Here is a 227,922-nt window from a genome sequence, read left to right on the forward strand (position 1 = left end):
TCCCGAGGTGGCGGTGGTGCTGATCACCGGCGCCGGGCGGGCGTTCAGCGCCGGGACGGACCTTGCCGAGATGCAGGCGATGGTCACCGATCCGGACTTCGTGCCGGGCAAGCACGGTTTCCGCGGTCTCATCGCGGCGCTGGGACGGTTCCCCAAGCCGCTGATCTGTGCGGTGAACGGCCTCGGCCTGGGCATCGGAGCCACCGTCTTGGGCTATGCGGACCTGGCGTTCATGTCCTCGACAGCGCGACTGAAGTGCCCGTTCACCAGTCTGGGCGTGGCCCCCGAGGCCGGCTCGTCGTATCTGCTCCCGCAGCTGATCGGCAGGCAGAACGCGGCCTGGCTGTTGATGTCCTCGGAGTGGATCAGCGCCGACGAGGCGCGGCGGATGGGCTTGGTCTTTGCCGTGTGCGAACCGGACGACCTTCTGGACGAGGCCCGCAGGCACGCCGAAGTGCTTTCGTCCCGGCCTATTTCAAGTCTGATGGCGGTCAAGGCGGCGATGGTCGAGCCGACCCGGGCCGCAACGCTGGAGGCTGTCGAACGCGAGAACGGGTTCTTCGCCGAACTGCTGGGCGGCCAGGCCAACGCCGACGCGCTGGCCGAATTCAGCGGCCGGCGGGGCGGCGGCTCAGCGTGATCCCACGGGGCTGATGTCCAGCGCGAGGCCGCGCAACGCGTCCTCGTCGGTAGCGGCCAGGGCCGCTTGGATGATGCCGCGAACGGTGCAGCGGCACCGGCCGCAGTCGGCTCCCGCGCCGCACATCGCGGCTACCTCTTTCGACGTCGACGCCCCGGCGGCGACGGCGTCCGACACCATCTGATTGGTGGCTCCGACACACAGGCATACGTACATGCGCGGGCCCTACCGACCCTCGCCGGCCGGCGCCGGCAGATCGATTGCGGTCTTGTCCGGGTGGCCGAGTCGTTGCTGTGCACGCGCTGCACCCTCGAATTCCAGCAGCGTCATCACCTCATGTCCATCGTCGACTTCTTGCGCGATTGTCGGGCGGAGCGCGCCCGATGTTAGTAGAGTCTAACCTAAGTAAAGCGCACCTTGCATGAGTCCGGTCAACCGGCGATGACCAAGAGTTCGCCCGACGACTTCCGGGTGGTGCGGCGATGAGACGCGCCGAGACGCGGGTAAACATGCCCCTGCGGCGCACCGTCTGCACTAGATTGGATGTGCGCGTTGCGGCGATGACGCAAGCCCCCTCCGTCGCGGCCGGCCGGCGAGGTTCTTCATGGCAGAGGAGAGATCATGCAAGGCGACCCCGAAGTTCTCAAACTGCTCAATGAGCAGCTGACCAGCGAACTCACCGCGATCAACCAGTACTTCCTGCACGCCAAGATGCAGGACAATTGGGGTTTCACCGAGTTGGCCGGCCACACCCGCGAAGAGTCCATGGAGGAGATGCGCCACGCCGAGTCGGTCACCGACCGGATTCTGGTGCTCGGCGGCCTGCCGAACTATCAGCGCATCGGGTCGCTGCGAATCGGCCAGACGCTGCGCGAGCAGTTCGAGAGCGACCTGGCGCTGGAGATCGACGTGCTCAACCGGCTGCGGCCGGGCATCGTCATGTGCCGGGAGAAGCAGGACAGCACCACCGCCCAGATTCTGGAGACCATCCTCGCCGACGAGGAGTCCCACATCGATTATCTGGAAACCCAGCTGGAGCTGATGGACAAGCTCGGCGAGGCGCTGTACTCCGCGCAGTGTGTCGCCCGCCCGCCCTCATGAGGTCCTGGGGGACAGGATGTTTTAGCGGCCTTGGCGAACCGGCGACCCGCTAGTATCCCAAGGTATGAGCCGAATCGGGGATTTCGCCCCAGACGACGTAATGGGCTGGATGGTCAAGTCGCCCGAACTGGCCGCTGGAATCGGCGGTTTCAGCACGGCGGTCTACTCCCGCGGCCGGCTGCCGCTGCGCACCCGGGAGTTGGCCCGGATGGTGATCGCCTTGGACAACGAGTGCACGGTCTGCGCCAACACCCGTGACGCCGACGGCCCGGCAGCCGGGGTCAGCGAAGATCTCTACGAGCATGCGGCCCAGTGGCGCACCTGGGAGGGGTTCAGCCCCCAGGAGCGGATCGCCGCCGAGTTCGCCCACCGGTTCGCCACAGACCACACCGGCCTGGGCGACGACGAAGATTTCTGGTCGCGGTGCGCCGAGCACCTGAGCGACGAGCTGCTCGCCGACCTTGCGCTGTCGTGTGCGTTGTGGCTGGGCATGGGCCGGCTGCTGCGCACCCTCGATATCGGGCAGGCGTGCACGTTGACGCTGCCGAGCCGGGCTTGAGGCGCCCGGGACGGTCACGCCAGGCAGGATTGGCGTTGGCCGCTGTCGCCGCGGTCGGGGCCGCGGGAATCGCGGCGCGCCGGGCCGCTGCGCCCAGGACCCGTAAGTACAGCTCCTCGCCGTTGAGTCCGGAGTGGACTCCGCGTCCCGCCGAATATGGCGTCGGAGTGCGGCGCAACGTGGCCGTGCAGATGAGCGATGGCGTGGTGCTACGGGCTGACGTGCATTACCCCACCGTGCCGGAGACCGGACAGCCCGCCCCCGGGCCGTTTCCGGTGCTGCTGTCGCTGACCCCGTACGGCAAGCTGGCCCCGCCACCGGCGGCCCAGATCGGTGGGGGGCCGACCCCGCGCCTGATCCGGCGGGGCTATATCGAGGCGATGGTCGACGTCCGCGGCACCGGGGCATCCGGCGGGTCGTTCGAGATGTTCGGTCCCGACCAGGCCCGAGACGGGGCCGAGCTGGTCGCCTGGGCGGCGAAGCTGCCGAACTCCAACGGCCGGGTCGGCATGTTCGGTATTTCCTACCTGGCGATCAACCAGCTGTTCACCGCGGCCTCCGTGGGCCCGGACTCGCCGCTCAAGGCGATCTTCCCGGTGATGGCCGCCAACGACTTCTACCGGGACGTTGCGACGATGGGTGGCGCGACCCACATGCCGGCGGTGCGCGGCTACGGCGCGGTGTACTCGATGCTCAACGTCATCAATCCGACACTGGAATTCCTCGCACGGGGTGGGCACGAGCGGCCCCGAGCCGGCGGGCTCGCCGCTGTGCGGCAGCGTGGCAAGGACCAGCGAAATTACTTCTGGCCGTTGATCGCCGACGTGAGTGCCGGCGGCGAGGCCGCCTACGACGGACCGGTGTGGGACCGGATGCGGTCTGATCCGCTACTGCCCGCGATCGCCGCCAACAACGTCGCGGTCTTTCTGGTGGGCGGCTGGCACGATGCCTTCCAGCGGGGTGCGCCGCTGAATTACGCCGCGCTGCAGAACTCCAGCGTCGGTCGCCCCGCGAGCGCTCCGATGGAGCCCGGCCAGCCGACCGTCGACCGAATCCGGCTGCTGATGGGGCCGTGGTATCACGTGTCGGATTTCGATGGTCTCCAGATGCAGGATCTGCAGCTGCGCTGGTTCGACTACTGGCTGAAAGACGATGAGACGGCGGCGATCTCGGGCTCGCCGTTCACCTTCCAGGCGATCGGCGACCGGCGGTGGTATCACACCGGCCAATACCCGATCCCCGAAGCGGAACCGACCCGGCTCTACCTGGCCCATGACGGCCGGCTGGCCGACGACGCCCCGGCCGAGCAAACCGTGGCCAAGCTGACCTACCGTTCGCGCGGCCCGGTGTCGGGACGCAGCCTCGAACAGTGGTCGCTGGGACTCAACAGCTACGTCACCGCATCGGCGGGCGGTCGCACCCGCTACGACCAGGACAACAGCCGGTTGCACCGGGGAGCGTTGACCTACACGACGGAGCCGTTCGGCTCGCCGACCCTGCTGGCCGGACCGATCACACTCAGTGTGCAGGCGACGGCTGACACCACCGAGACGCTGTGGGTCGCCCACCTCGACGACGTAGCGCCGGAGGGCGCATCCCGGCCGCTGACCATGGGAGCGCTGCTGGGCTCGCACCGGAAATTGGACCCCGCCCGCACCTGGTATCTGCCGGACGGCACGGTGCTGCGCCCGCATCACATCAGCACCCGGGACGCGGTGCAGCCGGTGGAGCCGGGACAGTTGACCCGCTACGACATCGAGATCTTCCCGACCGCGGCCCTGATCACACCGGGGCACCGGCTGCGGCTGACATTGACCACCTACGACTTTCCGCACCTGGTCCCCAACGTGCCCACCCGGCGCGCACTGGCCGGTGGTCTCTACCAGGTGCACCAGGGCGGGCCCACGCCGTCGTTTCTGGTGTTGCCGCTGGCCGACCCGGACAGTCTGGGCTGAGGCCGTTAGGGCTGTTCGGCAACGTCGCGGATGCGTTCCAGCGTGCGCCGCATGTCGCGAATGTTGTTGCGCTGCCTGAGGAAACCGCCGAACAGCCAGTAGTAGACCGTGGTGAGCAAGGAATCGGCCAGCCGGAATGACTCGGTGACGTCGGTGCCGTCGGCGGTGGGGGTGAGCTCGTAGCGCCAGCGGTTCACCGCACGGTCACCGGCGAGCACCGCGAACCCGAACACCCGGTTGGGCTCGCATTCGGTGACCCGGCAGGTCGTCCAGTACACCGGACCTATGCCGTTGCGCCGGACGTGGCCGCGAAATCGTGCGCCCACCGCGGGGCCGTCCGCGCCGTCGAGCCATTCGGCCTCGAAGGTCTCCGGAGAGAACTTGCCGATGTTGCGGACGTCGGCCACCAGCTCCCAGATCCGTTCAGCCGGGGCAGCCATATGAACTGTCGCAGAACCCTGCATGCGCCCCATCCAATCACGTCCGGCGGGCTGGGGTAACCCCTGTGGGAAAAGCACTGGGTCCCATCCGAAATCGGATGGGACCCAGTGGTAAGACCGCCGCGATGGACAGCGCTAGCTGCCGCCGCTTGCGCCCAGGTGGCTCTGCAGGTCGGGCTTCATGGCCTGCAGCTGCTGGCCCCAGTACTCCCAGCTGTGGGTGCCATAGTCCGGGAAGTTGAAGATCGCGTTGTTGCCGCCGGCCGCGGTGTAGAGCTCCTGGAACTTCTTGTTCTGCCCGATCATGAAGTTGCCCTCCAGGAACGTGGCGGGCAGGTTGTCGCCGCCCAACTCGTTCGGGCGGCCGTTTCCGCAGTAGACCCACAGGCGGGTGTTGTTGGCCACCAGCCTGCCGACGTTGACCGTCGGGTCGTTGCGCAGCCATGCCGGGTCGTCGTCGGGGCCCCACATGTCTTCCTTCTTGAAGCCGCCCGCGTCACCCATGGCCAGGCCGATCCAGCTCTTGCCATCGGACGGGTTGATGTAACCCGACAGGGAACCGGCGTAGACGAACTGGTTGGGGTGGTAGATCGCCAGGGTCATCGCGGACGCACCGGCCATCGACAGACCGACCGCGGCGTTACGGCTCTGGCTCACGCCGTACTCCGAGGCCAGGTAGGCCGGCAGCTCACTGGTCAGGAAGGTCTCCCACTTGTAGGTGGAGCAGCCCGCCTTGCCGCACGCCGGGCGGTACCAGTCGCTGTAGAAGCTGGACTGACCGCCGACCGGCATGATCACCGAGATGCCCGACTGGTAGTACCACTCGAAGGCCGGGGTGTTGATGTCCCAGCCGTTGTAATCGTCTTGGGCCCGCATCCCGTCGAGCAGGTACAGACCCGGTGAGCCCGAACCGCCCGGCTGGAACTGCACCTTGATGTCACGGCCCATACCGGCCGAAGGCACCTGCAGGTACTCGACCGGCAGACCCGGCCTCGAGAACGCCGATGCGGTTGCCTCGCCACCGGTCAGGCCGATCAGGCCCGGCAACGCTGCGGCAGCTACCGCGCCGACTAAAAGTCGGCGTGCCCAGCGCAATCCCTTGGTCACGTCTGTCATTCCTGCCCCTTGTCGTCTCACTGTGGAACGGTCACTCTCACGATCGCGACGCTGTGCGCCACCACTTCGGATCGGTCCTTCACATGCAGCAACGGCCGCATTTCGCAACTCAAGCGGCCGTTCCCGGGATCGACTCGCTCCATAGCATACCCGATTTCCGGCCGGTACCCGGCTAGAACATGCAGCACGACACGCGTAGGCTGCCCACCGATAAGCCGAGAAAAACACTGCACTGAGCAGTCGCTTGTCCGCTGTGGCTGCCGAGCCGATCCCGCCCGTGGGCGCGGCAAGGGGCTCCGGCAGCGGCCGTGACAGCGCAGGTCGGGACCGATTGGGGCGCGCGATTTTGGACACCGTACTGGGGCTGGCGGTCACCCCGTCGACAATCGGCTGGGTCACCGCGGGCTCGCACAGCCCGGGGATGGGTGAAGAGGTATGGGTCGACGGCGGCGATGCCGGTCCGGACGCGGTCGACCTTGCCGCACAGGCGGAGGCGGTGGCCGCCCGGGCGGGGACCATGCTGGCCGCCCGCGGCGATCGCCTGCGCGGGGTGGCGGTCACCTGGAGTGACGATGCGGCCGTCGCCGCGGCGCTACTGCTGGAGTCGCTCGCCGACGCCGGCTTCGACCACGTGGTGCCGGTGCGCTACGGCCTGGCGGCTGCCTCGCTGGCCGGCGGCCTTCAGGCCGCTGCGGTCTGCGTCGTCGAACCCGGGTTGGCCACCTTGGTCCTGCCCGCGTGCCCGGGAGCCCCGGACCCGGTGGTCGACTCCCATGCGGTCACCGACTTCGACCAGGTCGCCGGCTGGCTGGGGGAGAGGCTGGTCGCAGGCGGTCAGCGGCCGGAGACGCTGACGGTCGCCGGATCGGTGCGAGGTATGGACCGGCTCGGGCGGCGCTTGGAGTCCCACCTTGGGATGCCGGTTTTCGTTCAGGGCGGCGCGATTCAGGCGCTGGCGGGTGGCGCGGCGCAGGCCTTGGCCCCGCACGCCGAATTGACCTCGACGCCGCTGGGCGCTCCGGCCGCCGGATTGGCGGTCGAATCCCTGCGCCGGCATCGGCCCCGCCCGCTGTCCTACGCCGCAGCCCTGCTGATGCTGGCGGTGGGAACGGTGACTCTGGTGGCATCGCTGGCGGCCGCGCTGAGCATGCAACTGGGCCCCGACAGGTCAGCGCCGGAATTGCCGGCACCCCAGCGTGCGACGGTGGCCCGCGTCATGGTGCCCGCCCCGGCGCCGGCGGCGATCCCGGCGCTCCCACCGGCCGCACCGGCCGCACCGGTCGAGACCGCGGACGCGCCGGCGGAGTTCGGTTCGCTGTGGGACGCCTCGGAGATCGGTTCGGACCTGTCGGAGCCCGGTGGCGTCCCGCCCCTGCTGGAGCGCGTTCGGGAGCACGTATTCGGCCCGTCGGGGCGCTGAGTCACCCGCGGTGCGGCGGGTCGGCACCGATGCTCGCCGACAGCGACAGCGACAGCGACACCGTCACCTCGTCGGCGACCTGCATGGCACCCATCAACATCGAATAGCGCCGCACCCCGAAGTCGCTGTGGCGCACCGTGGTGTCACCGCTGACCCGCCAGGAACCGTCCTCATGGGCCACCCGGACGGTGATGACGTGCGGCTTGCGCCGCCCGTTGATCTCCAGCGTTCCGGACAGCTGGTAGCCGTCGCCGGCCGGTTCGACGTCATCGCAGACGAATCGGATCAGCCGATGTTTGTCGGCGGCCAGGCACTTGAGCGCATTACTGCGGATCAGCGTCTTCTCCGGCGGGGTCAGCGGTGTCACGCCGCCTTCGCCCTGCAGCACCCGCAGCGAATCCACTTCGACAACCAGGTCCACGCCGCTGGGCGACTCGCCGGACCACGACACGCGCGCCTGCCAGCGCTCCATGGCGATGGTGAGCCGGTGTCCCATCTTGGATGCCCGGCCCGCAACGTCGGTGTGGACCAGCAGTTGGCCGTCCGATGCGTCGAGCTGCCACTGTGTTGCGGTCATCCGCGGCACTTTAGCGCCCGGGCCTGAGGGCTTCCGGACGGATTCCTGATGGCGTGCGACGCGCACCCGTTAGGCTCTCACGCGAGGAACACCGGCCTGGATCGACGGACTGAGGCGAAGAATGATTCGTGAACTAGCTGCAGCTGCTCTCCTGGCGGGAGCCGCGGGTGTGGTCGCCCTCGGCGCCGCACCGGACGCGGTGGCTTACCCCGGCGACGTACCGGGCATGGCCGAGGGGCAGCGGCAGGGTGACGCGTGCTTCAGCTGGGAGCGCTTCATCTACGGGCATGGCCCCAACGGTCAAGCCTTGGCATGCCACTTCATCGCCAACCAGTGGCCGCCCAAGGACACCGGCTTCTGGCAGATCTCCTACCCGCTCTACGGGGTGCAGGAGATCGGTTCGCCCTGCCCGAACCCGCAGTCGGCGGCGCAGTCGCCCGATGGGCTGCCGTTGCTGTGCCTGGGCGCACGCGGCTGGCAGCCCGGGATCTACACCGGCGGCGTCGGCCCCTACTTCCCGCCGGGAATCGCCCCGGTCGGCTGACCGAACCCGGCGCATCCGCCGATCAGCTTCCGCCCAGACTGGGGGGCTAGCTTCGAGGGGATGACAGCCGGTAGGCACCAGCGCACCATGCGGCTGGGGATGATCGGCCTGGGCCGGATGGGCGCCAACCTGGTCCGGCGAATGGTCGCCGGCGGCCACCAATGCGTCGTCTACGACCACAACCCGGACGCGGTCCGCGCCTTGGCCGACGAACCCAACACCGCCGGGGTGCACTCGCTGGCCGAACTCGCCGCACAGTTGCCGGCCCCGCGGGTGGTGTGGGTGATGGTGCCCGCCGGTGCGATCACCACGGGTGTCATCGACGAGCTGACCGGCCTGCTGACGGACGGCGACGTCGTGATCGACGGCGGGAACACCTATTACCGCGACGATATAGCGCACGCAAAGACTTTGGCCGCCAAGGGGATCCGCCTGCTGGACTGCGGTACCAGCGGCGGCGTGTGGGGCCGCGAGCGTGGCTACTGTCTGATGGTCGGTGGAGATCGAACGGCGTTCGACCACGCCGAGCCGATCTTCGCCACGGTGGCACCGGGAGTGGACTGCGCCCCGCGCACACCGGGGCGCAACGGGCCGATCACGCAGGCGGAGAACGGCTACCTGTACTGCGGCCCGACGGGGGCGGGGCACTTTGTGAAGATGGTGCACAACGGCATCGAGTACGGGATGATGGCCTCGATCGCCGAGGGACTGAACATCTTGCACCACGCCAACATCGGCGCGCAGACCCAACCCGGCGACGCCGAGACCGCACCGCTGGCCAATCCGGAGTTCTACCGCTACGACATCGACATCGAGCAGGTCAGCGAAGTATGGCGCCGGGGCAGCGTGATCGGTTCGTGGCTGCTGGACCTGACTGCCGATGCGTTGCACACATCGCCGGATCTGGCGGAGTTCGCCGGCCGGGTATCGGATTCGGGCGAGGGCCGCTGGACCGTCATCGCCGCAATCGACGAGGGAGTGCCCGCGCCGGTGCTGACCACCGCGCTCTACGCGCGATTCTCCTCGCGCCACCTGTTCGAGTTCGGCGCCAAGGTGCTCTCGGCGATGCGTAAGCAGTTCGGCGGTCACGACGAGGAGTCCTCCTAGCGCTGCGCAGCGGCGCGCAGTCGCCGGCCGCCGGTTGCGGTCCTCTGCGGCGTCCTGGCCGCGGCCTGCCCGGGCGTGCCAGTATGGGGAATGCCGCGGCAACGGCGGGCGACCCAGGTGACTGGTGTTGCCGCAAGGGCCGACAGGACGACCGTGCGGGTGATCGCCCTGACTGTGTTGCTGCTCGCCGCGGGGGCGACCACCCGTGGCTACCTGCCGGGCGCCCAGCGCGGGCCGCGGCGGGCCGAGTCCGGGGGCGCGGTAGAGGCAATCATCCTGGCCGGCCTGCTGGCGGTATCCGGCGCCGTCGTGGTGCTCGCCATCGTGCACCGGACGCGGCATCGGCGCTCTCAGCCCGGCGGCGCCGGGCCGGTACCGCTGGCCTTCCTCGGGGGTCGGGTCCCGGTCCGGCGGGCGGTGCTGCTGGTCGTGGCGGCGCTGGCGTTGTGGCTGCTGACGCTGGTGGTCCTGGCAAAATTCGGAGCGGGGCACCACCTCGGGATTCCGGTGGAGGTCGCCGGGGCGGGCGACGCCGCATCGAGCTCACCGAGCGATCCGCCACCGGCGCCCCGGCCGGCATCCGGCGGACCGCCGGGCGGTAGAAGCGCCTATCTGCTGGCCCTGCTGACCCTGGTGCCGGCCCTGGTCGCCGCCGCGGTGGTCGCCACACGCAACCGCCCCCCTGCGCCACCGCCGAGCACGGTGCTCGCGGCGGTGGGGGGCAATGCGAGCACCGGCGAAACACTGGTGCGGGCAGCCGAACTCGGCCTGGCCCGCATCATCGACCCCAGCCGGGAGCCGCGGGCGGCGATCATCGCCTGCTACACGGAGATGGAACGCCACCTCGGTGCCGATCCCGATATCGCCCCCCGCGCGTTCGACACACCCACCGAAGTGCTCGCTCGCGCCGTCGACCACCATGCCTTGGCGCCGGACAACGCCGCCCGGCTGGTGGGGTTGTTCGCCGAGGCGCGTTTCAGTGCGCACCAGATGACCGAGCAACACCGCGCCGACGCCGTCGACGCGCTGCGGATGGTTCTCGAAGAACTGCGGAGGCCGAGATGAAAACGCTCTTTCTGCAAGGATTCCCGCTGATCGCCGGCGCTGAGGTGGTGGCGTTGATGACCCATCAGCGTCAGTTTGTGCTGTGGGCGGCGGCCCTGGCGGCAGCACTGCTGATGGGCGGGGCCCGGCGTCTGTTGATCGAGGGCGGCTCGGCCGTGGCGGCGCCGCCGACGGCCATCGACGAGCCTGGCGAGGCACTGCGCCGGTGGCGCTCGGGTACCGAGGCCAGACTCCGCTGGGCGGAATCGACGCGGGCCGACTGGGACCGGCGCTGGCGACCGATCCTGGCCCGGCGCTTCGAGATCTCCAGTGGGCAGGGCAGACTCAAAGATCCCGTGGCGTTCGAGGCCACCGGGGCGCTGCTGTTCGGCGCACAGTTGTGGACCTGGGTCGATCCCAGCAACGTCGCCCCGAGGGCAGACGCGGGCCCCGGCCCGGGCCGTGTCGTGCTGGAGCAGATCCTGTGCCGGCTGGAGCAGGCGTGAGCACCGGGCTGTCCGGCGCCGCGGCCACCACGGGGCAGCGCTGCACCGCGGTACTCGATGAGATCGAACGCGTGGTGGTGGGCAAGCGCTCGGCGCTGTCGCTCATCCTGACCACGGTGCTGGCCGGTGGTCACGTGCTCATCGAGGACTTGCCGGGGTTGGGCAAGACGCTGATCGCCCGGTCATTCGCGGCCGCACTCGGGCTGGACTTCATTCGGGTGCAGTTCACCCCTGACCTGTTGCCCGCCGACCTGCTCGGCACCACCGTCTACGAGATGTCCACGGGCCGTTTCGAATTCCGGCGCGGACCCATCTTCACCAACCTGGTGCTGGCCGACGAGATCAACCGCACGCCACCCAAGACCCAGGCGGCCCTGCTGGAGGCCATGGCCGAAGGCCAGGTCAGCATCGACGGCACCACGCACCGGTTGCCGACGCCCTTCATCGTGTTGGCCACCGACAACCCGATCGAGTACGAGGGCACCTACCCGTTGCCGGAGGCGCAGCTGGACCGGTTCGCGATCAGACTGCACTTGGGCTACCTGTCCGAGCAGGGGGAGGCGGCCATGCTGCGCCGGCGCCTGGACCGCGGAGCCGCCCTGCCGACGGTGCGCAAGGTCGTCGACGCCGACGAGCTGGTGGCGATGCGCGAATCGGTGGAACAGGTCAGTGTGCACGACGACGTGCTGCGCTACGTGGTTGCACTGGCCACCGGTACCCGGCGTCATCCGCAGGTGGCGGTGGGCGCCAGCCCGCGATCGGAGCTCGATCTGGTTCAGCTGGCCCGGGCACGTGCCCTGCTGCTCGGCCGCGATTACGTGATACCCGAAGACGTCAAGGCGTTGGCCACCTCGGCTATCGCACACCGGATCACGCTGCGGCCGGAGATGTGGGTGCGCCGCGTCCAGGGCACCGACGTGGTGGAGGACCTGCTGCGGCGTCTGCCGGTGCCACGGACCCCGGAGGCGGCGCCGTCGTGACGAACGATCCCGACGTGCGTGTGGTGGACGCCGTGTTGCGCTGGCGGGCATCGCCTTTCGCCACGGCGCTGGCGACCGCTGCCGCGGTGGCCCTGGTGGCGGCGGTGGGTGCGGCACGCTGGCAGTTGATCGCCTTCGCCGCGCCGTTGCTGGCGATGTTGTGCTCGCTGGACGCACAGCCGCCCCATCCGGTCGTGCGCATCCATGCGACGCCCCCGGCGCGCCGCTGCTTCGAGAACGAGACGGTCGAACTGACCCTCGGCGCCACTGCGTCCGACGCCGAGGCGACCCGGATTCGCGTGGAGGTCTCGGCGCATCCGGTGATCGCCCTGGTGAGCACGGTGTCCACGACGGGGTCCGGGTGCCGGATATCGGTGCTGGCCACGGCGGCACGCTGGGGCCGCTATCCGATTCGCGCCACGGTGTCGACGGTGAGCCGGGGCGGACTGCTGGCCGGCACCGCGACCGTCGACGTCGCCGAGGTCACCGTGTTCCCACCGGCGCCGCCGCAGCCCACACCGGTTCCGCACAGCGATCTGCTCGATCGGGTGGGGACCCACCTGACCCGGCACCCGGGCCGCGGCGTCGAATACGCCGATATCCGCGCCTACGTTCCCGGCGACCCGCTGCGCTCGGTGAACTGGCCGGTCAGCGCACGTCGGGGCAGCCTGCATGTGACGCAGCGACTGACCGATCGCGGCGCGGACGTGGTGGTGCTGATCGACTCCTACCCCCAGCCCGCCGGGCCGGCGACCGAGGCGACCGAACGATCGGTGCTGGGCGCAGCGCAGGTGGTCCAGACCGCACTGCGCAGCGGCGATCGTGCCGGGGTCGTCATCCTCGGCGGCCGGCACCCCCGCTGGACCGGGGCGGAGATCGGCCAGCGCCAGTTCTATCGCATCGTCGACGCGGTCCTGGGCGCCGGCGACGGCGTGGAGTCGACCACCGGAACGCTGGCACCCCGGGCGGCGGTGCCGGCGGGTGCTTTGATCATCGCGTTCTCCACGCTGCTCGACACCGAATTCGCCCTGGCGCTGACCGATCTGCGCAAACGCGGTCACGTCGTCCTTGCGGTCGACGTGCTGCCCGGCTCGCCCTTCGAGGACGAACTGGATCCCCTGGTGGACCGGATCTGGGCGTTGCAGCGCACCACCATGTACCGGGACATGGCCATCATCGGCGTCGATGTCGCCCCCTGGCCGCGGCACGAGCCACTGGAGCAGGCCATGCGGGTCGCAACGCCGCACCGCCGGTCGGGGGCGGTGCGGTGATGACGCCCATCGGCGCGGCCGGCGGCCCGGCGCCGCCGGTGCTGGCCTGCCTGTGCGGGCTGGCGATGGCCGCCCTCGGCGGGTTGAGCGCGTCGGGCATCGCGGCGGCCACGGTGTTGCCGGTGGCCGGCGCCGTGGTGTTGGGCCTGCGGTGGCGCGCGGCGGCGACAGGTGCCGTGCTGCTCGCCGTCGCCGCGATCGCGATCACCGATGCGCCCAGCGTGTGGGCGGCGGCCACCGGTCTGAGCGCGGTCGGCTACCTGATGTTGCGCCACCGCGCCCCGCTGACCCCGGCCACGGTGACGTTCGCCCTCGGGTTCACCGTCGCGGGATTGGTCGCGACGGTGTTCCCGTGGCGGCTGCCGTGGCTACCGCTGCTGGCGCCGTTCGTGCTTTTCGGTCTTTACGCCCTTGCGGCGCAACCGTTTCTGCTCGCCGGGCCGAACCCGGTCAGGAGCCCGAAGCCTCGTTGAGGGCTTCGAGAGTGCTGGTCGCCTCGAGGTACTCCTGGACCCACCGCTCGATGACGGTCGCGGTCTTCTCCACCTTGGTGAACTGACCGACAACCTGGCCGACCGGGTTGAACGCGACGTCGACGCTCTCGTTGGGGTACTTGTTCGTGGCGCGCACGGCCATCCCGGAGACCATGTACTGCAACGGCATGCCCAGCGGCTTGGGGTTCTCGGGAGCCTCCCACGCCTCGGTCCAGGAGTTGCGCAGCATCCGGGCCGGCTTGCCGGTGAAGGACCGGCTGCGGACGGTGTCGCGGCTGCCCGCCTTGATGTAGGCCGCGTGCTGGGCTTCGGTGTTCGAGGATTCCTCGACCATCAGCCACTGCGAGCCGGTCCACGCGCCCTGCGCTCCCAGCGCGAGGGCCGCAGCGATCTGCTGACCGCTGCCGATGCCGCCCGCCGCGAGCACGGGCAGCGGCGCGACCGCCTTGACGACCTCGGGCCACAGCACGATCGAGCCCACGTCGCCGCAGTGGCCGCCGGCCTCGCCGCCCTGGGCGATGATGATGTCCACACCGGCCGCGGCGTGCTTCTTGGCCTGCGACGCCGAACCGCACAACGCGGCAACCTTGCGGCCCGACTCGTGGATGTGCTTGATCATGTCCGCCGGGGGAGTGCCCAGCGCGTTGGCGATCATCGTCACCTTGGGGTGCTGCAGCGCGACCTCGACCTGGGGCGTGGCGGTGGCCTCGGTCCAGCCCAGCAGCTGCAGGCTGTCTTCGTCGGCGTTCTCGACGGGCACGCCGTGGTCGGCGAGAAGCTTCTTGCCGAAGTCGAGGTGCTGCTGGGGCACCAGCTGGCGCAGCGTTTCGGCCAGGTCGTCGGCCGACTGGCCGGAGTCCATGCCCTCGTACTTGTTCGGGATGACGATGTCGACGCCGTACGGGTGGTCGCCGATGTTCTCATCGATCCAGTTCAGCTCGATCTCGAGCTGCTCCGGCGTGAAGCCCACCGCGCCCAGCACCCCGAAACCGCCGGCCTTGCTCACGGCGACGACAACGTCGCGACAGTGCGTGAAAGCGAAGATCGGGAACTCGATGCCGAGTTCGTCGCAGAGGGGAGTGTGCATTACCTACTCCTTCGGGGGCGGGATCGAAGTGAAACGTGTTCTAATTAACTACCAGATTCAGGCATCGCGGGGCCAGTCGGGCCTAGCTGCGCTGGGGAAACCTCAGACTACCGGCAGTCGTGTCACGGGTCATCGGTGCTCAGCGCGAGGAGAGTGCGCGCAGGACCGCGACCCCGAAGCCGGCGGCGCGCAGCACAGAGCGCCCGCCGGGGCGGCTCGGGCCGGGGATGCGCAGCACCGGCCAGCCGTGTTCGGTGGCCAGCGTGGCGAGCCGGGGACGGGGATTGACCGGCCGCGGGCGGCCCACCAGCGACATCAGTGCCGCGTCCTCGTCGCCGTCGGCGTAGAAGAAGCTCTGGCCCAGGTCGATCCCCGTGTCCGCGCAGAACGACTGCACCGTGGCCGCCTTCTGGGGGCCCCAGACCACGGGTTGGACGATGTCCCCGGTGAGCAGGCCCCGGTCGTCGAGCTCGAACCGGTTGCACAGCACGTGGGCGATCTCCAGGAACCGTGCCACCGGTTCGGCGTGGATGGTCAGGGCCGAGGAACTCAGCACGACGGTGTGGCCGCGGCGCTGATGCGCCCGCACGACCTCCTGCATGTGCGGGTAGATGCGGCTGGTGATGTGGTCGGCGAAGAGCCGGGCGCCGACATCGTTGAGTTCGTCGATGGACTCGCCGCGCAGATAACCCGCGGCCCGTACCAGCAGGCGTTCGAACTGCATGCGGCCCAGGCGGTAGCGCAGCGCCGCCTCGACGACGCCGAGCACCTCGCCGGCGCGGGCCTGGCGCCGGCGGATCCGGTCGCCGGCATGGGCGGTGGCGGTGAATCCGGACACCAACGTGCCGTCCAAGTCGAAGAACGCCCCGATGCGGGCGCCCGGCTCGGCCCGGGCGACGTCGGCGACCAGATCGCTCGCTGCTGCGGTCATCGCCGTCGATGTTACGTTCTGCCCCCGGCCCGCCGGCAGGTCTGGCGCCGCGGGAAAACGATGGTGAGCCGGTCAGCTGATAGCGTGGAGGGCCTATGCGAAAAGAGAGTCGGCTCCATGACCAGTGAGACCATCGCGACCGACGCGCGGGAAGCCCTGTCGGAGACGGCAGCACAGCAAGGCTGGCGGCGTACCCGGCGCGAGCGGGTCGATATCTATAACCGCGGCATCTACCACGTCCATGCCATCTGGCGCGACGACAAGATCCTCAACGGTGGGTCCCACTATGAGGACACCGTGCTGCTCGTTCACACCACCGACCTGGCGAAGGTCCGGAGCTGGTTGGGACGCTGATGCGGGCCGGGTAACCGCCGCGACTCCGGTTCGCATCGGTTGCATAAACGCCCCTCGTGTCACACGAGCAACAGTTTTCACACGGCTAACTTTGGTCTCGACCTTGTAATCGGGATTGGGGAGAAGCCATGTCACGTGTCCGTAAGTACCTGACCGTCGCCGCCGGCGCCGCAGCGGGACTGTTCCTGGGGGCGCTGGCGTCCAGCGCCACCGCCACCGCCGACGCCGTGCCGATCAACCCGGGGCTGGCCGGGGTGGTCGAGCAGATGGTCGCGACTTCGACCAGCCTCCCGCAGCAATTGCTGCAGACCACCACATCGGCGCTCGCCGGCACCACGCTCGCGCCGCCCACAGCACCGGGTCAGGCGCCCCTGGCGACCGCGACCCTCAACGTGCCGCCGACATCGACCGCGTCGACCGCGGCCAGCCAGGCGACCTCCGCCGCCGGGCTGCCCGGAATCTCGAACCTTCCGGCGAGCCTGAGTTCGGTTCTGCCCTTCCCGCTGCCCAACTTCGGCCCGGCTCCGGTCGCGGCGGCACCGACGGCATTCGCGCCCAGCGGGTACCTGCCGACGGCTCCGGTCGCACCGGCGACGCCGATGGAGCTCGTCCTGATTCCGGGTCTGCCCTGAGGCACTGCGTAATCTCGGACCGGTGAGCGCACGCGCAGGAATCGTTGTCACCGGTACCGAGGTACTGACCGGACGGGTGGCCGACCGTAACGGACCGTGGCTGGCCGACCGGCTCCTGGAATTGGGAGTCGAGTTGGCGCACATCACGATCTGCGGCGACCGGCCCACCGACATCGAGAGCCAGCTGCGGTTCCTGGCCGCCGAGGGTGTTGACCTGATCATCACCAGCGGCGGCCTGGGGCCGACGGCCGACGACCTGACGGTCGAGACGGTGGCCAGGTTCTGCGGCCGCGACATTGTGCTCGACGAGGTTCTGGAAGCCCGGATCGCCGAGATCATCAAGCCCATGATGGCGCGATACAGCGGTCCGGGTGCCCCCGATTTCGCGACGGTCCGGGCAGCCAATCGAAAGCAGGCGATGGTCCCGGCGGGGGCGACGATCCTGGACCCGGTGGGCACCGCGCCCGGCGTGGTGGTGCCCGGCACACCGACGGTGATGGTGCTGCCGGGGCCGCCGCGCGAGCTACAACCCATGTGGCACAAGGCGGTAGCGACCCCGGCAGTCCAACAGGCGATCGCCGGACGCACGCATTACGCGCAGCAGATGATCCGGATGTTCGGCTTGCCGGAGTCCGGCCTGGCCGACACCCTGCGGCACGCCCAGGAGACCATCCCCGGCTTCCACCGGTTGGAGATCACCACCTGCCTGCGTCGCGGCGAACTGGAGATCGTCACCCGCTACGAGCCGGACGCGGCCGAGGCCTACCGGCAGCTGCTCGAACTCCTGCGCGAGCGCCATGCCGGGGCGATCTTTTCCGAGGACGGATCGCAGATCGACGATCTGGTGGCCTCAGCACTGGCCGGTAGACAGATCGCGACCGCCGAGTCCTGCACCGCCGGCCTGCTGGCGGGGCGCCTGGCCGACCCGCCCGGCGCCTCGGGCTATCTGGCGGGTGGAGTCGTCTCCTATTCCAACGAGGCGAAGGTCGAACTGCTCGGGGTCGATGCGGCATTGATCGCCGAACACGGCGCGGTGTCCGAGCCGGTCGCCGAGGCCATGGCCGCCGGCGCACTGCGCCGCTTCGGCGCCGACACCGCGGTGGCGATCACCGGGATCGCCGGACCCGGCGGCGGGACGCCGGACAAACCGGTGGGCACCGTGTGCTTCTGCATCGCGCTTGGCGACGGCCGCAAGATCACGCGGACGACCCGGCTGCCGGGGGAGCGGGCCGACGTGCGGGAACGCTCGACGACGGTGGCCATGCATCTGCTCTACCGCGCACTGTCAAACGGCTGACTCCTGCCGCCTCCGGTGGTATGAACATCACACCGAGGAGTTGCAGGTGTGAACACGTGGCTGAACGGTTCGGGGTATTGGCTGGGCCGCATGGTGCTCGAACGCGGCATCGCGGCCATCTACGTCATCGCCTTTGTTGCCGCCGCCCGCCAGTTTCGCGCCCTGATCGGGGAACACGGCATGCTGCCGGTCCCGCGGTACCTGCGCCGACGCTCATTCCGGCAGGCCCCCAGCCTCTTTCATCTGCACTACTCTGATCGCTTCTTCGCCGGCCTGTGCTGGCTCGGTGCCGGCGTGGCCGCAGCTTTGGCGCTCGGCGCCGGGGAGCGGGTCCCGCTGTGGGCGGTGATGGTGATCTGGCTGGCGCTGTGGGCGCTGTACCTGTCGATCGTGAACGTCGGGCAGACCTGGTACGCGTTCGGCTGGGAGTCGATTCTGCTGGAATGCGGGCTTTTGGCCGTGTTCTTGGGCAACGACCGGCTTGCACCACCGGTGCTGGTCATGTGGCTGGCGCGGTGGCTGCTGTTTCGGATCGAGTTCGGTGCGGGGCTGATCAAGTTGCGCGGCGACTCCTGCTGGCGCAACCTGACCTGCCTGTACTACCACCACGAAACCCAGCCCATGCCCGGGCCGTTGAGCTGGTTCTTCCACCACCTGCCCAAACCGCTGCACCGCATCGAGGCAGCGGGAAACCATGTCGCTCAACTCGTGGTCCCGTTCGGGCTGTTCGCCCCCCAGCCCGTCGCCGGAGTCGCCGCCGGGATCATCATCGTCACCCAGTTGTGGCTGGTGGCCTCGGGAAACTTCGCCTGGCTGAACTGGATCACGATCGTCCTTGCCGCCGGCGCCCTCGACCAGGCGTGGTTCACCGAACGGATTGCGGGTCTGCAGCCGGCGCCGCTGCCGCAGGCCCCGCTGTGGTTCGCCGGCCTGGTCATGGTCTACGCCGCGACCACGCTGATACTGAGTTACTGGCCGGTGCGCAACATGGCCTCGCGGAGTCAGCGGATGAATGCCAGTTTCAATCCGTTGCATCTGGTCAACACCTACGGTGCGTTCGGCACGGTGGGGCGTTTTCGCAGAGAACTGGTGATCGAGGGGACCACCGACGCCGCACTCACCGAGCGGACCTCATGGCGGGAATACCAGTTCAAAGGAAAACCCGGTGCGGTGCGGCGATGCCCACGCCAGTGGGCGCCCTACCACCTGCGGCTGGACTGGCTGATGTGGTTCGCCGCGCTCTCGCCCCGATACGGGCAACCGTGGTGCGAGGCGTTACTGCAACGCCTGCTGCGCAATGACCGGGACACGCTGCGCCTGTTGGGACGCAACCCGTTTCCCGACGCCCCGCCGCGCTTCGTGCGGATCTTGCTCTACGACTATCGCTTCACCACCTGGGCCGAGCGGCGACGCGACGGGGCATGGTGGCATCGCAGCCTGGTGGGCGTCTACCGGCCGCCGGTATCGGCAACCGGGGCGTCGGCGCCGCCTGAACGCCGCTAGTCATCGCGCCAGGTCCCAATCGTCGGGCGGGACGCCCGGCGGGGCAGGCCGAAGGTGGTGGCGGTCGATGAAGGCCTTGATGAAGTGATACGGGTTGACTCGGGGTTGACCGCGCTCGAGTGCCGGCGGGGATCCATTCGACGCGTCCGGTGTTACCGAGTGCGGTGCGCGGAAACCGGGGGCCGGGCTACCGGGTGTCGACCCACAGGGTGAGGGCCACCACCACCAGCGTGAACACGGCCAGCAGTGCCGTATCGAGGGCGCCCAGCCGTGGCGCCGAGGCGCCCTCGGCGGCCAGCCGTCGTTCGCGGGCGATCAGAAACAACGGGAACGTGAAGCTGATCGCCGTGACGAATCCGCCGAAGATGTAGGCCCACACGAACCGCACGTTGTGCTTGCGGGCTTCGGTGACCATCAAGACCGTCGCCGACAGGCCCAGCAGCAGGATGTCGGCGGTGATCGAGCGCGAGGCGGGCGTCACCGCGGTGTCCGGCAGGAACCGGGAGAATGACAAGTCGGTTCCGTTGTAGGCCAGGTTCTGGCTCCAGGTGGCGATCAACGCGGCGACGGCAATCGCGGCGTAGACACCGCACCGGACCTTGGCGGCTGTGGTCATCGGGACACGGTAACGCCTGGCGCCGCACTGCAATGCGTTTTTTGCATCACAGTTCGAGCAGGACCGTCACCGGACCGTCGTTGACCGACTCCACCTGCATATGCGCTCCGAACTGCCCGGTCGCCACCTGCGCGCCCAAACGTTGCAGCGCCGCGGCGAATTCGGCGACCAGCGGTTGGGCGACCGGTCCCGGCGCGGCCGCATTCCACGACGGCCGCCGGCCCTTGGCGGTGTCGGCGTACAGCGTGAACTGACTGACCACCAGAATCGGTGCGCCGACATCGGCTGCCGACTTCTGATCGTCGAGAATGCGTAACTGCCAGAGCTTTTCGGCCAGACGCTGCGCTTTGGCAGCGTCGTCGGTGTGGGTCACGCCGACCAGGGCGAGCAGGCCCTGGCCCTGCGGATCAATCTTCCCGACCGTGCGACCGTCGACGCTGACGCGGGCCGACAGGACCCGCTGAACCAGAACTCGCACGGCCTCGATGCTAGGTAGGCTCGCTGTAACGGGGGCAAGGAGGGGTGATCGCGGTGTCGGTGCTCGTGGCGTTCTCGGTGACGCCGCTGGGAGTGGGCGAGGGAGTCGGCGAGATCGTCGCCGAAGCGGTCCGGGTCGTTCGGGAGTCCGGGTTGCCCAACCACACCGATGCGATGTTCACCGTGATCGAAAGCGACAGTTGGGCCGAGGCGATGGCGGTGGTGCAGCGGGCCGTGGAAGCCGTGGCGGCACGCTCACCTCGGGTGAGCACCGTCATCAAAGCCGACTGGCGCGACGGCGCGGTGGACGCGATGACCGCCAAGGTCGAATCGGTGGAGCGCCACCTGGCGACACCGTCGGAACCTAATTGACCGCCACGTCGAGGATGGGGCGACCCACCTGGGCGCCGGGTCCGTTGAAGTGCCACCATTCGCCGGCGTAGTAGTCCAGGCCACCGGCGCGCATCGCATCCCGCAGCAGGGCACGCTCGGCGGCGGCATGCGCGCTGATGCCCTCGGCGAAAGCCGCGGAGTTCGGGGAGAAGTCGTCGAACCCGGTGCCCATGTCCGACAGCCGCCGGTGGGCGTCGGCGGTCGTCACGTCGACCGATCGGCCGGTCTCATGGCTGCGAGCCAAGGTGCCGGGCCGGGCGACCCAGTTCGGGTTCGGCACCACCTCGAACATCCGCACCTGCACCTGGTGCGGCCGGTAACAGTCCCAGAACACCAGGGTCCGGCCCCGGGCGCGCAGCGCGGCGGCCGCCGTCGCCAGTCCCGGGGCCAGTGATTCGTGCACCAGACACCGGGCGTTGGCCGGGTAGAGGCGTTCGCCGACGAAGTTGTTCGCGGTGGCGTAACGCAGATCGATGATCGCGTCGGGCACCGCGCTGCGCACGTCGACGAATCCGGCCGCGCGGGCCGCCGGCGACACCTCGTTCCCGGGATCGGCGGCCGCGGTACCCGAGGCACCGGTCAGCAGTATCGCCATGACGATCACCATCCGCAGACTGCGCATGCGCCCATTGTCGCGCCTCACGCCGGCACCACGATCGTCAACCGCCGATCTTCGCGTTCCACCCGCATCCCGGCCCGGCGTGCCACCGTCGCGACCGCCGCGGCGTCCTGCGGTTCTGTCCTGGTGGCGGCCAGGGCCCGCGCCAGCCGGCCTTTATGGGCCTTGTTGAAGTGGCTCACCGAGACCCGCCGGCCGTCGGGGTGTTCGGCGATCACATCGACACGAACGGCTCCGGGGATGGCGGCCAGCGCCGCATAGGACCCGGACCGCAGGTCGACCACCAGTTGGGCCTCGGCGATCTCGGCCAGCACCGGCTCCAGCACCGGGCGCCACAGTTTGGTCAACCCCGGCCGTCCGGGAAGCTTCGACGTCGCCGACAGCCGGTAGGCGGGCACCGGGTCCGTGGCGCGCAGCAGTCCGAACAGGGCGGAGCCGACCGCCAGCCGCGCGGCGGCCCGGGCGGCCGCCGCACCGCGTAGCGAGTCGACGTCGAGCGCTTCGTAGAGCACGCCGGTGTATCGGTTGATCGCCGGCGCGGTGGGAGCGTGCCGGAGCGCGGCGTTGCGCTCGATCTCGGCGTCCTGCGACGCCGACAACCCCAAGGCGCCGCGGCTGGCGTCCCGGTCGGCGGCCAGGCCGACCAACACCTCGAGAAGTTCGGCTCTCGTGTCGTTCAGTTGCGGAGCAGCCAGGGTCTCGAGGCGCAACGGTGGGCCGTCACCCCCGGCACGTTTGGTCTCCGATGGGGGCAGCAGCACGATCACAGGCAGACGTTAACCGAGCCGTTGCGCCGACCAGCGCGGTGGCGAGCATCGCCGCCCCCACTGTGTCGGTGAAGAAGTGGTAACCGCAGGCCACCAGCCCCAGCATGCCCAGCAGGCTCACCGCGGCGGCGGTCAGCAGCGCCCACTGCCGGGCGGCTGCCACCACGACCATCATGCCCAGCACCGACACCAACAGCGCGGTATGGCCGCTGGGGTATTCGAGGTAGGGCCCGTTGCGCCGGTCGAAGACGTGTTTGAGCGCGGCAGTCACGGCGGTCGCGGCCAGCGGGCAGGCCAGCACCGCCGCCGCCAGCACCCAATGCCTGCGATACAGGGCCACCGCGACGCTGGCCACCGACACCGCCAGGAGCAGCCATCCGCTGGTGAAGACCAACATCCACCGGGGCTGTGCGCCGAGCAGTGCGCCGGTGGCCCGGCTGAACCAACTGTCGAAGGGCGTCGACCCGCGGCCCACCGCCGCGCCCAGGGCCAGTGTCGCCAGCACGCCGGCCAACGGCCACCAGCGCAGCGCGGTGGCGAGACGACGATCTATCTCCGGGGACCTATCTCTGCAGACCAATCTCTGGGAGCTGTGGGGACCTGGCTCGGGCGGGTCGGATCAGGCCGACTTCTCGAACAGGGGCAGCAGCGCCTGACGGCGCTGGTCGTTGCCGTCGGCAAGAGCGTGCAGCGCCTGGTCCACCAAGGGCGATGTCGGGAACATGGCGTCCTCGTCGAAGTCGCCGAGCAGGTCGTGCACCGAAGCGCTCTCGATCAGAGTCCACTCCACGCCGGCGGCGCGGCAGTCGCCGTCGAGCACGCACAGCAGCCAGATGCCGGCGGCGGCGAACGAGGTGACGCCGCTCAGATCCAGCACCAGCGCTTCGCTGGCAAGGACAAATCGCCGGGCGTGTTCGCTGAGTTGGTCCACGTTGGTGGCGTCGATCCCGCCCCGGACCGTGATCACCGTCGCGAGGTGACGGTAGTGCGCTCGAATCTGTGCTCCGCCGCACTCGACGACAGGGTTGATCCGCGCCGCTCCCCGTGTGGTGATGTCGATTGCCATACCAGCCCCCACCTTCCTGTGGATCGCTGCCGACGGGTGCGCCGACCTCGATGTTTCCGACGGTATGCGGCGAAGTTAAGGCGTCTTGGGCGACCGGTTAACGCTTTGGTGAGATATCGAACGGGTCGGTGACTCCGGTGAACGCGGTGATCTGCCCGTCGGCGTCCCGCGCGTCGCCGTCGTAGCGCAGGCGGTATCGCCCGCCGTCGACATCGTCGGGGAGTGTCCAGGTCACCGTGATGGTCGACCCGCGCCGTCCGGTGCGGCGCCAGCGGAAGGTCGTCGACCAGTCGCTGTCGTCGGCCACCGTGTCCCAGCCTTCGGGAGTCTGACGCTCCACCCGCACGTAGGTGCCGCCGCGATGCAGGTCGTTGTTCGGGTAGGCGCCGGTGAACACCGCCGACACGGTGGCGCCGGGCAGGTATTGGCGTTCCGGGGCCGCCACGACGTCGCCGAACCGCTGGCCGGCGGCCGGCGCATCGGGCTTCGGCCGGCGCCGTGAGCGCCGGCGGCGGGACGGCTCGGCGGGCCGCTTGCCGTCGGGGGCGGGCCGCTGGTCGCGCATCGCGGTGGCCAGTTCCGCTACCACCTGCTGCAGGGCCGGCAGCTCCCAGCGGCCGAACAGGGTGCTGCCGCCTTCGTAACGTTGCTCGTCGTACTCCTCCGGCGTCGTGACGTAATGCAGGTAGCCGTTGCTGTAGCCGGCCACCAGCACGTCGCGCAGCTCGGCGCCCACGATCTCGGCCACGGTGCGGCGCAGCCGCAGGCCCGCCACGATGGTGACTTCGGCGGGAATGCCGATCAGGTACAGCTGACCGATGCGCAGCAGCTGCACCGGGCCGCCCTCGGGCATCAGCAGCGACAACGCCTTGTTCAGCCGGATCCCCGGACCCACCGCGCCCTTGGGGGCGTGCGCGTCGCGCAGTCGCGGAGAGAGGCGGAAAACCGTATTGGCCACCAGCCCGTCGAAAAACCGGTTGCGGCCCTGTTTCAACAGCGGATACAGCGGTCCGGCGCCTTCGTCGGTGCCGGCCAGACAGGACGTCCCGGCCATCGCGGGACCGGTACGGTGGGCCCGGCCGTCGCCGGTGAATTCCGGCCGCACCTCGAAGTCGGTCAGGTCCACGTAGGTGGCGCGGGCGTCAATCCCTCCGGTGACCTCGGTGCCGTGCCCCCGGGTCAGTTCGGTGGCCGCGGTCGCCTGGCGGCCCCCGATGATCCGGGTGTTCTCGAATTCGTCGTCGGTGGGTCCGCTGCCGGGCCGCCGGCCGATATTGGGCGACATGTCCCCGGAGTTGGTCTGGGCGAAGGCCGCGATGAAATCCGGTGGGGCCGGCGACAGGTAGTCGACGCCGTGGTCCAGGCGCTCGCACTGGTAGGCCGCGTACCCCTTGTTGTCCCCGCTGATCAAGGTGTTGCGGTTGGTCATGGACGTGCCGTGGGTGGCGAACCAGTTCACCGCCCCGACCAGTCGGCCATCGCGTTCGATGCGCAGCAAGGTGGTCTGGGGGTCGATCTTGTCGGGGAAGTGGGCGCGATCGGCCTCGGGGTTGCGGGCGAACGCCGACGGCGACCGATTGCTGCTGGCGTCATGCAACCGGCCCACGGCAAGGCTCAGGCTGGCCGGCGCCAGGTCGGCATGGGCCCTGTCCACTGCTTCACAGATTCCGTCGACGATCGCGTCGAACGTCTGCTGCCGGAACCCGTGGGTGTTGGAGTTGTACAGGCGGTGATCCGAGTAGCCCCCGGGACCGCAATGGGTGTGCGTCGCGGTCAGCATCACGTTGTCAAAGGTGTAGAGCTGACCGTAGGTGTCGGCCAGGCGACCCAACACCGCGTGGTGAATGCTTTCGACCAGCAGTGGAATTTCGCAGACCACCAGCAGCAGCCGGTTGCCGGCGGCGGCGTCGGCAATGACGAAGGCGCGGGCGCGCAGCCGATTGTGTATCCCGTCGGTCTGCTGGGAGGCCACTCCGTAGCCGAGCATTCCGCATTCGGCCGGTTCGCCGGTGATGTCGGCGATTCCGCGTCCAACCTGGTAGTCGTCTGGCATCGCTACAGTATTCATAACGCCGTGCTGCACATCGTCGCCGACGCACCGGCCGACAACTTCTCCCGCGTCAATCTGCGCTGCTAGTCTGCGAGGGCTGCCGGCTACCGGGTTGTGGCTGCTGATCGTCGAGGCATCTCGACGGGCCCGCACCGAGGCAGTCTGGACAAGCGGAGCCCACCGGCGAAAGAGTGTTGTGCGCACCGGAGAGATCAAGGCCCTGACCGGGCTTCGCATCGTCGCCGCGGTATGGGTGGTGCTGTTTCATTTCCGCCCGCTGCTGCAGCTGGCGTCCCCGGCGTTCAGCGACGCGCTCGCCCCGGTGCTCGACCGGGGCGCCCAGGGCGTCGACCTGTTCTTCATCCTCAGTGGCTTCGTTCTGACCTGGAACTACCTGGAACGGATGGGCGAGACCTTCTCGGTACGTGCCACGCTGCACTTCCTATGGCTGCGGCTGGCCCGGGTCTGGCCGATCTACCTGGTCACCTTGCACCTGGCGCTGCTGTGGGTGATCTTCACCCTGCACGTCGGGCATGTTCCCACCGAGGACCTCAGCCGGATCACCGCGGTCAGCTACGTGCGTCAGGTTCTGCTGGTGCAGCTGTGGTTCGAGCCCTTCTTCGACGGGTCGAGCTGGGACGGTCCGGCCTGGTCCATCAGCGCGGAATGGCTGGCCTACCTGTTGTTCGCCGGACTGGTACTGCTGGTCTTGCGGGCGATGCGGGTGACCTCGGCGCGCGGCCTGGCGGCGCTGGCGATCATCGCCTCGCTTCCGCCGCTGCTGCTGTTGCTTGCCACCGGCCAGTTCTACAGCCCGTGGAGTTGGTTGCCGCGCATCGTCATGCAGTTCACCGCGGGCGCCCTGGCCTGCGCGGCGGTGCGCAAGCTCGAGCCGCAGGGGCTGAGCGACTCGGCTCGGCGAGCCGCCGGCGTCGGCTCGGCACTGCTGGTGGCCGCGATGGTCGGCGTTCTGTACTACTTCGACAGCCATCCGATCTCCGGGCTCTATGACAGCGGAGGCCTGGTCGACGTCTTGTTCGTGCCGTTGGTGATGTGCCTGGCCATCGGCATCGGCAGCCTGCCCGCGCTGCTGTCCACACGGGTGCTGGTCTACGGCGGGCAGATCTCGTTCTGCCTGTACATGGTTCACGAGCTGGTGCACACGTCCTGGAACTGGGCCGTCCTGCAGTTCGAGATCGTGCTCGGCGAAGGGACGTCCGCAGCCAAATGGGCGGTGGCAGCGGTGCTGGCGGCGGCGACGCTGCTGTCGGTGCTGCTGTTCCACGGAGTGGAGGAACCGGGCCGGCACTGGATGCGCAAGATGATCGGCGCGCGCCCGGAGCCCGCACCGGCGGCCCCGGCAGAAGACCCCCTGGCGGTCGAGCCGAACGATTCGCCGGACAGTTGTCCCGGCCCGGAGGACGGTGTACTCGGGGAAGTCCCGCTCGAGGTCCCGGCTACTCTGCGCTGAGGACAGGGGAGGTGGCAGTGAGCCGGGTGTGGACGTTCGCCGTGGTGATGGTGACCGGCGTCGTTTCGGTCGTCGCGGCTACCGGCTACGTGTCGCGCGGCCAGACCCCGACGCGTCACCTGGCCACGGTCCCGCTGAGCGCCACGCCGAATCGGATCGCGGTGATCGGCGACTCCTACACCTCCGGGTATCAGGACACCGGGCGCGGCGCGGCGAACTGGACCGAGCGGACCTGGCAGAACCTGGCCGGCCGCGGTGTCTTCGTCAGCGCCGACGTAGCGGCGGAAGGCGGTGCGGGTTACGGCGTGCGCGGTAACCGGGGCGGACTGTTCGAGGACCTGACCTCCCGTGCGGTGCGACCCGAGGACGCCCTGGTGGTGTTCTTCGGCTCGCGCAACGATCAGGATGTCGAGCCGGGCCAGCTGAGCCGCATGATCGCCGACGCGTTGGGGTTGGCTCGCCGGACGGCGCCGGGTGCGCGGATGCTCGTGATCGGACCGCCGTGGCCCACCACCGATGTGCCGGGCAATATCTGGCGAATCCGCGACATCCTCAGCACCGAGGCCCGCGTCGTGGGTGCGGTGTTCATCGACCCGCTCGCCGAGCGGTGGTTCGTCGGCCTGCCCGACCTGATCGGCCCGGACGGGGTGCATCCCACCGACGCCGGCCACGCCTACATGGCCGAAAAGATCGCCCCGCTGATCGCCGACCAGTTGCCCAAACGGGTCTGATCCACCGGGGCGGGTGCGCGAAGATCGGGCAGAAGGGGGAGCGCGATGCGAGTGTTGATCACCGGCGGAACCGGATTCGTGGGCGGCTGGACCGCCAAGGCGATCGCCGACGCGGGACACCGGGTGCGATTCCTGGTCCGCAATCCGGCGGGCCTGCACAGCAGTGTGGCGCGGTTGGGGGTCGACGTCTCGGACCATGTCGTCGGCGACATCACCGACGCGACCTCGGTGCACCAGGCCCTGCGGGGCTGCGACGCGGTGGTACACGCCGCGGCTGTGGTCGCCACCGATCCCCGCCAGACGGCGCAGATGCTGACCACCAACTCGGCGGGAGCACACCACGTGCTCGGGGGAGCGGTCGAGCTGGGGCTGGATCCGATCATTCATGTCTCCAGCTTCACCGCGCTGTTCCACCCGGGACTGAAGACGCTGCGGGCCGACCTGCCGGTGGCCGGCGGCGCCGACGGCTACGGCCGGTCGAAAGCACGCGAAGATCTCTATGCGCGGGGGCTGCAGGACGCCGGCGCCCCGGTCACCATCACCTATCCGGGCATGGTGCTCGGACCGCCGGTCGGAGATCGGCTCGGCGAGGCCGGAGAAGGGGTACGGACGGCGCTGGAGATGCACGTCATTCCCGGTCGCGGCGCGGCGTGGCTGGTGATCGATGTGCGTGACCTGGCGGCCATGCACGTGGCGCTGCTGGAACCCGGACGTGGCCCGCGGCGCTATATGGCAGGTGGCCGGCGGGTGCCGCCGGGACAACTGGCGAGGCTGCTCGCCGACGTGTCCGGATCACCGATGGTGGCGGTGCCGGTACCGGATGTCGCCTTGCGCTGGGCGGGCCGGATCCTCGACCAGGTGCAGCAGACGCTGCCCATCTCGACCCCGTTCACCGAGGCCGGTATGCAGTACTACACCCAGATGCCCGACTCCGACGACTCGCCGGCCGAGCGCGAGCTCGGCATCGTGTTCCGGGATCCCCGCGAAACTCTGGCGGACACGGTGGCCGGGATCCGCGGCTAGCCTCGCGACGGCGCAGCACCTGCGGCTCCTACTCCGGCCAGGAGTTGCCCCGGATGAGCTCGACGAAATCAGCCGGAACGAACCCGGGGTCGAAGTGCGCCAGGACATCGGCGTTCATGGTGCCGAAGGTGGTCTCCGGGCGGTGTTTCATACCGTCGTTGAAGGCGGCAAGAATCTGCTTCTTGAAGTTCGGGCGCGGATGAGCCGCCGTGACAGCGGTGATGTCCTCGGGAGACAGGTCGTCTCGTCCGATGCCGATCACGTCGGTTTCGACTCCGGCGGTGACCAATGCGATCTCCGGATCGAGGAACTCGGGCACCCCCGGGGTGGTGTGCAAGGCGATGGCCAGCCAGACCTTGGCGGCGTCGGCGGGATCGACGCCGCGTTCGAGCAGAAAGTCTCGCGCTGCGTTGGCGCCGTCCACCTCGAAACGCACCGTCGAGGTGCGATAGCGTTCGGTCAGACCCAGGTCGTGGAACATGGCGCCGGCGTAGAGCAGTTCCAGATCCGGCTGCAGCCCCCGGCGTCTGCCCTGCAGCGCGCCGAACAGGAAGACCCGGCGCGAATGGTGGAAGAGCAGGTCGTCTTCGGTGTCGCGGATGAACTCGGTGATCTCGCGCGTCAGCGCGGTGCCGGGGATGCTGATGTCGGCGATGGTCTCGATCGACTGGGTGGCCATGGGCGCTTCTCCTCGGTTGCGGCTAGGGCCAGTGTGCGCGGCATCTGGGATTCCCGCCGCGGCCGTTCGGGCCTCCTTTCCCACAGATCGCGCCACCGGACCGGGCCGAGATCGGCGTACGCAGGTTTGCCGGCGGACATAATGGCCAGGTGGCGCAAGCCGGTGCCGTCCCGCGGGTGGTGGTGATCGTCGTCTACGACGACGTGACGATGCTCGATGTCGCCGGGGCCGCCGAAGTCTTCGTGGAGGCCAACCGATTCGGTGCGGACTACCGGGTGCGGTATGCGTCGGTCGACGGTCGAGACGTGACCACGTCGATCGGGGCCCGGCTGGGAGTCACCGACAGCATCGCCGACATCGCTGCGGCCGACACCGTGATGGTTGCCGGCAGCGACCTGCTGCCGCGGCGCGCGATCGATCCCCAGCTCGTGGCGGCCGTGCGAGCGGTGGCCGGCCGCACCCGGCGGCTGGCATCGATCTGCACGGGTTCGTTCGTGCTGGCCCAGGCCGGCATGCTCGACGGGCGCCGCGCCACCACGCACTGGCATGAAGCCCGGTTGCTGGCGCGCGCGTTCCCGGACGTCACTGTGGAGCCGGACGCGATCTTCATCCGCGACGGCGATGTTTTCACCTCGGCCGGGGTTTCGGCGGGCATCGATCTGGCGCTGGCCCTGGTCGAAATGGATCACGGCACCGAGCTGGTGCGTGAAGTGGCCCGATGGCTGGTGGTCTATCTCAAGCGGGCGGGCGGCCAATCGCAGTTCTCGGCGTTGGTCGAGTCCGGCCCAGGCCCGCAGTCCGCGCTGCGCGCGGTGACCGATGCGATCGCCGCGGACCCGGCCGCCGACCACAGCGTGAACGCGCTTGCCCGGCGGGCCGCGTTGAGCAGACGGCACTTGACGCGACTGTTTCAGTCCGAACTCGGCACCACACCGGCCCGCTACGTCGAAAAGGTCCGCATCGATGCGGCCCGCGCGGCGCTGGACGCCGGGCACTCCGTCGCCGCGTCCGCCGGCCGGGCGGGGTTCGGCAGCGTCGAGACCCTGCGAAGGGTGTTCCTTGACCATCTCGGTGTGTCGCCGAAGGCCTACCGGGACAGGTTCCGTACCGCCACGGGCGGCTGAGACGAGGGGTCTCAGTCCGCTTTGCTGATCAGCTTGCCCAGCGCCACCCGGTCGCCGGCCAGCAGTTCTTCGATGCGCGCGTGGTTGACGTCGGCGACGATGATCTCGCCGACCTCCTGGTTGACGCTGCTGAAGATGCCATGCTCCTTCATCTTCTCGGTCTGGTACAGGTTGTCCTGGGTGGGGGTGACGTAGTGCACCGCCGCCGCCTTGAACCGGTGGATCAGCCAGAGGTGTGCCAGATCCATCAGCCGCTTCTGGCGCAGCTTCTCGGCGAAGGTGTTCTGGTCGCGCACCGTCAGGATGCTGCGGCCGTGCCGGTCCTTGATCGGGTCGACGATGACGTTGGCGAGCTTCTCGTCGTCGTCGCCGTAGATCCCCAGTTCCAGCACATCGGAGCCGGGACGCGTCGGCCGCAGCTGCACCCGCAGCTTCTCACCGAGCTGGTAATGCTGCGCCCACAACGCCAGCCAATCCTCGAGCAGCTTCTTGGGCACCTCGGTCTGCACCAGGTGCTGGTGCTGGGTGGAGCCGGCGCCCATCGCCTTGGTGGTGGCGGTGCGGCCCGACGACGCGGCCAGCGCGGCGTCGCTGCGGGGCCCGCCGACCAGCGTCTGCGGTGTGCGGTAGGGCGACTCCACCAGGCGCATCTTGCGCTGCAGGCGCGCCAGTGCCAGCATGCCGTCCTGCAGCAGGGTGGCCGCGAACTCCTCGGAGGCCACACCGTCGACCTGGTGACCGCCGTAGGTGATGAAGTTGAAGACGAAGCCCATCTTGCCGAGCTCGGCGGGGAAGGCCCGCATCTCGTCGTCGGTCATCCCCGTGGTGTCCCAGTTGAACGAGGGGGACAGGTTGTAGGCCAGCATCTGGTCGGGGAACTGCGCGTGGATCGCCTCGGCGAACTCGCGGGCCTCGGCCAGGTCCGCGGTCTTGGTCTCCATCCACAGCAGGTCGGCGAACGGCGCCGCGGCCAGGGACTTCGCGATCGCATAGGGAATGCCGCCGCGCACCTGAAAGTAGCCCTCGGGGGTCTTGGCCCGTTCGCAGTCCCATCCGGGATCGGCGTTGAGTTCGGCGGCCTTGGCCCGCGCGGTGTAAAGCGGTGCGCGGGCGGCGAATTCCCTCCACTGATCCGCGGTCATGTCTTTAGCTTCGCCTTCGCGTTCGGCGAATTCGAGCATCTCGGCGACGGCGTCCGCGAACGTCATCAGCCCGGCGTCGTTCTGCCAGGCCTCGACGAACTTCGACTCGATCTGGTCGAAGATGCCATCGACGGATCTGCTCCCGTCGCTGCTCCAGCCCCGGGCAGCCTCGGTGATCAAGGCGGTGATCCCGGCGCGTTCCAGCCAGGCGTCGGCGGCGGCGTACTCGCCCTCGGGCAGGGCATAGAGCAGGTGACCGTTGATCTCGGTGATTCCGGAGTTGTGGAGCTGGCGCGTCATCGCCAGGAAACAGGCCTTGTAGGACGGGATCCTCAAATTGGTGGTGCCCAGGATGAACGGCTGGTCGCGCTCGTCGCCGCGGCTCTCCACCAGGTTGGCCGCCTCGGCGTCGGTGCGCGCGACGATGATGCCGGGCACGCCCATCAGGTCCAGCTGGAAGCGGGCGGTGTTGAGCCGCTTGATCTGCTCGTCGGAGGGCACCAGCACCTTGCCGCCCTGGTGTCCGCATTTCTTGGTGCCGGGACGCTGATCCTCGATGTGGTAGCCGGGAACGCCTGCTTCGACGAAGCGGCGGATCAGGTTGCGCACGTGCGGATCGCCGCCGTGGCCGGTGTCGGCGTCGGCGATGATGAATGGCCGGTAGTCCACCGCGGGCGTGGCGGCGCGCTGCTCCGGCGTCATCTGCAGGCGCAGATACTGCTGGTTGCGGTCTGCGGTCAGCAGGGCACGCACCAGACCTGCTGCCTCGTCCGGCACCTGGCTGAGCGGGTAGCTGGCCAGGTCGGGCCCCGGGTCCTCGGTGATGGACCCCTTCGCCGAGGTCGCCCAGCCGCCCAGGTAGATGCCCTCGATGCCGACTCGCTTCATCACGACGGCCTGGCCGGGCGAGTACGGCCCGAAGGTGGTGATGCTCTTCTTCGCGGCGAACAGCTCGCGCAGCCGTGCGTAGAACGCGGCAGCCGCTTCCCGCGCGACGGTGTAGTCGGCGGGAATGGTGCCGCGCTGTTCGACGACTTGACGGGCGCTGTAGAGGCGGGTGATGCCCTCGAATCGGGGACTGTCGAAGTACTGCTGCATCGCTGCGATGTCGGCGTCGATGCCGCGGTCGACCGGTGTGCTCGTCGTCGGGTTCTTCTGGATCGTGGTCATGGAATTTCGCTCCCTTGCACCCATGCTTCCTCCCCGTATTCTGCCGCCGCACGCTGAGCGGTAGCTCGGTTTTGCCCTACATCTTCGGTACCCGCAGTCAATGCCGCGGAACCCCGCCGAAGCCCTCGGATTCGTGAACCGAGGTGGCTAAGCTCAAGCGCTATGACGTCCCCGTCGGATCGGTGGGCACAGCAGTGGCAACCGCCGTCGCGGCCAGGCACGACCGGCCGCTGGGCGGCGCGACGGATGAGTCGGCGGTTCGCCGCGGTGGGGGTCCGGATTCCGCCCGCTCGGCTGCGGGAGATGGCGGTCGGCGCACCGCTGGCGTCGAGGGAGTCGGTCGACGTCGCGTTCGCGCTCGCGGCCACCGAACTCCGGCATGAGCAGCGGCTGGCCAGGGCACGGCGTAACCGGCGACGCGTGATGAACGCACTCATCATGGCCGGCCTGATGATCGCCGCGCTCAATCTGTTGATCTGTGTGGGCTACGTGTTCATCAGCCTGGCGCTGCGCGAACCGTCCCCCTGACCGGCTGCGGTGAACGCGGTTGTGTGGGGCCGCCTTTGGACTCGTGACTGACGACGCGCAACCTAGACTGCGGGCATGGTGCAGTCGCAGCGTTGCGCGCCCCGAAACGGACTGGTGCAGATCGAGGAGTGTCTGGACGCCGACGGCGGGATCGTCCTGCCGCCGGGCGACACGCTGATCTCGCTGATCGACCGCAATATCGCCACCGTGGGCGGGGCGGTGGCCTTCCGCTACCTCGACTATGCCGGTCCGGAAGAGGGCGGCAGGGCAGTGGAGCTGACCTGGACGCAACTCGGTCAGCGCCTGCGTGCCATCGGCGCCCGCCTGCAGGAGCTGACCGTTGCCGGTGACCGGGTGGCGATTCTCGCGCCGCAGGGCCTGGATTACATCACCGGGTTCTACGCCGCGATCAAGTGCGGCACCGTCGCGGTGCCGCTGTTCGCTCCGGAGCTGCCGGGGCACGCCGAACGGCTCGAGACCGCGCTGGCCGACTGCACCCCCACGGTGGCGCTGACCACGTCTGCGGCGCGTGGGGCCGTCGAGGCGTTTCTGGCCGGGCTGCCGCAGCCGTTGCGGCCCCGGGTGGTGGTGCTGGACGAGATCCCGGACTCGGCCGGGCAGGCATTCGTGCCCGTGCCCATCGACGTCGACGGGGTGTCGCACCTGCAGTACACCTCAGGTACCACCCGGCCGCCGATCGGTGTGCAGGTCACCCATCGATCGGTGGGCACCAACCTGCTGCAGATGATCCTGTCGATCGACATGCTGGACCGCAACACCCATGGGCTGAGCTGGCTACCGCTCTATCACGACATGGGCTTGTCGATGATCGGCTTCCCGGCGGTCTACGGCGGCCACTCCACCCTGATCTCGCCGACGGCGTTCATCCGCCGCCCGCAGCGCTGGATTGCCGCCCTCTCGGACGCCTCCCGCCGGGGCCGGGTCGTGACCGCGGCGCCGAATTTCGCCTATGAGCTGACCGCGGCGCGCGGCCTGCCCGCACCGGGCGCCGACATCGACCTGTCGCGGGTGGTGCTGATCATCGGGTCGGAGCCGGTGAGCATGGCAGCGATCACCGCCTTCAGCGAGGCGTTCGCGCCCTACGGTCTGCCGTCCACCGCCATCAAGCCGTCCTACGGCATCGCCGAGGCCACGCTGTTCGTGGCCACCATCGCCCCCGAGGCCGAGCCGAGCGTGCTGTACCTGGACCGGGAGCAACTCGGTGCCGGACGTGCCGTGCCGGTCGGCGCCGAGGACCCGGGTGCGCTGGCTCAGGTCTCCTGCGGGCAGGTCGCCCGCAGCCTGGCCGCGGTCATCGTCGACGCCGGCGTGGAACTGCCCGACGGCAGCGTCGGCGAGATCTGGCTGCACGGCGCCAACGTCACCGCCGGCTACTGGGGTCGGCCGCAGGAGACCCGGCAGGCGTTCGGCGCCCGGCTGCGCTCCCGGCTCGAGCGCGGCAGCCATGCCGGGACCACCCCGGCCGACGCTGATTGGCTGCGCACCGGCGACCTGGGCTTCTACCTCGACGGCGAGCTCTACGTCACCGGACGGACGGTAGACCTGATCACCCTCGGCGGACTCCGGCACTACCCGCAAGACATCGAGAACACGGTGGCGCACGCCTCGCCGATGGTGCGCAGCGGCTACGTCGTCGCGTTCGCCGTGCCCACCGATCGCCTGGTGATCGTCGCCGAACGGGCGACCGGCACCGGCCGCAAAGATCCGGCGCCGGCGATTGCGGCCATCCGGGCGCAGGTCCGCCGGGTGCACGCCGTGGACGCCGCCGACGTGCGGTTCGTCCCCGCCGGGGCGATCCCGCGCACCACCAGCGGAAAGCTCGGCCGCACCGCGTGCCGCCGCCAGTATCTGGCGGGCACCCTCGGCGTGCGTTGATGCCGCGGGACCCTACGGGCGTTGCGCGGACGCCAGCGGCCGGGCCGGGACTTTCTGGGGCCACCAGAACCACGGGCCGAGCAGTGCGGCGACCGACGGCGTCAAGAACGACCGCACGATCAGGGTGTCGAACAGCAGTCCGAGTCCGATGGTGCTGCCTGCCTGGCCGATCGAATACAGGTCGCTGGCCGCCATCGACATCATGGTGAAGGCGAACACCAGACCCGCCGCGGTCACCACGGACCCGGTACCGCCGATCGAGCGGATGATGCCGGTCTTGATGCCGGCGCCGATCTCCTCGGAGAATCGGGAGACCAGCAGCAGGTTGTAGTCCGAGCCCACCGCCAGCAGGATGATGACGCCGAAGACCGGCGCGATCCAGTTCAGCGGCAGCCCGAAGATGTGTTGCCACACCAGCACCGTCAGACCGAAGGCCGCGCTCAACGACAGCAGGACGGTCCCGACGATCACCGCGGAGGCGACCAGCGCCCGGGTGATCAACACCATCACGATGAAAATCAGGGTCACCGCCGCCACCCCGACGATCAGGATGTCGTATGCAGACCCGGCCTGGATGTCCTTGTACACCGCGGCGGTTCCGGTCAGGTAGAACTTCGCGTCGGTCAGCGGCGTTCCCTTGACGGCGTCGTGGGCCGCGGCGAGCATCGGCTCCACGAACGAAATGCCTTTGGGGGTGGCCGGGTCGGCGTCGTAGGTGACGATGAAGCGGGCAGCGGATCCATCGGGTGAGATGAACAGCTGCAAGCCCTTCTGGAAGTCCGGGTTGTCGAAGGCCTCCGGCGGCAGATAGAAGTAGTCGTCGGACTTGGAGGCGTCGAACGCCCGGCCCATCTCGCTGGCCGTGTCGGTCATCCGCGACATCTGGTTCACCAGCCCGGCGAAGCTCGAGTGCATGCTCCGCAGGCTGGCCCGCATGGACTCGGCAACCGCGATCATCGGGGCGAACTGCTCGACGATCTGCGGCATCACCGCCTGGATGTCGTCGATGTCGCTGAGCAGCGGCCGCATCTTCTCGCTGAACTGGTCCATGCCGTCATAGGCATCGAACACCGAGCGCACAGCCTGGCACACCGGGATGTTGAAGCAGTGCTGCTCCCAATAGAAATAGTTGCGGACCGGGCGGGCCACATCGTCGAAATCGGCGATGTGGTCGCGGATTTCGTCGACCGTGGCGGTGATATCGGCCATGTCGGCCGACATCCGGCCGATGGTCCCGCTCATCCGGGTGACCAGCTCGCGCAAGCGGGTCATCGAGGCGATGGTGGCGCTGAGGTCGTCGCTCATGGTGAGCATGTCCGCGAGCCGATCGTTCATGAACTGCAGGTTCTCCTGGATCGGGACGGCCTGCATACTGATCTGAAACGGAATCGAGGTGTGGTCGATCGGGCTGCCCAGGGGCCGCGTGATGCTCTGCACCCGCTCCACCCCGCGGGTGCGGAACATGTTCTTGGCGATCCGGTCCAAAATGATCATGTCGGCGGGGTTGCGCAGGTCGTGGTCGCTTTCGACCATCAGGACATCCGGATTCATCCGGGCGGCGCTGAAGTGGCGTTCGGCGGCGTCGTAGCCGACGTTCGCCGGCAGGTCGGCCGGAATGTAGTAGCGGTCGTTGTAGCTGATCTTCATCCCCGGAACAGCGAGCATGCCGGCGAGCGTGACCAGCAGGGCGGCCACGAACACCGCGCCCGGCCAGCGGACGTTGGCGGTGCCGATGCGCCGCCAGGCGCGCCCCTCGACCCGCTTGGGGTCCAGCAGGGGGGCGGCGACCGCGACGACGGCCGGGGCGACCGTCAGCGCACCGGCGATCACCACCAGCAGACCCAGCGCCGACGGGATGCCGAGCGCTTTGAAGTAGGACAGCCGGGCGAAATGCAGACACAGCGACGCGCCGGCGATGGTCAGTCCCGAGCCCAAGATGACATGCCAGGTGCCCCGGAACATCGAATACCACGCGGTTTCGCGGTCCTCGCCGGCGTTGCGCGCCTCGTGGTAGCGACCGATCAGAAATATCGCGTAGTCGGTGCCGGCAGCGATCGCCAGCGACGACAGCATCGCCACCACGAAGGTGGAAAACCCCAGCAGGCCAAGGTTTCCCAGCAGGGCAACCAGGCCGCGCGCGGTGCCCATCTCGAACCCGACCATCACCAGGGCCAGGGCGACGGTGGCCGCCGAACGGTAGACGATGGCCAGCATGATGATGATGACCACACCGGTGACGGCCATCATCTTGAGCATCGATTTGTCGGCGGCCTCGGTCATGTCGGTGGTCAGGGCCGCCTGCCCGGTGACGTAGGCCCGGACCCCTTCCGGCGCCGGCACCGAGGCGACGATCTTGCGCACCGCATCGACCGATTCGTTGCCCCGGGTGCTGCCCTGGTCGCCGGCGGTGTTGATCTGGGCGTAGGCGGCTTTGCCGTCGGCGCTTTGCACCCCGGCGGCGGTGATCGGATCGCCCCACAGGTCAGCGACGTGCTGAATGTGTTCGTGGTCGGCGGACAGCTTCTCGATCAACGTGTCGTAGTAACGGTGGGCGTCGGGCCCGAGTTTGTTCTCGCCCTCGATCACCAGCATGACCATCGAATCGGAGTCGAATTCCTCGAACGTCGCGCCGATGTGTTTTGCGGCCATCAACGAGGGCGCGTCCTGGGGCGACATCGTGACCGCGTGCTCCCGCGCGACCGATTCGATCGGTGGCACCAGCACGTTGAGCCCGAGGGTGAGCAGGAACCAGAAGACGATCAGCGGCCACGCCAGCAGGCGAACCAGGCGCATGTATGCGGGGCGGGGATTGGCTTGCTCGTTCATGCGGCTTTGACCAGACAGAAGACCTGGGCGTGGTGCCCGGTGGCCAGGTGCTCGTCTTTGATCGCGCCGTTGACGGTGATGCGGCAGCCGATGGCCTCGCCGTCGCCCTGGGCGACCACGTTGCCGATCACGGCCGGACTCGTGGTGGTGATCGTGTACGTCCAGGGCAGTTGGGTGAACCGCGCCTCGACGGGCTGGGTCTGCTCGTTGAGGTAGCTGACCCCGCCGGTGCTGCCGTCGGGGCCGAAGATCTCGTAGACGATCCGCTTCTCGTTGATCGATGCGATCGGCCGGGAGCCGCTGCCGTCCCAGCGGAATATCTCGTCGGAGCCGAACGCACCGCGCAGGTTGACCACCGCAACGGTCCCGGCGAGCGCGGCCAGGGTGACGACCACCGGCACCCAGGCCCGCTTGGCGATTGTGAGCATGGTGGCGACCTCCGAATTCACTCTGATCCGCATCGACGTTCAATACGATACCCCGTAGGGTATATAACGAGGCGGGAAAATGCCCACGGGGGTATGTTAAGTGGGTTACGGAGCGGGTCGGCCGCGTTGGGCGGCGACGGCGTCGCCGAGCCACCGGCGCAGGAAGCGGCGCAGCTCCTCGGGGGAGCGATCGGGGTCATTGGGCGCCACGATGAACGAGAGCATGATCCGCAGGGTGAACTCGACGAGTTCGCGCAGGGCGGCCTCGTCGTAGCCGTGCTCCGCCCAGTCGACGTCGAACCTCTCGATCATCCGCATGCCGAACGCGCGGGCCTCGGCCGACGCCATCTCCCGGTTGTGCGCTGACGACGACGACAACATGGCGCCCAGGTGGGGGGAGCGGGAAACCGCGTCCAGGGTGTAGACCGCGCCTTCGGTGAGCGCGTCGGCCGGATCGCCGATGCCGTGCACGTGGGCGGTGAGCCGGTCGAGGAAGTCATCGACCGAGGCGATGGCCACCGCCCGCATCAGCGCGTCGGCGGTGGGGAAGTAGCGGTACACCGTCTGCCGGATCACCCCGAGCGATCCGGCCACCTCGGCCAGCGACACCGCCGACCCCGTCTCGGCGACCAGTTCGACGGCGGCGGCGATGATTCGCCTGCCGGCCTCCTCATCGGTGTGCGGCGGGTTTCCGCCCCAACCGCGCCGCCGGGCCATCAGCGACCTGCTTGACAACCGCAATGCACCGAACAATCATACGCGCAAGCGTCCCGTTGTATGTTTAGAGCTGAGGTAGCGATGACCGACCTGATCGTGCGTAAGTTGCGGTTCGCTTTCGCCGAGCACCCGGTGCCGTTCCTGTGGAACGAGGCCAATCCGGCGTTCTCATCGATGGCCAACGCGGTCTCGCTGTTGGCGATCGGCTTCGAGAAGATGATCGGCGGCATGATCGCCGAAGCGATGCCACGCATCACCGACCCCGCCGTGGCCGAAGAGGCCGATGCCTTCGTGCGGCAGGAGGGGCAACACTCCATGGCCCATCGCGGTCATGCCAAAGCACTGGTGAAGGCCTACCCGGGGCTCAAAGAGACCGTCGATGCCTGCAACGCCATGTTCGACAAGATGTCGGCCGAAAAATCCCTGGACTATCGGCTGGCCTACACCGCCGACCTCGAGGCCACCTTCACCCCGGTCTTCAAGCTGATGCTCGACCACGACGACACCCTGTTCGCGCCGGGCGACGACCGGGTGGCCTCGTTGTTTTTGTGGCACTTCGTCGAAGAAGTGGAGCACCGCAGCTCGGCGCTGATCATCTACGACCACGTCATCAACGACCCGTGGTACCGCATGCGGATGGCGCCGTCGATCTTCAAGCACGTGATGAGCGTGATCAAGGTGGCGTGCGAGGGCTTCAACCGGCATGTTCCGGTGGAGGACCGCCAGGTCGACGCGCTGTCACTGTTCAGCACCTACCGCGCCAAGCAGGCCTGGCGGCGACGGGTGCCGTTCGGCTGGCCGGCAGATCAGGGCCCCATCGCCGATGCCTTCAAGCATCTGCCGAAACGTGAAATGGCTACCGCGGTAACCGGTATCGTCCGCAGCCAGTTGCCCAACCACAAGCCGGCTCACGAGAAGATCCCGGCGCTGGCCAACGAGTGGTTCGCCCGCTACGACGACGGCTACGACGTGACCAAGTGGTACACCGCGGAAGAGAAGAGCGCCTGATGCCCGACCTGTGTACCCCGACGTTCGAGCGCCTTGCCGAGTCGCTGGGCTTCTCGTGCGGCCAGGCCGGCGGCCTGCTGGAATTCCGCAACCCGCTGCAGCTGGAGAACTGGACGCTGCCGGTCCTGGAGATCACCGTGATCGCCGGAGCGGTGCTGGCCCTGGTCTACGCGATCGCGCGGTACCGCCGCGGCGACGCCACCAACCTGGCGCTGTGGTTCGGGGCGATCGCCTACCTGCTGATCATCGAACCGCCGCTGTACTTCCCCGGGGCGTTCGGGATCGCCGACCATGTCGACACCATGTTCGCGCACAACCTTTTCAGCGTCGAGTTCCTCTGGGGCCGGCTGCCGCTCTACATCGTCGCGATCTACCCCATGATGGCCACGGTCTCCTTCGAGATCGTCCGGACCCTGGGGGTGTTCCGACGCTACGGGGCCGTCGTCGGGGCCATCTGCGTGGGCTTCGTGCACCACGCCTTCTACGAGATCTTCGACCACCTGGGCCCGCAGCTGCGCTGGTGGGAATGGTCGGTGGACAACCCACTCAACCAGCCCCTGTTCACCTCGGTGCCGATGGGCAGCGTGGTGGTGTTCGCCGCGCTGTGGCCGGCCTCGTTGGCGTTGTGCGTGCAGCTGTTCGTCGGGCGTCAGGTCGACCAGGGCAAGACAGTGCGCGGACCGCAGCTCGTGGGACGGACGGTGGCCATCGGGGTCCTGGCCTCGCTGGGTACCGGAATCCTGCCTCTGCCGGCAACCCTGCTGGGCGCCGCGACGAACGGTCGCCTGATCGGGATCGCCTACGCGGCAGAACTTTTGGTCATTGTCGTGGTGGCCGTTCCGATTATGGCCCGCCAGTGGCGGCAGCAGCGGCTGAATCCGGCCGCCGAGGGCCGCTACCGCAATCCGCTGATGGTCCGCTACGCCGCGGTGTATCTGGCCGTCATGGGGGTGCTGTGGCTGAGCGCCCTGCCGGCCTACTTCGGTGCGGTGGGCGGGCAGACCGCCGACGGCGACCCGATCGGCTCGCTGTGGTACGCCGCGCTGTGCTTCGCCGTCGCCGGCCTGAGCGTGGCGGCCGCGGCAACCGTCCCGCCGATCCGCAAGCCGGAAGCCGAGCCCGAGCCGGTGGCCGCCGGGCACTGAGCCCGACTGCGGCCCGCCGTGGACGCCGGGTGCGGCGCTTGGCAGACTGTTGGCATGGCGCAGATCACGTTACGTGGAAACCAGATCAACACCGTCGGCGAGTTGCCGGCCGTCGGCTCGGCAGCACCGGCGTTCACCTTGGCCGGAACCGACCTGAGTCCGGTGGACAGTGGGCAGTTCGCCGGTAAGCCGGTCCTGCTGAACATCTTCCCGTCGGTCGACACCCCGGTCTGTGCGACCAGCGTGCGGACCTTCAATGAGCGGGCCGCCGCGGGCGGGGCCGTGCTGTGCGTCTCCAACGACCTGCCGTTCGCGCTGAAGCGGTTCTGCGGTGCCGAGGGCATCGAGAACGTCACCAGCGCCTCGGGGTTCCGGGACAGCTTTGGCGACGACTACGGCATCACCATGACCGATGGTCCGCTGGCCGGACTGCTGGGCCGCGCCATCGTGGTGATCGGCGCGGACGGCAACGTCGCCTACACCGAGCTGGTGCCGGAGATCGGCCAGGAGCCGAACTACGACGCGGCTTTGGCGGCGCTGACCGCCGCATGAACGCCGGCGGTTCAGCGCCCCCGCCACCGCGGCGGGCGCTGATCCCGCCACGCCTGTAGGCCCTCGGCGACGTCCTCGGTGGCCGCGGCCACCTTGCGCATGGTCTCGCCGAAACGCACGGCGTCGATCCAGCTCATGTCGGGGCTGCGCCACGCCACCTCCTTGGTGGCCCGCTGGGCCAGGGGAGCGGCCTTGGTGAGGGTGCGTGCCCAGGTCAGGGCGGTGTCCTGAAGGTCCTGCGGCTCGACCAGTTTCCACACCAGGCCGACCTCGTGGGCCCGCTGAGCGCTCATCGGCTCGGCGGTCAGCAGCAGTTCCATGGCGTTGGCCCAGCCCACCCGCTGGGGCAGCCGGATGGCCCCGACGATGGTGGGCACCCCGATACCGACCTCCGGGTAGCGGAACACCGCATCGGTGCTGGCGATGACGAAGTCGCAGAACAACACGCCGGTCAGTCCGTAGCCGATGCAGGGGCCGTGCACCGCGGCGATGGTCGGCTTGAACAGTTCCATGCCGGACTCGAACGAGTTGATGGTGGGCTTTTCCCAGAAGGTGCCGGGAAAGGTGCCGACCGCGCCCGCCGAGTCCTTGAGATCCGCCCCGGCGCAGAACACGTCGCCGGCGGCGGTGAGTATCCCGACCCAGGCGTCCTCGTCGGCGCGGAAGCGGTCCCAGGCGGCATTGAGGTCGGTGCGCATCGCCCCGTTGATGGCGTTGCGGGCCTCCGGCCGGTTCAAGGTGATGGTCGCGACATGGTCGTGGCATTCATAGGTGACTAGGTTCATCGGCGCGACTCCTCCTCATCGCTTCGGGTGTCGCCGCGGCGTAGCGCGGTGCATTGGCTGCACCGTACCGTCGCAATGATGCGGTGGATCGTCGATGCGATGAACGTCATCGGTGTGCGACCGGACGGCTGGTGGAAAGACCGCCACGGCGCGATGGTCCGCCTGACCCGCCAGCTGGAACGCTGGGCGGCTGCGCAAGGTGGACAGGTCACCGTGGTCTTCGAAAAGCCGCCTGTCCCGCCGATAGCATCGGACGTCATCACCATCGCGGCGGCTCCGCGCTCCGGCGCCAACTCCGCCGATGACGAGATCGTGCGGCTGGTCCGCTCTGACGACCGGCCGCAGGACATCACCGTGGTGACCTCCGACAGTGCCCTGGTGCAGCGCGTCACCACCGCGGGTGCGGCGACCGTTCCGGCGGCACGTTTCCGCAGGCTCATCGAGGAGGCCCCCGGGCGATGACCACACCGGGCGGCGACGCCGTGCGTCCACGAATGTCTGGTGCCCGGCCATAACGTCGGAGTAAGTTGCAGACACGGTAGCTGTATCGCCTGCGTAGCGCTCAGCGTCAGGGGTGGGGACATGGCAGTCTGCGGCTCGTCACGGATGAACCGTCAGGGTGACGCCGCGCGGCGCGGATTCGGCCAAGCCGACAGCGGCGCAGACGTCGCCCCACCGTGGACCCGGCCATGACCGACCATCCGGAATTCAGCGAAGTGGAGCCGCCGCCGCCCGAAATCTCCTGGGCGGCAAGGGTGATGTGCGCAGTGCGCGAGTTGGAGGACGCGGCAAAGTTCCCCGCCACGGTGACGCGGGTCAAGGAGGCGGTGGGCGCCAAATTCGCTGCAGCATTCCTGCCCGCGGACCGGCTCTATGACGGCGACCGGCCGTCGTGGGAGCGGCGGGTCGATGAGGCCGTCACAGCGCTGACAAAGCAGAAATACCTGCGCCGACTCAAGGGCGCGCTACGCACCACCACTGCCGGTCGTCAGCACTACGACACCGCGTGCCGGCTCGGTGCGCTGGTAGCCGCGGCGCCCGCACCGACTGTCGAAAAGGCGCCTGCGCCACCCGACCTGTTGCAGCCCGGGGTGGTGACCGCGCCACTGCGCCCAAAGCTTCGGCCGCCAGTGGGACATGATGAGAACCTCGACCGCTACCCGGCCACCTCCTCATTCACGTCATCGGTGCCAGGATTCGTCGACGAGGAGCAGCCTGCGGACGAAGCCGAACCGGTCATGATCGAGCTGAATCTGCGCTACGGGATCGGTGCAAAACCACCCGTCCCCGGCGGTTTGGGCGCGGCGATCGCCCGGGTCGAGTACCTGTGGACATTAGTTGGTGCGCAAGGCAAACCGAGCGTGATAGCCGATCAATACCTGTCCGGCGAGCTGACGCCGGCGCAGATGCAGAACATCGCGACCGCAGACTCCGCTGCCGGCGACTGGCCCTACCGGGCCATCTATCGCATCTGGCCCGACTTCGAGGTGCACCGCCAGATCGATGTCTCCACCACGACGGTCAAGGCGGTACCCGCGCAGCGTTCGTTCGCCGCCTTCGGCGACGGCATCGTCTGGGCGGTGATCGACTCCGGGATCGCCGGCAAGCACCCGCACTTCCAGGGTGACCACACGCTCGATGATCCGTCGGTGGCAGACCTGCATCATGACTTCGTCTCCGGCAGCATAGATCCCGCCGCCGCTCTCATCGATGAGGACGGACACGGAACGCACGTGGCCGGCATCATCGCCGGCGGCCTGACCCGGTGGAAGCCCGACCGCGGAGAACCCCACGCGATCGCCGTAGAGAGGCGGCGCAACAACGGGGCCGTGGCCGGCGCCGACCCGATCCTGTCGCCGCGGCCGGTGGAGCTCGAAGCGCTCAACGGCGTTGCGCCGCGCGCGAAATTGGTCAGCCTGAAGGTACTCGGCGGCCTGGGCGACCTCACGACCCGGACTGCCCGGGTTATCGAGGCGCTGGCCCACATCCGCGAGACGAACGGCGACACCGGCAAGCTGAGCAGAATCCACGGCGCCAATCTCAGCCTGGGCTACGACTTCCTGGCGGAGTGGTTCGCCTGCGGACAGAGCCCGCTGTGCCTGGAGGTGAACCGGTTGGTCCGCACCGGCGTCGTCGTGGTGGTCGCGGCCGGAAACTCCGGTTACGTCAAACTCAATGTCCAGAAGTCCGACGTCAACCAGTTCAGCGCCGCCGTCACGATCAACGATCCGGGTAACGCCGACTTGGCCATCACGGTTGGTTCGACGCACCGGGATGCGCCCCACACCAACGGGATTTCCTACTTCTCCTCGCGCGGGCCGACCGGGGACGGCCGGCCCAAACCCGACCTGGTGGCACCGGGCGAGCTGATCACCTCGGCTGCTGCCGGCGAGAACCTCGGCAGAATCCAGCGAGCCAACTTCGAGGGGCTCGACGGCGCAGCGGTGTACATCCAGGACAGCGGCACCAGCATGGCCGCCCCGCACGTGTCCGGTGCCATCGCGGCGTTTCTTTCCGTACAGCGGGAATTCGTGGGGAGGCCCGACGAGGTCAAGCGAATCTTCACCTCGTCCGCGACGTCGCTCAATCGTGATCCGAGCTTTCAAGGCGCCGGCCTGGTCGACCTCATGCGCGCGCTGCAAACACGGTGACATCGGGGAAGGGGAACCGCAATGACCATCACCGCCACCGCCCCCTGGGCGTTGTCATTCGATGCCCGCGGAGATGTCGACCAGGATGGTGAGCGGCAATTCCTGGCGCAACTCGAGGCCGCCGACGTCGCCGATCTGGTGATTTTCAGCCACGGCTGGAACAACGACGAGGCGACAGCCGCCTCGCTCTACCAGCGATGGTCCGACCTGCTCGACGAGCAACTCGGTGCTGGCCGCACCATCGGCTTCCTGGGCATCCGCTGGCCTTCGGCAATGTGGCGCGACGAACCCATTCCGGACTTCGACCCCACGCCCGGTGGCGCGGCGGCCGGGGGCGCTGGATTGCACGACACCGCCACGACGTTCGACGCCGACCCGACTCTGAGCCCACAACAGGTGGCCGACCTCGTCGCCCTGTTCCCTTCGGGGGCCGCCGAGCTCAACGAACTGACCGCACTGCTGGCGACGGAGCCCAACCAGGACCAACGCGACGAGATGTTCGCGGCCATGCGCAAATTCAGCGACAAGGTGCGGGCCGGGTTCGACGACGGCGAGGCCGAGACCGCCGACCCCACCCGGCCGCGCATGTTGGCCGACGACAAGCGCGCCGACGACGTCTTCGAGAGCTTCGCCGACGCCCTCACCGAAGCGGGCATCGACGTCAGCGATGGGGGCGGGGGTGGTGGCGCCGGTCTCGGCGACAACATCAGGAAGCTGTGGCTGGGCGCCAAGCAGGCGCTGCGTCAGCTGACCTACTGGCAGATGAAGAACCGTGCCGGGGTTATCGGAGAACGTGGCCTGGGCCCCCTGCTGGGACGCATCGCCGCCCGATTTCCCCACCTGCGAATCCATTTGGTGGGCCATAGTTTCGGTGCCCGGGTGGTGTCCTTTGCGTTGGCCGGCGGACCAACCACCACGCCGTCGCCGGTCAAGTCGGTCACGCTGCTTGAGGGCGCCTTCTCCCGCTTCGCGTTCCTCGATCGGCTCCCGTTCTCGTCCCCGCACCCCGGTGGCGCACTGGCCGGCCGACTGTCCCGCGTCGACGGACCGGTGACGGTCTGTCATTCCAGCCACGACATGGCCCTGGGCGTGATGTACCCCTTGGCCTCGGCCGCCGCCGGCGATGACAGTGCCGGCATCGACGATGATCCGCTGGGCCGGTGGCGCGCCATCGGTTCGCTGGGCGCCTATCAGGCACCGACCGAGCCGATCGGCGCAGTCCGGACCCCGTATTCCTTCGCCACGGGCGCCATCCTCAATGTGGATGCCTCGTCGAAAGTGATCAAGGGTGGTCCGCCGGCCGGCGCACACAGCGACATCTTCTATCCAGAGCTGGCCTGGATTGTGGCTTCAGCGGCTGGGCTTACCTCCTAGCGGGATTGCGCAGCCGCGCTGGCACCGGCCCGCCGGCCGGCGAACACGCAGTCGGCGATCGACAGTCCACTGACATAGGAGTTCGAGGCGACGCCGATGGCCGTGCGCCCGGCGCTGTAGAGCCCGGGAATCGGAGCGCCGTCGGCATCCACGACGGCGCCGGTGTCCTCGGCGACCCGGACACCGCCCAGGGTGAGCATCGGGGTGGGCCGCAGCACGTTGGGCCGCACGGAGATGTCCATCAGCGTGAACGGTGCCTGGTCGATACGGCGACAGAAATCCGCGGGTTTGCCGACCGGATCTTCGGTGCCGGAGTCGATCGCCTGGTTGTGTGCGGCGACGGTGGCGGCCAAGCCCTCCGGGTCGATACCGGCGGCCCGAGCCACCTCGGCCAGCGTCGCACCGCGCACCGCGCCGCCGAAGATCAGCGAGGCGCCCTGAGCGCGCTGGAACCACAGCGTCTGCGTGAGGAGCTGGCGCCGCGCCTCCGACATCAGCCCGGCGTCGGCCAGAATCCAGCCCTGGCTGCCGTGGTTCTTCACCATGGCCTGCCCGACCGCGGCGCCGTAACGCGACTCGTCGATCACCCGCCGGCCGTCGGCGTCGACGATGATCGCCGAGATGAACGCACTCGGGGGTGTGATGAACTTCCACACCGAGACGTTGTCCATGCGGTCGGTCACCGCGCCGACACTCTGTGCCAGCGCGATACCGCTGCCGTCGTCGCCGCTGGTTCCCAGCGGCAGGCCGCCGTCGAACTCCGGGGCATAGCGCCTGCGCCACTCGGTGTTGGCGATGAAGCCCCCGGCGCAGATGATCACCCCGCGCCGCGCGGTGATCTCGATGGTCTGGCCGTAGCGTTTCTGCAGCTTCTCCAGCCGGCGGTCCATGGCGGCACGCAGGGGCGGGAAGTAGACGCCGGGTTTCGACGACAGTGCAGCCAACCGGGCATACCGGCGCTGGATGCGGCGCGGCGCCTGCCCCATGGTGGTGGCCCGCACCCCGGTCACCCGGCCGGACGGGTCCGCCAGCAGGTCGGTGACGGTGGTCTGCGGGCGGAAGTCCACGCCGAGCCGGCGGGCCGATTCGGCCAGGGGCGCGTAGATCTGCTTGCCGGACGTGCCTTTGCCGTAGGCGCGGTGACCGCGCTGCACCGGCGGGGTCTGAGAGCGGAACGCACCGGCGTTCTCACTTCCCGAGTGGTACAGGTAGTAGCGGTTGTTGGGAAAAGACGTCTTGTAGGGGCACAGTCCGGGGTTGAACGGCACCCCGTGCGCCTGCAGCCAGTCGATCATCTCCGGGCTGCCGTCGACGAAGCGCTGCAACGTCTCGGGTTGCACCGCGTCGCCGACCTCCAGGCGCAGGTAGTCCAGCATCTGCTCGGCGGTGTCGTGGACCCCGGCGGCGCGCTGGACCGACGTCCCGCCACCGGCATAGATGATGCCGCCGGAGATCGCGGTGGCGCCGCCACCGTTGGCGCGGTCCACCGCGATGACGTCGGCGCCCAGTTCGCGGGCGGTGATGGCGGCCGTGGTGCCGGCCGCCCCGTACCCGACGATGACGACGTCGGTCGTCACGCTGGTGGTCATATGCGTCCTCTTCCTCGACGGGGTGCGCTGAACGGACCTCAATGTAACAGTCACTAGTTCGGCCCTCACGGGAAGTGACCAGCGCCGATGACGCGGTTTGGGTGAAAAGGGGAACAGGTTCTAAACCGGCGCGGCCGCTCCGCGCGGCCGCCCTGCGCGCTTCCCGGCGGTGCAGGGGCGAAGATGAACGGCATGATGGATCGGTTGTGGCGCGTGGTGGTGTTGCTGGTGGTGGCCCTGGCAGCTGCGGTGACGGCGGCGCTGCCCGCCGGCGCCGCACCGGGCCCGGATCCGGTCGCGGTGGTCGCCGACCTGGTGGCCGCGGACCAGGCGTTGCGCAATCCGTCCTCGCCGGAGCAGGTGCTGGCCGCCGCGGCCCGGCGCCAGCAGGTCGCCTACCGCACCCTGGGCGCACACCCCGAGTGGGACGCGATCGCCCGCCCCCGGGTCCCGGCGGCGCTGCTCGCGGTCTACGACCGCAACATCGATGCTCGCCGGCACCTGATGGCGTTGACCGATCCGAAGACCACCATGCCGGCGTGGCGGGTGGTTCCGCCGGTGCCGGCCAACGAGCTGGTGGCGAGCTACCGGGCGGCCGAGGCGGCGTCCGGGGTGCCGTGGAACTACCTGGCGGCGATCAATTTCGTGGAGACCGGCTTCGGCCGCATCAACGGGGTCAGCGATGACGCCGCCCAGGGCCCGATGCAGTTCCTGCCGTCGACGTTTGCGGCCTACGGCAACGGCGGAGACATCCACTCGCCCCGGGACAGCATCATGGCGGCGGGCCGGCTGTTGGCGGCCAACGGATTTGCCACCAACAGGGACCGGGCGATCTGGAATTACAACCACTCCGACCACTACGTGCAGGCGGTCAACGACTACGCCGCGGTCATCGGGGGCGATCCGGCCGGGTTCGCCGGCTACTACCGCTGGGACACCTATTACCGCACCACTGCCGGCGATCTGCTGCTGCCGATCGGCTATGCGTCCTCGACGCGGATTCCCGTCGAGCAGTATCTGGCCGCACACCCGCAGTAACGCCTCAGCGTTGCTGGGCGCGCCACTTGTCCAGCACCCGGCGATCGCGTTTGGTCGGGCGTCCGGCGCCGCGCTCGCGTGCGGCCACCGGAGTCACCGAGGCCGGTGGGGGCGTGCGATCGAGATAGCAGGTCAGCGCGTCCGGCGCACCCACCCGTTTCTGAATCACCCGCAGCACCTCGACGGTCCGGGTGCGATCGCCGATCTGCGCTCGCACCACGTCACCGGGGCAGACCGTCGTCGCCGGTTTGGCCGGGCGGTCGTTGACGCGCACATGCCCGCCGCGGCACGCCGCGGCCGCATCCGGTCGGGTCTTGGTCAGTCGCACCGCCCACAGCCACCGATCCACCCGGGTCGAGTCCATGTGGGCTCAGCGTGAGGCGTTGAGGATCTTGATCGCGAAGACGAGCGTGTCGCCCGGCAGGATGCCGGCGCTGGGCTGGCCCTGCGGATAGCCGTCCGCGGGGACCATGGCGACCGCCACCGTGGACCCGACTTTCTGCCCGGCGATGGCCTTCTGGAATCCCGGGACCACGCGGTCGAGTCCGAAGTCGACCGGCTTGCCGCGTTCGTAGCTGCTGTCGAACACCGACCCGTCGCGGCCATTGACACCCATGTAGCAGACCGAGACCGTGGCATGGTCCCCGACGACCCGGCCCTGGCCGGCGTGCAGGGTGTGCACTTCGGTGCGGGTCACCGTGAACGGTCCCGTCACCGCCACCCGCGGCGCGGCGGAGTCGGTGGAGCCGGTCACCGCGACGCTGCCGGTGGCGCCTGTGAGCGTCCACTCCGGTGCCACATCCTCGGCCGGCGGGGTGGCGGGGCAGGCGGTCACCGTGTCGCCGCCCGGGGGCATGAACAGGTCGGTGACCGACGAGGTCTTCGACGACGAAGTCGTGCTGTCGGAACCCCCGCAGGCGGCCAGCGTCACGGCCAGCGCGGCGACACCCGCGAGTGCGAAGCAGCGAGATATACGCGAATTCATCTGGGTCAGGCTACAGCCCGGCCGGCCGCGGCGAGACCGTCGGTTATCCGGAAGTCTTGACCACCAGCTTGCCGACGTTCTTGCCGTCGAAGAGCATGTTGATCGCGGTCGGCAGCTGGTCGAAGCCCTCGACCACGGTCTCAAGCGGGGTGAGTTTTCCGGCGGTGATCAACTCGGCGATCTCGCCGGCGGCCTCGCGTGCGCGGCCGAAGTGATCGAGCACGATAAAGCCCTGCACAGTCGCCCGCTGGATCAACAGGTTGCCGAACGCGCGCGGCCCGGGCGGCGGGTCGGTCTCGTTGTAACCCGAGATCAGCCCACACAGCGCGACCCGCGCGCCGACGTTGAGCCGCGCAAACACCGCATCCATGATGTCGCCGCCGACGTTCTCGAAGTCGACGTCGATACCGTCGGGGGTCGCGGCGGCAAGCTGGCCGGCCCAGTCGTCGGCGCGGTAGTCCACCGCCGCGTCGAAACCCAGCTGATCGGTCAGCAGCGCGCATTTCTCCGGTCCGCCGGCGATCCCGACGACGCGTGCCCCGCCGGCCTTGGCGAGCTGACCGGCGACGGAACCGACCGCGCCCGCGGCGGCGGAGACGACGACGGTCTCGCCCGCGCGCGGCTTGCCGATGTCGCGGATCCCTACCCACGCGGTCAGACCCGTCATGCCGAGCGCGCCCAGGTAGGTGCTGGGCGAGACGCCTTCGGCGATCTTGACCGGGGCCAGCGGCATCGTGTCGGAGACGACGACGTACTCCTGCCAGCCGGTCAGCCCCTGCACGGTCTGGCCGACCGGATATCTCGCGTTGTTCGACGCGACCACCACACCCAGACCGCCGGCACGCATGACTTCTCCGATGCCGACCGGCGGCAGGTAGGACGGCGTGGCGTTGATCCACATCCGGTTGGTCGGGTCCAGTGAGATCCAGTCGACCCGCACCAGCGCCTCACCGTCGCCGATCTGCGGCACCGGTTGCTCGCTGAGTTCGAACGTGCCCGGGCCGATGCGGCCGGCGGGCCGCTCACGCAGGAGGAAACGGCGATTTCGATCGGTCATGAGCGCACGCTACCGGATCACAACGGTCCCTGGCAATGACACTGAATTCAATTGGCAGACAATGTAATACAGGGTCCATGCGGGTCGGCCGGCGCGCTGTGCGCGGGCCGGCCCGGCGCGGCGCGGCCGATCAGCCGGTTACGCCCAAGATCTTGATGGCGAACACCAGGGTGTCGCCCGGCCGGATTCCGGCGCGGGGCTGGCCCTCGGGGTAACCGTCGGCGGAGGTCATCGCCACGGCCACCGTGGATCCGACGGTTTGGCCGGCGATGGCCTTCTGGAACCCCGGTACCACCCCGGTGAGCGGGAAGTCGGCCGGGACGCCCCGCGCATAGCTGCTGTCGAACACCGACCCGTCGCGCCCGTTGACGCCCAGATAGCAGACCGACACCGTGGCGGTGTTCGCCACCACCGGACCGTTGCCGGCCCGCAGCGTGTGCACCTGGGTCGAGGTCACGCTGAACGGCGTGGTCACGTCTATCCGGGGTGCGCTGGTGTCGGTGGAGCCGGTGACGGCGACGCTGCCGGTGGTGCCGGCATGCGTCCACTCCGCGGTACCGCCGCTCGCCGGCGCCGCACTGGGGCAGGTGTCGGCCGCCGCGGCCGTGCCCGCCGGACCGAAGGGCAGCGTCAGCGCGGCGACAGTGGCAGACAGGGCGAGCAACCAAGACATCCGAGGCGATTTCACCTCCGCCACGTTACAGGCCGGCGACGGCGTCATCGGCAGTCCGCCGCGAGCCGAAACCAGCCCCGTCGAACCGGACCCGCCACTAGTCTCTGCTGATGCACATCGACGTCATGGCCCTGCCGCAGCCGTTGGGAAGCGCCGCCGAACTGGCCCGCAACACCCAGGCGGCCGGCTTCTCGGGTCTGTTGTTCACCGAGGCCGGGCGCACCGCCTACCTCACCGCCGCGGTCGCTTCGCAGGCCGCGCCCGGTCTCGAGCTGTCGACCGGAGTGGCGGTCGCTTTTCCGCGCAGCCCGTTCGTCACCGCGCAGTCGGCGTGGGAACTGCAGGAGGCCACCGGCGGCAGGTTCCGGCTCGGTCTGGGCACCCAGGTGCGCACGCATGTGGTGCGGCGTTACGGGGCGACGTTCGATCACCCCGGTCCCCGGCTGCGCGACTACGTTCTTGCGGTCAAGGCCTGCTTTGGCGCCTTCCGAACCGGCAAGCTGGATCACCATGGGCAGTTCTACGACCTCGATTTCATTACGCCGCAGTGGAGTCCCGGCCCCATCGAGGTAGCCGATCCCTGTGTAGACATCGCGGCGGTGGGCCCGTGGATGTTGCGGATGGCCGGCGAAGTGGCCGACGGCGTGCACGTCCATCCGCTGGGGGAGCCCGGCTACCTCGCGCGTCACGTGGTGCCGAAGGTGGCCGAAGGAGCCGAGAAGGCCGGGCGTCGCCCCTCGGACATCGCTCTCATCGTGCCGGCGATGACCATCGTCGGTGACACCGATGAAGAGAGGAACAAGGAACGCGAGCTGGTGCGGGCCAGTTTGAGCTTTTACGGAAGCACTCCGAACTATGCCTTCATCTGGGATGAGGCCGGATTCGAGGGCACCACGGCGCGCATTCGCGAAAAGCAGAAGGCCGGCGACTTCGCGGGTATGGCAGCGCAGATCACCGACGAGCACCTTGCCCGCTTTGCGACCGAATCGACCTGGGATGGTTTGGCGGACAAGCTACTCGACAAGTACCGAGGAACGGCGACCCGCCTGGTTTTGTACAACGCCCTCGGCGATCCCGAGCGCCTCGAGCGTTACGGCGAGGTCGCCCAGCGGATTCGAGCGGACAGCTGACAGCTAGGGCTTTGTCTTCCAGGGCTGTTCGTTGCGCCGCTGCCGTTCTCGTTCGTGGGCATGGTCTTTGACCCAGAACTCCTCGAAGCTCTCACCGCGACGCACGTTCGGGACCCGGTTCATGAGGTTGCTGAACCATTGCGGTGGCTCCGCCGGATCCCACTGGGGAACAACGGTGCTCAGTGCGGCCAGGGTCTTGAGAACGACGAAGATCGTGAACAGCGCCCGCGGAGCATCGGTGGCGGCGATGGCGAACAGTCCGAACAGCAACGTCATATGCACGACCATGACGCGCCCCAGCCCGACGTTGGCGGCCATCTCGACATCGCGGAAGGACCAGCGGCGCAGGTTGGGCAGATCGAGCAGAAAATCCGCGGTCAGGAAGAGAAACACCGACAGGCATCCCCACCCGACACTGCGCCAGTTCAGGTCGATCAACGCAAGCTGCGGCGCACGGTTGTAGGTGAGCAACGCCAGAATGACGGCAAGGAAGAACCCGTGGGCGGCGCAGAAGGCCAGGCTGATCAGCGCGAAACCGGACAGGAACGTCGAATTGGGCCCGCCGCCGGCCTGCTGCGGCCGGTAGCGGAAGTGCCCGTATCGGGGGTTGACGCGCTGGTGCACCGCGATGCGGCCGATCACGAACAGGCACATCGCCACGTTCTCGAACCAGTACACCACCACAGTCGTCGCACCGGACCAGTGCTGCCCGAACCAGCCGAATGCCGGGACGGTGACCACGCCCAGCACGGTGAACACGTGAAAGGGCGAGAACGCGGGGCTGCGCCGCGACTCGGGTTCCGAATCGGGCTGCGCGGGCGGAAGGCTCATCCTGCGGTCCTCCGGTGATGCATTGCATGATCATGGGCTGCCGGAGCTCACCGGCGGGTCGGGTTCACCAACTTCACACCCGTGACCGGGCCGCGGTGAGGACGGCGTCGATGTCGCCCCACGTTCGGCGAATGATCTCGGCGACCGGCGGCAGGTCCACAATCCGGCAGGACACCTGGCCGGTATTGGCGACGCTGGCCTCCATATCGCCGCCGAAGTAGAGCTCGGTGATCTTGCCCAGCAGTTGCGAATCGGATTCGTGTGCGGCGATCCGGGTGGCCAGTCCCGTGCGCAGCACGCGCATGGTCGGGTTGCCGGGTACGTCGAGCAGCACGGTGCCGGCGTCGTTGGCGGCGACGATGGCGTCCTTGAAGTTGGTGTGTACCGCCGACTCCTGGCTGGCGAGCATCCGGGTGCCCATCTGCACCCCCTCGGCGCCCAGCACCACGGACGCGGCGGCCGACCGCGCGTCGCAGATGCCCCCGGCTGCGATGATCGGGAGGTCGACGTTCTCGGCCACCAGAGGCAGTAGCACCATGGTCGAGGCGCCGAGCAGGGACTTGAAGCCGCCGCCCTCCACGCCCTCGACCACCAGGGCGTCGACACCGGCGTCGGCGGCCTTGCGTGCGCCTTTGAGCGAGCCGACGACGTGGACCACCGTCATGCCGGCGTCCTGCAGCGGCTTGGTGAACAGCGCCGGGTCACCGGCGGAGGTGAAGACGTGGCATACCCCGGCCTCGGCGAGCGCGTCGACGATCGAGGGATCCTTCTTCCAGCCCTGGATCATCAGGTTCGCCGCCACCGGTTTGTCGGTGAGCTCGCGGACGCGCCGAAGATCAGCACGCCCTTCCGGTGTCAGGGTCTCGATGACGCCCAGCCCGCCGGCCTGCGACACCGCGGCAGCGAGTTCGGCGCGTGCGATGTAGGTCATCGGGGCCTGGACGACGGGGTATTGGATCCCGAGCAGAGCCTGGATGCGGTTGGTCACGGCCCATTCAAACACCTGCGATGTCACCCGAAGGGGGCTTGGGAGGCAGGGCCGCCACCGTGTCAGGACGCGTCGGCCTGGGCGCTGGGCGCGCTGCCGTCGAGCAGGACCCGCGCCACCTGCTGGGGGTCGTCGGCCATCGGCACGTGGCCGCATCCGGTCAGCCGGATATGGCGGGCCTGAGGGAGCCGTTGGGCGGCGATGCGGGCTTGGTAGGGCAACAGGATCCGGTCACGTGCCGCCCAGGCCACCGTTACGGGAATGTCTGCGCTGATCTGGCGGTCGAATACCTTCGCGGCGGGAAAGATCTGCTTCATCGCCGGAATGGCACGCCGCATGCCGTTGAGGTCTCCGACGAACTCCTCGGCCGGAATCCGTTCGGGGTGGGCTGAGACCACCGCCCCCATCAGTCGTCGCGCCCGGGGGGAGCGGGCGAGCCTGGGAGCGGCGGGCGCCAGCAGCCGGGCGCCGGTGGTCAGGAACCAGAAGACCAGGCGAACATAGGCGAAGTCGAGGGCGTTGTGCCAGTACGCCGCGGGAGACAGCACGGTAGCGCTGGAGACCAGGTCGTCGGCGGCGGCCTCCAGCGCGATCCGGCCACCCAATGAGTATCCGGCGACGTGGGGGCGCTCGAGTCCCAGCTGCTCCAGAAGCCCGACGAGTTCCGTGCGCAGGGTTGCCTGCACATCACCGTCTTGCACCACCAAATCGTGGGACTCACCATGCCCGGGCAGGTCGAACAACACCACGGTGCGGTGGTCGGTCAGGTGCTCGAGAACGGGGTACCAGGCCTGCCTGCGGTGGGTGATCCCATGGATCAGGACCAGCGGATCACCAGTTCCGTGAACCTCGTATTTCAGCATGTCGATGCCCCCTCGTCGCGGCCGGCGATGGCGTCGGTGAACAACCGTCCCCCGGAAAACCGCCTGTCAACAACCGTAGCGGTACCGGTGCTCGCGTGGGGGCCGGCGGCGCTGAGGTCGGGGTCACTTCCGTGACGACGCGGTTCTGGGCGCCGCCGGAATCGCAGCGCACATTTCATCACGGTTGCAGTTGGGCAAAGGTACAGAAAGCTACCCGCGGAGTCAGGGCAGCTGACACCGGTTCGGTTCTACCGTGGGCCGCTATGGCACTACTTCGCAGATTCGTGAAACGCGGGCGCGCGGTGCTTCACATCGTTGCCTGTGCCGCGATGGTGGCCGTGCTCGGATTCGCCACCACCGCCGTAGCCCATGCGGCCGCGGCTACGGCGACGCTGGCGGTGACCTCGACGTGGCAGACCGGCTTCATCGCCCGCTTCACCATCACGAACTGGAGCACGGTGCCGATGACTGATTGGCGGCTCGAATTCGACCTACCGGCCAATGAATCGATCCAGCACGCGTGGAACAGCAGCGTCGGCCGATCCGGCACGCACTATGTTCTGGGGCCGGCGAACTGGAATCGGATCATCGAGCCAGGAGGCTCCGCCACGGGTGGCTTCCGGGGAGTGGTGTCCGGGACATACGCACCACCGGTGAACTGCGTGCTGAATCGGCAGGTTCGCTGTTCCTAGAGGCGCGAACAGCGCTCTGCCGCAGTCGATCTAGTTATTGGTGGGCGGAGCTTGCGGTTGGAACGGCTCGTACCACCACCACTGGGCGCGTTCCCCGGTCGGTCCGAAACAGGGCGCGACGGCGGGCGGTTCGCCGGTGGGTGGGCGTGCCAGCGATCCCGGGCGCAATCGCCTGCCGTCACTGTCGGTCACGGTGAGCCGGTTCGCCGGTCCGGTGATGGTGATGACGCCGCGATGATGAAGGCGATGATGATAGGGGCAGATCAGAACCAGGTTTTCCAGGTCGGTGGCGCCGCCGTCTTCCCAGTGCCGGATGTGGTGGGCGTGCAGACCGTGGGTGGCCGCACAGCCCGGGACGGCGCACGTCCGGTGCCGGTGTTCGAGTGCGCGGCGCAGCCGGCGGCTGACCGTGCGAGTCGACCGACCGGAGCCGATCACCTCGCCGTCGCGTTCGAACCACACTTCGCACGTGGCGTCACACGACAGGCGCTGCCGCTCGGATTCCGGCAGGGCCGGGCCCAGGTGCAGGGCGCCGATCTGCCTTTCGACATCCACGTGCAGAACCACCGTCGTGCGTTGCCCGTGGGGCCGACGTTGCACCTCGACGTCCCATCCGGATTCGACCAGCCGCATGAACGCATCAATGTTCGTCGGCAGCGGCGGATGCTGCTCGACCTTGGTGCTGCTGTTCTCGCGGTCGCGGCTCCACTCGGCGATCAGAGCGTCGCGATGCGACTGCAGTGCGGCATCGAACGTCGCTGATTCGGTGTGCGGCAGAGCGATACGCCAGATGTCGAGCTCGGCGTTGGACGTCTTGGTGATCGCGGGCCGCGGGTCGGGCCGGGGCTCGGGTTCGGGTCGCGGCTCCAGTTTGACCGCGGTGCGCAGTTGGTTGACGGTGGCACACGCCGCCAGTTGCGCGTAGTGCTCATCAGAGCCGTCGGCGGCCCGCTCGGCGATCACCCCGACCTGATCCAGGGATAGGCGGCCTTCCCGCATGCCTTCGGCGCAGCGGGGGAACTGCGCGAGCCGGTGTGCCACCGTGCTGATCGTGTGGGCGTTTGCCGATGACACCCCGGTCTTCCAGGCCACCAACGCCGCGATCGATGGTGCCCCGGTAGAACCCCACAGCTGGTCGCGTTCGATCTCCGCGGCGATCTCGACGATGCGCCCATCGATTGCGTTGCGCTGACCGGTCAACTCCGCCAACTCCTCGAACAGCACCTCAATGCGGGCGTCACCACGCGCTGCGACGCTGGTTACCGGTGCGATCGAGGTCATAACCACAGCATGGCAGGAGGGTCCGACAAGTCATCCGGTGCAAACTGCACCGGTGGTCGGGGAAGCTCGGTCAGGAGGCGACGCTGCTCGAGGAATCACGGGAGCGCAGGGGCGCCAGCCCGAGATGATCGCGCAGTGTGGTGCCCGCGTAGTCGCTGCGGAACACGCCCCGCTCCTGCAGCAGGGGCACGACCTTGTCGACGAAGGGGCCGAGGCCGTCTGGAGTGATGTGCGGCACCAGGATGAACCCGTCGCTGGCGTCGGCCTGGACCAATTCATTGATCCTGGCCGCGACGGTCGCGGGGGAGCCGATGAAGTTCTGCCTGCCGGTGACCTCGATGATCAGCTCACGGGTCGTCAGGTTTTCCGCCTGCGCCTTGGCACGCCACTCGTTCGCGGTCGCGACCGGATCGCGATACATCCGGACGCTGGCCCGGCCGCGGGAGACGACGTTTTCGCCCACCACCGGATCGACGCTGGGCAGCGGCCCGTCCGGGTCGTGATCGGACAGGTCCCGGTTCCACAGCTGCTCAAGGAACTTGATGGCCGTCTGCGGCGAGACCTGAGCCAACCGCACCTCGTGGGCGAGATCCGCCGCCTCGGCGTCGGTGTCGCCGAGGATAAAGGTGGCTGCGGGCAGGATGAGCAACTCGTCATGGCGGCGGCCGTATTTGGTCAGCCGCCCCTTGACGTCGGAATAGAACGCCCGGCCCGCTTCCAGCGTGCTGTGGCGGGAGAAGATCGCGTCGGCATCGGCAGCTGCGAATTCGCGGCCCTCGTCGGAGTCACCCGCCTGGAAGATCACCGGCCTGCCCTGCGGGCTGCGTGGCACATTGAACTGCCCGGCAATATCGAAAAATGCGTCGCGGTGTACGAACTCACCAGGTGCGGGGTTGGCCAGGAACACACCGGAGTCCTTGTCGGTCAGGATCTCGTCGCCGTGCCAGGAGTCGAAGAGCTTCTGCGCGGTGCGCAGAAAGCTGCGGGCCCGGTCGTAGCGCTGGTGTTCGGGAAGATATCCGCCACGGCGGAAGTTCTTCCCGGTGAACGCATCCCAGGAGGTGACCACGTTCCACGCGGCCCGCCCGCCGGACAGGTGGTCCAGGCTGGCGAACTGTCGTGCGACTTCGTAGGGTTCGTTGAAGGTCGAATTGATGGTGCCCGCCAGTCCGAGACTGTCGGTGACCGCGGCCAGTGCTGCCAGCACTGTGAAGGTGTCGGGCCTGCCCACCACATCGAGGTCGTAGATCTGGTCGTTCTGCTCGCGCAGTCTTAGCCCCTCGGCGAGGAACAGGAAGTCGAATTTGCCGCGTTCGGCCGTCTGGGCGAACCTCACGAACGAGTCGAACTCGATGTGGCTGCCGGCTGCCGGGTCGCTCCACACTGTGGTGTTGTTGACGCCGGGGAAGTGCGCAGCGAGGTGAATCGACTTGATGGGCTTGGTCATATCGGTTCCTACGTCAGGGCTTTCGCGTAGCGGTTTGCGGGACGTTCCAGGCCGAGAGACGCGCGCAAGGTGCTCTTTGCGTACTCGGTCCTGAACAGGCCGCGTCGCTGAAGTTCGGGCACCACAGCGTCGGTGATCTGGGTCAGATCGTGCGGCAGGGCCGCCGGACGTAGCCGGAATCCTGCCAGGCCTGCGGCGTGCCATTGCTGCAGCAGATCGACCAATTCCGAAGGCGTGCCGGTGAAACGCCTGGCATCGCTGGTCCATTCGGCACCCGCCAGTTCGGCGAGGCGTCGTTGGCGCGCCTGCGCCCCACTCGTCGTATGGTCAAGTAAGATCGCGATGTCGCCGAAGAGCAGTACATCCTCGGTGCGCTGCACGGCTTGCTGCGCCGCGGCCACCTGCTGCGCGATCGCGGCGACATCCGTGACCGCGTGTGGGGTCACGAATCCGACATCGGCGGTGCGGGCGATCAGCCGGTAGTCGTCGGCGCCGTGGTCGAGTGCGGCGACGATCGGTTGGCCCTGCGGCGGCCGGGGAGTGATCGAGGGTCCCTTGACCGAGAACCATCGCCCTTCGAAATCGATGTAGTGCAGCTTGTTCCGGTCGATGAATCGTCCGGTGGCGACGTCACGGATCTCAGCGTCGTCCTCCCAGGAGTCCCATAAACGGCGCAATACTTCGACGTAGTCCGCCGTCTCATCGAAGTGCGCGCGTATCTCTGACCGCAATCGCTGGTCCCGCAGCGATCCGGGTACCGACGAGGTGATTTCGCGCCGGCCGAAGTGCGCGGCCGCATCTGCTCGGCCCGCGATCTGCACCCGCACCCCGGCGCGACCGCCACTGACGTAGTCGAGGGTGGCGATCGCCTTGGAGAGGTGAAACGGCTCGCTGTGGGTGGTCGTGATCGTCGGCATCAGACCCAACCCGGCCGTCCGCGGGGCGACCCTGGCGGCGATGAGCACCGCGTCAAGACGGCCGCGTACCCGGTCGACTCGTCGATCGGGAGCGAATCTGTCATCGGACTGCAGAGTGAAACCGTCTTCGATGGTGACGAAGTCCAGCAGACCGCGCTGGGCTTCGGCGACAAGGTCGGCCCAGTAGCCGGCTGTGAAGAGGTCCGCGGGCCTGGTGTCAGGATCTCGCCACGCACCGGGATGCCAACCGGCGCCGTCGAGTGCGACGGCCAGGTGAATCAATGCGGAATGTGCGGACATGAAGTCAGGCTTTCGTCGGTCGGCGGGGGAGAAGGCGGCCGAAGCGGCGACGTTGCCCTTGCGGTTAAGACCGTCGCCGCCCACGACAACAACACGACGCGATGCGGTCAGCTGCGGAACGCACAATCAGGTCCTCACGGTTCAGTCACTGGCGACTGTCCAACCAATGCCCACTGTAACCGATTTGCGGCAACCAACATTCCCGCAAGAGGGGCTCCTCGGGTCAACTGCGCCGCCGTTCGGCCCCCGCCGCGTTTCACTCATCCTGATCCGAAATAGGTTGTGCTGTATAGGCCCTCCCCGGACAGCCGGCGGGCGGGGAGAACCGCTGATTGGCATCGGAGCCGACGTGCGTCGCCCGTTATCGTGAATTATGACGCCGCTGACAGCGCTCGATCTGGTCCCGATCTCCTCGGGCTCCAGCGCGGCGCAAGCGGTCCGCAACAGCATCGATTTGGCCCGCAACGCCGAACGCCTCGGCTACGCACGCTATTGGCTCGCTGAGCACCATCTCAATCCGGGAGTGGCGGGCACGTCACCGGCGGTGATGCTTGCCGCGATAGCCGCGCGGACCTCGACGATTCGGTTGGGATCAGGTGCTCTGCAGATGGGGCACCGGACAGCGTTGTCGGCGGTCGAAGAGTTCGGTCTGCTCGATGCGCTTCACCCCGGCCGCTTCGACCTCGGCCTCGGACGCTCCGGTGGCCGCCCAACGCCCGCGATCGGCGGATCAGATTCCGCAGTTGCGGGCTATGCGCTCAACGGTTTGCTCATACCGGCTCGGTTCGACTATTCGGCGTTGCTGAAATCGCCGCGGATCGCCCTGCAGACCGAACTGCTCACCTTGCCTGACGCGCGACCACAGAACTACACCGAACAGGTCGGCGATGTACTCGCCCTGATCGCGGACACCTACCGCAGTGCCAACGGGGAAAGCGCCCATGTGGTGCCGGGTGCCGGTGCTGACCTACAAGTGTGGATTCTCGGCAGCAGCGGCGGCGAGAGCGCACTGGTAGCAGGGAAGAACGGCCTGCGCTTCGCCGCCAACTACCACGTGGCACCCGCCGGCGTGCTCGAGGCCGCCGAGGGGTACCGCGCCGCGTTCGCACCGTCAGCCGAGTTGGACAAGCCGTATCTGAGCGTCTCAGCCGATGTCGTCGTCGCCGACGACGAGTCGACCGCCCGCGACCTGGCCACCGGCTACGGGCTATGGGTGCGCAGCATCCGCACCGCAGAGGGCGCGATACCTTTTCCGGCTCCCGACGAAGCACGCCGGCACGTCTGGACCGATGCCGACCGTGCACTGGTGGCCGACCGGCTCGAAACACAGTTCGTAGGTACCGCGGCCCAGGTCGCCGATCAGCTTGAACAGCTGCAGGACGCGACCGGCGCCGACGAGTTGATCATCACGACCATCACGCACGATCACCGCGACCGAGTGCGGTCCTATCAGCTGCTTGCCGAAGAATGGGCTCAGCGATAGCTGTGGCCCAGTGGCGTCGGCTGTCCGTTCAGTCGTGCTTCGCCTCGTAGCGCAGCAGGACCGTTCCGCAGGGGAACGTGCGGTTCTCCAACAGTCGCAGCGAGATCCATGACGGCAGGTTCGGGAAGAACGGGGTTCCGCCGCCCACGACGACGGGGGCGACCACGATCCGGTACTCGTCGACAAGTCCGGCCTGCACGATCGGTGCGGCCAGCGTTGCCCCGGCCACCTCCAGGTTGCCGTCGGTTTCGGCTTTCAACGTCGTCACCACCTCGACGGGATCACCGCGTTCCAGCCGGGAGTTCCAGCCGACCGATTCCAGGGTGTGGGAGAAGACGACCTTGGGCATGGCGCGCCAAATGTGGGCGAAATCGACGATCAGCGGGGGCGCGTCCGGGTCCTCGTCGGCCGTTGGCCAGTACGCGGCCATCAGTTCGTAGAGTCGCCGCCCGTAAAATGACAGGGCGGTCTGACGTTCGAAGTCGTTCCAGTACTGGTGCAGTTCGTCGCTCGGTTCGCTCCAGTCGATGCTGTCTTGCGCGTCGGCGATGTAGCCGTCCACCGATACGTTGAAGCCGTAGATGAGTCTGCCCATGCGGATCAGTCTGCCCTCGGTGGCGACCTCTGTGCCGGCATTTCCGCTGTGCCTAGAGATGCGCGGCGGGAACTGCGGTGGCGCCGAGAGCAACGTCGAAGTCTCCAACCCCATATCGGGCGATACCCATGAGGACCAAGGCTGTTCCCTCCAACCAGTGCGCCATCTTCAAGCCGCCGACGTCCAGCGGGCGCAGCCCGAGGCTCTTGATGAACGTCGAGACGAGGTCCTTGGTCCGCGCGTCGTCGCCGGCGATGAACACATCCGGCGTCCCGCCCTTCTCCAGAACATGGCCGAAGACGGTGTTGAATGCTTTCACCACGCTGGCGCCGGCCGGTGCCGTCTTGGCGACTTCTTGTGCGATCGAGGTGTGATCGGGGATTGCGAGTCCGTCGGCTGCAGCATTGAAGGGGTTACTGATGTCGACGATGACTTTGTCGCTCAATGCGTTTCCGTACTGGCTGACGACCGGAACGACGTCGGCGAATCCCAGCGCCGCGATCACGATCTCTCCAGTCGGCACCGCGCCGAATTCGCCGGTCGTGGCACTGCTTCCGAGAGCCGTGGCGAGATCGGCTGCCTTGGTCTGATCGCGACCGATGACCTCGACGGTATTGCCGCCCTTCACCGCCAGGGTTCCGATCACTCGGGCCATGTTGCCGCTGCCGATGATGCTGATACTGGTCATGTGCTGCTCTTTTCTGGGTAGTGGACTGTGCGGGTTAGGTAGGTCGTCCCGGCGCTGGTGAGCCGGCTTCGCGTCACTGGGTCTCGGTGAGGAGGTTCCAGAGCGGCATGCCCAGCAGATGAGCAATCTGGCTTTGCATCCGGACGCCGGATGGCAGCGGGCGCCACCAAATGGTCACCTCGGCGATCCTGCCGTCGGCGTCGAGCAGGATGTAGTCCATCCCGTCGACCACGGTGTCGTCGATTTGCAGTCGGAAGTGCACCGCGTGGTGGGTCTCGCCACTGAGGATTTCGGCGTAGGTGAGGTCAGTCGCCGCGGTGCCGACTGTCCGTATGGCTGCTAAGGCTGCCTCGCGGCCAGTGATCGGCCCATCACTGAGCGGGCTGTACATCACTACGTCGTGCGCGAGGAGTCCGGAAAGTTCGTCTTCGTCTGCGTCGCCGTGCATGGAGTCGACGAAGGCCTGCACGGTGTCGCGGTGCGGGGCAATGGCGGTCATGGTGCTCCTGGTGTCGGTTGGTGCGGTAGGGAGGGGTTCAGATCACCGTGGTGCCACCGTCGATGACCAGCTCCATGCCGTTGACATAGCTCGAGTCGTCGGAGGCGAGGAACAATGCGGCCGATGCGATCTCTTCGACGCGGCCCATTTCCCGTCGCGGGATGAGGGATTCGAACTGCGCCTTCGTCGCCTCGTCCATGACCTGCGCCAATATCGGCGTGGCGACCTGTCCCGGCGTCAGGACGTTCACCCGGATCCTGCGGTCCCGCAACTCTGACACCCACACCCGTGCGTAGGCGGGCAGCACTGCCTTGCTGCCTGCGTACACACTCCAATCGGGGTAGCCCCGCAGCGAAGCGGTCGATCCTGTCATGAAGATCGAGCCGCCGTCGTTGAACAGGGGCAGCGCTTTCTGGACCGTGAACAGCGTGCCCCGCGCGTTCAGCCAGAAGGCGTCGTGGAAGTCCTGCTCGGTGATCTCACCGAGCCTGCTCTGCTTGCCCATACCAGCACTTGCCCACAGCACGTCGATGGTGCCCTTGTCCCGCTTGACCGTGTCGAACAGACGGTCCAGGTCGTCGAGGTCGGCCGAGTCGCCCTGCACACCGGTCACATTCCTGCCGATGTGTTCGACGGCTTGGTCCAGCGCGTCCTTTCGCCGGCCCGAGATGAAGACATGCGCTCCTTCGTCGACGAATAACTTGGCACCGGCCAGTGCCATCCCACTTGTCGCGCCGGTGATCACCGCGACCTTGCCGTCAAGCTTTCCCACGATGGCTCCATTCATTTTGAGAACGCCGATGTTATGTACACCGATCGGTATACGTAACAGTAGGGGCGACTCGGGGTAATGGCAAGCTCTATGTACACCGACTCGTACCAAACGGGGCTAGACTGGTTGCTGTGACGGAAGTGGAGAAGGGTCCGCGGGGCCTGCGCCGCGGGCGGGGCGCACGGGAGCGCATACTCAGCGCGTCCCGACAACTGTTTCGCGAGCAGGGCATCAACAGCACCGGCCTGGATCAGCTCTGCGCGGTGGCGGAGGTGTCGAAGCGGACGTTCTACCAGCACTTCAACGGCAAGGATGCGTTGATTGCGGAGCATCTGCACGCATTCGATCCCGACCTGTTGCCGGAGGTGTTCGACCGCGACGACCTCACGCCCCGGGAACGGCTTCTCGCCGTCTTCGACATCCGCGCGCCGCTGTGTCCCTTCATCGCGGCGGCAGTCGAAATCGGCGACGCGAGCCACCCGGCACGCATACGTGCCCGCGCCTACAAGACGGCGTTCGCTGCGCGGCTCATCGAAGCCGCGCGGGAGGCCGGCGCCGCGGATCCCGAACAGCTCGGCGAGCAACTGGCGTTGCTGTTGGACGGGGCTTCGGCACGCAATCGAGTCCTCGACAACGACTCCTTCGCCACCGCGGCCGCCATTGCCGCCGTTCTCATCGAGAACGCGATCCCCGCCGAGAGCCACGCGCCGCGAGCCTGACTCATCGGCATGGCACCGCCTCGACGGTCGGGAATGCTGCGCCGCACAGATCGCCCTCGTCGGTGGTCCAGCTCAGGGTGCCGACCAGTAGTCGAGGAGAACTTAGGCCCGCGCACCGTGGTCCCGACCCCTGCCGCGACCCAGGTGGGCAGGTTGTCGTCGAAGAGCCACTGTGTCACCTGTCCAGCACGGGGGCGCCGCTGGCCGGTTCCGACAGCAACGCCACGGCGGTGTACCAAACCGGCCCGACGTTGAGCCGGTGCGGGTACAACGCGACCATCTGATCGAAATAGGCTCGTGGGGTCGGACTTTCGTCGATAAGGCGGCGGGAGGACAGTAGGTAATCGCGGGTCTGTTCGAGGATGGCGGGATCGTCGGGCAGCTCCTTGTTCTTATGACCGGCCACCACGGCCCGGGGAGCGAGCGCCGCGACCTTGTCGAGCGCGGCCAGCCACGACTCGAGTCCGCCGCCACCGCATTCGAGCAGGTATTGATGTACACCGTTGTAGGCGACGTCACCGGCGACGACCAAGCCGATGGACGGGACGTGCAGCACGGTGGTGTCGTCGGTGTCGGTATGGCCGACCTCCACGGCGAGCAGTCGGTGGCCCTCCAGATCGATTCCAGCGTTGGGAATCGGTTGATACACCACCGGGCTGGGCGGGATGAGGCCGGGAAAGTCGACATCCCACAGCTGGGCACGGCCGACGGTGCCCTGCTGGTGCATCATCGCGATGGTGCCATCTGTGGCATAAGCTGGTGCATCCGGGAACCGTTGCAGCAGAAGGTCGGTGCCGAACCAGTGGTCACCGTGGCCGTGCGTCGAGTAGGCGGCCGTCAGATGTTTGCCGGAGCGTTCGATCCAGTCGCCGACGCGGTCCACCTGCTCGTAGGTGAACGGTGGGTCCACCAAGACCGCGTTGCGCTCGCCGTAGATCAGCGTGGAGGCGACCGGCGAGGAGATGATGGGGCTGCCGTCGGGCAGCGTCTGCGCACGGTGGCGTCGCACGCCGTCGTTGACCAGTACCTCATAATGCAGCTCAGACATGTTGTCTTCCTTTCGGGATTCAGGGGTTTAGGGGGCCTGCAGTTCCGCGACCTCGCCGTCCCAGCTCGAGTTGTCGGCCCATGCCCTTGGCGCCAGCACGACGGTCGGCCTGCCACCGTCTGGCGATGCTTCGAAGGCATCGAGGCCGTCGCCGGCCGGCTTTTACGTTTTCACACGAGCGACGATTCCGGACCCGTGGTAACCCCGGGTTTGATGCCGCCGCTGTTGTAGCTGAGAGCTGGTCGAGGGGGTGCCGCGCTGCGCCTGTGGCAGCACCCTGATCGTTCCGGCGGCTGCTGCATAGGGATGGCGCACCGCTCGCCAGCCACCGGTACGCACCGGTAGCTGCTCGGACCGACACGGCGGCGAGAGACGGCGCCGTTTTGCCGTACCGGCGCCCTCAATCTCGGTTTGCCTGTTACATGGCTACTTAGCAAGTCTCTGATTGAGCAGGAGCTGAAAAGTTGCTGCTGTTGAGTACAGGGGTATCAGGCATGACCAAGCCCGGCGACCGTCACGACCGGCCGGTGAATCCCAACACGGGAAGTCTCGACAGCCGGCGCGAACACGACCTCCACGTGCGCATGCACGTTCACCCTCCCGCCGCCCTCGTCGGCAGGCGAGGGGAACAACGGGTGGTGGCCGAGCTGCTGGCCGGGATGCGACAGGGTCGCAGCGGAACCCTGGTCATCCGGGGCGAGCCCGGCATCGGTAAGACCGCGTTGTTGGCCGACATGCTCAAGCTCGAATCCGACGCCCGCGTTATCACTCTCAGCGGCGCCGAATCAGAGATGGAGCTGGCCTATGCGGGCGTGCAGCAAATCTGCGCACCGTTCGTGGATCGCCTCGACACATTGCCCGACCTCCAGAACTACGCGCTGCAAGCAGCGTTGGGGTTGCGCAGAGCAGCTGTCGAAGACACGCCGGACCCGCTGTTGGTGGGGTTGGCGTTACTCACGTTACTCGGCGAGGCAGCGTCCGATCGTCCGATCGTGTGCGTCATCGATGACGCACAATGGGTCGACACTGAGTCACTCGATGCGCTGGGATTCGTTGCACGAAGGCTCCTCGCGGACTGCATCGCCATGTTCTTCGCTGTGCGGCATTCAGGGGCCGAACGTCAGCTCGGCGGACTACCCGAGCTGGAATTGGACGGTCTTGACGACGCTGATGCCCGGACTTTGCTCGATGCGATGGTTCCGGGTCGATGGGACGAGCGTGTGCGCGAGAATCTGCTCGCCGAAGCGGGCGGAAATCCGCTGGCACTGATGGAACTGCACCGGGCTTTGGACCCAGCGGAACTTGCCGGCGGGTACGGTTTGGCCAGCGCGACATCGCGGACGCTTCGTATTTCGTCGAGCTTCGAAAGACGTATTCGCGAATTGCCTGCTGACACTGTGTTATTGATGCTGATCGCCGCCACGGAGTCCGGGGGGAGGCCGGATTGGCTGTGGGCGGCGGCCGAGAGTCTGGGCCTGGATGCGTCGGTCGCAGGGCCCGCCGAAGAGGCGGGTCTGGTCACAGTGTTCAACGGAATCCGCTTTGGTCATCCGCTCATCCGTTCGGCCGTCTACCGCATCGCGCCGATCTCTGCACGGCGGCGGGTGCACGCCGCATTGGCGCGGGTCATCACTGGTTCAGCTGCCGAGGATCATCGTGCGTGGCATAGTGCCCAGGCCGCGGGGCAGCCTGACGAGCAGATCGCCGTCACGTTGCTGGCAGCTTCTGAACGGGCGCGGGTGCGCGGTGGTGTCGCCGCCGCTGCTGCGTTTCTCGCCCTCGCGGCCGATCTGACGCCCGACTCAGATCTTCGGGTGCACAGGCGTCTGGATGCCGCCAAGGCGAAGCTGGATGCGGGCGCGCCGGCGGCGGCCTCGGAGTTGATGGTGTCTGCTTCTGCGGAGAACGACACCGAGAGCGTCGCTGCGCGGATAGCGCTGTTGCGTGCGAAGCTGGCGTTTGTCATTGACCGGGGCCGTGACGCCCCGCCGCTGTTGCAGGCAGCAGCCGAACGACTCGCGCAGGTGGACCCGCCACTGGCCCGAGAGACTCATCTTGAGGCGCTGGTAGCCGCGTTGAGCGTGGGAGGACTGTCCACGACCGATCGCGCAATGACGCGATCGGTGGCCGAGGCGGCGCGTTCTGCCCCGGCGGCCCCAGAGCCGCCCCGGGCTGTCGACTTGCTTCTCGATGGCCTGGCCGTCCGATTGACTGACGGTTACGTTGCTGCAGCACCCCTGTTGGGAAGGGCACTGCAGGAATACCTGCGCGAGGATGAGGCAGGCCTGGCAGACCCGCGCTGGCATTACCTGACCCACCGCGTCTGTCTGGATCTGTTCGATCGCGTGGCGGGCAAGGTGCTGGCTGAGCGACAGATCCAAGCACTGCGTGCGGCAGGCGAATTGAACGTGTTGCCCGCGGCTCTGTATCAGTATGCCGGGTTGTGCATCACCGACGGACTCTTCAGCCAGGCCACGGGTTTGGTCGTGGAAGCCGAAGCGATCATGGCCGCAACGGGTGCGACACCGCTGGCATCCATCCGGCCCTACCTCGCTGCCTACCGCGGGCAGGAAGCGCTCTGTCGGACGCTGGTTCAGTCAGCGATTGACGAGGCCACCGTTCGTGGCCAGGGCGGCGAGGTGACGGTGGCTCTCGTTGCGAAGGCGATCCTGCACAACAGCCTTGGACAGTACGGGGAGGCGCTGCAGGCATGCACGGCCGCAGCGCAGTTCGACGATACCGGGTACTACGGCTACCTGCTGGTGGAGATGATCGAAGCGGCGACGCGTTGCGGGGAAGGCCAGGTCGCAGCCGATGCGTTGGCGCGTCTCACCGAACGCGTAGAGGCCAGCCGCACTGATACCGCCCGGGGGCTCGCCGCTCGCTCAGCCGCACTGGTCGCCGGTGACGATCCCGCTGCGGAAGCAGACTATCAACGGGCAATCGGTTTGCTGGAGCAGGGTTACGCGCTTTACGCGGTGCGCACACGACTTGTGTACGGGGAGTGGCTGCGCCGGGTTCGGCGACGCCGTGACGCCAGAGTTGAATTGCGGATAGCTTACAAATCCTTTGCTGCGATGGGGGTCGAGGGTTTCGCGGACCGGGCTCGCCGCGAGCTGACGGTCGCCGGTGAGACGGTTAACACCGGTCCCGCCGGGCGAGTGGTGAAGCTGACAGCCCAGGAAAGTCACATCGCCCAACTCGCCCGCAGCGGCCACACTACGTCTGAGATTGCCGGGCAGCTCTTTTTGAGCCCCCGCACCGTGGAATGGCACCTGAGCAGAATTTTCGCCAAGCTCGGGATCGCCTCGCGCCGAGACCTTCGCAACGTGGAATTCGACAGCGCACTCTAGCCTCGCGCGGATGCGCAGCAGCCGTTGAACCCGCAATATCCGCGTCGCGCTAACCCGTAGTTAGTACGGGCATTGCTCGACAGCTCTAGCCATGGCGGCCGGGCACGGCATATACCTAGTGCAGAAATGCCCTTTTAGAGGACGCACACATGCCAGAGACGCACGCCCCACTCCCGCCGTTCACCTACGCAACGGCCACCATCAAAGTCCAAGCCGCCGAGGACGCCTGGAACTCTCGTGACGCCCACCGGGTGAGCCTCGCCTACACCGAGGACAGCCAATGGCGAGACCGCGACAACTTCATCACCGGCCGCGACGCGATCATCGACTTCCTCAACGAGAAATGGAAGCGCGAACACGAGTATGCATTGCGCAAGAGCCTCTGGTCCTTCACTGACGACCACATCGCGGTCCGGTTTCAATACGAATGGCACGCTACATCCGGCCAGTGGTACCGCAGCTACGGAAACGAGCTGTGGGAATTCAGCGACTCCGGCCTGATGCGGCGACGTGAGGCCAGCATCAACGACATCGAGATCGACGAAACCGATCGACGCTACTTCGGCCCACGAGACCCCCATACGCATCTCGAGTTCGCGCTGCGTTAACTGCGGGAGCCCGGGTTCCAGCCCAACGGCAATGGCGACTTTCAGAAGGGGACCGGACCGCCAGCGCCCTCCCATTTCACTGATTCTGATGACCACCAACCGAATTGACATGACACCTCATCGAGGCAAGAGTCACCGATGGGAAGAAGAGAGCCCGGCATGACCGACACTGATATCAACACCCACAATGCAGTACCCACCATGAACGGCGACCAAGGCGCGACCGTTCTGGGCCCAGACAACGTGGCCATCGGCGTACAGAACCCCGGCGCCCCAGGAACCGACTCCGGCAGCCTGCCAAACCTCAAGTGGTCGTTCGCCGCCTCGCACAACCGGCTCCTCAACGGAGGCTGGGCACGTGAGACGACAGTCCGCGAATTGCCGGTGGCCACCACCCTGGCAGGGGTCAACATGCGCCTCACAGCCGGCGCATATCGGGAACTTCACTGGCACCGGGAAGCAGAGTGGGCGTTCATGTTGGCCGGCAGCGCGCGCATCGCCGCCATCGACCCAGACGGCCGAAACTTCATCGACGACGTTGGCCGCGGCGACCTGTGGAACTTCCGCGCAGGCTTCCCGCACTCGATCCAGGCACTGGAGGATTGCGAGTTCCTGCTCGTCTTCGACGACGGGAACTTCTCAGAGAACGAAACCTTCCTGGTCACCGACTGGTTCGCGCATACCCCCAAACACATCCTGGCCAAGAACTTCGCCGTGCCCGAGTCGTCGTTCGCCTACATTCCCACCGCCGGCGAGATCGAACACAGCCGCTACATCTTCCCCGGCGAGGTGCCGGGCGCGCTGGTCGATGACATCGCCGCGGTACAGTCCCCGGTCGGCACGGCCGAACGGATGAGCCACCGCATGCTCGCCCAGGACCCGATCGAAGTCCCCGGGGGCAGCGTGCGCATCACCGACTCGCGCAACTTTCCGTCCGCATCGACGATCGCCGCTGCCTACGTCGAATTGGCACCCGGTGCGGTTCGCGAAATGCACTGGCATCCCGACCATGACGAGTGGCAGTACTGGATCTCCGGGCACGCCCGTATGGGTGTCTTCGGATCCAGCGGCAAGGCGAGAACCTTCGATTACTACCCCGGTGACGTCGGCTACGTCCCCAGTGCGATGGGCCACTACTTCGAGAACGTCGGCGACGACCCCGTGGTGATGCTCGAACTGTTCCGCAGCGACCGCTTCATCGACGTGTCGGCCAACCAGTGGCTGGGGCTGACTCCGCAGGAGGTTGTCGCCGCCACGCTGAATCTGGATCGCAAGACCATCAATGCCTTCCGCACCGATAAGCCACTCATCATGCCGAGCGAGAAGTAGGGGAGTCCATGAGGATTGAAGGTTCAGTGGCATTGGTGACCGGGGCTAACCGCGGGCTGGGCCGTCACTTCGTCGAGCAATTGCTCTCTCGGGGCGCGGCGAAGGTCTACGCCGCGGCGCGCCACCCCCATGGGATCACCCTCGACGGCATCATTCGGCTGCGTATCGACCTCACCGACCAGGCGAGTATCGATGCCGCCGGCGAAGCAGCCAGCGATATCACGTTGCTCGTCAACAACGCCGGGGTCGCCACACCCGGCGGGGTCTTGTCGGCACCGATGGCCGACATCCGCGCGGAAATGGACACGAACTACTACGGAACCCTGGCGGTAACCCGTGCCTTCGCGCCGCACCTGATCGCCAACGCACCCGCAGCCATCCTGAACGTACTGTCGGTGTTGGCCTGGTTGCACCCCAAGGGCTTCGGTGCATACGCGGCGGCCAAGGCTGCCGCCTGGGCCCAAACCGACGTCGTACGAGAGGAACTGGCAAGCCACGGTGTCGACGTCACGGCACTGCATGTTGGATTCATGGACACCGACATGACGGCCAACATCGAGGCACCCAAGGAGGATCCGGGACTCGTCGCTGCCCTGGCCCTCGACGGTGTCGAACACCGTCTCATCGAGGTGCTCGCCGATGAGCGCTCCCGAGACGTCAAGTCTCAACTGTCCGTGGACCGCGGAGCTGTCACCTCGGCAGCGCCGGCGCCCTGACCCGTACGAAAGCCCGGGCGAACAGCAATCGACCACGACCGCATACCCAAGAAAGGTTGCCAGACATGGCCATCGACAGCTATACGACCACACCGACTCGATTCACCGAAGTCGAGGGCTTGCGGTACGCCTACCGCGAGGTTGGCGACGCGGGACTACCTCCATTGGTTGCACTCAACCACTTCCGGGGGACCCTCGACACCTGGGATCCGACATTGATCGACGGGTTGGCCAAAATCCGCCGCGTCATCGCCATCGACAACACCGGCGTATCCCGGTCCGAGGGCACCACACCCAACAACGTTGCCGACATGGCCCGCGACGCCGCTGCCGTCATCAGGACGCTCGGACTCGAAAGGATCGATCTCCTCGGCTTCTCCCTGGGCGGTTTCGTCGCACAGCAACTGGTGCTCGACGACCCAGAATTGGTTCGTTACCTGATTCTGGCAGGGACTGGCCCCGAGGGCGGCTACGACTTCGCACGGTTTACTCCGGGGGTGCAGGCAGTCAGCATGCGCCCACATCCCGTGCCCGAAGACCTGGTGTATCTCTTCTTCGCCCACACCGATCACAGCCGAAACTTGGGCAAGGCCTACCTCGAACGACTGGCCCGCCGCACCACCGACAACGAGCCGGAGGTCAGCGCACACACCACCAATGCCCAGCTGGAGGCTATCGGCGCGTGGGGGACTCCACCCGATGAAGCTCAAGACCGATACGCAAAGCTAGCCGGGATACGTCAGCCGACCCTCGTGGTGAACGGAATCGAAGATCGGCTAGTACCCACCATCAACTCCTATACGTTGGCCCGGCACATCCCGAATGCACAACTGATCCTCTACCCCGATGCCGGGCACGGCTCACAGTTCCAATACCCCGAACGCTTCGTGGCCGATGTGAACACGTTCTTCAACGGGGTAGCACTGACCTAGGAACGCCACACGCCCCGCACGCGCGCCGAGGCGGTGCGGACCGGGATGTTGATGCCTCGTACCTGGTTACGGTGCTGTGGGGTCTGCTGCACGATCAGGTGACAGTTTGACCGGAAAAGCCGGGGGGATTCATATCGCCTCATGCCGCCCGGGCGGGGGGAGAATGGCTGCATGTCGACTGCGCTCTGGATCATCGTTGCCGTGCTTGCTGTCGGGACGATCGCCGGCGGGCTGATGCGGATGCAGGCGTGGTTGCGCCGGCCGGTACCGCCGGAAGTGATCGAGGCCGCGCACCGCGACGACGCCGAGGACGATTAACCGTTGCTCAGGCGGGACCGGCGGGGCCGAGCGCGCCGCCGAGTTCACGGGTGGTGTCATTGACGGCCGAGGCGACGCCTTGTTTGTTCACCGGCACCGAGCCGGTGATCGCGGCGGTCGCCGGTGCATTCCACAGGCACCGGCCGGCAGTGCTGCTGTTGACCAAGCGTCAGCCGCGCCGCCTCCCGAAGACCCCGCTGCAAGCCGGCTCATTCCAGGATTGCGCGTGCGGCGCGCTCTGCGATCAGCATGACGGGAGCGTTGGTGTTTCCCGACGTGATGGTGGGCATCGCCGATGCGTCGACCACCCGAAGTCCGGCCACGCCATGTACGCGGCAGTCGGTGTCGAGCACCGTGGTGGCTGACTTGGGGCGGCCGCGCCCGTCAAAGGCGCCCATCGCGCAGGTGCCCACCGGGTGAAAGATGGTGGTCCCCAGTTCGCGGGCTGCCGTCTGTAGGTCTTCGTCGCTCACCAGGTGCGAGCCGGGCAGCACCTCTTGCGGCCGGTAGCGGGCCAGGGCCGGTGCTGCCATGATCTGCCGGGTCATCCGCAGGCCGCGCACGGCAATGTCGCGATCGGCCTGGGTGGACAGGTAATTGGCAAAGATCTTCGGGCTGCTCAGCGGATCCGCATCGGCCAATCGTACCTGGCCGCGCGAGGTGGGTCGCAGATTGCAGACCGAGGGGGTGATGGCTGCGTAGCGGTGCAGCGGGTCGCCGAACTTCGGCAGAGACAAGGGCTGTACATGCCATTCCAGATCAGGGCTGGCCAGCGCGGGATCGCTTTTGGCGAACGCCCCCAGCGTGGACGGCGGCATCGTCAGGGGTCCTGACCGCAGAAGCAGGTACTGCATTGCCATGCCCGCGCGGGTGATCGGATTTCGGTACAGCGTGTTGACCGTTCGCGCACCCCGGATGCGGAAAATCGTTCGAAGCTGCAGATGGTCCTGGAGGTTCTCACCCACCCCGGGCAGGTCGACGACCACGGGCACGTGATGTTGGGCGAGCAGCCCGGCCGGGCCCAGACCCGAGAGCTGCATCAGATGCGGCGAGCCGATGGCTCCGGCGCTCAGGATCACCTCTTTGCGGGCTCGAACGTCGACGGCCTGCCCGTCTTTGAGCAGCCGCAAGCCGGTGACCCGGTGACGCGCTGTGGTCCAGGCGCCGTGACGCTGCGCCTGGAGAACCTGATCGTCGGTCAGCAGCCGCAAGGCCTGGGTGTGCGTATAGACAGTGAGATTGGGGCGGTGGGCGACAGGGTGCAGGAAGGCGTCGGCCATCGACCACCGCCGGCCCCGCCGTTGATTGACATGAAAATACGCACTGCCGGAGTTGTCGCCCCGATTGAACTCGTCGATCGGCGCGATGCCCAACTGGGCGGCGGCGGCCTGCCAGGCGTCCAGGATCTGCCAGCGCACCCGCGGCCGCTCGACCCGGATCTCACCATCGGCGCCGTGCCAGTCGTCGGCGCCGCCGAAGTAGTTCTCCAACTCCTTGAAGATCTCCAGGGTCTGGCCCGGACGGTCAGAACCACCCCAAAGCCAGCGCTGGTCACCGGTAGCCTGCGCCCACAGTTCGTAATCGCTTGCCTGCCCGCGCATGTGGATCATGGCGTTGATCGACGAGCAGCCGCCGATCACGCGGCCCCGCGCGTAGAGGATGCTGCGCCCGGCCAGGCCGGGATCGGCCTCCGTCGCAAAGCACCAGTCGGTTCGGGGGTTGGCAATGGTGTACAGATAACCCACCGGCACCTTGATCCAGAACCAGTCGTCCTTGCCGCCGGCCTCGATCACGAGGACGCGGTGTCGCGGGTTGGCGCTGAGCCGGTTGGCCAGCAGGCAGCCTGCGCTGCCTGCCCCCACGATGATGAAGTCGAATTCGGCCACAGGGCTTGTTTCCGGCACCAGTCCTCCATTGCCGCGGGGATGAAGTCCTAGTGTGCGCGATGACGGCTCGAAGCGGGCGCTGATACCGCGGCGATGATCACCGCGCTCCACAGCGCGCAACCGCGCCACGGCAAGGGCCGACACCGGTACACCCGGTGTCGCCGGTCATTCGGCCGTCAGGACTTCCACCTCATCGCCGACGTGTATCGGCCCGGAGGTCAGGATCCGGAAGGCCGTTCCACCGCGCCGATGCATCGCCTTGGCCGCACCGGGGGCAATCCAGTCATCCAACAGCCGGCACGGCGCGGCGATCCGCACCACCTCGAGTTCGACGTCACCGATGCGGACTCTGTCCCCGGGGCGGGTGGGGATGTCACCGGCGTCCACGGTCAGGTTCCGCCGGGTTGCGCCGGGGTCGATGGCATGGCCGAGATCGGCCGCTGCGAGATCCAGCAGCTCACGCGACTGCACTGTGACGTGTCGGTGCCTGGCGCCGTGGTACCTGTCGCCGACCAGGCCCTTGCCGGCCTCGGCGTCGACCGCAGGAACTGACCGGTTCGGCACTTTCCGGCCGGGCGCGATGTGGATGGCGACGACCCGCATGGTGCGCCAGTCTAGGCGCTCTGGGTTGATCTGGGGGATAGGCCGATGTCTGGCGGTGGGGGCTTGGGTGGCGAAAAGTCCTGGCAGGCAGGTAATTCGCCGCGGCTCAGCCGGAACGTGCCAGGGGAGAGGTGTGAGCCGAGGCCGCCAGGTTTATGCGATGCTGCTGAAAATAGCCGCAACCAACCCGCCCAGGATGAGTATCCCAACCATCACCGCGGCGTAGATCGTGCGGCGTCGTCGGTGTCGGCGGGCGCTGTCGATCGCCACCGCGATGCTGACGAGCATCAACGCTGCATAGACCGACAGTCCCACTGTCAGCGTCGCGGCTTCTGCGGCGCTGGCCAGAGTCACTTCGTGCATGCGGTGAGCCTACGGGGGACACCGAATCCACTCACCGTTGGTCAGGTCGAAAGGATCACAGCCCGGGAGGCGGAAGGCCTTCTGCGTGCGTGCCGCCGTTCACTCCAACGGCTCGGGGGTGAAGGTGACGTCGACACCGCCCACCGTCATCGTCACCTGGCCTTCCATCACCATCACCTGCGCCGAGACCCGTCGATCGACAGTCTGGGCCAGTTGCTGCACCTGTGCGTGCGGTATCTGCACCACGGAAAGGTTCGACAGCCCCGCCACTTTGGGTCCCACGGTGCGCCACCAGGTGGCCGCACCGGCGGCGAACGGGAAGAGCACCACCTGGTCGGCCTGGCCGGCCGCCTTGCCCAATGCACGTTCATCCGGCTGGCCAACAATGATCCATTCCAGAATCCGGCCCGTATAGTCGGCGAGCCGCAAGTCCGGTGCACCAGGGGCGGACAGGCCCGCCCCGAACGCCAACTCACCGTCGACGTCGCTGAGCCGGTGCGCGCGCAGCCCAAACGCCAACAACCGAACCACCATCCGCTCATCAGTCTCACTGGGATGACGGGCCACGGTCAGCGTGTGATCGGCGTAGTAACCGTGGTCGATATCGGAGACGCCAAGTTCGACTTTGAATACTGTTGCAGAAAGGGCCACGCCCTAGTGTCCACCCAGCTGGGGGACCCCGAGCAGCGAGGGCGCTTCGAGTGGTCACGCCGGCCAACGGCAGAACAGCCTCAAGAGCTTCATGATGAGGGCCATCTTCAGGTTGGCCAGGCGCGCCGTCGAGCGACAGCCGTAGCGGGGATATTTGTTTGCTGGCCCGTCAGCTCCTGCTCATCCTGCTGCTCAAATCCAACGTTACATGTAACATCGTGGCATGGCCGTGAGGGAGAGGGTCGGCGAGTACCGACGGCGGATGCGGGAGCGGGGCCTCCGGCCGCTGCAGGTCTGGGTGCCTGATGTTCGGACGGAGACGTTTGCGGCCGAGGCGCATCGCCAGGCTTCGTTGCTCGCACGGGCGGACGAGGCCGGCGACGACCAAGATTTCATTGAGGGCGTGTCTGCGCCATGGGATGAGGAGTGAACCGAGGGGAGATCTGGACCGTGGCGGGTGGCGTCTATGCCGCGAAGCCGCGTCCCGCGGTGATCATCCAAGACGACCTGTTCGACGGTACGAGTTCAGTGACTGTCGCTCCGATGACCAGCGCGCTGTTGGATGCGCCGCTGATGCGTATTCGGATAGCCGGCGGCGGCGACCGGCTATCCGGACTGGACCACGACAGCGACGTGATGGTCGATAAGCTCACAACCGTCAGAAGGTCGAGCGTTCATTCCCGACTGGGTCGGTTGACAGCGGAGCAAGTCGTCGAGGTCGAGCGAGCGATGATGGCATTCCTTGGCCTTGCCCGATAGATGAGAACCGTTGAGTGGCAGGTGAAAACGCAGTACTTTAACTGACATAATGTACGTTATCGGCGTTACGGCCTAATGTGAGTTGCATCAGATGCAAGGACTCACTGTCGGCTTCGGGGCATGTTGGTTGGCAGTAATACTGCACGGACATTCCGGTGCCCTCTGATTTCGTGTCGGCTGCCTTGCCTCCGATGCGGAGTGTGAGTCGGCGCTGCGTCGCCGGTTCATCCAAACTCCGGATGTTCTGGCAGTATCGGCGCCCGGCTGGGAATTTTGGTTTGACCGACAATTGCCAGGCCTCGGCCGCGCTCCCAGCGCACGAATGAATGGCCCCTTACGCCGATCATTACGTCACAGTGACGTAATGATCGGAAAGGCGGGGACGCTGACCTTGTCGCGCAGACCGCGTCACGAGCCCGGCGACGAGCCGCCGCCTTCGGCTTTGCGGATCTGCTGGTCCACCGCTGCACCCGCAGGCATCGGGGTGGTCAGGAATGCTCCGGACCGTGGAAAGCTGAGGTGCAATGCCGTGATGGTTTCGATCTCGACGGCACCGGTCGTGAGGGTGAAGTCGAGGCAGTGACCGCCGAGGGTGTGATCCCGGTTGAGGAAGTGCAAATGGTAGCCGGCCACCGTGATCCCCTGCTCGTAGCTGGGGCTGAGATAGCCGGCTAATGTTCCCTCGATGTCGGTGAAGGTCGCTTCGGCCTGCCCTTGGGCGGCCTCGGCCAAACTCGGATAGGGCTTGACTTGTCGTGCGACCGTCCGTGTCCTGACGGTGCTGAAATGGCCGGTGATCTGGATGGCATAGGTCAGATTTGGGCTGGGAATATGTTCGGAGACAAGACTGTCGAGCTGATGGTAGGTCATCGGTGTGTCCACCACAGATGTGCTCTGCGGCCTGAAATGCGTCACCGCGGCAAACGGCGTCTGCTCGGTGTCGGAGGCGACCCGGGCGCTGCCGTCAGATCGCAACTGGTAGCAGACTCCCCCGAGGATGATCATCTCACCGTCGAGGCTGTTGAAAGTCCCCAGTCCGAAATCGCCGTGGGTGAGTAACTCGCCGACGGTGACCTCTCCGTCGTAGACGCCGCCCAGGAGCGCCTCCAGCGTTGAGTACTGGAACAACTCAGGGGAGAAATCGGCGACGTGCGGTGTGCACGATGTCGTCGACGCTATGGGGAGGTGCTGGTGAAATTCCTTGGCTAGTCGCGCGATTCGACCCGGGGATTCGTCAGTCATAGTCCCTCAGTGGAACGCATCTTCATGGAGTTTCCGCCCCAGGTCTATGTTGTGGCTGTAGTCAACCGGCACGTCAATGATGCTGACGCCCGGCTCGGCCAGTGCGGCTTTGAGCGTGCTGACGAACTCCGCCATCGAGTTCACTCGGTAGCCGTGCGCCCCGAATGCGGCGGCGTAGCTGACGGTGTCATAGGAGCCGAGTTGAATCCCGGAGGTGCGTCCGTACCTCATCTCCTCTTGGAAAGCGACCATGTTATAGGTGTCGTCACGCAGAATGATGTGGGTCAGCGTCACCCCGAGCCGGTGCGCGGTTTCGAGTTCCTGAGCGGAGAAAAGGAATCCACCATCGCCGGAAACCGAAACGATTTGTGTGTTGGGCCGCACCAAGGCTGCCGCGATGGCCCACGGAAGTGCGACGCCGAGGGTCTGTTGGCCGTTGGAGAACAGCAGATGCCTCGGTCGGTAACACCGGAAGTGCCTGGCCATGTAGATGTAGTTAGAGCCGACGTCGCACGCGACCGTAGCGTCGTCGTTGAGATGGTCCCGCAGCGCGAGCACGACGGCAGCTGGATTGAGACCCAGGCCGGATTCGCTTCTTGCTCTCGCTGTTTCATCGATAGCGGCAAGGTGTTCACGCTGTTCGGCGATGGCGCTGTTGGTCTCGGCATCGAGCCGCACGCCGGGCAGCAGCGACGCGAGTTCGCCTAGGGTCCCGGCGATATCGCCAAACAGTTCGATGGCCGGCTGATAATGGTTGTCGATCGAGGCGGGTACGGCGTCGATATGGATGATGGCCCGGGTCAGATCGGTGTTCCACAGCGCAGCGTCGTATTCGACCGGGTCATAACCTACGGTGACGATGACGTCTGCCCGCGCAAGCACGATGTCCCCGGGTTGGTTCCGGAACAGGCCGACCCGGCCCAGGTAGTGTTTCTCCAATTCGCGCGACACCACCCCGGCGCCCTGGAAAGTCTCGACGACCGGTAGGTCAGTGCCGGCAATGAGGCGGTGCAGTGCCGCGGTGACGTCCGGGTCGCTGCCGCGGTCCCCGACGAGCAGGACAGGTGAGCCTGCCTTCAAGATGGCCTCGGCGGCTCGCTTGATGTCAAGGGCCGGAGCGGATCCCATCCGGGGCACCGGCGGCATCGCCGTCAGTGCCGCCGACGTCGCCGCCGCGGCCACATCGGCGGGTAACACCACCGCGGTGGCCCCGCGTGGATGGGTGGCAGCGAGCCGGAACGCGTTGGCAACCGTTTCGGGAACATCATCGGGCGCCGCAACCTCACCCACGAATTTGGTGACGGTGCCGAGTAACCCTGCAGCGTCCATGGATTGGTGTGTGTGCTTGAGCCGCTGGTCGCGAGAAACTGCACCACAGATCGCTACCAACGGATCCTGCTCGGTGGTAGCGGTGACGAGTCCCGTGGCCAAGTTGCTGGTGCCTGGCCCCGAGGTGACCAGAACTACGCCTGGCGTGCCCGTCAACCGACCGACCGCCGCTGCCATAAATGCGGCGTTCTGTTCGTGGCGGCAAACGACGAGTTCTGCAGAACCGTCGAGCAGCGCATCGAAAACGGCATCGATCTTGGCGCCGGGGACACCAAAGACGTACCGGACGCCGGCAAGATCGAGGGCTTCAACAACGCGCTGGGCCGAGCGAGCCGGCGTCATGTCTGCCAAGTGATCTCCTGCGCCTGGTAGTGAGGGCCCGCTTACCGGGAGGGCGGGGCGATGCCAGATATCGTGGGGTGCAGTCGTCATGAGAGTGCTGGACGGGTGCGGCGCCCGCCGAGGATGAGAACGTGAATCCGGGACTGAACCTGGGTCATTGCTGGTAGCGCATTCTGCAGCAGCTTTCGTTGTAGTTGATCGCGATCGTAGTGGTCTGCTTAACAGTTGGCGGGGGGATGGTCTCCCCCAATGCCGCGGCCGTTAAACACGATGTATACGTCACGTGACGAACAGCTCGGAATCAAGACCTTCGGCGAACCACCATCGTTGCCTATCAGCGATCGTCCGCCACTACTAAAGAGACTCGAGAATAAAAAGAGGGGTCTGCTGGACGGATAGGTGACATCTGAGATCGATCGCCCTGGTTGGGCGCGCTGGAAGGATGTCACCATGGCCAGGCCGTATCCGAGGGAGTTCCGCGAGGACGTCGTGAGGGTCGCTCGCAACCGTGAGGATGGTGTGACGATCGAGCCGATCGCCGGCGACTTCGGTGTCCAAGCCGCATAGCGACTGGACCACCAATCGGGTCAAGCGCGCTTGCGGCTCTCCGGCGAGGAGGGCCCCATATCGTGTGCAGCCAGTAGCCTGGTGTGAGGACATGTGGCATGGCAACGGCCCAGCTGCGTTATCGCAACGGAGCGTCCCGGGGGTCGCCGCAGCCCAGGCAATCGGGGTATGGAGGCAGACGCGTGGCTGCGACCGAGCACACCGCCGATGGCCGCTTCATCGTCGTCAACGGAAGGCGGTGGCGCGCCACCGATCCCTCCATTCCCGAATCCCTGCGCCAGGAGTTGGTCAATGCGCTGATGGCTGCCCGCCGAGCGGTGCGGGACGCCGGTGCCAACGCGCGTCTCCGCGTTCACGACGCGAAGGTGGCGCTGGGCGAACGCGGCGAGCCGTGGTGGGACCAGCACAGTGTCGACGGGTTGAACTCCCGGATTGACGCAACGATCTGCACGCTGGTCCGGCACCGTGCGCCCGGCACCGCGTGTCCGAGCGACATCGCCCGCATCGTCGGCGGCGCAGGGAACTGGCGCGATCTCATGGAATCCGTTCGAGCCCGAGCGAAAGCACTTGCCGGTCGAGGTGTCATCGACATTCAGCAACGCGGGCACACTGTCGACCCGACGACCGCACGGGGCCCGATACGACTGGCGGCTGCGCAGAACATCGACATGGCCAGGACGCAGAGCTGAGCCCAGCCACCAGAAGCTGTGCGCCGGAGCGAACCGATGACGTTTGGGCCGCGGGGAAAGCGGGTACCCGCGACTGTGTCGGCAGTCGGCGCGGGCGGAAAGGTCTTGGGTGAGTGAGCTTCACGAACAGCCGAGGGACGCGCGGCGCCACCCAACCCGCAAACACCATTCTCACGCGGGCCGTGAACAGGTTACTGGCGTGGCGCATCCGCAGGGGCGGCAGGCTGCTCGGCAACACCTACGGTTTGGTGTTGACCACGGTCGGTCGCAGAACCGGAACCGCGCGCAGCACGCCGGTCAGTTACTTTCCCGACGGTGACGGACGCTGGTTGATTGTCGCTTCGGCCGCGGGCGCGGCGAAGAATCCGTCCTGGTTCTTCAACCTCGCGGCACACCCCGACAAGGTCCAGATCGAACTACCGGATCGGACGGTGGCAGTACATGCTGAACAACTGCACGGACATCAGCGCGAGGTGGCCTGGCAGCAGATCGCGTCGGCCTCGAAGCTGTTCAAGCGGTACGCGCAGAAGACTGACCGCGAACTGCCCGTCATTCTCCTGACGCAGCAACGCGCTGCGCAGGATTCCTGAGCCAGCTCGAATCCCCTCAAATCCATCGGAGAGAAAGAGTTGCCATGGCGGACAACATTTTCGAGGCACTGCGCGAGAGCCACCAGCTGCAGCGGTCATTGTGCCGCAAACTGCTGCGATCTGCGCCGCACACCGAGGAGCGCATAGCGCTGTTCACCGAGCTTCGGGTGGAGCTGGCCGCGCACGCCGCGGCTGAGGAACGGTACCTCTATGCGCCTGTTCTCATGGCCGACGCCGGGTTGAATTCCTCACGGCACGCTCTGCACGAGCATCACGAGATCGACGAGCTCATCGAAGAGCTGCAAGTCGTCGACAAGAGCCGCGCGGGGTGGCTGCATCGTGCTCGGAAGTTGTCCGAGCAGGTTCATCACCACCTGAGTGAGGAGGAGAAGAAGTTCTTCCAGGTCTCCGGATCGATCCTCTCCGACACCCAGAAGCAGCGACTCGCCGGCCAGTACCGCCGCGACTACGCCCGCATGCGCAAGGTGCTCAACGGCGGTTGACCGCACCTGTGCGGAACTGTGTTGCGGGTCAGGCGCCGAACAGCGGCGGCAGGGCCAGCACCATGACCAAGCCCCACACCAAATGAGTCAGAACCGGGGCCAGGATTCCGCCGGTCGCGCGTCTCTCGACGGCACAGATCGCCCCCAGCACCACCGCCGCGAAGCCCAGCGCCGGGTTGCCCGACGCTGAGGTCGTCATCGCGTAGAGCACCGTCGAAAACAGCAGTGGCCGAGCCTTTCCGAGCGCGCTGTAGAGCGCCCCGCGAAAGAACAGTTCCTCGGCCATTCCGTTGACCACGGTGATGGCCACCACCACCGTCAGGCGGCCGTGGTGTGCGTAGCTCAGCACGCGCCCAATGGGCTCTGCGATCACCTCGATCTCGCGGGCCACCAACGCCCCGGCGATGAACACCGCCGCGACCACCCCGCCGACGCCGATGCCCATCAGGATCGGACGGTGTCGTCGCCCCGAGACACTGACCCAGCCCAGGCGCAACGGCCCGGACACGACAGCGCCGCCGCCCCACACGACTGCCATCGCCGTGGTCAGCCAGTAAAAGCTCGGATCGCCGGGAACCCGGGTCAGGGACAACCCGAGAAGCGCTGCTCCCAGCACCAACACCAGAACCACGATTGCGCGGCGGCGGCGCTGTACGCCATGCGATTCGAACGGCTCACTCGCTGCGGGCGTAAGAGTTGAAATCAGCGATGCCAACACAGCGCTCGTTGTTCCGGGCCGGGGAACGTGCCGATCATCTGCCAAGGATATCCGGGTCGCCCCTGTTGACGATCCTCCGCCGCTGTCACCGAACAGAAGTGCGCAAAGTGGACAGCATCTGTGCGCTTGACGGCTGTCGTCGCGGGGGGAGGCCGCGTTTAACTGAGAACAGCAACGCCTGATCGAAAAGAGGAGAATCTATGGCGCCGCGGCTCAATCTCGTCCCCGATCTCGACAGCCTCTCCCCCGAGGCCAAGCAGGTGCTGGACGACTACATCGCCAAGACCGGGGGTGAGTACTTTCAGATCGCGCAGACGGTTGACCATCCGTTCCGGCAGAAGGGCACCGACGCCCACCACGAGTGGGTCAGTCAGTTCGTCCGGGTGCTGGGCCTGAGCCCCGGCCTGCTGAAGGCTTGGCTGGACAAGGACTGGTACATCGTCCGGGAGAGCCTGATCTCCAAGAAGGACCCACAACTGGCCGAGCTGGTCGGTCTGGTGGTGGCGTTCGCGTTGGAGTGCCCGTACTGCATCGCATGGCATTCGGCCGCATCGCGATTCGAGGGCGCCGAGGACAGTATCGTCGCAAAGGTCCATGCCTACGACGACAACCGGGACGCCTTCGACGAGCGTGTTCTGGCGGTGTTCGACTATTCCCGCAAGATCGCCCTGCATGCGTTCAAGGTCACCGATCAGGATGTCTACAACCTGCGCCGCTGGTACACCGACCCCGAGATCGCGGAACTGACCGAACTGGCCGCGCACATGTCAGCCCTGTCGAAGTTCTTCTCCGCCCTGGATGTGGAGATCTGGTAAGCATGGCAACCGCGATTCTGGTCACCTTCTCCAGTGCTGCCGAGCCGGCGGAACTCGCCGCGATTGCTGCCGAGTTCGCTGGCGCACTCACCGACGTCGACGGCCTGCTGGGCAAGACCTGGCTTGAGACCCACGGCGGCAGCGGCGGCTTCTACATCTTTCGCGACGATGCCGCCGCTGACGCCTATCTGTCGGGGCCGTTGGTCGCTGCGCTACAGCAGCACCCGAAGTTCTCCGACTTCTTGGTTCAACGATTCGGCGTGGACGAGGCGCTGAGCGCTCGTACGCACGGGCTGCCTTCGCCCTGAGAGATGCCGGGGGGGTAACTCGGTGGCGCGTGGTGCCGGCGGCAGACACCTGACCGCCGGCACGACGCGTCATTGGGCAAGAACCTCTTTGGGATATCTGCCGAACTGGACGCGGAAGTCCGCGGCGAACCGGCCGGGGTTGTGGTAGCCCCAGCGGGCGGCGATGGCGGCAACGGTCGTCCGCTCGGCGTCGGCGGCAGCCAGATCCTCGTAGGCCCGCCGAAGTCGGACCTGACGGGCGTACTCCATCGGCGTGACGTTGCGTTGCCGGCGGAAGGCCGCCTGCAGTGCACGTGAGCTCAGGCCTACTGACCGTGCGATCTCGCGCACGGTGAGCGCAGTACCGGCATGCTCGTCGATGTAGCTGACGGCCCGGGCGACCGCGTTTGCGGAAACGCCCGCCGGCAGCTCGTCGTTCGCGACGCGTACCGCGTTCGGGAAGGTGTCGAGCAGTGCCGATACGGTCGCCTTGGCAAGGTGAACTTCGGTGAGCGACGGTGTTTGGCCAGGTCTGGACGGCGTGGCTTGCCCGGCCAGAATGTCCACCATTCGGCCCCAGGTGGCGACCGCAGGTCTCGCGGCGAGGGTCTGCAGGGAGAAGTCCAGCGAGACGTGCTCCGGGGATAGGCCGCGGGCTTCTGCCGCAATCCCGCGAGCCAGCGCCCGGTCGACAACGACCTTGCAGACCACGCTGTTCCGGCTCCACCGCGTGCGATAGCGCTTGCCCGCGTCGAGGACGACGGGAAGGTGCGGTCCCGCGACAATCCCGACGTCTCCCGAACTCACGCCGATCCGGCCTTGCAGGGTGTGGATGACCACGATGTGCTCGGTGTCGGGCTCGGGACGCAGGTCAACGGTAGTCCCGCCGTAGGTCATCCGGTGGACGTGCACGCCCGGCATCGAGGTGGCCTGCTGACGGGCATGGAAGCCGTACGTTCCCTCCGGCAGATCCATCGTGTGCGGGCCCAAGAACTCGCTCAGATGGCTGTGGACTCTGTCGGGATCGCTGGATTCGAATGTCTCCGGGTGCCAGGCCTGAGCAAGAACCGGAGCTGTGCCGACCTCTGCCCAGCCCAGTTCAGCAGTCATGCCCTACCAATCCCTCCAGAACCACATACCGGTCAGTCGGGACTATAGGGTCACCGACGGGGTTTGCCGAGGTTTGAGATCCCGACGAGCCGAAGTCCCGGTGGGTCAGCGCGAACTCCCCCGACGCCGTCACCGCGGACAGCAGCGGCAGCCCGCCCGGTCTAGAGGTGCTCGATCAACCGCGCCCAGACTCCGCCCAGCGACGCGACGACGTCGGGCGATTCGGCGGGCGGCAGCCCATTGAGATCCTTGGCCGGAATGGACAATTCGATGTCCTCGGGCACCTGCGCGCCGGCGATCGCGAGCGACTTGCGGGCATCGGCGTGTGCCCATTGACCCCCGTACCTGCCCAGTGCCGAGCCGATCACCGCTGCCGGCTTGCCCTTCAGTGCGCTGTTGCCATACGGGCGCGAGAGCCAGTCGATCGCATTCTTGAGCACGCCGGGCAGGCCGCCGTTGTACTCCGGCGTGACCACGAGCAAGGCGTCGCTGGTGGCCGCCTCGGCACGAAGTGCCTGCACCACCGGATCGCCTGTCTCGGTGTCGAGGTCCTCGTTGTAGTGCGGCAACTCGCCCAGGCGGTCGAACAGAATCGGCTCGACGTGCGCAGGCACGTGATCGATGGCTGTCTGGGCCAGTGCGCGATTGAGGGATCCAGACCGCAGGCTGCCCACCAGGATGAGTGTTCGCACGGTGGATGTGGCCGGGGTCATCGGTGGCGCATTCGCAGTAGCCTTCACTTTCGCAGGGACCGTGATCGTAGCGTTTCGTCCTGGCCGCGCGCCGATCCTGGGCGCCGCCCACGTTGTGCCGCTCCTAACGAAGCGCCTCGAGCACATAGAGAACGGCGGTCGCGACGGCCAGTGTGCCCAGCACGGTTCGTAGTGCGGCTTCGGGTAACCGCGGCTGCAGTCGTGCGCCGAGATAGCCCCCGACGAGCCCACCGGCTCCGGCGAGCAGTCCCACGGTCCAATGGGGCGCGACCTGGCCTCCCGTGGTGACGATCGCCAGGATCGTATAGGTGGCGGCCCCTACCAGCGAGGTGATGAATGTGCACACCAACGTGGCCGGGGCCACCGTCGCCACTGCGACACCGTGGCCGACCAGGATGGGGCTGAGCAACGATCCGCCACCGATCCCGTAGATGCCGCCGATGACCCCGACGATCAGCGCTATGCCGATGGTCAGGCCGCCTGCCAGTGGCGCCGAATCGGGCGTCGGCGCTCGCTGCGGTCGGCGAAGAAGCCAAAGCCCAAGCGGGAAAAGGAAACCTGCCACCATGATCCGGAACAGCTCAGGGCCGGGAATCAGGAACACCCGGACGCAGGCCCCGATGACGACGCCGGGCAGCGTGCCAATGAGCAGCGATGTGGTCAGGGCGCTGTGCAGGCTCGCCTGCGTGCGGTAGCGGGCCAGCGCGCCGGGTACCGCGACGATGTTGAACAGCAGGTTGGTCGGGGTGACCGCGGGGCTGGGGATCTGCAGAACGCTGATCTGGATCGGAAGCAGAAACACCGCGCCGGACACGCCGACCGGTGCGGTCAGCAGTGCGACCGCCAATCCCCCGACAAAGCTGATCAGAACCAGATCGGTCACGGCCACCCCAGCACTATGGCCGCAGCGGCGCGGCGTTGACCAGAGTTTGAATCACCGGACTTGCGTTGTGAACATGGCCGGCTCGCCGCTACGCCGAGCGCACCGCCGCGGGATGGTCGCCGCTGTTGGGCGCGGCATCCACCAGGTCATGGCGTATTCCATAGCGGTGACGCTGTTCCTCCATCAACCGCGGATAGTTGGCCAGGGCACGGCGGGTCCGCATGTCGTTGACGCCGGGGATGCGGGCCAGGATGTGGTTGGCCCCCGCGACGACCGGGCCGACCACGCGCGGCAGATACTTCAGCCGGGTGTCGGCCACCCCGAGTTGGGTGGCGTTGGCGTCGCCGAGAAATGCCCGGACCATGCCGTTGATGACGTTGACGCCCACGGCGTGTTTCCACGCACCGCGGAACGGCAGCAGCTCGGCGATCTCGCGCGCCAGGTAGTCGTGGGTCAGCGCCCGCACGAAGTCGCGATCGCCGTCGTCGGGCGTCACCGCGGTCAGCGCATACAGTTCGGCGATCCGGATCTGATCGGCTTCGGTGGCCGGATTCAGCGGCTCGGCAACACCGTTGAGCCGCCCGACGTAACGCCAGAGGTGGTAGATGTCGTCGAGCTCGGCGGGTGTGTAGCGGATTCCCAGTTGGTGCATCGCCGCCAGCGCGATCCGGCCGAATTCGACGACGGTGACGGCCATATAGCTCTGCGGAATCGGCACACCCCACGTCTCGGTGTCCCAGTCGGCCTCGGTCAGCAGATGGCGCCGGACGAACGCGTGAATCATCCTGACCCGCACCGTGGTGGCCACCCCGGCGCCGTAGCGCCGCAACCCGCCCGGGGTGAGAATCGTATGCAGCCAGGCGCCCACCTCGATCGACCGCACCGCCGCCTGGCTCGTGTAGCGGCCGGTCAGAACCAACGGCAACCCGGCGACGGAGTTCATCGCGCCGGTGGTCAAGGAGGCGGCACCCAAGACGATGCCGTATGAAGCGGTGTGGCGCACGATGTGCCCCGCCGCACGGTCCAAGCGGTCGTGGTCGAGCCAGTCCGGCTCGTGGTCGATCTCGGCGAACAGCGCGCGCAACGACTCCGGCGCCTCCGGCACAGCATCGATGCCGTGCTCCAGTGCGGTGCGCAGCATGGCCATCCCGGCTCCGCGCGGCAGCGTCGCGAAATCAGCGACCACGGCATCGGCCGGCTGATCGGCGATCTGCGTCCCCGCGATCCAGTCGCGGCCGGCCTGGCCGTATCGCGCGATGGCCAGGTCGGCATTGGGGATATGGGGCGCATGTGCCATGCAGTCATGTAAACATGAGAATGCCTCATTTACTACTCACTTTTGCCGGGAGGTGCGTTGCCCGCTCCGACACGATCACGCCCGCAACAGCAGCGCGCCCGCGAGATGCGCCGCCGGCTGCTGGACACCGCCCGGCAGCTGGTAGAGCGCCGCGGGGTGGAACCGTTGACCACCCAAACCATCGCCGATGCCGCCCACGTGAGTATCGGCACGGTGTATCGCTATTTTCCCGACCGCGCCGCGATCATCGTCGAGCTGGTGGAAGAGGCCACGCGCGACATCTCCTTCCAGTTGGTACGCACCGTCGGCCAAGCCATCGACCTGGAGGTGGATCAGGCGGCTTTCCTTCTCGTCGACACCCTCACGACCGTCTATGAGCAGCACGCCCCGATACTGCTGGCGGCGATGACATCCTCGGCTTTCGACCTGCCGCCCTACCTCAACCACACCGCGATGGCCGAGGTCGAGCGCAGCCTGCTGCCGCTGGCCAGTGTGATCCCGAGCCGGTCGCGGCCGGATCTGTCGCCGGCAGAGCTGGACGATCTGGTGTTCGTCACCATGGGCGTTACCTCGAGCGCCTGTCTGCGTATCGCTTTGCAGCGACCCGCCACCGCGGATCGCGACGCCATGATCCGGGTGACGGCGGTGATGCTGGCGGCCGCGCTCAAGGCCCCGGCGGACACCTGACGGGCTTTACAATTCTGCACTGAACTGTCACGCTAGCGCCCGGGCGCCCACGGTCCGAATCCGCGCCGAAGCCCCACTACCGCAACGCATCGACGATGAGGAGTCCGCAGGTGACAGGCGCCGAATTCTCCGGCAAGACCGTCGTGATCTCGGGCGCAAGCCGCGGTATCGGGCTGGCTATCGGCCTGGGTGCGGCCCGGCTGGGTGCCAACGTCGTGCTGCTGGCCAAGACGGCCGAGCCGCATCCGCGACTGCCCGGCACCGTCTACACCGCGGCCGCCGAGATCGAGGCCGCCGGGGGCCGGGCCCTCGCGGTCGTCGGCGACGTGCGCAGCGAGCAGGATGTGCAGCGGGCGATCGACGCCGCGGTGGACAAGTTCGGCGGCATCGATGTGTGCGTCAACAACGCCAGCTCCATCGCGACCGAGCCCACCGAGCAGTTGTCCGCCAAGCGTTTTGACCTCATGCAGGACATCAACGTGCGCGGAACGTTCCTGCTGACCAAAGCCTGCCTGCCGCATCTTCGGCACTCGGCCAATCCGCATGTGCTGACCATCGCTCCCCCGATCAACCTGAACCCGTACTGGCTGGGCATCCACCCGTCCTACACGCTGTCCAAATACGGGATGACGCTGTTGACGCTGGGCTGGGCCGCCGAATACGCCGACGCCGGGATCGCCTGCAACTGCCTGTGGCCGCAGACCTACATCGCAACGTCAGCGGTCGCCAACACTCCCAACGGGGGCGAGTTGCTCGAGAGGTCGCGCAGCCCGCAGATCATGGCGGACGCCGCCGCGGAGGTCGTGCGCCGCAAGGCCGGCGACGCCAGCGGCCAGTGCTTCATCGACGCGCAGGTGCTCACCGAGGCCGGGGTGACCGACCTGTCCGGCTACGGCGGCGGGCCGGAGCCCTTGATCGACTTCTTCATCGACGACGCCGACGCTCAGCGCAGGTAGACCTCGGCCCCGCTTGGGTATCCACCACCGGTGGTGGTGACGTGCACATGGTCGTAATGGCCGTATCCGCCACGCTGCGCCCCGCCGCCGGGTGTGTAGTACACACCGCGCCAGATGGCGTCCTGCAGGCCGAACCAGTCGGCGTTCTCCATCACGTAGGCCACGATCTCATCGCCGAGCGCGATGCCCGCGGCGCTGGTCGGGTTGGGAACCATCACGTCGAGCGCCAGCCCATTGGGGTGCCAGCGCAGCGCGTCGGACCGCACGCCCCCGATTTGGCGGATCTGCGGGAAGGCGTCGCTGATGCTGCGGGCCGTCTGGATGGTCCGGACCTGCAGGCCCCGCTCCGGGGCCACTCCCGCCGGCAGGAACCGCGAAACGGTGCGGGTGCGCGATGCCGCCGAGAACCGCGCCGGGGTGCCCGTTTCATGGGTCGCGGCGGGTGCCGCGACAAGCTGCATTCCGCCAGGTGAATTGTCTTCAGCAACCACCGCAACGGATTCTTTCGGCACCACAGGATTGGCGCTTCCGCCCACAGCAAAGAACACCGCCGCTGGTGCGAGGACTGCAGCCATCAAAACAGATGACCTTTGCCGCTTGCTGGCTAACTCGTGTCGGCCCACGGGAAGACACAATACGAGAAATTCGGCTAATAGTCACAATTTTATAAACCTCATAAATTCCTTATGTCGCCGTCGTCACAATCGCGCCCGCGCGCGCCGGTCGATGGGCTCCGATTCGCGCAGGTGAGCGCGCTTGGCCCCGCTCCCCCGCACCCGGCAAAGGAAGCTCACCTAAGCAGACGGGGCTACACTGCTCTCATGAAATCGACGACCCTCGCCGCAGCGGTCCTGGGCGTGGCCGTGGCGCTGGCCGCGCCCGCCCACGCCGACCCGGACACCGATTTCGCCCGCGAACTGCACACCTACGGCATCTACGGCCCGCGGGACTACAACGCGTGGCTGGGCAAGATCGTCTGCGAGCGTCTGGACAAGGGACTCGACGGGGACGCGGCCAAGTCGGTGCGCTTCATCACCCCCAACCTGCAGAAGGGCAGCACCCAGGTGCAGGCCTGGCAGTTCCTCGGCGCATCGATCAACACCTACTGCCCCGACAAGCGTCCGGTTCTGGAGCGGGCCGCCCAGAACGGCTGATTGCGGCCTTCTTCCCCTGGCCGCGGCGGTGACGTGGCCCTAGGGTCGGTAGTGACCGATCCGTCCGGTGGGAGGGGCCTGCGATGGCCGAAAGCAGCAACCACGACAGCTTCGACACCCGGGGCCGGCTGAGCGTCGACGACACCACGTATCAGATCCGGCGCCTCGACCGGGTCAGTGGCGCAGCACGGTTGCCCTACAGCCTCAAGGTTCTTCTGGAGAACCTGCTGCGCAACGAGGACGGCCGCCTGGTCACCGCCGAGCAGATCAGCGCGCTGGCCGCATGGGACCCGGCCGCCGAACACGGCCGGGAGATGGCCTTCACGCCCGCACGAGTGTTGATGCAGGACTTCACCGGGGTGCCGTGCGTGGTCGACCTGGTCGCGATGCGTGACGCAATCACCGAGCTGGGCGGGCAGACCAGCCGCATCAACCCGTTATGCCCCACCGAGCTGGTGATCGACCACTCGGTGATCGCCGACGTCTTCGGGCGCGCCGACGCTTTCACGATCAACGCCGAACTGGAATTCGAGCGCAACGCCGAGCGCTACCAACTGTTGAGGTGGGCGCAACAGGCCTTCGACGATTTCTCGGTGGTGCCGCCCGACACCGGTATCTGCCACCAGGTCAACCTGGAATACCTGGCCCGCGTGGTGTTCACCCGCGACAGCGCGGAGGGACCGCTCGCCTACCCCGACACCCTGGTGGGCACCGACTCGCACACCCCGATGGTCAACGGCCTGGGCGTGCTGGGCTGGGGCGTCGGCGGGATCGAGGCCGAAGCGGCCATGCTCGGACAACCGATGAGCATGCTGATCCCACCGGTGGTCGGCCTCAAGCTGACCGGCGAACTGCAGCCGGGCACCACCGCCACCGACCTGGTCCTCACGGTGGCGCAACTGCTTCGTGCCACCGGGGTGGTGGGCAAGTTCGTCGAGTTCTACGGTCCGGGGGTGGCCAACGTTCCGCTGGCCAACCGGGCCACCATTGGCAACATGAGCCCGGAGTACGGGGCCACCTGCGCGATCTTCCCCATCGATGACGTGACCTGCGACTATCTGCGATTGACCGGGCGCTCGGAGCACCAGATCAAACTGGTGGAGGCCTACGCCAAGGACCAGGGCATGTGGCATGACCCGGACCGCGATCCCGAATACTCCCAGACTCTCGAACTGGACCTCGGCGCCGTCGAGCCGTCGATCGCCGGCCCCAAACGCCCGCAGGACCGCATCCCGCTGCGGCTGGCCCCCCAGACCGTCGCCGCCCTGCTCGACGGTGCCGAATCGACCGCCCAGGCATTGTCGGACCTGGACAAGGCGTCGGCGGACTCGTTCCCGGCCAGCGACCCCATCGCGTTCGGTCAATCCCAACCCGAAGGCACCCCGCGGGAACAGTGGGCCGGCGGCGACAAGCTCCCGTGGCCCAGTGCGCCCACCCCGATCGAGTTGGCCGACGGCACGCGGACCCAGATCGACAACGGCGACGTGGTCATCGCCGCGATCACCTCCTGCACCAACACCTCCAACCCCTCGGTGATGGTGGGCGCGGCACTGCTGGCGCGCAACGCCGTCGACAAGGGCCTGTCGCGCAAGCCGTGGGTGAAGACCACCCTGGCACCCGGATCCCGAGTGGTCACCGACTACTACGAGCGGGCGGGCTTGACCCCCTACCTGGACAAGCTCGGCTTCAACCTGGTCGGCTACGGCTGCACCACCTGCATCGGCAACTCGGGACCGCTGATCCCCGAGGTGAGCAAGGCTGTCGTCGACCAGGACCTGACCGTGTGCTCGGTGCTGTCGGGCAATCGCAACTTCGAGGGCCGCATCCATCCGGAAGTGCGGATGAACTTCCTGGCCTCGCCGCCGCTGGTGGTCGCCTACGCGCTGGCCGGCAACCTTCGCGTCAACCTGCTGACCGACCCGCTCGGCACCGGCAGCGACGGCGAACCGGTGTACCTGCGCGACATCTGGCCCACCGCCGCCGAGATCGCCGCCGTGGTGGACGACAACCTGCAGGCGCAGATGTTCACCGCCAGCTATGCCGATGTCTTCACCGGCGACGAGCGCTGGCGCTCGCTGGCTGTGCCCGACAGCGACACCTTCTCCTGGGAGCCCGAATCCACCTACGTGCGCCAGCCGCCGTACTTCGACGGCATGACGCGCGAGCCCGCGCCGGTCACCGACATCACCGGGGCTCGGGTCCTGGCCAAACTCGGCGACTCGGTGACCACCGACCACATCAGCCCGGCCGGGTCCATCCGCTATGACTCCCCCGCCGGAAAGTACCTGTCGGAGCACGGAATTGACCGCAAGGACTTCAACTCCTACGGGTCACGCCGCGGCAACCACGAGGTGATGATCCGTGGAACCTTCGCCAACGTGCGGCTGCGCAACCAGTTGGCGCCCGGCACCGAGGGCGGCTTCACCCGTGACTTCAGCCGGGCCGAGGGTCCGGTCACCACCATCTACGAGGCCTCGGTGAACTACCTCGCCGCCGGGACCCCGCTGGTGATTCTGGCGGGGAGGGAATACGGGTCGGGATCCTCGCGGGACTGGGCCGCCAAAGGCACTGCGTTGCTGGGAGTGCGAGCCGTGTTGGCGGTGTCCTACGAACGCATCCACCGGTCCAACCTGATCGGCATGGGCGTGCTGCCGCTGCAGTTTCCCGACGGCGCCGACGCGGACTCGCTGGGGCTTACCGGCGAAGAGACCTTCGACATCACCGGGGTGACCGCACTGGGCGAGACGATCCCCGACACCGTGCACGTGCGGGCCGGTGACATCGAGTTCGACGCGACGGTGCGCATCGATTCCCCCGGCGAAGCCGACTACTACCGGCACGGCGGCATCATGCCCTACGTGCTGCGGCAGCTGCTCGACTAAAGGCCCCGCCCGCAGAATCGGGCCGGCTCAGATCCGGGTACCGTCGGCGGCGAACAAGTGCAGATCGCTCATGTCGAAGCCGAGCGACAACCGGGCGCCGCGTGACACCTCGACGTTGCCGGAGACCCGGGCCACCAGCCGGGCCGTCCGCTGCGCCGTCGCGCCGTACAGGTAGGTGTCGGCGCCCAGTTCTTCGACGAAATCGACCTCGACGCCGATCCCGCGATCGGAGATCTTCAGGTGCTCAGGACGGATACCGACCGTCAATTCCGCTGCTGGCGAAACGCTTTCCGGCGGCAGCGGAATGCGGAACCCGCCCAGTGACGCCGCGGAGTCGACGACGGGAACGGTGAACAGGTTCATCGCCGGCGACCCGATGAACCCGGCGACGAACACGTTGGCCGGGGTGCGGTAGAGCTCGCGCGGAGTGGCGCACTGCTGCAGGACTCCGTCGCGCAGCACCGCAACCCGATCGCCCATCGTCATTGCCTCGACCTGGTCGTGGGTCACATAGACCGTGGTGATCCCCAACCGCCGCTGCAGGTCGGCGATCTGGTTGCGGGTCTGCACCCGCAACATGGCGTCCAGATTCGACAGCGGCTCGTCCATCAGAAAGACCTGCGGGCGCCGCACGATCGCCCGGCCCATCGCGACGCGCTGGCGTTCGCCGCCGGAGAGGTCCTTGGGCTTGCGGCCCAGCAGACCCGACAAACCCAGCAGTTCAGCGGCTTCCGACACCCGGGAGCGGATCTGCGCCTTGGGAGTCTTGGCGACCTTGAGGGCGAACCCCATGTTCTGCGCCACCGTCATGTGCGGGTACAGGGCGTAGTTCTGAAACACCATCGCGATATCGCGCCCGCCGGGATCGGTTGCGGTGACGTCATGCTCGCCGATGAGGATGCGCCCGCCGTCAACGGGTTCCAGGCCGGCCAGCATCCGCAGCGTGGTGGTCTTGCCGCACCCCGACGGTCCGACGAGCACCATGAATTCGCCGTCCTCGACGGCCAGGTCCAGGCCGTCGACAGCGCGGCGTTCGGTGCCCGGATAGTGCCGGGTCACCGAGTCGAACGTCACTGAGGCCACCGCGTTCTCCTGACTACCGTCCACCGAAACCGGTCGCCGCGATCCCGCGGACGAAGGCCCGCTGGGCGACCGCGTAGATCACCACCAACGGCGCGAGCATCAGCATGGACGCAGCCATGAGTATCGGCCATTCGGCGACGTACTCGCCCTGCATCCATACCAACCCGAGGGTCAAGGTGGCGATGTCCTTGCGCTGAATCATCAGCAGCGGCCACAGGAAATCGTTCCAGACATTGATCCAGGTCAACACCGCCAGCACCATCACCGCGGGCCTGGCGTGCGGCAACAGAATCCGCCAATAGATGGTCCACGGCGAGCAGCCGTCCAAGATGGCGGCCTCTTCCATGTCGACGGGCAAGGTGGCGAAGAACTGGCGCATCAGGTAGGTGCCGAAGGCACTGCCGAACAGCCCGGGGATGATCATCGCCCACATGGTGTCGGTCCAGCCGAAAACCCGCATCAGGATGAACTGCGGAATCACCGTGACCGTCAACGGCACCATCAGCGTCGCCAGATAGAGCACGAACAGGCTGTCGCGGCCGGTGAACGGAAGCCGGGCAAAGGCATAGCCGGCCAGGGAACAGAAGAACACCTGCCCGGCGGTGACGCAACCGGCGTAGAGCACGGTGTTGAACAGCATTCGCCAAAACGGCATGCGGGCGAACACCTCAAGGTAGTTCGACCACTGCGGATGGGCCGGAACCAGGATGGGCTGGCTGATCTCGGCCTGGCGCTTCAGGGAGCCCGACAGCGCCCACAGAATCGGGAACAGCGCGCAGGCGGTGACCGCCCCCAGCCCGGTATAGGCGCCGAGCAGCCCGGCGATGCGGTGCCGGCCCGGTGGCGCGGCGTGGCGGGGCGTCACTGCTCCACCGCATTCCGGCGGGACAGCCGCAACTGGATGACGGTGAGCACCAGCAGGACGGCGAACATCGCCCAGGCCAGCGCGGATGCGTAGCCGAAGTTCAGGAAGGCGAAAGCCTGCTGGAACAACATGATGGCCAGCACGTAGGTACCGGTCTCCGGCCCCCCGCTGCTTCCGGTGAGCACGTAGACGAGGTCGAACGCCTGAAACGCGTTGATGACCGAGATCACCACCACGAACCACACGGCGCCGCGGATCATCGGCACCGTGATCGACACGAACCGGCGCAGCTCCCCCGCCCCGTCGATGCGCGCCGCCTCATGCAGGGATTCGGGCACGCCCTGCATGGCCGCCAGCAGGATCACCGTCGCAAACGGCACGCTCTTCCAGACGCTGACCACACACAACGACACCATCGCCCAGTGCGGCTCGGTGAGCCACGGCACCGGGGCGACGCCGAACCAGCCGAGCATGATGTTGAGCAGCCCGTTGTCGGTGTTGAACACGAACTGCCACACCACCGCGATCACCACCGACGACACCGCCAGCGGGAGAAAGGCGATTGCCCGGAACAGGCCGATTCCCCGGATCTGGCGGTTCAGCAGTCCGGCCACCGCAAGGCTGATAAGCACCGTCGGGACCACGCTGCCGAGCGTGAACACCGTCGTGTTGCGCACCGCGATCGCGAACAACGGATCGCCGTCGAACAACTCGCGGTAGTTGGCGGCGCCGACGAACTGCGGCGGCGTGAACAGGTCCCAGTGCTGGAAGCTCATATAGAGCGAGAAGCCCAGCGGGAAGGCCATGAACACCGCGACGGCAAGCAGGTTCGGCGCGATGAACCAGCGTCCTGCGCGGGACCGGCTGGGGGTCGGGTTCATGGCGCGGCCAATACTTCGTCGATCTGCGGGGTCAGGCCGTGCTTGAGACTCGACGCGGGCCGTGAGCCGCGCAGGACCGGACCGATGGCCCGGTCCATCAGGGCGTGGACTTTCTGCCAGTCCGGGGTGATCGGCAACCCCTCGGAATGCTCCGGCCCGCCGGTCAGCACCGCAAGGTTGGAGATCCCGGTGTGGGCGGCGGTGAAGCCCGGTGAGGCGATCGCCGAACGCAGCACCGGCACGAACAGGCCGGATTCGGCGATCAGCGACTGGCCCACCGGCCCGGTGGCGAACTTGAGGAATTCCCAGGCCTGTTCGCGGCGGCGACTGCCGGCGGCAATGGCCAGACCGGTGCTGCCGATGGCGGATCGAGCCGCCCTGCCCTTGGCTGCGGCGCCGGGCCCGGTCGGTAGCACCGCCACATCGAATTCCAGCTCCTCGGCATGGACGAACGTCTGGTAGCGCCAATGGCCGCCGAGTGCCATCGCGGCTTTGCCGGCGGTGAACAGGCCCATCGTGGAGATCGACTGGGTGTCTGCGGCGGCCGGCGCCACCCGATGCACGTTGGCCAGGTCGGCGTAGAACTGGATGCCGGCCAGAAAGTCGTCGTCGTCGAAGTTGAGGTGGGTCGGGTTGACCCGCGGTACCGCCCACGGTGTGCCGTTGTTCATGCCGAACAGGGCCGCGCTATAGGGCGCAGACCAGGTGTCGACGAAGCCCCACTGGGTAACCCGTCCGTTTCCGGAACGGCGGGTCAGTGCGGTTGCGGTAGCGAGGAATTCGTCGAAGCTCCAGGGCTGGTCCCAGCGGCCCGGCGGCGGTGGCACACCGGCTTCGGCGAAGATCCTGGTGTTGTAGAACAAGAACGCGCCCGACCACTGCTCCGGAAACGCGTACTGGCCGCCCTTGAAGCCGAACGTCTCATACAGCGCCGGGTGACTGTCGGCGTGCAACGCCGCCGCGAACCGCCGATCCCGCTCCAGCAGGCCGTTGAGGTCCAACAGCACCCCGCGGTCGGCAAGCCCGGCGAAGTTGAACTCCCACGCCATCAGCACATCCGGGCACCTGCCGCCGGCGCAGAACGTCGAGATCTGCTGCGTCGGATCGCCGCCGGCCAATATCGTGCGGACCCGAACCTCGGGGTGCTCGCGTTCGAAGGCGGCCACGATGCGCATCCGGGCGTCGGCCTCTTCGGGGTTGGCCGCGAAATAGAACGTCAGAGCGTCGTCGCTGGTGCCGCAGGCCGGCGTCCACGGAACCAGCGCGGCCGCACCGAGCGCCCCCGCGCCCCGGAGCACGGTGCGCCGAGGCAGGACTCGCCCGCCCGAAGGTGTCGCCGGCGCCGCCGTCACACTTCGATCGGGGGGTAGAGGCGTTCGAGGGTGTACTGGCGGTCGCGTCGGGCAGCCCAGGAGCTGGCGAGCAGGGAGGTGACCAGGATGCCGGCCAGCACGGCCACCGACATCCACAACCGCTCGTCGACGCCGCCGACGGTCAGCTGGCGCAGCCCGTTGACCGCATACGTCATCGGGTCGTAGGGGTGCAGGATCTGGAAGGGCTTCGCGGTGGTCTCCACGGGATACACCCCGCCGGACGACACCAGCTGAAACATCAGGAAGGCCAACGTGAAGACCCGGCCGACGGCCACCCCCAGCAGCGCGTTGAACGCCTGGATCATGGCCAAAAACGCTGCGGCGATCAACGCCAGAAAGGCCACCATGCCGGCAGCGTGCCGGGCTTGCAACCCCACCCCGAAGTGGACAACGGTATACATCAGCAGCACTTGGCACAGGCCCAGCAGCAGGGCCGGCCAGTACGAGGCGAGTACCACCCGCAACGCACCGAGACCGCTGACGATGGCGCGGGTCTGCAACGGAGTCAACAGCATCCAGACGATGAGTGCGCCGATGAACAGCGCCAGCGGCAGAAAGAACGGGGCGAATCCGGTGCCGAAGGTGGCGGCGTGATGGGTGAAGTCCATATCCACCCCCACCGGACTGGCCAGGATCTGCGCCACCTGCACGCGTTGCTGGTCGGTGATCGTCGAGGCCCGCTGATCGGCCTCGCCCAGTCCCGCGGCCAGCTGCGCGGCACCGTCCTTGAGCTGATTGCTGCCGTCGGTCAGCTGGACCAGCCCGTCGCTGAGCTGATTCGCACCGGCTTGCAGCGCGGTCGCCCCGTCGCGCAGCGCGACCAGGTCGGCTTGCAGGCCGCCGTCGAGGGCATGCGTCATGAACGTGCGCAGGCCGCTGCCGGGGTCGGCGAGGTCGTTCTCCAGCTGTTGGGTGTTGGCGCGCAGGTGCGCCAGGCCCTCGTCGGTGGCCGGGTCGATGCCCGCGACGTCCAGGAGCCGCTGGGCGCCGGCAAGGGTGCCCGCCAGTGCCTGGACCGCGGGGTCGGGGTTGGCGCGCAGGCTGTCGACCACCTGGTCGACGACGCCGGCGGCCTGCTGGTAGTTGACGTTGAGCGAAGCGATCCGGTCGGTCAGCGTCGAGAGGTCGGCACCGAGGCCGGCGGCGGCCGCGCCGGCGGCATTGGGGTCGAACCCCTTGGCGGCCAGGTCTTCGGTGAGCTTGAGCAACGGGTCGGTGGCCTGGTGCACGCCCGTCGCCAGCTGGCGGACTCCGTCGGCGAGCGCGGCTGAACCGTCCCGCGCCGTGCCCAGATTGGCGGCCAGAGCGCTTGAGCCCTCAGCGAGTTGGCCCGCGCCGTCGGCAGCCCGGCGGACCTCGTCGGTCACCTGGGTCAGGGCGGTGCCGATCACCTGCTGGCCGACTTTGGCGCTCACTTCGTTGAGGACCTCACGGGCGGCGTTCTGTCCCATGACCGAGGCCAGATAGTTGTTCGCGTCGTTGAACCGGAACTGGATCTGCGCCTTCTGCGGATGCGGTCCCGCCGGGGACACCACGGCGGCGCTGAAATCGGCCGGCAGGGTGATCGAGAAATAGTAGGTGCCGTCGGACACCCCCTTGACGGCCTCGCTCTGCGAAACCTGGTGCAGGTCCAGCTGGCCGGAGTCGACCAGGGCGCGAGTCACCTCGTCCCCGGCGTGCACCGGCTGGTCGGAGACCTGCGCACCGGTGTCTTCGTTGACCAGGGCAACCGGGATCTTGTCGATGGCGGCGAACGGATTCCAGAACGCCCACAGATACATCGCCCCGTACAGCAGGGGCAGCACGATGATGATGATCAGCGCCAGCCGCGGCATGGTGCCCCGCGAATAGCGTTTGAGGTCGGTTCCCAGCGACATTCCGGCGAGCATGCTCAGTGGTTCCCCTTCTCGTGTCGGCCCTGGGTGAGCTCGGCGCTTTCGAGGGCATCGACGGCGATCTGCGTGGTGACGCCGGATCCCTCGCCGAGCGCGTTTGCCGAGGCGGTGATCACCGTCTGCTGCCCGCCCAGGACCACCAACCGCTGGACCAGGGTGGCGCGGTCACGGTCGTTGGTGACTTCGTCGATGCTGCCGACCACCAGCAGCGGTGGGCGCTTGGTGTTGGCCAGCGCGATACGCAGCAGCAGGCCGGTCAGCTCGTCGAGGTGCTCGACGTAGTCGTGCAGTCGCGGCATCGGCACATCGCCGAAGACCGGGGCGCAGATCGCGTCACGCTCGGCGTCACCGGCCCGGCGCACCAGGCGGTACCACGGTGCGTCCCAGCGGATCTTCTCGGTGATCAGGTCCCCGACTCTCACCGACTCGAAAATCTCATCGAGCTCGGCTATCCCGGCCAGCGCGGCCAGATCGAAGATGGCGCGGGCTTTGCTCTGGCCGAACACAGTGAGCGTGCCCGCGGAGGGCTTCATCCGGCCGGCGAGGTTCATCAGCAGCGCGGTGCGCCCGGACCCGGGCGCACCGATCAGCAGGCTCACGCCGCCGGCCGGGATGTCGAGGTCCAGGGGCCCGAACACCCGCCCCCACGGCCCGGTCATCGTGATGCCGCGTGCCGTCACCGCCGGAGGTTGCGCTTCGGCCGTCGTCTCCTCGGCCGCAGCGGTCTGATCTGTCACGGGCTGTCCCCCTCACACATCGGTTTCGCGTGACCCATCAAAGCAGAACCCGGCCGCGGCGAGCGGCTGTCGCGTGTTCTGGCAGCAGATCAGCCCGCGGCAGGTGCAGCGTCGCGGTGCGCAGCCGCTGCGGATCGCCGGTGATGTCGATGGTGTGAATACGGCCAGCCTCGCCGATTCCGATGCGCAGCAGGGCATACAGGCGACCGCCGGGGGCGATCGCGATGCCCGGTGCGCCGTCGACGATCAGCACCGCGCCCAGCTCTGCGCGGCCGGTGAAGCTTCGGGTCTCTTGGGCGACGTCGGCGGCGCCGCGCATCTGCGTGGGCACCCCGGCGGCCACCAGCACCGGATCAACCCGCCGCACGACATCGGGCGCCAGCATCGCCAGCAGGGCCGGGATGTCGCCGTCGCGAGAGGCGGCCAGGAACGCGCTCACCACCCGCAGGTGTTCGGCGCGGCGTCGCGGCGGCTCACCCGAGGCGTCGCGCAGGCGGGCCCGGGCCCTGCTGGCCAGCTTCTTGGCGGCGTCCGGGGAGCGGTCCAGCACGTCACCGATGTGTTCGAACGGCACGTCGAACACGTCGTGGAGCACGAAGGCCACCCGCTGAGCCGGCGACAACCGGTCCAGCACCACCAGCAGGGCGCGGCTGACCGCCTCGCCGCGCAACACCTCCTCGTCGGCGGCGGGCACGGCAAATGCCGCGCTGCCGTTCAGCTCGGATGAGTCCGGCAGGGGCTGCTCGCTGCGGCGTGAGCGGGCGCGCAACGTATCGACGGCGACGCGGGCCGTGATGGTGGTGAGCCACGCGGACAGATTGTCCACCGCCGCAAAGTCGGCACGGCTGGCCTTGAGCCAGGCCGCCTGGACGGCGTCCTCGGCGTCGGCGGCCGAGCCGAGCACATGAAACGCCACCGAGTGCAGGCGGTGGCGGTTGTCGTCGAACCGTCGGGCCAAACCGTCGGTGTTGCCCATAGGTCACCTTTCCCTTCCGGGAGTCGTCACAGGGATAGAGCCACACCCATCGACGACAGAAAGAGCAACATCATGAGCGTACCGATTGTGAGCCTGGTGACGGTGGTGGTCACCGCGGCCGTCACCATTGCCGTCGCCGTGGCGGACTTCGTTCCCGCGCAATTCGTCCTGGCCAATTCGGCCGAGATCGGCGTACCGAGGTCGTGGATTCCGGTATTGGGCGGGCTGAAACTGGCCGGGGGGCTCGGACTGCTCATCGGTGTGGCCGGCGTTCCGCTGGTCGGTGTCGCCGCTGCGGTTGGGCTGGTGGCCTTCTTCATCGGGGCCGTCGCGACCCACGTCCGGACCGGGGTGCTGCACAACATCGGCTTTCCGGCGGCGTATCTGCTGGCGTCGGCGGCCTCGCTGGTGGTACTGCTGGCGTGAGTCAGCCCAACTCGGTGACGCCGGCCGAACCGGCCCGCCGTGGCAGTTCGACGACGACGTCGGTGGCCTTGACCGAGGCCACCACCAGGCTGCCCGGTTCCAGCTGCAGTTCGTCGGCGGCTTCCCTGCTGACCAGCGAGACCAACCGGAACGGTCCGGCCTGGACCTCGACCTGCGCCATCACCGTGTCGCGGGTGACCTTGGTGACCAGCCCGGCCATCCGGTTGCGCGCCGACTGGCCCACCACCGGACTGCGTGACACCGCTTCGGCCGAGGCGCGCTCCTGGGCGAACCGGGCCAGCTCCGCCCCGTCGACCGTGCGGGGCCCGCTGCCTGCCGTCAACGGCAGGCGGCCGGAGTCCACCCACCGGCGGACGGTGTCGTCGCTGACCCCGAGCAGCTCCGCGACTTCGGCGATACGAAAGCTCGGCACGTACCGAGTTTATCGCCGCTGCCAGGGCAGCTCAGGATGCTGCGAAACAGCGGACCGCTCTGATGGGCCCGGCCCGGCCCGCCACGTCGAAGAAGAGCACGGCGCGACGCTGCGCAGAGCTGGTCGACACCGCGACCGTGCCACCGGCGGCCACCATCTTGACCGGGCGCGCGCCGGCTTGCAGCGCCCCGATCTCGGTGAGCTCGACCGCGGCGTCATCACCGCACGTGACGGCGGCGGCAGGCGCCAGCAGGCCACTGGCGGTGGCGACGTCGCCGCGGCTGAGCGCGTCGAGGAACGTCCGCACCGTGTCCTTGCTCGCGCCGGCCGGCCGGCGGAACCCGGCGGCGAAACCGGCCGCGCCGGACAGTCCCTGATTGCGCAGCAACGCTCTGGCCAGCCCGACGCCGGCGGGCACCGCCGCGGCACCTGCGCCGAGAAACTGACGCACCATGGCCGGAAGCTCCCAGAAGGCCTGCAGGCGCACCAACTTCCATTGCCCGGAGGACTCGTTCAGGTCATAGCGCAGGATCGCCGGAATGTGCATGGTGACCGCGTCTCCCATCGCGACCTCCAGCTGCAGGTCCCGGATGACGGTACTCGCGTGCACGATGTCGAGGTCACGGTGAAACGTGATGTCGCGCGGTCCGATGAAGGTGTCGTAGAACCGCCCGATCTGCTCGGCGCCGATATGCGGGCGCGCACCCACCGGATCTTCCACCCGGCCGTCGGCGCTGAACAGCCCGGTCCAGCCGGCCCGATCGTGCGCGGCGGCCGCAGCCGGAGACTGTTCGACCGCCGCCAGCAGCTCCGCGGCCGTGGCGCCGGTCATCAGGCCGCCTCCAGCACCGCGACACCGGCGCTGCGCATCGCCGTCAGGGCGGCGGCCGTCGAATCGGGGGTAACCCCGGCGGTCAGGTGCGGCAGCACCGCGGTGGCAAAGCCCTCACGGACCGCATCTTCGGCGGTGCGGCGCACGCAGTGATCGGTGGCGACGCCGACCAGCTCGACACTGTCCACATCGTGTTCGCGCAACCAGTCGCCCAACGAACAGCCATGCACGTCGACACCCTCGAAGCCGCTGTAACCCGCGCTGTAGGAACCCTTGTGGAACACCGCCTCGATACCGGCGGCGCTCAGGGCGGGGTGCAGGGCTGCGCCGGGACTTCCCGCGACGCAGTGCGGCGGCCAAGAGTTCTGGTAGTCGGGATGCGCGGAGAAGTGCGGCCCCGGATCGATGTGCCAGTCCTGGGTGGCCACCACGTGGGCGTAACGGGTCCGGCCGCTCGGGGTCCGCAGGTAGCGCCTGATGGCGTCGGCGACCGCGTCGGCTCCGGCCACCGGCAGTGCCCCGTCGGCGCAGAAATCGTTCTGCACGTCGACGATCACCAGCGCCCGCATGCGTCCACAGTATCGCCGGCGGCGCAGCAGCTCTCGTCCGCACAGCACCCAGGAGCCCAGGCGACCGCCACACCGTGCAGCCACAGGGTGCGCGGCCGGCGCAGGGCGAGGAAACCGCCGACCACGACGTAGCCGAGGAACCCAAGGTGCGCTGCGACGATGAGCACCACCGCGATCCGGTACATCACCGTTTCGCCCTCCGCAGAAACCGATCGAGCCATCGAGCCTGTGCGCGTCACGGTACATTGGCGAACACCAACGTGGTCAGGAGCGGATCTGATGACAACCGGCGATTTTGGCCCGAACGGTCCCGGTTACGGACCTGGTTACGGCTCCAACGGCCCCGGTTACGGGCCGCAGGGGCCCGGTTATGGCCCCGGCTACGGCCAGCCCGGCGGTTACCCGCCGCCGCAGGCCTGGGGACCCCCGCCCGGTCCGGCGCAGCGGCCGGGTGGCCTGCTCAGACGGTTCTGGGCCCGCGTCCTCGACGGGATGCTGGTGGGCGTCGTGTCGTTCTTCCTGTCGGTGTTCGTGTTCTCCGACGATTACCCGTTCCTGGTGACCGGCCTGTTCTCCGGGGCGCTGACGTTCGGCTATTTCGTGCTGTTCGAGGTCACCCAGGGGGCCACCCCGGCCAAGCGGCTGCTGGGTCTGCACGTACGCGGACCGGACGGTGTGTCGAAACCGACGGCTGCCCAGTCGGCCCTGCGCAACTCGTTCACGTTGCTGGCCGTCGTCCCCTACGTCGGTCCGCTGCTGGCATTCATCGCCTACATCGTGATCGCGGTGACCATCAGCGGCAGTCCGACCAAGCAGGGCAAGCACGACGAGCTGGCCGGCGGCACCCGGGTCACCCGGGACTGAACTTCCTGCCCGGATGCTCAGTGGGCGAGGGTGAAGCCCTGCCACGCCTTCCGGCGCTCCGGGGCCGGGTCGTATTCCAGCCGGGTTCTGCGGTCGAACACCATGACCGCGCGCTCGTCGGCGGAGTAGGCCGGCCAGTTCTCGCCGGGCACCCCCGCCCGGCTGAACGCGCCCCAGCGGCGCTGCACCTGCTTGCTGACCTGAACCGCAGTGCGCCGGTCCGCGCCGGCGGTCAGTAGCCGGCCGAACCCTCCGCTGCGGTAGATGTCGAACACCGCGAACAACTCGGTGGCGTGCGTGGCGCCCATACCCGACCAGCGCAGCATCCGCGGCGCGTAGTCGTAGCGGTAGACGTAGGTGGGGGCATGAGCACCGTGGGCCTCGGCGATCTGCCACACCGCTGCATTGAACGCGAAATCGCCGCCGAGCCGCACGCACGCGGACCGCTTCGGGTAGTCCGGGTAGGCGGCGATGATGCGTTCGCGCACCGTCGCATCCGTCCCGGCCAGCACTGCCTCGACCGTCGGTTCATCGACCGGCAGCATCTTCAGGAACCGGGTGAACAAGCGTCCTTCCTCGGCGTTGCTGCCGACGATGAGCGGAACCCGGTGCGCCGACCCCTGCCGCATCGCCTCCACCGGTTCCACCGGCAACACGTCGTCGCCACAGACCGGTCCGATGGGGAACGCGCCCAGCATGTCGCGGTTGCCGTCGTCGATCAGCCGGTCCTGGGCGTCCAACAGCTCAGCCGGCGACACCCGCAGCAGGGCCTGGGCGGCGTCGCCCGGGCGGACTCCCAACAGCGCGGCGAATCGCTCGGCGAACGCCGCGGCGATCTCGGTGTTGCGCACCAGACCCGCAGCCGGGCTTTCGGCGATGGCCCGGGCGAACAGGCCCTGCGCCGAGGGAACCGCCAGCAAAGTGGCGACGGCGTGTGCGCCCGCGCTCTCCCCGAAGATGGTGACGCTGTCGGGGTCGCCCCCGAACGTCGCGATGTTCTCCCGGACCCAGCGCAGCGCCAGCACCAGGTCACGCAGGTACAGGTTGCTGTCCACCGTGACCTCGGGGGTCGACAGCGACGACAGGTCCAGGCAGCCGAGCGCACCCAGGCGGTAGTTGGCCGAGACGTAGACGCAGCCGCGCCGGGCCAGCGCCGCCCCGTCATAGATCGGGGTGGCCGAACTGCCCAGGATGTAGCCGCCGCCGTGGATGAAGAACATCACCGGCAACGGACCGTCGCCGCCGTCCTCCGGCGCCACCACGTTGAGCGTCAGGCAGTCCTCACCGGTCGGCTGGAAACGGCCGGGCCCCAGCGCGGTGTACAACCGGCGCTGCGGCGCGCAGTAGGTGAATCCGTGACAATGGCGAACCCCCGACCACGGCTCGGCCGGTTGTGGCGCCCGGAATCGCAGCGGACCGACCGGCGGGCGGGCATAAGGGATGGACCGCCATCTGCGCACTCCGTCGCGGGCGAAACCCTCCACCACTCCGGTGGCGATGCTGGCCTGCACAGGGTGGTTATGCATGAGGCGAACGGTAGCGAACGCGGCGGCGGTTAGCGAACCTCGACGAAGGAGAGGCGCGGCTGGACCGCCGCTTGAGCAGGGCCGGTTAGCCTAACGGCATGCGTCGTAGCGGGCTGATCGCCGTACTGCTGTTGACCACCGGATGTTCGGGGGCCACCCTGCACGAACCGGAGCCGACGTCGTCTGCGCCGGCCACATCCCGCACCGCTCCGTCGTCGGCTGCTGCGACGACGACCTCGGCCAAGCCGGTGGGCCCGCCGGCGGCCGGCGCGTCGATCTCCGATGTGATCACCTGGATCGAAACCGCCCGTCCGGTCGACGCCGCGAGTTTTCACACCGCCATCCGCGACGGCGAGGTGACCGACCTCATCGACGATGTCGCGTTCACGGTGCCGGCCGCGCCGCGGCGCGACACCTTCTGCATGACCGATTCCAGTTCCGCCGACAGCGCGTTGTCCTGTGTGGTGGACCTGGTGACTCCGACTCCGCAGCCCGACGACATCTACGGCGAGTGGAAGGGCGGCTGGGTCGATTTCGGCGGCAACACGCTGCGGGTCGGGTCCGCGCACGGCGATCCGGGACGGTTTGTGCACGGGAACGGCGCCGTGCTGCCCGACGGCTCGTCGCTGTCCTTCGCCGACTACCGCTGCCGGGCCGACCGGGTCGGGCTGTTCTGCGTCAACTATGCGCACCGCGCGGCGGCACTGATCAGCCCGGAGGGCATCACCACGTTCGGCTGCCTGCAGTCGGTGCCACCGCCGGCCGACGCCGGCAAGCTGTTCAGCTGTGCCAGCTGAGGATCAGCGCCAGCGGTCCGCTGAGTCGACCGCCTGCAACAGCGTGTCGCACAGCTGGGTCAGCTCCTCGCGGGGCGCGTCTTCACGCAGGGCGGTCGCGATGTCCTCAGCGGCGCACCGGACCTGGTAGATCCGGTCGGACAGGGCCGTCGCCTCGTCGGCGGAGAGCACCACCGAATCGGGTGCCAGCGCGGTGGTCTTGCCGCTGGCGATCAAGGCGCGCTGTTCGTAAGCGCGCTGACGGCAGGACTGGCGGCAGTACTGGCGACGGCGCCCGATCCCCGCGTCGCCCACGTCACGACCGCACCATCGGCACGGCTGGGTGCGGGGACTGCGAGGCACGGTTGAACACCTTAGTCCGCCGGCGGCGATCCCCCCGGTATCATGAGAGGTCTCGCCACGTGCGCCGGGAACTTCGCAGGGTCCGCTCGCGTTGGCAATCCTGAGGCATATTTCACTGAACAGGTTTTAAGGAGAGTGGTCATGGCTGATCGTGTTCTGCGGGGCAGTCGGCTGGGAGCCGTGAGCTACGAGACCGACCGCAACCACGACCTGGCGCCGCGTCGCATGGCGCGCTACCGCACCGACAACGGTGAGGAGTTCGAGGTTCCCTTCGCCGACGACGCGGAGCTCCCCGGTACCTGGATGTGCCGCAACGGCCTGGAAGGCACCCTGCTCGAGGGCGATGCGCCCGAGCCGAAGAAGGTCAAGCCGCCGCGCACCCACTGGGACATGCTGCTGGAGCGCCGCTCCGTCGAAGAGCTCGAAGAACTGCTCAAGGAGCGCCTCGACCTGATCAAGACGAAGCGGCGCGGCTGAGTCCGCGCCGGCCCGTCGCGGCAGCCCCGGCTGCCGCGATGATCTAGCCCCGGGCGCCCCGCAGCCGGTTCAGCCGGCCGCCGATCCCCCACTGGGCGACCTTGACCATCGCTTCGCGGATGTTCGAGCCGCTCATCTTCGACACGCCGAGTTCCCGTTCGGTGAACGTGATCGGCACTTCGGTGATGGTGAACCCGTTGTTGACGGCCCGCCAGGTGAGGTCCACCTGGAAGCAGTACCCCTTGGAATCGACCGCGTCCAGACCGATCTTCTCCAGGACCGACCGGCGGTAGGCCCGGTATCCGGCGGTGATGTCGTGGATCCCGACGCCGAGCAGCAGACGCGCATAGGTGTTGGCGGTCTTGGACAGCACCAGCCGGCGCACCGGCCAGTTGCGCACCGCGCCGCCGTCGACGTAGCGCGAGCCGATTGCCAGGTCAGCGCCCGCGTCGATGGCATCGAGCAACCGGTAGAGCTGTTCGGGCGCATGGCTGCCGTCGGCGTCCATCTCGACCACCACCTCGTAGTTGCGGTCGAGCGCCCAGGCGAACCCGGCCAGGTAGGCCGCGCCCAGTCCCGCCTTGGAGCTCCGGTGCATCACGTGGATGCGGGCGGGATCGGCGGCAGCCCGCTCATCGGCCAGCTTCCCGGTACCGTCCGGACTGCCGTCGTCGACGATCAGGATGTGCACATCGGGGCGAGCCTGCTGTAGCCGATCGAGGATGATCGGCAGATTCTCCAACTCGTTGTAGGTGGGGATGACCACCAACGTGTGCAGGCTGGGACGCTCATTCATCGGCGCCGCTCCTCCCGTTCTTCGCATCGGCGCCGGTGCGGCCCCGCTTGAAATGGCGTCGGCCAAACCGATCGCGCATGAAGTTTCCATTTTGCCGTATGCCGGCCAGCAGGGCAGCAACGGCTGCGCCAACCAGCACCCACTGCAGCGCCGGCCCCCACCGTGTCGCGGGCGTCAGTGCGGTCTTGAGGCGCAGGTGGCCGTCCAGATAGGCGGGTTCGAAGAAGGCGGTGCGCGCCAGCTCCCGGCCGTCGGGAGCGATCACCGCGCTGATCCCGGTGGTGCCGGCGACCACCACGTAGCGGTTGTGCTCGACCGCACGGACCCGGGCGAACGCCAGTTGTTGTTCGCTCATCGTCTCGTCGAAGGTGGCGTTGTTGGTGGGCACAGCCAGCATCTGGGCGCCGGCGAGCACCGACTGACGCGGCGCGCGATCGAAGATCACCTCCCAACAGGTGGCGACCCCGACCGGGACACCGGCGACATGCACCACCCCGTCACCGTGGCCGGGAACGAAATACCCGGCCCGGTCCGCGTAGCCGGAGAGCCGGCGGAAGAACCCGCGCCACGGCAGGTACTCCCCGAACGGCTGGACGATCCGCTTGTCGTGGCTGTCCCCCGGGCCGGTGCGCGGATCCCACACCAGCACCGAATTCGACGCCACCGGGTTCTGCGGGCTCCACCCGGCAGCGGCGCGTACGGTGCCCACCAGGATGGGGGCGTCGATCGCCTGCGCGGCGGCGGTGATCTGCTGGGCGGCGTCGCTGTTGGTCACCGGATCGATGTCGGAGGCGTTCTCCGGCCAGATGACGAACAGTGGCTGCGGGGCGCGTCCCGCCGCGACATCGTCGGCCAGCCGCAGGGTTTCACGGACGTGGTAGTCCAGCACCTCGCGGCGCTGGGCGTTGAAGTCCAGCCCGAGCCTGGGCACGTTGCCCTGCACGACGGCCACCGTGATCGCCGGGTCGTCGCCGGCCCCGGCACCGGAACGACGAACGCCGGGCCACACCACGACAGCGGTCAGCATCACCAGGCAGATACACAGGCCGGGTACCAGAACCGCCGGTGGGCGCTGGTCGCGACCGGGCGCCGGTGGATTGCGCACCCACCGCACGATCTCCATGGTCAGGGCGGTGCCGGCGCATCCGAGCAGCGCCACGCCGGTCGACAGCAGGGGCACCCCGCCGAGGGCGACCAGGGGCAGCAACGGTCCGGCGGTCTGGCCGTATCCGACTCCGCCCCAAGGGAATCCGCCGAACGGGAAGACCGACTTCGCCCACTCCTGCGCGGCCCACAGCAGCGCGAACCAGATCGGCCAACCGGGCAGGGAGCGCACCACGACAGCCGCTGCACCGAACAGCGCGGGAAACAGCGCGCACGTCAGTGCCAGCACCAGCCACGGCAGCGAGCCGACCAGCCCACCCACCCAGGGAAGCAGCGGCAGATACAGGGCCAGGCCGCACAGCAGGCCGTACCCGAAGCCGCCGGCGACGGTGGTCTCCCGGCGGATCAGCACCCAGCTCAGCGCGGCGAAGGCCAGGATTGCGGCCCACCACCAGTTCAGCGGAGGAAAGCTGGAGCGCAACAGCATGCCGGCGCCCACCGCGGCGGCCAACTGCGCCCAGCGGTCCGCGGCGGCGAGGGCCAGCCTTTCGGCCCGGTTCGGTCCGGTCCGGGCGGGTTCCCCACCACCGTGATCGGCGGTGGGAGCCGACCCGGCCGGTTCGCCGTTCTCAGCCATACAGAACCACCCCGCGGTGGACCGTGCGACGGCATCGGGGGCTGGCTCCGGCGTCGAGCACCGGCAACGCGGGCACCCGCGCGCGGGGATCGGTCGACCATCGCTGGACGGTGTCGCGGGGCGCCTGCACGGCCAGCCTGCCCGTCTCCCAGACCGCGTAGGACGCCGGCGCTCCGGGGACCAAGGTGCCGGTGATGCCGTCGTTGACACCGGCGGCCCGCCAGCCGCCGCGAGTCGAGGCGCCGAATGCCGCCCGCATCGAAATCGCGCTGCCCGGCGTGCGATGGTGCGCAGCGGCGCGCACCGCGGCCCAGGGATCCAGGCCGGTGACCGGGCTGTCGGAACCGAACGCGAGGGGCACGCCTTGGGATGCTAACAGCGCGAAAGGGTTCAGCCCGGCGGCTCGCTCGGCGCCCAGGCGCTGGGCGTACATGCCGTCCGCGCCGCCCCAGCGCGCGTCGAAAGCCGGTTGCATGCTCGCGATCACGCCCCAGGCGCCCAGCTTGGCGGCCTGCTCGGCGCTGACCATCTCCAGGTGCTCCAGCCGATGGCCGCAGCGGGCGACCGCAGCCACCCCGTACCGGTCCACCACCTGCTCCAGCGCGGCCACCACCGAGGACACCGCGGCGTCGCCGATGACGTGGAACCCGGCGGTGACGCCGGCTTCGGTACAGGCCCGCAGGTGTGCGGTGACCGCGTCGGCGTCCAGATGGCGCACCCCGGTGCAGCCGGGGGCATCGGCGTAGGGCTCATGCAGCCAGGCGGTGCGCGAGCCCAGGGCGCCGTCGACGAAAAGGTCGCCGCCGAGCCCGCGAGCGCCGGTGTCGGCGATCAGCTCGCGCGCCCGATCGGCGCTGCGGACCGCTTCGCCCCAGTAGCCGATGACTTCGACGCCGCTGCCGTTGTCGCACACGGCTCGCAACTCGCGCCAGTCGTCGGCGCCGCCGATGTCCGGGCCGGCGCACTCGTGAACCGCGACGACCCCGGCCGCGGCGGCGGCAGCCAGCGCCGCCGCCCGGGCTTCGGCGCGTTGCGCGGCGGTGAGCAACCGTCCCGACGCGGCCCGGACCCGATGGTGGGCATCACCGGTCAGCGGCGCAGCCGGATCGGCCGTGCTCGACGGCACCAGGTTGCGCAGCGCGGTGGATGCCAGCGCCGAGTGGACGTCCGCCCGCGACAGGTAGGCCGGCCGGTCCCCCACCGCGGCGTCGATGGCGGCGGTGTCGGGGACCCGGGCGTCCGGCCAGCCGGATTCGTCCCAGCCGTGTCCGCGGATCGGCTCCCCGGGGTGGGCGGCGGCGTAGTCGGCGATCAGTTGCAGGCAGTGCTGCGCCGAGGTTGCCGGCCGAAGATCCAGCCCGACATGGCACAGCCCGGTCTCGGTGAGGTGCACGTGGCTGTCGACGAACGCCGGGGTGACCAATGCACCGTCGAGTTCGACCACCTCGGCCTGCGGGAACTGTTCCCGACCGAGCTCGTCGCTGCCCAGCCAGACCACCAGCTCGCCGCGGACTGCCATCGCGGTGGCCTCCGGGTGACTCGGACTGTGGATCCGCCCGCCGAGCAGCAAGGAGGTGGGACTGCCGTTCACAACGCTCACGTCGTAGAACGTACGGGTTGAGGTGGCCGGCGGATCAGGCGACCGGAAGGGCCCGCCCGCCGGTGTCGGTGACGTCGACGAATTGGGCGTCGATGTACTCGCCGTCGATGTAGTCGCCGGTGCGCCGGCTGCGGTACCACTGCCGCCCGACGGTGGCCGCGGCCACCAGCGGGGCGTGCCGGCCCAGTGCCGTGGCGGCCACCGTGCCCAACAGCGGGCGTGCGGCCGCCCGGGTCGGGGGTGCCAGCAGCAGCATGCCGGCCAGCGTGGTCACCGGCCCCGGGACCAGCACCAGCATGGTGCCGGCGGTCACCAGCCCGCTGTCGGCGAGCACGCCCGGGACGGCGGGCCGGCGCAGCCGGCGGAGCTGACGCTTGACCTGCGCGGTGGCCAGCACCAGTCCGGCCAAGCCGGTGGCGGCCAGCAGCAATGCCGTCCAGCCGAAGCCCAACGCCCAGATCATCGCGGCGATCACCGCAACCTCGACCAGGACGTAGAGACCGCAGATCCGCAGCACAGCGCTCATCATGACTGTCCAACGTCGCAGACGCCCGGGGGGTTCCAACCCGCCGCGGGGACATGCCGTGACGGCAATACTGATGCGATGACAACGATCGATGTCGAGGCACCCGAAGGACCTGTGCAGGCCCTGCTGGATGTTCCGCAGGGGTCCGGGCCGTGGCCCGGTGTGGTGCTCGTCCATGATGCGATCGGTTACGGCAGAGACATGCGGGCCGTTTCCCGGCGGGTCGCCGCCGGCGACCGGTTACGCGCCGTGGCCGAGAAGCACCACATCCCCCATGACATCAAGGTGTACCGCGACGCCGGGCACAGCTTCGCCAATCGGCTGCCGGCCCAGCCGCTGCTGCGCATCGCCGGGTACGGATACAACGAGGCCGCGGCCGCCGATGCCTGGAACCGGGTGTTCGCCTTCTTCGCCCAGCACCTGAGGCCCGGCGCCTGAGCGCTCAGTCGCGATCGCCGGCCGCGGCCAGGACCCGCGGGAACAGCACGTTGTTCTCCTTGTGCACGTGCAGGTGGATGTCGGACTCCAAGTCGGCCAGGCCGGCCAGCATCGCGGTGTAGCTGGCGCAGGCGTCCGCCGGGACCGCGTAGCCGCCGGTGAGCGCACGCAGTTCGGCCAGCAGGTCACCGCACCGATCGTGTTCGTCCTGATTGCCGGACAGCTCGGCACGCACATGGTCCGGCAGGGCCTGGTTCGGACGCCCGGCGTGCAGGCTGATCTGGGGAAACAGCAGGGTCTCCTCGCGGCGCAGGTGCGACTCCATCTCTTCCCGCAGCCTATGGAAGACCTCGCGGACGCCGATCAACTCGCCGTGCCGGGGGCCGTGCACCCGCGCCACTTTGGCGACCAACTCGGTCAGCCGGGGGAACTCATCCCACAGGAACCGGTGGTGGGTGCTGACGATATGGGCGATCAGCGACACATCGTCGTAGCCGGCCCAGTCGGCCGGCCGACCCGGTTCGCCGGCGTTGAGTGCCGCCAGCAGTTCACCGGCATCGACTCCGTCGGCGGCACATGCATCGGCCAGGCGACGCCGGCCGTGGCAGCAGAAGTCGATCCCGAAACGGCTGAGGATGCGGGTGGTCGACGGATCGGCGGTGACGATGTCGCCGAGAATCTGCTCTCCCGTGTAGGCGGCCATGGAAGTCCTCACCGTCGGTGTCCGGTCCCCCGGAGCCAGTTTAGATGAACACAGTCCACTATATATGGCGGGTGGTCGCCGGCTACGCGGTGGCGTCGCCCGGGGTCAGTGCCAGACCGACGTTGGTGCGCATGCCGCCTCGCAGCTTGCTGAAGAGGGTGAACACCCGGCCGAAGAGCTTGTAGCGCTTGCCGATCGCGTCGTAGACCTCACCGGTGTGCGACTTGTCCAAGACGGTGGCAACGGCCTCGACGGCCTCGCCTTTGGGGCGGCCACGGACGTCGCATTCCGCCAGAGTGACGCGCGGGTTGTTACGAATCCGCTTGACCTTCCAGGAGGATTCCTGGGTGATGACCAACAGGCGGTCGCCGTCGGGCGCGGCCCATACCGGAGTCGGTTTGGGACGACCGTCTTTGGTGAAGGTGGTCAGGAGCAGATACTCAGACTTGGCGATCTGGGCGAAAGTGGGTGCCATGACCGCGAACCTACCCCCCGAGCAGCTCCCACGCCCGTAGCCGGGGCGCGGGCGGCTCGTGCGCCGGACGCCGCGTTGCTTGGCCGCTAGAGCGGCGGGCTGCTGGGGAGCGGGGCCAGGTCGGCGAACCTGGGCACCTCGGATTTCCCGGATTTGACCGGCACCTCGCCGTCCATGAAGTCGGCGACGGCATCGAAGGTGATCAGTCCGTAGCGGACCAGCAGATCGACCGCGTTCAGCCCGAAGTGGGTGGCGACCCGGATCAGGTTGTCGGCGGTGATCAGACGCCCTTCGTGGGCTGCCTTGTAGTAGGCCGACTTGCGATAGCCGAAGGCCTCATATACCTCCGTCGCCGGCAGCGGCCTACCGACCAGGTAGGGCAACACGACCGACGGATCTTTCTTACGATCGTCCATGTTTTTACACTCTAGTCTGTTCAAGGGGGAAAGAACAGGAAAGTGTATTGCGGTTCTGCGCGATTTCCCCCAGGCCGGCAACGTCGGACTCCGAGATATCCTACGTATCGCACGGTACCGGCCGCGAACCGGCCTGCGCCGCATTAACGCGGCATTCTGCGCCACACCGTCTGCGGCAGCAGTCGCAGCCCGGCGAACAGTGGCTGCAGCGCCCACGGCACCCACACCGTGCGTCGGCCCTTACGCAGTGCCCGGGCCGCCGCGTCTGCCACCTGGGGCGCCGTGCTGGCCAGCGGTGCCGGACGCATCCCCGCCGTCATCCGGCCGACGACGAATCCCGGGCGCACAACCAACAGGCGCACCCCCGTGCCGTGCAGTGCGTCGGCCAATCCGGCGGCAAAGCCGTCGAGGCCGGCTTTGGCCGAACCGTAGACATAGTTGGCCCGGCGTACCCGCACACCCGCCACCGAGGAGAACACCACGACGCGGCCCCGGCCGGCGGCGCGCATCGCCGAGGCCAGGTGGGTGAGCAAGCTGATCTGAGCGACGAAGTCGGTGTGCACGACAGCCACCGCATGTGCGGCGTCGGACTCCGCGCGGGCCTGATCCCCCAGGATCCCGAAGGCCAGCACGGCGGTCCCGATCGGGCCGTGTTCGGCGATCAGCGACTGCACCAGCGGGCCGTGCCCGGCCAGATCGTCGGCGTCGAACTCCACCGGATGCACCGCGACCGCCCCCGCGGCACGCACCACCGCGATCTCGGCGTCGAGCCGGTCGCTGGATCGGGCCGCCAGCACCACCGTGGCCCCCGGCGCGAGCCGCTTCGCCAGCTCGATGCCGATCTCACTGCGGCCCCCGAAAATCACCACCGGCCCGTCAACCGTGTCGTTCACGGCTGTGATTATCACCTGCGCTAGCGTGGGCGACGATGGCGAACGCGACTACCCGACTGACCAGCGATGCGTTGGCGTTTCTCACCGAACGTCACCTGGCGATGCTGACTACCCTGCGGACCGACAACTCGCCGCACGTGGTGGCCGTGGGCTTCACCTTCGATCCGAAGACCCACATCGCCCGGGTGATCACCAGCGGGGGTTCGCAGAAGGCCCTCAACGCCGAACGTGCCGGGATCGCCGTGCTGAGTCAGGTGGACGGCGCGCGCTGGTTGTCCCTGGAAGGCAGCGCGACGGTCAATGACACGCCGGCCGCGGTTCGCGACGCCGAACTGCGTTACGCCCAGCGGTACCGCACGCCGCGGGTGAACCCGCAACGCGTGGTGATCGAAGTCCAGGTGGAGCGGGTCCTGGGTTCTTCCGACCTGCTCGACCGCGGCACCCGCTAGCCCTGCGGTGACCGCACCGGGACCACCACCAGGTCATGCGGCCGGTGGTTCAGGGGCTCCACCCCGTCGGCGGTGACGATCACGATGTCTTCGATACGGGCACCCCATGCGCCGGGAAAATAGATTCCGGGTTCGACCGAGAACGCCATGCCCGGCCGAAGCTGCTCGGCATTGCCGGCGACGATGTAGGGCTCTTCGTGCACCGAGAGGCCGATACCGTGTCCGGTGCGGTGCACAAAGTATTCCGCCAGGCCCGCCTCGGCCAGTACGTCGCGCGCCGCGGCGTCGACCTGCTCGGCGCTCACTCCCGGTCGAACACTGGCCACCGCGGCGCGCTGCGCCTGCTGTAGCACCGAATAATTTTGTGCGACAACCGGATCAGGCTCACCGATGCTGTAGGTCCTGGTCGAGTCGGAATGGTAACCCGGCTCAACCGGACCGCCGATGTCGATGACGACGATATCGCCGGCTTGAAGTTCCCGGTCCGAGCACTCATGGTGCGGGTCGGCGCCGTTGGGACCCGAGCCCACGATCACGAAAGCCACCTCCGAATGCCCTTCGGCCAGGATCGCCGCGGCGATGTCGGCGGCGACATCGGCTTCGGTGCGGCCGGGCACCAAGAACTCCGGCACCCGGGCGTGCACCCGGTCAATGGCCGCACCGGCCTTGCGCAGGGCATCGATCTCGCTGGGGTCCTTGACCATTCGCAGCTCACGAAGGACCGCGGTCGCCAAGATGGGGGTGGCGCCGAGCACGTCGGCCAGCGGCAGCAGGTGCAGGGCCGGCATCGAATCGGTGACCGCGACCACCGCCCCCGCACCTGCCGCACCCAGCGCTTCGCCCACCATCCGGTAGGGGTCTTGGCCGTCGACCCAATCACGCACCGCCACGCCCAGATCGGCCACCGCGGACTCACGGAGCGCCGCCAGTTCCAAGCGCGGCACCACGATGGTGGGCGGACCGGATGCCGGGAGCACCAGGGCGGTCAGGCGCTCGAAAGTCTGAGCCCGCGACCCGATCAGGTAGCGCAGGTCGTAACCGGGGGTGATCACCAGCCCGGCCAGCCCGGCATCGGCGGCGGCGGCAGCCGCGGCGGACAATCGGTGGGCGTAAACGCTGCTGTCGAACCGGGAAGTCACGCACACCAGGCTAACCGGAGGCAAATAGGCTGGCACGCATGACTGCTCCCGTGCTGCTGCTCGACGGTGCCAGTATGTGGTTCCGTTCCTACTTCGGGGTACCGTCCTCGATCACTTCACCCGACGGACGGCCGGTGAACGCGGTGCGCGGCTTCTTCGACTCGGTGGCCACCCTGATCACCCGCCAGCAGCCCGCGCGGCTGGTGGTCTGTCTGGATCTGGACTGGCGGCCGCAGTGGCGGGTGGACCTGATCGACTCCTACAAGGCCCATCGGGTGGCCGAGGAAGTCCCCGGCGACGCCGATACGCCCGATGTCGAGGAGGTTCCCGACGAGCTGAGCCCGCAGGTGGAGATGATCGGCGAGTTGCTGGACGCGTTCGGGATCGCCACCGGCGGCGCGCCGCACTACGAAGCCGACGATGTGCTGGGCACCTTGGCGGCGGCCGAGCGAAGCGCCCCAGTGGTCGTCGTCAGCGGCGACCGCGACCTCCTGCAGGTGGTGGCCGTCGAGCCCGTCGAGGTCTCGGTGCTCTACCTGGGCCGCGGATTGGCACGGGCGACCCTGTTCGGCCCGAACGAGGTGGCACAGCAATACGGTTTGCCGGCCGGCCGCGCCGGGGCCGCCTACGCCGAGATGGCCCTGCTGCGCGGAGACCCCTCCGACGGGCTGCCGGGGGTGCCCGGCATCGGTGAGAAGACCGCGGCTGCGCTGTTGACCCAGTACGGATCGCTGGAAGCGGTGCTGGCCGCGGCCGACGACGCGCAGTCCGCCATGGCCCGAGGTGTTCGGGCCAAGCTGCAGGCGGCGCGGGACTACATCGCCGCCGCAGCACCGGTGGTACGGGTGGCCACCGATGCCCCGGTCACACTGTCCACGGCCTCGGACATCCTGCCGCGCGCGGCCGCCGACCCGGCGCGAGTCGCCGAACTGGCGGCGCACCTGGGGGTGGGATCCTCGATCGCCCGCCTGCAGCGGGCGCTCGACGCGTTACCGGACTGAACCGCCGGCGCTACTTGGGCCGACCGACCTCGTAGGTGCCCGAGTTGTCCTGGAAGGTGACGGTCACCTGGCGTTTGGTGCCGTCGATGCTGACCTCGCAGGTGAAGGTGTCGCCCTGCTTGACCACCGGGCTCTGTCCGTTGTTGCACCGGACGTCCTTGACGTTCTTCGCGCCGTAGCCGTTGGTCTGGTCGGCCAGGATCTGCTGCACGCCCTCCTGGGCCTTGTCGATGTCGAGCTTGGTGGTCACGAAGAAACCGGGCTTCCAGAAACCCAGCACCAGCAGCACCAGCACTGCGATGGCGACGGATGCGGCGAGCGTGCTGCCGACCACCGCGGACGGGCGCTTGGTGGCGGTCCCCGGCGCGGGGAACTGGCCCGGCTGCGGCGGGTACTGACCGTAGGGAGCAGCCGGCTGACCGTACGGGCCGGGCTGGCCGTACTGACCGTAGGGAGCAGCCGGCTGACCATAGGGGCCGGGCTGCCCGTACGGAGCCGGAGCCGGCTGACCGTACTGTTCGGGCTGCGGGTAGCCGGGATACTGCTGCGGCGCCGACGGATAGCCCTGCTGAGGGTATTGCGGGTACTGCTGCGGCGTGTAGGCCGGAGGCTGCCACTGCTGCTCGGCGCCGGTTGCGGGACCCTGCCCGGTGCCCGGCTGGTCCTCGGGCTGGCCAGGCTGCGGAGGCTGCCACGGTTGCGTGGGGTCGTATCCCTGCGGTCCGCTCATCGTTGTTCCTCAAGTCCTCTCACGTAGCGGGTGCTGATCACCGCCGGCTCTCCACCGTAGCGCCCGGACAAGCCTACCCGGCGTCAACGGCAACAACCCCGCGTAAAACCGTGTCGATCGCCTGTTTTGCGGTGGCCCGCAGTTCCGGATTGGGCGCGGCGTTGCGCAACTGGTCCAGCAGGTCGAGTACCTGGCGGCACCAGCGGACGAAGTCCCCCGCCGACAACGGCGAAGCGCTGCCCGGCCCGCGTGCGTTGTCGCTGGCGGCCAGCGCCGACGCCAGATCCCCGGTGCGGGCCCAGCGGTAGACCGCGGCGACGAACCCGTCATCGGGTTCCCGGGTGGGGTTGATGCCGTGGCGGCGTTCGTCGGCCCGCAACGCCGCCGACAGCTTGCGGGTCTGCTGCAGGGCCCGGCGCACCGGCTCGGTGGGCGCCTGCAGGCTGGGCGGTCCGCCCGGCCCGTCCGCACCGCGGGTCTCATAGAGCACCGCCGAGACTACCGCCGCCAACTCGGCGGGCTTGAGGCTGTTCCAGGCGCCGGTCCGCAGGCATTCGGCCACCAAAAGGTCGCTCTCGCTGTAGATCCGGGCCAGCATCCGGCCGTCGTCGGTGACCTGCGGGGCGGGTGATGCCGGCTGGCCGGGGTCATCGCTGTCCGGCTCCGGTGCGCCGCCGGGCGGGCCGATGAATCCGCGCTCGGTCAACAGCCCGACGATCCGGTCGAAGGTGCGCGCCAGCGAATTGGTGGCGGCCTCGACCTTCCGGCGCAGCTGCGCGTTGTCGGCCTCCACCCGCAGGTAGCGTTCCGCGGCACGCACTTTAGCGTCGCGATCCGGCATCTGGTGCACCGGATGGTCGCGCATCCGCTGGCGCAGCGCCGCCAGTTCCGGATCGCCCGGTGCATCCTCGGCGCCCGCGCCCCGGCGGCTGTGCCCGGTGGGCACGGGCAGTCCTGCGGCAGCCGAGCGCAGCGCCGAGGCCAGGTCGCGGCGGACCCGCGGCTGGCGATGTTCCACCCGCTTGGGCAGGCTCATCGTGCCGATCGGCGCGATGGCACCGGAATAGTCCGCTGAGGAGATCCGGCCCGCCCAGCGATGTTCGGTGAGCACCAGGGGGCGCGGTTCGTCGGAGTCGCGGTCGGCCGCCAGCACCACCGCCAGTCCGCCGCGGCGGCCATGGGTGATGCTGATGATGTCGCCGCGGCGCAGCGCCGCCAGCGCCGCGCCGGCCGCCTGCCGCCGGGCCACCCGGGAGGCGCGGGCCTGGACGCGTTCGCGTTCGGAGATCTTTGCGCGCAGCCGGGCGTAGTCGAGCACCGCCGAGTCGCGTCCCCCGAACTCCGCGGCGATCTCGTCCAGGGTGCGCTCACCGCGTTCGGCGCTGCGCACCAGTCCGACCACCGACCGGTCGGCCTGGAACTGCGCGAAGGACTGCTCCAACAGCTGGTGGGCCTGCTCGGGCCCCATGTGCTGGACCAGATTGATGGTCATGTTGTAGGACGGCGCGAAGGAGCTGCGCAGCGGGAAGGTCCGGGTGGAGGCCAGCCCGGCGACCTGGTCGGGGTCAGTGGTGCTGTCGGCGGGATGCCACATCACCACCGCATGGCCTTCGATGTCGATGCCGCGCCGGCCGGCCCGGCCGGTCAATTGGGTGTACTCCCCCGGCGTCAGCGCGGCGTGCTGCTCGCCGTTGAACTTCACCAGCCGTTCGAGCACCACGGTGCGGGCCGGCATGTTGATGCCCAGGGCCAGTGTTTCGGTGGCGAAGACAGCCTTGACCAGACCTGCGGCGAACAGTTCTTCGACGGTGTGGCGAAACACCGGCAGCAGTCCGGCGTGGTGGCCGGCCAGGCCGCGCAGCAGCCCCTCCCGCCATTCGTAGTAACCCAGGACATCCAGGTCGTCGTCGGCCAGGTCGCCGCAGCGGTGGTCGATCACCTCGGCGATCCGGGCCCGTTCGGACTCGGTGGTGAGTCGCAGTGGCGAACGCAGGCACTGCTTGACCGCGGCGTCGCAGCCGGCCCGGGAGAACACGAACGTGATCACCGGCAGCAGGCCCGCGGAGTTCAGCACCGCGATGACGTCGGGGCGCATGGGCATCCGGTAGCCGGACCGGTCCGGCCGGCCCGATCCCGCACCCCGGTGCCGGCGAGTGCTGCCCCAGTCGGTGAGCCGGTCGGCCTCCCGGCGATGGGCGATGTGGCGCAGCAACGTGGGGCTGACCCGGGGCCGGCCGCCCGACGCCGGCGCCGTGGCATCCGGCGGCGATTCGAACAGATCGAACAGCCGCTTGCCGACCATCATGTGCTGCCACAACGGAACCGGGCGGTGCTCGTCGACCACGACGGTGGTGTCGCCGCGCACGGTCTGGATCCAGCCGCCGAACTCCTCGGCGTTGCTGACCGTCGCCGACAGGCTGACCAGGCGCACCTCTTCGGGCAGGTGCAGGATGACTTCCTCCCACACCGCGCCGCGCATCCGGTCGGCCAGGAAGTGCACCTCGTCCATGACGACATGGGACAGGCCCTGCAGGGCGGGCGAATCCGCGTACAGCATGTTGCGCAGCACCTCGGTGGTCATCACCACAACCGGCGCGCCTGCGTTGATCGACAGATCGCCGGTCAACAGCCCCACCCGATCCTTGCCGTAGCGGGCCACCAGGTCGGTGTGCTTCTGATTGCTCAGCGCCTTGATCGGCGTGGTGTAGAAGCACTTGCCGCCGCCGGCCAGGGCCAGGTGCACCGCGAACTCGCCGACGACGGTCTTGCCGGCGCCGGTGGGGGCGCACACCAGCACGCCCCGACCGTCTTGCAGGGCCGCACAGGCCCGGCGCTGGAAGCCGTCGAGCCCGAAGGGCAGCTCGGCGGCGAACCGGCTCAGCTCGGAGGGCCCCGACGTGTCAGGCGGGCTAGTCATGCGGCGCGGCGACCGGTGTGGGCGCTTCGATGGGTGAAACCTCGTCGTCGGCCAGCGCGGTGGCCGCCTCCCGCCGGGCCTTGCGCCGGTCGTGCAACCGGGCGATCTGAATGGCGAATTCCTGCAGCAGGGTCAGGGTGCAGCCCAGCACGATCATCGAGAACGGGTCGGAGCCCGGAGTGAAGAAGGCGGCGAACACGAACATCGAGAAGATCAGCCCGCGCCGCCATTCCTTGAGCCGGTCGTAGCTCACCACGCCCACCATGTTCAGCATCACGATCAGCAGCGGGAACTCGAAGCTGATCCCGAACACCACCAGCAGGTTCAGCAGGAACCCGAAATAGCGGTCGCCCGACAACGCGGTCACCTGGACGTCGCTGCCGACGGTCAGCAGAAAACCGAGGGCTTTGGACAGCACCAGGTAGGCCAGGATGGCGCCGGTGACGAACAGCACGGCCGCCGACACCACGAAGGCCACCGCGAAGCGCCGCTCCTTGCGGTACAGACCCGGGGTGATGAAGGCCCACAGCTGGTAGAACCAGACCGGGCAGGCCAGCACGATCCCGGCGGCCAGCCCGACCTTGAGCCGCAGCATGAACTGATCGAACGGCGCGGTGGCCAGCAGTCGGCATTGCCCGTCGGGCCCGATCGCCGCCCGCGAGGAGGCCGGCAGCTCGCAGTACGGGTGGCGCAGCCACTCGCCGAGGCTTTCCAGGCCGAAGAGCGGCTGGGTGTACCAGATGAACCCGACGATCGTGGTGACCACGATCGCGGCCACCGAAATCAGCAGCCGGGTGCGCAGTTCCCGCAGGTGGTCGACGAGCGACATCGTCCCGTCGGGATTGGTCCGGCTGCGGCGCTGACGCGGATCCAGCCGCCGCAGAACACCGAGTGTGCGCACAGTCGAAGGGGACGCGGTCGCCGCGACGGCGGGACCGGGCTACGCCGACGGACCGCCGGCCGCCGGCGGGTCGACCCGCTCGGACGCGACGGTAGTCGAGGTGGCGGTCGAATCCGGCTTGCTCTCGTTCTGCAGCTCGCGCACCTCGGACTTGAAGATGCGCAGCGACTTACCCAGCGAGCGAGCCGCATCGGGCAGTCGCTTGGCGCCGAACAGAACGATCACGGCGACGGCGAGGATCGCCAGGTGCGACGGCGCTAAAGCGTTCACTTTGGTTACCTCCAGACGTCGCCACGATGCTACCGCAGGACCGCAGGTCGGCCTGCGGTGTGCGCCCCGGCCGCTATGCGGTGTCGGCGCCGGTGGCAGCGTAGGCGGCCACGGCGCCCAACGCGGCGTCGCGCACCGCGGCGGCCAGGGACTGCGGCGCCATCACCTGCACCTCGTCGCCCATGCCCAGCAGCAGCCGGGTCAGCCAGTCCTCGGAGGCGTAGGTCAACTGCGCCTCACGCCAGCCGTCGGGCAGCTCCGCGAGAGTCTGCATCGGGTAGTACTCGAACATCCACGCCGCCGACGGCGCCACGCGCACCACGGCCACCGGCAGCGCCGGGTCGGCGTCGAACAGCGAGGTGTCGGTCTCGGCCTTCCGTGCCGGTTCCGGCGGTGCGGACGGCTCGTCGAGCAGCTGGGCGCCGTCCATGCGGTCGAAACGGAACAACCGCACCCCCTCGGCCTCCCGGCACCACGCCTCCAGGTAGCTGTGCGCGCCGATCAGCACCACCCGGATGGGATCCACGGTCCGGTGCGACAGGCTGTCCCGGGAGGCTGCGTAGTAGTCGATGGCCAGGGCGCGCTGACGCCGCACGGCGTCGCGGACCACATCGGCGGCGGACTCGTCGTGGGCGGGGGTGGCCGGCGCCGCCGGGGCCGCGGCCCCGGCGGCCTCCTCGATCTTGGCGATGGCGCTGCGGGCCGCCTGGGGGTCGACGATGCCAGGCATGTCCACCAGGGCGCGCAAGGCCATCAACATGGCCGTCGCCTCCCGGGATGTCAGCCGCAGCGGCCGATCCACTCCCGCGGACTCGAACACGTCCAGGCGGTCGTCGTAGAACGTCACGTCGATCAGCTCACCGGGGTCGTATCCCGGCAGGCCGCACATGACCAACTGCTCCAGGTCGCTCTGCAGCTGGCTCAGGCTCACGCCGAGCTCGGCGGCGGCCTGCGCCTTGCTGATCCCGGGGCGGGCCTTCAGATACGGCACCATGTTGAGCAGCCGGACCAGACGTTTCGACAGCTGCGTCATACGGGCACCTCCCCCAAGTGGGCACGAAGCCGCGCCACGACGTCGTCGCGCAGCGTCGGCGGGTCCAGGACCACCGCGTCAGCCCCGTACCCGGCGATCTCGCGGGCCAGCCTGTCGTGGGTGCCGATGTCGACGCCGATCACGTCGCCGTCGCGGCCGCCCAGCGCCTGGCGCGCCAGCACGGTGCCGGTCCGGCGCAGCGCGACGGCGCGACCGTCGGCGACCCAGATGCGCGCCTGCAGTCCGCTGGGCGCGTCGCCGACGGCGTCCGCGACGATCCCGCGCAGGTCCGCGTCGTCGGGCCGGGTGACGGCATCGGCGGGACCGATCGGCCGCACCTGCGGGGCGATCCTCGACAGCCGGAAGGTGCGGACCGCGTCGCGGTCGCGGTCGTGGCCCACCAGGTACCAGCGACCGGCGTGGGTGACCACGCCCCACGGCTCGACCGTGCGGACGGTGTAGGGCTCAACCGGTGAGGGGCGGTGCTCGAACTGGACCGCCTGGCCGGCCTGGACGGCATCCATCAGGGCGCCCAGGGCCGGTTCGGATCGATGGATTCCCGGCAGGGCCGACGGTGCGGCCACCAGCACGTCGGCGCGGCCCTGGTCCACTTCGACCCCGGCGGCGCGCAGCTTGGCCACCGCGCCCTCGGCATTGGCGCGCAGTTCCGGCGACTGCCACAGCTGAACCGCCACGGCGACCGCGGCGGCTTCGTCGCGGGTCAAGTCGATGGGCGCAAGCGCGTAGGTGTCGGGGTTGATGCGGTATCCCTCGACGGTGTCGAACGCCGAGGCTTTGCCGGTCTCCAGCGGTATGCCCAGGTCACGGAGCTCGTTCTTATCCCGTTCGAACATCCGCGAGAACGCCTCGTCGCTGGAGCTGTCGCGGTAGCCCGCCACGGTGGCCCGGATCTTCTCGGCGGTGAGGTAGCTGCGGGTGGCCAGCAACGCAATGACCAGATTGAGGAGTCGCTCGACTTTGGCGGTCGCCATGACAAGAGAGGATATGCCTCGACGGGCGTTCGGTAGTTCAGAAGTGCTCGGCGGGGGCGCATGTCCTGCCGGGAAACTCCCAGCAACTGCATTGGCAGTCGAAGAATTGCGGGTCGCCGGACGGCGGTTCGGCCGGTGCGGCCCCCGCCGCGAGGAGCGCGGTCAGGTGGTGGGCGGTGGCCGCCTCACATGCTGGCGATCAGCCGCTTGACCCGCTCGTCGACCGACCGGAAGGGGTCTTTGCACAGCACGGTGCGCTGCGCCTGGTCGTTGAGCTTCAGATGTACCCAGTCGACGGTGAAGTCGCGGCCCGCTGCCTGTGCGGCACTGATGAATTCGCCACGCAGCTTGGCGCGAGTGGTCTGCGGCGGGGTGTCGACGGCCTCGTCCACTTCCTCGTCGGTGGTCACGCGGGCGGCCAGTCCTTTGCGCTGCAGCAAGTCGAACACCCCGCGTCCGCGCTTGATGTCGTGATAGGCCAGGTCCAGCTGGGCGATCTTCGGATCCGACAGTTCCATGTTGTAGCGATCCTGGTAGCGCTGGAACAGCTTTCGCTTGATCACCCAGTCGATTTCGGTGTCCACCTTGGCGAAGTCCTGGGTCTCGACGGCGTCGAGCTGGCGGCCCCACAAGTCGATGACCTGGTCGAGCTGCGGGTTGTTGGCCGCCCGGGTCTGCACATACTCCACGGCCCGCCCGTAGTACTCGCGCTGAATGTCCAGCGCACCGGCCTGGCGCCCGCCGGCCAACCGGACCGGCCGCCGGCCGGTGACGTCATGGCTGACCTCCCGGATCGCCCGGATCGGGTTGTCCAGCGAGAAGTCCCGGAAGGACACCCCGGCTTCGATCATCTCCAGCACCAGCGCCGCACTGCCCACTTTGAGCAGGGTCGAGGTCTCGGACATGTTGGAGTCGCCGACGATGACGTGCAGGCGCCGGTATTTCTCGGCGTCGGCGTGCGGCTCGTCGCGGGTGTTGATGATGGGCCGGGACCGGGTGGTGGCGCTGGAAACGCCTTCCCAGATGTGCTCGGCGCGCTGGGACAGGCAGAACGTGGCGGCCTTGGGGGTCTGCAGCACCTTGCCTGCGCCGCAGATCAGCTGCCGGGTCACCAGGAACGGCAGCAGCACGTCGGAGATCCGGGAGAACTCCCCCGCTCGCACGATGAGGTAGTTCTCATGGCAGCCGTAGGAGTTGCCGGCGGAGTCGGTGTTGTTCTTGAACAGGTAGATGTCGCCGCCGATACCCTCGTCGGCCAGCCGCTGCTCGGCGTCGATGAGCAGGTCTTCGAGCACCCGTTCGCCGGCGCGGTCGTGCGTGACCAGCTGGATCAGGTTGTCGCACTCCGCGGTGGCGTACTCGGGATGACTACCGACGTCGAGATACAACCGAGCCCCGTTGCGCAGGAACACGTTCGAGCTGCGACCCCACGACACGACCCGGCGGAACAGGTAACGCGCGACCTCGTCCGGTGAGAGGCGTCGATGGCCATGGAAGGTGCAGGTGACACCGAACTCGGTCTCAATCCCCATGATTCTGCGCTGCACGTCATCGAGCGTACTGGTTGTGCCTGCGCAACGGGGTCAGACAGGCTGGTGGCGTGCCGCTCAGGCGGGCGGGTTGGCCGGGGCCTGGACGTTTTCCAGGACCACTTCGGCCACTTGGCGCATGGTGGTGCGTTTATCCATCGCGGCGCGCTGAATCCACTTGAACGCCTCGGGTTCGGTCAGCCCGTGCACGGTCTGCAGCACACCTTTGGCCCGCTCGACCAGCTTGCGGGTCTCCAGCTGCTCGGCCAGGGAACCGACCTCGCGTTCCAGGGCGGTGATCTCTTCGGCCCGGCTGACCGCCAGCTCGATGGCCGGGACCAGGTCGCCGGCCGTGAACGGTTTGACCAGATAGGCCATCGCCCCGGCGTCGCGGGCCCGTTCCACCAGGTCGCGCTGGCTGAATGCGGTCAGGATGACGATCGGGGCAATGCGTTTGGCGGCGATCTCCGACGCCGCGTCAATGCCGTCGCGGCGCGGCATCTTCACGTCGAGGATCACCAGGTCCGGGCGCAGCAGTTCAGCCAGCTCCACGGCTTCCTGACCGTCGCCGGCCTCGCCCACCACCTCGTAGCCCTCTTCGCGCAGCATCTCGGCGAGATCCAGCCGGATGAGCGCCTCATCTTCGGCGATCAGCACCCGCCGGGCTGGACGTTCGCTGCTGTCGGACGTGCGGTCGGTCATCCCCCTATTGTGTCGTGGCTGCCGGTGGGGGCAAGCGGGCGGGGCATCGTCTAAGGTGGGAATCCGCGCAACGGCGCAGGGCCCTCGTATCCCAACTGGCAGAGGAAACGGATTCAAAACCCGTGCAGTGTGAGTTCGAATCTCACCGAGGGCACCACATAACGCCAGCTCAATACCGGTTTGCCGCCCGGTGATTCAGCTCTGAACCCGCTGGGCAGATCGGGCCGATCAAAGCAATCACCCGGCCTGCCGGATTGACTCAAGCGGCGCGCCGCGTTCATCGACACCACTCGGTTCGCCATTGTCGGCACCCATCGGCATCGCTGAATTTAGTATTCAAAAGACGCCGCGATCGGGGTAGCCGAGGAGGGTCATTGAGGACGTCATTGGTGGGTGTTCTGATCGCGCTGCTGGGCGCGGCAGTCGGCGTCATCTTCGGGGCCTCCATGCACGATCACGGGCACACCGACCAGACGCCGGAAAAAGCACGCGTCTACGCCGATGATCCGGTGTCCGGCCGCGACGGCGGCGTCGGTGGCAACCTCCTGCCCAGCGCTCCCCTGCAGCTCGATTCCGAAGGGCCGGGATACGACGACTGCGAATCGTGCCATCTGCCTTTTGTGCCATTCTTCGGAACACCCGCCGGAATCAACTGCGAAATCGATTACCGGCGGGCGGATCTGCCCGATTCGGCATATTGCATGTCGGTGCAGCCGGCACAGCACGTATCGATGAACACCGATGGTGAGTTGTCGATCTGCCGCGACAGCGTCGACTGTTTGTCCGATCCCCCGTTCGACCAGCCGATACTGCGCTTCGGGCAGAGCGCGGAGGCCGGGCCGTTCAACTGCCGCTCGGAAGCCGAGGGCGTGACCTGCACCGTCAGCCCCTCCGAACGCGGCTTCACGATCTCGCCGTCCGGGATCGAACCCGTCGGCTGACTCTCAGCGCGGCGAATACATGATCACGGCCACCCCGGCACCCGCCCACAGCAGACCACGCTGTTCCCGCACCCCTTGCCACACCAGCCAGGCGCCGTCGATCTCGGCGACCGCGGCTAAGACGAACAGCGCGACGGAACGCAACACCATGAACGCTGACCCTAGAGGCAGGCCTGCGACCAGGCGAAACCGCCAACCGCGGGGTTGGCGCGATTAGGCTGGAGCTCGTGTCCGTCAAGCGGTTCCTCGCGGTGCCCGCCGAGGCGCAGACCCCCTACCGCCGCACCCACTGCGTGCCGGCCCGCACCCGGCACTACGCGGGGCGGCTGTCACAGCGGCTGCGCATCCTCAAGGTGTCCGCGGGGATGGCCGCGATGATCAGCGCCGGCTGGGGTCTGCTGGAGCTCTGGGCCGCGCCCGCCCACTGGGGGATCGCGCTGATCAACCTCGTGGCCGCGACCGCCCTGGCCCTGACCCCGCTGCTGTACCGCTTCGGCGAGCTCATCGCGCCCCTGGCCTTCGTCGGGATCGCCTACCTGACGACCGCCGTGGTCTGCTGGGTGGTGGGCACCGGATCGGGCATCCAGTTCTATTTCCTGGCCGCCGCATCGATCAGCGTGCTCATCCTCGGCGTGGACCGGATCAAGCTGGCGGCCGCCGTGGCCGGGGTCGGGGCGTCGCTGACCATCGCCCTGCATTACCTGGTGCCCGCCGACAAGCTGCAGCAGCCGGCCTGGCTGCACAACCTGTCCTACGTCATGGTGGTCGTCTCGGCGTGCTTCATGGTGGTCGCCACCGTCTGGTTCGCGCTGCGCGAGATCGCCCGCGCCGAAGCGGCGATGGAAGCCGAATACGAGCGTTCCGAAGCCCTGCTGGCCAACATCTTGCCCACAGCCGTCGCCGACCGCCTCAAGAACCCGGCGGTCGACGTCATCGCCGACAGCTACCCGGACGCCTCGGTGCTGTTCGCCGACATCGCCGATTTCACCCGGCGGGCCAGCCAGACCGACCCGGGGCAGCTGGTCGGTTTCCTCAACGAGCTTTACAGCGGCCTGGACCGCCTGGTCGACCAGCACGGCCTCGAGAAGATCAAGACCAGCGGCGACTCCTACATGGTGGTCAGCGGGGTTCCCGATCCGCGGCCGGACCACCTGCATGCGCTGGCCCGGCTGGCCCTCGACATCGCCGCCACCATCGCCGGCCTGCGCGACCCCCTGGGCCGCCCGGTATCGCTGCGGATCGGGCTGGCCACCGGACCGGTGGTGGCCGGTGTGGTGGGCAACCGCCGGTTCTTCTACGACGTCTGGGGCGACGCGGTGAACCTCGCCTCGCGGATGGAGTCGACCGGTGTGGCCAACCGCATCCAGGTGCCCCAAGAGGTCAGGGACCGCCTGAGCGACGTCTTCGTGCTCGAGGAGCGCGGCGACGTGGACGTCAAGGGCAAGGGTGTGATGCGGACATGGTTTCTGGTCGGCGTCCGCCCCCGCGCCGCGCGCGGTCCGGCCGGCCGCTCCCTGTCGGTGACTCCGGCACGCTGAGCCGGCGGTTCGGCCGGTTTCGGTAGGGTGCCGGATCAGGTCGTCCCACAACGCTGAGGAGCGCAATGACAAGGCTTTTGGCCGTGCTCGGCTCGCTGGCCGGTCTGGCCAACACCATCAACGGTTACCGGCCGCTGACCCGGCGTGGCTATCCCTCGTTGTATGCGTTCGGCTTCGGCCTGATCACCTCGGAGCTGCCCCTGCAACTCATCGCCGGTCAGTCCGCGGTGCTGGCGGCGCTGTCGCGGTGGCTGTCGCCGCAGGCCCGGCGGGCCGGCTGGCTGCTGTCGGCATTGTCCTGGCTGGGCCTGCTGGGGCTGCACCATGCCGGGCGCACCGCCGATAAGCACCTGACCGCGGCGCTGGACGCCGGACTCGGGACCCGGCGGCGCACCGACAGCCGGGACCTGTGGCAGCGGCCGGGTCCCGACGGCGAGATCGCCAAGGCGCCCGGTGTGGTGCGGATGATGCGGGTTTATCGGGACTACGCCACCGACTCCAACATCCCCTACGGCGAATACGGCGGTCGCAACACCCTGGATGTGTGGCGGCACCGCGACCTGCCCCGCGACGGTCGCGCACCGGTCCTGGTGCAGGTGCACGGGGGCGCATGGATGGTCGGAAGCAAACGCGGCCAAGCACATCCGCTGATGACACACCTGGTGGAGCGGGGCTGGGTGTGCGTGTCGATCAACTACCGGTTGAGTCCGCGCTCCACCTGGCCCGACCACATCGTCGACGTCAAGCGGGCGCTGGCCTGGACCAAGGCGAACATTGCCGCCTACGGCGGCGACCCGGACTGGATCGCGCTGACCGGCGGCTCGGCGGGCGGCCACCTGTGTGCTCTGACCGCACTGACTCCCAACGACCCGCGATTTCAGCCGGGCTTCGCCGACGCCGACACCAGCGTGCGGGCGGCGGTCCCGTTCTACGGGGTCTACGACTTCACCGGCGAGACCGGGCTGCACCCGCTGTTGACCCCCACGGTGGGCGCCTATGTGTTCAAGCAGAGCTGGCGGCGTTTCCCCGAGACCTATCGCGACGCCTCCCCGATGACCTACATCTCTGCCGAGGCCCCACCGTTTTTCCTGCTGCACGGGCGCAACGATTCGCTGGTGCCGGTGGAGCAGGGCCGCGCTTTCGCCGCCCGGCTGCGCGAGGTCAGCGCGAACCCGGTGGTGTATGCCGAGTTGCCTCGGGCAGAGCATGCCTTCGACATTTTCGGTTCGCCGCGGGCCGGTCACACGGCGATCGCCGTCGAGCAGTTCCTGGCCGAGATTTACGCCCGGGAAACCGCGCCGGCGTCCTGAGCGCTCCGGGGGTGCGATACCCCGGCCAGAACGCCGTAGTTGTGCCAGACTTCGGCTATGGAAACGTCGGTTCCGAGCCTGCTGCCGAATTTGTGGAAGACGACGCTGGTCTCTGGTGTATTGGCCCTTATTTTGGGCGTGCTGGTCTTGGTCTGGCCTGGCCGATCCATTCTGGTTGCTGCCGTGCTGTTCGGTGTGTACCTGGTGGTCACTGGGGTTGCGCAGCTGATCTTCGCGTTCAGCCTTCCCATCATGTCGGCCGGCGGAAGGGTGTTGCTGTTTCTCAGCGGCACCGCGTCGGTGATTCTGGCCGTCCTGTGCTTCCGGCACTTCAACTCGGACGAAGAGGCGCTGGCCGTGCTGCTGCTGGCCATCTGGATCGCGGTCGGGTTCATCTTCCGCGGAGTGGCGACGGCGGTGGCGGCCATCAGCGACCCGGCGCTGCCGGGCCGCGGCTGGCAGATCTTCATGGGCGTGGTCAGCCTGCTGGCCGGTCTGGTGACGCTGGCGTCGCCGTTCGCCTCGTTGTGGGTGCTGGCGGTGGTCGTCGGCAGCTGGCTGATCGTCATCGGCATCACCGAGATCATCACCGGCTTCAAGATTCGCAGCGCATCTCGCGAACTCGCAACCACCTTCTCGGTCGGGTAATCGGGCGGCCGAACGTCCGCGACCGCCGCCCGGGCGCCGTCGCGGGTACCCTGAGTCCTGATCCGTTGTCACACCTGCCTGATGCTCTGATGTGGAGTCCGCTCAATGCCCGAGTCCGGCACGCCGTCGCTGTCGCCCGAGTCTCAGCCGTCCGTCGATAGCTATCCCTCGCCGGGCTACCTGTATCCGTACTCGGCGCCCGGGCAGTACCCCGGCTATCCCCCGCCCGGGGCGCCCCCGGCGCTCAGGAACGGCGCAGGTATCGCCGCGCTGATCGTGGCGATCGCCGGCATCGTGACAGCGCTGTCGGTGATCGGCGGGGTGGCCCTGGGCCTGGTGGCGATGGTGCTGGGCATCATCGGCCGCGGGCGGGCCAAGCGCGGCGAAGCCGACAACGGTGGCGTCGCCCTCGCCGGGATCGTGCTGGGCGCGCTGGCAGTGGTCGCCGGGATCGGCTGCATCTTCATCTACGTCGGCATCTGGCGCACCGCAGGCGGCGGCGACTACGTGGCCTGCATGACGAAGGCCGGTTCAAATACCGCGGCCCAGCAGCAATGCACCGAGCGGTTCAAAGAGCACTTCGAGAACACCTTCGGCAGCGGTGCCGACGCCCCGATGGTGCAGGAGGAATCTGACACCGGCCTGATGCCGGCCTAGCGCTGACTGCGAGCGCGGCGGAGCCGGGCGAAGCAGGTCCGCGCGAAACCCGCCCCGCCTAGCGCTTGACCTTCGGGAAGTACTTCAGCACGCCTTCCTGCGTGACGGTCGCCAGCAGCTGCCCGGAGCGGTCGAAGAAGTGCCCGGAGCCCAGTCCGCGGGAGTCGGCGGCCACCGGTGACGACGTCGCGTAGAGCACCCAGTCGTCGAACCGGATCGGCCGGTGAAACCACACGGTGTGGTTGGCGCTGGCCGCAAAGATCCGATCGAAGCCCCACGACAGGCCGTGGGTGGTGATGATCGAATCCAGGACCGTGGTGTCCGAGGAGTAGACCAGCATCGCGGTGTGCAGCACCGGATCCTCCGGGATCGGCCCGTCCGCCTTGACCCAGACGCGGTTGTGCGCAAGGCGATCGCCCTTGTCTCGCATCACCCAGGCCGGATCGTTGACGTAGCGCCACTCGATCGGGTGCGGCGCGTTGACGAAGCCCGGCACGACCTCTTCATAACCGTCGAGCAATTCACCCAGCCGGGGCAACGTTTCGGGCTCGGCGACCGCCGGCGCCTCGACACTGTGCTCCAGACCGCTGCCCCCGGACAGGTAGGAGACCATCGAGGTGGCGATCAGGGTGTCGCCCTGCAGCGCGTCCACCCGCCGGTTGGCGAACCGGCGTTCGTCACGCAGCCGGTGTACCCGGAATTCGATGTCGCGGGCCGGGTCGCCACCGTTGATGAAGTGGACCGACAGCGTGCCGGGCGGCAGGTGCGGGGCCACGGTGCGGCTGGCCGCCACCATGGACTGGGCCATCAGCTGCCCGCCGAAGGTCCGCAACGGCGTCTTACTGGGATGCGATCCGACGAAGCAGTCGTCGTCGCCAAGCTTGAGGTCCAGTACCGCCAGTAGTTCTTCGAGATCCGTATTCGGCTCGGACGGCACTAGACGTAGTCCTCCCCGATGCGGTGCACGTGGATCATGTTGGTCGATCCCTCAGTCCCCGGCGGAGCGCCCGCGACGATGACCACCAGATCACCGCGCTCGTAGCGCCCCAGACCCAGCAGCGCCTTGTCCACCTGGCGGATCATGCTGTCGGTCGTGTGTGCCTGCGGGACGATGAAGGTCTCGGTCCCCCACGTCATCGCCAACTGGCTGCGGATCTCGGGCAGGGCGGTGAACGCCAGCAGCGGCAGCCGGGTGTGCAACCGGGCCAGTCGGCGCACCGTGTCGCCGGATTGGGTGAACGCCACCAGTGCCTTGGCGTCCAGGCGTTCGCCGATCTCGCGGGCCGCGAAGGAGATCACGCCCCGCTTGGTGCGCGGCATGTGCGTCAGCGGCGGTACCGCCGTGGAGTTCTGTTCCACAGCACAGATGATGCGGCTCATGGTCCGCACGGCGTCCAGCGCGTGCTTGCCCACCGCGGTCTCGCCGGAGAGCATCAACGCGTCCGCGCCGTCGAGCACCGCGTTGGCGACATCGGAGGCTTCGGCCCGGGTGGGCCGGAAGTTGTCGATCATCGACTCCAGCATCTGCGTGGCCACGATCACCGGCCGGGCGTTCTCGCGAGCCACCTGGATGGCGCGTTTCTGCACCAGGGGCACCTCTTCGAGCGCCAGCTCCACGCCGAGGTCGCCGCGCGCCACCATGATGGCGTCGAAGGCCAGCACCACCGCCTCGAGGTTCTCGATGGCTTGCGGCTTTTCCAGTTTGGCGATCACCGGGACCCGGCGGCCGACCCGGTCCATCACCTCGTGCACCAGCTCGACGTCCGACGGCGAGCGCACGAACGACAGCGCCACCATGTCGACACCGAGTTGCAGCGCGAACTCGAGGTCTTCGATGTCCTTCTCCGACAGCGCCGGCGCGGAGACCTTCATGCCCGGCAGCGACATGCCCTTGTGGTTGCTGACCGGACCACCGTCGGTGACCCGGCACAGCACGTCCTCGCCGTCGATGCGCTCCACCACCAGCCCGACCTTGCCGTCGTCGACCAGGACGCGGTCGCCCGGGGCGGCGTCAGCGGCCAGTTTCTTGTACGTGGTGGACACCCGGTCGTGGTCGCCGGGGCAGTCGGCGACGGTGATGCGCACCGTCTCACCGGCGGCCCAGTAGGTGGGGCCGTCGGCAAAACGCCCCAACCGGATCTTGGGCCCCTGCAGATCGGCGAGCACGCCCACGGCCCGCCCGGTCGCGTCGGAGGCGGCGCGGACGCGCTCGTAAGAAGCCTGGTGGTCTTTGTGGTCGCCGTGGCTGAAGTTCAGGCGGGCCACGTCCATGCCCGCGTCAACCAGAGCCCGGACCATCTCCGCGGAGTGGGTCGCCGGGCCGAGAGTGCAGACGATCTTGCTGCGTCTATTCACGGCGCCAGCATAGTCGGACAGACTGAGGCGCCTTCCTCAGGAATGGTTACGGACAGCGAAAATCCGTGTGGCGCATCGGTGCGAGCGCTCAACCGGGGGCTAGCGCAGCGGCCGGCCTTGCCTGTCGTGCACCCGCCCGCTCAGCATCAGGACCGCGTCTATGACACCCCAGCCGAAGGGCACGATGATCCCGAGCCCGTAGGTGGTGACGGTGGCCAGCAGCCCGACCGTCAGCTGCACCAAACCCAGTCCGGTCTGGCCCAGGTACATCCGCCCGAAACCCAGGAAGCCGAAGAACCCGAGCAGCTGCAGCAACGCCGCGGTCATTTTGGACTTCGGCGAGTACGGCAGCCCGGTCGCCGGGGAGCGGCCGTAGGGCGCCCACATGTCGGGATGCCCCTGATACGGCGGCGGGTAGCCAGGCGGGGGCCAGTCGCCGTGCGGCCCGGCCGGAGGCCATGGCGGGACAGTCATCTATGCAGCATGCCAGAACTGCCGGCTACGGCGTCCGGTCTGAGATCAGCGCTGCTCAGCGGCGTCGTCGGTGGCTGCGTCGTCTGGCAGTTCGCCGGCGTCGGGATGCTCGGCGCTCTGCGCGTCGCCGCCGTCGGAATCCTCCGGGCCCGGGTTATCGGCATCGCCGGTTTCGGCCTCGGGTTCGCCAACCTCGGGTTCGGCGACCTCGGCGACCTCCGAGTCCGGCACCACCCGGCCCGCATCGGCGTCGCCGGCTTCGGCGTCGGCCTCGGTGTCCTGCTGGGCCGCGGAGTCGGCGAACTGCGCCTCCTCCTGCTCGCCGGACGGGTCGTCGACGGCCTCGGGCTCGGCCGAGTCGGCCTGGCCGGTAAGGCTTTCCGGCACCGCGACCACCGCGCCGACACCGGCCGGCGCCTCGGGCGCATCCGGCTCGTCCGGCGCCTCGGTTGCCGGTTCCTCCGGCGCCTCGATTGCCGGCTCCTCCGGCGTTTCGGCGTCGTGGCCGCCGGCCTCCCGTGATTGCCAGGCGCTGCGAATCGCTTCGGGATCTTCGCGTCCCTTGGTCGCGAGCAGGATGTACACCACCGCGCCGATGAAGACGAATGTCGAGGTGAACGAGTTGACCCGGATGCCGGCGATATGTGTCGCGGCGTCGTCACGGAGTAGTTCGATGCCGAACCGGCCGATGCAGTACCCCGCGACGTAAAGCGCGAACAACCGTCCGTGCCCCATTCTGAACCGCCGGTCGGCGTAGATCAGAACGAGGAACACCACGAGGTTCCAGAGCAATTCGTAGAGGAACGTCGGCTGGACGATCTTGTACAGCTCGCCCGTGGACACGCCGTCGAGCAGGTGCGGATCCCGCATGCCCGAGGCGTCTTCGCGCCAGAAGATCTCCAGCCCCCACGGCAGCGTGGTCTCGCGGCCGTAGAGCTCCTGATTGAAGTAGTTCCCGACGCGTCCGATGGCCTGCGCCAAGACGATCCCCGGGGCGATCGCGTCACCGAACGCCGGCAGGGAGATCCCCCGACGGCGGCAACCGATCCAGGCGCCCACCCCGCCGAGCGCCACCGCGCCCCAGATCCCCAGACCGCCATCCCAGATCCGTGGCGTCGCTTCCCATCCGACGCCACCCTCGCCGAAATAGGTCCGCCAGTCGGTCATCAGGTGATAGAGCCGCCCGCCGATCAATCCGAACGGCACCGCCCACAGGGCGATGTCATAGATGACGCCCGGCTCACCGCCCCGGGCCCGCCACCGGCGATCCCCGATCAGCAGGGCGACGACGATGCCCAGGATGATGCACAGGGCGTAAGCCCGGATCGGAACCGGACCGAGATGCCACACTCCGCGCGCAGGACTGGGGAAATAGGTCAGCCAATCCAACGTCATCGCGTGGTAACTCCTTGGCGCACTCCCGAAGTCAGCCCCGTTGTCAGTGTCCGCAGGGCGTTCAGGCCCTCGCTCAGCGCGGTCACCAGCGCCGAGCCGACGATGACACCGTCGGTGTAGGCAGCGATCTCGGCGGCCTGGGCGCCCGATCGCACGCCCAGCCCGACACCGACGGGAATGCCGGAGACCTCGCGCACCCTGGCCACCAACTCCGGTGCCGCGTTGGACACCGTGTTGCGGGCACCGGTGACGCCCATCGTGGAGGCGGCGTAGACGAATCCGCGGGTCGCCTTGACCGTCTCGGCGAGTCGTTGCGGCGTCGAGGACGGCGCCACCAGGAAGATCCGGTCCAGCGCGTGCTGTTGGGAGGCAGCCAGCCAGTCATCGGCTTCGTCGACGATCAGGTCGGGGGTGATCAGGCCCAGTCCCCCGGCTGAGGCCAGGTCGCGGGCGAACGCGTCGACCCCGTAGCGCAGCACCGGGTTCCAGTAGGTCATCACCACGGCACGACCCCCGGCGGCGGTGATCGCCTCGACGGCGCGCAGCGTGTCGCGCACTCGCACACCGCCTTGCAGCGCGGTCTCCGTGGCGCGCGCGATGGTCGGGCCGTCCATCCCCGGATCGGAGTACGGCACGCCGACTTCGACGAGGTCGCAACCGGTTTCGACCAAAGCGGTCATCGCGGCGATCGATCCCGCCACATCCGGGTAGCCGGTCGGCAGATAGCCGATCAGTGCGGCACGGCCCTCGGCCCGGCAGGCCGCGAACATCGGGGCCAACCGGTCGCCGGCGTGGTCGGTCACGACGCGTCCCCCGTCTGGTCGAACAGCCCGAACCACTCGGCCGCCGTTTCCACGTCCTTGTCGCCGCGGCCGGACACGTTCACCACGATGATCTTTCCGGGCCCCAGCTCGGCCGCCAGTTTGAGCGCGCCGGCTATCGCGTGTGCCGATTCGATCGCGGGAATGATCCCCTCGGTGCGGCACAGGACGCCGAAGGCATCCATGGCTTCGGCGTCGGTGATCGGGCGGTATTCGGCGCGCCCGGTCTCGCGCAGCCAGGCGTGTTCGGGGCCCACACCGGGATAGTCCAGGCCCGCCGAGATCGAATGCGACTCGATGGTCTGACCGTCCTCGTCTTGCAGCAGGTAGGAGAACGAGCCCTGAAAGGCACCCGGCGATCCGCCGGCGAAGGTCGCGGCATGCCGGCCGGTGTCCACCCCGTCGCCGCCGGCTTCGAACCCGATCAGCCGAACCGCCGGATCGTCGATGAAGGCGTGGAAGATGCCGATGGCGTTGGACCCGCCGCCCACGCACGCCACCACGGCATCGGGCAACCGGCCCGCCATCTGCTGGATCTGAACGCGCGTCTCCAGTCCGACGATCCGCTGGAAGTCCCGCACCATGGTCGGGAACGGGTGCGGTCCGGCCGCGGTGCCGAAGCAGTAGTAGGTGCGATCGGCATTGGTGACCCAGTCCCGGAACGCCTCGTTGATGGCGTCTTTGAGGGTCTGCGAACCGGATTCGACGGACACCACCTGGGCGCCCAGCAGCCGCATCCTGGCCACGTTGAGCGCCTGACGGCGGGTGTCGACCGCACCCATGTAGATCACGCACTCCAGCCCGAGCAGGGCGCAGGCGGTCGCGGTGGCGACGCCGTGCTGGCCGGCACCGGTCTCGGCGATCACCCGGGTCTTGCCCATGCGGCGCGCCAACAGCGCCTGGCCGAGCACGTTGTTGATCTTGTGCGAACCGGTGTGGTTGAGGTCTTCGCGCTTCAAGAAGATGCGGGCGCCGCCGCCGTGGGCCGTCAGGCGCTGCGCCTCATACAGCGGCGAGGGCCGGCCGGTGTAGTGGGTCTGCAGGTCGTCGAGGGTGTCGAGGAACTCGCGGTCGTTGCGCACCTTGTCGTAGGCGGCGGTGACCTCTTCGATGACCGCCATCAGCGCTTCGGCGACGTAGCGGCCGCCGTAGACGCCGAAATGCCCGCGGGCGTCGGGCTCGTGGCGGGTGGGTTCAGCCACTCCGGCACTGGCGCGCGGAAGACTCGGGTGCGGGTTCTCTGACATTTAGCGGGCCGACTTCGGGCAGGACGGATGCTTACCCGCACTGACCAAATCGGCAACAGCTGCTCGCGGGTCGCCGCTGGTGACCAGCCCCTCGCCGACCAGGACCGCATCCGCGCCGGCACCGGCGTAGGCCAACAGGTCCGCGGTGCCGCGGACGCCGGACTCGGCGATCTTGACCACCTCGGTGGGCAGTCCGGGCGCGATGCGTGCGAAGCAGTCGCGGTCGACTTCCAGTGTCGTGAGGTCGCGGGCGTTGACACCGATCACCTTGGCGCCGGCGGTCAGTGCGCGGTCGGCCTCCTCTTCGGTGTGCACCTCGACCAGGGCGGTCATGCCGAGCGACTCGGTGCGGTCCAGCAGGGATTCCAGGGCCTGCTGGCCGAGTGCCGCCACGATCAGCAGCAGCATGTCCGCGCCGTGGGCGCGCGCCTCGTGAATCTGGTACGGGCGCACGATGAAGTCTTTGCGCAGCACCGGAACCGACACCGCGGCCCGCACCGCGTCCAAGTCCGCCAGCGAGCCGTTGAACCGGCGCTGCTCGGTCAGCACACTGATCGCGCGGGCGCCGCCATCGGCATAGGAGCTGGCCAGATCCGCCGGGTCGGCGATGGGAGCCAGCTGCCCCTTCGACGGACTGGCCCGCTTCACCTCCGCGATCACCGCGATGCCGGGCTCGCGCAGCGCAGCCATCACGTCCAGCGGCGGGGGCATGGCCTCAGCTGCGGCTTTGACTTCCGCCAGTGGGGCGGCAGCCTCTCGGACGGCAAGGTCGGCGCAGACTCCCTCGATGATGGAGTCGAGAACCGAAGTCATGACTGCCGCTTCCTCTCCCGCGTCCGGTGGGCCTTCGTCGAACACTTCCAAGAAGGGTAACGATCGTCGCTGCCCGCGCTGTCACCGACCCTCGCCGTCCGGTCCCGGTGGCCGCTCCTCCGGATCCCCGGTGGGGTCGCGCCCCTCGTCGAGGGCGTCCCACATCATTCGTTCCGACACCTGCGCACCCGCCGGTCCGGCGGGCAGATCCCGGGTGGCCGCACGGCGCGCCGCAGGCGCGGAATACTTGCTGACGCGGCCGCCGCCGTGCGCGGCGGTGCGCATCAGCAACACGGCCGCTGCCAGCACGCACCCGGCCGCAACCAGGGTCAACACCGCTCCGGTCAGGCGCCGGTCGGTGCCCAGCAGAGAGGTCAGCGGCACCTCGGCGATGTCCAGCGCCCGCACCGTGATGTCACGGGCCGCCCACATGCTCAGGCCCAGGTAGCCGCACGCCAGGCTCACCGCGGCCAGCACCACCGCCAGGACCCGCAGTTGCCATCCGCGCACCGCCATCGCGGCCACCGCAGCAGCCAGGCACAACAGCGCCATCGGCACCAGCGCGGTGGACCAGGACGCCCCGGTGACGGTGAGCTGTCTGGGCTGGCCGAGCCCGTCGAACGAGCGAATCAGCACCCACGGCAGCCGGGAGGCGCCCCACAACCCTCCGGCGGCGACTACCAGCAGCAGTTGCGCCCCGCGAAGGGTGCGGGCCTGGTGAGGTTCGCGGCCGTCAGCCATCGGTCCCGGGCGCGCCCAGCGTCTGTGCGGCGGCGATCGCGGCCAGCACGGCGCGGGCCTTGTTGGAGGCCTCGGTGTATTCGTAGGGGCCGTTGGAGTCGGCGACCACGCCCCCACCGGCCTGGACATAGGCGGTGCCGGAGCGCATCAGCGCGGTGCGGATCGCGATGGCGAAGTCGGCGTTGCCGGCGAAGTCCAGGTAACCGACCACGCCGCCGTAGAGCCCGCGCCGGGTCTTCTCGACTTCCTCGATCAGCTCCATCGCCCTGACCTTGGGGGCCCCGGACAGGGTGCCGGCGGGAAAACAGGCGGTCACCGCGTCCAGCGCGGTCCGGTCCTCGGCGAGTTCCCCGGTGACGGTGGACACCAGGTGCATGACGTGGCTGTAGCGCTCGATGTGGCTGTAATCGGAGACCCGCACCGTCCCCGGAACGCACACCCGGCCCAGGTCGTTGCGGCCCAGATCGACCAGCATCAGGTGTTCGGCGAGCTCCTTCTCGTCCTCCAGGAGCCCCTTGGCCAGCAGCTGGTCTTCCTCCTCGGTCGCGCCCCGCCACCGGGTTCCGGCGATCGGGTGGGTGGTCGCGCGGCCCTCCTGGACGGTCACCAGCGCCTCGGGGCTCGAACCCACGATCGAGAAGGCCAGTTCCCCGTCGCCGTCGGGCACCTGCAGCAGGTACATGTACGGGCTGGGATTGGACACCCGCAGCATCCGGTAGACATCGAGCGGGTCGGCCGTCGTCGTCATCTCGAAACGCTGCGAGGGAACCACCTGAAACGCCTCGCCGGCTTCGATCTCGCCGACCAGTCGCTCGACGATCGCCCCGTACTCCTCGGGGGTCCGCTGCCCGCGGTAGTCCGGGTCGGGCCGGTCGAAGGTCGCGACGCTGGACTCCAGCGGCTGGCTCAACGCCGCCGTCATCACATCCAGGCGGGCGACCGCGTCGTCGTAGGCCTCGTCGACATGCTCGTCGGTGCCGTTCCAGTTGACCGCGTTGGCGATCAGGGTGATGGTGCCCTCGTGGTGGTCCACGGCCGCCATGTCGCTGGCCAGCAGCAGCAGCATGTCGGGCAGCCCCAGGTCATCGACCGCGAGTTCGGGCAGCCGCTCGAGGCGGCGCACCAGGTCATAGGTGAAGAAGCCCACCAGCCCGCTCGACAGCGGCGGCAGCCCGGGGATGGTCGCCGTCTCCAGCAGGGCCAATGTCTGGCGCAGGGCCTGCAAGGGGTCGCCTCCGGTGGGCGCGTCCTGCGGCACCGCGCCCAGCCACACCGCCTCACCGTCGCGCACCGTCAACGCCGAGGTGGTGCCGGCGCCGATGAACGACCACCGCGACCACGACCGGCCGTTCTCGGCCGATTCGAGCAGAAACGTGCCGGGCCGGTTGGCGGCCAGCTTGCGGTAGGCCGACAGCGGCGTCTCGGCGTCGGCCAGAACCTTGCGGGTCACCGGGACCACTCGGTGCTCAGCCGCCAGGGCCCGGAAGTCCGCCCGGGAGGTGACACCGACCCTCGAAGTGCTCGTGGTTTGCACGCGCATATCTTCCCAGACCATGCTGATTGCCGGCGCGGCGGCGCAGCGGCCCGGCGGAATCGGACCCGGTGATCGCCGTCGCGACGCTGACACCGGGAGTAGCGTGGCCGGCATGAAAACCGGTGACACCGTGGCGGACTTCGAGCTCCCCGACCAGACCGGGGCGCTGCGCACCCTCAGTGAGCTGCTGGCCGCGGGGCCGGTGGTGCTGTTCTTCTATCCGGCGGCGATGACGCCGGGCTGCACCAAGGAAGCCTGTCACTTCCGCGACCTGGCCGGCGAGTTCGCCGCCGTCGGGGCCACCCGGGTGGGTATCAGCGCCGACGCGGTCGCCAAACAGGCCAAGTTCGCCGACCAGCAGGGGTTCGATTACCCGCTTTTGTCCGACGCCGACGGCACCGTGGCGGCGCAGTTCGGCGTCAAGCGCGGCCTGCTGGGCAAGTTCCTGCCGGTGAAGCGGACCACGTTCGTGATCGACACCGACCGCACCGTGCTGGCCGTGATCGCCAGCGAGTTCTCGATGGACACCCACGCCGATACGGCGCTGGAGGCGTTGCGGACGCGCCGGACGGCCTAGCAGCGCGGCTCTACCCCGGTTATCCGCCGGTGTGCGCCGGTGCCTCGGATTCGGCCTCGCTCGCCTCGGCTGGGCCGGCCGCTGCCCGGGCCTCGCCGACCGCGGTGTCGATCCAATTTCTGATCTCGCTGAGGTGGGTGACGATGCCGGCGCGTTCGCGGCCGAGTTGCTCCACCTCGGCCTGCGTGCGGTCGCGCAGCAGTTTGGCCTCGCGTTTGGTGTTGGCGATCAGCGAGGACGCCTCCAGGCGGGCCTCCTTGTCCAGCTTGGCGATGTTGGCCTCGGCCTGCTCCCACGCCGCCTTCATCTTCTGGTCCAGGCGCTGCTGGGCCTCGCGGCGGTTGCGCTCGTCCTCTTCCCAGGCCAGCTTGATCTGCTCGTCGAGGGCCTCCTGCGCCGCCCGGCGATTGCGTTCGTCGTCCTCGGCCAGCCGCTGGTACACCTCGCGGCGACTGCGCTCGGCTTCTTCGATCTCCTGGGCGATGCGGCTGCGCTCCTCGTGGGCGATGCGCAGGATCTGCTCCGCCTCCTGGGTCGCGGCTTCGAGAATCTTCGTCCGGCGGGCGTGGGTGGACGCCTGGAACTCGGCGAGTGCCGCACTGGCAGCAGCCCGGTCGTGACTGGCCGCCTCCAGCTGCTCGCGCAGCTCCGTGGTGAGGGCCTCGGCGTCCTGGCGTGCCAGTTCCTTGGTGCGCCGCGCCTCCTCGGAGGCGATGCGCATCATCCGCGCGATCCGGTCGGACATGCCCTCGACGGAGTCGACCGGGCCGGCGACCTGCTCGAACTGCGATCGCAGCTGGGCCAGTTCGGCCGTGAGGCGCTGCCGCTCGTTCTCGGCCTCGGCGGTCATACGCACCACGTCGTTTTGCAGCCGCGTGACTTCGGCGGCCAGCTGTTCGCGGTCGATGAGCGTCTTCGACTTGCTCGCCTCGAGGGACTTGTTGCGCTCCTGCAGCACGCTGATCTCGTGGTGCAGCCTGCCGATGTAGTCGGAGACCTCATTGCGATCGAAACCGCGCATCTGCGTTTCGAAGTCGGGAATCTCCAGCGCCACCGGCATGCTCCTAAGCACCTGAGGGGGTCGGTCTTCGGTCGATGGGGTAGCCGGAATTCAACCGAGTTGGCTTGTGCCCGAAGCCAACTGGATGTGCCGACTCAAGTCACCGTGCGACGGAGCGTATCAGAACCCCGCGGGCATGTCACCGGACTTACGGTGGGCGAACAGCTTGGGTTTCGCTACCGGCAGTGCCGATCCACTTCTGGATCTCGTCGAGGTCGGCGCGGATTCCGGCGCGCTCGACGTGCAGCAGCGCCCCGTCGGCGTGTGCTCGTTCGCGCAGCGCCCCGGCTTGTCGCTCGGCATCGGCGATCAGGGCCGTCGCTTGCGCCCGCGCCTGTTCGTCGATCGTGGCGATGTTGGCCTCGACCTGTTCCCAGGTGGCCTGCAGCTTCTGCTCCAGCTGCCGCCGCGACCGACGGCGATTGCGTTCGTCGTCTTCCCAGGACCGCTTGATCTGGTTGTCGAGGGCCTCGTTGGACGCCAGGCGGCGGCGTTCGTCCTCCTCGGCCAGCCGGCGGTACAACGCCCGGCGGCGCTGTTGGGCCTCGGCGGTCTGTTCGGCGATGCGAGCGCGCTCCTCGTGCGCCGATCGCAGGATCTGCTGCGCTTCGGCGGTTGCGATGTCCAGGATCTTGATCTGGCGCGTTCGGGCCGCCGACTCCACCCCGGTCAGTTCTTCGCCGGCGGCGGCCCGCTCGTAGCGGGCGGCCACCAGCTTCTCGCGCAGATCCCGGGTCAGAGCGTCAGTCTCCCGACAAGCCAGCTCCTTGACGCGCCGCGCCTCCTCGGCGGCCATCCGCATCATCACCGTCAGCCGCTCGGGTGCTCCGACCGCCGGATTCTCGGCGCCGGTGGCCTCAGCGAGCCGGCGGCGCAGGTTCTGTATCTCGGCGATGAGTTCACCGCGCCGGCAGTCGGCATCGGCGGCCTTGTGCACGACGTCCTTCTTCAGCCTCGCCAGCTCGGCAATGAGTTGTTCGCGATTCGATTCAGCCTGCGTCCGCACGGCGTTGAGCGATTTCGCCCGGTCGCGCAAATAGTCGATTTCGTGGTGGAGGCGCGCGAGGTAATCCGCCACCGCAGTGCGATCGAAACCGCGCATCTGCGTTGGGAATGGCGGAATATTCAGCACCGGAACCGACTCCTCCTCTCGGCAAGACTCGATGGTCGGCCGGCGCCTGGGTCAACCCCGGGAAAAGCGCACATCAGGACAGGTCAGCCGCCACAGACACGCCGCCGCGCGACGAAGCGTAGCAGACGGGTGCGAACGTGTCACCGAAAAAATAAATGGCCGAAGCGGTACTTCAGTGCGGGCGATTTTCTCGAAACCAGGTTTCTCTGGCCGACAATGCCGATTCGCGATCCACCTGCCGCGCGGCATTAACTTGAGTTTCGGCATTAACTTGTTTGGCGCGATTGGCCTGCGATGTCGACCGCTCAATCTGGCCGACGATCTTCGCGCGCGCATCGATGAGTTCGGCCAGGCGCCGTTGCGCGTCTGCGACGTGGCTGGTGATCGCCTGGTTCATCTCGGTCAGGATCGCCGAGGCGTGACTTTCGGCCTCTTTCATGATTTCGGCCGCGCTCAGCACGGCCTGTCGCCGCAGATGCGCGGCCTGCGCCCGCAGGTGTTTGTGCTGTGTTTCCAGCTCGGCCCGCAGTTCGGCTGCCTCGCGGCGCTGAGCCTCGGCGTCGGCGAGAACGGCCGCAGCCTCGCTCTGGGCCGCCGCGCGCAGCTCGTCGGCGAAGCGCTGCGCCTCTGCGCGGATATCCTCGGCTTCGGCCATCGCGCCGTTGAGAATGCCAGACAGTCGATCGCTGAGATCCACGATGTCGCCCGGAATCGCGGAGGCCAACTCGGTGAACTGCGCCGAGGCGGATTCCAGATTCGCTTGCGATTCGCTCAGCTGGTTCGTCAGCGCGATGATCCGCGATCCGTCCCGCGGCATGTGCGCTTCGATGTCACTGACGGTGCCGTGTGCGTAGTGCGAGTCGATCTGCAGCGACACCCGGTCCAGCTCCACCCCCCGGGTGCGCTGGCTGTGCTCCAACAGGTACCGGTCGTCAGGCTCGTCGGAAGTCACAGTCGGCCAGCATACCGCTCCGCAGCCGGTACCGAATGGATCTGCGGGACTGTCGAAGACGTCGCGGTGTGCGGACAAATCCGGCTGCTACAGATACGTCCTGAGGTGGTCGCGCAGGCTGGACGTGAACGCGGCGGCAACCGCTGATCTGGGCGCATAGCCGTCTGCGGCGTGGTACATCCCCGCCACGGTGAGAAGTTCGCACGGCACGCCGCAGGCGCGCAGCGTGTGCGCGTAGGCGACGTCCTCCGCGTAGAAGAGGTCCAGTTCACCCACCCCGATCCAGGCGGGCGCCAGACCGGACAGGTTCGCGCGCCGGGCCGGCGCGGCGTAGGGCGGTGCGTCGGTCATCCGCGGCGCCCGGCCCAGGTAGGCGGTCCAGGCGAAGCGATTGGACTCCGGCGTCCAGACCAACCGTCCGCGCCCACCGCTGTCGCGCAGTACCGTGCGGTCGTCGAGCATGGGGTAGACCAGGGCCTGGGCCCGCAATGCGAGGCCCTCGTCGTGGCAACGCTGGGCGACGGCCGCCGCGAGACCGCCGCCGGCGCTGAACCCGGCCACCGCGATGCGGTCGGGGTCGATTCCCAACGTGACGGCACGCTCGCGCATCCAGCTCAGCGTCGCCATGCAGTCGTCCAGGGCAGCCGGGAAGGGGTTTTCCGGCGCCAACCGATAGTCCGGCGCCACGATCACCGCGTCCAGCTCGCGGGCAAGACGCCCGTAAGTGCTCAATTCCAGGCGGGCAGAACCCACGATCATCCCGCCGCCGTGCAGCATCAGGACAGCGGGCCCGGGCCGGCGGGCGCTGCGGGGTGTCGCCACCAGCACCCGCATACCGGCCGCGCCGACACGCTGGGTCGTCACGGTGACGCCGGGACCGGCCGGCCGCTTGATCCGGTAGACCGCCCGCAGGAACGGCAGCGTGTGTGCGCGGTAGGTCATGGTCACATACGGCAACAGCGGACTGCGGAGCTCGGGTGCGACGCCGGCGAAGGCCGGGCGCAACCGCAGGTAGCGGCGCGCCGCGAGCGCCGCCGTTGCCGTGGCGGCAGCGCCGGCCAGGGTTGCGCGCACGTCGGCCTAGGGTGCGAGCAACTGGTCGGCGTCGAAACAGCTGTGATCGCCGGTGTGGCAGGCGCCGCCGGTCTGATCGACGGTCAGCAGCACGGTGTCGCCGTCGCAGTCCAGCCGTACCGAGTGCACGTACTGGGTGTGCCCGGAGGTCGCGCCCTTGATCCACTGCTGCTGGCGCGACCGCGAGAAGTACGTGGCCTCACGCGTGGCCAGCGTGCGCGCCAGCGCTTCGTCGTCCATCCAGGCGACCATGAGTACGTCGCCACTGCCCCGCTCCTGGACCACCGCGGCGATCAGGCCCTCGGTGTTTCGCTTGAGGCGGGCCGCGATGGCCGGGTCGAGCCGGTGGGTCATCGCACCACGATTCCCTCCGCAGCCATCGCCGCCTTCACCTCGCCGATGGTGATCTCGCCGAAATGAAACACACTGGCCGCCAGCACCGCATCGGCGCCGGCGGCGACCGCCGGGACGAAATGCTCCACCGCGCCGGCTCCCCCGCTGGCGATCACCGGCACGTTCACCGCCGCCCGGACCGCGCGCAACATCCGCAGGTCGAATCCGGCCTTGGTGCCGTCGGCATCCATCGAATTCAGCAGGATCTCCCCGACGCCCAACTCGACACCGCGGACCGCCCATTCGACGGCGTCGATACCGGTGCCCTGCCGGCCACCGTGGGTGGTGACTTCCCATCCGGACGCGGTGGGAGCCGAATCGGCCGGCACGGTGCGCGCATCGACCGACAGCACGATGCACTGGGAACCGAACTGCCGCGACAGCTCGGCAAGAAGTTCCGGGCGGGCGATCGCGGCGGTGTTCACCGAAACCTTGTCCGCTCCGGCCCGCAACAGCACGTCGACGTCGGCGACCGTACGTACCCCCCCGCCGACGGTGAGCGGGATGAAGACCTGATCGGCGGTGCGCGCGACCACCTCGAGCATGGTCGCCCGGCCGGACGACGACGCCGTCACGTCGAGGAAGGTCAGCTCGTCGGCGCCCGCGGCGTCATAGGCCGCGGCCAGCTCGACCGGGTCGCCGGCATCGCGCAGGTTGGCGAAGTTCACCCCTTTGACGACCCGGCCGCCGTCGACGTCCAGACACGGAATGACCCGTACGGCCACATCACTGCGCTTATGCATCGGTCCCAGCTTCGCCTCTCCTGCGTCGAGCCTCGCTGAACCGCTGTGCTTATGCATCGGTCCCAGCTTCGCCTCTCCTGCGTCGAGACTCGCTGAACCGCTGTGTTGTTCCATATCAGTAGTCCCCCGGTGCGCCGACTCGCATGAGGATGTCGAGAATCTGATCGTGTGCCCCCGGCGCCGCGACCAGCGCCGAGTCCGACGATGCCGTCCAGGGAGCGCCGGACAGGTCGGTGACGATGCCGCCCGCCGCCCGCACCATGGCCACGCCGGCGGCGTGGTCCCAGATGTGGTGGCCGAAACTGATCGCACCGCCGAGCGTGCCGTCGGCGACATAGGCCAGGTCGATTCCGGTGGCGCCGTGCATCCGCGTCCGCGAGGTCACCCTGGTCAGTCCCTCGAGCACGGCCAGCCGGTAGCGGCCGGGAAAGCGGCCCCGCCATTCGACGTTGAATGTGCCGATGCCGACCAACGAGTGGGCTAGGTCGGCGGGCTCCAGTCGTGGTTGCGCCACCCCGTTGCGGATCAGCGGGCCGCCCGCCACCGCGGTGTAGCGCTGACCGGCGAACGGCAGCCAGGTCAGCCCCGCGATCGGCTCCCCGTCGCGTAGCAGCCCCAGCAGTATGGCGGCCATCGGTGAGCCGGCGGCGTAGTTGAAGGTCCCGTCGATGGGATCGAGCACCCATACCAACGGGGAATCGATTGGCGGGCCGCCGAATTCCTCGCCGTGCACTCCGATTCCGGTCGCCGCGACCAGTGCATCGGTGATCTGTCGTTCCAGGGCGAGGTCAACCTCGGTCGCAAAGTCGTTGCCGCCCTTGCGCACTGCCGATCCAGCCCGATGGCCGGCCAGAAATGGCTCGGCTGCGACATCGAGGATCTCCGACGCCGCTGCGACCAGCGCCTCCAGATCCACGGTGTCCAGCGCCATGGCGGCCTACTCCTGCACCGTGGACAACGCCTCGGGCAGCGTGAACCGGCCCGCGTAGAGGGCCTTGCCGACGATAGCGCCCTCCACGCCGCGGTTCACCAGCGTGGCGATAGCGCGCAGGTCGTCGAGGCTCGAGACTCCGCCGGAGGCGATCACCGGAGCGTCGGTGCGGTCGGCGACCGCGCCGAGCAGCTCCAGGTTGGGCCCGCCCAGGGTGCCGTCCTTGGTCACATCGGTGACGACGTAGCGTGAACACCCTTCGCGGTCAAGCCGTTCCAGGACCGGCCACAGATCCCCGCCGTCGGTCTCCCAGCCCCGGCCGCGCAGCCGGTGGATGCCGTCGGGATGACTGGGGTCGATCTGCACATCGAGCCCGACCGCGACCTTCTCGCCGTGTTCGGCGATCGCCCGCGCGCACCATTGTGGGTTCTCCAAGGCCGCCGTGCCGAGGTTCACCCGGGCGCAGCCGGTGGCCAGCGCCGCTGCCAGCGACTCGTCGTCGCGGATCCCGCCGGACAGTTCCACCTTGACATCGAGGCGGCCCACCACATCGGCCAGCAGCTCGCGGTTGGAACCGCGCCCGAAGGCGGCGTCCAGATCGACCAGGTGGATCCATTCCGCGCCGTCGCGCTGCCAGCCCAGCGCGGCGTCGAGCGCCGAACCGTACTCGGTCTCGCTGCCGGCCTTTCCCTGCACCAGACGCACGGCGCGCCCGTCGACGACATCGACGGCCGGCAACAGAACCAGTGCCGTGTTCGCAGTCGTACTCACAGTGCCTCCACCCAGTTGCTCAACAGCGCCGCCCCGGCATCCCCACTCTTTTCGGGGTGAAACTGGGTGGCGGCCAATGGCCCATCCTCGACAGCCGCCACGAACGGTACCTGATGGGTCGCCCAGGTCACCAAAGCCTCCGGACGGCCCTCCCAGCGCTGCGCGGCGTAGGAGTGCACGAAGTAGAACCGGGTGTCGGCGTCCAGGCCGGCGAACAGCGTGCTGCCCGGCGCGGCATCGACGACGTTCCAGCCCATGTGCGGGATCACCGGGGCGTCCAGCCGGGTGACCGCACCCGGCCACTGCCCGCATCCGGTGGTGTCGACCCCGAACTCGACGCCGTGGGCGAACAGAATCTGCATCCCGACGCAGACTCCGAGGACCGGCCGCCCGGACTGCACGCGTTCGGCGATGATCTTGTCGCCGTTGACGTTGCGCAGGCCCGCCATGCACGCCGCATAGGCACCGACGCCCGGCACCAGCAGGCCGTCGGCCCCGGCGGCGGCGTCGGCGTCGGCGGTCACCTCGACCTGCGCACCGACCCGCTGCAGAGCCCGCTGGGCTGAGCGCAGGTTCCCGGAACCGTAGTCCAGGATCACCACCCTGGGTTTGACAGATCCGCTCACAGGGCGCCTTTGGTGGACGGCACCCCAGTCACCCGGGGGTCGGGTTCCACGGCCTGGCGCAGCGCACGCGCGACGGCTTTGTACTGGGCTTCGGTGATGTGGTGCGGGTCGCGCCCGTAGAGCACCCGCACGTGCAGCGCGATGCGGGCATTCGACGCCAGCGTCTCGAACACATGCCGGTTGATGACGGTGTGGTACGGCGCCTGCGTTCCGGCGATCGTGGTGTGTGCCAAGTGATCCGGCTCTCCGGTGTGCACGCAGTAGGGCCGCCCGGACACGTCGACGGCAGCGTGTGCCAGGGTCTCGTCCATCGGGATGAAGGCATCGCCGAAGCGGCGGATGCCCACCTTGTCGCCCAGCGCCTCGCCCAGCGCCTGCCCGAGCACGATCGCGGTGTCCTCGACGGTGTGGTGCGCTTCGATCTCGGTGTCGCCGTGGGCGCGGACCGTCAGGTCGAAGCTGGCGTGGCTGCCCAGGGCGGTCAGCATGTGGTCGAAGAACGGCACTCCGGTGTCGATGTTCACGACGCCGGTGCCGTCGAGATCGAGTTCGACCGTGATGTCTGATTCACGGGTGGCACGTTCTACCCGGGCGCGGCGATTGCCGGTCATGATGCTCCTTTGTGCTGGTGGCCGCCGGCTGCGCCCGGTTCCGCCGCGCCGGCGATCGGTACCGGTTGCCGGGTGAGTTCGGTGGCCGCAAGCCGTTGGCTGGCGGCGAGCAGCGCGTCGTTCTCCTCCGGAAGCCCGGTGGTGGCCCGCAGGTATCCGGGGATGCCTACATCGCGGATGAGGATACCGGCGTCCAGGTAGCGCTGCCAGGTCGCCGGGGCCTCGGCGAATTCGCCGAACAGCACGAAGTTGGCATCGCTGGGGATCACCCGAAAGCCCATGTCGGACAGCGCTCCCGAGACGCGATCCCGCTCGGATATCAATTGTGCGACGCTGCCGAGGGTGTCGCCGGCGTGGCGCAGCGCGGCGCGTGCGGCCGCCTGGGTGACCACCGACAGGTGGTACGGCAGCCGCACCAGCAACATCGCATCGATCACCGCCGGGGCCGCGATCAGGTAGCCGAGCCGGCCGCCGGCGAACGCGAACGCCTTACTCATCGTGCGGGTGACGATCAGCTTGGCCGGGTAGTCGGTGATCAGAGCGATCGCGCTGGGCTGTGAGGAGAACTCACCGTAGGCTTCGTCCACGATCACGATCCCGGGCGCCGCATCCAGCAGCGCCCGCAAGTCATCCAGCGAAACACTTTGCCCGGAAGGGTTGTTCGGGGACGCGATGAACACCACGTCGGGCTGGTGCTCGGCGACGGCGGCGGTCGCCACGGCCACGTCGAGCCCGAAGTCAGACCCGCGGTGCACGGCCAGCCAACGCGTCAAGGTGCCGTCGGCGATGATCGGGTGCATCGAGTACGACGGCACGAATCCGATGGCGCTGCGGCCCGGCCCCCCGAACGCCTGCAGCAACTGCTGCAGGATCTCGTTGGAACCGTTGGCGGCCCACACGTTGTCCGGCCCCACCGCCACCCCGGTCTGGGTGGTCAGGTAGTCGGCCAGGTCGGCGCGCAGCGCGACGGCGTCACGATCGGGATAGCGGTGCAGCTCAGCGGCGACCTCGCGCACCGAACGTGCCACGTCGTCGACCAATGCCGCACTCGGCGGGTGCGGGTTCTCGTTGGTGTTGAGCCGCACCGGAACATCGAGCTGCGGTGCGCCGTAAGGAGACTTGCCGCGCAAGTCCTCGCGCAGCGGCAGGTCCGCCAGGCCGATCTGTCCACCGGGCCGCGACTCGGTGGCGCTCACTGCTCGAACCTCCGCCGGACCGCCTCGCCGTGCGAGGGCAGATCCTCTGCGGTGGCCAGCGCGATCACGTGTCCGCTGACGTCCTTGAGCGCGGCCTCGGTGTAGTCCACCAGGTGCACGCCGCGCAGGAAGGTCTGCACGGACAGACCACTGGAGTGGCGGGCACTGCCGGCGGTCGGCAGCACGTGGTTGGAGCCGGCGCAGTAGTCGCCCAGACTGACCGGCGAGTACGGTCCGAGGAAGATCGCGCCGGCTGAGCGGATGCGGCCCGCGACGGCCGCCGGGTCGGCGGTCTGAATCTCGAGGTGCTCGGCGGCGTAGGCGTTCACCACCTCGATACCGGCGTCCAGATCGTCGACCAGCACGATCGCCGACTGCGGGCCGGACAGCGCTGTGCTGACCCGCTCGCGGTGCACCGTGGTCTGCAGCTGTGCGGCGACCTCCCGGGCGGTGGCGTCGGCCAGTTCGGCGCTGGTGGCGACCAGCACACTGGCCGCCATCTCGTCGTGCTCGGCCTGACTGATCAGGTCGGCGGCCAGGTGTGCCGGGTTGGCGGTGTGGTCGGCGAGAATCGCGATCTCGGTGGGACCGGCCTCGGCGTCGATGCCCACCTGCGACCGGCACAGTCTTTTGGCGGCGGTGACGTAGATGTTGCCGGGGCCGGTGATCATGTCGACTGGGGCCAGTTCGCCGTCGTCGGTGTCGGTGCCGCCGTAGGCCAGCAGCGCCACGGCCTGCGCGCCGCCGACCGCCCAGACCTCGCTGACACCGAGCAGCCGGGCCGCCGCCAGGATCGTGGGGTGCGGCAGGCCGTCGAAGGCGGCCTGGGGCGGGCTGGCGATCACCAGCGAGTCGACCCCGGCGATCTGGGCCGGGACGACGTTCATCACCACGCTGGACGGGTAGACCGCGTTGCCGCCGGGCACGTACAGGCCGACCCGTTCGACGGGAATCCACCGCTGCGTGACGGTGGCGCCCGGGGACAGCGTGGTGGCGGTATCGCTGCGCCGCTGGTCGGTGTGGACCGCACGGGCCCGCCTGATCGCCACCTCCAGAGCGGCCCGTACCGCCGGGTCCAGCTCGGTCAGGGCGTCCGCGAGCGCAGCATCGGGCACCCGGACCGTGCCGGGCCGCACCCGGTCGAAGGATTCGCCGAATTCCAATGCCGCCGCGGCTCCGCGCTGGGCGACCGCCTCGACGATCGGGCGCACGCGCGGCAGCACCGTCTCCACGTCGGCAGCGCCGCGGGGCAGAACGGAACGCAGCCGGGCCCTCGAGAGTCGCGAGGACGGGTCCGACTGGTCGGTGCCGCGCAGGTCGATGCGTGCCATCAGGCCGGTGTTCACGCCGTCCATTGTCCCAGAGAGCCTCAAGTCAATATCGCCGCGCCGGGATGACCCCCGCTACCCGGGCCCCGCGGCTAGGGTGGTGCGCAGTTGCGGCGTCGGCGAGCACCGATCGCGGCGTCGTGGTCGTCCCCAGGGAGAACGGAGTTGCCATGGCTGTCGACAAGGGTGCCGTCGGCCCGTCCACGCTGCCGGCGGTGTTCCCCGCCTGGCTGGATCGGCTGCAGATCAAGTACGTCAATCCGGTGGTCAAGCCGCTGGCGAAGTTCATTCCCGGCACGTCGGTGATCACCCATCGCGGCCGCAAGTCCGGCAAGGTGTACCAGACGGTGGTGACGACCTACCGCAAGGGCGACACGCTGGCGATCGCGCTCGGCCACGGCAAGACCGACTGGGTGAAGAACGTGTTGGCCGCCGGGGAGGCCGATGTGCAGCTGTTCCGGCATCAGCTGCACCTGGTGAACCCGCGGATCGTGCCCGCCGGCTCCGGTGACACCGCGCTGCCGCCGCTGCTGCGGCTGCAGAACCGCAAAGTGGCGGTGCTGGTCACCGATATCGGCTGACCGGCCGTCACATGTCCAGGCCGATGTCGAGTACCCGCACCGAATGGGTGAGGGCGCCCACGGCCAGATAGTCGACGCCGGTGGCGGCGTACGCGCCGGCGGTCTCCAGGGTCAGTCCGCCGGACGACTCCAGCAGCACCCCGGGGGCGCGGGAGTCCCGCCGCTGCACCGCCATCTGGGTCTGCCATACCTCGAAGTTGTCCAGCAGCACCAGTTCGGGCCCCTCGGCGAGCACCTCGTCGAACTGCTCGAGCGAGTCCACCTCGACCTCGCAGGGCACGTCGGGAGCGGCCTCGCGCACCGCCCGCAGCGCCGCGGCCACCGATCCGGCCGCCGCGACGTGGTTGTCCTTGATCAGGGCGGCGTCGCCCAGCCCCATCCGGTGGTTCACCCCGCCGCCGACGCGCACCGCGTACTTCTGCAGCACCCGCAGCCCCGGCAGCGTCTTGCGGGTGTCACGCACCCGAGCCGACGTCCCGTCCACGGCGTCGACCCACGCCGCGGTCGCGGTCGCGATCCCGGACAGGTGGCAGACCAGGTTGAGCATGGTGCGTTCAGCGGTGAGCAGGCCGCGGGTGTCGGCCCGCAGGCTCAGCACCGGCGCGCCGGCGTCGACCCGGGTGCCGTCGGCCACCCGCTGCACCACCTGGTAGCCGTCGGCGCCGAGGACCTCGTCGAGGACCAGTAGCGCCACGTCGAGCCCGGCGATCACGCCGGGCACCCGGGTGACCATCGCCGCCTCGGCCTTCACGCCGGCCGGCACCGTCGCGGCGGTGGTGACGTCGGGCCCGTAGCGCAGATCCTCGTCGAGGGCGCGCACGATGATCTGCCGCGCCTCGTCGAGTTCGGTCTCGGAAAGCATCAGACTCCCGCGGGGGTTTCGAGCGCGACACTGCCGTCGCGCAGCCGGATGGTGGAACTGCGGGCCTGCCCGGGGTCGGCGGCCGGGTACTGCGCCCGGTGGTGGCAGCCGCGGCTCTCGGTGCGGGCCGATGCCGCCGTCGCGATCACCCGGGCGGCCACGGTCAGTGCGGCTTCCTCGACTCCGTACCGGTCGGCGACGTGGCGCCGGGCGGCGTCGGCCAGCAGCTGCTGCAGCCGCGCCAGTCCGGACGTGTCGCGGACCACCGAGGCATCGCGGGACATCGCCTCCTGCAGCCGCTGCCGGGGCAGCACCGGGTGCCGGGCGGGCTCGGGGAACGCGGCCCGGGCCGGTCCGGCGGCTGCGCAGTGCGCCGCGGCGGCGGCGCCGGCGCGGGCGCCGACCACCAGCCCTTCCAGCAGGCTGTTGGACGCCAGCCGGTTGGCTCCGTGCATGCCGGTACGGCCGACCTCCCCGGCGGCGAAAAGACCCGGCAGCTCGGTACGGCCGGTGACATCGGTGAGCACCCCTCCGCAGCTGTAGTGCGCGCCGGGGACCACCGGAATCGGTTGCCGGACAGGGTCGATACCGGCATCGCGGCAGGCCGCGGTGACGGTCGGAAAGCGGTCTTCGAAGTCGGCGATCCCGCGAGCGTCGAGGAAGACGCACCGGTCACCGGTCTCGCGCAGGCGGGCGTCGACGGCTGCCGCCACCACGTCGCGGGGCGCCAGGTCCCCCATCGGGTGCACCCCGTCGGTGATCGCCGCGCCGCGGGCGTCGACCAGCCGGGCGCCCTCCCCCCGCACCGCCTCGGTGATCAGCGGCCGGCGTCCGGCGCCGTCGCCCGAGAACAGCATCGTGGGATGGAACTGGATGAATTCCAGGTCGCTGACGGCCACCCCGGCCCACAGCGCCAGGGCCACGCCGTCGCCGGTCGCCCCGCCGGGGTTGGTGGTCGCCCGGTACAGGTGGCCCAGGCCGCCGGTGGCCAGCACCACCGCGGGGGCGTGGATCACGCCGATCCCGTCGGCGTTGGCCACCAGCACACCGGTGACCTGGTCGGTGTCGCGCAGGACCTGAAGCACCACCTGGCCGCCACGAACGTCCAGTGCGGCCGCCGCCTGATCCAGCGCGCGCTGCACCTCGGCCCCGGTCGCGTCGCCGCCGGCATGAATGATGCGGCGCCGCGAGTGCCCCCCTTCGCGGGTGAGCGCCCAATGGCCGTCTCGCGCGCGGTCGAACTGCGCACCGGTGTCGGCCAGGTCGCGGACCGCGCGATACCCGTCGGCCACGATGGAGGTCACCGCGTCGCGGTCGCACAATCCGCCGCCGGCGGCCACGGTGTCGGCGACGTGGGCGGTCACCGTGTCGTCGGTGCCGGGCAGCACCACCGCGATCCCGCCCTGGGCGTAGTGGGTCGCCGTTGCGGCCGCACCGGCGGCGGACTTGCTGAGCACTACGACGTCGCGCCCGGCCCGGTGGGCGGCGCGAGCCGCCGCCAGCCCCCCGACACCGGTGCCGATGACGACGACATCGGCCCGCTGCTGCCAGCTGGGACCAGGGGTCACTTGCTGACCGGGACGGAGTGTCCGATCGCGATCATCCGCTGCACGCTACGCGCGGCCAGCCGTGCCGTCTCCGGGTCGACATGGATCTCGTCGGCGCCCTCGGTCAGGCAGCGCAGCAACGCGGCCGGGGTGATCATCTTCATGTACTTGCAGGCCGCCTTGCGGTTGACCGCCTCGAAATCCACCTGCGGCGCGGCCTTGCGCAGCTGGTGGATCATGCCGATCTCGGTGGCGACCAGCACCTTGGTGGCCCCGGTACGCGCGGCCTCTTCGAGCATGCCGCCGGTGGAGAGAATCTTGACCTGCTCGGCGGGGAAATGGCCTTCGCCGACCAGGTACAGCGACGACGTCGCGCACCCGCACTCGGGGTGCACGAACAGTTCGGCCTCGGGGTTGGCCCGCGCCATCGCCTCGAGCTCGTCGCCGTTGATGGCGGCGTGCACGTGGCATTCACCGGCCCAGATGCGGATGTTGTCGCGGCCGGTGACGCGCTTGACGTGCTGGCCCAGAAACTGGTCGGGCAGGAAGAGCACCTCGCGGTCCGGATCGATCGCGTTGACCACGTCGACGGCATTCGAGGAGGTGCAGCAGTAGTCGGTCAGGGCCTTCACCGCCGCCGTGGTGTTGACGTAGGAGACCACCACCGCGCCCGGGAACTCCTCGCGCCAGGCCTGCAGCTCCTCGGCGGTGATGGAGTCGGCCAGCGAACAGCCCGCCCGGGTGTCGGGCAGCAGCACCGTCTTGTCCGGGGAGAGGATCTTGGCGGTCTCGGCCATGAAGTGCACACCGCAGAACACGATGGTGTCCTCGGCCGCGGTGGCCGCGATGCGGGCCAGCGCCAGGGAGTCCCCGACGTGATCGGCGATGTCCTGGATCTCGGGCAGTTGGTAGTTGTGGGCCAGGATCGTCGCGTTGCGTTCCTTCTTGAGCCGGAGCACCTCGGCCACCCACTCCGCATCGGCTTCGACACCGCTGTAGCCGGCCGGGGAGTTCACGATGCGGCCGGTCAGGCTGCCCGCCTGCACACCGGTGTCGGTGAGGGTGGTCATGGTGACTCCTCTCAAAACAGGTTTTCGACTTATAATCGAAAACATGGTTCATACTAGCACCGCCCACGAGGTGCTCACCGTGGTCTTCCAGGTTGGCGGCCTGGATCAGCGCCGCCCCCAGCTCAATGTGCTGCTGTGGGAACGCGCCCGCGAACCGCAGTCCGGCCGGTGGTCGTTGCCCGGCGGCCTGCTGCGCACCGACGAGGATGTCACGGCATCGGCCCGCCGCCAGCTCGCCGAAAAGGTCGATCTGCGTGAGATCGCCCACCTTGAGCAGCTGGCTGTGTTCTCCGACCCCGGCAGGGTACCCGGGGTACGCACTATCGCATCGACGTTTCTGGGCCTGGTGCCCTCCCCCGCCGTCCCCGAGCTGCCGAGCGACACGCACTGGCATCCCGTGGACGACTTACCGCCGATGGCGTTCGACCACGGGCCCATGGTGGAGCACGCACGCAGCCGTCTGGTCGCCAAAATGTCCTACACCAACATCGGATTCGGCTTGGCCCCAACAGAATTCATCCTGTCCACCTTGCGAGACATCTACAGCGTGGTGCTGGGCTACCAAGTCGACGCGACCAACCTGCAGCGGGTGCTGGTACGCCGCGGGGTGATCACCCGCACCGGCACCACCGCCCGCTCCGGGCGCAGCGGGGGCCGTCCGGCGGCCCGCTACCGGTTCACCGACTCCGAATTACGGGTCACCGACGAATTCGCCGCCCTGCGACCGCCCGGGTGAGTCGACTGGAATCTTAACGCCCTCTTAAGAGACAATGGTCGACGTGGAATTCGACAGCCTGGCGCGAAAAAGTTCTGTCGAGTGGATCGGGCAGGCTCCGCACGAGCCGGCGCCACCCGGCGCTCGCCCCCTGCTGCCCGCCGAAGATCCGTTCTACGACCCACCGGCCGGCTTTGCCCACGCGGCGCCCGGCACGGTGCTGCGCTCGCGCGACGTCGAACTGGCGTTTCTCGGGCTGATCCCGCAACGGATGCGTGCCACCCAACTGCTCTACCGGACCACCGACCGTAACGACGTCGCGCAGGCGGCGGTGACGACGGTGCTGGTCCCGGCCGACCGCGGCCCGCACTGCCCGATCGTGTCCTACCAGTGCGCGATCGACGCCGCCGACGGCCGTTGCTTCCCGTCGTACGCGTTGCGCCGCCGCGCCCGGGCACACGGATCTTTCACGCAGCTCGAATTCGTGCTGATCGCGGCTATCCTGTCGCAGGGCTGGGCGGTATCGGTCCCCGACCATGAGGGCCGCTTCGGGCACTGGGGGGCGCCGAAGGAACCCGGCTACCACGTGCTCGACGCGCTGCGGGCCGCGCTGGGGACCGAGCGGCTGGAGCTGTCCCCGGACGCCCCGGCGGGCCTGTGGGGCTATTCCGGCGGCGGCCTGGCCACCGGCTGGGCGGCGGAAGTCTGCGGCGATTACGCCCCGGATCTCAACATCGTGGGTGCGGTGCTCGGGTCGCCGGTGGGTGACCTCGGGCACACTTTCCTCGGGTTGGACGGGACGTTCTTCTCCGGGTTGCCCGCGGTGATGATCGCCACCTTGGCGAAGGTCTACCCCGACTTACAGAAGGTGATCGACGACCACGCCACCGCCGAGGGCAAGGCCTTGCTGCATTCACTGGAATCGATGACCACGCTCGGCGCCATCATGCGGATGCGCCACAAGTCACTCGAGAAGTTCCTCGACCAGCCACTCCAGGACGTGGTGGAACTCCCTGCGGTGCAACACGTCTTCGACGACACCAAGCTTGGCTACCTTGCGCCGAAACCACCGGTACTGATGTTGCAAGCCGTTCACGACCAGGTGATTTCAGTCGTGCACATCGACCACTTGGCCGAGGCCTATGCGAACGCCGGCGCGCGGGTGACCTATCACCGCGACCTGCTCAGCGAGCATGTGACGCTGCACCCGTTGTCGGCGCCGATGGTGATGGAGTGGTTGCGCGACCGGTTCGCCGACCGGCCGCTGCGCCAGTCCACCGTCAGCAGCGGGTGGCCGGCACTGCTGAACCCCAGGACCTACCTCGGCCTGGCGCGCCTGGGCCTGGTGGCGACCCGCGTCGTCACGGGAGGGGCGCTGGGCCGCCTTGGCCTCTGAGGCCGGCCGGCGGTTCGGGCGGATAACCGCCGAGGTCGTCGCGGGTGCTCCACATGGCGCACCCCCCGTACACCAGTGCCGCGGTGGCCGCCGGCAGCAGCAGTGAGGCGCCGATCTGCAGCGCGGTGTGCCCGAAGAACACCGGCGGCCCCTCGGCCACGTAGTGCACCCGGTGTTCGGGGCTGACCGGCGCGGCCTCGATGTCGATGGTGCCGTAGCGGCGCTGCACCAGGACGGCCCCGGTCAGTACCGCCAGTGCTGCCCCGCCGATCAGCCCGGCGGTCATGGTCAGCACCATGCCCGGTCCCCGATGCGCCCGCCATTGCCACGCCAGGGCGGCCGCCACCACGGCCACCGCGGCGAGCAGTCCGATCAGCAGGACCGGCGCGATGAAGAAGTTCTCGGCCTCGTTGCCCAGGTAAGCCTGTACCCGTTCGCCGCTGCGCGTCAGTGCCACCACGCCGTGGATCGGTGGGGCGATCCACGCCCACACCGCCCCGACCGGCAACCCGATGACGGTCAGTCCGGCGGCCAGCCTCAGGCCGGCCCCTGCGCGCGTCAGCCGCGGGGCGGCGGTGCTCATCACCGTTGCGGGTCCAGGTCGGTGGAGTCCACCAGGCCGTGCCGCGAACACTTGGCCCACCAGCCGTCCGGGCGAACCTGCACCATCATCCGGCGCCCGCAGGACGCGCAGAAGCGCGGCGCCTCCAGGCCCAGCTGCGCCGCGGTGGGCAGCGACCCTCCGGCGGGATCGTCGATGCGTACGCCGGTGTAGACGTTGAAGACGCCGGCACTGAGGGCAACGGGCAGGTCGGCCAGCATCAGAGGGTGGCGTTGAGAGCCTTGATCGGCATCTGCAGGTCGTTGAGCAGTTCCAGGTCCGCTTCGGCGGGCCGGCCCAGCGTGGTCAGGTAGTTGCCGACGATGACCGCGTTGATGCCGCCCAGGATCCCCTTCTTGGCGCCCAGGTCGCCCAGCGTGATCTCCCGGCCGCCGGCGAACCGCAACATGGTGCGCGGCAGGGCCAGCCGGAATGCGGCGACTGCCCGCAGCGCGTCGGCCACCGGCAGCACCTCCAGGTCGCCGAACGGGGTGCCCGGGCGCGGGTTGAGGAAGTTCAGCGGGACCTCGTGGGGATTCAGTTCGGCCAGGTCGGCGGCGAACTCGGCCCGCTGCTCCAGCGTCTCCCCCATGCCGAGGATGCCGCCGCAACACACCTCCATGCCGGCTTCGCCCACCATGCGCAGGGTCTCCCAGCGCTCCTCCCAGGTGTGGGTGGTGACGACGTTGGAGAAGTGCGACCGGGCGGTCTCCAGGTTGTGGTTGTAGCGGTGCACGCCCATGGCGGCCAGTTGATCCACCTGCTCCTGGGTCAACATGCCCAGCGAGCAGGCGATCTGGATGTCGACCTCGTTGCGGATGGCTTCGATTCCCGCGGCGACCTGGGCCAGCAGCCGCTCGTCGGGGCCGCGCACCGCGGCGACGATGCAGAACTCGGTGGCCCCGGACTTGGCGGTCTGCTTGGCCGCCTCGACCAGACTCGGAATGTCCAGCCAGGCGCTGCGCACCGGCGAAGAGAACAGGCCCGACTGCGAACAGAAGTGGCAATCCTCCGGGCAGCCACCGGTCTTCAGGCTGATGATGCCCTCGACCTCGACCTCCGGGCCGCACCAGCGCATCCGGACGTCGTGAGCCAGCGACAGCAGCTCCTCGAGCCGGTCGTCGGGCAGCTGCAACACTTCGAGCACCTGATCCCGCCGCAACGCCTCACCGCGCTCGAGTACTTGCTCCCTGGCCAGCGCCAGGATGTCGTCGGTCATGCGCGCCGCTCCTCCTCATCGCTTCGCCCTGCATCGTCGGCGCCGCGGGTCACGCGTGCTCCCATCAAGACTTGAACGGTGTTCAGGTTAGGCTAGCGGGGTGCAGCTGCACAAACCTGACGTGGTCGCCGCGGCGACCACCATCCTGGACGACTACGGCATCGCCGACCTGTCGATGCGCCGGCTGGCGCGCGAGCTCAATGTCAGCCCCAGCGCGCTGTACTGGCATTTCGCCAACAAGCAGCAACTACTCGGGGCGGTCGCCGATCGGGTGCTGGCGCCGGCCTGCGCAGACCCCGGGCCGGGCAGCTGGCAGTGGCGGATCGAGACCGTGGGCCAACGCCTGCGCGACGCATTGCTGTCGCACACCGACGGCGCCGAACTGGTGTCGGCCAGCATGGCGGCCGGCCAGTCGCAGGCGGCCACGGCAATCCTGGCGCTGCTCGCGGACACGGCGACGGCGGCGGGCGTGCCGCCCGAGCAGGCCGGGCAGGTCGGCCGGACCGTCGTCTACTACGTCTTGGGGTTCACCGCCGACGAGCAGTCCCGCCTGCAGTGGGATGCCGCCGGGGCCGCCGACATCACCCGCGACGCCGACCCGAGCACCGCGTTCGGCTTCGGGCTGGGCTTGCTGATCGACGGCCTGGCGATGCGCGCCGGGCTGGCCGTGAGCTAGCTTTCGCGCCGGCTCGCTGTCACGGGATCGGCGTTTCGGTGCGGGACTTGCCGTCCCAGCGCCGCAACCCGACAAACCGGCCGGCGACCTCGGGGCGGCCGGCGATGCGCTGCGCCGCGCCCAGTTGGGCCGGGCCGACCCGGCGGGCCAGCGTGACGTGCGGGGTCCATTGGCCGGGTGCCACGTGAGCCAGTGGGCCGGGTTCCAGATGCGGTGCCGACAACCGGTAGACGAGCTCGTGCAGAGCCAGCAGTTCGGCCGTCGGCACCACCAGGCGGGCCAGCACGGCGTGCGAGCGGCCGAAGATCAGCGTCGCGCCCAGTCGGGCGTCCACGGGCAGGCGTGGGGCCGCCGCGACCAGGGCGGCGTCGACGCGCGGATCGATGCGCTCGGCGACCACCAGGGTGACGTGCGGTCGAGCCGCCGGGGCCTGGCCGGGCAGGCCGGCCGCGGCCAGCTCGCTCCAGGTCCGCCGCACCGCGTTCTCGCTGTCGGCGTCGAAGACCAGCTCGATCGAGTGGACCATCAGCCCGCCAGGCTGCGCACCCAGTCGGGATCGAACGCGGCTCTGCTCATGGCGGCGAACTGCGCGGCATCCAGTGCCGCGGATCCGGCCGGCAGCACCGCGCGTACCGGCGCGTGGCGGGCCAGCGCGCCGCGGTTGCCGGCGGCCGCCAGATCGGGCCGCTCGGGCCAGCTGCCGATCACCAATCCGGCACACGACAGCCCTTGGTTGCCAAGCGATTCCAGGGTCAGCGCGGTGTGGTTGAGGGTGCCCAGTTCAGCGCCGACCACCACCAGCACGGCCGCGCCGAGATCGACAGCCACGTCGCGCAGGGTGACCCCGTCGGCAGCCAGCTCGACCAGCAGGCCGCCAGCGCCCTCCACCAGGGTCAGCCGGTTCGGGCGGTCGGCGGCGCGGATCATCGTCACCAGGGCCGTGCGGCTCGGCAGTGCCGACCCGGCCTGCTCGGCCGCGGCCGCCGGGGCCAGCGGCGCCGGGTAACGGGCGCCGGCGAACAGTTCGGTCGCCCCCGACAGCCGGCCGACCTCGGCAAGGTCGTCGTCGCCGTCGGCGGTGCCGGTTTGGACCGGCTTGCAGACCGCCACATCCAGGCCCGCTTGGCGGGCGGCGCAGGCCAGTGCCGCGGTGGCGATCGTCTTGCCCACCCCGGTGCCCGTGCCGGTGATGACCAGGACGGTCATAACGACGCCACGGCGGGGTGATCGCGCAGGACCTCCTGCAGCACCCGTCGGGCCAGCTCCAGATCGGCATCGGTCAGCGACGCCCGCGCGGTCAACCGCAGCCGCGACGTGCCGGCCGGCACGGTCGGCGGCCGGAAGCAGCCCACCCGCACGCCGGCATCCAGGCACGCGGCCGCTGCCGCCACCGCCACCTCCGGGTCGCCCAGAACGACCGAGACCACGGCGGATTCCGGCTGCGGGCCCACCCCGCAGATCTCGGCCAGCACGGCGGCGTGCCGCAGCACGTCGGTGGCGCGCGACGGCTCGGCGATCAGCACGTCCAGGGCAGCCGAGGCCGAACCGAGTGCCGCCGGGGCCAGACCGGTGTCGAAGATGAACGAGCGGGCCGTGTCGATCAGGTGGTCGCGCACCTCCACCGGCCCCAGCACCGCCCCGCCCTGGCTGCCCAGCGCCTTGGACAAGGTCGTGGTGATCACGATGTCGGGTGCGGCGGCCAGCCCGGATTCGTGCACCAGCCCGCGGCCGCCCGTGCCGCGCACCCCCAGCGCGTGCGCCTCGTCGACGATCAGCAGCGCACCGTGACGGCGGCATACCTCGTGCAGCTGCCGCAGCGGGGCCAGCGCTCCGTCGGTGCTGAACACCGACTCGGTCAGGACCACGGCGCGGTCTTCGGCGCGCGAGGCCAGCGCGGCGGCCACAGCGTCGACGTCGCGGTGCTCGGTGACCACGACCCGGGACCGGGACAGCCGGCACGCGTCGACCAGCGAGGCGTGGCAGTAGGCGTCGGACACCACCAGTGCGCCCGGGCCGGACAGGCTGACCACCGCGCCCAGGTTGGCGGTGTAGCCCGACGAGAAGACCAGCCCGGCGGGCGCGCCCACGAAGTCGGCCAACTGCTGTTCGAAGCGCTGATGAAGTTCGGTGTTGCCGGTCACCAGCCGGGATCCGCCGGCGCCGCCACCCCAGGTCTGCAGGGCCTCGATGCCGCCGGCGATGACGGCGGGGTGCGTGGCCAGGCCCAGGTAGTCGTTGGACGCCAGGTCCAGCTCGGTCGCGACGACGGGCCGCACCCGCAGGGAACGCCGCAGGCCGTCCTTCCGGCGCCGCTTCGCCACCTCGGCCAGCCAGGCCAGTGGTGACAGATCGGTGCGGGTCACGCGGTGCTCCCTGTGCTGTCTCGAGGCGACTTGAACACCGTTCAGGCTAAGGCATGCGCCACGGCCACCATCGCGCCGCCGATGCGGGCGATCTCGTCGGGCGTACACACATACGGCGGCATCGCGTAGACCAGGTTGCGGAAGGGCCGCAGCCACACCCCATGCTCCAGTGCGACCGGCGTGGCGACGGCCAGGTCCACCGGTTGCCGGCATTCGATGACCCCGATGGCGCCACAGACCCGCACGTCGGCGACGCCGGGCAGCTCCCGTGCGGGGTCCAGGGCGTCGGTCAGCCCGGCCCCGATCCCGGCGACCGCCGCTCGCCAGTCCTGGCTCAACAACAGTTCGGTGCTGGCGACCGAGACTGCGCAGGCCAGCGGGTTGGCCATGAACGTCGGGCCGTGCATCAGGGCGCCGGCCTCGCCACTGCTGATGGTGTGGGCGACCTCCGCGCTGCACAGCGTTGCGGCCAGGCTGAGGTAGCCGCCGGTCAGCGCCTTACCCACACACATGATGTCGGGGCTGACCCCGGCATGGTCGGCGGCGAACAGTTCGCCGGCGCGGCCGAAACCGGTGGCGATCTCGTCGAAAATCAGCAGCACGCCCTGGCGGGTGCAGGCGTCCCGCAGATCGGTCAGGTAGCGCGGATCGTGGAACCGCATTCCGCCGGCGCCCTGCACCACCGGCTCGACGACCACCGCAGCCACCTCGTCGCGGTGCTGTTCCAGTTGGGCCTCGAAGGCGGCGCTGTAGGCCGGGTCGTAGTGGCGCGGCACCTGTGGGGCGAACACCTGGTCCGCCAGGACGTCGCGCCACAGCGAGTGCATGCCGCCGTCGGGGTCGCAAATGCTCATCGGGGTGAAGGTGTCCCCGTGGTAACCACCGCGCCAGGTCATCAGCCGGTGTTTGGCCGGGCGGCCGCGAGCGCGCCAGTACTGCAACGCCATCTTGACTGCGACTTCCACCGACACCGACCCGGAATCGGAGAAGAACACGGTGTCCAGCCCGGCCGGGGTGATCTCGACCAGCAGCTTGGCCAGTCGGGCGGCGGGCTCATGGGTGAGGCCGCCGAACATCACGTGGCTCATGGTGGCCAGCTGTGCGGTGGCCGCGGCATCCAGGGCAGGGTGGCCGTGGCCGTGGATCGCCGCCCACCAGGAACTCATCGCGTCGAGCACGTCGTGTCCCGCGTCGTCGCCGGCCAGCGTCAGATACGCGCCGCGGGCGCCCAGCACCACCGCCGGCCGCAGGGTCTCGGCGCCGATAGTGCTGTACGGGTGCCAGAGATGGGCGGCGTCGATGGCGCTGATCTGGTCGGGAGTCAACGCGGACATGCCTGACGACAGTAGTGGCCGGTGGCGTAACCGTTGGGTCACAGGTTGCGCAATTTCTCTCCCACGACCGGTGCGCATGCGTACACGGCAGGTAACCTCTGTGACAGAAGTGATTAGTGATACTGCCGTGAAAATCGGCCCGAGAAATTGGGGGTTGCACCGATGAAACGCGTCTGCGCTACCGCGATCGCACTGGCGGCGGCCCTGGCCCCGGCGCTGGGTGCGGCGCCGGCCTACGCCGACCCGCTTTCGCAGACCACCCAGAACCAGCTCATCGAGCGGGTGATCCAGCGGGCCCTGTCGCAGCGCGGAGTGCCCTTCGTCTACGGCGGCGGCGACATCAACGGGCCCACCAACAGCGCCCGCGCCCGGGCCGCCACCACCCGCAGCGCGCTGACCGACCTCACCGGCCGCGCCCTGCCCACCGGTCCACTCACGACCGGCAGCACCACCGCGGGCCTGCCGGGCACCACGCTGGCGCCCAGCGACGACTTCGCAGACACCACCACCGTCGGCTTCGACGCCTCGGGCCTGATCCAGTACGCGTTCGCCGGCGCCGGCATCAAGATGCCCCGCACCTCCGGCGAGCAGTGCAGTGTCGGCCAGAAGGTGCCGCCCGCGCAGGCCCGCCCCGGCGACCTGCTGTGCTACGGCCCGGGTGGCTCGCAGAGCGTCGCGCTGTACCTGGGCAACAACCAGATGATCGAGGGCACCAGCCCCGCCGTGACGGTCTCCCCGGCCCGCACCACCAACATGGTCCCGTACCTGACCCGGGTGCTCGGCTGAGGCTCTCGGGAGGTACCAGAACCCGCTCGATGGACATCACAACGCGCGGAGTGCGGTTTCCCCAGGACGATTAGGTAGATTGTCGGGCGATCATGATTGCCCTGTCTCCCTCCCGACCGGCGGTAACTCCTGTCGCGGGATCTGCCGCGGCGCCGGTTTCAACCCCTGGGCCGGCCGCCACGATGGGCACCCGCAAAGCGGGCTTCTACCGTCACGACCTCGACGGTCTGCGGGGCGTCGCCATCGCCTTGGTCGCGGTGTTCCACGTCTGGTTCGGCCGGGTCTCCGGCGGGGTCGACGTCTTCCTGGCGCTCTCGGGCTTCTTCTTCGGCGGAAAGCTGCTGCGGGTCGCCCTCAAACCCGGTTCGTCGCTGTCGCCGATCCCCGACCTGATCCGGCTGGTCCGCCGGCTGCTGCCCGCGCTGGTGGTGGTGCTGGCCGCCTGCGCCGTGCTGACCATCCTCATCCAGCCGCAGACCCGCTGGGAGACCTTCGCCGATCAGAGCCTGGCCAGCCTGGGGTACTACCAGAACTGGGAACTGGCGCGCAGCGCCGCGGACTACCTGCAGGCCGGCGAGGCCGTGAGCCCGCTGCAGCACATCTGGTCCATGTCGGTGCAGGGCCAGTTCTACCTCAGCTTCCTGCTGCTGGTCTTCGGCTTCGCCTACCTGCTCAGGCGGATGCTGGGCAGCCATCTGCGGGCCGCGTTCGTCGTGTTGATCACCGCGCTGACGGTGGCCTCGTTCTGGTATGCGATCGTCGCGCACCAGGCCAACCAGACCCTGGCCTACTACAACAGTTTCGCCCGCGCCTGGGAACTGCTGATCGGCGTGCTGGCCGGGGCCCTGGTCCCCTACATTCGCTGGCCGATGTGGCTGCGCACCGTGGTCGCCACCGTCGCGCTGGCCGCCATCTTGAGCTGCGGGGCGCTGATCGAGGGAGTTCGGGAGTTCCCCGGCCCGTGGGCACTGGTACCGGTGGGTGCCACCGTGGCGTTCATCCTGGCCGGCGCCAACCGGGCCGCCCAGCCGAGCACCGCCGCCAAACTGGCATGGCCCAACCGGTGGCTGGCCTCGGCGCCGCTGGTGACGCTGGGGTCGATGGCCTACTCGCTGTACCTGTGGCACTGGCCGCTGCTGATCTTCTGGCTGTCCTACAGCGGGAACCGCGAAGCCGGCCTGCTCGACGGCGCGGTGATCCTGGCGCTGTCGGCGGTGCTGGCCTACCTGACCACCCGGTTCGTCGAGGACCCGCTGCGCTATCGCAACCCGGTCGGCGCCGACCCGGCACCGGTGGTGCGGCCCCGCTGGCGCAGGCCTGCGGCCGGCTGGTGGCGCCGGCCCACCATGGTGCTGGGCTCGACGGTGGTGCTGCTGGGAGTCACGTTGACGGCGACATCGTTCTCCTGGCGTGAGCACGTCACCGTACAGCGGGCCAGCGGCACCGAACTGGTCAAGCTCAGCAAGGACGACTACCCCGGCGCCCGCGCGCTGCTCAAGCACAAGCGGGTGCCCAAACTGCGGATGCGGCCCACCATCCTGGAGGCCAAGAAGGACCTGCCGCGGTCCACCCGGGACGGCTGTATCAGCACCTTCACAAATCCGGACCTGATCAACTGCACCTACGGGGATCCCGAGGCGACTCGCACCGTCGCGCTCGCCGGCGGATCGCACGCCGAACACTGGCTGCCGGCCCTGGACATCCTCGGCCAGCGGCACCACTTCAAGGTGGTCACCTACCTCAAGATGGGCTGTCCGCTGTCCACCGAGAAGGTTCCGCTGATCATGGGCAACAACGCGCCCTACCCGCAGTGCTACGACTGGGTGCGCAAGACCATGGACAAGCTGATCGCCGACCGGCCGGACTTCGTGTTCACCACCGCCACCCGGCCCTGGAACATCAAGCCGGGCGATGTCATGCCCGCCACCTACATCGGGATCTGGAAGCAGCTGTCGGACAACGATATTCCGATCCTCGGCGTGCGCGACACGCCGTGGTTGGTCCGGGACGGGGACCCGTTCAAACCGGCGGACTGCCTGGCCTCCGGCGGAGACGCGGAGTCCTGCGGGATCAAACGCTCGGAGGTCCTCGTCGAGCGCAACCCCACCCTGGACTTCGTCGGCAAGTTCCCGCTGCTCAAGCCGCTGGACCTGTCCGACGCCGTCTGCGACAAGGAAGTCTGCCGCGCCGTCGAGGGCAATGTGCTGGTCTACCACGACTCGCACCACCTGTCGGCCACCTACATGCGCACCATGACCGGAGAGCTCGGTCGTCAGATGGGCGCGGCCACCGGCTGGTGGTGAACCAAGCCGCGCTCGGCGGCGTATGCCGGGAAAGCGGATAAGGTCAAGCGATGTCGCCGGCTGAGCCGGGCCCCGAGCCCACTGTGTCCGCGCCGGCGGTCTGGCCCGGAAGCAGCTACCCCCTCGGCGCGGTGTACGACGGCGCCGGCACCAACTTCGCGGTGTTCTCCGAAGTAGCCGAACGGGTGGAACTGTGCCTGGTCGACGCCCGCGACCACACCGAGACCCGGATCTGCCTCGACGAGGTGGACGGCTATGTCTGGCACGCCTACCTACCCGGAATCGGTCCCGGCCAGCACTACGGTTTCCGGGTGCACGGACCGTTCAACCCGTCCGCCGGTCAGCGCTGCGATCCGGGCAAGCTGCTGCTGGACCCGTACGGGAAGGCCTTTCACGGCGGGTTCGACTTCGGTCCCGAACTGTTCTCCTACGACCTGTCCGACCCCGACGGCGATCGCCCTGCGCCCGGACTGGACTCGCTGGGCCACACCATGACGAGCGTCGTGATCAACCCGTTCTTCGACTGGGCGAACGACCGGGCACCGCGCACCCCCTACCACCAGACCATCATCTACGAGGCGCACGTCAAAGGCATGACGCAGACGCACCCGGGCATCCCGCCCGAAATGCGCGGCACCTACGCCGGACTGGCGCACCCGGTGGTCGTGGACCACCTCAAGTCGCTGAACGTGACGGCCATCGAAGTGATGCCGGTCCACCAGTTCCTGCACGACCAGCGACTGCTGGAGCTGGGACTGCGGAACTACTGGGGATACAACACCTTCGGGTTCTTTGCGCCGCACAACGAGTACGCAGCCAACCGGCGGCCCGGCGGTGCGGTCGCCGAATTCAAGGCGATGGTGCGCTCGTTCCACGAGGCGGGCATCGAGGTGATCCTCGACGTGGTCTACAACCACACCGCCGAGGGCAACCACTTGGGGCCCACGCTCAACTTCCGCGGTATCGACAACGCCGCCTACTACCGGCTCGACGAAGCCGATCTGCGGCACTACACCGACTACACCGGAACCGGCAACAGTCTCAATGCCCGCCATCCCCACACCCTGCAGCTGATCATGGACTCGCTGCGCTATTGGGTGACCGAGATGCACGTCGACGGCTTCCGCTTCGATCTGGCCTCGACCCTGGCGCGCGAGCTGCACGACGTCGACCGACTGTCGGCGTTCTTCGATCTGGTGCAGCAGGACCCGGTGGTCAGTCAGGTCAAGCTCATCGCGGAGCCCTGGGATGTCGGCGAGGGCGGCTACCAGGTGGGCAACTTCCCCGGGCTGTGGACGGAATGGAACGGCAAGTACCGGGACACCGTGCGCGACTACTGGCGCGGCGAACCCGAGACGCTCGGCGAGTTCGCCTCCCGGCTCACCGGCTCCTCAGACCTGTACGAGGCCACCGGGCGCCGCCCCGGCGCCAGCATCAACTTCGTCACCTGCCACGACGGGTTCACGCTGGCAGACCTGGTGTCCTACAACGAGAAACACAACGAAGCCAACGGCGAAGACAACCGCGACGGCGAGAGTCACAATCGGTCGTGGAACTGCGGCGCCGAGGGCCCGACCGACGACCCGGCCATCCTGGCGCTGCGGGCGCACCAGGCCCGCAACATCATGGCGACCCTGCTGATCAGCCAGGGCACCCCGATGATCGCGCACGGTGACGAGATGGGCCGCTCCCAACGCGGCAACAACAACGTCTACTGCCAGGATTCCGAATTGTCCTGGATGGACTGGACTCTGCTCGAGCGCAACGCCGATCAGGTGGCGTTCACCCGCACCATGACCGCGTTGCGCACCGCGCACCCGGTTTTCCGCAGGCGCCGGTTCTTCGAGGGCAGACCGATCCGCGGCGGCGACGAGGTGCGCGACATCGCCTGGCTCACCCCGGCCGGCCATGAGATGACCCAGCAGGACTGGGGTAGCGAGTTCGGTAGGTGCGTCATGGTTTTCCTCAACGGCGAGGCACTGCCGGAGCCGGACGCGCGCGGTGCGCGGATCGTCGACGACTCCTTTTTGCTGTGTTTCAACGCCGCCGAGGAGCCCGTGGAGTTCGTCACGCCCAACGCCGACTACGCGCAGGTGTGGGCCGCGGTGATCGACACCGCCCATCCGGCCGGCAGCACCGAGCTGGTGGTCGACGCCGGCACGGCCCTGACGGTGCCGGGACGCTCGTTGACCGTCCTGTGTAAGAGCCGGTGAGCTTTACAGCAGGTAGCGGTAGGCCGGTGAGCCGGGCTCGAGCGGCTCGACGTGGATCTCCGAGGTGCGCATGCGCTCCAGCAGCCCGTCGAGATCGGCCGACGACCCCAACTGCACCCCGACCAGAGCCTCACCGGTCTCGCGGTTGTTGCGTTTGACGTACTCGAACAGCGTGATGTCGTCGCCGGGCCCGAGGATCTGGTCGAGGAAACGCCGCAAAGCGCCCGGTTCCTGCGGGAAGTCGACCAGAAAATAGTGCTTGAGGCCCAGGTGCACCAGGGAGCGTTCCAGGATCTCGCCGTACCGCGAGACGTCGTTGTTGCCGCCGGAGATCAGGCAGACCACCGTCGAGCCGGGCGTGACCTCGGCCTCCAGCAGGCCGGCCACCGACAGGGCTCCCGCGGGTTCGGCGATGATCCCCTCGTTCTGGTACAGGTCGAGCATCGCGGTGCAGACCGCGCCTTCGTCGACGGCGGTCACCGACACCATGTCGCCGGCTCCGGACAGCACCGAGAAGGGCAACGCCCCGGCCCGCCGGACGGCCGCGCCGTCGACGAACTGGTCGACATGATCCAGGCTCACCAGTTCCCCCGCGGCCAGCGCCGCCAACATCGAGGCGGCGCCGGCCGGTTCCACGCCCAGCACGGCACTGGTGGCGGTCCGCTCCGCCAGGTAGGTGGTGATGCCCGAGATGCATCCACCGCCGCCCACCGGCACCACCACCAGATCCGGCTCGCGGCCGAGCTGGTCGAGGATCTCCACCGCGATGGTGCCCTGGCCGGCCATGGTTCGCAGGTCGTCGTAGGGCGGAACCAGCGTGGCCCCGGTACGAGCCACATCGGCCAGGGCCGCCTCGGCGGCCAGCTCGTAGGTGGCGCCGCCGACGATCAATTCGATGAAGTCGCCGCCGTGGTAGCGGATGCGGTCCCGCTTCTGCTTGGGGGTTTTGGCCGGCACGTACACCCGGCCGTGCACTCCCAGCGACCGGCAGGCGTAGGCGAAGCCTTGGGCGTGATTGCCGGCCGACGAGCACACCACCCCGGCGGCCAGCTCGGCGTCACTGAGCTGGACCAGCAGGTTGTAGGCACCGCGCAGCTTGTAGGAACGCACCGACTGCAGGTCTTCGCGCTTGAGGTACACGTCGGCACCGGTCAGTGCGGAGAGCCGGTCATTGCGCTGCAGCGGGGTGGCTGCGACCACGCCGCCGATCCGCTCGGCCGCCGCGTCGATGTCGGCCGCGGTCAACGGACCGGGGCGGGAGCTGGCTCGGCTGCGACGTGGTTCGGCGGACACCGCAATATGGTGTCACCCAGCAGCGGGTTCAGCCCACTGGGGTCAGCACGAAAACCGGGATCTGCCGGTCGGTCTTCTCCTGATACTCGGCGTAGTAGGGAAATGCCTCGACGGCACGCTCCCACCACCGCGCCTTTTCCTCGCCGAAGACCTCGCGGGCTTCGTAGTCCCCGGTGACCGGCCCGTCCTGCAGCTCGACCCGCGGATTCGCGGCGACGTTGTAGTACCAGACCGGGTTCTTCGGCGCGCCGCCCAGCGAGGCGACGATGGCGTACTGACCTTCGTGCTCCACCCGCATCAGCGGGATCTTGCGCAGCTTGCCGGTCTTGGCGCCGACCGTGGTCAGCAACACCACCGGTTTGCCCTTCATCTCGGTGCCCTCGGTTCCACCGGACGCCATGTATTTCTCGGCGTTCGCGCGCGACCAATCCAAGGGGCTGGGTGCATATTCTCCGCTCAACGGCATGCGATCCACCCTAACGCCGCGCCGCGGAGTTCGGTTGCCCGAATATTTGGTTGTCAGATACCGTTAACGGTATGGCAAGCGGGCATTCCAGGGACCAGGTGGCCCTTGCCGGCGTGCCGTGGCCGACCTACAAACTGGTCGCGCTGGCTCTCGGTTTCCTGGCCCTGGTGATCGTGGGCGCGGTGACCTCCAGCGCCGCCGCCGCCGTGCTGACCGGCGCGGGCGTGTGCACCGTGGCCTGGCTGATGCTGGCTGTTACTCAGCAGTGAGCCCGCCCCCACGATGGGTGGTCCGTTCCAGATAGGCCGCGGCGGCGGCCCGCGATTCGGGGTCCTGCAGGGCGGTGACCAGCGCATCGGCGTCGTTCCAGCTGCGCACGGTCCCCACCATGCCCTCCGTCACGGCGTTGACCTGCCTTTTGGTGCCACCGAGGGTGAGTGCGGACTTGCCGGTCAACTGGGCAGCCAACGCGTGTACCGCGGCGTCCAGATCGGCCTGCGGCACGAGGCGATTGAGGAATCCGATTTCCTTGGCCTCGGCGGCATCCAGCGGCCGGCAGGTCATCACCAGTTCCTTGGTGAGCGCGGGACCGATCTCGCGGACCAACCGCGGAATTCCGCCCCAGGCCAGCGGAATGCCCAGGTCCACCTCCGGAATCGAGAAGCGCGTGCCCTCGGCCGCCACCCGCAGATCGCAGCACGCCGCCAGCACTACCCCACCGCCCACGCAGTGTCCGTGCAGCCGGGCCACCGTCACCGCCCGCATCGCTTCGACGGCGTCGGCCATCCGCCGGCCGGCGTCGGCGGCCTCCCGCAGGGCTGCGCCGTCTTGGGCGGCGGCGACGAACGCGGCCAGGTCGGCCCCGGCGCAGAACGCCCGGCCGGCGCCGGCAACGATCACCACCTTCACCGCCGGCCGGGCGTCGAACCAGTGGGCGGCGGCCACCAACTCCTGCAGGGTCGCGGGGCTCAGCGGGTTGAGCTGGTCCGGGCGGTTCAGCGTGATCGAGCCGAGCGCGCCGTCTGCCGACACCACCAGCGTGGCGGCCCGCAATGTGTCCATGCCGTCGAAGTTAGCGCCGCCGCGGGGCCCGGGCGCGACATTGCCCTTACGTATCCCGGCGGTGGGTATCGCTTACGGTGGGGCCATGCCGATAACCGTCTCCGAGTTCAGCCCGGTGGAGCAGACAGCGTTCCTGACCGCCTCGGCGCGTGCACTGGACTGCCGGGCCGCCGCCCCGATCCTGGGTGATGCGTTCTCCGAGCGGGTTGTGGGGCAGATCGACTACGACTTCGCCGCGTTGCGGATTCCGCCCAGCGTGGTGCGCCAGACGGCGCTGCGGGCCAAGATGCTCGACGAGCGGGTCCGTCGGTACACCGCTGCCCACCCCGACGCGGTCGTGGTCGACGTGGGCGCCGGGCTCAACGAACCGTTGGCCCGGGTGCAGCCGCCGGCCGGCGTGGACTGGTACAGCATCGACCTGCCGCGGGTGATCGCGCTGCGCAACGAAATCGTGCCGGCGCAGCCGGGCGAGCACGCCGTGGCCGCCGACCTGACCGGCGAGGACTGGGCGGCGGGCATCCCGGCGGGACGGCCCACCATGGTGATCGCCGACGGATTGTTCGCATTCCTCACCGAGCCGCAGGTGATCGCGCTGATCGGCCAGGTGGTCGACCACTTCGGCAGCGGCGAGCTGGCGTTCAACGACTACGGCCGGGTCGGGGCACTCAGCTCGCTGGGCATGCGGCTGGCACCGCGCGGAATGTTCACTCTGCTGCGCCAGGTGTGGGCCAATCCCGGCTTCACCGATCCGCGGACTCCCCAGCGGTGGGAGCCGCGCCTGCGCCTGGTCGAGCAGGCCTGCTTGGCACATGCAGCCGAGGTGGATTCGTTTCCCGAGCCCGCCCGCACCCTGACCCGGCTGGCCGGGCGGTTCAAGTCCGCCGCCGGCCGGGCACGGGTGCTGCGCTACAAGTTCTGAGCAGGGCGTTCTAGAACGTCGCCAGCGACGAGCCGAGGTAATCGCCCGGGTCGAAATCGAGGTCGGTGAACGGATCCGCCGGGATCAGATAGTCCGGCACCTCGGGCACCCACGGGTGGAAGAGACTGTTCCACAGGAACAGGTCGTCGTCGCCGATCGACAGGTAGGCCGCGGAGGCGAAGTTGATGGGGTCGGTCACCACGGTGTAGCCGAAGTCGCCGGCGGACATCACCCAGTAGTTCAGGTCGTGCGGACCCACGCCGTTGATGGTCAAGTTGGTGAAGTCACCGATGTTGATCTGGTAGATCGAGCTTCCGGACAGGTAGCCGTAATCGCCCAGCACACCCAGGTCGAAGCCCTCGGGCAGGTCAGGGCTGGTGACGAAGTCGCCGAACTGATAGGCCGAGGTGGAGTAGAAGACGTTCCAGAAGTCCTCGATCTTGATGGTGTAGGTCCCCACATCGATCGCGTTCTCACCGTCGGTGTAGGAGATGGTGTAGGGCTGGTCGCCCTTCCAGTCGGTGATGAACGGACGCACGCCCTGGTAGGTCCAGTCGCCGTCGCGCAGGTCACCCATCACCATGCAGACGGCCTCGTTGCACGTCTCATAGGTCCCTCCGTCGAGGAACGGGTCGCCCGCCGCCGTAGCGGTCGCCGTCGGAAGGATCAGTGCGGCGAACACGGCCGCAGCGCCTATCCCGAGCAGGTTGAGAAGACGACCCGAACCACCCATGAGGACCTCCCTGTGCGCTCATACCGGCCTGCGACTCGACAAGCGTTGTACGTTACGATTGTGTTACAGCATTGACATCCTATGCTAATACCACTCTTGGGTAAAGCATCAAATTTCCTCACAGCCGGGGACTTTCCGGCCAGCACATGCCAGACCCGCCGGCTGTCCGCCGGCAGGCGTGCGCGCCGGGCAGGGCTGCGCGCCCCGCTACCGCCGTTGCGCCGTGCCGGTCAGCCGCCCAGGCAACCGGGGCCCAGCAGCGCCTTGAGATCACCCATCAGCGCCGAGGACGGCGTCACCCGCAGCGACGGATCCAGCTCCAGTACGGTGATGCGCTCGCCGCTGATCAGCCGCAGTTGTACCTGCGCCGTGCCGGGATGCCGGGTCAGCACCTGCTTGAGCGCGCTGACTTTGTCCAGGGTGCACTGCCGCGTGGGAAGGCTCACCGCCAGCGGACGATCCGGAGCATTGGCGGTGAAGTCCGGCACCACCAGCTCATTGGCGATCAGCGAGATCCGGTCGTCGCGGATGTTCACCTTGCCGCTGACCAGCACCACCGCGTCGTCGGCGACCTCGGCCCCGTAAGCGGAGTAGGTCTGCGGAAAGAACATCACCTCGATGCCGCCGGTAAGATCCTCCAATTGCGCTGAGGCCCAGGGCAGTCCGTTCTTGTTGACGCGGCGGTTCACCGAGGCCAGGATGCCGCCGACCCGCACCTGGGTATCGGCGGCGACGTCCCCCTCCAGGATGGCCGGGATCTGGGTGTCGACCTGGGCGGCCAGCAGGTGCGCGATGCCGTTGAGCGGGTGACCCGAGACGTAGAGTCCGAGCATCTCCCGCTCCAGCGCCAGCTTGTGCTTGTCCGGCCACTCCTCGTCGGGCACCTTGATACCGAAAACGGCGTCGGCGCCGGTGTTTTCGCCGTCTCCCCCACCGAACAGGTCGAACTGCCCCACCGCCTCAGCCTTTTTGGTGCCCAGCACCGAGTCCACCGCGTCGGTGTGGACCAGGAACAGGCCCTTGCGGGGGTGCCCCAGCGAGTCGAAGGCCCCGGCCTTGATCAAGGACTCGGTGACCTTCTTGTTGCACGCCGCGATATCGATCTTGTTCAGGTAATCCGAGAAATCGGTGAAGCGGCCCTTGTGAGTCCGGGTCGCGATCAGGGAGCTGACGACGTTGGCGCCGACGTTGCGCACCGCACCCAGCCCGTAGCGGATGTCCTCGCCCACCGAGGCGAAATTCAGCTCGGACTCGTTGACGTCCGGCGGCAGCACGGTGATTCCCAGCCGCCGGCAGTCGGCCAGGTAGACCGCGGCCTTGTCCTTGTCGTCACCGACCGACGTCAGCAGGCCCGCCATGTATTCGGCCGGGTAGTTGGCCTTGAGGTACGCCGTCCAGTACGACACCAGACCGTAACCGGCGGCGTGCGACTTGTTGAACGCGTAACCGGCGAACGGGAGGATGGTGTCCCACAGCGCCTTGACCGCGCGCTCGGAGAACCCGTTGGCCGTCATGCCCTCGTAGAAACCTTTGTATTCGGCTTCGAGCACTTCAAGTTTCTTCTTGCCCATGGCTTTACGCAGCGCGTCGGCCTTGCCCATGGTGTAGGACGCCACCTTCTGGGCGATGAACATGATCTGCTCTTGGTAGACGATCAGACCGTAGGTCTCCGAGAGGATGTCGCGCAGCGGCTCCTCGAGCTCGGGGTGAATGGGTTTGACGGCCTGGCGGTTGTTCTTGCGGTCGGCGTAGTCGTTGTGGGCGTTCATGCCCATGGGGCCGGGCCGGTACAGCGCCAGTACCGCGACGATGTCGTTGAACTCGGTGGGCTGCATGCGGCGCAGCAGGTCACGCATCGGGCCGCCGTCGAGCTGGAACACCCCCAGGGTGTCGCCACGGCCCAACAGCTCGTAGGTGGCCGGATCGTCGAACGGCAAGGTGTCCAGGTCCAGATCGATACCCCGGTTGGCCTTGATGTTCTCCAGGCAGTCACCGATGATCGTCAGGTTGCGCAGGCCCAGGAAGTCCATCTTCAGCAGGCCGATTTCTTCACACGACGGGTAGTCCCAGCCGGTGATGATGGCGCCGTCCTGCGGCCGCTTCCACAACGGGATGGCCTCGATCAGCGGCTCGGAGCTCATGATGACCGCGCAGGCGTGCACCCCGGCGTTGCGGACCAGGCCCTCCAGGCCGCGCGCCGTCTCGTAGATGGTGCGCACGTCGGGGTCGGTGTCGATCAGCCCGCGAACCTCGGCGGCCTCTTTGTACCGCTCGTGGTTCGGGTCGGTGATGCCCGACAACGGAATGTCCTTGGCCATGATCGGCGGAGGCAGCGCCTTGGTGATGCGGTCGGCAATCGCATAACCCGGCTGGCCGTAATTCACGCGCGCCGAGTCCTTCAGCGCAGCTTTGGTTTTAATGGTTCCGAAGGTGATCACCTGGGCCACCCGGTCACTGCCCCACCGTTCGGCGGCATAGCGCACCATCTCGCCGCGGCGACGGTCGTCGAAGTCGATGTCGATATCAGGGGCCGACGGCCGTTCCGGGTTGAGGAACCGTTCGAAGAGCAGCCCATGCGGAATCGGGTCGATGTTGGTGATGCCCAGCGAATAGGCCACCAGTGACCCGGCCGCCGATCCGCGGCCCGGGCCCACCCGGATGTTGATCGAGCGCGCGTAGTTGATCAGGTCCGCCACGATCAGGAAGTACGACGGAAAGCCCTTGCCGCAGATGACGTCGATCTCGTAGGACGCCCGATCGGTGTACTCCTGCGGTACGCCGGCCGGGAACCGGCGCTGCAGACCGGCCTGCACCTCATGCCGCAGCCAGGAACCCTGGTCATGGCCCTCGGGAACCGGGAACACCGGCATCCGGTCGCGCGGGGCCCAGACGTCGGCGTAGGACTGCACGCGCTCGGCGATCAGCAGGGTGGAGTCACAGGCCTCGGGCAGCTCGTGGTCCCACAGCGCGCGCATCTCGGCGGCCGACTTCAGGTAGTAGCCGTCGCCGTCGAACTTGAACCGGGTGGGATCCGACAGGGTCTTTCCGGTCTGGACGCACAGCAGGGCTTCGTGGTTGCTGGCGGCCTCGCGGGTGACGTAGTGGCAGTCGTTGGTGGCCAGCGTCGGAATGCCGAGTTTGCGGCCGACCTCCAGCAGACCTTCACGTACCCGGCGCTCGATGGACAGGCCGTGGTCCATCACCTCCAGGAAGTAGTTCTGCGCGCCGAAGATCTCTCGCCATCGGGCCGCCGCCTCCAGCGCTTCGCGGTCCTGACCCAGCCGCAGCCGGGTCTGCACCTCTCCGGACGGGCAGCCGGTGGTGGCGATGATGCCCTCGGCGTGCTCGGCGATGATCTCGGCGTCCATCCGCGCCCACTTGCCGAGCTGGCCCTCGAAGGAGGCCAGTGAGGTGAGCCGGAACAGGTTGCGCAGACCGGTGGCGTTCTCGGCGACCATGGTCAGGTGCGTGTAGGCGCCGCCGCCGGAGACGTCGTCGCTCTTCTGGCCGGGATCGCCCCAGTGCACCCGGCGGGTGTCGAACCGCGACCCCGGGGCGATGTAAGCCTCCACCCCGATGATCGGCTTGATCCCGACCTTGGTTGCCGCGTTGTAGAACTCGCTGGCGCCGAACATGTTTCCGTGGTCGGTCATCCCGATCGCGGGCATCTCGAGGCGCTGCGCCTCGGCCAGCATCGGGGCGATCTTCGCCGCGCCGTCGAGCATGGAGTACTCGGTGTGGTTATGCAGGTGCACGAAGGACCGCGACGATGAACTGTCCATAGGACCGCCAGTCTATGGCCGACCGCTGACGCAGTCCGGGCGTGTCGTGAGCCGTGTCTCTCGCACCGTCGTTTCCCGGGACAGCGGCCACCGGTGTGCACTACGTTGAGGTTCGCCCTGAAGCGGAGGAGAGTCATACATGAGCGTGTACCGGGTGATCGACATCATCGGGACCAGCCCCTCGTCTTGGGAGAACGCCGCGGCCGAAGCGGTGCACCGTGCCAAGCAGACCATCGACGACATCCGGGTCGCCCAGGTCGTCGAGCAGGACCTCACCCTCGACGACAAGGGCGGGATCGTCTACCGCACCAAGCTGCGCATCTCCTTCAAGATCCGGCCGCCGAAGGCCAAGCCGGTCGAGGGCGAGGCGCAGGCGTAGCCGGCAACCGGCGAGTCGGGCTCGCAGGCGCAGCCGTCAGCGCCGCAGGACGTCCAGGGCGTGCTGCAGGTCGGCCGGGTATTCGCTGGTGATCTCGATGTTCCGGCCGTCGCCGGGGTGCGCGAAGGACAGCGATCGGGCGTGCAGCCACTGCCGTTCCAGGCCCAGTTTGCGCGCCAGCGTCGGGTCGGCCCCGTAGGTCAGGTCACCGCAGCACGGATGCCGTAACGCCGAGAAGTGCACCCGGATCTGATGGGTGCGGCCGGTTTCCAGGTGCACGTCGAGCAGGCTGGCGGCGACGAAGGCCTCCACCGTGTCGTAGTGGGTGATGCTGTGCCGGCCGTCGGCGGTGACGGCGAATTTCCAGTCCGGCCCGTGATGGCGGCCGATCGGGGCGTCGATGGTGCCGCTGGAGGGGTCCGGGTGGCCCTGCACCAGCGCGTGATAGCGCTTGTCGACCGTGCGGGCCTTGAACGCCCGTTTGAGTGCGGTGTAGGCCCGTTCGGAGATCGCCACCACCATCACCCCGGAGGTTCCGACGTCCAGACGGTGCACGATCCCCTGCCGCTCCGGAACCCCGGAGGTGGTGATCCGATAGCCCGCGGCGGCCAGTCCGCCCAGCACCGTGGGCCCGGTCCAGCCCACCGACGCGTGCGCGGCGACCCCGGCGGGTTTGTCGACGGCGACGATGTCGCCGTCGGAGTACAGGATCGTCATACCCTCGACCTCGGCCGGGGTGTTCTGCAGCGGCGGGGGCGCCTCGGGCAGCCGGACCTGCAACCACGCACCGGCGACCAGCCGATCCGACTTGCCCGCGGCCACGCCGTCGAGCTCCACGTCGCCGTTCTCGGCCAAGGTGGCCACGACGTTCCGCGACAGGCCCAGCAGGCGTGCCAGCCCGGCGTCGACGCGCATTCCGGCCAGGCCCTCGGGGACCGGCATCGATCGTTCCGTCACAGCCGCCTCAGGCCTGCTCGCCGCCATCGGCGCGGCGGCGGCCCACCGCGTCGAAGTCGAACCCGAACACCGACAGCGCCACCAGCAGAATCGCACCGCCCACCACCGCGGGGTCGGCGACGTTGAACACCGGCCACCAGCCGATCGACAGGAAATCCACCACGTGACCCTGCAGATGCCCCGGCGCCCGGAAGAACCGGTCCACCAGGTTGCCCAGTGCGCCGCCGAGGATCATCCCGAGCCCGATCGCCCACCACGGCGAGACCAGGCGGCGTGACATCCAGATGATGCCGAGCACCACCGAGCTGGCGATCAGCGTCAGCACCCAGGTGTAACTGGTGGCCATCGAGAACGCGGCGCCGGAATTGCGGACCAGAGTCCATGTCACGGTGTCGCCGATGATCGACACGGGCTGGCCCGGCGTGAGCATCTTCACCGCCAGCACCTTGGTGACGACGTCAGCCGTCAGCACCACCGCAGCCACCGACAGCAGCAGTCCCAGCCGGCGGCGCGGCGCGGCGGGCTCCCCCGGCTGCTGCACCTCCGTCTCGGTCGAGTCGGTTGTCTCCTCAGTCACGACCCCCATCATCCCTTAACCCGCGTGCGGCATGATCGCGGCATGCTGTCACCACGCCTGACCGTCATCACCACCGGCGGCACCATCTCCTGCAGCACCGACAGCGACGGCGCGTTGCGGCCCGGCCGCAACGGTTCGGAGCTGCTCGCCGGCGCCGGTGACGCCGACGTCACCGTGGTGGACCTGATGGCACGCGACAGCTCCGAGCTCGGTCCGGCCGACTGGTCTGCGGTCCTGGCCGCGATCGGTACCGCGGTGGACTCCGGTGCCGACGGCGTGGTCGTCACCCACGGCACCGACACCTGCGAAGAGGGCGCGCTGTGGCTGGAGCTCGGCTACACCGGGGACGTCCCTGTGGTGCTGACCGGCGCCCAGCGCGGCGCGGACGCCCCCGACGCCGACGGGCCGGGCAATCTGCGCGACGCGTTGGCGCTGGCGGCGGCCCCGGCGGCCCGCGGTATGGGGGTGCTGGTGTGCTTCGCCGGCCGGGTGCTGGCACCGCTGGGCCTGCAGAAGACCACCCTGACCGGCCTGGCCGGGTTCACCGGCCCGCTGCTGGGCACCGTCTCCGACGGGCGGGCCACCCTGACCGGCCGCAAGACCCGTCCCGACCTGGCCGTCCCGGCCACCGCGCCACGGGTGGACGTCGTCGCCCTGTACGCCGGCGCGGACTCGGTGGCCCTGGATGCCTGTGCGGCGGCCGGGGCACGCGGGGTGGTGCTGGCCGGGCTCGGTTCCGGCAACGCGCCGTCGGCGGTGATCGACGCGGTTCGCCGGCACCGCCGGGCCGGCCTGGTGGTCGCGGTGTCCAGCCGCGTCCCCGACGGACGGGTGAGCGCCGACTACGGACCGGGGCGGGCCCTGGTGGAGGCCGGGGCGGTGGTGGTGCCGCGGCTGCGGCCCCCGCAGGCACGGATTCTGCTGATGGCGGCCCTGGCCGACGGCCGGCCGGTCGCCGAGATCATCGACCGGTGGGGCTGATCGGCGACTCGTCGCCGGCGGCCTGCTCGTGGACGTAGTCTCCCCAGTCCAGGCTGTCGACCGGGTCGGCACGGCTGATACCGGGCTCGTCCGCGGGAAACGTCCGCACCGGTCCCGGACCTGAACTGCGCGTTTCGAATCGGACGGTGACCACCCCGTGGCCGGCGCCCTGCACCCAGCCGTGCCCCAGCTCGCGGTGCCTGACGTCGTCGCCGACGCGCCAGGACGCCGTACCGGCCACCGACGGCGTCTCCCGCGCGGTGGTGTCCGGGATCGCCGCCCCATCCGGGAATTCCAGGTCCGGGAAGAGCGACTCCTGGCGAACGTCGGTCAGGCCGGAGAATCCGACGCCGAGCAGTCGGATGGGGCCGATCTCGCGCGGGTCGAGCAGCAACCGGGCAGCCGCCGCCATGAGCGCGCCCGCGTCGGTGGTGGCCAACGGCAGGGTGGCCGAGCGGGTCAACACACTCATGTCGGCCTTCTTGAGCTTGACCGTCACGGTCCGCGCGCCGCGGCCGTCGCGCAGCAGCCGGCGGTGCGCGTGCGCGCCGATCGGGCCGATGGCGGCCCGCAGCTGCTCCAGGGTCGTCAGGTCGACGGCGAAGGTGGATTCGGCGCTGATCTGTTTGGCCTCAGCGCGTTCGGCGACCCGGCGGTCGTCGATACCGCGGGCCAGCCGGTGCAGCGCCGGACCGACGGTGGCGCCAAGAACGTCGGCCGCCTCGGTGTCGCTCAGCGCGGCAAGCTGACCGATCGTGTCGATGCCCAGCCGGTGCAGCCGCTCCTCGGCGACCGGACCGATCCCCCACAGCCGCCGCACCGGGAGCCCGTCGAGCAGCAGACGTTCCTCGGTTCGGCCGACCACCCGTACCCCGTCGGGCTTGGCCAGGTCGGAGGCGATCTTGGCGATCTGCTTACCCGATCCCGCCCCGACCGAGGCCACCAAGCCGGTCTCCTCGCGCACCCGGCGCCGCAGTCTTTCGCAGTACCGCACGACCTCGGCCTCGTCGGCCCCGGCCAGCTCAGCCGGTTCGCCGAACGCCTCGTCGAAGGACAGCTGCTCGACGACCGGGATCTGGGTCCGCACGGTCTCGAAGACCCGGCGGCTGGCCATGCCGTAGACGGCGCCCCGCGGCGGCAGCACCACCGCCGGTGCCCCCACCAGCCTGCGGGCCTGGTGCATCGGCATCGCCGAGCGGGCGCCGAAGACTCGTGCCTCGTAGCTGGCCCCGGCCACCACGCCGCGTCCCCCGAGCCCGCCGACCAATACCGGCCGGCCCCGCAGCGTCGGGCGGGTCAGTTGCTCGACGGAGGCGAAAAACGCGTCCATATCCAGGTGCAGGACCCAGCGGGCGTCCACGACGGCCAGCCTATTGGGCGCCCCCAGCGCGGGTGGGGCTGGATCGCTACTTGGCTCCGCCGCCGCCCTTGAGCTGGTGCGGGCAATAGGTTTTGGCCGAGATCGCGGCGAACCGCGCGGCGTCGGGGATGGTCAGCTCGGGGTTGGCGTCGGTGATGTCGGTCAGCAGTTCAAGGCCCGACTCACCGTTGGCCGCCAGCCCGCACAGCGCACGGGCCGCTTCCACGGCCTGAGCCGGGTCGGCGAAGGTGATCCCGACCTGGTTCAGCGACGCGATGAACTCCGCGCTGTCGACCTCGTCAGGCTCTGCGGTACCGGGATAGGCGTGCCCGGGCGCGGCCAGCACCACTGCGGCGGTGGCGACGAGCGGGACGATCAACAACTTCATCGGGAATCTCCTGGAGCGACCGAAGGGTTTCGCGCATCGACGCGGCGTCAGCCGAGCGCGGAGTTCGTGCCCGCCAGCGCAGTGTCGCTGTCGTCGAGGACGTGCACCGCGTGAATGCCCGGCTTCAGGGACAGCTTGGCGACCAACTCGTCCAGGCCGGCCTGATCAACGTTCCAATGCTGCACGACATCCGGCGTCTGCTGCAACTGGGCGATCACCTGGTCCAGCGGTACCGGCGCGTTGCGGTCGTCGATATTGGTCGAAACCACGCGTGCCACCGGCGCCACCGTCCGGGTGCGCGCCGCGGGAGCGCCCAGCGCGCCGCCGGCGGCGCTGCCCAGGGCCGCCGGTGCCAGCATGCCCGGCACAGCGCCCGCGGCCGGTGCGGCGCCCAGCGCCGTCTCGGGAAACGACGTGGACGCCAGCTGAATGGCCGAGGTCGCGCTGGCCCAGTTCGGCGGCACCGACAGCGCACCGACCCGCATCGCGCTGGCCGTACTGGCACCGGCGGCGCTGGTCAGCCCCGCGCCCGCGGTCAGGCCGGTGCTGGTCAGGCCGCCGCCGAGTGCGGCTTTGGGAACCGCGGGCAGCACCGCCTTGTAGCCCGACCGGAACTGCGTGATGCTCATGTTGGTGCTGGCGTGCACCGTGTTGACCCAGGCGGTCTGGCTGCTGGTCCCCGAGATCAACGCCAGGTGTGATTCCAGGTAGGACCGGGCCTCGGGGCCGCCGGTGGCGGTGTCGATGAAGTCCTGCCAGCCCTTGTTGTAGCCCGCGGTCATGTCGTTGATCTCTTTGAGGACGCCCTGCAGGATGTCGTGCGGTGTCACCGGGGCGCTCGCCTCGGAACTGCCCGCGGTGGCGTTGGTGGTCTGCGGCGGCTCGGTGAATGACGTGAGGTCGGTGGCGGCCGCCGAGGCGCCGGCGTAGCCGAGCATCGCGGAGATGTCCTGCGACCACATCTGACCGTATTCGGCCTCGACGGCGGCGATCGCGGTGCTGTTCTGGCCGAGGATGTTGGTGGCCACCAGCGAGGCCAGCTGGCTGCGGTTGGCCGCGATCGCCGGCGGCGGCACGATCCCGGCGAAAGCCGATTCGTAGGCGCTGGCCGCGGCCGTCGCCTTGGCCGCGGTCTCCTGGGCCTGCGCCGCGGTGGTGGACAACCAGGTCACATAGGGAGCCGCGGCGGCCGCCATGGCCGCCGCCGCAGGACCCTGCCAGCCCCCACTGAGGCCCGACAGCGCTGCCTGGTACGACGACGCGGCGGCATGCAGCTCGGCGGCCAATCCCGACCAGGCCACCGCGGCGGCGAACAGCGGGTCAGCACCCGGACCGGAGTACAACTGGCCCGAGATCACCTCGGGGGGCTGCGCGGCAAAACTGTAGAACACCATGAACGCGACCTACTTTCGCTATTTCGCGATCGGCGGGATGACGATGACGGTGGCCGTGGTGGCGATATCCGGCCCCGTCTGGGTGTTGGTGACGTGGCTGATGGCGCTGATCGCGCGGGTGGAGGCGGCTCCGGCGGCCTGACGCACCGGGGTGCCGATCGCGCGACCGGCGAGGCTCGACAGCGCCATCTGGCCGGCCAGCAGGCTCTCCCCGTTGGCGGCCAGGGCGGGCGCGGCCTCGAGCACGCCGGCCTGCAGGGCCACCGCAGCGGTCTTGGCGGCCGGGACCGCGCTCGCCCAGCTGGCCGGAACCGACATCGACCCGATCAGTCCCGCCCGGCCCATCGCCCCCGACACCGGCACGGCGTGCGAGCCGCTCAGCATGGTGCTGGACATCAACGGCGCCAAGGCACCGACGATCGGCTTGGGGCTGAGCGTGGACGTCAGGTTGCCGAGCGAGTTGGCCACCGCCGGGATGCTGATCGACATCTGGTAGATGCCGCGGGCCGAATTGATCAATCCGGTGGCGTAGGGCCCGTTGTAGGTGCTCAGCGCCGTGGACAGGGTCTTGACGATCGCCTGGTAATCCTCGAATAGCTGGGTGGGCAGCATCAACGGGTTCAGGGTCATGTTCTGCAGGGCTTCGGGAATCTGGCTGAGCAGGTCCGACAGCGTCGACTGACCTGCGGCAGCAGTCGCCGCCGCGGGCTGGCTGATCTGGCCGGTGCCGTTCGTGGTCTCCGCGGGGGCGGTGAACGGGGCCAGCTGGCTGGCAGCCGCCGACGAGCCGGCGTAGGCGTACATCGCGGCCGCGTCCTGAGCCCACATCTCGCCGTACTGCGCCTCGGTCGCCGCGATCGCCGGGGCGTTCTGTCCCAGGAAGTTGGTGGCGACCAGCGACGCCAGCAGCGCGCGGTTGGCCGCGATCAACGGCGGCGGCACGGTTGCGGCATAGGCGGCCTCGTAGGCGGCCGCCGCCGCGGTGGCCTTCATCGCCGTCTCTTCGGCCCCGGTCGCGGTGGCTTTGAGCCACGCCGCGTACGGGGCGGCCGCCGCAACCATGGCGGCCGCGGAGGGACCCTGCCAGGCCGAGTCCGCGAGGTCGGCGATCACCGCGGCATAGGAGGTCGCGGTGTAGTTCAGCTCGGTGGCCATCGCCGCCCAGTTCGCCGCGGCGGCCAGCAACGGCGCCGAGCCGGGGCCGGCGTACATGTTCGCCGAATTGACCTCCGGCGGAAGTGCCCCGAAATCCATGAAAGCCCCTGCCCCTCATACCCCGGTAATGGACGACCCACCCGAGTCGCGTCCCGCGACGCCTTGCCCGGGTGGGTCGAGAACCAGCCGCAGCCAGCTCATGCTAGGTCTGGAGGCTAATCCGCTGCCGCGGTCCCCCGCCGCGACGTACGCGGCGGTGCGGGGCCGCCACCGGCCCGCCTCGGTGGCCGCCCAGGGGCGTCCGCGCGCCGCGCAAGACGGTTTTTCACCACCGCATACTGCACAAATGACATGATCGGGTGGCGCTTCGGGGCCTGCGGCTGCCCTGTCCGACCACCGCTGTCAACGATAAGAATCTTCGCGCGAGAAAGTCGGCCCTGGCAGCGGCCCCAATCCCGGCCCCTGCACCGTCAGACCTTGGCGATCGACACCTGCACACCGTCCCCTATCTCCACGGGATCGGTCGGGGTCCCGAACTCGAAGCTGGTGGCCAGGATTTCTCCGGCGATCAGGTCCGCATGGGACTGCGCCCAGCCCAGCCGCTGCTCGGGAACCGCGAGCACCACACTGATCCGGTCGGAGACGTCCAGACCGGTGTTCTTGCGCAGTTCCTGCAGCTCGCGGATCCGGTCCTTCGCCCAGCCCTCGGCTTCCAGCTCCGGCGTCACGGCGCTGTCGAGCACCACCAGGCCCGCGCCGTCGGGCAGCGCAACGGTGTAGTCGGGATCGGCGGCCACCAGCTTGGCGGTGTATTCGCCTTCGAGCAGCACCACCGGACCCGCGCGCAGCGTGCCATCGGGGTTGACGACGCCCTCGCCGGCCTTGACGGCCTTGATCGCGGCTTGCACATCCTTGCCCAGTCGAGGCCCGGCGACCTTGGCGTTGACCGCCAGGTCGAATCGGCCGTAGCCGGCGATGTCGTCGGTCAGCTCGACGGCCTTGACGTTGAGCTCGTCGGCGATCAGATCGGTGAACGGCGCAAGCCGCTGGGGCTCCTCGACCGCCACGGTGAGTTTGGGCAGCGGCAGGCGGACCCGCAGTTGGTGGGCCTTGCGCACCGACGACGCCGCCGAACAGACCTCGCGCACCTGGTCCATCGCCGCGACCAGCGCCGGGTCCGCGGGCAGATCGGCGGCCTGCGGCCAGTCGGTCAGGTGCACCGACCGCTGGCCGGTGAGGCCGCGCCAGATCACCTCGGTGGTCAGCGGGAGCAGCGGCGCGGCCAGTCGCGCGGTGATCTCCAGCACCGTGTGCAACGTGTCGATCGCGTCGCGGTCCTCGTCCCAGAACCGCTGCCGGGAGCGCCGCACATACCAGTTGGTCAGCGCCTCGGTGAACTGCCGCAGCTGCTCGCAGGCACCGGAGATGTCGCACACGTCCAGCGCAGCGGTCAGGTCGTCGCGCAGCGAGGCCAGTTTGGCCAGAATGTAGCGATCCAGCACGTGCTGCGAATCGGTGCGCCAGACACCGGGTTTCGGGGCGTATAGCGTCAAGAAGCTGTAGGCGTTGGTCAGCGGCAGCATCACCTGGCGTACGCCCTCCCGGATGCCCGCCTCGGTGACGATCAGGTTGCCGCCGCGCAGGATCGGCGAGGCCATCAGGAACCACCGCATGGCATCGGAGCCATCCCGGTCGAACACTTCGCTCACGTCCGGGTAGTTGCGCAGCGACTTGCTCATTTTCTGACCGTCACTGCCGAGCACGATGCCGTGTGCCACACAGGTTTTGAACGCCGGGCGGTCGAACAGCGCGGTCGCCAGCACATGCATCATGTAGAACCAGCCACGGGTCTGCCCGATGTACTCGACGATGAAGTCGCCGGGATAATGGGTCTGGAACCAGTCCTCGTTCTCAAACGGATAGTGCACCTGGGCATAGGGCATCGACCCGGAGTCGAACCAGACATCGAGCACGTCGGGGATGCGCCGCATCGTCGAACGGCCGGTCGGGTCATCCGGGTTGGGACGGGTCAGCTCGTCGATGTAGGGGCGGTGCAGGTTGTCCGGCCGCACCCCGAAATCACGCTCGAGTTCATCGAGGCTTCCGTAGACGTCGATCCGCGGATAGGCCGGGTCGTCGGAACGCCACACCGGAATCGGGGTTCCCCAGTAGCGGTTGCGGGAGATCGACCAGTCGCGGGCGCCGCGCAGCCAGTTGCCGAAGATCCCGTCCTTGATGTGCTCGGGATACCAGGTGATCTGCTCGTTGAGTTCGACCATGCGGTCCCGGATCTCGGTGACGCGGACGAACCACGACGACACCGCCTTGTAGATCAGCGGGTTGCGGCAGCGCCAGCAGTGCGGATACGGGTGCTCGTAGGTCTCATGGCGGACCAGCACGGCGCCGTTGGCCGCGGCCGGGCCGGTGCCGTTCTTCAGGTCGGCGATGATCGCCTTGTTCGCGTCGAAGACATGCTGACCGGCGTAGTCGGGCACGCTGGAGTCGAAGCGGCCCTTGGCGTCCACCGGAGTGACCGGAGTGATCCCGGCCGGGTCGGTGGTGTTCTTGTCGTCCTCGCCGTACGCGGGCGCCAGGTGCACGATGCCCGTCCCGTCCTCGGTGGAGACGAAGTCGGCGGCGAGCACGCGGAAAGCGTTGTCGGAGTCCATGAAATACGGGAACGGCGGCACATAGCGCAGGCCGAGCAGCTCGGACCCGCGGTAGCTGCCCAGCACCTGGGGCTGTTCGCCCTCGCCCAGGCCCAGCTCGCGCCCGTAGGCGCGCAGCCGCGCCTCGGCCAGCAGGTACCGGTGCTGTCCCGCCGCGACCTGCACGTAGGTCACGTCGGGGTTGACCGCGACCGCCTGGTTGGACGGCAGGGTCCACGGCGTGGTGGTCCACACCAACAGGTGGGCGCCGGCGAGGTCATCGGCCGGCCCGGGGCCGGCGATCCGGAACCCGACGGTCAGGGCCGGATCCTGGCGGCTCTTGTAGACGTCGTCGTCCATCCGCAGTTCGTGGTTGGACAGCGGCGTCTCATCACGCCAGCAGTAGGGCAGCACCCGATAGCCCTCATAGGCCAGGCCTTTGTCCCACAGCTGCTTGAACGCCCACAGCACCGACTCCATGAACGGCAGGTCGAGGGTCTTGTAGTCGTTGTCGAAGTCCACCCAGCGGGCCTGCCGGGTGACGTAGGCCTGCCACTCGGAGGTGTAACGCAGCACCGAGTCCCGGCACGCCTGGTTGAACGCGGCGATGCCCATGGTGTCGATCTGCGACTTGTCGGTGATCCCGAGCTGACGCTCGACCTCGAGCTCGGCGGGCAGGCCATGGGTGTCCCAACCGAACCGGCGCTCCACCTTGTAGCCGCGCATGGTGCGGTAGCGCGGCACGATGTCCTTGACATAGCCGGTCAGCAGATGCCCGTAGTGCGGCAGTCCGTTGGCGAACGGCGGACCGTCGTAGAAGACGTATTCCTGTGCGCCCTCACGGCGGGCGATGCTGGCCCGGAACGTGTCGTCGTCGGCCCAGTACTGCAGGACGGCGGCCTCGGCCGCCGGGAAGTCGGGGGCGCCGGCGGGCGGCTTCGGATAGCTGCGTTCGGTCACGGTGTGTTGTCTCCCAAGGGCCCGGCCCGGGGACGACGCCGCACGGTTGCGCCAGCGCCGCGGTACCACCCCGCTTGCCGCGCACCCAGGGCGGGGCGCGACCGCTCGAACAAGGCTGTGACGGGCCGTCCCGTTCGGTTCTACTGAGTCGGTCGCAGATCGACTGTTCTTCCGAAGGCTCCCCGGTGATTGCCGGTTCAGTGCCGTTGGCCGAGATTCTAAGGCCTGCCGCCGCCGGCCGGGGCGGCAGGGCCGGGGCTCCTACACTGGCCACTGTGGCATTCAGTCCGTCGAATGCTCGCGACGTGGCGTTACCGCTGGTGTCGGCGGCCTACGCCGTGATGGCCGGCGCCGAGCCCACGCTGCCCGCGGGGTTGCGCCAGACCGCGCTGATCCTCGCGGACCGGGCGCACCTGGCGGGGCTGCCCGACCGACATCCTGCCGCGGTGATGGCCCGCGACACCGACGTCTTCGGCCTGATGGGCCATGACACGTCCTCGGCGACGGCGTTCATCGCCTTCCGGGGCAGCGCCGATGTGGCGGACTGGATCGCCGGTTTCGACTACGCGCCGACGCCCTACACCCCGCTTGCCGGATTCGGCCAGGTGCACACCGGCTTTCAGGAGATCTACGGTTGCGTACGCGGGTCCATCGCCGCCAATGTGGCTGCCGCGATCAGTGGGTGCGGCCAGATCCTGATCACCGGGCACAGCCTCGGTGCGGCCCTGGCCGTGCTGGCTGCACCGGATGTCGCCGCAGCGATGCCTCCGAACACCATCGAGCCGCGGCTGACCACCTTCGGCGGCCCGCGAGTCGGTCTGGACGACTTCAAGGCCGCGTTCGACGCCGCCATCGAATGCTGTTACCGCGTAGTGAATTTCCTCGACATCGTCCCGCTGGTGCCGCCGGAGCCCTTCGTGCATGTCGGCGCCGGGATCGCCGTCGACAGTGGTGGCGCCGTCGACCTCGGCTGGCGGCACAGCCTGGCTGCCTATCGCACCGGCCTGACACCGCTCGTCGCCGCACAAGCCTGATGGGGCCTCAGGCTGCTTTGGCGCAGATCCACCCGTCGGGCATCTGGCCGCCGGCAAGGAATTCGGTGAGCTCGGCGGCCTGGTCGGGGGCCAGCCCGGTGTCGGCGGCCGCGTAGATCACCCGCTCCTCCACCAGGTGGTGAGCGGCCAGCAGCTCGAGGAGCCGATGGCTGACGCCGTGCAGCGTGGTATGGCCTGCGCCCACCTGGACCAGCTCCTCCAGCGCATGCATGGCGCGCCAGATCTCGCCGTGTCCGCGGATCATCCCGAACACCGCCATCCGGTGAGCCCCTTGGCTGATCGGCGGGAACAACAACTGTTCTTCCAGGTAGATGTGCCGGCGCAGCACGGCCAGCGCCGCGCTCAGTCCCGCGGCGTCGACGGTGCCGTCGGCGAGGCGATCGAGAAAGTCTCGGATGCCCCGGTCGATCAGCAGATGCTCGCGTGCCAGGGTGGATGAAAGAGCTTCGTCGGGCATCTCGGCCGCTCCCCTTTGACCTTCGACAACGGTGCCCCAAACCGTCGAACGCCGACGCAGGACCGCCGCACCGTTTTCTCCAAGTGAACCTTGTTGAAATCTAGCCCACGCCGCGGGGCGCCGAGCCGGCAGGGTCGAGCCGCGATCAGCGGTCGGGCTCCTCCTCCGGGGGGCGGACCGTGGCCAGCACCTCGGTGGGGCGATCGTCGGCCGGTCTGCCGGAGAGCTCCGGGAACGCCGTGGCGACCATGTCCTCGAAGCTCCGTTGTCTGCGGGCGGGTGCTACCGGTGCGGCAGCACCGCCGGCCGCCGCCGGCATCCGCGCCGGGCGCTGCCGCACGTTCAGCGGCCACCAGAACCACCGTCCCAGCATCGCCGCCATCGACGGCATCATGAAGGAGCGCACCACCAGGGTGTCGAAGAGCAGACCCAGCCCGATCGTGGTCCCCACCTGACCCACCACCCGCAGATCGCTGACCAGCATCGAGGCCATGGTGAAGGCAAACACCAGGCCGGCGGCCGTGACGACCTTGCCGGTGCCGCCCATGGTCCGGATGATCCCGGTCTTCAGCCCGGCACCCATCTCCTCCTTGAACCGGGCCACCAGTAGCAGGTTGTAGTCACAGCCCACCGCCAACAGGATGATCACCGACATCACCATCACCAGCCAGTGCAGGTGGATGCCGAATATGTACTGCCACAGCAGGACCGACAGCCCGAAGGAGGCTCCCAACGACGCCAGCACCGTCCCGACGATCACCACAGCGGCGATAAAGCTCCGGGTGATCAGCAACATGATGATGAAAATGATTGCCAGGGCAGTGATTCCGGCGATCAGCAGATCGTAGTCGGCGCTGCCCTGTAGGTCGTTGAACAGCGCGGCGGTGCCCGCCACATACACCGTGGCGGTTGCCAGCGGGGTGCCCTTCAGTGCCTCGGTGGCCGCCTTCTTGATCAGGTTGACCCGCGCCATGCCCTCCGGAGTCGCCGGGTAACCGTCGTGGGTGATGAAGAAGCGCGCCGCATGACCGTCCGGCGACAGGAACAGTCCAACCACCCGCTTGAAGTCCGGATTGTCGAAGGCGTCCCGGGGCAGGTAGAACGAGTCGTCGCTTTTCGCCGCGTCGAAGTCCTGGCCCATCGCCGTCGAGTCGCCGCCGACCTCCTCGACCTGGGCCAGGATGCCCGACATCGTGCTGTGCAGCGTCAGCATCATGGTCTGCAGGCTGCGGAGCGCGGCGATCTGCGCCGGCATCATCGCCAGCAGCTGCGGCGTGACCGTGTCGATATTGGTCAGGTCGGGCGCCAGTTCGTTGATCTTGTCGGTGAGCAGGGTGGTGCCGTCCATGGCCGCATAGGCCGCACGCAGCGACATACAGGTCTGGTCATTGGCGCAGTTCTGCTGCTTTTCCACCGATTCCCGAAGCGACTTGGTGTTCTCGTTCAGGTCGGCGATGTTGCCCCGCACCTGCTGGGACAGGTCCATCGCCTCCTGGGAGACACCGGTCGCATGGTGGGTGCTGGAGTTCAGATCCTGCATCAGCGCGTACATCCGCTGCAGCGAGGCGATGGTCTCGTCAAGGTCATCGGCTTGGCGGCGCATGTCGGCCACCCGGTTCTTGACGAAGTCCAGGTTCTGCATCTGGCCGGCGTTTTGCATGCTGAGCAGGAAAGGAATCGAGGTGTGCCCCAGCGGGGTGCCCTCCGGGCGGGTGACGCCCTGCACCATCGCAACGCCCTCAACGGCAAAGATGCTCTTGGCCACCTTGTTGAGCACCAGGAAGTCCGCGGAGTTGCGCATGTCGTGGTCGGACTCGACCATCACCACCTCGGGCAGCAGGCGCGACTCCGGGAAGTGCCGGGCAGCGGCCGCCCAGCCGAGGTTGGCCGGGGTGTCCTGGGGGATGAACGACGGGTCCCGGTAACTGACCTGGTAGCCCGGCAGTGCGAGCAGGCCGATCAGCGCTACCGAGCAGGCCGCGACGAAAATCGGAACGGGCCACCGCACGATCGCCGTGCCCACCTTGCGCCAGCCGCGGTCGGACATCTTGCGGCGCGGTTCGAGCAGCCCGTGGCGCGTGGCGACGGCCAGCACCGCCGGCACCAGCGTCAGCGCGATCGCCACCGCCACCACCATGCCCACCGCACACGGCAGCCCCATGGTCTGAAACACCGGCAGCCGGGTGAAGCTCAGGCAGAACGTCGCACCGGCGATGGTCAGGCCCGAAGCCAGCACCACGTGAGCGACGCCGCGGTAGGTGGTGAAATACGCCGTCTCCGGGTCTTCGCCGGCATGGCGCGCCTCGTGGTAGCGGCCGATGAAGAAGATGCCGTAATCGGTGCCGGCCGCGATCGCCAGGGTCACAAGGATGTTGATCGCGAACGTGGACAGCCCGATCAGCCCGTAGTGGCCCAGTGCCGCGACGATTCCGCGCGCCGCCGCCAGTTCGATCCCCACCACGGCCAACAGCAACCCGACGGTGCTCAGCGAGCGATACAGCAGCAGCAGCATCAGCGAGATCACCGTGACGGTGGCCACCAGGATCTTCAGGACCGCCCGATCGCCGCTGGTGTTCATATCGGTGACCATGGGCGCCGGCCCGGTGACGTAGGCCCGAACCCCCGGCGGCGCGGGGGTGCGCTGCACGACGTCGCGCACCGCCTCGACCGAGTCGTTGGCCAGGGCCTCGCCCTGATTTCCGGCGAGGTTCAGCTGAACCAGGGCCGCCTTGCCGTCCGCGCTCTGGGCGCCCCCGGCGGTCAGGGGGTCGCCCCAGAAGTCCTGGATGTGCTGGACGTGCACGGTGTCGGCGTTGAGCTGCGCGATGAGCTCGTTGTAGTACTGGTGCGCGGCGTCGCCGAGGGGCTCGTCGCCTTCGATGACGATCATCGCCGCGCTGTCGGTGTCGGACTCGGCGAAGACCTGCCCGAGCCGAGCCATGGCCTGAATCGACGGCGAGTCCTTGGCGCTCAACGACACCGGGTGTTCCTTGGCGACCTGCTCCAACGGCGGAACGGCGACGTTGACCAGGATGGTGATGGCCACCCAGGCCAAGATGATCGGCACCGCGAAGCGGCGAACGAATGCGGCTGCCGAGGACCCGCCGTGGTTCCGGTGGCGTGTACTCATCGGTCTCTTACCCGGCAAGTTGCCCGAACGATCACTGTAACCCCCTGTTCAGGACCGTAACAGCGCACGTTATCCGATCCGGTAATCCGACAGCGGGAAGCGATCCTGCTCTTTGACGGCGCTGCGCACCGAGGTCGGCCGGAACAGCGGCGCCTCCCCCGTGTTCTGGTTGAACCAGTACGAGTTCGAAGTGGCGCAGTTGCCGCGATGGAACACCGAGCTGTCCAGCAGGCCCATCATCCGCTCGTAGAACCGCGCGTTGGCGTCCTCGGTGACCTCGAAGGTCTGCGCGCCCCGCCGCTGCAGTTCGCCGAAGAGCCGCCGCATGTGCCGGGTCTGATATTCCACCGTGTTGAACCAGGACAAGCCGACCCAGGAGAACGGGCTGGACATGTTGATGAAGTTCGGGAACTGGGGCACCGTCATGCCCTGGTAGGCCTGGAATCGGGTCTCGCGCCACCATTTGCCCAGGTTACGGCCGCCGCGACCGATCACCTCGATGGCGGGCAGGTTGCTCTCCCAGACGTCGTAGCCGGTGGCCAGCACCAGGGTGTCAGCCTCCCGCTTGACCCCGTCGCGCGACACGATGCCGTCCGGTTCGATCCGCTCGATCCCCTCGGTCACCAGCTGCACGTTCGGTTTGGCGAACGCCGGGTAGTAGTCGTTGGAGATCGACGGGCGTTTGCAGCCGAAGTCGAAGTCGGGCGCCATCTTGCGGGCGAGCTCGCGGTTGCGCACCGACAGCAGCCGGTGCAGGGCCGATTGGGCCGCCATCGCCTTGTTGAGGAACTTGAAGCGCCGGTAGCGCCACATCGTCAGCACCATCATGAAGTCGGTGGTGTTGTCGGTGAGCCAGCGGACGATGCGCTGGGTGAACGGCACGCGGGCGAACATCCGTTGCACCGGAGGCGGGAACACCACGTCGGACTTGGGTGTGACCAGAATCGGCGTGCGCTGGTACACCGTCAGGTCGGCGACCTCTTTGGCCAGCTCGGGAATCACCTGGATCCCGGTGGACCCGGTCCCGATGACGGCCGCCCGGCGACCGGCCATCGAGTAGTCGTGGTCCCATTCCGCGGTGTGAACGACGTGGCCCGCGAAGGTGTCGATGCCGGGGATGTCGGGGATCTTCGGCTGGCACAGGAAGCCGGTGGCGATGATGAGGAACTGCGACGTCAGGGTCTCGCCGCCGGCCAGCGAGGTCCGCCAGACCTTCGCGTCGTCGTCCCACTGGGCACCGTCGACGCTGGTGTTGAACCGCATGAAGCGCTCCACGTCGTACTTGTCCGCGACGTGCTCGGCGTAGGCCTGGACTTCGTGACCGGGCGCGAACAACCGCGACCAGTACGGGTTGGGCTCGAACCAGTAGGAATAAGTAGTAGAGGGCTGGTCGACCGAGAGGCCGGGATAGTGGTTGACCCGCCACGTTCCGCCGAGGCCGTCCAAGCGGTCCACGATCACGATGTTGTCGTAACCCAGCCGGTTGAGCTGGATCGCCGCACCGATGCCGCCGAAGCCTGCGCCCACGATGACGGCGTCGTATTGCTGCGTCTCCATAAGGACGACACGCTACCGCAACGGCGTCCCTTCCCGCCGTTCACGCAGGTCAGACCCATGACCGGCGGGCGACCGGCGGCCGACCGACGGCCCGCCGCCGAGGGTCACACCGCGGGGAGCCGCGCGATATCTGCTTGCGCGTCAAATCGGACGTATGATGACTACAGGTATGTAGATCCGCCTTTTTAGAACGAATCTGATTTTTTCTGGGGAGCTGCGCAATGGTCGGTACGGGGATTCTGGCGGCCCTCACCATGCTGCTCGGAGCCGTGTGCACGAGTCGAATCACCCGCGCGGCGCGCGCGCGGAACCGCCGGACCCGCGCCGCCCCCGACCAGGACTACGCCGCCATGCTGGCCGCGCTCTCGGCGAACTCCGAGCGGCATCGCTTCGACCCGCTCACCGACCTGGACTGGGACGCCCCGGAGTACGCGGTCTGCCCGCAGGACCCGCGCTGGGTGCTCTGCGACGGTCCGCTGGCCCGCACCGCGTGGTATCGCCGCCAACCGCTCACCACGCAGATCGCGATCGGGATGTGGCACCAGGCCAACATCGCCAAGATCGCGCTGCAGTTCGAGAGCATGCTCATTCGCGGCCTGGTGCAGTACGCCTCGCGAGTGCCCAACGGATCGCCGGAACACCGCTACTGCCTTCGCGAGACTATCGAGGAATGCCACCACGTCCTGATGTTCCAGGAACTGGTGAACCGGATCGGCCAGGACGTGCCCGGCATGCCACGCTGGATGCGCAGGCTGTCGCCGGTGCTGCCGCTGTACGCCGGCCCCTTCCCCAACGCGTTCTTCTTCGGGGTGCTGGCCGGCGAGGTCCCGGTCGATGTGATCCAGACAAAGGCGCTGCGCACTGCCGGGTCGGCACATCCGCTGGTGCGGGCGATCATGGCTGTCCACGTCGCCGAGGAGGCGCGACACATCTGTTTCGCCGACGCCCGGCTGCGTCAGCGCGTCCCGCACGCCCGATGGGTCAACCGGGTGTGGATGTCGATCTATGTTCCGGTGCTCATGCGGGTGTTCGCGCGGCCGATCGTGCTGCCGCCCCGCGCGTTTTTCCGGCATTTCGGCGTACCCCGGTCGGTCCGCCGGCAGCTACGGGCCGGCTCGGCCGAATCGCGCCAGGAGCTGCGCGACACCTTCGCCGACATCAGGATGCTCTGCGACGATCTGGGCCTGATGACCACGGCCGGGAGGCTGATGTGGCGGGTGTGCGGCATCGGCGGGCCGCCGTCGCGATACCGCGGTGAACCGCGGCGCGCGCAGCAGGCCACCCGGATCACCGGGAACTGAGGCCCCCGCCGAGCTGTGCCATACTTTCGGTATGGTGCGTTCCCCATCTGAGACCTTGGAAAAAGTCGGCGCCGAGCTGGTGTACCGCATCTCGGCGATGCCGCTTTACAAGAAGGCCTTCAAGTACTGGTACCCGTTCATGACGAAGCGGATGGGGCACGACGACGTCGTCTTCCTGAACTGGGGCTACGAGCAGGACCCGCCGCTGGGCCTGCAGCTCGACGCGGCCGACGAGCCCAACCGGTACTCGATCCAGCTCTACCACCAGACCGCGACCCAGATCGACCTGGCCGGCAAGGACGTCCTCGAAGTCAGTTCCGGCCACGGCGGCGGTGCCTCCTTCCTGGCCCGCACCCTCAAGCCGGCCTCCTACACCGGCCTGGACTTCAACCCCGACGGCGTCGCCTTCTGCAAGAAGCGCCACCAGGTGCCCGGCTTGGACTTCGTGCAGGGTGACGCAATGAACCTGCCGTTCCCGGACAATTCCTTCGACGCGGTGGTCAACGTCGAGGCCTCACACATCTACCCCGACTTCGCGCAGTTCGTCCGCGAGGTGGGACGGGTGCTGCGCCCGGGCGGGCACTTCCTGCACACCGATTTCCGCGCCAAGGAAGACATCGAGTCCTGGCAGCAGACCCTGGCCACCCCGCCGCTGCGGCTGGTCAACGAGCGCGACATCAGTCGCGAAGTGGTGCGCGGGCTGGCGGCCAACTCACCGCGCTCCAACGCGCTGATCAACGAGCGCATGCCGTTCTTCCTGCGCCGCTTCGCCCGGGAGTTCGCCGTGGTCGAGGGGTCGCTGTTCTACCGCGACCTGGACCGCGGCGAGATCACCTACCGCATTTTCGACCTCGTCAAAGAGTGACCCCGGGCCCCGGGCGGCGACCGGGTTAGGGTGGCGGCTGGGCCGGTTGCGGGCCGGTCGGGCCAATCGCGCTCCAATCCCGACGATCGCTGACGAGGGGCTTGCCAGATGGACCAGAAGGAACTGACGCGCCGACTTCGTTTTCGCGCCAGCCTGCTCAAGATCGGCACCGACGGGCTCATCGGCGTCATCCGCGACCGGGCGACCGCCTACCGCTACGCGGTGACCAGACGCGAGACCGCGCCGCTGACCGACTTCGACCCGTTTGCCCCGGAGACGATGCACGACCCGTATCCGGGGTATCGCACGCTGCTGACCGGCCCCAAGGTCTGGTACAGCCGCAAGCGGGGCATCTGGATCATCCCGGGCTATGACGAGGTCCGCCAGGCGTTGCGCGACAACGAGGCGTTGTCCTCGGCGCAGAGCCAGGCCCGCTTCCGGGTCCGCCTGCAGACCATGAACGCCACCGACCCGCCGGAGCACACCCGGCTGCGCCGGTCGGTGTCGCGGGCATTCACCCCGCGTGCGATGAAGTCGTGGGAGATCAACATCAACCGCGCCGCCGACGAGCTGGTGGCCGCGATGGTCGAGCGCGGCCGCGTGGAGATCGTCTCCGACTTGGCCAAGCCCCTGCCGAACCGGCTGATCACCATGATGCTGGCCATACCGCAGGAGGACCGTCACCAGTTCCTGGAGTGGGCCGACACCATCAACGAGGCCGCATTCGCGCCGCTGAGCCTGCGCGGGATGGTGATGAACATGCGCTCGAGTCAAGCGGTGATCGCGATGCACCGCAGTCTGGACCCGATGATCAAAGCCCGCCGCGCCGATCCCGGCGACGACCTGATCTCGATGCTGGCGGCACCCAGCGGTGCCGACACCCTCTCCGACGACGAGGTGTTCTGGACGGCATCGATGCTCGTCGGCGCCGGCAGCGAGACCACCACGAATCTGATCTCCGGACTGTTCCTGACCCTGGCACAACGTCCCGACGTCTACGCGCGGCTGCGCGAACAGCCCGAGCTGATCCCCACGGCCATCGAAGAGCAGCTCCGGCTGGTCGCTCCGGTGCAGGGCTTCTACCGAACCGCGACGTGCGACTATCAGGTCGGCGACCACACCATCCCGGCCGGTGCACGGGTGTTGGTGCTCTACGCGGCCGCCAATCGCGATCCTCGCCACTACCCCGATCCGGACACGTTCGACCTGGACCGCAATCCGGGCGACCACCTCGCTTTCGGTGGGGGCGCGCACTACTGCCTCGGCACGCACCTGACCCGCATCGAAGTGAGCCGGGTGCTGACCCAGCTGATCCCCCACGTCGAAACCATCCGGCTCGACGGCGAGCCCCGCTATCTGGTCAACGCGACCATGCGCGGCCTGGAGCACCTGCCCGTCGAACTGGTTCCCGCCGGCTCCGCCGGGCACCCCGCACCGGCCCGGTCCGGGAACACCGGCGCCCGATGAGCGCCCAGCCGGTAGCGCTGGTCACCGGAGCAACCAGCGGGATCGGCGAGGCAACTGCCGACCAGCTGCAGGCGGCCGGTTACCGCGTCTATGCCGTCGGGCGTAATTCCGAAGCGCTGCAACGTCTTACCTCCCGGGGGTTGACCGCACGCCAACTCGACGTCACCGACGAGGCTGCAGTGCAACGCCTTGTCGCGGAGATCACTGCCGAGCATGGTGCGGTGGATGTGCTGGTCAACAGTGCCGGATTTCCGCTGACCTGTCCCCTCGAGCAACTGCCGCTGGAAGACCTGCGCGGCCTGTTTGAGACCAATGTGGTTGCAGCACTGAACCTTGCTCAGGCGGTTCTGCCCGGAATGCGCCACCGCCGGTCCGGCGTCATCGTCAACATCGGCAGTACCGGAGGGCGTTTCGCCAGTCCGGGCGCCGGCGGTTACCACGTGGTCAAGTACGGCATGGAGGCGCTGTCGCTGTCCCTGGGTGCCGAGGTGGCGCCGTTCGGCGTCCGCGTGGTGCTGCTCGACCCGACCGCGGTCCGAACGCCGTTCGTCATCTCTCAGCAGGAGGCGCGACCCACCTACGCAGCCGATGATCCTTACGGCGACTTCAAAGTTCGCTACGCCGAGAACACCCGCCAGCTCTCTGCCAAGCGGGGCGTGATGATCGAGCCCGACACCGTCGCGCGCGCGGTGCTGCGCGTGGTCAGGGCCCGCAACCCCAGGCCGCGCTACGTGATCGGAATCTCCGGCAAGGCAACCGTGTTGGCCCGTGCCCTGGTTTCCGACCGGCTGTGGAACCGCATTCTGATGCGCGGGCTGCGCGACTGACTCCCGGCACGGGGCCAGAACCGCGGCGTCGCCCGAATCGTGAGATACTTCTTCGATGCCCACGATGAACCGCCTGATATTCAACCCGGTTACCCATCGCGTGTTGACGAATCCCTTCGTCTACAACTTGGTGTTCACCTCTTTCGTGAACAAGCGATTCTCCACCCAGACCCGGATGCTCAGCGGCGACGACTGGTTGTTCCTCAACTACGGCTACGAAGAGGACCCGCCGATGGCGGTGCCGCTGGATCCCTCCGACGAACCCAACCGGTTCTTCATCCAGCAGTATCACCGCACCGCCGCCCAGGTCGACTTGGCCGGCAAGAAGGTCCTGGAGGTCAGCTGCGGTCACGGCGGCGGCGCGTCGTATGTCATGCGCACCTTCAAGCCCGCCGCCTACACCGGCTTGGACCTCAATGAGACCGCGATCGAGTTCTGCCGCACGCGCCACCAGCTGCCCGGCCTGGACTTCGTGCAGGGCGACGCCGAGAACCTGCCGTTCGACGACGGCTCGTTCGATGTGGTGTTGCACGTCGAGGCATCGCATCTGTACCCGCACCCGGCCCGGTTCTTCGACGGTGCCGCACGCGTGCTGGCCCCGGGTGGGCATTTCCTCTACACCGACTTCCGCCGGCGCAGCGAGCTGGACCGCTGGGACGCCGAGCTGGCCGGCGCCGGATTGCGCCTGGTGTCCCAGGAGGACATCAGCATGGACGTGCTGCGCGGCAACGAGAAGAACCTCGACCGCAAGCAGAGCATGATCGCCCACCATGGCAACGTGGCCCGACTGGCCAGCGCCGCCACCGACTGGACCTTCAACGGGGCGCTGCGCAACGGCGAGTTCGTCTACCGGCTGTACTGCTTCGCCAAGGACTGAACGGCCCGGCCGTCGCTATAGGCCGCGATCGCCCAGCCATCGGTGGATGCGCTCGGCCACGGCGTCCCACCCTGGTTCCAGCATCATGTTGTGGCCCATGCCCGCGAAGAACTCGGCCTCGGTGCCGTAGGCCCGTGCGGTGGCTCGCACCTCTTTGCAGGTGTGGGCGCCGTCCTGTTCGGCGCCGAGCACCAGCAGTGGCGTGCTCACGCGGCTGGGCCGGGGCAACTTGAGGATCAAACAGTCCACGCTGATCCGCGGGGAGTCTTCCTGCAGCCGGGCCGCGCACTGTAGGACGGTCTCCGCCGGGGTGGTCGCGGAGAAGAAATGCTGCCGAGCCCGCTCCGGCGTACTGATGTAGGGCAGCGCCCTGCCGGTCACCGCCATCTTGATCGCATCCCACGGCCGGTGGCGCAGCCAGCGCAGGGTGGAACCGTAGTTGCCCCGCGGCGGGATGGACGCCATCAGGACGGCCGCCGGCGCCGGACGGCCCTCGAGGTACTTCTGCACGATCAGCCCGCCCATGGAGTGGCCGATCACCACGGGGGGCACCGGGAGGCTCTCGGCCACCGTCGCGATATCGGCGACGTAATCATCGACTCCGCAGGCCCGCAACGGCTTGTCACTGGAGCTGGCACCATGACCGCGGAAACTGACCGCCAGCGCGCGATATCCCCGCTCGGCGAAGTATCCGAGGAAGTTCTCCTCCCAGCACCACGCGGCGTGCCAGGCACCGTGGACGAACAACAGCGGAACGGGGTGCGCCGAACTGGTACCGCCCCTGTCAATCACCTCAAGCACAGCACCGCTCTCCCTATCCGCCGCGCCAGCAACGGTAGCAGCGACCGTGTCCACCGGAGCGTCAGCCCGATCTGGCCGGTAGCGCGGCCACCTGACGGCTACTCCGGGGTGATGTTGAAGATGGCGTCCCAGAGGCCCTGGATGTCGAAGGGCCCGATGATCCCGCTGTTGTCGAAGATGTTGTACCAGTAGTCGCCGAAGAAGGCCTGGAGCTGCTCGGGGGTGGGCAGGAACGCGGTGGTGTCGATGACCGGGTCCGGCGGCAACGGGTTCTTGATGTCGAGCAGCACGGTGTTCAGGCGCCACAACCACGCCTGAGTTTCGATCATCTCCTCGTTGGAGACGTTGGCGGTGCCCTCGGCGTAGGCGTCCATCCACTCGTCGATGACCGGGTTACCCGGCCACAGGTCGTCCATGATCTTCACCAGCCAGAAGTAGCTGGGGGTGTTCCAGTCCTCGGGGTTGAAGATGTTGCCGCCGGGCTCGAGCAGCAGGCACGGCCCGGGGCAGACCGGGCTGCCGGGGATGAACGGGTTGAAGGCCAGCAACGATGAGGCGATCAGCGACTGCACGGCGCGCGCGAAATCGATCGGGTCGGGCAGGATGAACTGGTCGGGATCGAACGGCTGCTTCAGGCTTTCGAAGAAGTTGGCGAACGGCTGACCGAAGTCCATCGAGTAGTAGCTGCCCGCCCACGGCTGCAGCGGGGCGTTCGGGTCGATGTTGGGGTAGTCCTCCGGGTTCAGCCCCAGCTCTTCGAGCGTGCGGGTGCCTTGCCAGTAGTAGCCGTCATTGGCATACCCGATGTTGACCATTCCCGGCCCGTTGGGGTCGAAGTAGAACTGGTTGCCGTTGGTCATGTCCGAGAACGGAATCTGGAACCAGTTGTTGATCAGCGGGAACGGCTGCAGGCCGGTGGCGATCAGCAGACTCCACAGGGTCTGGTCGATCGAGGTGAAGCCGGTGATCGGGCTGGTCGGCATGGCCGGCAGGCAGTCCAGGCCCGCGCAGCTCAGGTCGATCGGGATCTGCACATTGGCCAGCATCGACAGCTGCTGGCCCAGACCCGGGAAGCTGTGGTCCCCTTCGTGACCGGCGCCGGAGATCAACGGGAAGGGGAACATCATCTGCAGGATGCCTTCGAAGTGCCCCATGTCGCCGGGGTCCTCGCCCCAGGCGTTCGTCGGGCTTCCGGCGAACCACGGACCGCTGTAGAACAGTGACTTGGCCAGGGTGTCCATGGCGTGGATTTCCCATGCCGGCGCGTTGAACAGAGCTTGGAACAGGTTCAGGGGGACGTTCCACAGCGACTCCCCGGCAGCGAGCTGTGTCTCGAGGTGAACCGCCTCGCTCTTGGCGATCGAAGCGGCCGGAGGGGCCACGGTGATGAGCCCGGCGGTGGTGATGGCCAGCCCCGCGGAGAAGTACGAACGCAAGGCTGTGACCATCCCGATTTCCTCCCAAGGTAAAGTAGTCCTACGCAGCTCCAGGGCCGCGTGACATTCCTGTAATCTATCAAAGTGCTCACTGAGCGCAAATCGACAATCACATGTCGCCAAGCGATGTAAACGCTGTGGAGAGAATGGGATCCCTGGGCACGGTCGTCGCGCGGCGGACTACTCCCCCGCATCCCGGGACTGCCGCACGGACGCGGCCCCGCGCAGCGTCGGCGCGGCCTAGAACGTGAACCAGCTGGCGATTTCGGCCCACAACGCGTCGAGATCGGTGACCAGGCCTCCGCTCGGGTCCAGAACCCGCAGGAAGTCGTCCCACACCAGCAGTGAGTTCAGACCCCCGTACTCGCCGATCTGCTGCTCGGCCAACGGCAGGTCCGGATTCCAGGTCGGCGGCATGTAGTAACCGGTCTCGGGGTTGATCGGCCACGGGCCCAAAAACCCGGGATCGGTCAGCAGCCCCGAGTTGACCGCCAGGTTCGGCAGGTAGGGGTTGATCTCGGCCAGGAAGTCGATGATCGCGTTGTGGGTCTCGGTGTCGAAGGTGAACGTTCCGGTCTGCAAGGCAGAGATGGCGGCCACAATCTGCTCGTCCGTCGAGCCGTTCGCATCGCCCACGGCGTTCTGGCCCGCGGCCTCGGTCAGGTCGATCCACTCCTGGATCTGCGGATTGGGCGCGCCGATGGCCTGGATCGATTTCACCAGGTCCAAGGTGGTCACTCCCCACGGCGGGGAGAACGGCTCCATATTGCACAACCCGGGGCACAGCGGGCTGCCCGCGACGTAGGGGTTGAAGTCGATGACCAGGCCGGCGATCAGGGCCTTCATCGTCTGCGCGACCTCGTCGGCGGTGGCGAAGTGAAAGCCGACGGTCGGGTCCGCGCCGTTGACGCTCCAGTCGACCGGCTGCATGAGGCTGTTGAACCACTGCAGGAACGGCCCGAACGGGTCGAATTTGAACGTCACGCCGGCCCACGGCATCAGATTGATCTGGTTGCCGTACTCATCGAGCACGGGTTGATTGTTGTCGTCCAGCAGCGGATGCGTGCCCGGGAAGCCGAATCCGCCGGGCACCGAGCCGTTGGGACCGATACCGTCGACCGGCGAGGCGATGCCCGCCGAGGTCGGGTTGTCCGGGTCGCTGAAGGGGCTGCTGGGGAACGTGTAGCCGTTGAACAGATCCTGCAGCGGCACTTTGAGCCAGTACTTGAACAGGTCCAGCTGGTTGTCGTCGTTCGGGAAGTTGGAGAACGCCACCAGGAAGTTGATCGACCGGTCCAGTCCGGTCAGGCCGGTGATCGGCTCGACCGGCGACATCGGAGAGCACTGGATCGCGTCACACGAAGCGCTGACCGGCAACATGGCGGCAGCGAACATGGCCAACTGCTGCCCCAGGCCCGCGGTGCCGTTGGCCAAAGCGGTCGGGTCGATCTCGGGCTGATACAGCCCCGAGATCTCGGGGGCGAAGGGGAACAGGTAATTCATGATCGCCATGAAGTGCCCCGGGTCGCCCGGATCCTCACCCCAGAGGTTGGTGGCGCTGGGGGTGAACCAGTTACCGGTGAAGAAGAACGAGTTGGCCAGCACGTTGGTCGACTGCACGTTGTTGAAAGGGATGTTGACCAGGTCCTGGAAGAAGTTGAAGGGGATGTTCAGGAACGAGGGCTCCGCCGCCAGTTGCACCGCCCGCTCGGCGGCGGTCAGGCCGGGGATCCAGGGCGCGGCCGGCGAGACCGGAGCCACCAGGGCTACCGCGGTCGACGCCGCCAGTGCTGCGCTGACGGTGGCCGTGGCATACCGCCGCGGCGGCGCTGATGCCCCCGTTGCGACCATCGCAGGCCGGCGCCCCGGGGCCGCTCGATGAGCCCCGCCCGTTGTATACCGACGCTGAAGCGTCCCCCCACCGATCACACATCCCCCTTAGATGTCCCCCCGGACCGTGCGCGCATATCGGAGCGCGCGGCCCGAACTTAGCGATCGACGATTAACTTACACCAATCCACGACGGATTTCCCCTTAATCGCACATAATCTCCGGCCCGGGATGACCACAGCGTGCATTCAGTTATTCCAGCCATGCACGGTCGCCATAGGAGTTCAGGTGAACCACCTCCCCGACGGGCCTGCGGGTGGTCGGCCCGTAACGCCCGCGCGGCCACCCCAGCGGCACGATGCAACACGGTGTGACCGCGTGCGGCAGACCCAGGGTGCGCCGCACCGCGCGCTGATTCCACAGCGGCAGGGTGATCAGTGACGCGCCCAGGCCCATGGCACGGGCCGCGAGCAGCAGATTCTGCACGCTGGGATAGATCGAACCCCAGTAGGCGGATTCGGCGATGTGCGGCATCCGCACCACCGGCAGCCGGCCCTCGCTGGCCCCCAGACGCAGGCAGGCCACCACCAGAACCGGCAGCTCGGCGAAATGGTCGATCTGCCACTGCATGGCCCGCGCGATTCCGGCGATCGACTCGTCGGTTTTGATCTTGCGCCGCAGCACCACGCCGCGCTGAATTTTCCAGGCCTGCCGATACCGCCTCGCCAATTCCTCTTTGACTTTGCGGTCCTTGACGACGATGAATTCCCAATTCTGACCGTCGTTTCCGGTCGGGGCCCGCAACGCCAGTTCGATGCACTTGAGTACCACCGCGTCATCGACCGGGTCGGAATACACCCGCCGGATCGCACGCTGGGTCATCATCGCCTCACCCAGCGGCATGTCCAGCCGGGCCAGTGCCTCGGCGGTGGCCGGCACGTGGGTGTACGGGAACTCCGAATCAGGCATTCTCACCTAGCCAACTCGTGGTGAACCGTTGGATCTCCGGCACACCTTGGGCGAACTCGCGAGCCAGAAAGCTCTCGATGGGACCGCCGACCAGCGGCATCTTGAAGCGGACGGTACCGCTGAGCGTCATCTGCGAGCCGGTGCCGGCGCGTTCGAGCACCGCGACACCGCTGCCCGAGCCCGGGGCGCCGGTCACCGCGACCGTGATGGCGCCGTCGACCCGGCCGTCCGCCGCCGGCGTCCAGACCTCGGTGGAGACGATGTTGAGGTCGCCGCGGTACACCTTGGCCAGCATCCCGGGCAACGCGCCGTGGCGCAGATCCTCGTTCACCACGACCCGAATCCGGCCGTCGGCGTCGACATCGAGACAGTCCAGGCTTTTGGTGCCGCCGAACGCCTCCAGCCGGGCCTGCCAATAGGCACGGTTGCCGAAGGCGCGGTGCACCTGCTCGACGGTTGCCGGCGAGGCGAACCTCACCTCGAAGGAACGGGGCATAGCCGCTGACCTCTCACTTGCCGAACAGCCGGCCCACCAGGCCGGCGGCGAACGTGCGGACCCGGTCGAGCTGTTCGGGCTGAACATTGGTCGGAGGCAGCCGAAGCCCCAGGTAACGCTCTCGGTAGCGCCCGCTGCCCAGGAAACTGGTCAGCGCCAGCATCGAACGCAACGGGTCACCGGGATAGCTGAAGTGGATCTCGTCCTGATAGCGCCCACCACATTCCTCGGCGAGCCGGCAGACCTCGGCGTAGTTCTCCTGCCAGAACTCGCGGCACACCGTGAACACCACGAACGGCTTGCCGTCCAAGAGTTTTCGCGCCTCATCCGTTTTGAGGAACGATCTGATCGGCATGGCCGGCGCTTTCCACCAGGTCGGAGAGCCGATGCAGATCAAGTCGTACTCGCCGTCGCGCACCGCGTCGGGCGTGCGAATCTGCCCCGTCTCCCCCCGCTGCTGCGCCTTGAGCACGCTGAGCATGTCCGGCCAGACCCGGCGCAGCGGGAACTGGGCGAACCGCTGCGAATAACGCGGATCGGTGAATTCGATACCGGCTTCCACCACTTCGCAGCCTCGCTGCGCGAACACCTCGCCGGCGGTCTCCAGCACCTTGCGCGACTGCCCGGAGAAGCTGTAGTACAACAACAGGATCCGCGGCGCTCGGCCGTCGCGTTCGGTGGTCTCAGCCGCCATCTGTGCCTCCTGGTTCATGCGGCGGTCCCAGCTTCGGCTCTCCTCCGTCGAGCCTCGCTGAACTGCCGGGTTCGACCCTGCGGTGCATCGAATGCCCGTCCAGCGTATTAGGCTCGCCGACGTGGCAGACAAGATCCCCGTCGACCTGCACGGCGCCGCGGCAACCATGCTGACGACGCTCTATCTCAAAGCACTCGATGCCGATTTCGACTCCCCGGTGCTGGGCGACCGGTACGCCAAGGAGGCCGTCGAGCGCATCGACTTCGACTGGGACGCCCTCAAAGCTCCCGGCCGCTGGGCGCCCCTGGTGACCGTGCGCACCGCCCAGTACGACATCTGGGCTCGGCAGTTTCTGGCCAGCCACCCCGACGCCACCGTCATCCACCTGGGCTGCGGCCTCGACGCCCGGGTCTTCCGCATCGACCCGGGACCCGAGGTGACCTGGTACGACGTCGACCAGGCGCCGGTGATCGCGTTGCGCGCACAGGTTTACCCCGACCGCCCCGGCTACCACCTGATGGCGACCTCGGCCACCGACCCGACGTGGCTGGACAAGATCCCGGCGGATCGCCCGGTGCTGCTGCTGGCCGAGGGCATCAGCATGTACCTGACCGAAGCCGACGGCGTGGCACTGCTGCAGAGCATCGTCGACAAGTTCCCGTCCGGCGAACTGCAGATCGACTTCTACAACTGGTTCGGGATCAAGACGCAGAAGACGCACCGTCTGCAGCGCCAGTCCGGCGCGAGCCTGCACTGGGCGGTCAACGACCCCAGCGACATCCTGGACAAGGTGACCGGCGTTCGGCTGCTGGCTGCCACCGACTTCTTCGACGCGCAGACCTTTGACCGGGTCCCGGCCGGATTCCGGCGTTCCAGCCGCCTGGCCCGGGCGGTGCGGCCGCTGCGGGCAATGCTGCAGTACCACCGCTACGCCTTCGGCCCGGTCAGCTGACGCCGGCGGCGTGCTGCTCGGCGATGCCGCAGAGCAGTGCCCGAATGGCCTCCACCGAGCGCTCCGGCTCCGGTCCGTGGGAGTGGTATTCGATGTTGAGCTGGCCGGCGAAGATCTGCGTGAAGTAGATGTCGATGCCGGCGCTGACCGCGAAGTACAGCTCACCGTGCGTCGTGGTGACCTGAACGCCCGGTGGCGTGCGCACCGGCGGTACCAATCCGTTGTTGCTCAGCACCACGACATCGGGCAGCCCCGGCGGGTTTCCCACGTACTGCGGACTGAAGTGCAGCCGGGACTGCTGGATCACGCCCTCGTCGAGGTCCTTCTGGAAGTTCGCCGCGATATCGCGAGCCAGCTCGACCAGGTCGGTCTTGGTGTCGACCTCGGCCAGGTAGGTCGCCAGCCCGATCGGATTGGTGCAGCCGGTGGCCGAAACCGGTGGTGACAGAAAGTATCTCAGGTCGACGGTGTAGACGTAGGGCACCGGGATGCTGAGCTTGCCGCGCAGCTGCCATTCGGCTATCAGCACCGCCGCGGAGAGCACGGCGTGCAGGCTCAGATCGTGCGCACGGCCGAAGGCCACCACGTTGTCGGTCTGGCCTTCGGTCAGCCGGCACGACGCCATCGGCACCAGCACCGGCGACGACGGCGCCTGCGCCGCGACGGCCCGCCGGGTGGGCGGCAGATCGTAGGCGAACAACGCCGGCATGAAACGCTCGATTCCGGAGCGCTGTTGCTTGTCGATCCCCCGATCGGACAGCACCGCCTCGATCGACAGCGGAGCGGGCTCGACGTTCATCGCACCGATCCGGCCCGTGGTGACCAGATCGGTGTAGTAGGACAGCATCTCCTCGATCAACGCGTACATGTGGTGACCGTCGGCGACGGCATGGTGCACGTACAGCGTCGGCTGGGCCTGCCCGTCGCGGATGATCACCCGCATCGCCACCAACGACTCGGTCTGGTCGAAGTGCGGGGCGGGCGGCTGCTCGTCGGGCCCGTCGAGCTCGATGACCTCGATACCGTCGGGCATCAGGTCGTCGGTGACGAACTGGTGGTGCCCGTCCGGCAGACGCTCCAGGCGCCCGGTGAGGATCGGATGCGCCTCCAACAGCGCCTCATAGGCCTCCGAGAGCAGATCGATGTCGACCGGACCGGTGACATGGGCCGCCAGACCCACGAAATTATGGGTTTCGGCCAGCATCTCCTCGCTGTTGGCGAGCTTGCGGATAACCGAGGTGGCAAACACGTGTGGCGATATCCCCTCTACGACAACTCGACCAGAGTCATTTCGCCGTCTTGGGCGGCGGACTCCGAGTCGTGTTCGGCGATGGCCTCGCGGACCAGCTCCATCACCGCCGCGGTGAACCCGTCGGCGAGCGAACGCACCACGGACTCCTCGATGCGGCGGCTGTCGAACCACCAGTCCACGTGCAGCACCCCGCCGGTCCGGTAGGCCCGCAGCTCCAGTGCGTGCCCCAGTCCCGCGATCGCCTCGCGCACCGGCATCGCGGTATCGGGGTCGAACTGCACCGGGGAGTCGCCGAGCGACGGCGGCTCGGGGATCGCCCCGAGGTAGGCGAAGTGAATGTCAGCCGGGGCGACCGAGGCCAGGCGCCGCGCCGTCGGTGCGTACAGGTAGCGCAGCAGTCCGTAGCCGATCCCGTAATGCGGGACGCCGTCCACGGCTTCGTGGACCGAGTCCAGCAGCTGCCGCGCGGATGTCTGCCCGGCCGGCGAGCAGCTCAGTGCGACCGGATAGATCGTGGTGAACCAGCCCACGGTGCGCCGCAGGTCGACATCGGGCTTGAGCACCGACCGGCCCGCTCCCCCCATGTCGACCGCGATGCTGCCCGCACCGAGCGCCGATGCCACCGCCCGGCCCAACCCGGCCAGCAGGATCTCGTTGATCGGCAGGCGCAGCCGCCGCCGCGCGTCGTCGATCTCGCTGGTGTCCACGGCGGGCAGTGCTGTGGACAGCGTGCACAGGTCGGCGGCCGCCGGAGGCTCGGCGGCTTCGGCGGCCACCCGCAGCGTCGCTGATTGCGTTGTCTGCAACCAGAACTCGCGACTCCCCAGCACCGCCGGGTGGGTCGCGAGTCCGGCGCACCGCTGCGACCACTCGGCCCAGCCGACCCCGACCGGCTGCAGTTCGATGTCGTTGCCACCCAGCTGCTGCCCGAACGCGGTGAAGATATCGGTGAGCAGAATGTCGCGGGAGGCCTCGTCGCCGACGGCGGCGTGCAGGCTCAGCGCCAGGTAGCACAGATCGCCCGCCGCGCCCCGCACATACAGTGCCGTCAGCGGTGGGCTGGACAGGTCCTGCTCGCGGATGTGCTCGGCGAGCAGCGTGCGCACCGCGTCGTCCTCTGCGGTCAGGCCCTCCGGCAGGTTGTGGATGCTGATCTCGCCGAAGTCGCCGGGCTCGACGATCCGCTGCTCCCAGGTGCCGGCCCGCTCGGTGATACGCAGACGCAGCGCCTCATGGTGGTTGACCACCGCCGACAGCACGGATCGCACGTCATCGGCCGAGATGTCGGGCCGCAACCGCAGCACCACCGGGATACGCCAGCGCCCGTGCTCGCGAACACCGTTTTCCAGGAAGTAGGCGATGTTGGGCGGCACCGGCGGGTGCTCGACCGCACCGGGCGACTGACGGCCCAGGCCGCCGGCGGCATACCGGGCGGTGAGCGCCTTGGCCAGCGCCGCCACCGTCGGGTTGTCGTAGAGGTCCTGCGGGGTCAGGTCGAACCCCTCGTGCGACGCGGCCATGGCGACGCTGATCGCCACCAGGGAGTCCCCGCCGACGTCGAAGAAGTTGGCCGTGCGATCCACCGAGCCGACACCCAGGCACAGCGCCCAAATGCGTTGCAGTGTCGCCTCTATCGACTCACCGCTGGCCGCGGTGTCCCCGCCCGGAGCGCCCGCGGCGGCACCAGCCGCGCTCGCGCCGCCGGACACCCAGGTGGCGTTCGCATTGTGCTCAAGCCAATGACGTTGCCGCTCAAAGGGATAGCCCGGAACAGTGACGCGTTTGGGCTGGTAATCCCCGCGCAACAGCGACCAGTCCACCTCCACCCCGGCGGCCCAGAGCTGGCCGAGTGCCAGCAGGAAGGTATCGCGGTCGTCGCGGTTCTGGGCGTGGTGGCGCATCAGGCGCACGGCCCGATGCCCGCTCGCGAACTTCGAGTTGCGGGCCGCGGACGCGGTCAGCGTGGCCCCCGGACCGACCTCGACCAAGACCCGGTACGGGTCGCCCAGCACGACATCGATCTCGTCGGCGAACCGGACGGTGGCCCGCACGCTGCGCGCCCACGTCGCAGGGTTCGTCGCCTCACTGGGCGCCAGCCACGTGCCGGTCAGGTTCGACAGCAGCGGAAGCTGCGGTTCGTGCAGCGTCTGCCGGGACAGGAACGCGGTGAACTCCGAGATCATCGAGTCCATCAGGCGGGAGTGGAAGGCGTGTGAGGTCCGCACTCGGCGCGCGTTGATACCGGCCTGCTTGAGCCGGTCGGTGAACTCGCGGATATCGGACTCGGCCCCGGCCACCACGCAGCCGTCCGGGTCGTTGACCGCGGCCAGGTCGACGTCACCGGTCAGATAGGCACCGACCGCCTCGGCGCTGACCGGCACGGCCACCATCACGCCGCGCGGCGCGGCGTGCATCAGCCGGGCCCGCATCGCCACCACCTTGATCGCGGTGTCGAGGTCGAAGACACCGGCGACGGTGGCCGCGGCGTATTCGCCGATGCTGTGGCCGATCAACGCGGCCGGGCGCACACCGTAGCTCTCGACCAGTTTGGCGAGGGCGTATTCCACGGTGAACAGCGCAGGCTGGGTGCGATCGGTGCGTTCGAGGTCACGGGAGGTGCCCTCGAAGATCATCGAGCGCAGGTCGTAGCCCAGCTCCGCCTCGAAGCCGGCCGCGCAGCGGTCGAAGTACTCGGCGAACACCGGTTCGTTGTCGTAGAGCCCGCGCGCCATCCCGATGTGCTGGGCGCCCTGTCCGGGGAACAGGAACACCACCCTGTCCTCGGCGGCCACGTCGGCGGGGTCCACGCCCTCGCCGATGAAGACGTTCTCGCTCTCCTCGGCGCCCAGCACCGCCACCGCGTCGGCGCGGTCGGCGACGACCGCGGCCAGGCGCAGGGTGTGCGGGTGCCGCTCGGCCAGCGTGTAGGCCACGTCGTGCAGATCCGGCGCGTCGGACGCCTCGGCACCGGCGGCCGACAGCTCGGCCGCCAGCTCCGAGCGGCCCTGCGCCAACGCGTCGGCGGTGCGTGCCGACAGCAGCAGCACCTCGGGCCCGGGCCGCGGGGCGGCTGGCGCGTCGGCCGGGACGTCTTCGGGCCACTCTTCGACGATCACGTGGGCGTTGGTGCCGCCGACGCCGAACGAGCTGACCCCGGCGCGCCGGATGCCGTCGGATTCCCAGGGACCGTACTCGCTGCGGATCCGGAAGGGTCCGTCGTCGAGGTGCAGTTCGGGGTTGGGGCTGGTGTAGTGCAGCGTGGCCGGGATCGCCCGGTGCTTGAGGCACAGGATGGTCTTGATCAGGCTGGCGATGCCGGCCGCCGACTCCAGGTGCCCGATGTTGGACTTCACCGATCCCACGTAGCAGGGCCCGGTGCGGGGCTGCTCGGAGACCGCGAAAGCCTGTCGCAGGCCCTCGATCTCGATCGGGTCGCCCAGCGGGGTGCCGGTGCCGTGCGATTCGATGTAGCTGATGGTGGAGGCGTCCACCTCGGCGACCGCGTGCGCTTCGGCGATCACGTCGGCCTGACCGGCGGCGGTGGGCGCCGCGTAGGTCATCTTGGTGGCGCCGTCGTTGTTCAGCGCCGAGCCCCGGATCACCGCGTGGATGCGATCCCCGTCCTCGACCGCGTCGGCCAATGCCTTGAGCACCACCACCCCGACGCCGCTGGCGAAGATGGTGCCGTCGGCCCGGACGTCGAACGGCCGGCAGTGCCCGGTGCCCGACACCATCGAACCGGGCTCGTGCCAGTAGCCGACGTGATGCGGCACGCGCAGCGAGGAACCGCCGGCCAGCGCCATGTCGCATTCGCCGTTGAGAATGCTCTGGCAGGCCAGGTGCAGCGCGACCAGCGCCGACGAGCAGGCCGTCTGCACCGACAGTGCAGGGCCGTGCAGGTTGAGCTGATGGGCCACCCGGGTGGCCAGATAGTCCTTGTCGTTCTGCAGAGACAGGTTGACCATCTCGAAGCTGACACCCTGCCCGATGATCAGGTTCGGATCGTAGTGCGACATCAGGTTGTGCAGCAGGTAGCCGCTGGTGGTGCTGGTGCCGTAGACGCCGACGGAGCCCTCGATCTCGCCGGGCTGGTATCCGGCGTCCTCCAAGGCGTGCCACGCGGTCTGCAGGAACAGCCGGTGCTGCGGGTCCATGGTGCGAGCGGCCTGCGGGGTGAACCCGAAGAAACCCGCATCGAACTCCTCGATGCCCTCCAGCAGCGCCGCGCGCCGCACGTAGTTGTGGTTGGCCAGCGCCTTGTCGCTCACGCCGCTGGCACGCAGTTCGTCCTCGGACAGCGTGACGATGGATTCGGTGCCGTTGCGCAGGTTGTCCCAGAAGCCGGTCAGGCTGCGGGCGCCCGGAAAGCGCCCGGCCATGCCGACGACCGCGATCGCGTTGGGCGGCACTTCATTGTTGGTCACGAACGATCTCCTACTTTCCGCCGCGCCGCCGCACGCTGCCGCGCCGCGGCACGCTGCTGGGCCCGGCTCCGAACGCCCCCGGCGTCGCCGTCGCCGTCTGCGCCTTCCTGCGCCGCCAGACCGAGTTGGCGGGACAGGTCGGCGGCCAGATCGGTCAGTGAGGCTCCTTGCAGCAGCAGCGCCACCGGCGGCTCCGCCCCGAAGTCGCCCCGCACGGTGTTGCGGATGCGCACGGCCATCAGTGAATCCATTCCGAGCTCGGTCAACGGCCGCCCCGGGTCGATGGCGCTGCCCTTGGGGTAGCCCATGATCGCCATGATGCGCGAACCCAGCCGGGCCACGACCGCCTTGGCGGCCTCGGCCGCGTCGAGCTGCTTGAGCCCCTCGGGGCCGGGCCAGTCGTCGTCCTCGGCATCGAGGTCGAGCTCCTCGGCCAGGGTGGCGAAATATCCGAGCTGCTGCAACTCCGGGAAGGCCGCGGCCACCCGGTCCAGCCGCAGCCGCGCGACGCCGATCCGGCCGAGATCACCGCCGAGGATCGCCTCCAGCGCCTCCATGCCCTCATCGGGGCTGATCGGGTCCAGCGCACTGAACTTCAGCTCCTGGGCGACGCCCACCCCGGACCACTGGCCCCAGTTGATGGTGATCGCCGGCAGCCCGGCGGCCCGCCGCCACGCCACCAGGCCGTCCAGCCAGGCGCTGGCCGCGGCATAGGCCGCCTGGCCCGGGGCGCCCAGCAGCGACGACGTCGAGGAGAACCCGACCCACCAGTCCAGGTCCTTGCCGGCGGTCGCCACATGCAGCCGCAGCGCCGCCGACGCCTTGGGCGCCCACACCCGGCCCAGCGTCTCCTTGTCGATGCCGACCACGATCTGATCGTCGATGACGGCCGCGCCGTGGATCACACCGCGCAGCGCACACCCGGTCTCCTCGGCGGCGGCGACCAGGCTCTCGGCGACACCGGGCGCGGCCAGATCACCGGAGACGACGGCGACCTGCGCCCGCTGTTCGAGCTCGGACAGCACGGCACGCTGCTCCTCGGAGGGCTGCGAGCGGCTGTTGAGCACGATCCGCGCAGCGCCGTGATCGATCAGCCAACGGGCGACGACCAGTCCGATGCCGCCCAGACCGCCGGTCAGCACATAGGCGCCGTCACGCCGCACGACCGGGGCGCCCGTCGCGGTCAGGCTGGCCCGCTTGAGCCGTTCGACATAGCGGTTCGCGCCGCGCCAGGCCACCACATCGTCGGTGCCGGCCAGTCCCAGCTCGGCGATCAACGCCGCCACCGGGTCGGCGCCGTCGGAGCGGGCGTCGATGTCGACCAGGGCGGTGTGCAGATCGGGGTGCTCATAGGCCAGCACCCGCACCAGGCCCTTGAGGGCGCAGATCGACGGATCGCCGTGCTCCGGCTGCTCGGCGTCGACGGTCAGGCCGTTGCGGCCCACCAGCCACAGCCGGGGCGCCGTGCCGTGCCAGCCCCCGACAATGGTGCGCACCGTCGAGGCGACCGACCAGGCCAGGTCGCGACCGCGGGCCGGATCGTCGCCCGCCTCCGTGCCGTCGAAGTCGCCGCGGGCGGCCAGCACGACGACGCCCACCGGGGGCCGGTCGGGGTCGCCGGCGGTCTGCGCGAAGGCCTCCCGCACCGCTTGTTCGCTGGTCAGGTCCGCGGTGATCACGCGGCGCTCCGGCGAGCTGAACCGTGCAGCGAAATCGGCTGCCAGGGCTTCACTTTCAGATCCTTCGGTGAGCACCAGCCAGCTTCCGCCGGCGGCTGCCGGGGGCTGAGCGGGGCCGGGAGCCTCGAGCCACTCGGTGTCGAAGATCTTCTGGCTCAGCGGCAACGGGACGGTGCGCCGCTGCACGCGCTGCAGGTAGATCCCGGAGAGCTCGGCGGTGACCGTGCCGGTGTCGTCGGTCAGGGTGACGCGCCCGGTGATCCCGTCGTCGTCGTGGTTGAGCACCTCGGCGTGGCCGCGGGCGCGCCGGCCGACATCGCCGAAGACCCGGATGGTCTCCACGGCCACCGGCAGGTAGGTGGCGTCGGAGGCTCCGCTCAGCGACTCGTCGGGCAGCGCGGCGGCCAGGCATTGCAGGGCGGCGTCGAGCATCACCGGGTGGATGCGGTAGCCGCGGTGCCCGGTCGCCTCGTCGGGCAGCACGATCTCGGCCTCCGATATGCCACCGGGTTTGCGCACGATGCGGGTTAGCGCCGCGAACGCCGGGCCGTGCTGCAGACCGGTACGGCGCAGCGCCGTGTAGAGGTCCGCCGGGGACAGCGCGGTGCCCCCGCTCGCCGGTGCCGCCGCGCGAGGCTGCGGTTGCGTGGCCGGTGCGGCCACGGCCCGGGCGACGGCGTGCCTCGACCAACCACCGCCGGCGGGACGGGAATGTATCTCGATGCGCAGCTCGTCGGAGCCATCGGTGTCGTGCAGCAGCCGGGTGGTCACCTCGGTCCGCTCATCGACGCGCAGCATCTGTTCGACTTCGACCCGGTCCACCGCGATCGCGGAGGGCGGCAGGCCCAGCGCCTGTCCGGCCGCCGCCAGCGCCATCTCGGCAAACCCGGTGGCCGGCATGACGATCTGGCCGTGCACCTTGTGGTGGGCCATCCACGCGACGAGCTCGGTGCCCACGTCGGCCTGCCAGACGTGACCGTGTCCGGACGGAAGCTCTACGTGTGTACCCAACAGCGGATGCGCGTCGGCGGAGTTGCGGTTGGACGCCACCGGTGCCGCCCAGTACCGAACGTGCTGCCACGGCCGCGCCGGGAGGTCGACGCGACCCAGGCCACCGTCGGGTTGCGGCGCCTGCGCCGGTGGCGGCGCGGCGGCGGCCAGGTTGGTGTGGAAGCTCAGGGCCTCGGGCTGGTCGCGCAGCAGGGTGCCCGTCACGGTGCTGTCGCCGGCGGGCCGCGCCGTCTCGAGGTTGCCGTTGATGGCGTGGCTGAGCAACGGATGCGGGCTGACCTCGACGAAGGTGGCGTGGCCGGCGGCGGCGGCGGTCACGGCCCGGCCGAACCGCACCGGGTTACGCAAATTGCGCACCCAGTAGTCGGCATCGAACGTCGGTGTCTCGGTTGCCGTTTGGCCCACAGTGCTGATCAGCGGGATCTTCGGCGCCGACGGCTTGAGGTCAGTCAGCGCGGTGCGCAGCTCCTCGAGGATCGGGTCCACGGTCCGGTGGTGCGATGCCACGTCCACCTCGACGCGCCGGGCCAGCTTGCCCTGGGCGTCCACCACCGCGACCACCGCGTCGACCTGGTCCGGCGGGCCGGCGATCACGGTCTGCTGGGGTGCTGCGTACACGGCCACGGCGATGTCCGGGTGCTCGGCGACCAGCTTCTCGGCGGCCTCGGCGTCGAGCTCCAGCAGCGCCATCGCGCCCTGCCCGGACAACCGCGCCATCAGCCTGGACCGGGTGGCGATCACTTTGAGGCCGTCGGCGGGGCTCAGCGCACCGGCCACCACGGCGGCGGCCACCTCGCCCATCGAATGCCCGATCACCGCATCCGGTTCGACTCCGTGGGACCGCCACAGTGCGGTCAGCGCCAGCTGCATGCCCACCAGCACCGGCTGAATGCGGTCGATACCGACCACCGGCTCTCCGGATTCCAGCACCCCGCGCAGCGAGAACCCGACCTGGGCAACGAAATCCGGCTCGAGCTCGTCGACGGCGGCGGCGAAGGCCGGCTCGTCGATCAGCAGCTGCCGGCCCATCCCGGCCCATTGGGATCCCTGGCCCGAGTAGAGGAACACGGTGCCCTTGCCGCGGGATTCGGCGCGCGTGCCGACCACTCCGGGTGCCGGGTAGCCGCCGGCGACCGCCCGCAGCCCGGCCAGCGCCTGCTCGGTGTCGCGGGCACAGACGGTGGCGAACTTGGCGTACCGGCTGCGGTGGTGGTTGAGCGTGCGGGCGATGTCGGCCAGCGGGACCGTGGCGCCCGGGCCGGCGATCCAGTCAGCCAGTGTGGCGGCCCATTCCGCCACCCGCTGCTCGGTCTTGCCCGACACCACCAAAGTGGCGACCGGCTCGGCCGGTGCGGGCGACGGGACCGGGTCGGGTCCCTGCTCGAGCACGACGTGCGCGTTGGTTCCGCCGAGCCCGAACGAGGAGACCGCGGCGCGGCGCGGCCCCTCGGTGGCCGGCCACGGGGTCATCTCGGTGGGCACGAACAGCCGTGTGGGACTCGGGTCGATCGCCGGGTTCCAGGTGGAGAAGTTGCGGTTCGGCGGGATCTGTCCGCGCTGAACCGACAGCGCGGCCTTGATGAATCCGGCGATCCCGGCGGCTGCCTCCAGGTGTCCGATATTGGTCTTGACCGCACCGAGTGCGCATTTCGCCGCACCGCGCCCGTAGACGTCGGCTAAGGCCTCGAATTCGATGGGGTCACCCAAAGCCGTTCCCGTGCCGTGGGTTTCGATCAGGTTCACCGAGTTGGCGGCGACGTCGGCGCTGCGCAGTGCGCGGGTGATCGCGTCGATCTGGGCGATGGTGTTCGGGGCGGTCAAGCCGTTGGACCGTCCGTCCTGGTTGATCGCCGAGCCGCGCACCACCGCGAGCACCCGGTCGCCGTCGCGGATGGCGTCGGTCAGGCGTTTGAGGACCACGACTCCCGCCCCTTCACCACGCACGAAGCCGTCCGCTCCGGCGTCGAAGGTGTGGCATCGGCCGCGTGGGGACAGCATTCCCCACTTCGCCATGGCGATCTGGGTTTCCGGCCGCAGGATCAGGCTGACGCCGCCGGCCAGGGCCAGGTCGCTCTCGCGCAGGCGCAGACTCTGGCAGGCCATGTGGATGGTGACCAGCGATGACGAGCACGCCGAGTCCATCGCCACGGCCGGTCCGCGCAGACCCAACAGGTAGGCGATCCGGCCCACCGCGACGGCGTGCGCGTTACCGGTGGCCGAGTAGCCGTCGATGGCATCCGGGTTGGCCGCTGAAATTCCTTGGTACTCGGTGTAGTACACGCCCATCATGACCGCGGACCGGATGCCGGACAGGGTTGCCGGCGGCATCCCGGCGTGTTCGAGTGCTTCCCAGGCCACTTCCAGCATCAGGCGCTGTTGGGGGTCCATGGCCTCGGCTTCGCGCGGCGAGATGCCGAAGAAGTCGGCGTCGAACCCGGCGACATCGGAGAGGAACCCGCCCCACTTCGATGACATCCGGCCCGGTGCCAGCGGGTCCGGGTCGTAGTACTCCTCGGCGTCCCAGCGATCCGCGGGGATCTCGGTGATGCCGTCGCGAGCGGTCTTCAACAGGTCCCAGTAGGCGTCCGGGCCCGAGGCGCCACCCGGGAAGCGGCAGCCGATCCCCACCACCGCGATCGGCTCGGCGGCCGCGATCCGCGACGCCTTGTCGAACTGCTCGGTCAGCGCCCCCCGTTTCTCGGCGCTCATGGCCGAGATCCTGTTGAAGATCGTCGTCATCAATAAATACCGCTCTCGCTCCCGGTCGAAGCCGACTCGACCTGATCGAACAACTCATCCAGCACGCCGCCGGATGAGCCGAACCCCAGATCGTCGTCGTCGTGACCTGCTGTGCTGTCCGGCTCGGCGTAGTGCGACGCCAGCAGCCCCACCAGGTGCGTCGCCAACGCTGAGATGCTGGGGTGATTCCACAGCATTGACGCCGACAAATCCACCCCGACCAACTGTTGTGTCTCTTTCAGCACGGTCATCGCGATCATCGAATCCAGCCCCATCTCCGGGAAGGGCTGGTCCACATCGATCGCCGTCACCGCCGTGCGCAGTTCGCGAGCCAAGATAGCCTGCAGCCTGACCACCAGCTCATCGCGCCTCTGGTCGGCGGGAATGGCCGCCCAGTCCGGCTCGCCGGTAGCCGAGGTGTCGGCGCCGCCGCCCACGGAAACCTCACCGGCCTCAGCAGCACCGATTGCCACGTCGGCTTCGGCTACGAGCGACTCGAAGAAAGTCAGGTCACGGAATTCGGGCGACGTTGCGACCGCGCGGTCGATGCGCAGCCGTCCCACCCCGACCCGGGCGCCGATCCCACCGGCGTCGGGCGCCAGCACCGCGTCGAGCGCCTCGATGCCTTCGTCCGGGTTGATCGGGTCCAGCACGCTGAGCGTCATCGACCGGCCCAGCCCCACATCGGACCACTGGCCCCAGTTGATGGCGGTCGCGGGCAGCCCGGAGGCGTGCCGCCACGCCATCAGGGCGTCCAGCCAGGCATTGGAGGTGGCGTAGCCGAGCTGGCCGGGCAGCCCCAGCAGGGCGGCCATGGAGGAAAAGCCCACCCACCAGTCGAGCTCGGCGGTTGCGGTGGCCGCGTGCAGGCGGGCGGCGCCGACGGCTTTGGCCGACCAGACATCGGCCAGGCTCTCGGGCGTCACGGCGCTCACCAGGCCATCCCCCAGCACGCCGGCGGCGTGGACGACGCCGCGCAACGGCCGGCCCGTCTCCTGCGCGGCGGCCACCAGCCGCTCGGCCACACCCGGTGCGCTGATGTCGCCGGCGACGAAGACGACCTGGGTCTGCGCGGCCAGTTCCGCCAGCACGGCACGCTGGGCTTGCGACGGCTCGCTGCGGCCGTTGAGCACGATCCGTCCGGCGCCGCGCTCGGCCAGCCAGCGCGCCACCACGGTGCCCAAGCCGCCCAGCCCACCGGTGAGCAGGTAGGAGCCGTCCGCACGGACCGTGGCGTGGCCGGCATCGTCGCCCGGGGCATCCCCGGCGCCGTCGAGCGCCGCCCGGATCAGCCGCTCGGTGTAGCGCTGACCGTTGCGCCAGGCGATCACGTCGTCGCGCAGCGAGGCGCCCAGTTCGGCCAGCAGGGCATCGGCGCGGTCCGCGGTGTCCTGGGCAGGGTCGAGGTCGACCAGGGTGGCGCCCAGGTCCGGCTCGTCGGCGAGGACGCGGGCGAGTTCGCCGGGGAAGCGCCAGGTGCGGACCACGCCCTTGAGCGCCCCGATGGCGGGATCGCCGGGTTCGTCGCCGCCGAAGGCCAGCCCACCGCTGCTGACCACCCACAGTCGCGGCTTGCTGCCCGCGGACGCCCCGGTCCAGCCGGCGACGGCTGCCCGGGCCACCGACCACGCCGTCCAGACCAGTTCCCGGGCCCGCGCCAGTGCGCTGTCCGGGGTGGTCCCGGCGAATTCGCTGCGTTCGAGCAGGACGACGATGCCGGCGGGTGGATGCGCGGGGTCCGCGGCGGCGCGCTCGATCGCCTCGTTCAGGGCGGGCCCGTCGGTGAACTCCCCGGTGAACACGGTGCGGTCGGGCCCGCCCAGGCGTGCCGCCAGGTGCTCGGCGAGTTCGCCGGTGGACGGCTCGCAGAGCAGCAGCCAGCTGCCGGGTGCCGCCGCGGCACCGGCCGGCGCGGTGACCGCCGGCGCCCACTCGGTGGCGAAGGTCTTCTGGTCCAGTGGCACCCGCAATGAGCGCGGATCGATGGGCCGCAGCTCGATGCCGGCGAGCTCGGCGCACGGGGCACCCGAGTCGTCGGTCAACACCAGACGGCCCCGCACCGCGTTGTCGTCGGCAACGCTCAGTGCGGCGTGGCCGCGCACCGGGCGTCCGGCAGGGGCGAACACCCGCACCGCGGCGACCGCGGCCGGCGCGTACCCCGCACCGTCCGCGTCGTGGCCGGGCTGCACGGCCTCGACACCGGCCGCCAGCTGGCGCAGCGCGGCGTCGAGCACGGCCGGTGGGAGCCGGTAGGCCGGGTGGGCGCCGGAGCCTGTGCACTCGGGCAACGTGAACGTGCGCTGTTGCGGGGCCGGCTCAACTGCGCGTTGCGCCGGTGCCACGGCGACATCGGCGACGGCGTATCGCGACCACGCTTCCCCGGCTGCGCGGGCGTGGATCTCGACCTGTGCCTCGGTGGGCGCCCCGCGCAGGGTGGTGGTGAGCTGAGTGGTGTCGTCGAGCACCAGCGGCTGCTCGATCTGCAGGCCGGTCACCTCGATCGACTCGGCGGCTGTGCCCAGTGCCTGGCTGCCGGCGGCCACGGCCATCTCGATCAGGGCCGCCGCGGGCGCAACGGCCTGTCCGTGCACCGGGTGCTCGGCCAGCCACGGCATCGCCGCGGTGCTCAGCTCGTTCTGCCAGACGTGCTCGCCGCCGGTGAGCAACTCGACGTGCACGCCGAGCAACGGATGGACATCCGGTGCCTGCATCGCCCGCTCGGGGGCCGGCAGCCAGTGCCGAGTGTGCAGCCACGGCGTGGTGGGCAGCTCGGCGAACCCGCCGGCGCCGGTCTGGTAGCCGAGTTCGGCGAGCTGGATGTGGAAGCTCAGGGTCTCGTCGTCGCCTCGGCGAAGCGTTGCCCCCACGGTCACCGGCTCGGCGGTGGCGGCTTCGGCGGCTTCACTGATGGTGTGGGTCAGCAGGGGGTGCGGGCTGATCTCGATGAAGGTGTCATGGTCGGCCGCAGCGGCGGCGACGGCCTGGTTGACCAGTGCGGGTTTGCGCACGTTGGCCGCCCAGTAGTCCGCATCGAGCACCGGTGTGGGACCGGCCGGGTCGACGACGGTGGAATAGAAGGGAATCTGCGGGGCCTGCGGCCGCAACCCGGCCAATTCGGCCCGCAACTCCGCGAGAATCGGGTCCATGAACGCGGTATGCGAGGCCACCTCCATATTGACCCGCCGCGCAAACCGCTCGGCACCGGCCACCGCAGCGATCACCGCATCCACCTGCGCAGGAGCACCGGCCACCACCGTCTGCCGCGGCGACAGATACCCCGCCACCTCCACACCGGGATAACCGGCCAACACCTCCTGGGCGGCTGCGGCATCCAACTCCAGCAACGCCACCGCACCCTGACCGGCCTGCCGCGACATCAACGACGACCGCACCCCGATCACCTGCAAACCCTGCTCGGGCGTCAGCGCCCCGGCCACCACCGCCGCCGACACCTCCCCCATGGAATGCCCGATCACCGCATCCGGAACCACCCCATAGGAACGCCACAACGCCGCCAACGCCAACTGCAGCCCCATGATCACCGGCTGCACCTGAGCATCACCGGAAATCTCCCGGCCCTGCTCAAGCACCTCACACAGCGAAAAACCCACCTGCCGGACAAAAACCGGCTCCAACTCCGCCACCGCGGCAGCAAACGCCGGCTCCTCGGCCAACAACCGACGACCCATCCCCACCCAATGCGAACCCTGACCCGAAAACACAAACACCGGCCGGGACGTCGCCGTCCGCGGCCGGGGCTCGATGACGCCGGGGGCGGACTCGCCTGCGGCCAGCGCGTTGAGCCCCGCGATGGCCTGCTCGGTGTCCCGGGCGCATACCCCGGCGCTGTATTTGAAGCGACTTCGCCGTTCGCGCAGGGTCGCCGCGACGTCGGCCAGGGTGGCGTCGGCGCCGTCGGTGGCCAGCCACTGCGCCAGCACCCCCGCGGTCGCCGCGATCCGCGCCGGCGACTTACCCGAGACCACCAACGTCGTCACCGGCCCCGAAGCCACCGACTCCCCACCAACACACCCCGACCCCTGCGGAGCCTGCTCCACAATCACATGCGCATTAGTGCCCGACACCCCAAACGACGACACCCCCGCCCGACGCGGACGCGACACCGCAGGCCAAGCCATCGCCTGCCCAGCAACCTCAAACTTCGACGCCCCCACACCCGCATTCGGCGTCAACTCCGAAAAATTCAGATGCCGCGGGATAAAACCCCGCTGCACCGACAACACCGTCTTAATGAACCCCGCCACACCCGAAGCCGACTCCAGATGCCCCACATTGGTCTTCACCGACCCCAACACCAACGGCGCCGACGAACCCCGCTCACCAAACACCGCCGCCAACGCATCCAACTCAATCGGATCACCCAACGCGGTACCCGTCCCATGCGCCTCGACATAGTCGATATCACCGGGCTCCAACCGCGCCGCCGCCAACGCAGCCCGCACCACCTTCTGCTGCGCCGGACCCGACGGCACCGTCTGACCACTCGACGGCCCATCCTGATTCACCGCCGAACCCCGCACCACCGCCAGAATCCGATCACCATCACGCTGCGCATCCGACAACCGCTTGAGCACCACCACCCCAGCACCCTCAGACCGCACATACCCATCGGCGGCAGCATCAAAAGTCTTGCACCGCCCATCGGGCGCCAACATCCCCCACCGCGACGTCGCAATACTGTTCTGCGGAGCCAAAATCAAATTCACCCCGGCAGCCAACGCCTGATCCGACTCCCGACGCCGCAAACTCGCACACGCCAAATGAATCGTCACCAACGACGACGAACACGCCGTATCCACCATCAACGCCGGACCATGCACACCCAAGAAATACGACAACCGACCCGCCGCAAAATTCGGCGCATTACCGAACGAAAAATACGGATCAGCATCACGCGGCCCCAACCGCTCCGCAGCCAACACCGCATAATCACTGGTCGTCACACCCACAAACACACCGGTCGCCGTACCGCGAATCGCCTCCCGGGTGATCCCGGCATGCTCCAACGCCTCCCAGGTCACCTCCATCAACAACCGCTGCTGCGGATCCATCGCATCAGCCTCACGCGGCGAAATACCAAAAAACTCCGCGTCAAACTCCGACGGATGCCACCCCGACAAAAACCCGCCCTCACGAGAACAAATCGTCCCCGGAACCGAATGATCCGACGAAAACAACGCATCGGCATCCCAGCGATCCGCCGGAACCCCAACAATCCCCGAACCCTCATCACACAACAACTGCCACAACGCAGCCGGACCATCCACCCCACCCGGCAGACGACACCCCAACCCCACCACCGCGATCGGCTCGCTGTCCCCCGCCTCGGCAACAGCCAACCGCGCCGTCAGATCATCAATCTTGCGCAGCGCCTCAGCAACAATCGCCCGACGATCCGGACCCCCCACCGACGCAGCACTCTTCTCGCTCAACTCAACCTCTCCGACAGCTGCGCGAGCAGCTCGTCATCACTCATGTCGTCGTAGGCGTCGGCGCTGTCGTGTTCGGCGGCCTCCACCAGCTCAGGCAGGATCGTCGCCAGGTACTGGGTCAACGCGTCAACGGTCGGATAGTCGAAAACCACCGCTGCCGGCAGGGTTTCGCCCAGGCTGTCCGACAGGGCCCGCTGCAGGGTGACGCTCATCAGCGAATCCATCCCGGCCTGGAAGAAACCGACAGTCGGGTCCAGCGCGTGGCGCGATGCCAGTCCCATGGCGGCGACGACGTGGTCGGTGACATGGTCGCGGAGCAGCTCCGCGCGCCGTTCGGGCTCGGCCTCGGCCAGGGTGCGGCGGAACTCGGTGACCGACGCCGCGGGTCCATCCGCCGAGGCCGCGACGGCCAGCAGTTCGTCGGCGATGCGCAGCGCCGCCCGGGTGCGGTATGCGGCGATCAGCCGCGGCCAGTCGGCCGCGACCACGGTGTGCCGTGCGGCATTGTGCGCACCGATCACCAGGGGCAGGGCGGTGATGGCGACTTCGTCGGCCATCGGCTCCAGGCCCGAGTCAACGGTCACCTGCCGCTCGGCGTCGGATTGGGTGTCGGTCAGCGACTTCCACAGCCCCCAGTTGATCGCCGTGGCCGGCAGGCCGGCCGCACGCCGGGCGTAGGCGAAGGTGTCCAGGAAGGTTGTGGTTGCCGTGTAGTGCGCAAGCCAGCGCGACCCGGTGATGCCCGAGATCGAGGAGAACAGCACGAAATAGCGGACCGGGTGCCGCAGGGACAGTTTGTGCAGTACCGCCACCACATCCAGTTTCGGGCGGAACATGGTGACGACGTCGTCATCGGTCATGTCGCGCAACGTCACCGGACCGCCGGCGAACGCCGCCACGTGGATGCCTTCCAGCGGTGGCAGGTCGGCGCCGAACCGCTCGAACAGTGCGCTCATCGCGGACTCGTCGGCAGCGTCGGCGGCCACCGTCACCAAGGTGGTGCCGGCCGGGGCCAACTCGGCGGTCAGTGCGTCCAGCCGCGAGCCGGGCTGCCGGGACACCGCGACGATGGTCTTGGCGCCGCTGGCCGACAGCTGGCGCACCAGCTGCGGCCCGATGTTTCCGGTGGCGCCGATGACGACGTGGCAGCTGCCGGGGTCGAAGGCGACCGGCGCCGCACCGCTGGGACGACCGCCGAGCAGACGCGGCACCCTGCGGATACCGGCCCGGTAGACGATCTGGTCCTCGTCGTCGGCCGCGCCCGCCTCGGCGAGCAGGTACCCGGCGACCAGGGCCGGGGGCACCGACTCGTCGACGTCGAGCACCCGGCCCCAGATCTCCGGGTGCTCCAGGGCCAGGCTGCGACCCAGCCCCCAGAGCACCGCATGCGCCGGGTTGGCCCGGTCGCCCTCCCCCACGGGCTGGGCGTTGCGCGTCAGCAGGAACAGCTTCGCCGGGCCCAGGGCCGAACCGGCCATCGCGGTGGCCAGCCGTCGCGCCGCGTTGAACGCCTCGTAGGCCGGTGCGGCACTCAGGGCGCTCGCGGTGGCCGGCGGCGCGTACAGCACGTGGGTGGCGGTTCCCAGTGCGGCGGCCAGCGTCGCGGGGTCCGCGCCTGCCTCCAGCACCGATGCCTCGAGGACCCGCACACCGCCGGCGCGGGCGAGTTCGGCGCCGAGGTCCGGGTCGCCGATCACCAGCCACGACTGCTCGGCGGGCGCCCCGCCGTCCGGGGCCTCGGTGGCCGGCCAGGTCAGCTCGCACCACCAGTCTTCGGGCAACGAGCCGGGGCTGCCCGCCGCCCGCTGACCGGCCTCGGCGGCCGGGGCGGCGCGCCGAGTCAGCTCGATCCAGTAACTGCTGTGCCGCCACGGGGTGGGCGGCAGCACCGGGTGCGGCTCCGGCGGGTGCGGCGTCTGCGGCGGCTGGGTGGTGTGTGTCCGGTTGAGGTTGGTGTGGAAGCTGACGGCGTCGTCGCCGTCGCGGACCAAGGTTCCGACGCTGTGGTGATGCCCGCCGAGGGCCGCCACGGTGTCGGCGATCGCGTGTGTCAGGATCGGAT

General features: G+C 68.5%; 217 protein-coding genes, 1 tRNA gene and 1 pseudogene (2 of these 219 only partly in view). 83 read left to right on the forward strand and 136 right to left on the reverse strand.

Annotation, left to right across the window (positions count from 1 at the left end):
• A protein-coding gene (locus G6N14_RS07180; protein WP_085136799.1) for an enoyl-CoA hydratase/isomerase family protein crosses the window boundary here: on the forward strand, positions 1–640 show its 3' portion. Its footprint begins 128 nt before the window's first position; only the last 640 of its 768 coding nucleotides appear in the window; its start codon lies beyond the left edge, outside the window; the stop codon is at positions 638–640.
• Here G6N14_RS07180 and G6N14_RS07185 read toward each other — a convergent pair.
• A complete protein-coding gene (locus G6N14_RS07185; protein WP_085136798.1) occupies positions 632–856 on the reverse strand; it encodes a (2Fe-2S)-binding protein in 225 nt (74 codons plus the stop codon). The genes G6N14_RS07180 and G6N14_RS07185 overlap by 9 nt on opposite strands.
• A gap of 405 nt (positions 857–1,261) precedes the next feature.
• Between G6N14_RS07185 and bfr the strand changes: the two genes are divergently transcribed.
• From bfr to G6N14_RS07200, 3 genes are all read left to right on the forward strand, one after another.
• Complete coding sequence (gene bfr / locus G6N14_RS07190; protein ID WP_085136797.1) at positions 1,262–1,741, forward strand: bacterioferritin; 480 nt, start codon at positions 1,262–1,264, stop codon at positions 1,739–1,741.
• A 64-nt stretch (positions 1,742–1,805) separates the two neighbouring features.
• Positions 1,806–2,300 (forward strand): carboxymuconolactone decarboxylase family protein, encoded by a 495-nt coding sequence (locus G6N14_RS07195; protein ID WP_085136796.1) that lies wholly within the window; start codon positions 1,806–1,808, stop codon positions 2,298–2,300.
• Between the two features lie 191 nt (positions 2,301–2,491).
• Positions 2,492–4,255 (forward strand): CocE/NonD family hydrolase, encoded by a 1,764-nt coding sequence (locus G6N14_RS07200; protein ID WP_085136853.1) that lies wholly within the window; start codon positions 2,492–2,494, stop codon positions 4,253–4,255.
• Between the two features lie 5 nt (positions 4,256–4,260).
• On the opposite strand, the gene G6N14_RS07205 is transcribed toward G6N14_RS07200, so the two are convergent.
• Both G6N14_RS07205 and G6N14_RS07210 read right to left on the reverse strand, forming a co-directional pair.
• Complete coding sequence (locus G6N14_RS07205; protein WP_085136795.1) at positions 4,261–4,728, reverse strand: SRPBCC family protein; 468 nt, start codon at positions 4,726–4,728, stop codon at positions 4,261–4,263.
• A 102-nt stretch (positions 4,729–4,830) separates the two neighbouring features.
• Positions 4,831–5,811, reverse strand: a complete 981-nt coding sequence (locus G6N14_RS07210) for an esterase family protein (RefSeq protein ID WP_085136794.1) — start codon at positions 5,809–5,811, stop codon at positions 4,831–4,833.
• A gap of 346 nt (positions 5,812–6,157) precedes the next feature.
• On the opposite strand from G6N14_RS07210, the gene G6N14_RS07215 reads away from it, so the two are divergent.
• Complete coding sequence (locus G6N14_RS07215) at positions 6,158–7,231, forward strand: DUF7159 family protein (RefSeq protein ID WP_085136793.1); 1,074 nt, start codon at positions 6,158–6,160, stop codon at positions 7,229–7,231.
• A gap of 1 nt (position 7,232) precedes the next feature.
• Here the strand turns inward: G6N14_RS07215 and G6N14_RS07220 are convergent, their stop codons facing one another.
• Complete coding sequence (locus G6N14_RS07220; protein WP_085136792.1) at positions 7,233–7,808, reverse strand: YceI family protein; 576 nt, start codon at positions 7,806–7,808, stop codon at positions 7,233–7,235.
• Positions 7,809–7,929: 121 nt separating this feature from the next.
• On the opposite strand from G6N14_RS07220, the gene G6N14_RS07225 reads away from it, so the two are divergent.
• The 7 genes from G6N14_RS07225 (at position 7,930) to G6N14_RS07255 (ending at position 13,733) form a co-directional block, all read left to right on the forward strand.
• The gene (locus tag G6N14_RS07225) at positions 7,930–8,352 is read left to right on the forward strand and encodes a hypothetical protein (RefSeq protein ID WP_085136791.1); all 423 of its coding nucleotides are present in this window, start codon (positions 7,930–7,932) and stop codon (positions 8,350–8,352) included.
• Positions 8,353–8,412: 60 nt separating this feature from the next.
• Positions 8,413–9,459 (forward strand): phosphogluconate dehydrogenase (NAD(+)-dependent, decarboxylating), encoded by a 1,047-nt coding sequence (gene gnd / locus G6N14_RS07230; protein WP_109559898.1) that lies wholly within the window; start codon positions 8,413–8,415, stop codon positions 9,457–9,459.
• A gap of 159 nt (positions 9,460–9,618) precedes the next feature.
• Positions 9,619–10,524 carry a DUF4129 domain-containing protein gene (locus tag G6N14_RS07235; protein ID WP_234809000.1) on the forward strand — a complete coding sequence of 302 codons (906 nt, stop codon included), beginning with the start codon at positions 9,619–9,621 and terminating at the stop codon, positions 10,522–10,524.
• Complete coding sequence (locus G6N14_RS07240; RefSeq protein ID WP_085136788.1) at positions 10,521–11,009, forward strand: hypothetical protein; 489 nt, start codon at positions 10,521–10,523, stop codon at positions 11,007–11,009. The genes G6N14_RS07235 and G6N14_RS07240 overlap by 4 nt, the downstream gene beginning before the upstream one ends.
• Positions 11,006–11,989, forward strand: coding sequence for an AAA family ATPase (locus G6N14_RS07245; protein ID WP_179960811.1), 984 nt, complete (start codon positions 11,006–11,008; stop codon positions 11,987–11,989). The genes G6N14_RS07240 and G6N14_RS07245 overlap by 4 nt, the downstream gene beginning before the upstream one ends.
• Entirely contained in the window at positions 11,986–13,260 is a 1,275-nt protein-coding gene (locus tag G6N14_RS07250; protein WP_085136787.1) for a DUF58 domain-containing protein, read from the forward strand. The genes G6N14_RS07245 and G6N14_RS07250 overlap by 4 nt, the downstream gene beginning before the upstream one ends.
• Positions 13,260–13,733, forward strand: coding sequence for a hypothetical protein (locus G6N14_RS07255; RefSeq protein ID WP_085136786.1), 474 nt, complete (start codon positions 13,260–13,262; stop codon positions 13,731–13,733). Before G6N14_RS07250 ends, G6N14_RS07255 begins: the two co-directional genes overlap by 1 nt.
• Here the strand turns inward: G6N14_RS07255 and G6N14_RS07260 are convergent.
• Positions 13,711–14,841: a nitronate monooxygenase gene (locus G6N14_RS07260; RefSeq protein WP_085136785.1), complete on the reverse strand. Its 1,131-nt coding sequence runs from the start codon at positions 14,839–14,841 to the stop codon at positions 13,711–13,713. The two genes, G6N14_RS07255 and G6N14_RS07260, sit on opposite strands and share 23 nt — an antisense overlap.
• A gap of 139 nt (positions 14,842–14,980) precedes the next feature.
• Positions 14,981–15,772, reverse strand: coding sequence for an HAD family hydrolase (locus tag G6N14_RS07265; protein WP_085136784.1), 792 nt, complete (start codon positions 15,770–15,772; stop codon positions 14,981–14,983).
• A 117-nt stretch (positions 15,773–15,889) separates the two neighbouring features.
• Between G6N14_RS07265 and G6N14_RS07270 the strand changes: the two genes are divergently transcribed.
• The 4 genes from G6N14_RS07270 to G6N14_RS07285 all read left to right on the forward strand — a co-directional run bounded on the left by G6N14_RS07270 (position 15,890) and on the right by G6N14_RS07285 (position 19,558).
• A complete protein-coding gene (locus tag G6N14_RS07270; RefSeq protein WP_085136783.1) occupies positions 15,890–16,126 on the forward strand; it encodes a hypothetical protein in 237 nt (78 codons plus the stop codon).
• Positions 16,127–16,254: 128 nt separating this feature from the next.
• Complete coding sequence (locus G6N14_RS07275) at positions 16,255–16,758, forward strand: hypothetical protein (protein ID WP_085136782.1); 504 nt, start codon at positions 16,255–16,257, stop codon at positions 16,756–16,758.
• Between the two features lie 22 nt (positions 16,759–16,780).
• Entirely contained in the window at positions 16,781–18,055 is a 1,275-nt protein-coding gene (locus G6N14_RS07280) for a competence/damage-inducible protein A (RefSeq protein WP_085136781.1), read from the forward strand.
• Positions 18,056–18,145: 90 nt separating this feature from the next.
• Positions 18,146–19,558 (forward strand): lipase maturation factor family protein, encoded by a 1,413-nt coding sequence (locus G6N14_RS07285; RefSeq protein WP_085136852.1) that lies wholly within the window; start codon positions 18,146–18,148, stop codon positions 19,556–19,558.
• 187 nt (positions 19,559–19,745) lie between these two features.
• Here G6N14_RS07285 and G6N14_RS07290 read toward each other — a convergent pair whose 3' ends face one another.
• Together G6N14_RS07290 and dtd are read right to left on the reverse strand one after the other, a co-directional pair.
• Positions 19,746–20,174, reverse strand: a complete 429-nt coding sequence (locus G6N14_RS07290; protein ID WP_085135278.1) for a DUF2834 domain-containing protein — start codon at positions 20,172–20,174, stop codon at positions 19,746–19,748.
• Between the two features lie 46 nt (positions 20,175–20,220).
• On the reverse strand, positions 20,221–20,652 hold the full coding sequence (dtd, locus tag G6N14_RS07295; protein ID WP_085135279.1) for a D-aminoacyl-tRNA deacylase: 432 nt from the start codon (positions 20,650–20,652) through the stop codon (positions 20,221–20,223).
• A 53-nt stretch (positions 20,653–20,705) separates the two neighbouring features.
• On the opposite strand from dtd, the gene G6N14_RS07300 reads away from it, so the two are divergent.
• Entirely contained in the window at positions 20,706–21,023 is a 318-nt protein-coding gene (locus tag G6N14_RS07300) for an MTH1187 family thiamine-binding protein (RefSeq protein WP_085135434.1), read from the forward strand.
• Here G6N14_RS07300 and G6N14_RS07305 read toward each other — a convergent pair.
• From G6N14_RS07305 to G6N14_RS07325, 5 genes are all read right to left on the reverse strand, one after another.
• Entirely contained in the window at positions 21,016–21,666 is a 651-nt protein-coding gene (locus G6N14_RS07305) for a M15 family metallopeptidase (protein ID WP_085135280.1), read from the reverse strand. The two genes, G6N14_RS07300 and G6N14_RS07305, sit on opposite strands and share 8 nt — an antisense overlap.
• A gap of 17 nt (positions 21,667–21,683) precedes the next feature.
• Positions 21,684–22,430: a peroxide stress protein YaaA gene (gene yaaA / locus G6N14_RS07310; RefSeq protein WP_085135281.1), complete on the reverse strand. Its 747-nt coding sequence runs from the start codon at positions 22,428–22,430 to the stop codon at positions 21,684–21,686.
• A complete protein-coding gene (locus G6N14_RS07315) occupies positions 22,384–22,935 on the reverse strand; it encodes a phosphatase PAP2 family protein (RefSeq protein WP_163787300.1) in 552 nt (183 codons plus the stop codon). Before G6N14_RS07315 ends, yaaA begins: the two co-directional genes overlap by 47 nt.
• Before the next feature lie 114 nt (positions 22,936–23,049).
• A complete protein-coding gene (locus tag G6N14_RS07320; protein ID WP_085135282.1) occupies positions 23,050–23,496 on the reverse strand; it encodes an STAS domain-containing protein in 447 nt (148 codons plus the stop codon).
• Between the two features lie 97 nt (positions 23,497–23,593).
• The gene (locus G6N14_RS07325; RefSeq protein WP_085135283.1) at positions 23,594–25,549 is read right to left on the reverse strand and encodes a neutral/alkaline ceramidase; all 1,956 of its coding nucleotides are present in this window, start codon (positions 25,547–25,549) and stop codon (positions 23,594–23,596) included.
• 193 nt (positions 25,550–25,742) lie between these two features.
• Between G6N14_RS07325 and G6N14_RS07330 the strand changes: the two genes are divergently transcribed.
• From G6N14_RS07330 to G6N14_RS07340, 3 genes are read left to right on the forward strand one after another with little or no spacing between them, the layout of a single operon-like run.
• Positions 25,743–27,017: an acyltransferase family protein gene (locus G6N14_RS07330; RefSeq protein WP_085135284.1), complete on the forward strand. Its 1,275-nt coding sequence runs from the start codon at positions 25,743–25,745 to the stop codon at positions 27,015–27,017.
• A 17-nt stretch (positions 27,018–27,034) separates the two neighbouring features.
• The gene (locus G6N14_RS07335) at positions 27,035–27,748 is read left to right on the forward strand and encodes an Rv0518 family GDSL lipase (RefSeq protein ID WP_234808893.1); all 714 of its coding nucleotides are present in this window, start codon (positions 27,035–27,037) and stop codon (positions 27,746–27,748) included.
• A 45-nt stretch (positions 27,749–27,793) separates the two neighbouring features.
• The gene (locus G6N14_RS07340) at positions 27,794–28,771 is read left to right on the forward strand and encodes an NAD-dependent epimerase/dehydratase family protein (RefSeq protein ID WP_085135285.1); all 978 of its coding nucleotides are present in this window, start codon (positions 27,794–27,796) and stop codon (positions 28,769–28,771) included.
• A gap of 28 nt (positions 28,772–28,799) precedes the next feature.
• Here the strand turns inward: G6N14_RS07340 and G6N14_RS07345 are convergent, their stop codons facing one another.
• Positions 28,800–29,450: an HD domain-containing protein gene (locus G6N14_RS07345; protein ID WP_085135286.1), complete on the reverse strand. Its 651-nt coding sequence runs from the start codon at positions 29,448–29,450 to the stop codon at positions 28,800–28,802.
• Between the two features lie 149 nt (positions 29,451–29,599).
• On the opposite strand from G6N14_RS07345, the gene G6N14_RS07350 reads away from it, so the two are divergent.
• The gene (locus G6N14_RS07350) at positions 29,600–30,574 is read left to right on the forward strand and encodes a GlxA family transcriptional regulator (protein WP_264079935.1); all 975 of its coding nucleotides are present in this window, start codon (positions 29,600–29,602) and stop codon (positions 30,572–30,574) included.
• Positions 30,575–30,585: 11 nt separating this feature from the next.
• On the opposite strand, the gene aceA is transcribed toward G6N14_RS07350, so the two are convergent.
• A complete protein-coding gene (gene aceA / locus G6N14_RS07355; RefSeq protein WP_085135287.1) occupies positions 30,586–32,886 on the reverse strand; it encodes an isocitrate lyase ICL2 in 2,301 nt (766 codons plus the stop codon).
• Positions 32,887–33,048: 162 nt separating this feature from the next.
• On the opposite strand from aceA, the gene G6N14_RS07360 reads away from it, so the two are divergent.
• Positions 33,049–33,414: a hypothetical protein gene (locus G6N14_RS07360; RefSeq protein WP_234808880.1), complete on the forward strand. Its 366-nt coding sequence runs from the start codon at positions 33,049–33,051 to the stop codon at positions 33,412–33,414.
• Positions 33,415–33,489: 75 nt separating this feature from the next.
• The gene (locus G6N14_RS07365; protein ID WP_085135289.1) at positions 33,490–35,310 is read left to right on the forward strand and encodes a fatty acyl-AMP ligase; all 1,821 of its coding nucleotides are present in this window, start codon (positions 33,490–33,492) and stop codon (positions 35,308–35,310) included.
• 12 nt (positions 35,311–35,322) lie between these two features.
• Here the strand turns inward: G6N14_RS07365 and G6N14_RS07370 are convergent, their stop codons facing one another.
• The 3 genes from G6N14_RS07370 to G6N14_RS07380 form a co-directional block, all read right to left on the reverse strand.
• Positions 35,323–38,136: an MMPL/RND family transporter gene (locus tag G6N14_RS07370; protein WP_085135290.1), complete on the reverse strand. Its 2,814-nt coding sequence runs from the start codon at positions 38,134–38,136 to the stop codon at positions 35,323–35,325.
• Positions 38,133–38,564, reverse strand: a complete 432-nt coding sequence (locus G6N14_RS07375; protein WP_085135438.1) for an MmpS family transport accessory protein — start codon at positions 38,562–38,564, stop codon at positions 38,133–38,135. Before G6N14_RS07375 ends, G6N14_RS07370 begins: the two co-directional genes overlap by 4 nt.
• A 105-nt stretch (positions 38,565–38,669) precedes the next feature.
• Positions 38,670–39,281, reverse strand: coding sequence for a TetR/AcrR family transcriptional regulator (locus G6N14_RS07380; RefSeq protein WP_085135291.1), 612 nt, complete (start codon positions 39,279–39,281; stop codon positions 38,670–38,672).
• Between the two features lie 81 nt (positions 39,282–39,362).
• On the opposite strand from G6N14_RS07380, the gene G6N14_RS07385 reads away from it, so the two are divergent.
• From G6N14_RS07385 to tpx, 3 genes are read left to right on the forward strand one after another with little or no spacing between them, the layout of a single operon-like run.
• Positions 39,363–40,289, forward strand: coding sequence for a metal-dependent hydrolase (locus G6N14_RS07385; RefSeq protein ID WP_085135292.1), 927 nt, complete (start codon positions 39,363–39,365; stop codon positions 40,287–40,289).
• Complete coding sequence (locus G6N14_RS07390; protein WP_085135293.1) at positions 40,289–41,434, forward strand: hypothetical protein; 1,146 nt, start codon at positions 40,289–40,291, stop codon at positions 41,432–41,434. Before G6N14_RS07385 ends, G6N14_RS07390 begins: the two co-directional genes overlap by 1 nt.
• Before the next feature lie 54 nt (positions 41,435–41,488).
• Entirely contained in the window at positions 41,489–41,986 is a 498-nt protein-coding gene (gene tpx, locus G6N14_RS07395) for a thiol peroxidase (RefSeq protein ID WP_085135294.1), read from the forward strand.
• An 11-nt stretch (positions 41,987–41,997) separates the two neighbouring features.
• On the opposite strand, the gene G6N14_RS07400 is transcribed toward tpx, so the two are convergent.
• Positions 41,998–42,771, reverse strand: a complete 774-nt coding sequence (locus G6N14_RS07400) for an enoyl-CoA hydratase/isomerase family protein (protein WP_085135295.1) — start codon at positions 42,769–42,771, stop codon at positions 41,998–42,000.
• Positions 42,772–42,849: 78 nt separating this feature from the next.
• Here G6N14_RS07400 and G6N14_RS07405 point away from each other — a divergent pair, with 78 nt between their 5' ends.
• From G6N14_RS07405 to G6N14_RS07415, 3 genes are all read left to right on the forward strand, one after another.
• Entirely contained in the window at positions 42,850–43,233 is a 384-nt protein-coding gene (locus G6N14_RS07405; protein ID WP_085135439.1) for an NYN domain-containing protein, read from the forward strand.
• A 227-nt stretch (positions 43,234–43,460) separates the two neighbouring features.
• Positions 43,461–45,422 (forward strand): S8 family peptidase, encoded by a 1,962-nt coding sequence (locus tag G6N14_RS07410; RefSeq protein ID WP_085135440.1) that lies wholly within the window; start codon positions 43,461–43,463, stop codon positions 45,420–45,422.
• A 21-nt stretch (positions 45,423–45,443) separates the two neighbouring features.
• A complete protein-coding gene (locus tag G6N14_RS07415; protein ID WP_085135296.1) occupies positions 45,444–46,796 on the forward strand; it encodes an alpha/beta fold hydrolase in 1,353 nt (450 codons plus the stop codon).
• Here G6N14_RS07415 and G6N14_RS07420 read toward each other — a convergent pair.
• A complete protein-coding gene (locus tag G6N14_RS07420; RefSeq protein ID WP_085135297.1) occupies positions 46,793–48,385 on the reverse strand; it encodes an FAD-binding protein in 1,593 nt (530 codons plus the stop codon). The two genes, G6N14_RS07415 and G6N14_RS07420, sit on opposite strands and share 4 nt — an antisense overlap.
• Before the next feature lie 192 nt (positions 48,386–48,577).
• On the opposite strand from G6N14_RS07420, the gene G6N14_RS07425 reads away from it, so the two are divergent.
• Positions 48,578–49,423, forward strand: a complete 846-nt coding sequence (locus G6N14_RS07425; RefSeq protein ID WP_085135441.1) for a lytic transglycosylase domain-containing protein — start codon at positions 48,578–48,580, stop codon at positions 49,421–49,423.
• Between the two features lie 4 nt (positions 49,424–49,427).
• Here G6N14_RS07425 and G6N14_RS07430 read toward each other — a convergent pair whose 3' ends face one another.
• The 4 genes from G6N14_RS07430 to G6N14_RS07445 form a co-directional block, all read right to left on the reverse strand.
• A complete protein-coding gene (locus G6N14_RS07430; protein ID WP_085135298.1) occupies positions 49,428–49,787 on the reverse strand; it encodes an Hsp15 family ribosome-associated heat shock protein in 360 nt (119 codons plus the stop codon).
• 6 nt (positions 49,788–49,793) lie between these two features.
• Positions 49,794–50,408: an FKBP-type peptidyl-prolyl cis-trans isomerase gene (locus G6N14_RS07435; RefSeq protein WP_085135299.1), complete on the reverse strand. Its 615-nt coding sequence runs from the start codon at positions 50,406–50,408 to the stop codon at positions 49,794–49,796.
• 43 nt (positions 50,409–50,451) lie between these two features.
• Positions 50,452–51,465, reverse strand: coding sequence for an NADP-dependent oxidoreductase (locus tag G6N14_RS07440; RefSeq protein WP_085135300.1), 1,014 nt, complete (start codon positions 51,463–51,465; stop codon positions 50,452–50,454).
• 130 nt (positions 51,466–51,595) lie between these two features.
• Entirely contained in the window at positions 51,596–52,138 is a 543-nt protein-coding gene (locus G6N14_RS07445; RefSeq protein ID WP_085135301.1) for an FKBP-type peptidyl-prolyl cis-trans isomerase, read from the reverse strand.
• Positions 52,139–52,248: 110 nt separating this feature from the next.
• Between G6N14_RS07445 and G6N14_RS07450 the strand changes: the two genes are divergently transcribed.
• Entirely contained in the window at positions 52,249–53,268 is a 1,020-nt protein-coding gene (locus G6N14_RS07450; RefSeq protein ID WP_085135302.1) for a TIGR03617 family F420-dependent LLM class oxidoreductase, read from the forward strand.
• Between the two features lie 3 nt (positions 53,269–53,271).
• On the opposite strand, the gene G6N14_RS07455 is transcribed toward G6N14_RS07450, so the two are convergent.
• From G6N14_RS07455 to G6N14_RS07465, 3 genes are all read right to left on the reverse strand, one after another.
• Positions 53,272–54,099 (reverse strand): DUF6498-containing protein, encoded by an 828-nt coding sequence (locus tag G6N14_RS07455; RefSeq protein ID WP_220096717.1) that lies wholly within the window; start codon positions 54,097–54,099, stop codon positions 53,272–53,274.
• Positions 54,100–54,172: 73 nt separating this feature from the next.
• Positions 54,173–55,087, reverse strand: coding sequence for an NAD(P)H-dependent flavin oxidoreductase (locus G6N14_RS07460; RefSeq protein ID WP_085135443.1), 915 nt, complete (start codon positions 55,085–55,087; stop codon positions 54,173–54,175).
• Between the two features lie 62 nt (positions 55,088–55,149).
• Positions 55,150–55,950, reverse strand: coding sequence for an alpha/beta fold hydrolase (locus tag G6N14_RS07465; RefSeq protein ID WP_085135303.1), 801 nt, complete (start codon positions 55,948–55,950; stop codon positions 55,150–55,152).
• A gap of 263 nt (positions 55,951–56,213) precedes the next feature.
• Between G6N14_RS07465 and G6N14_RS07470 the strand changes: the two genes are divergently transcribed.
• Positions 56,214–56,642, forward strand: a complete 429-nt coding sequence (locus tag G6N14_RS07470; protein ID WP_085135304.1) for a cellulose-binding domain-containing protein — start codon at positions 56,214–56,216, stop codon at positions 56,640–56,642.
• A 30-nt stretch (positions 56,643–56,672) separates the two neighbouring features.
• On the opposite strand, the gene G6N14_RS07475 is transcribed toward G6N14_RS07470, so the two are convergent.
• From G6N14_RS07475 to G6N14_RS07485, 3 genes are all read right to left on the reverse strand, one after another.
• Positions 56,673–57,923 carry an HNH endonuclease signature motif containing protein gene (locus G6N14_RS07475; protein WP_085135305.1) on the reverse strand — a complete coding sequence of 417 codons (1,251 nt, stop codon included), beginning with the start codon at positions 57,921–57,923 and terminating at the stop codon, positions 56,673–56,675.
• Between the two features lie 70 nt (positions 57,924–57,993).
• Positions 57,994–59,370 (reverse strand): NtaA/DmoA family FMN-dependent monooxygenase, encoded by a 1,377-nt coding sequence (locus G6N14_RS07480; protein WP_085135306.1) that lies wholly within the window; start codon positions 59,368–59,370, stop codon positions 57,994–57,996.
• Positions 59,371–59,378: 8 nt separating this feature from the next.
• Positions 59,379–60,587, reverse strand: a complete 1,209-nt coding sequence (locus tag G6N14_RS07485) for an LLM class flavin-dependent oxidoreductase (RefSeq protein WP_085135444.1) — start codon at positions 60,585–60,587, stop codon at positions 59,379–59,381.
• A gap of 373 nt (positions 60,588–60,960) precedes the next feature.
• Between G6N14_RS07485 and G6N14_RS07490 the strand changes: the two genes are divergently transcribed.
• Positions 60,961–62,070 (forward strand): LLM class flavin-dependent oxidoreductase, encoded by a 1,110-nt coding sequence (locus G6N14_RS07490; protein WP_085135307.1) that lies wholly within the window; start codon positions 60,961–60,963, stop codon positions 62,068–62,070.
• 28 nt (positions 62,071–62,098) lie between these two features.
• Here the strand turns inward: G6N14_RS07490 and G6N14_RS07495 are convergent, their stop codons facing one another.
• The 4 genes from G6N14_RS07495 to G6N14_RS07510 form a co-directional block, all read right to left on the reverse strand.
• Positions 62,099–62,665, reverse strand: a complete 567-nt coding sequence (locus G6N14_RS07495; protein WP_085135308.1) for a dihydrofolate reductase family protein — start codon at positions 62,663–62,665, stop codon at positions 62,099–62,101.
• Between the two features lie 52 nt (positions 62,666–62,717).
• Positions 62,718–63,353, reverse strand: a complete 636-nt coding sequence (locus G6N14_RS07500; RefSeq protein WP_085135309.1) for an NADPH-dependent F420 reductase — start codon at positions 63,351–63,353, stop codon at positions 62,718–62,720.
• A gap of 73 nt (positions 63,354–63,426) precedes the next feature.
• Entirely contained in the window at positions 63,427–63,852 is a 426-nt protein-coding gene (locus G6N14_RS07505) for a nuclear transport factor 2 family protein (RefSeq protein WP_085135310.1), read from the reverse strand.
• Between the two features lie 37 nt (positions 63,853–63,889).
• Positions 63,890–64,624, reverse strand: a complete 735-nt coding sequence (locus tag G6N14_RS07510) for an SDR family NAD(P)-dependent oxidoreductase (protein WP_085135445.1) — start codon at positions 64,622–64,624, stop codon at positions 63,890–63,892.
• A gap of 131 nt (positions 64,625–64,755) precedes the next feature.
• Between G6N14_RS07510 and G6N14_RS07515 the strand changes: the two genes are divergently transcribed.
• A complete protein-coding gene (locus tag G6N14_RS07515; RefSeq protein WP_085135311.1) occupies positions 64,756–65,343 on the forward strand; it encodes a TetR/AcrR family transcriptional regulator in 588 nt (195 codons plus the stop codon).
• Positions 65,344–65,518: 175 nt separating this feature from the next.
• Here G6N14_RS07515 and G6N14_RS07520 read toward each other — a convergent pair whose 3' ends face one another.
• The gene (locus tag G6N14_RS07520) at positions 65,519–66,391 is read right to left on the reverse strand and encodes an MBL fold metallo-hydrolase (RefSeq protein WP_085135312.1); all 873 of its coding nucleotides are present in this window, start codon (positions 66,389–66,391) and stop codon (positions 65,519–65,521) included.
• Positions 66,392–66,885: 494 nt separating this feature from the next.
• Here G6N14_RS07520 and G6N14_RS07525 point away from each other — a divergent pair, with 494 nt between their 5' ends.
• From G6N14_RS07525 to G6N14_RS20525, 6 genes are all read left to right on the forward strand, one after another.
• Positions 66,886–69,744, forward strand: coding sequence for an AAA family ATPase (locus G6N14_RS07525; protein ID WP_234808883.1), 2,859 nt, complete (start codon positions 66,886–66,888; stop codon positions 69,742–69,744).
• Between the two features lie 149 nt (positions 69,745–69,893).
• Positions 69,894–70,352, forward strand: a complete 459-nt coding sequence (locus G6N14_RS07530) for a nuclear transport factor 2 family protein (RefSeq protein WP_085135313.1) — start codon at positions 69,894–69,896, stop codon at positions 70,350–70,352.
• Between the two features lie 159 nt (positions 70,353–70,511).
• On the forward strand, positions 70,512–71,681 hold the full coding sequence (locus tag G6N14_RS07535; RefSeq protein WP_085135314.1) for a cupin domain-containing protein: 1,170 nt from the start codon (positions 70,512–70,514) through the stop codon (positions 71,679–71,681).
• Between the two features lie 8 nt (positions 71,682–71,689).
• Positions 71,690–72,397, forward strand: coding sequence for an SDR family oxidoreductase (locus G6N14_RS07540; RefSeq protein WP_085135315.1), 708 nt, complete (start codon positions 71,690–71,692; stop codon positions 72,395–72,397).
• Positions 72,398–72,462: 65 nt separating this feature from the next.
• Positions 72,463–73,329 (forward strand): alpha/beta fold hydrolase, encoded by an 867-nt coding sequence (locus G6N14_RS07545; RefSeq protein ID WP_085135316.1) that lies wholly within the window; start codon positions 72,463–72,465, stop codon positions 73,327–73,329.
• A gap of 171 nt (positions 73,330–73,500) precedes the next feature.
• On the forward strand, positions 73,501–73,647 hold the full coding sequence (locus G6N14_RS20525; protein ID WP_109559768.1) for a hypothetical protein: 147 nt from the start codon (positions 73,501–73,503) through the stop codon (positions 73,645–73,647).
• 7 nt (positions 73,648–73,654) lie between these two features.
• Here G6N14_RS20525 and G6N14_RS20530 read toward each other — a convergent pair whose 3' ends face one another.
• The 5 genes from G6N14_RS20530 to G6N14_RS07570 all read right to left on the reverse strand — a co-directional run bounded on the left by G6N14_RS20530 (position 73,655) and on the right by G6N14_RS07570 (position 77,150).
• A complete protein-coding gene (locus G6N14_RS20530; RefSeq protein WP_170307439.1) occupies positions 73,655–73,813 on the reverse strand; it encodes a hypothetical protein in 159 nt (52 codons plus the stop codon).
• A gap of 43 nt (positions 73,814–73,856) precedes the next feature.
• On the reverse strand, positions 73,857–75,533 hold the full coding sequence (locus G6N14_RS07555; protein ID WP_085135317.1) for a GMC family oxidoreductase: 1,677 nt from the start codon (positions 75,531–75,533) through the stop codon (positions 73,857–73,859).
• Positions 75,534–75,698: 165 nt separating this feature from the next.
• Complete coding sequence (locus tag G6N14_RS07560; protein ID WP_085135318.1) at positions 75,699–76,136, reverse strand: MOSC domain-containing protein; 438 nt, start codon at positions 76,134–76,136, stop codon at positions 75,699–75,701.
• Between the two features lie 153 nt (positions 76,137–76,289).
• A complete protein-coding gene (locus G6N14_RS07565; RefSeq protein ID WP_085135319.1) occupies positions 76,290–76,499 on the reverse strand; it encodes a hypothetical protein in 210 nt (69 codons plus the stop codon).
• Positions 76,500–76,598: 99 nt separating this feature from the next.
• Positions 76,599–77,150 (reverse strand): YaeQ family protein, encoded by a 552-nt coding sequence (locus tag G6N14_RS07570; protein WP_085135320.1) that lies wholly within the window; start codon positions 77,148–77,150, stop codon positions 76,599–76,601.
• 223 nt (positions 77,151–77,373) lie between these two features.
• Here G6N14_RS07570 and G6N14_RS07575 point away from each other — a divergent pair, with 223 nt between their 5' ends.
• Together G6N14_RS07575 and G6N14_RS07580 are read left to right on the forward strand one after the other, a co-directional pair.
• The gene (locus G6N14_RS07575; RefSeq protein WP_085135321.1) at positions 77,374–77,580 is read left to right on the forward strand and encodes an antitoxin MazE-like protein; all 207 of its coding nucleotides are present in this window, start codon (positions 77,374–77,376) and stop codon (positions 77,578–77,580) included.
• Positions 77,577–77,909, forward strand: coding sequence for a type II toxin-antitoxin system PemK/MazF family toxin (locus G6N14_RS07580; RefSeq protein WP_085135322.1), 333 nt, complete (start codon positions 77,577–77,579; stop codon positions 77,907–77,909). The genes G6N14_RS07575 and G6N14_RS07580 overlap by 4 nt, the downstream gene beginning before the upstream one ends.
• A gap of 408 nt (positions 77,910–78,317) precedes the next feature.
• Here the strand turns inward: G6N14_RS07580 and budA are convergent, their stop codons facing one another.
• Together budA and alsS are read right to left on the reverse strand one after the other, a co-directional pair.
• Complete coding sequence (gene budA, locus G6N14_RS07585) at positions 78,318–79,151, reverse strand: acetolactate decarboxylase (RefSeq protein ID WP_085135323.1); 834 nt, start codon at positions 79,149–79,151, stop codon at positions 78,318–78,320.
• 6 nt (positions 79,152–79,157) lie between these two features.
• A complete protein-coding gene (gene alsS / locus G6N14_RS07590; protein ID WP_109559769.1) occupies positions 79,158–80,822 on the reverse strand; it encodes an acetolactate synthase AlsS in 1,665 nt (554 codons plus the stop codon).
• A gap of 749 nt (positions 80,823–81,571) precedes the next feature.
• Between alsS and G6N14_RS07595 the strand changes: the two genes are divergently transcribed.
• The 3 genes from G6N14_RS07595 to G6N14_RS07605 all read left to right on the forward strand — a co-directional run bounded on the left by G6N14_RS07595 (position 81,572) and on the right by G6N14_RS07605 (position 83,171).
• Positions 81,572–82,078 (forward strand): DUF3253 domain-containing protein, encoded by a 507-nt coding sequence (locus G6N14_RS07595; RefSeq protein WP_234808886.1) that lies wholly within the window; start codon positions 81,572–81,574, stop codon positions 82,076–82,078.
• A gap of 113 nt (positions 82,079–82,191) precedes the next feature.
• Positions 82,192–82,668: a nitroreductase/quinone reductase family protein gene (locus tag G6N14_RS07600; protein ID WP_085135326.1), complete on the forward strand. Its 477-nt coding sequence runs from the start codon at positions 82,192–82,194 to the stop codon at positions 82,666–82,668.
• Between the two features lie 44 nt (positions 82,669–82,712).
• Complete coding sequence (locus tag G6N14_RS07605) at positions 82,713–83,171, forward strand: hemerythrin domain-containing protein (RefSeq protein WP_085135327.1); 459 nt, start codon at positions 82,713–82,715, stop codon at positions 83,169–83,171.
• Between the two features lie 28 nt (positions 83,172–83,199).
• Here the strand turns inward: G6N14_RS07605 and G6N14_RS07610 are convergent, their stop codons facing one another.
• On the reverse strand, positions 83,200–83,877 hold the full coding sequence (locus tag G6N14_RS07610; protein WP_085135447.1) for a CPBP family intramembrane glutamic endopeptidase: 678 nt from the start codon (positions 83,875–83,877) through the stop codon (positions 83,200–83,202).
• A gap of 212 nt (positions 83,878–84,089) precedes the next feature.
• Here G6N14_RS07610 and G6N14_RS07615 point away from each other — a divergent pair, with 212 nt between their 5' ends.
• Both G6N14_RS07615 and G6N14_RS07620 read left to right on the forward strand, forming a co-directional pair.
• The gene (locus tag G6N14_RS07615; protein ID WP_109559770.1) at positions 84,090–84,704 is read left to right on the forward strand and encodes a carboxymuconolactone decarboxylase family protein; all 615 of its coding nucleotides are present in this window, start codon (positions 84,090–84,092) and stop codon (positions 84,702–84,704) included.
• A gap of 2 nt (positions 84,705–84,706) precedes the next feature.
• Positions 84,707–85,012 carry a YdhR family protein gene (locus tag G6N14_RS07620; RefSeq protein WP_163787093.1) on the forward strand — a complete coding sequence of 102 codons (306 nt, stop codon included), beginning with the start codon at positions 84,707–84,709 and terminating at the stop codon, positions 85,010–85,012.
• Between the two features lie 69 nt (positions 85,013–85,081).
• On the opposite strand, the gene G6N14_RS07625 is transcribed toward G6N14_RS07620, so the two are convergent.
• From G6N14_RS07625 to G6N14_RS07640, 4 genes are all read right to left on the reverse strand, one after another.
• The gene (locus G6N14_RS07625; protein WP_085135328.1) at positions 85,082–86,101 is read right to left on the reverse strand and encodes an AraC family transcriptional regulator; all 1,020 of its coding nucleotides are present in this window, start codon (positions 86,099–86,101) and stop codon (positions 85,082–85,084) included.
• Positions 86,102–86,262: 161 nt separating this feature from the next.
• Positions 86,263–86,814: an NAD(P)H-dependent oxidoreductase gene (locus G6N14_RS07630; protein ID WP_085135329.1), complete on the reverse strand. Its 552-nt coding sequence runs from the start codon at positions 86,812–86,814 to the stop codon at positions 86,263–86,265.
• A gap of 103 nt (positions 86,815–86,917) precedes the next feature.
• A complete protein-coding gene (locus G6N14_RS07635; protein WP_197747344.1) occupies positions 86,918–87,703 on the reverse strand; it encodes a sulfite exporter TauE/SafE family protein in 786 nt (261 codons plus the stop codon).
• Positions 87,704–87,785: 82 nt separating this feature from the next.
• Positions 87,786–88,994 (reverse strand): oxygenase MpaB family protein, encoded by a 1,209-nt coding sequence (locus G6N14_RS07640; protein ID WP_085135330.1) that lies wholly within the window; start codon positions 88,992–88,994, stop codon positions 87,786–87,788.
• Positions 88,995–89,051: 57 nt separating this feature from the next.
• Here G6N14_RS07640 and G6N14_RS07645 point away from each other — a divergent pair, with 57 nt between their 5' ends.
• A complete protein-coding gene (locus G6N14_RS07645; RefSeq protein ID WP_234808888.1) occupies positions 89,052–89,681 on the forward strand; it encodes a TetR/AcrR family transcriptional regulator in 630 nt (209 codons plus the stop codon).
• A gap of 95 nt (positions 89,682–89,776) precedes the next feature.
• The gene (locus tag G6N14_RS07650; RefSeq protein WP_085135332.1) at positions 89,777–90,637 is read left to right on the forward strand and encodes an SDR family oxidoreductase; all 861 of its coding nucleotides are present in this window, start codon (positions 89,777–89,779) and stop codon (positions 90,635–90,637) included.
• Here G6N14_RS07650 and G6N14_RS07655 read toward each other — a convergent pair.
• Positions 90,625–91,260 (reverse strand): VldE C-terminal domain-containing protein, encoded by a 636-nt coding sequence (locus G6N14_RS07655; RefSeq protein ID WP_109559771.1) that lies wholly within the window; start codon positions 91,258–91,260, stop codon positions 90,625–90,627. The genes G6N14_RS07650 and G6N14_RS07655 overlap by 13 nt on opposite strands.
• A 198-nt stretch (positions 91,261–91,458) precedes the next feature.
• On the opposite strand from G6N14_RS07655, the gene G6N14_RS07660 reads away from it, so the two are divergent.
• Positions 91,459–91,791, forward strand: coding sequence for a DUF732 domain-containing protein (locus G6N14_RS07660; protein ID WP_085135334.1), 333 nt, complete (start codon positions 91,459–91,461; stop codon positions 91,789–91,791).
• An 83-nt stretch (positions 91,792–91,874) separates the two neighbouring features.
• A complete protein-coding gene (gene acnA, locus G6N14_RS07665; RefSeq protein ID WP_085135335.1) occupies positions 91,875–94,673 on the forward strand; it encodes an aconitate hydratase in 2,799 nt (932 codons plus the stop codon).
• Positions 94,674–94,700: 27 nt separating this feature from the next.
• On the opposite strand, the gene G6N14_RS07670 is transcribed toward acnA, so the two are convergent.
• Genes G6N14_RS07670 through G6N14_RS07700 form a run of 7 tightly spaced genes read right to left on the reverse strand, consistent with a single transcriptional unit; the run spans position 94,701 to position 102,483 of the window.
• Positions 94,701–95,756 carry an ABC transporter ATP-binding protein gene (locus G6N14_RS07670; protein ID WP_085135450.1) on the reverse strand — a complete coding sequence of 352 codons (1,056 nt, stop codon included), beginning with the start codon at positions 95,754–95,756 and terminating at the stop codon, positions 94,701–94,703.
• A gap of 13 nt (positions 95,757–95,769) precedes the next feature.
• Positions 95,770–96,621: a carbohydrate ABC transporter permease gene (locus tag G6N14_RS07675; RefSeq protein ID WP_109559772.1), complete on the reverse strand. Its 852-nt coding sequence runs from the start codon at positions 96,619–96,621 to the stop codon at positions 95,770–95,772.
• Entirely contained in the window at positions 96,618–97,502 is an 885-nt protein-coding gene (locus G6N14_RS07680) for a carbohydrate ABC transporter permease (RefSeq protein WP_085135336.1), read from the reverse strand. The genes G6N14_RS07675 and G6N14_RS07680 overlap by 4 nt, the downstream gene beginning before the upstream one ends.
• Positions 97,499–98,815 carry an ABC transporter substrate-binding protein gene (locus G6N14_RS07685; protein WP_234808900.1) on the reverse strand — a complete coding sequence of 439 codons (1,317 nt, stop codon included), beginning with the start codon at positions 98,813–98,815 and terminating at the stop codon, positions 97,499–97,501. Before G6N14_RS07685 ends, G6N14_RS07680 begins: the two co-directional genes overlap by 4 nt.
• A gap of 35 nt (positions 98,816–98,850) precedes the next feature.
• On the reverse strand, positions 98,851–100,764 hold the full coding sequence (locus tag G6N14_RS07690) for a YhgE/Pip domain-containing protein (protein WP_085135338.1): 1,914 nt from the start codon (positions 100,762–100,764) through the stop codon (positions 98,851–98,853).
• Positions 100,765–100,766: 2 nt separating this feature from the next.
• Positions 100,767–101,507 (reverse strand): ATP-binding cassette domain-containing protein, encoded by a 741-nt coding sequence (locus G6N14_RS07695; RefSeq protein ID WP_085135339.1) that lies wholly within the window; start codon positions 101,505–101,507, stop codon positions 100,767–100,769.
• Between the two features lie 37 nt (positions 101,508–101,544).
• The gene (locus G6N14_RS07700) at positions 101,545–102,483 is read right to left on the reverse strand and encodes a sigma-70 family RNA polymerase sigma factor (RefSeq protein WP_085135340.1); all 939 of its coding nucleotides are present in this window, start codon (positions 102,481–102,483) and stop codon (positions 101,545–101,547) included.
• Positions 102,484–102,555: 72 nt separating this feature from the next.
• Between G6N14_RS07700 and G6N14_RS07705 the strand changes: the two genes are divergently transcribed.
• Positions 102,556–102,909, forward strand: coding sequence for a DoxX family protein (locus tag G6N14_RS07705; RefSeq protein ID WP_085135341.1), 354 nt, complete (start codon positions 102,556–102,558; stop codon positions 102,907–102,909).
• 1 nt (position 102,910) lies between these two features.
• On the opposite strand, the gene G6N14_RS07710 is transcribed toward G6N14_RS07705, so the two are convergent.
• Genes G6N14_RS07710 through G6N14_RS21465 form a run of 4 tightly spaced genes read right to left on the reverse strand, consistent with a single transcriptional unit; the run spans position 102,911 to position 104,964 of the window.
• Complete coding sequence (locus G6N14_RS07710) at positions 102,911–103,342, reverse strand: TOBE domain-containing protein (protein WP_085135342.1); 432 nt, start codon at positions 103,340–103,342, stop codon at positions 102,911–102,913.
• A gap of 31 nt (positions 103,343–103,373) precedes the next feature.
• Positions 103,374–104,174, reverse strand: coding sequence for a nuclear transport factor 2 family protein (locus G6N14_RS07715; RefSeq protein WP_085135343.1), 801 nt, complete (start codon positions 104,172–104,174; stop codon positions 103,374–103,376).
• Positions 104,174–104,743: an isochorismatase family protein gene (locus G6N14_RS07720; RefSeq protein ID WP_085135344.1), complete on the reverse strand. Its 570-nt coding sequence runs from the start codon at positions 104,741–104,743 to the stop codon at positions 104,174–104,176. The genes G6N14_RS07715 and G6N14_RS07720 overlap by 1 nt, the downstream gene beginning before the upstream one ends.
• Positions 104,728–104,964, reverse strand: coding sequence for a DUF2784 family protein (locus tag G6N14_RS21465; RefSeq protein WP_275986276.1), 237 nt, complete (start codon positions 104,962–104,964; stop codon positions 104,728–104,730). The genes G6N14_RS07720 and G6N14_RS21465 overlap by 16 nt, the downstream gene beginning before the upstream one ends.
• A 58-nt stretch (positions 104,965–105,022) precedes the next feature.
• Here G6N14_RS21465 and G6N14_RS07730 point away from each other — a divergent pair, with 58 nt between their 5' ends.
• Positions 105,023–105,607, forward strand: a complete 585-nt coding sequence (locus G6N14_RS07730) for an RDD family protein (protein ID WP_085135346.1) — start codon at positions 105,023–105,025, stop codon at positions 105,605–105,607.
• Positions 105,608–105,624: 17 nt separating this feature from the next.
• Here the strand turns inward: G6N14_RS07730 and G6N14_RS07735 are convergent, their stop codons facing one another.
• Positions 105,625–107,133, reverse strand: coding sequence for a carboxylesterase/lipase family protein (locus G6N14_RS07735; RefSeq protein ID WP_085135347.1), 1,509 nt, complete (start codon positions 107,131–107,133; stop codon positions 105,625–105,627).
• A gap of 98 nt (positions 107,134–107,231) precedes the next feature.
• Here G6N14_RS07735 and G6N14_RS07740 point away from each other — a divergent pair, with 98 nt between their 5' ends.
• Positions 107,232–107,930 (forward strand): hypothetical protein, encoded by a 699-nt coding sequence (locus G6N14_RS07740; protein WP_085135348.1) that lies wholly within the window; start codon positions 107,232–107,234, stop codon positions 107,928–107,930.
• A 3-nt stretch (positions 107,931–107,933) separates the two neighbouring features.
• On the opposite strand, the gene G6N14_RS07745 is transcribed toward G6N14_RS07740, so the two are convergent.
• Positions 107,934–108,272 (reverse strand): hypothetical protein, encoded by a 339-nt coding sequence (locus tag G6N14_RS07745; protein WP_109559774.1) that lies wholly within the window; start codon positions 108,270–108,272, stop codon positions 107,934–107,936.
• Positions 108,273–108,413: 141 nt separating this feature from the next.
• On the opposite strand from G6N14_RS07745, the gene G6N14_RS07750 reads away from it, so the two are divergent.
• Positions 108,414–108,749, forward strand: a complete 336-nt coding sequence (locus G6N14_RS07750) for an RNA polymerase-binding protein RbpA (RefSeq protein ID WP_085135349.1) — start codon at positions 108,414–108,416, stop codon at positions 108,747–108,749.
• Positions 108,750–108,792: 43 nt separating this feature from the next.
• Here the strand turns inward: G6N14_RS07750 and G6N14_RS07755 are convergent, their stop codons facing one another.
• From G6N14_RS07755 to G6N14_RS07770, 4 genes are all read right to left on the reverse strand, one after another.
• Complete coding sequence (locus tag G6N14_RS07755) at positions 108,793–109,545, reverse strand: polyprenol monophosphomannose synthase (RefSeq protein WP_179960813.1); 753 nt, start codon at positions 109,543–109,545, stop codon at positions 108,793–108,795.
• The gene (lnt, locus tag G6N14_RS07760; protein WP_085135351.1) at positions 109,538–111,286 is read right to left on the reverse strand and encodes an apolipoprotein N-acyltransferase; all 1,749 of its coding nucleotides are present in this window, start codon (positions 111,284–111,286) and stop codon (positions 109,538–109,540) included. Before lnt ends, G6N14_RS07755 begins: the two co-directional genes overlap by 8 nt.
• Positions 111,279–112,805, reverse strand: coding sequence for an amidohydrolase (locus G6N14_RS07765; protein ID WP_085135452.1), 1,527 nt, complete (start codon positions 112,803–112,805; stop codon positions 111,279–111,281). The genes lnt and G6N14_RS07765 overlap by 8 nt, the downstream gene beginning before the upstream one ends.
• Positions 112,806–112,920: 115 nt before the next feature.
• Positions 112,921–113,412, reverse strand: coding sequence for an FxsA family protein (locus G6N14_RS07770; protein ID WP_085135453.1), 492 nt, complete (start codon positions 113,410–113,412; stop codon positions 112,921–112,923).
• 78 nt (positions 113,413–113,490) lie between these two features.
• Between G6N14_RS07770 and G6N14_RS07775 the strand changes: the two genes are divergently transcribed.
• Positions 113,491–113,850, forward strand: a complete 360-nt coding sequence (locus G6N14_RS07775; protein WP_085135352.1) for a dienelactone hydrolase family protein — start codon at positions 113,491–113,493, stop codon at positions 113,848–113,850.
• Positions 113,851–113,854: 4 nt separating this feature from the next.
• Here G6N14_RS07775 and ric read toward each other — a convergent pair whose 3' ends face one another.
• The 4 genes from ric to G6N14_RS07795 all read right to left on the reverse strand — a co-directional run bounded on the left by ric (position 113,855) and on the right by G6N14_RS07795 (position 116,337).
• Positions 113,855–114,553 (reverse strand): iron-sulfur cluster repair di-iron protein, encoded by a 699-nt coding sequence (gene ric, locus G6N14_RS07780; RefSeq protein ID WP_085135353.1) that lies wholly within the window; start codon positions 114,551–114,553, stop codon positions 113,855–113,857.
• An 82-nt stretch (positions 114,554–114,635) separates the two neighbouring features.
• The gene (locus G6N14_RS07785) at positions 114,636–115,028 is read right to left on the reverse strand and encodes a PPOX class F420-dependent oxidoreductase (protein WP_085135354.1); all 393 of its coding nucleotides are present in this window, start codon (positions 115,026–115,028) and stop codon (positions 114,636–114,638) included.
• An 86-nt stretch (positions 115,029–115,114) separates the two neighbouring features.
• A complete protein-coding gene (locus tag G6N14_RS07790) occupies positions 115,115–115,444 on the reverse strand; it encodes a hypothetical protein (protein ID WP_085135355.1) in 330 nt (109 codons plus the stop codon).
• Between the two features lie 143 nt (positions 115,445–115,587).
• The gene (locus G6N14_RS07795; protein WP_085135356.1) at positions 115,588–116,337 is read right to left on the reverse strand and encodes a decaprenylphospho-beta-D-erythro-pentofuranosid-2-ulose 2-reductase; all 750 of its coding nucleotides are present in this window, start codon (positions 116,335–116,337) and stop codon (positions 115,588–115,590) included.
• Between the two features lie 35 nt (positions 116,338–116,372).
• On the opposite strand from G6N14_RS07795, the gene G6N14_RS07800 reads away from it, so the two are divergent.
• Positions 116,373–116,786 carry a F420-dependent biliverdin reductase gene (locus G6N14_RS07800; RefSeq protein ID WP_085135357.1) on the forward strand — a complete coding sequence of 138 codons (414 nt, stop codon included), beginning with the start codon at positions 116,373–116,375 and terminating at the stop codon, positions 116,784–116,786.
• Here G6N14_RS07800 and G6N14_RS07805 read toward each other — a convergent pair.
• Positions 116,783–117,931 carry a M24 family metallopeptidase gene (locus tag G6N14_RS07805; RefSeq protein WP_179960814.1) on the reverse strand — a complete coding sequence of 383 codons (1,149 nt, stop codon included), beginning with the start codon at positions 117,929–117,931 and terminating at the stop codon, positions 116,783–116,785. The genes G6N14_RS07800 and G6N14_RS07805 overlap by 4 nt on opposite strands.
• Before the next feature lie 32 nt (positions 117,932–117,963).
• On the opposite strand from G6N14_RS07805, the gene G6N14_RS07810 reads away from it, so the two are divergent.
• Entirely contained in the window at positions 117,964–118,926 is a 963-nt protein-coding gene (locus G6N14_RS07810; RefSeq protein WP_085135359.1) for a 5'-3' exonuclease, read from the forward strand.
• A gap of 10 nt (positions 118,927–118,936) precedes the next feature.
• On the opposite strand, the gene G6N14_RS07815 is transcribed toward G6N14_RS07810, so the two are convergent.
• The 8 genes from G6N14_RS07815 to G6N14_RS07850 form a co-directional block, all read right to left on the reverse strand.
• A complete protein-coding gene (locus tag G6N14_RS07815; RefSeq protein WP_085135360.1) occupies positions 118,937–119,656 on the reverse strand; it encodes a DUF4333 domain-containing protein in 720 nt (239 codons plus the stop codon).
• A 73-nt stretch (positions 119,657–119,729) separates the two neighbouring features.
• Complete coding sequence (locus G6N14_RS07820; protein ID WP_085135361.1) at positions 119,730–122,573, reverse strand: DEAD/DEAH box helicase; 2,844 nt, start codon at positions 122,571–122,573, stop codon at positions 119,730–119,732.
• Entirely contained in the window at positions 122,566–123,474 is a 909-nt protein-coding gene (tatC, locus tag G6N14_RS07825; RefSeq protein WP_085135362.1) for a twin-arginine translocase subunit TatC, read from the reverse strand. The genes G6N14_RS07820 and tatC overlap by 8 nt, the downstream gene beginning before the upstream one ends.
• A 39-nt stretch (positions 123,475–123,513) precedes the next feature.
• On the reverse strand, positions 123,514–123,744 hold the full coding sequence (gene tatA, locus G6N14_RS07830) for a Sec-independent protein translocase subunit TatA (RefSeq protein ID WP_085135363.1): 231 nt from the start codon (positions 123,742–123,744) through the stop codon (positions 123,514–123,516).
• Positions 123,745–123,817: 73 nt separating this feature from the next.
• Positions 123,818–124,777 (reverse strand): helix-turn-helix transcriptional regulator, encoded by a 960-nt coding sequence (locus G6N14_RS07835; RefSeq protein ID WP_085135364.1) that lies wholly within the window; start codon positions 124,775–124,777, stop codon positions 123,818–123,820.
• Positions 124,774–125,769, reverse strand: coding sequence for a helix-turn-helix transcriptional regulator (locus G6N14_RS07840; protein ID WP_085135365.1), 996 nt, complete (start codon positions 125,767–125,769; stop codon positions 124,774–124,776). The genes G6N14_RS07835 and G6N14_RS07840 overlap by 4 nt, the downstream gene beginning before the upstream one ends.
• A gap of 185 nt (positions 125,770–125,954) precedes the next feature.
• Positions 125,955–127,316, reverse strand: coding sequence for a Pup--protein ligase (gene pafA / locus G6N14_RS07845; RefSeq protein ID WP_109559776.1), 1,362 nt, complete (start codon positions 127,314–127,316; stop codon positions 125,955–125,957).
• A gap of 60 nt (positions 127,317–127,376) precedes the next feature.
• Complete coding sequence (locus G6N14_RS07850; protein ID WP_085135367.1) at positions 127,377–128,000, reverse strand: two-component system response regulator PdtaR; 624 nt, start codon at positions 127,998–128,000, stop codon at positions 127,377–127,379.
• 80 nt (positions 128,001–128,080) lie between these two features.
• On the opposite strand from G6N14_RS07850, the gene G6N14_RS07855 reads away from it, so the two are divergent.
• A tRNA-Leu gene (locus G6N14_RS07855) sits at positions 128,081–128,157 on the forward strand.
• 232 nt (positions 128,158–128,389) lie between these two features.
• The gene (locus G6N14_RS07860; RefSeq protein WP_109559777.1) at positions 128,390–128,941 is read left to right on the forward strand and encodes a hypothetical protein; all 552 of its coding nucleotides are present in this window, start codon (positions 128,390–128,392) and stop codon (positions 128,939–128,941) included.
• A gap of 21 nt (positions 128,942–128,962) precedes the next feature.
• Here G6N14_RS07860 and G6N14_RS07865 read toward each other — a convergent pair.
• Positions 128,963–129,091: pseudogene (locus tag G6N14_RS07865) on the reverse strand (YnfA family protein); the annotation flags it as partial.
• Positions 129,092–129,168: 77 nt separating this feature from the next.
• On the opposite strand from G6N14_RS07865, the gene G6N14_RS07870 reads away from it, so the two are divergent.
• The 4 genes from G6N14_RS07870 (at position 129,169) to G6N14_RS07885 (ending at position 133,094) form a co-directional block, all read left to right on the forward strand.
• Positions 129,169–130,479 carry an adenylate/guanylate cyclase domain-containing protein gene (locus tag G6N14_RS07870; protein ID WP_085135368.1) on the forward strand — a complete coding sequence of 437 codons (1,311 nt, stop codon included), beginning with the start codon at positions 129,169–129,171 and terminating at the stop codon, positions 130,477–130,479.
• A 65-nt stretch (positions 130,480–130,544) separates the two neighbouring features.
• On the forward strand, positions 130,545–131,789 hold the full coding sequence (locus tag G6N14_RS07875) for an alpha/beta hydrolase (protein WP_109559778.1): 1,245 nt from the start codon (positions 130,545–130,547) through the stop codon (positions 131,787–131,789).
• A gap of 39 nt (positions 131,790–131,828) precedes the next feature.
• On the forward strand, positions 131,829–132,437 hold the full coding sequence (locus tag G6N14_RS07880; protein WP_085135370.1) for an HdeD family acid-resistance protein: 609 nt from the start codon (positions 131,829–131,831) through the stop codon (positions 132,435–132,437).
• 105 nt (positions 132,438–132,542) lie between these two features.
• Positions 132,543–133,094 (forward strand): DUF4190 domain-containing protein, encoded by a 552-nt coding sequence (locus G6N14_RS07885; RefSeq protein ID WP_085135371.1) that lies wholly within the window; start codon positions 132,543–132,545, stop codon positions 133,092–133,094.
• Between the two features lie 58 nt (positions 133,095–133,152).
• Here the strand turns inward: G6N14_RS07885 and G6N14_RS07890 are convergent, their stop codons facing one another.
• The 9 genes from G6N14_RS07890 to G6N14_RS07930 form a co-directional block, all read right to left on the reverse strand.
• Positions 133,153–134,031 (reverse strand): acyl-CoA thioesterase II, encoded by an 879-nt coding sequence (locus tag G6N14_RS07890; RefSeq protein WP_085135372.1) that lies wholly within the window; start codon positions 134,029–134,031, stop codon positions 133,153–133,155.
• Positions 134,031–135,449, reverse strand: a complete 1,419-nt coding sequence (pyk, locus tag G6N14_RS07895) for a pyruvate kinase (RefSeq protein ID WP_085135373.1) — start codon at positions 135,447–135,449, stop codon at positions 134,031–134,033. Before pyk ends, G6N14_RS07890 begins: the two co-directional genes overlap by 1 nt.
• A gap of 99 nt (positions 135,450–135,548) precedes the next feature.
• The gene (locus tag G6N14_RS07900; protein WP_085135374.1) at positions 135,549–135,923 is read right to left on the reverse strand and encodes an NINE protein; all 375 of its coding nucleotides are present in this window, start codon (positions 135,921–135,923) and stop codon (positions 135,549–135,551) included.
• Between the two features lie 45 nt (positions 135,924–135,968).
• Entirely contained in the window at positions 135,969–137,318 is a 1,350-nt protein-coding gene (gene lgt, locus G6N14_RS07905) for a prolipoprotein diacylglyceryl transferase (protein WP_085135375.1), read from the reverse strand.
• Positions 137,315–138,088 carry a tryptophan synthase subunit alpha gene (gene trpA / locus G6N14_RS07910; RefSeq protein ID WP_220096721.1) on the reverse strand — a complete coding sequence of 258 codons (774 nt, stop codon included), beginning with the start codon at positions 138,086–138,088 and terminating at the stop codon, positions 137,315–137,317. Before trpA ends, lgt begins: the two co-directional genes overlap by 4 nt.
• Positions 138,089–138,117: 29 nt before the next feature.
• A complete protein-coding gene (gene trpB / locus G6N14_RS07915) occupies positions 138,118–139,386 on the reverse strand; it encodes a tryptophan synthase subunit beta (protein ID WP_085135377.1) in 1,269 nt (422 codons plus the stop codon).
• Positions 139,387–140,199 carry an indole-3-glycerol phosphate synthase TrpC gene (gene trpC, locus G6N14_RS07920; protein ID WP_085135455.1) on the reverse strand — a complete coding sequence of 271 codons (813 nt, stop codon included), beginning with the start codon at positions 140,197–140,199 and terminating at the stop codon, positions 139,387–139,389.
• Positions 140,200–140,280: 81 nt separating this feature from the next.
• Positions 140,281–140,940, reverse strand: coding sequence for a TIGR02234 family membrane protein (locus G6N14_RS07925; RefSeq protein WP_085135378.1), 660 nt, complete (start codon positions 140,938–140,940; stop codon positions 140,281–140,283).
• Positions 140,933–142,495 (reverse strand): anthranilate synthase component I, encoded by a 1,563-nt coding sequence (locus G6N14_RS07930; RefSeq protein ID WP_407663088.1) that lies wholly within the window; start codon positions 142,493–142,495, stop codon positions 140,933–140,935. Before G6N14_RS07930 ends, G6N14_RS07925 begins: the two co-directional genes overlap by 8 nt.
• A gap of 91 nt (positions 142,496–142,586) precedes the next feature.
• Between G6N14_RS07930 and G6N14_RS07935 the strand changes: the two genes are divergently transcribed.
• On the forward strand, positions 142,587–143,051 hold the full coding sequence (locus G6N14_RS07935) for a peroxiredoxin (protein WP_085135457.1): 465 nt from the start codon (positions 142,587–142,589) through the stop codon (positions 143,049–143,051).
• A 19-nt stretch (positions 143,052–143,070) separates the two neighbouring features.
• Here the strand turns inward: G6N14_RS07935 and G6N14_RS07940 are convergent, their stop codons facing one another.
• From G6N14_RS07940 to hisD, 12 genes are all read right to left on the reverse strand, one after another.
• A complete protein-coding gene (locus G6N14_RS07940) occupies positions 143,071–144,111 on the reverse strand; it encodes a coiled-coil domain-containing protein (RefSeq protein ID WP_235674199.1) in 1,041 nt (346 codons plus the stop codon).
• Between the two features lie 148 nt (positions 144,112–144,259).
• Positions 144,260–145,213 carry a coiled-coil domain-containing protein gene (locus tag G6N14_RS07945; RefSeq protein WP_085135379.1) on the reverse strand — a complete coding sequence of 318 codons (954 nt, stop codon included), beginning with the start codon at positions 145,211–145,213 and terminating at the stop codon, positions 144,260–144,262.
• Between the two features lie 202 nt (positions 145,214–145,415).
• Positions 145,416–146,195 carry a coiled-coil domain-containing protein gene (locus G6N14_RS07950; RefSeq protein ID WP_085135380.1) on the reverse strand — a complete coding sequence of 260 codons (780 nt, stop codon included), beginning with the start codon at positions 146,193–146,195 and terminating at the stop codon, positions 145,416–145,418.
• A gap of 87 nt (positions 146,196–146,282) precedes the next feature.
• Complete coding sequence (locus G6N14_RS07955; RefSeq protein WP_085135381.1) at positions 146,283–147,269, reverse strand: alpha/beta hydrolase; 987 nt, start codon at positions 147,267–147,269, stop codon at positions 146,283–146,285.
• 6 nt (positions 147,270–147,275) lie between these two features.
• Positions 147,276–147,623 (reverse strand): phosphoribosyl-AMP cyclohydrolase, encoded by a 348-nt coding sequence (hisI, locus tag G6N14_RS07960; RefSeq protein WP_085135382.1) that lies wholly within the window; start codon positions 147,621–147,623, stop codon positions 147,276–147,278.
• Positions 147,620–148,405, reverse strand: coding sequence for an imidazole glycerol phosphate synthase subunit HisF (gene hisF, locus G6N14_RS07965; protein ID WP_085135383.1), 786 nt, complete (start codon positions 148,403–148,405; stop codon positions 147,620–147,622). Before hisF ends, hisI begins: the two co-directional genes overlap by 4 nt.
• 115 nt (positions 148,406–148,520) lie before the next feature.
• Positions 148,521–149,336, reverse strand: a complete 816-nt coding sequence (locus G6N14_RS07970; RefSeq protein ID WP_109559781.1) for an inositol monophosphatase family protein — start codon at positions 149,334–149,336, stop codon at positions 148,521–148,523.
• 6 nt (positions 149,337–149,342) lie between these two features.
• Positions 149,343–150,083: a bifunctional 1-(5-phosphoribosyl)-5-((5-phosphoribosylamino)methylideneamino)imidazole-4-carboxamide isomerase/phosphoribosylanthranilate isomerase PriA gene (gene priA / locus G6N14_RS07975; RefSeq protein WP_046319749.1), complete on the reverse strand. Its 741-nt coding sequence runs from the start codon at positions 150,081–150,083 to the stop codon at positions 149,343–149,345.
• Between the two features lie 20 nt (positions 150,084–150,103).
• Positions 150,104–150,733: an imidazole glycerol phosphate synthase subunit HisH gene (hisH, locus tag G6N14_RS07980; protein ID WP_085135384.1), complete on the reverse strand. Its 630-nt coding sequence runs from the start codon at positions 150,731–150,733 to the stop codon at positions 150,104–150,106.
• Entirely contained in the window at positions 150,730–151,344 is a 615-nt protein-coding gene (hisB, locus tag G6N14_RS07985) for an imidazoleglycerol-phosphate dehydratase HisB (protein ID WP_085135385.1), read from the reverse strand. The genes hisH and hisB overlap by 4 nt, the downstream gene beginning before the upstream one ends.
• Complete coding sequence (locus G6N14_RS07990) at positions 151,341–152,540, reverse strand: histidinol-phosphate transaminase (protein WP_085135386.1); 1,200 nt, start codon at positions 152,538–152,540, stop codon at positions 151,341–151,343. The genes hisB and G6N14_RS07990 overlap by 4 nt, the downstream gene beginning before the upstream one ends.
• Positions 152,537–153,895 carry a histidinol dehydrogenase gene (gene hisD / locus G6N14_RS07995; protein ID WP_085135387.1) on the reverse strand — a complete coding sequence of 453 codons (1,359 nt, stop codon included), beginning with the start codon at positions 153,893–153,895 and terminating at the stop codon, positions 152,537–152,539. Before hisD ends, G6N14_RS07990 begins: the two co-directional genes overlap by 4 nt.
• Before the next feature lie 143 nt (positions 153,896–154,038).
• On the opposite strand from hisD, the gene G6N14_RS08000 reads away from it, so the two are divergent.
• Positions 154,039–154,449: a nitroreductase family deazaflavin-dependent oxidoreductase gene (locus G6N14_RS08000; protein ID WP_085135388.1), complete on the forward strand. Its 411-nt coding sequence runs from the start codon at positions 154,039–154,041 to the stop codon at positions 154,447–154,449.
• Between the two features lie 7 nt (positions 154,450–154,456).
• Here the strand turns inward: G6N14_RS08000 and nadC are convergent, their stop codons facing one another.
• The 3 genes from nadC to nadA are packed head-to-tail and all read right to left on the reverse strand — an operon-like array spanning position 154,457 to position 157,928.
• On the reverse strand, positions 154,457–155,311 hold the full coding sequence (gene nadC, locus G6N14_RS08005) for a carboxylating nicotinate-nucleotide diphosphorylase (protein ID WP_085130217.1): 855 nt from the start codon (positions 155,309–155,311) through the stop codon (positions 154,457–154,459).
• Complete coding sequence (locus G6N14_RS08010; RefSeq protein ID WP_085135389.1) at positions 155,311–156,879, reverse strand: L-aspartate oxidase; 1,569 nt, start codon at positions 156,877–156,879, stop codon at positions 155,311–155,313. Before G6N14_RS08010 ends, nadC begins: the two co-directional genes overlap by 1 nt.
• A complete protein-coding gene (gene nadA / locus G6N14_RS08015) occupies positions 156,876–157,928 on the reverse strand; it encodes a quinolinate synthase NadA (protein WP_085135390.1) in 1,053 nt (350 codons plus the stop codon). Before nadA ends, G6N14_RS08010 begins: the two co-directional genes overlap by 4 nt.
• Positions 157,929–157,971: 43 nt before the next feature.
• Between nadA and G6N14_RS08020 the strand changes: the two genes are divergently transcribed.
• Positions 157,972–158,664: an NUDIX hydrolase gene (locus G6N14_RS08020; protein ID WP_085130215.1), complete on the forward strand. Its 693-nt coding sequence runs from the start codon at positions 157,972–157,974 to the stop codon at positions 158,662–158,664.
• A gap of 43 nt (positions 158,665–158,707) precedes the next feature.
• On the forward strand, positions 158,708–160,039 hold the full coding sequence (locus G6N14_RS08025; RefSeq protein ID WP_085135460.1) for a lipase family protein: 1,332 nt from the start codon (positions 158,708–158,710) through the stop codon (positions 160,037–160,039).
• Here the strand turns inward: G6N14_RS08025 and G6N14_RS08030 are convergent.
• From G6N14_RS08030 to bioB, 3 genes are read right to left on the reverse strand one after another with little or no spacing between them, the layout of a single operon-like run.
• Positions 160,005–160,622 carry a DUF2567 domain-containing protein gene (locus G6N14_RS08030; protein ID WP_085135391.1) on the reverse strand — a complete coding sequence of 206 codons (618 nt, stop codon included), beginning with the start codon at positions 160,620–160,622 and terminating at the stop codon, positions 160,005–160,007. The genes G6N14_RS08025 and G6N14_RS08030 overlap by 35 nt on opposite strands.
• Complete coding sequence (bsaP, locus tag G6N14_RS08035; RefSeq protein ID WP_085135392.1) at positions 160,622–160,861, reverse strand: biotin synthase auxiliary protein BsaP; 240 nt, start codon at positions 160,859–160,861, stop codon at positions 160,622–160,624. The genes G6N14_RS08030 and bsaP overlap by 1 nt, the downstream gene beginning before the upstream one ends.
• The gene (gene bioB / locus G6N14_RS08040; RefSeq protein ID WP_085135393.1) at positions 160,861–161,859 is read right to left on the reverse strand and encodes a biotin synthase BioB; all 999 of its coding nucleotides are present in this window, start codon (positions 161,857–161,859) and stop codon (positions 160,861–160,863) included. Before bioB ends, bsaP begins: the two co-directional genes overlap by 1 nt.
• Positions 161,860–161,959: 100 nt before the next feature.
• On the opposite strand from bioB, the gene G6N14_RS08045 reads away from it, so the two are divergent.
• Positions 161,960–162,535: a TetR/AcrR family transcriptional regulator C-terminal domain-containing protein gene (locus G6N14_RS08045; RefSeq protein WP_085135394.1), complete on the forward strand. Its 576-nt coding sequence runs from the start codon at positions 161,960–161,962 to the stop codon at positions 162,533–162,535.
• Between the two features lie 19 nt (positions 162,536–162,554).
• On the opposite strand, the gene G6N14_RS08050 is transcribed toward G6N14_RS08045, so the two are convergent.
• The 4 genes from G6N14_RS08050 to G6N14_RS08065 are packed head-to-tail and all read right to left on the reverse strand — an operon-like array spanning position 162,555 to position 166,232.
• Entirely contained in the window at positions 162,555–163,061 is a 507-nt protein-coding gene (locus G6N14_RS08050) for a 2'-5' RNA ligase family protein (RefSeq protein WP_085135395.1), read from the reverse strand.
• Complete coding sequence (gene bioD / locus G6N14_RS08055; RefSeq protein ID WP_085135396.1) at positions 163,061–163,741, reverse strand: dethiobiotin synthase; 681 nt, start codon at positions 163,739–163,741, stop codon at positions 163,061–163,063. Before bioD ends, G6N14_RS08050 begins: the two co-directional genes overlap by 1 nt.
• The gene (locus tag G6N14_RS08060) at positions 163,738–164,898 is read right to left on the reverse strand and encodes an 8-amino-7-oxononanoate synthase (protein WP_085135397.1); all 1,161 of its coding nucleotides are present in this window, start codon (positions 164,896–164,898) and stop codon (positions 163,738–163,740) included. Before G6N14_RS08060 ends, bioD begins: the two co-directional genes overlap by 4 nt.
• A 41-nt stretch (positions 164,899–164,939) precedes the next feature.
• Positions 164,940–166,232 (reverse strand): adenosylmethionine--8-amino-7-oxononanoate transaminase, encoded by a 1,293-nt coding sequence (locus G6N14_RS08065; RefSeq protein ID WP_109559782.1) that lies wholly within the window; start codon positions 166,230–166,232, stop codon positions 164,940–164,942.
• Positions 166,233–166,394: 162 nt separating this feature from the next.
• On the opposite strand from G6N14_RS08065, the gene ripD reads away from it, so the two are divergent.
• The 3 genes from ripD to glgX all read left to right on the forward strand — a co-directional run bounded on the left by ripD (position 166,395) and on the right by glgX (position 171,534).
• Positions 166,395–167,018, forward strand: coding sequence for an NlpC/P60 family peptidoglycan-binding protein RipD (ripD, locus tag G6N14_RS08070; RefSeq protein WP_085135398.1), 624 nt, complete (start codon positions 166,395–166,397; stop codon positions 167,016–167,018).
• Positions 167,019–167,110: 92 nt separating this feature from the next.
• Positions 167,111–169,321 (forward strand): acetyltransferase SucT, encoded by a 2,211-nt coding sequence (locus tag G6N14_RS08075; protein WP_179960815.1) that lies wholly within the window; start codon positions 167,111–167,113, stop codon positions 169,319–169,321.
• A 50-nt stretch (positions 169,322–169,371) separates the two neighbouring features.
• A complete protein-coding gene (glgX, locus tag G6N14_RS08080; protein ID WP_085135400.1) occupies positions 169,372–171,534 on the forward strand; it encodes a glycogen debranching protein GlgX in 2,163 nt (720 codons plus the stop codon).
• Positions 171,535–171,537: 3 nt separating this feature from the next.
• Here glgX and ilvA read toward each other — a convergent pair whose 3' ends face one another.
• Together ilvA and G6N14_RS08090 are read right to left on the reverse strand one after the other, a co-directional pair.
• A complete protein-coding gene (gene ilvA, locus G6N14_RS08085; protein WP_085135401.1) occupies positions 171,538–172,827 on the reverse strand; it encodes a threonine ammonia-lyase IlvA in 1,290 nt (429 codons plus the stop codon).
• A gap of 28 nt (positions 172,828–172,855) precedes the next feature.
• Positions 172,856–173,293, reverse strand: coding sequence for a nitroreductase family deazaflavin-dependent oxidoreductase (locus tag G6N14_RS08090; protein WP_085135402.1), 438 nt, complete (start codon positions 173,291–173,293; stop codon positions 172,856–172,858).
• 71 nt (positions 173,294–173,364) lie between these two features.
• Between G6N14_RS08090 and G6N14_RS08095 the strand changes: the two genes are divergently transcribed.
• Entirely contained in the window at positions 173,365–173,562 is a 198-nt protein-coding gene (locus G6N14_RS08095; RefSeq protein WP_085135403.1) for a hypothetical protein, read from the forward strand.
• On the opposite strand, the gene G6N14_RS08100 is transcribed toward G6N14_RS08095, so the two are convergent.
• Positions 173,549–174,355, reverse strand: a complete 807-nt coding sequence (locus G6N14_RS08100; RefSeq protein WP_085135404.1) for an enoyl-CoA hydratase/isomerase family protein — start codon at positions 174,353–174,355, stop codon at positions 173,549–173,551. The genes G6N14_RS08095 and G6N14_RS08100 overlap by 14 nt on opposite strands.
• 85 nt (positions 174,356–174,440) lie before the next feature.
• On the opposite strand from G6N14_RS08100, the gene G6N14_RS08105 reads away from it, so the two are divergent.
• The gene (locus G6N14_RS08105; protein WP_085135405.1) at positions 174,441–175,274 is read left to right on the forward strand and encodes a class I SAM-dependent methyltransferase; all 834 of its coding nucleotides are present in this window, start codon (positions 174,441–174,443) and stop codon (positions 175,272–175,274) included.
• A 10-nt stretch (positions 175,275–175,284) separates the two neighbouring features.
• Here G6N14_RS08105 and G6N14_RS08110 read toward each other — a convergent pair whose 3' ends face one another.
• Positions 175,285–176,007, reverse strand: a complete 723-nt coding sequence (locus G6N14_RS08110) for a hypothetical protein (protein WP_133054900.1) — start codon at positions 176,005–176,007, stop codon at positions 175,285–175,287.
• A 230-nt stretch (positions 176,008–176,237) separates the two neighbouring features.
• Positions 176,238–179,789, reverse strand: a complete 3,552-nt coding sequence (dnaE, locus tag G6N14_RS08115) for a DNA polymerase III subunit alpha (protein WP_085135407.1) — start codon at positions 179,787–179,789, stop codon at positions 176,238–176,240.
• Positions 179,790–179,928: 139 nt separating this feature from the next.
• On the opposite strand from dnaE, the gene G6N14_RS08120 reads away from it, so the two are divergent.
• The gene (locus G6N14_RS08120) at positions 179,929–180,168 is read left to right on the forward strand and encodes a dodecin family protein (protein WP_085135408.1); all 240 of its coding nucleotides are present in this window, start codon (positions 179,929–179,931) and stop codon (positions 180,166–180,168) included.
• A gap of 36 nt (positions 180,169–180,204) precedes the next feature.
• Here G6N14_RS08120 and G6N14_RS08125 read toward each other — a convergent pair whose 3' ends face one another.
• The gene (locus G6N14_RS08125) at positions 180,205–181,110 is read right to left on the reverse strand and encodes an RluA family pseudouridine synthase (protein WP_179960816.1); all 906 of its coding nucleotides are present in this window, start codon (positions 181,108–181,110) and stop codon (positions 180,205–180,207) included.
• Positions 181,111–181,132: 22 nt separating this feature from the next.
• Entirely contained in the window at positions 181,133–181,714 is a 582-nt protein-coding gene (gene lspA, locus G6N14_RS08130) for a signal peptidase II (RefSeq protein WP_085135409.1), read from the reverse strand.
• Positions 181,715–181,744: 30 nt separating this feature from the next.
• On the opposite strand from lspA, the gene G6N14_RS08135 reads away from it, so the two are divergent.
• Entirely contained in the window at positions 181,745–182,683 is a 939-nt protein-coding gene (locus tag G6N14_RS08135; protein ID WP_085135410.1) for an asparaginase, read from the forward strand.
• On the opposite strand, the gene G6N14_RS08140 is transcribed toward G6N14_RS08135, so the two are convergent.
• The 5 genes from G6N14_RS08140 to ileS form a co-directional block, all read right to left on the reverse strand.
• Positions 182,664–184,043, reverse strand: a complete 1,380-nt coding sequence (locus G6N14_RS08140) for a DNA polymerase IV (protein ID WP_085135411.1) — start codon at positions 184,041–184,043, stop codon at positions 182,664–182,666. The two genes, G6N14_RS08135 and G6N14_RS08140, sit on opposite strands and share 20 nt — an antisense overlap.
• Positions 184,044–184,089: 46 nt before the next feature.
• Complete coding sequence (locus tag G6N14_RS08145) at positions 184,090–184,431, reverse strand: DUF732 domain-containing protein (RefSeq protein ID WP_085135412.1); 342 nt, start codon at positions 184,429–184,431, stop codon at positions 184,090–184,092.
• 47 nt (positions 184,432–184,478) lie between these two features.
• A complete protein-coding gene (locus tag G6N14_RS08150; protein WP_085135413.1) occupies positions 184,479–185,825 on the reverse strand; it encodes a PPE family protein in 1,347 nt (448 codons plus the stop codon).
• An 18-nt stretch (positions 185,826–185,843) separates the two neighbouring features.
• Entirely contained in the window at positions 185,844–187,079 is a 1,236-nt protein-coding gene (locus G6N14_RS08155; RefSeq protein WP_085135414.1) for a PPE family protein, read from the reverse strand.
• 371 nt (positions 187,080–187,450) lie between these two features.
• On the reverse strand, positions 187,451–190,588 hold the full coding sequence (ileS, locus tag G6N14_RS08160) for an isoleucine--tRNA ligase (RefSeq protein WP_085135415.1): 3,138 nt from the start codon (positions 190,586–190,588) through the stop codon (positions 187,451–187,453).
• A gap of 275 nt (positions 190,589–190,863) precedes the next feature.
• Here ileS and G6N14_RS08165 point away from each other — a divergent pair, with 275 nt between their 5' ends.
• Positions 190,864–191,622, forward strand: a complete 759-nt coding sequence (locus G6N14_RS08165; RefSeq protein WP_085135416.1) for a lipase family protein — start codon at positions 190,864–190,866, stop codon at positions 191,620–191,622.
• 7 nt (positions 191,623–191,629) lie between these two features.
• On the opposite strand, the gene G6N14_RS08170 is transcribed toward G6N14_RS08165, so the two are convergent.
• From G6N14_RS08170 to G6N14_RS08180, 3 genes are all read right to left on the reverse strand, one after another.
• Complete coding sequence (locus G6N14_RS08170) at positions 191,630–192,100, reverse strand: hemerythrin domain-containing protein (RefSeq protein WP_085135417.1); 471 nt, start codon at positions 192,098–192,100, stop codon at positions 191,630–191,632.
• Positions 192,101–192,245: 145 nt separating this feature from the next.
• Positions 192,246–195,230 carry an MMPL/RND family transporter gene (locus G6N14_RS08175; RefSeq protein WP_085135418.1) on the reverse strand — a complete coding sequence of 995 codons (2,985 nt, stop codon included), beginning with the start codon at positions 195,228–195,230 and terminating at the stop codon, positions 192,246–192,248.
• Between the two features lie 69 nt (positions 195,231–195,299).
• A complete protein-coding gene (locus G6N14_RS08180; RefSeq protein WP_085135419.1) occupies positions 195,300–196,787 on the reverse strand; it encodes a flavin-containing monooxygenase in 1,488 nt (495 codons plus the stop codon).
• 254 nt (positions 196,788–197,041) lie between these two features.
• Between G6N14_RS08180 and G6N14_RS08185 the strand changes: the two genes are divergently transcribed.
• From G6N14_RS08185 to G6N14_RS08205, 5 genes are all read left to right on the forward strand, one after another.
• Positions 197,042–198,088 (forward strand): AurF N-oxygenase family protein, encoded by a 1,047-nt coding sequence (locus tag G6N14_RS08185; RefSeq protein WP_085135463.1) that lies wholly within the window; start codon positions 197,042–197,044, stop codon positions 198,086–198,088.
• A gap of 97 nt (positions 198,089–198,185) precedes the next feature.
• Positions 198,186–198,953: a phthiotriol/phenolphthiotriol dimycocerosates methyltransferase gene (locus G6N14_RS08190; protein ID WP_170307447.1), complete on the forward strand. Its 768-nt coding sequence runs from the start codon at positions 198,186–198,188 to the stop codon at positions 198,951–198,953.
• A 108-nt stretch (positions 198,954–199,061) separates the two neighbouring features.
• The gene (locus G6N14_RS08195; RefSeq protein WP_085135421.1) at positions 199,062–200,420 is read left to right on the forward strand and encodes a cytochrome P450; all 1,359 of its coding nucleotides are present in this window, start codon (positions 199,062–199,064) and stop codon (positions 200,418–200,420) included.
• On the forward strand, positions 200,417–201,247 hold the full coding sequence (locus G6N14_RS08200) for an SDR family NAD(P)-dependent oxidoreductase (RefSeq protein WP_085135422.1): 831 nt from the start codon (positions 200,417–200,419) through the stop codon (positions 201,245–201,247). Before G6N14_RS08195 ends, G6N14_RS08200 begins: the two co-directional genes overlap by 4 nt.
• Before the next feature lie 64 nt (positions 201,248–201,311).
• Entirely contained in the window at positions 201,312–202,124 is an 813-nt protein-coding gene (locus tag G6N14_RS08205) for a phthiotriol/phenolphthiotriol dimycocerosates methyltransferase (RefSeq protein WP_085135423.1), read from the forward strand.
• 15 nt (positions 202,125–202,139) lie between these two features.
• On the opposite strand, the gene G6N14_RS08210 is transcribed toward G6N14_RS08205, so the two are convergent.
• The 6 genes from G6N14_RS08210 to G6N14_RS08235 form a co-directional block, all read right to left on the reverse strand.
• The gene (locus G6N14_RS08210; protein ID WP_085135424.1) at positions 202,140–202,925 is read right to left on the reverse strand and encodes an alpha/beta hydrolase; all 786 of its coding nucleotides are present in this window, start codon (positions 202,923–202,925) and stop codon (positions 202,140–202,142) included.
• Between the two features lie 98 nt (positions 202,926–203,023).
• A complete protein-coding gene (locus G6N14_RS08215) occupies positions 203,024–204,373 on the reverse strand; it encodes a hypothetical protein (RefSeq protein WP_085135425.1) in 1,350 nt (449 codons plus the stop codon).
• 228 nt (positions 204,374–204,601) lie between these two features.
• A complete protein-coding gene (locus G6N14_RS08220) occupies positions 204,602–206,212 on the reverse strand; it encodes a hypothetical protein (protein ID WP_085135426.1) in 1,611 nt (536 codons plus the stop codon).
• Between the two features lie 231 nt (positions 206,213–206,443).
• The gene (locus G6N14_RS08225; protein WP_085135427.1) at positions 206,444–207,160 is read right to left on the reverse strand and encodes a nitroreductase family protein; all 717 of its coding nucleotides are present in this window, start codon (positions 207,158–207,160) and stop codon (positions 206,444–206,446) included.
• Positions 207,153–207,656: a DUF2505 domain-containing protein gene (locus tag G6N14_RS08230; protein WP_085135428.1), complete on the reverse strand. Its 504-nt coding sequence runs from the start codon at positions 207,654–207,656 to the stop codon at positions 207,153–207,155. Before G6N14_RS08230 ends, G6N14_RS08225 begins: the two co-directional genes overlap by 8 nt.
• 13 nt (positions 207,657–207,669) lie before the next feature.
• Positions 207,670–208,368 carry a flavodoxin family protein gene (locus tag G6N14_RS08235; RefSeq protein ID WP_085135429.1) on the reverse strand — a complete coding sequence of 233 codons (699 nt, stop codon included), beginning with the start codon at positions 208,366–208,368 and terminating at the stop codon, positions 207,670–207,672.
• A 103-nt stretch (positions 208,369–208,471) separates the two neighbouring features.
• Here G6N14_RS08235 and G6N14_RS08240 point away from each other — a divergent pair, with 103 nt between their 5' ends.
• Positions 208,472–209,302, forward strand: a complete 831-nt coding sequence (locus tag G6N14_RS08240) for a class I SAM-dependent methyltransferase (protein ID WP_085135430.1) — start codon at positions 208,472–208,474, stop codon at positions 209,300–209,302.
• Here the strand turns inward: G6N14_RS08240 and G6N14_RS08245 are convergent.
• The 5 genes in view from G6N14_RS08245 to G6N14_RS08265 are tightly spaced (at most 20 nt apart) and all read right to left on the reverse strand, a layout consistent with a single transcriptional unit that may run on beyond the window.
• Positions 209,295–210,551 carry a phthiocerol/phthiodiolone dimycocerosyl transferase family protein gene (locus G6N14_RS08245; RefSeq protein ID WP_085135431.1) on the reverse strand — a complete coding sequence of 419 codons (1,257 nt, stop codon included), beginning with the start codon at positions 210,549–210,551 and terminating at the stop codon, positions 209,295–209,297. The two genes, G6N14_RS08240 and G6N14_RS08245, sit on opposite strands and share 8 nt — an antisense overlap.
• 17 nt (positions 210,552–210,568) lie before the next feature.
• Entirely contained in the window at positions 210,569–214,978 is a 4,410-nt protein-coding gene (locus G6N14_RS08250) for a type I polyketide synthase (protein ID WP_268967486.1), read from the reverse strand.
• Complete coding sequence (locus tag G6N14_RS08255) at positions 214,975–220,407, reverse strand: type I polyketide synthase (RefSeq protein ID WP_085135432.1); 5,433 nt, start codon at positions 220,405–220,407, stop codon at positions 214,975–214,977. Before G6N14_RS08255 ends, G6N14_RS08250 begins: the two co-directional genes overlap by 4 nt.
• The gene (locus tag G6N14_RS08260) at positions 220,407–225,836 is read right to left on the reverse strand and encodes a type I polyketide synthase (RefSeq protein ID WP_268967494.1); all 5,430 of its coding nucleotides are present in this window, start codon (positions 225,834–225,836) and stop codon (positions 220,407–220,409) included. The genes G6N14_RS08255 and G6N14_RS08260 overlap by 1 nt, the downstream gene beginning before the upstream one ends.
• A 20-nt stretch (positions 225,837–225,856) precedes the next feature.
• Positions 225,857–227,922, reverse strand: partial view of a type I polyketide synthase gene (locus G6N14_RS08265; RefSeq protein ID WP_085137931.1) — the end only. The gene runs 2,701 nt beyond the window's last position; only the last 2,066 of its 4,767 coding nucleotides appear in the window; the start codon falls outside the window, past its right edge; the stop codon is at positions 225,857–225,859.

The organism is Mycolicibacter hiberniae, assembly GCF_010729485.1.
GTDB lineage: Bacteria > Actinomycetota > Actinomycetes > Mycobacteriales > Mycobacteriaceae > Mycobacterium > Mycobacterium hiberniae.

Bases quoted from the DNA above. Each gene is read 5' to 3' on its own strand.
- G6N14_RS07440 (WP_085135300.1), bottom strand. From the start codon at position 51,465: ATGACCGATCGAAATCGCCGTTTCCTCCTGCGTGAGCGGCCCGCCGGC.
- G6N14_RS07785 (WP_085135354.1), bottom strand. From the start codon at position 115,028: ATGGCACCCACTTTCGCCCAGATCGCCAAGTCTGAGTATCTGCTCCTG.
- G6N14_RS08125 (WP_179960816.1), bottom strand. From the start codon at position 181,110: ATGCCGGTCCCCGAGGGCCTGGCCGGAATGCGCGTCGACGCCGGGCTG.
- G6N14_RS07200 (WP_085136853.1), top strand. From the start codon at position 2,492: ATGAGCGATGGCGTGGTGCTACGGGCTGACGTGCATTACCCCACCGTG.
- G6N14_RS07850 (WP_085135367.1), bottom strand. From the start codon at position 128,000: ATGACCGACCGCACGTCCGACAGCAGCGAACGTCCAGCCCGGCGGGTG.
- G6N14_RS07525 (WP_234808883.1), top strand. From the start codon at position 66,886: ATGACCAAGCCCGGCGACCGTCACGACCGGCCGGTGAATCCCAACACG.
- G6N14_RS07930 (WP_407663088.1), bottom strand. From the start codon at position 142,495: ATGGTCTGGGAAGATATGCGCGTGCAAACCACGAGCACTTCGAGGGTC.
- G6N14_RS07530 (WP_085135313.1), top strand. From the start codon at position 69,894: ATGCCAGAGACGCACGCCCCACTCCCGCCGTTCACCTACGCAACGGCC.
- G6N14_RS07420 (WP_085135297.1), bottom strand. From the start codon at position 48,385: ATGACCACCAGCGTGACGACCGACGTCGTCATCGTCGGGTACGGGGCG.
- G6N14_RS07545 (WP_085135316.1), top strand. From the start codon at position 72,463: ATGGCCATCGACAGCTATACGACCACACCGACTCGATTCACCGAAGTC.
- G6N14_RS07340 (WP_085135285.1), top strand. From the start codon at position 27,794: ATGCGAGTGTTGATCACCGGCGGAACCGGATTCGTGGGCGGCTGGACC.
- G6N14_RS07560 (WP_085135318.1), bottom strand. From the start codon at position 76,136: ATGCGGGTCGTCGCCATCCACATCGCGCCCGGCCGGAAAGTGCCGAAC.
- ric (WP_085135353.1), bottom strand. From the start codon at position 114,553: ATGGCCGCCTACACGGGAGAGCAGATTCTCGGCGACATCGTCACCGCC.
- G6N14_RS07970 (WP_109559781.1), bottom strand. From the start codon at position 149,336: ATGGCGCTGGACACCGTGGATCTGGAGGCGCTGGTCGCAGCGGCGTCG.
- G6N14_RS07425 (WP_085135441.1), top strand. From the start codon at position 48,578: ATGATGGATCGGTTGTGGCGCGTGGTGGTGTTGCTGGTGGTGGCCCTG.
- G6N14_RS21465 (WP_275986276.1), bottom strand. From the start codon at position 104,964: ATGGCTCGATCGGTTTCTGCGGAGGGCGAAACGGTGATGTACCGGATC.
- G6N14_RS08175 (WP_085135418.1), bottom strand. From the start codon at position 195,230: ATGAGTACACGCCACCGGAACCACGGCGGGTCCTCGGCAGCCGCATTC.
- G6N14_RS07520 (WP_085135312.1), bottom strand. From the start codon at position 66,391: ATGTCTGAGCTGCATTATGAGGTACTGGTCAACGACGGCGTGCGACGC.
- G6N14_RS07815 (WP_085135360.1), bottom strand. From the start codon at position 119,656: ATGAGCGGACCGCAGGGATACGACCCCACGCAACCGTGGCAGCCTCCG.
- lspA (WP_085135409.1), bottom strand. From the start codon at position 181,714: ATGATGGGGGTCGTGACTGAGGAGACAACCGACTCGACCGAGACGGAG.
- G6N14_RS07565 (WP_085135319.1), bottom strand. From the start codon at position 76,499: ATGCACGAAGTGACTCTGGCCAGCGCCGCAGAAGCCGCGACGCTGACA.
- G6N14_RS08225 (WP_085135427.1), bottom strand. From the start codon at position 207,160: ATGCCTGATTCGGAGTTCCCGTACACCCACGTGCCGGCCACCGCCGAG.
- G6N14_RS07700 (WP_085135340.1), bottom strand. From the start codon at position 102,483: ATGGGCAACACCGACGGTTTGGCCCGACGGTTCGACGACAACCGCCAC.
- ripD (WP_085135398.1), top strand. From the start codon at position 166,395: ATGAAACGCGTCTGCGCTACCGCGATCGCACTGGCGGCGGCCCTGGCC.
- G6N14_RS08185 (WP_085135463.1), top strand. From the start codon at position 197,042: ATGCTGCTCGGAGCCGTGTGCACGAGTCGAATCACCCGCGCGGCGCGC.
- G6N14_RS08100 (WP_085135404.1), bottom strand. From the start codon at position 174,355: ATGGACACATTGCGGGCCGCCACGCTGGTGGTGTCGGCAGACGGCGCG.
- G6N14_RS07255 (WP_085136786.1), top strand. From the start codon at position 13,260: ATGACGCCCATCGGCGCGGCCGGCGGCCCGGCGCCGCCGGTGCTGGCC.
- G6N14_RS07400 (WP_085135295.1), bottom strand. From the start codon at position 42,771: ATGAACCTAGTCACCTATGAATGCCACGACCATGTCGCGACCATCACC.
- nadC (WP_085130217.1), bottom strand. From the start codon at position 155,311: ATGCTTTCCGAGACCGAACTCGACGAGGCGCGGCAGATCATCGTGCGC.
- G6N14_RS08020 (WP_085130215.1), top strand. From the start codon at position 157,972: ATGGTTCATACTAGCACCGCCCACGAGGTGCTCACCGTGGTCTTCCAG.
- G6N14_RS07345 (WP_085135286.1), bottom strand. From the start codon at position 29,450: ATGGCCACCCAGTCGATCGAGACCATCGCCGACATCAGCATCCCCGGC.
- G6N14_RS07820 (WP_085135361.1), bottom strand. From the start codon at position 122,573: ATGACTAGCCCGCCTGACACGTCGGGGCCCTCCGAGCTGAGCCGGTTC.
- G6N14_RS07790 (WP_085135355.1), bottom strand. From the start codon at position 115,444: ATGGACGATCGTAAGAAAGATCCGTCGGTCGTGTTGCCCTACCTGGTC.
- trpB (WP_085135377.1), bottom strand. From the start codon at position 139,386: ATGTCAGAGAACCCGCACCCGAGTCTTCCGCGCGCCAGTGCCGGAGTG.
- lnt (WP_085135351.1), bottom strand. From the start codon at position 111,286: ATGGCTGAGAACGGCGAACCGGCCGGGTCGGCTCCCACCGCCGATCAC.
- G6N14_RS08220 (WP_085135426.1), bottom strand. From the start codon at position 206,212: ATGGTCGCAACGGGGGCATCAGCGCCGCCGCGGCGGTATGCCACGGCC.
- G6N14_RS08190 (WP_170307447.1), top strand. From the start codon at position 198,186: ATGCCGCTTTACAAGAAGGCCTTCAAGTACTGGTACCCGTTCATGACG.
- G6N14_RS07690 (WP_085135338.1), bottom strand. From the start codon at position 100,764: ATGCTCGCCGGAATGTCGCTGGGAACCGACCTCAAACGCTATTCGCGG.
- G6N14_RS07770 (WP_085135453.1), bottom strand. From the start codon at position 113,412: ATGAGCGCTGTGCTGCGGATCTGCGGTCTCTACGTCCTGGTCGAGGTT.
- G6N14_RS08075 (WP_179960815.1), top strand. From the start codon at position 167,111: ATGATTGCCCTGTCTCCCTCCCGACCGGCGGTAACTCCTGTCGCGGGA.
- G6N14_RS07765 (WP_085135452.1), bottom strand. From the start codon at position 112,805: ATGGCAGTCCGCGGCGAGCTGGTGGTCTGGCTGGGCAGCGACGAGCTC.
- G6N14_RS07375 (WP_085135438.1), bottom strand. From the start codon at position 38,564: ATGCTCACAATCGCCAAGCGGGCCTGGGTGCCGGTGGTCGTCACCCTG.
- G6N14_RS07800 (WP_085135357.1), top strand. From the start codon at position 116,373: ATGGCGAACGCGACTACCCGACTGACCAGCGATGCGTTGGCGTTTCTC.
- G6N14_RS08110 (WP_133054900.1), bottom strand. From the start codon at position 176,007: ATGGGTGGTTCGGGTCGTCTTCTCAACCTGCTCGGGATAGGCGCTGCG.
- G6N14_RS07940 (WP_235674199.1), bottom strand. From the start codon at position 144,111: ATGCCGGTGGCGCTGGAGATTCCCGACTTCGAAACGCAGATGCGCGGT.
- acnA (WP_085135335.1), top strand. From the start codon at position 91,875: ATGGCCGAAAGCAGCAACCACGACAGCTTCGACACCCGGGGCCGGCTG.
- G6N14_RS07450 (WP_085135302.1), top strand. From the start codon at position 52,249: ATGCACATCGACGTCATGGCCCTGCCGCAGCCGTTGGGAAGCGCCGCC.
- G6N14_RS07225 (WP_085136791.1), top strand. From the start codon at position 7,930: ATGATTCGTGAACTAGCTGCAGCTGCTCTCCTGGCGGGAGCCGCGGGT.
- G6N14_RS07945 (WP_085135379.1), bottom strand. From the start codon at position 145,213: ATGCGCGGTTTCGATCGCACTGCGGTGGCGGATTACCTCGCGCGCCTC.
- G6N14_RS08150 (WP_085135413.1), bottom strand. From the start codon at position 185,825: ATGGTGTTCTACAGTTTTGCCGCGCAGCCCCCCGAGGTGATCTCGGGC.
- G6N14_RS08030 (WP_085135391.1), bottom strand. From the start codon at position 160,622: ATGAGCACCGCCGCCCCGCGGCTGACGCGCGCAGGGGCCGGCCTGAGG.
- nadA (WP_085135390.1), bottom strand. From the start codon at position 157,928: ATGACCACCCTCACCGACACCGGTGTGCAGGCGGGCAGCCTGACCGGC.
- G6N14_RS07455 (WP_220096717.1), bottom strand. From the start codon at position 54,099: ATGAGCCTTCCGCCCGCGCAGCCCGATTCGGAACCCGAGTCGCGGCGC.
- G6N14_RS07605 (WP_085135327.1), top strand. From the start codon at position 82,713: ATGGCGGACAACATTTTCGAGGCACTGCGCGAGAGCCACCAGCTGCAG.
- G6N14_RS07370 (WP_085135290.1), bottom strand. From the start codon at position 38,136: ATGAACGAGCAAGCCAATCCCCGCCCCGCATACATGCGCCTGGTTCGC.
- G6N14_RS07480 (WP_085135306.1), bottom strand. From the start codon at position 59,370: ATGACCAAGCCCATCAAGTCGATTCACCTCGCTGCGCACTTCCCCGGC.
- G6N14_RS07445 (WP_085135301.1), bottom strand. From the start codon at position 52,138: ATGTCTTGGTTGCTCGCCCTGTCTGCCACTGTCGCCGCGCTGACGCTG.
- G6N14_RS07430 (WP_085135298.1), bottom strand. From the start codon at position 49,787: ATGGACTCGACCCGGGTGGATCGGTGGCTGTGGGCGGTGCGACTGACC.
- G6N14_RS08230 (WP_085135428.1), bottom strand. From the start codon at position 207,656: ATGCCCCGTTCCTTCGAGGTGAGGTTCGCCTCGCCGGCAACCGTCGAG.
- bioD (WP_085135396.1), bottom strand. From the start codon at position 163,741: ATGACCGTCCTGGTCATCACCGGCACGGGCACCGGGGTGGGCAAGACG.
- aceA (WP_085135287.1), bottom strand. From the start codon at position 32,886: ATGACCACGATCCAGAAGAACCCGACGACGAGCACACCGGTCGACCGC.
- G6N14_RS07630 (WP_085135329.1), bottom strand. From the start codon at position 86,814: ATGACCCCGGCCACATCCACCGTGCGAACACTCATCCTGGTGGGCAGC.
- G6N14_RS08170 (WP_085135417.1), bottom strand. From the start codon at position 192,100: ATGCCCGACGAAGCTCTTTCATCCACCCTGGCACGCGAGCATCTGCTG.
- G6N14_RS08145 (WP_085135412.1), bottom strand. From the start codon at position 184,431: ATGAAGTTGTTGATCGTCCCGCTCGTCGCCACCGCCGCAGTGGTGCTG.
- G6N14_RS07465 (WP_085135303.1), bottom strand. From the start codon at position 55,950: ATGCTGAAATACGAGGTTCACGGAACTGGTGATCCGCTGGTCCTGATC.
- G6N14_RS07195 (WP_085136796.1), top strand. From the start codon at position 1,806: ATGAGCCGAATCGGGGATTTCGCCCCAGACGACGTAATGGGCTGGATG.
- dnaE (WP_085135407.1), bottom strand. From the start codon at position 179,789: ATGGACAGTTCATCGTCGCGGTCCTTCGTGCACCTGCATAACCACACC.
- G6N14_RS08200 (WP_085135422.1), top strand. From the start codon at position 200,417: ATGAGCGCCCAGCCGGTAGCGCTGGTCACCGGAGCAACCAGCGGGATC.
- G6N14_RS07730 (WP_085135346.1), top strand. From the start codon at position 105,023: ATGACAACCGGCGATTTTGGCCCGAACGGTCCCGGTTACGGACCTGGT.
- G6N14_RS07750 (WP_085135349.1), top strand. From the start codon at position 108,414: ATGGCTGATCGTGTTCTGCGGGGCAGTCGGCTGGGAGCCGTGAGCTAC.
- G6N14_RS08135 (WP_085135410.1), top strand. From the start codon at position 181,745: ATGCTGTCACCACGCCTGACCGTCATCACCACCGGCGGCACCATCTCC.
- G6N14_RS20525 (WP_109559768.1), top strand. From the start codon at position 73,501: ATGTCGACTGCGCTCTGGATCATCGTTGCCGTGCTTGCTGTCGGGACG.
- G6N14_RS07720 (WP_085135344.1), bottom strand. From the start codon at position 104,743: ATGCGGGCGCTGGTGATCGTCGACGTGCAGAACGATTTCTGCGCCGAC.
- G6N14_RS07540 (WP_085135315.1), top strand. From the start codon at position 71,690: ATGAGGATTGAAGGTTCAGTGGCATTGGTGACCGGGGCTAACCGCGGG.
- G6N14_RS07325 (WP_085135283.1), bottom strand. From the start codon at position 25,549: ATGCCAGACGACTACCAGGTTGGACGCGGAATCGCCGACATCACCGGC.
- G6N14_RS07500 (WP_085135309.1), bottom strand. From the start codon at position 63,353: ATGACCAGTATCAGCATCATCGGCAGCGGCAACATGGCCCGAGTGATC.
- G6N14_RS07875 (WP_109559778.1), top strand. From the start codon at position 130,545: ATGACAAGGCTTTTGGCCGTGCTCGGCTCGCTGGCCGGTCTGGCCAAC.
- hisB (WP_085135385.1), bottom strand. From the start codon at position 151,344: ATGACCGGCAATCGCCGCGCCCGGGTAGAACGTGCCACCCGTGAATCA.
- G6N14_RS07285 (WP_085136852.1), top strand. From the start codon at position 18,146: ATGGTGCTCGAACGCGGCATCGCGGCCATCTACGTCATCGCCTTTGTT.
- hisD (WP_085135387.1), bottom strand. From the start codon at position 153,895: ATGGACGGCGTGAACACCGGCCTGATGGCACGCATCGACCTGCGCGGC.
- G6N14_RS07415 (WP_085135296.1), top strand. From the start codon at position 45,444: ATGACCATCACCGCCACCGCCCCCTGGGCGTTGTCATTCGATGCCCGC.
- G6N14_RS08195 (WP_085135421.1), top strand. From the start codon at position 199,062: ATGGACCAGAAGGAACTGACGCGCCGACTTCGTTTTCGCGCCAGCCTG.
- hisF (WP_085135383.1), bottom strand. From the start codon at position 148,405: ATGCATAAGCGCAGTGATGTGGCCGTACGGGTCATTCCGTGTCTGGAC.
- G6N14_RS07205 (WP_085136795.1), bottom strand. From the start codon at position 4,728: ATGGGGCGCATGCAGGGTTCTGCGACAGTTCATATGGCTGCCCCGGCT.
- G6N14_RS07775 (WP_085135352.1), top strand. From the start codon at position 113,491: ATGACAACGATCGATGTCGAGGCACCCGAAGGACCTGTGCAGGCCCTG.
- G6N14_RS08155 (WP_085135414.1), bottom strand. From the start codon at position 187,079: ATGGATTTCGGGGCACTTCCGCCGGAGGTCAATTCGGCGAACATGTAC.
- G6N14_RS07485 (WP_085135444.1), bottom strand. From the start codon at position 60,587: ATGTCCGCACATTCCGCATTGATTCACCTGGCCGTCGCACTCGACGGC.
- G6N14_RS07265 (WP_085136784.1), bottom strand. From the start codon at position 15,772: ATGACCGCAGCAGCGAGCGATCTGGTCGCCGACGTCGCCCGGGCCGAG.
- trpA (WP_220096721.1), bottom strand. From the start codon at position 138,088: ATGTTCGCGGCCTGCCGGGCCGAGGGCCGTGCCGCACTGATCGGCTAT.
- G6N14_RS07495 (WP_085135308.1), bottom strand. From the start codon at position 62,665: ATGGGCAGACTCATCTACGGCTTCAACGTATCGGTGGACGGCTACATC.
- G6N14_RS08120 (WP_085135408.1), top strand. From the start codon at position 179,929: ATGAGCGTGTACCGGGTGATCGACATCATCGGGACCAGCCCCTCGTCT.
- G6N14_RS07615 (WP_109559770.1), top strand. From the start codon at position 84,090: ATGGCGCCGCGGCTCAATCTCGTCCCCGATCTCGACAGCCTCTCCCCC.
- G6N14_RS07640 (WP_085135330.1), bottom strand. From the start codon at position 88,994: ATGGCACATGCGCCCCATATCCCCAATGCCGACCTGGCCATCGCGCGA.
- G6N14_RS07470 (WP_085135304.1), top strand. From the start codon at position 56,214: ATGGCACTACTTCGCAGATTCGTGAAACGCGGGCGCGCGGTGCTTCAC.
- G6N14_RS08105 (WP_085135405.1), top strand. From the start codon at position 174,441: ATGCCGATAACCGTCTCCGAGTTCAGCCCGGTGGAGCAGACAGCGTTC.
- G6N14_RS07650 (WP_085135332.1), top strand. From the start codon at position 89,777: ATGAGGAGTCCGCAGGTGACAGGCGCCGAATTCTCCGGCAAGACCGTC.
- G6N14_RS07435 (WP_085135299.1), bottom strand. From the start codon at position 50,408: ATGAATTCGCGTATATCTCGCTGCTTCGCACTCGCGGGTGTCGCCGCG.
- G6N14_RS07735 (WP_085135347.1), bottom strand. From the start codon at position 107,133: ATGCATAACCACCCTGTGCAGGCCAGCATCGCCACCGGAGTGGTGGAG.
- G6N14_RS07220 (WP_085136792.1), bottom strand. From the start codon at position 7,808: ATGACCGCAACACAGTGGCAGCTCGACGCATCGGACGGCCAACTGCTG.
- G6N14_RS07575 (WP_085135321.1), top strand. From the start codon at position 77,374: ATGGCCGTGAGGGAGAGGGTCGGCGAGTACCGACGGCGGATGCGGGAG.
- G6N14_RS07620 (WP_163787093.1), top strand. From the start codon at position 84,707: ATGGCAACCGCGATTCTGGTCACCTTCTCCAGTGCTGCCGAGCCGGCG.
- lgt (WP_085135375.1), bottom strand. From the start codon at position 137,318: ATGACGTTGGATTGGCTGACCTATTTCCCCAGTCCTGCGCGCGGAGTG.
- G6N14_RS08215 (WP_085135425.1), bottom strand. From the start codon at position 204,373: ATGGTCACAGCCTTGCGTTCGTACTTCTCCGCGGGGCTGGCCATCACC.
- G6N14_RS07705 (WP_085135341.1), top strand. From the start codon at position 102,556: ATGAGCGTACCGATTGTGAGCCTGGTGACGGTGGTGGTCACCGCGGCC.
- G6N14_RS07900 (WP_085135374.1), bottom strand. From the start codon at position 135,923: ATGACTGTCCCGCCATGGCCTCCGGCCGGGCCGCACGGCGACTGGCCC.
- G6N14_RS08050 (WP_085135395.1), bottom strand. From the start codon at position 163,061: ATGGTCCACTCGATCGAGCTGGTCTTCGACGCCGACAGCGAGAACGCG.
- G6N14_RS07390 (WP_085135293.1), top strand. From the start codon at position 40,289: ATGCCCGACCTGTGTACCCCGACGTTCGAGCGCCTTGCCGAGTCGCTG.
- alsS (WP_109559769.1), bottom strand. From the start codon at position 80,822: ATGACGCCGGCTCGCTCGGCCCAGCGCGTTGTTGAAGCCCTCGATCTT.
- budA (WP_085135323.1), bottom strand. From the start codon at position 79,151: ATGACTGACGAATCCCCGGGTCGAATCGCGCGACTAGCCAAGGAATTT.
- G6N14_RS07935 (WP_085135457.1), top strand. From the start codon at position 142,587: ATGAAAACCGGTGACACCGTGGCGGACTTCGAGCTCCCCGACCAGACC.
- G6N14_RS08000 (WP_085135388.1), top strand. From the start codon at position 154,039: ATGGCTGTCGACAAGGGTGCCGTCGGCCCGTCCACGCTGCCGGCGGTG.
- G6N14_RS07715 (WP_085135343.1), bottom strand. From the start codon at position 104,174: ATGACCGGCGCCACGGCCGCGGAGCTGCTGGCGGCGGTCGAACAGTCT.
- glgX (WP_085135400.1), top strand. From the start codon at position 169,372: ATGTCGCCGGCTGAGCCGGGCCCCGAGCCCACTGTGTCCGCGCCGGCG.
- hisI (WP_085135382.1), bottom strand. From the start codon at position 147,623: ATGACCCACCGGCTCGACCCGGCCATCGCGGCCCGCCTCAAGCGAAAC.
- trpC (WP_085135455.1), bottom strand. From the start codon at position 140,199: ATGACTTCGGTTCTCGACTCCATCATCGAGGGAGTCTGCGCCGACCTT.
- bfr (WP_085136797.1), top strand. From the start codon at position 1,262: ATGCAAGGCGACCCCGAAGTTCTCAAACTGCTCAATGAGCAGCTGACC.
- G6N14_RS07840 (WP_085135365.1), bottom strand. From the start codon at position 125,769: ATGGCGACCGCCAAAGTCGAGCGACTCCTCAATCTGGTCATTGCGTTG.
- G6N14_RS07320 (WP_085135282.1), bottom strand. From the start codon at position 23,496: ATGGCAATCGACATCACCACACGGGGAGCGGCGCGGATCAACCCTGTC.
- G6N14_RS07660 (WP_085135334.1), top strand. From the start codon at position 91,459: ATGAAATCGACGACCCTCGCCGCAGCGGTCCTGGGCGTGGCCGTGGCG.
- G6N14_RS07755 (WP_179960813.1), bottom strand. From the start codon at position 109,545: ATGAATGAGCGTCCCAGCCTGCACACGTTGGTGGTCATCCCCACCTAC.
- G6N14_RS08180 (WP_085135419.1), bottom strand. From the start codon at position 196,787: ATGGAGACGCAGCAATACGACGCCGTCATCGTGGGCGCAGGCTTCGGC.
- G6N14_RS08235 (WP_085135429.1), bottom strand. From the start codon at position 208,368: ATGAACCAGGAGGCACAGATGGCGGCTGAGACCACCGAACGCGACGGC.
- G6N14_RS07270 (WP_085136783.1), top strand. From the start codon at position 15,890: ATGACCAGTGAGACCATCGCGACCGACGCGCGGGAAGCCCTGTCGGAG.
- G6N14_RS07210 (WP_085136794.1), bottom strand. From the start codon at position 5,811: ATGACAGACGTGACCAAGGGATTGCGCTGGGCACGCCGACTTTTAGTC.
- G6N14_RS07535 (WP_085135314.1), top strand. From the start codon at position 70,512: ATGACCGACACTGATATCAACACCCACAATGCAGTACCCACCATGAAC.
- G6N14_RS07380 (WP_085135291.1), bottom strand. From the start codon at position 39,281: ATGGCCCGGCGGCGCGGTTGGGGCGGAAACCCGCCGCACACCGATGAG.
- gnd (WP_109559898.1), top strand. From the start codon at position 8,413: ATGACAGCCGGTAGGCACCAGCGCACCATGCGGCTGGGGATGATCGGC.
- G6N14_RS08255 (WP_085135432.1), bottom strand. From the start codon at position 220,407: ATGACGACGATCTTCAACAGGATCTCGGCCATGAGCGCCGAGAAACGG.
- G6N14_RS07625 (WP_085135328.1), bottom strand. From the start codon at position 86,101: ATGACTGCTGAACTGGGCTGGGCAGAGGTCGGCACAGCTCCGGTTCTT.
- G6N14_RS07260 (WP_085136785.1), bottom strand. From the start codon at position 14,841: ATGCACACTCCCCTCTGCGACGAACTCGGCATCGAGTTCCCGATCTTC.
- G6N14_RS07490 (WP_085135307.1), top strand. From the start codon at position 60,961: ATGACGCCGCTGACAGCGCTCGATCTGGTCCCGATCTCCTCGGGCTCC.
- G6N14_RS08205 (WP_085135423.1), top strand. From the start codon at position 201,312: ATGAACCGCCTGATATTCAACCCGGTTACCCATCGCGTGTTGACGAAT.
- G6N14_RS07405 (WP_085135439.1), top strand. From the start codon at position 42,850: ATGCGGTGGATCGTCGATGCGATGAACGTCATCGGTGTGCGACCGGAC.
- G6N14_RS07925 (WP_085135378.1), bottom strand. From the start codon at position 140,940: ATGGCTGACGGCCGCGAACCTCACCAGGCCCGCACCCTTCGCGGGGCG.
- G6N14_RS07305 (WP_085135280.1), bottom strand. From the start codon at position 21,666: ATGCGCAGTCTGCGGATGGTGATCGTCATGGCGATACTGCTGACCGGT.
- G6N14_RS08090 (WP_085135402.1), bottom strand. From the start codon at position 173,293: ATGCCGTTGAGCGGAGAATATGCACCCAGCCCCTTGGATTGGTCGCGC.
- tpx (WP_085135294.1), top strand. From the start codon at position 41,489: ATGGCGCAGATCACGTTACGTGGAAACCAGATCAACACCGTCGGCGAG.
- G6N14_RS07885 (WP_085135371.1), top strand. From the start codon at position 132,543: ATGCCCGAGTCCGGCACGCCGTCGCTGTCGCCCGAGTCTCAGCCGTCC.
- G6N14_RS08065 (WP_109559782.1), bottom strand. From the start codon at position 166,232: ATGTCCGCGTTGACTCCCGACCAGATCAGCGCCATCGACGCCGCCCAT.
- G6N14_RS07505 (WP_085135310.1), bottom strand. From the start codon at position 63,852: ATGACCGCCATTGCCCCGCACCGCGACACCGTGCAGGCCTTCGTCGAC.
- G6N14_RS07680 (WP_085135336.1), bottom strand. From the start codon at position 97,502: ATGAACCCGACCCCCAGCCGGTCCCGCGCAGGACGCTGGTTCATCGCG.
- G6N14_RS07360 (WP_234808880.1), top strand. From the start codon at position 33,049: ATGACGTCCCCGTCGGATCGGTGGGCACAGCAGTGGCAACCGCCGTCG.
- G6N14_RS07410 (WP_085135440.1), top strand. From the start codon at position 43,461: ATGACCGACCATCCGGAATTCAGCGAAGTGGAGCCGCCGCCGCCCGAA.
- G6N14_RS07810 (WP_085135359.1), top strand. From the start codon at position 117,964: ATGACTGCTCCCGTGCTGCTGCTCGACGGTGCCAGTATGTGGTTCCGT.
- bsaP (WP_085135392.1), bottom strand. From the start codon at position 160,861: ATGCTGGCCGACCTGCCCGTTGCCCTCAGTGCCGGCGTCTTCAACGTC.
- G6N14_RS07185 (WP_085136798.1), bottom strand. From the start codon at position 856: ATGTACGTATGCCTGTGTGTCGGAGCCACCAATCAGATGGTGTCGGAC.
- G6N14_RS08095 (WP_085135403.1), top strand. From the start codon at position 173,365: ATGGCAAGCGGGCATTCCAGGGACCAGGTGGCCCTTGCCGGCGTGCCG.
- G6N14_RS07740 (WP_085135348.1), top strand. From the start codon at position 107,232: ATGCGTCGTAGCGGGCTGATCGCCGTACTGCTGTTGACCACCGGATGT.
- G6N14_RS07475 (WP_085135305.1), bottom strand. From the start codon at position 57,923: ATGACCTCGATCGCACCGGTAACCAGCGTCGCAGCGCGTGGTGACGCC.
- bioB (WP_085135393.1), bottom strand. From the start codon at position 161,859: ATGACCGACGACATCCTGGCGCTGGCCAGGGAGCAAGTACTCGAGCGC.
- G6N14_RS07365 (WP_085135289.1), top strand. From the start codon at position 33,490: ATGGTGCAGTCGCAGCGTTGCGCGCCCCGAAACGGACTGGTGCAGATC.
- G6N14_RS07240 (WP_085136788.1), top strand. From the start codon at position 10,521: ATGAAAACGCTCTTTCTGCAAGGATTCCCGCTGATCGCCGGCGCTGAG.
- G6N14_RS07290 (WP_085135278.1), bottom strand. From the start codon at position 20,174: ATGACCACAGCCGCCAAGGTCCGGTGCGGTGTCTACGCCGCGATTGCC.
- G6N14_RS07835 (WP_085135364.1), bottom strand. From the start codon at position 124,777: ATGACGCAGCTGTCGAAACGTCTGGTCCGGCTGCTCAACATGGTGCCG.
- G6N14_RS07385 (WP_085135292.1), top strand. From the start codon at position 39,363: ATGACCGACCTGATCGTGCGTAAGTTGCGGTTCGCTTTCGCCGAGCAC.
- G6N14_RS07275 (WP_085136782.1), top strand. From the start codon at position 16,255: ATGTCACGTGTCCGTAAGTACCTGACCGTCGCCGCCGGCGCCGCAGCG.